The organism is Vibrio sp. 811 (genome assembly GCF_033339195.1).
The window spans coordinates 482999-680644 of the sequence record NZ_JAWOUB010000002.1; the positions used below are offsets into that span (position 1 = coordinate 482999).

At 44.1% G+C, this 197646-nt stretch carries 169 protein-coding genes, 2 tRNA genes, 1 other RNA gene, 1 pseudogene, 2 riboswitches and 1 other annotated feature (1 of these 176 running past the window's edge); of the genes and pseudogenes, 64 read left to right on the forward strand and 109 right to left on the reverse strand.

What is annotated here, in order from left to right; all coding sequences use genetic code 11:
- Positions 1-56: a sequence feature (His leader region), on the reverse strand (it extends 82 nt beyond the left edge of the window).
- A 369-nt stretch (positions 57-425) separates the two neighbouring features.
- Positions 426-1379: a sigma-54 interaction domain-containing protein gene (locus R7Q46_RS05990; RefSeq protein ID WP_005388056.1), complete on the forward strand. Its 954-nt coding sequence runs from the start codon at positions 426-428 to the stop codon at positions 1377-1379.
- 323 nt (positions 1380-1702) lie between these two features.
- Here the strand turns inward: R7Q46_RS05990 and tet(35) are convergent, their stop codons facing one another.
- Entirely contained in the window at positions 1703-3304 is a 1602-nt protein-coding gene (tet(35), locus tag R7Q46_RS05995; protein WP_005378182.1) for a tetracycline efflux Na+/H+ antiporter family transporter Tet(35), read from the reverse strand.
- Positions 3305-3413: 109 nt separating this feature from the next.
- Positions 3414-3596, reverse strand: a riboswitch (Lysine riboswitch).
- A gap of 582 nt (positions 3597-4178) precedes the next feature.
- On the opposite strand from tet(35), the gene R7Q46_RS06000 reads away from it, so the two are divergent.
- Positions 4179-4586 (forward strand): H-NS family nucleoid-associated regulatory protein, encoded by a 408-nt coding sequence (locus R7Q46_RS06000; RefSeq protein ID WP_005378185.1) that lies wholly within the window; start codon positions 4179-4181, stop codon positions 4584-4586.
- 127 nt (positions 4587-4713) lie between these two features.
- On the opposite strand, the gene R7Q46_RS06005 is transcribed toward R7Q46_RS06000, so the two are convergent.
- Positions 4714-6018, reverse strand: coding sequence for an inosine/guanosine kinase (locus R7Q46_RS06005; protein WP_005378187.1), 1305 nt, complete (start codon positions 6016-6018; stop codon positions 4714-4716).
- A 117-nt stretch (positions 6019-6135) separates the two neighbouring features.
- Complete coding sequence (locus tag R7Q46_RS06010) at positions 6136-6405, reverse strand: hypothetical protein (protein WP_005378190.1); 270 nt, start codon at positions 6403-6405, stop codon at positions 6136-6138.
- A 188-nt stretch (positions 6406-6593) separates the two neighbouring features.
- On the opposite strand from R7Q46_RS06010, the gene mnmA reads away from it, so the two are divergent.
- The 3 genes from mnmA to purB all read left to right on the forward strand — a co-directional run bounded on the left by mnmA (position 6594) and on the right by purB (position 9870).
- The gene (gene mnmA, locus R7Q46_RS06015; RefSeq protein ID WP_318077388.1) at positions 6594-7718 is read left to right on the forward strand and encodes a tRNA 2-thiouridine(34) synthase MnmA; all 1125 of its coding nucleotides are present in this window, start codon (positions 6594-6596) and stop codon (positions 7716-7718) included.
- A gap of 10 nt (positions 7719-7728) precedes the next feature.
- Positions 7729-8346, forward strand: coding sequence for a high frequency lysogenization protein HflD (gene hflD, locus R7Q46_RS06020; RefSeq protein ID WP_005378194.1), 618 nt, complete (start codon positions 7729-7731; stop codon positions 8344-8346).
- A 153-nt stretch (positions 8347-8499) separates the two neighbouring features.
- Positions 8500-9870 carry an adenylosuccinate lyase gene (purB, locus tag R7Q46_RS06025; protein WP_005378198.1) on the forward strand — a complete coding sequence of 457 codons (1371 nt, stop codon included), beginning with the start codon at positions 8500-8502 and terminating at the stop codon, positions 9868-9870.
- 133 nt (positions 9871-10003) lie between these two features.
- Here the strand turns inward: purB and R7Q46_RS06030 are convergent, their stop codons facing one another.
- The 9 genes from R7Q46_RS06030 to htpX form a co-directional block, all read right to left on the reverse strand.
- Positions 10004-10537, reverse strand: coding sequence for a DUF3833 domain-containing protein (locus tag R7Q46_RS06030; RefSeq protein ID WP_318077390.1), 534 nt, complete (start codon positions 10535-10537; stop codon positions 10004-10006).
- Positions 10537-11130 (reverse strand): chalcone isomerase family protein, encoded by a 594-nt coding sequence (locus tag R7Q46_RS06035; protein WP_318077393.1) that lies wholly within the window; start codon positions 11128-11130, stop codon positions 10537-10539. Before R7Q46_RS06035 ends, R7Q46_RS06030 begins: the two co-directional genes overlap by 1 nt.
- The gene (locus R7Q46_RS06040; RefSeq protein ID WP_151514674.1) at positions 11090-11602 is read right to left on the reverse strand and encodes a DUF2878 domain-containing protein; all 513 of its coding nucleotides are present in this window, start codon (positions 11600-11602) and stop codon (positions 11090-11092) included. Before R7Q46_RS06040 ends, R7Q46_RS06035 begins: the two co-directional genes overlap by 41 nt.
- Before the next feature lie 6 nt (positions 11603-11608).
- Entirely contained in the window at positions 11609-12865 is a 1257-nt protein-coding gene (locus tag R7Q46_RS06045) for an SAM-dependent methyltransferase (protein WP_064368031.1), read from the reverse strand.
- A complete protein-coding gene (locus tag R7Q46_RS06050) occupies positions 12859-13677 on the reverse strand; it encodes a DUF1365 domain-containing protein (protein WP_213871561.1) in 819 nt (272 codons plus the stop codon). Before R7Q46_RS06050 ends, R7Q46_RS06045 begins: the two co-directional genes overlap by 7 nt.
- Before the next feature lies 1 nt (position 13678).
- Positions 13679-14989, reverse strand: a complete 1311-nt coding sequence (locus R7Q46_RS06055; RefSeq protein ID WP_262647246.1) for an NAD(P)/FAD-dependent oxidoreductase — start codon at positions 14987-14989, stop codon at positions 13679-13681.
- Positions 14990-15001: 12 nt separating this feature from the next.
- Positions 15002-15727 carry an SDR family oxidoreductase gene (locus tag R7Q46_RS06060; protein WP_213898117.1) on the reverse strand — a complete coding sequence of 242 codons (726 nt, stop codon included), beginning with the start codon at positions 15725-15727 and terminating at the stop codon, positions 15002-15004.
- On the reverse strand, positions 15724-16143 hold the full coding sequence (locus R7Q46_RS06065) for a nuclear transport factor 2 family protein (protein WP_005378211.1): 420 nt from the start codon (positions 16141-16143) through the stop codon (positions 15724-15726). Before R7Q46_RS06065 ends, R7Q46_RS06060 begins: the two co-directional genes overlap by 4 nt.
- 209 nt (positions 16144-16352) lie before the next feature.
- The gene (gene htpX / locus R7Q46_RS06070) at positions 16353-17222 is read right to left on the reverse strand and encodes a protease HtpX (protein WP_005388085.1); all 870 of its coding nucleotides are present in this window, start codon (positions 17220-17222) and stop codon (positions 16353-16355) included.
- Positions 17223-17729: 507 nt separating this feature from the next.
- Here htpX and R7Q46_RS06075 point away from each other — a divergent pair.
- Positions 17730-17897 carry a hypothetical protein gene (locus R7Q46_RS06075; RefSeq protein ID WP_005378215.1) on the forward strand — a complete coding sequence of 56 codons (168 nt, stop codon included), beginning with the start codon at positions 17730-17732 and terminating at the stop codon, positions 17895-17897.
- Positions 17898-17979: 82 nt separating this feature from the next.
- Here the strand turns inward: R7Q46_RS06075 and bioD are convergent, their stop codons facing one another.
- From bioD to bioB, 4 genes are read right to left on the reverse strand one after another with little or no spacing between them, the layout of a single operon-like run.
- Entirely contained in the window at positions 17980-18666 is a 687-nt protein-coding gene (gene bioD / locus R7Q46_RS06080; RefSeq protein ID WP_005388086.1) for a dethiobiotin synthase, read from the reverse strand.
- Positions 18663-19484 carry a malonyl-ACP O-methyltransferase BioC gene (gene bioC, locus R7Q46_RS06085; RefSeq protein WP_213871559.1) on the reverse strand — a complete coding sequence of 274 codons (822 nt, stop codon included), beginning with the start codon at positions 19482-19484 and terminating at the stop codon, positions 18663-18665. Before bioC ends, bioD begins: the two co-directional genes overlap by 4 nt.
- The gene (bioF, locus tag R7Q46_RS06090) at positions 19484-20635 is read right to left on the reverse strand and encodes an 8-amino-7-oxononanoate synthase (RefSeq protein WP_213871558.1); all 1152 of its coding nucleotides are present in this window, start codon (positions 20633-20635) and stop codon (positions 19484-19486) included. Before bioF ends, bioC begins: the two co-directional genes overlap by 1 nt.
- Positions 20622-21674, reverse strand: a complete 1053-nt coding sequence (gene bioB, locus R7Q46_RS06095; RefSeq protein WP_005378222.1) for a biotin synthase BioB — start codon at positions 21672-21674, stop codon at positions 20622-20624. Before bioB ends, bioF begins: the two co-directional genes overlap by 14 nt.
- Before the next feature lie 130 nt (positions 21675-21804).
- Here bioB and bioA point away from each other — a divergent pair, with 130 nt between their 5' ends.
- Positions 21805-23085, forward strand: coding sequence for an adenosylmethionine--8-amino-7-oxononanoate transaminase (gene bioA, locus R7Q46_RS06100; RefSeq protein WP_318077395.1), 1281 nt, complete (start codon positions 21805-21807; stop codon positions 23083-23085).
- Between the two features lie 69 nt (positions 23086-23154).
- On the opposite strand, the gene R7Q46_RS06105 is transcribed toward bioA, so the two are convergent.
- From R7Q46_RS06105 to lrp, 8 genes are all read right to left on the reverse strand, one after another.
- Positions 23155-23421: a DksA/TraR family C4-type zinc finger protein gene (locus R7Q46_RS06105; protein WP_033905078.1), complete on the reverse strand. Its 267-nt coding sequence runs from the start codon at positions 23419-23421 to the stop codon at positions 23155-23157.
- A 137-nt stretch (positions 23422-23558) separates the two neighbouring features.
- Positions 23559-23999 carry a hypothetical protein gene (locus tag R7Q46_RS06110; protein ID WP_213871556.1) on the reverse strand — a complete coding sequence of 147 codons (441 nt, stop codon included), beginning with the start codon at positions 23997-23999 and terminating at the stop codon, positions 23559-23561.
- Complete coding sequence (locus R7Q46_RS06115) at positions 23993-24724, reverse strand: ATPase (RefSeq protein ID WP_151514665.1); 732 nt, start codon at positions 24722-24724, stop codon at positions 23993-23995. The genes R7Q46_RS06110 and R7Q46_RS06115 overlap by 7 nt, the downstream gene beginning before the upstream one ends.
- Positions 24725-24930: 206 nt before the next feature.
- On the reverse strand, positions 24931-26238 hold the full coding sequence (serS, locus tag R7Q46_RS06120; RefSeq protein WP_005378225.1) for a serine--tRNA ligase: 1308 nt from the start codon (positions 26236-26238) through the stop codon (positions 24931-24933).
- Positions 26239-26329: 91 nt separating this feature from the next.
- Positions 26330-27685, reverse strand: a complete 1356-nt coding sequence (locus R7Q46_RS06125) for a replication-associated recombination protein A (RefSeq protein ID WP_025766891.1) — start codon at positions 27683-27685, stop codon at positions 26330-26332.
- On the reverse strand, positions 27686-28312 hold the full coding sequence (lolA, locus tag R7Q46_RS06130; protein WP_005388103.1) for an outer membrane lipoprotein chaperone LolA: 627 nt from the start codon (positions 28310-28312) through the stop codon (positions 27686-27688).
- 61 nt (positions 28313-28373) lie between these two features.
- Entirely contained in the window at positions 28374-31421 is a 3048-nt protein-coding gene (locus tag R7Q46_RS06135) for a DNA translocase FtsK 4TM domain-containing protein (protein ID WP_213871555.1), read from the reverse strand.
- 152 nt (positions 31422-31573) lie between these two features.
- Complete coding sequence (gene lrp / locus R7Q46_RS06140) at positions 31574-32068, reverse strand: leucine-responsive transcriptional regulator Lrp (RefSeq protein WP_005378234.1); 495 nt, start codon at positions 32066-32068, stop codon at positions 31574-31576.
- 156 nt (positions 32069-32224) lie between these two features.
- On the opposite strand from lrp, the gene ald reads away from it, so the two are divergent.
- Positions 32225-33349: an alanine dehydrogenase gene (ald, locus tag R7Q46_RS06145; protein ID WP_005378241.1), complete on the forward strand. Its 1125-nt coding sequence runs from the start codon at positions 32225-32227 to the stop codon at positions 33347-33349.
- Between the two features lie 93 nt (positions 33350-33442).
- Here ald and R7Q46_RS06150 read toward each other — a convergent pair whose 3' ends face one another.
- Entirely contained in the window at positions 33443-34639 is a 1197-nt protein-coding gene (locus R7Q46_RS06150) for a methyltransferase (RefSeq protein WP_158156125.1), read from the reverse strand.
- A gap of 53 nt (positions 34640-34692) precedes the next feature.
- A complete protein-coding gene (cysB, locus tag R7Q46_RS06155) occupies positions 34693-35667 on the reverse strand; it encodes an HTH-type transcriptional regulator CysB (protein WP_005388967.1) in 975 nt (324 codons plus the stop codon).
- 313 nt (positions 35668-35980) lie between these two features.
- Here cysB and R7Q46_RS06160 point away from each other — a divergent pair, with 313 nt between their 5' ends.
- Together R7Q46_RS06160 and miaE are read left to right on the forward strand one after the other, a co-directional pair.
- Positions 35981-36745 (forward strand): hypothetical protein, encoded by a 765-nt coding sequence (locus tag R7Q46_RS06160; RefSeq protein WP_005378247.1) that lies wholly within the window; start codon positions 35981-35983, stop codon positions 36743-36745.
- Positions 36746-36842: 97 nt separating this feature from the next.
- Positions 36843-37613 (forward strand): tRNA isopentenyl-2-thiomethyl-A-37 hydroxylase MiaE, encoded by a 771-nt coding sequence (miaE, locus tag R7Q46_RS06165; protein ID WP_005388968.1) that lies wholly within the window; start codon positions 36843-36845, stop codon positions 37611-37613.
- Between the two features lie 125 nt (positions 37614-37738).
- Here miaE and R7Q46_RS06170 read toward each other — a convergent pair whose 3' ends face one another.
- Together R7Q46_RS06170 and R7Q46_RS06175 are read right to left on the reverse strand one after the other, a co-directional pair.
- Positions 37739-39367 carry a methyl-accepting chemotaxis protein gene (locus R7Q46_RS06170; protein WP_318077396.1) on the reverse strand — a complete coding sequence of 543 codons (1629 nt, stop codon included), beginning with the start codon at positions 39365-39367 and terminating at the stop codon, positions 37739-37741.
- Between the two features lie 155 nt (positions 39368-39522).
- A complete protein-coding gene (locus R7Q46_RS06175; protein ID WP_025766895.1) occupies positions 39523-39789 on the reverse strand; it encodes a hypothetical protein in 267 nt (88 codons plus the stop codon).
- Positions 39790-40080: 291 nt separating this feature from the next.
- Here R7Q46_RS06175 and R7Q46_RS06180 point away from each other — a divergent pair, with 291 nt between their 5' ends.
- Together R7Q46_RS06180 and R7Q46_RS06185 are read left to right on the forward strand one after the other, a co-directional pair.
- Complete coding sequence (locus R7Q46_RS06180; RefSeq protein WP_213871551.1) at positions 40081-41409, forward strand: sphingomyelin phosphodiesterase; 1329 nt, start codon at positions 40081-40083, stop codon at positions 41407-41409.
- Positions 41406-42362 carry an ATP-dependent dsDNA exonuclease gene (locus R7Q46_RS06185; RefSeq protein ID WP_318077397.1) on the forward strand — a complete coding sequence of 319 codons (957 nt, stop codon included), beginning with the start codon at positions 41406-41408 and terminating at the stop codon, positions 42360-42362. Before R7Q46_RS06180 ends, R7Q46_RS06185 begins: the two co-directional genes overlap by 4 nt.
- A gap of 84 nt (positions 42363-42446) precedes the next feature.
- Here R7Q46_RS06185 and trpS read toward each other — a convergent pair whose 3' ends face one another.
- Positions 42447-43469 (reverse strand): tryptophan--tRNA ligase, encoded by a 1023-nt coding sequence (trpS, locus tag R7Q46_RS06190; RefSeq protein ID WP_318077398.1) that lies wholly within the window; start codon positions 43467-43469, stop codon positions 42447-42449.
- 601 nt (positions 43470-44070) lie between these two features.
- On the opposite strand from trpS, the gene R7Q46_RS06195 reads away from it, so the two are divergent.
- On the forward strand, positions 44071-45027 hold the full coding sequence (locus R7Q46_RS06195; protein ID WP_025766898.1) for an AEC family transporter: 957 nt from the start codon (positions 44071-44073) through the stop codon (positions 45025-45027).
- Positions 45028-45071: 44 nt separating this feature from the next.
- Here R7Q46_RS06195 and R7Q46_RS06200 read toward each other — a convergent pair whose 3' ends face one another.
- From R7Q46_RS06200 to R7Q46_RS06215, 4 genes are all read right to left on the reverse strand, one after another.
- Positions 45072-45527, reverse strand: coding sequence for a MarR family winged helix-turn-helix transcriptional regulator (locus R7Q46_RS06200; protein WP_017635039.1), 456 nt, complete (start codon positions 45525-45527; stop codon positions 45072-45074).
- A gap of 187 nt (positions 45528-45714) precedes the next feature.
- Positions 45715-48876, reverse strand: a complete 3162-nt coding sequence (locus tag R7Q46_RS06205; protein ID WP_005378264.1) for an efflux RND transporter permease subunit — start codon at positions 48874-48876, stop codon at positions 45715-45717.
- Between the two features lie 2 nt (positions 48877-48878).
- Positions 48879-50018: an efflux RND transporter periplasmic adaptor subunit gene (locus tag R7Q46_RS06210; protein WP_042522092.1), complete on the reverse strand. Its 1140-nt coding sequence runs from the start codon at positions 50016-50018 to the stop codon at positions 48879-48881.
- Between the two features lie 466 nt (positions 50019-50484).
- Complete coding sequence (locus R7Q46_RS06215; protein ID WP_149191921.1) at positions 50485-52122, reverse strand: methyl-accepting chemotaxis protein; 1638 nt, start codon at positions 52120-52122, stop codon at positions 50485-50487.
- A gap of 774 nt (positions 52123-52896) precedes the next feature.
- Between R7Q46_RS06215 and R7Q46_RS06220 the strand changes: the two genes are divergently transcribed.
- On the forward strand, positions 52897-53886 hold the full coding sequence (locus R7Q46_RS06220) for a Solitary outer membrane autotransporter beta-barrel domain (RefSeq protein WP_149191922.1): 990 nt from the start codon (positions 52897-52899) through the stop codon (positions 53884-53886).
- Between the two features lie 5 nt (positions 53887-53891).
- On the opposite strand, the gene R7Q46_RS06225 is transcribed toward R7Q46_RS06220, so the two are convergent.
- On the reverse strand, positions 53892-54140 hold the full coding sequence (locus R7Q46_RS06225; protein ID WP_005378271.1) for a hypothetical protein: 249 nt from the start codon (positions 54138-54140) through the stop codon (positions 53892-53894).
- Between the two features lie 816 nt (positions 54141-54956).
- Between R7Q46_RS06225 and R7Q46_RS06230 the strand changes: the two genes are divergently transcribed.
- The 3 genes from R7Q46_RS06230 to R7Q46_RS06240 all read left to right on the forward strand — a co-directional run bounded on the left by R7Q46_RS06230 (position 54957) and on the right by R7Q46_RS06240 (position 57760).
- Entirely contained in the window at positions 54957-56288 is a 1332-nt protein-coding gene (locus tag R7Q46_RS06230) for a cytochrome ubiquinol oxidase subunit I (RefSeq protein WP_149191923.1), read from the forward strand.
- A gap of 2 nt (positions 56289-56290) precedes the next feature.
- Complete coding sequence (locus R7Q46_RS06235) at positions 56291-57283, forward strand: cytochrome d ubiquinol oxidase subunit II (protein ID WP_149191924.1); 993 nt, start codon at positions 56291-56293, stop codon at positions 57281-57283.
- A gap of 348 nt (positions 57284-57631) precedes the next feature.
- Positions 57632-57760, forward strand: coding sequence for a hypothetical protein (locus tag R7Q46_RS06240; RefSeq protein ID WP_017635045.1), 129 nt, complete (start codon positions 57632-57634; stop codon positions 57758-57760).
- A 273-nt stretch (positions 57761-58033) separates the two neighbouring features.
- Here R7Q46_RS06240 and R7Q46_RS06245 read toward each other — a convergent pair.
- The 3 genes from R7Q46_RS06245 to R7Q46_RS06255 form a co-directional block, all read right to left on the reverse strand.
- Positions 58034-58121, reverse strand: a tRNA-Ser gene (locus R7Q46_RS06245).
- A gap of 144 nt (positions 58122-58265) precedes the next feature.
- On the reverse strand, positions 58266-58715 hold the full coding sequence (locus R7Q46_RS06250) for an L-alanine exporter AlaE (protein ID WP_005378276.1): 450 nt from the start codon (positions 58713-58715) through the stop codon (positions 58266-58268).
- 502 nt (positions 58716-59217) lie between these two features.
- Entirely contained in the window at positions 59218-61638 is a 2421-nt protein-coding gene (locus tag R7Q46_RS06255; protein ID WP_149191980.1) for an ATP-binding protein, read from the reverse strand.
- Between the two features lie 51 nt (positions 61639-61689).
- On the opposite strand from R7Q46_RS06255, the gene R7Q46_RS06260 reads away from it, so the two are divergent.
- Entirely contained in the window at positions 61690-62301 is a 612-nt protein-coding gene (locus R7Q46_RS06260; RefSeq protein WP_005378278.1) for a YecA family protein, read from the forward strand.
- Between the two features lie 73 nt (positions 62302-62374).
- Here the strand turns inward: R7Q46_RS06260 and R7Q46_RS06265 are convergent, their stop codons facing one another.
- The 21 genes from R7Q46_RS06265 to aspS all read right to left on the reverse strand — a co-directional run bounded on the left by R7Q46_RS06265 (position 62375) and on the right by aspS (position 81383).
- On the reverse strand, positions 62375-63541 hold the full coding sequence (locus R7Q46_RS06265; RefSeq protein WP_047100822.1) for a glutathionylspermidine synthase family protein: 1167 nt from the start codon (positions 63539-63541) through the stop codon (positions 62375-62377).
- Positions 63542-63549: 8 nt separating this feature from the next.
- Complete coding sequence (locus R7Q46_RS06270) at positions 63550-64119, reverse strand: DUF1190 domain-containing protein (protein ID WP_025766906.1); 570 nt, start codon at positions 64117-64119, stop codon at positions 63550-63552.
- Between the two features lie 8 nt (positions 64120-64127).
- Positions 64128-64544 carry a DUF350 domain-containing protein gene (locus R7Q46_RS06275; protein WP_005378281.1) on the reverse strand — a complete coding sequence of 139 codons (417 nt, stop codon included), beginning with the start codon at positions 64542-64544 and terminating at the stop codon, positions 64128-64130.
- A complete protein-coding gene (locus R7Q46_RS06280) occupies positions 64544-65587 on the reverse strand; it encodes a potassium channel protein (protein ID WP_017635053.1) in 1044 nt (347 codons plus the stop codon). The genes R7Q46_RS06275 and R7Q46_RS06280 overlap by 1 nt, the downstream gene beginning before the upstream one ends.
- Before the next feature lie 118 nt (positions 65588-65705).
- Positions 65706-66767 carry a quinolinate synthase NadA gene (gene nadA, locus R7Q46_RS06285; RefSeq protein ID WP_047100825.1) on the reverse strand — a complete coding sequence of 354 codons (1062 nt, stop codon included), beginning with the start codon at positions 66765-66767 and terminating at the stop codon, positions 65706-65708.
- Positions 66768-67018: 251 nt separating this feature from the next.
- Positions 67019-67771, reverse strand: a complete 753-nt coding sequence (gene ybgF, locus R7Q46_RS06290; protein WP_005378285.1) for a tol-pal system protein YbgF — start codon at positions 67769-67771, stop codon at positions 67019-67021.
- Positions 67772-67786: 15 nt separating this feature from the next.
- Positions 67787-68311, reverse strand: a complete 525-nt coding sequence (gene pal / locus R7Q46_RS06295; RefSeq protein ID WP_005378293.1) for a peptidoglycan-associated lipoprotein Pal — start codon at positions 68309-68311, stop codon at positions 67787-67789.
- A gap of 30 nt (positions 68312-68341) precedes the next feature.
- Positions 68342-69694, reverse strand: coding sequence for a Tol-Pal system beta propeller repeat protein TolB (gene tolB, locus R7Q46_RS06300; RefSeq protein ID WP_005387925.1), 1353 nt, complete (start codon positions 69692-69694; stop codon positions 68342-68344).
- A gap of 12 nt (positions 69695-69706) precedes the next feature.
- The gene (gene tolA / locus R7Q46_RS06305; RefSeq protein WP_042522108.1) at positions 69707-70774 is read right to left on the reverse strand and encodes a cell envelope integrity protein TolA; all 1068 of its coding nucleotides are present in this window, start codon (positions 70772-70774) and stop codon (positions 69707-69709) included.
- A 12-nt stretch (positions 70775-70786) separates the two neighbouring features.
- Positions 70787-71230, reverse strand: coding sequence for an ExbD/TolR family protein (locus tag R7Q46_RS06310; protein ID WP_005378298.1), 444 nt, complete (start codon positions 71228-71230; stop codon positions 70787-70789).
- Positions 71231-71233: 3 nt separating this feature from the next.
- Entirely contained in the window at positions 71234-71932 is a 699-nt protein-coding gene (gene tolQ / locus R7Q46_RS06315; protein WP_005378301.1) for a protein TolQ, read from the reverse strand.
- Positions 71922-72341 (reverse strand): tol-pal system-associated acyl-CoA thioesterase, encoded by a 420-nt coding sequence (ybgC, locus tag R7Q46_RS06320; protein WP_017820044.1) that lies wholly within the window; start codon positions 72339-72341, stop codon positions 71922-71924. Before ybgC ends, tolQ begins: the two co-directional genes overlap by 11 nt.
- A gap of 172 nt (positions 72342-72513) precedes the next feature.
- On the reverse strand, positions 72514-72816 hold the full coding sequence (gene ybgE / locus R7Q46_RS06325) for a cyd operon protein YbgE (protein ID WP_318077399.1): 303 nt from the start codon (positions 72814-72816) through the stop codon (positions 72514-72516).
- A complete protein-coding gene (gene cydX / locus R7Q46_RS06330) occupies positions 72809-72916 on the reverse strand; it encodes a cytochrome bd-I oxidase subunit CydX (RefSeq protein ID WP_000270284.1) in 108 nt (35 codons plus the stop codon). Before cydX ends, ybgE begins: the two co-directional genes overlap by 8 nt.
- Positions 72917-72928: 12 nt before the next feature.
- On the reverse strand, positions 72929-74065 hold the full coding sequence (cydB, locus tag R7Q46_RS06335; protein ID WP_006742909.1) for a cytochrome d ubiquinol oxidase subunit II: 1137 nt from the start codon (positions 74063-74065) through the stop codon (positions 72929-72931).
- A 17-nt stretch (positions 74066-74082) separates the two neighbouring features.
- Positions 74083-75669 (reverse strand): cytochrome ubiquinol oxidase subunit I, encoded by a 1587-nt coding sequence (gene cydA, locus R7Q46_RS06340; protein WP_258483674.1) that lies wholly within the window; start codon positions 75667-75669, stop codon positions 74083-74085.
- A gap of 461 nt (positions 75670-76130) precedes the next feature.
- Positions 76131-77135: a Holliday junction branch migration DNA helicase RuvB gene (gene ruvB / locus R7Q46_RS06345; protein WP_318077409.1), complete on the reverse strand. Its 1005-nt coding sequence runs from the start codon at positions 77133-77135 to the stop codon at positions 76131-76133.
- 287 nt (positions 77136-77422) lie between these two features.
- Complete coding sequence (gene ruvA / locus R7Q46_RS06350; RefSeq protein WP_017820041.1) at positions 77423-78034, reverse strand: Holliday junction branch migration protein RuvA; 612 nt, start codon at positions 78032-78034, stop codon at positions 77423-77425.
- Between the two features lie 67 nt (positions 78035-78101).
- Positions 78102-78623, reverse strand: a complete 522-nt coding sequence (gene ruvC / locus R7Q46_RS06355) for a crossover junction endodeoxyribonuclease RuvC (protein WP_005387909.1) — start codon at positions 78621-78623, stop codon at positions 78102-78104.
- Positions 78624-78715: 92 nt separating this feature from the next.
- Positions 78716-79462, reverse strand: coding sequence for a YebC/PmpR family DNA-binding transcriptional regulator (locus tag R7Q46_RS06360; protein WP_226082849.1), 747 nt, complete (start codon positions 79460-79462; stop codon positions 78716-78718).
- Between the two features lie 142 nt (positions 79463-79604).
- The gene (gene aspS, locus R7Q46_RS06365) at positions 79605-81383 is read right to left on the reverse strand and encodes an aspartate--tRNA ligase (RefSeq protein ID WP_005378401.1); all 1779 of its coding nucleotides are present in this window, start codon (positions 81381-81383) and stop codon (positions 79605-79607) included.
- Between the two features lie 273 nt (positions 81384-81656).
- On the opposite strand from aspS, the gene R7Q46_RS06370 reads away from it, so the two are divergent.
- The 7 genes from R7Q46_RS06370 to R7Q46_RS06400 all read left to right on the forward strand — a co-directional run bounded on the left by R7Q46_RS06370 (position 81657) and on the right by R7Q46_RS06400 (position 88299).
- Complete coding sequence (locus R7Q46_RS06370) at positions 81657-82523, forward strand: DUF72 domain-containing protein (RefSeq protein ID WP_033905053.1); 867 nt, start codon at positions 81657-81659, stop codon at positions 82521-82523.
- 93 nt (positions 82524-82616) lie between these two features.
- Positions 82617-83354, forward strand: a complete 738-nt coding sequence (gene cmoA / locus R7Q46_RS06375) for a carboxy-S-adenosyl-L-methionine synthase CmoA (RefSeq protein WP_054575109.1) — start codon at positions 82617-82619, stop codon at positions 83352-83354.
- An 81-nt stretch (positions 83355-83435) separates the two neighbouring features.
- On the forward strand, positions 83436-84407 hold the full coding sequence (gene cmoB, locus R7Q46_RS06380) for a tRNA 5-methoxyuridine(34)/uridine 5-oxyacetic acid(34) synthase CmoB (RefSeq protein ID WP_005387902.1): 972 nt from the start codon (positions 83436-83438) through the stop codon (positions 84405-84407).
- A gap of 276 nt (positions 84408-84683) precedes the next feature.
- Positions 84684-85430, forward strand: coding sequence for an ATP-dependent zinc protease (locus R7Q46_RS06385; RefSeq protein WP_213871541.1), 747 nt, complete (start codon positions 84684-84686; stop codon positions 85428-85430).
- An 11-nt stretch (positions 85431-85441) separates the two neighbouring features.
- A complete protein-coding gene (locus R7Q46_RS06390) occupies positions 85442-86947 on the forward strand; it encodes an inactive transglutaminase family protein (RefSeq protein WP_005378389.1) in 1506 nt (501 codons plus the stop codon).
- A gap of 3 nt (positions 86948-86950) precedes the next feature.
- A complete protein-coding gene (locus tag R7Q46_RS06395; protein WP_005378387.1) occupies positions 86951-87919 on the forward strand; it encodes an alpha-L-glutamate ligase-like protein in 969 nt (322 codons plus the stop codon).
- A gap of 227 nt (positions 87920-88146) precedes the next feature.
- Complete coding sequence (locus R7Q46_RS06400; protein WP_005378381.1) at positions 88147-88299, forward strand: hypothetical protein; 153 nt, start codon at positions 88147-88149, stop codon at positions 88297-88299.
- A gap of 143 nt (positions 88300-88442) precedes the next feature.
- Here R7Q46_RS06400 and mukB read toward each other — a convergent pair whose 3' ends face one another.
- Genes mukB through cmoM form a run of 4 tightly spaced genes read right to left on the reverse strand, consistent with a single transcriptional unit; the run spans position 88443 to position 95746 of the window.
- Positions 88443-92906 carry a chromosome partition protein MukB gene (gene mukB / locus R7Q46_RS06405; RefSeq protein WP_213970529.1) on the reverse strand — a complete coding sequence of 1488 codons (4464 nt, stop codon included), beginning with the start codon at positions 92904-92906 and terminating at the stop codon, positions 88443-88445.
- 2 nt (positions 92907-92908) lie between these two features.
- On the reverse strand, positions 92909-93634 hold the full coding sequence (mukE, locus tag R7Q46_RS06410) for a chromosome partition protein MukE (RefSeq protein ID WP_005378379.1): 726 nt from the start codon (positions 93632-93634) through the stop codon (positions 92909-92911).
- Complete coding sequence (gene mukF, locus R7Q46_RS06415) at positions 93615-94952, reverse strand: chromosome partition protein MukF (protein WP_318077400.1); 1338 nt, start codon at positions 94950-94952, stop codon at positions 93615-93617. The genes mukE and mukF overlap by 20 nt, the downstream gene beginning before the upstream one ends.
- Positions 94953-94954: 2 nt before the next feature.
- Complete coding sequence (cmoM, locus tag R7Q46_RS06420) at positions 94955-95746, reverse strand: tRNA uridine 5-oxyacetic acid(34) methyltransferase CmoM (protein ID WP_025766915.1); 792 nt, start codon at positions 95744-95746, stop codon at positions 94955-94957.
- A 114-nt stretch (positions 95747-95860) separates the two neighbouring features.
- On the opposite strand from cmoM, the gene elyC reads away from it, so the two are divergent.
- Positions 95861-96646, forward strand: a complete 786-nt coding sequence (gene elyC / locus R7Q46_RS06425) for an envelope biogenesis factor ElyC (RefSeq protein ID WP_053349441.1) — start codon at positions 95861-95863, stop codon at positions 96644-96646.
- Positions 96647-96719: 73 nt separating this feature from the next.
- On the opposite strand, the gene torR is transcribed toward elyC, so the two are convergent.
- A complete protein-coding gene (torR, locus tag R7Q46_RS06430) occupies positions 96720-97430 on the reverse strand; it encodes a two-component system response regulator TorR (protein WP_005378370.1) in 711 nt (236 codons plus the stop codon).
- 266 nt (positions 97431-97696) lie between these two features.
- Here torR and torD point away from each other — a divergent pair, with 266 nt between their 5' ends.
- From torD to R7Q46_RS06455, 5 genes are all read left to right on the forward strand, one after another.
- Positions 97697-98344 carry a molecular chaperone TorD gene (gene torD, locus R7Q46_RS06435; protein ID WP_318077401.1) on the forward strand — a complete coding sequence of 216 codons (648 nt, stop codon included), beginning with the start codon at positions 97697-97699 and terminating at the stop codon, positions 98342-98344.
- Between the two features lie 468 nt (positions 98345-98812).
- Positions 98813-99817 carry an HTH-type transcriptional repressor PurR gene (gene purR, locus R7Q46_RS06440; RefSeq protein WP_005378368.1) on the forward strand — a complete coding sequence of 335 codons (1005 nt, stop codon included), beginning with the start codon at positions 98813-98815 and terminating at the stop codon, positions 99815-99817.
- A 287-nt stretch (positions 99818-100104) separates the two neighbouring features.
- A riboswitch (cyclic di-GMP riboswitch) is annotated at positions 100105-100194 on the forward strand.
- 116 nt (positions 100195-100310) lie between these two features.
- Complete coding sequence (locus tag R7Q46_RS06445) at positions 100311-100901, forward strand: TfoX/Sxy family DNA transformation protein (protein WP_085569610.1); 591 nt, start codon at positions 100311-100313, stop codon at positions 100899-100901.
- A 114-nt stretch (positions 100902-101015) separates the two neighbouring features.
- Positions 101016-101702 (forward strand): TVP38/TMEM64 family protein, encoded by a 687-nt coding sequence (locus tag R7Q46_RS06450; RefSeq protein WP_318077402.1) that lies wholly within the window; start codon positions 101016-101018, stop codon positions 101700-101702.
- A 20-nt stretch (positions 101703-101722) separates the two neighbouring features.
- Positions 101723-102043 carry a DUF2007 domain-containing protein gene (locus R7Q46_RS06455; protein ID WP_169628369.1) on the forward strand — a complete coding sequence of 107 codons (321 nt, stop codon included), beginning with the start codon at positions 101723-101725 and terminating at the stop codon, positions 102041-102043.
- Between the two features lie 31 nt (positions 102044-102074).
- Here R7Q46_RS06455 and R7Q46_RS06460 read toward each other — a convergent pair whose 3' ends face one another.
- The 4 genes from R7Q46_RS06460 to topA form a co-directional block, all read right to left on the reverse strand.
- Entirely contained in the window at positions 102075-102878 is an 804-nt protein-coding gene (locus R7Q46_RS06460) for an alpha/beta fold hydrolase (protein ID WP_017820032.1), read from the reverse strand.
- A gap of 109 nt (positions 102879-102987) precedes the next feature.
- Complete coding sequence (gene glgA / locus R7Q46_RS06465) at positions 102988-104445, reverse strand: glycogen synthase GlgA (RefSeq protein ID WP_262647254.1); 1458 nt, start codon at positions 104443-104445, stop codon at positions 102988-102990.
- Entirely contained in the window at positions 104435-105652 is a 1218-nt protein-coding gene (gene glgC / locus R7Q46_RS06470) for a glucose-1-phosphate adenylyltransferase (protein ID WP_005378352.1), read from the reverse strand. Before glgC ends, glgA begins: the two co-directional genes overlap by 11 nt.
- 609 nt (positions 105653-106261) lie before the next feature.
- Complete coding sequence (gene topA, locus R7Q46_RS06475) at positions 106262-108892, reverse strand: type I DNA topoisomerase (RefSeq protein ID WP_005378351.1); 2631 nt, start codon at positions 108890-108892, stop codon at positions 106262-106264.
- A 434-nt stretch (positions 108893-109326) separates the two neighbouring features.
- On the opposite strand from topA, the gene R7Q46_RS06480 reads away from it, so the two are divergent.
- Entirely contained in the window at positions 109327-109575 is a 249-nt protein-coding gene (locus R7Q46_RS06480) for a YciN family protein (RefSeq protein ID WP_005387884.1), read from the forward strand.
- Positions 109576-109638: 63 nt separating this feature from the next.
- Here R7Q46_RS06480 and aroA read toward each other — a convergent pair whose 3' ends face one another.
- Together aroA and R7Q46_RS06490 are read right to left on the reverse strand one after the other, a co-directional pair.
- Positions 109639-110919 (reverse strand): 3-phosphoshikimate 1-carboxyvinyltransferase, encoded by a 1281-nt coding sequence (gene aroA / locus R7Q46_RS06485; RefSeq protein ID WP_005387883.1) that lies wholly within the window; start codon positions 110917-110919, stop codon positions 109639-109641.
- Between the two features lie 290 nt (positions 110920-111209).
- On the reverse strand, positions 111210-111686 hold the full coding sequence (locus R7Q46_RS06490) for a glycine zipper 2TM domain-containing protein (protein WP_005378348.1): 477 nt from the start codon (positions 111684-111686) through the stop codon (positions 111210-111212).
- A gap of 39 nt (positions 111687-111725) precedes the next feature.
- On the opposite strand from R7Q46_RS06490, the gene aat reads away from it, so the two are divergent.
- The 3 genes from aat to infA all read left to right on the forward strand — a co-directional run bounded on the left by aat (position 111726) and on the right by infA (position 113431).
- Complete coding sequence (gene aat / locus R7Q46_RS06495) at positions 111726-112433, forward strand: leucyl/phenylalanyl-tRNA--protein transferase (RefSeq protein ID WP_005387881.1); 708 nt, start codon at positions 111726-111728, stop codon at positions 112431-112433.
- Positions 112430-113131: an arginyltransferase gene (locus R7Q46_RS06500; protein ID WP_054575105.1), complete on the forward strand. Its 702-nt coding sequence runs from the start codon at positions 112430-112432 to the stop codon at positions 113129-113131. The genes aat and R7Q46_RS06500 overlap by 4 nt, the downstream gene beginning before the upstream one ends.
- Before the next feature lie 81 nt (positions 113132-113212).
- Positions 113213-113431, forward strand: a complete 219-nt coding sequence (infA, locus tag R7Q46_RS06505) for a translation initiation factor IF-1 (protein WP_001040192.1) — start codon at positions 113213-113215, stop codon at positions 113429-113431.
- Between the two features lie 133 nt (positions 113432-113564).
- Here the strand turns inward: infA and clpA are convergent, their stop codons facing one another.
- Positions 113565-115832 (reverse strand): ATP-dependent Clp protease ATP-binding subunit ClpA, encoded by a 2268-nt coding sequence (gene clpA, locus R7Q46_RS06510; RefSeq protein ID WP_005387879.1) that lies wholly within the window; start codon positions 115830-115832, stop codon positions 113565-113567.
- 50 nt (positions 115833-115882) lie between these two features.
- The gene (gene clpS, locus R7Q46_RS06515; RefSeq protein WP_005378419.1) at positions 115883-116203 is read right to left on the reverse strand and encodes an ATP-dependent Clp protease adapter ClpS; all 321 of its coding nucleotides are present in this window, start codon (positions 116201-116203) and stop codon (positions 115883-115885) included.
- A 704-nt stretch (positions 116204-116907) separates the two neighbouring features.
- Between clpS and cspD the strand changes: the two genes are divergently transcribed.
- On the forward strand, positions 116908-117126 hold the full coding sequence (gene cspD, locus R7Q46_RS06520) for a cold shock domain-containing protein CspD (RefSeq protein ID WP_005378407.1): 219 nt from the start codon (positions 116908-116910) through the stop codon (positions 117124-117126).
- Positions 117127-117311: 185 nt separating this feature from the next.
- Here the strand turns inward: cspD and R7Q46_RS06525 are convergent, their stop codons facing one another.
- Positions 117312-119537 carry an NADP-dependent isocitrate dehydrogenase gene (locus R7Q46_RS06525; protein ID WP_025766922.1) on the reverse strand — a complete coding sequence of 742 codons (2226 nt, stop codon included), beginning with the start codon at positions 119535-119537 and terminating at the stop codon, positions 117312-117314.
- A gap of 311 nt (positions 119538-119848) precedes the next feature.
- Here R7Q46_RS06525 and R7Q46_RS06530 point away from each other — a divergent pair, with 311 nt between their 5' ends.
- Positions 119849-120550, forward strand: a complete 702-nt coding sequence (locus R7Q46_RS06530; protein ID WP_005387874.1) for a pseudouridine synthase — start codon at positions 119849-119851, stop codon at positions 120548-120550.
- Positions 120551-120635: 85 nt separating this feature from the next.
- On the opposite strand, the gene R7Q46_RS06535 is transcribed toward R7Q46_RS06530, so the two are convergent.
- Together R7Q46_RS06535 and R7Q46_RS06540 are read right to left on the reverse strand one after the other, a co-directional pair.
- The gene (locus tag R7Q46_RS06535; protein ID WP_213871539.1) at positions 120636-121313 is read right to left on the reverse strand and encodes a DUF2057 family protein; all 678 of its coding nucleotides are present in this window, start codon (positions 121311-121313) and stop codon (positions 120636-120638) included.
- A gap of 76 nt (positions 121314-121389) precedes the next feature.
- Positions 121390-122468 (reverse strand): annotated as a pseudogene (locus R7Q46_RS06540) (porin).
- Positions 122469-122983: 515 nt separating this feature from the next.
- On the opposite strand from R7Q46_RS06540, the gene dinG reads away from it, so the two are divergent.
- From dinG to xthA, 5 genes are all read left to right on the forward strand, one after another.
- Complete coding sequence (dinG, locus tag R7Q46_RS06545; protein ID WP_053303240.1) at positions 122984-125059, forward strand: ATP-dependent DNA helicase DinG; 2076 nt, start codon at positions 122984-122986, stop codon at positions 125057-125059.
- A 14-nt stretch (positions 125060-125073) separates the two neighbouring features.
- Complete coding sequence (locus R7Q46_RS06550; protein ID WP_213871538.1) at positions 125074-125859, forward strand: sulfite exporter TauE/SafE family protein; 786 nt, start codon at positions 125074-125076, stop codon at positions 125857-125859.
- Entirely contained in the window at positions 125856-126401 is a 546-nt protein-coding gene (locus R7Q46_RS06555; protein ID WP_005378431.1) for a primosomal replication protein, read from the forward strand. Before R7Q46_RS06550 ends, R7Q46_RS06555 begins: the two co-directional genes overlap by 4 nt.
- Positions 126401-126565 (forward strand): pleiotropic regulatory protein RsmS, encoded by a 165-nt coding sequence (gene rsmS / locus R7Q46_RS06560; protein ID WP_005378432.1) that lies wholly within the window; start codon positions 126401-126403, stop codon positions 126563-126565. Before R7Q46_RS06555 ends, rsmS begins: the two co-directional genes overlap by 1 nt.
- A 95-nt stretch (positions 126566-126660) precedes the next feature.
- The gene (gene xthA / locus R7Q46_RS06565; RefSeq protein ID WP_005378433.1) at positions 126661-127467 is read left to right on the forward strand and encodes an exodeoxyribonuclease III; all 807 of its coding nucleotides are present in this window, start codon (positions 126661-126663) and stop codon (positions 127465-127467) included.
- A 92-nt stretch (positions 127468-127559) separates the two neighbouring features.
- On the opposite strand, the gene R7Q46_RS06570 is transcribed toward xthA, so the two are convergent.
- The 6 genes from R7Q46_RS06570 to R7Q46_RS06595 all read right to left on the reverse strand — a co-directional run bounded on the left by R7Q46_RS06570 (position 127560) and on the right by R7Q46_RS06595 (position 135270).
- Positions 127560-130283: an ImpA family metalloprotease gene (locus tag R7Q46_RS06570; protein WP_213871537.1), complete on the reverse strand. Its 2724-nt coding sequence runs from the start codon at positions 130281-130283 to the stop codon at positions 127560-127562.
- A gap of 154 nt (positions 130284-130437) precedes the next feature.
- Positions 130438-131115 (reverse strand): ABC transporter permease, encoded by a 678-nt coding sequence (locus R7Q46_RS06575; RefSeq protein ID WP_213871536.1) that lies wholly within the window; start codon positions 131113-131115, stop codon positions 130438-130440.
- Between the two features lie 3 nt (positions 131116-131118).
- Positions 131119-131859 carry an ABC transporter permease gene (locus tag R7Q46_RS06580; protein WP_005378436.1) on the reverse strand — a complete coding sequence of 247 codons (741 nt, stop codon included), beginning with the start codon at positions 131857-131859 and terminating at the stop codon, positions 131119-131121.
- A gap of 81 nt (positions 131860-131940) precedes the next feature.
- Entirely contained in the window at positions 131941-132711 is a 771-nt protein-coding gene (locus tag R7Q46_RS06585) for an ABC transporter substrate-binding protein (RefSeq protein ID WP_005378437.1), read from the reverse strand.
- Between the two features lie 83 nt (positions 132712-132794).
- Positions 132795-133565: an ABC transporter ATP-binding protein gene (locus R7Q46_RS06590; protein ID WP_213871535.1), complete on the reverse strand. Its 771-nt coding sequence runs from the start codon at positions 133563-133565 to the stop codon at positions 132795-132797.
- 241 nt (positions 133566-133806) lie between these two features.
- The gene (locus R7Q46_RS06595) at positions 133807-135270 is read right to left on the reverse strand and encodes a 54K polar flagellar sheath protein A (protein WP_213871534.1); all 1464 of its coding nucleotides are present in this window, start codon (positions 135268-135270) and stop codon (positions 133807-133809) included.
- Positions 135271-135724: 454 nt separating this feature from the next.
- On the opposite strand from R7Q46_RS06595, the gene R7Q46_RS06600 reads away from it, so the two are divergent.
- The 9 genes from R7Q46_RS06600 (at position 135725) to R7Q46_RS06640 (ending at position 148710) form a co-directional block, all read left to right on the forward strand.
- A complete protein-coding gene (locus R7Q46_RS06600; RefSeq protein ID WP_005378441.1) occupies positions 135725-137272 on the forward strand; it encodes a DUF3360 family protein in 1548 nt (515 codons plus the stop codon).
- Positions 137273-137575: 303 nt separating this feature from the next.
- Positions 137576-139852, forward strand: a complete 2277-nt coding sequence (gene pflB, locus R7Q46_RS06605; RefSeq protein WP_005378442.1) for a formate C-acetyltransferase — start codon at positions 137576-137578, stop codon at positions 139850-139852.
- 153 nt (positions 139853-140005) lie between these two features.
- Positions 140006-140983 carry a lipid A deacylase LpxR family protein gene (locus R7Q46_RS06610; protein ID WP_213871532.1) on the forward strand — a complete coding sequence of 326 codons (978 nt, stop codon included), beginning with the start codon at positions 140006-140008 and terminating at the stop codon, positions 140981-140983.
- Between the two features lie 211 nt (positions 140984-141194).
- Complete coding sequence (gene pflA / locus R7Q46_RS06615; RefSeq protein ID WP_005378444.1) at positions 141195-141935, forward strand: pyruvate formate lyase 1-activating protein; 741 nt, start codon at positions 141195-141197, stop codon at positions 141933-141935.
- A gap of 154 nt (positions 141936-142089) precedes the next feature.
- Positions 142090-142755: an energy-coupling factor ABC transporter permease gene (locus tag R7Q46_RS06620; RefSeq protein WP_053303246.1), complete on the forward strand. Its 666-nt coding sequence runs from the start codon at positions 142090-142092 to the stop codon at positions 142753-142755.
- A gap of 136 nt (positions 142756-142891) precedes the next feature.
- On the forward strand, positions 142892-143392 hold the full coding sequence (locus tag R7Q46_RS06625; RefSeq protein ID WP_005378446.1) for a YfbU family protein: 501 nt from the start codon (positions 142892-142894) through the stop codon (positions 143390-143392).
- 493 nt (positions 143393-143885) lie between these two features.
- Positions 143886-145820, forward strand: coding sequence for a PrkA family serine protein kinase (locus R7Q46_RS06630; protein ID WP_005378447.1), 1935 nt, complete (start codon positions 143886-143888; stop codon positions 145818-145820).
- A 47-nt stretch (positions 145821-145867) separates the two neighbouring features.
- Positions 145868-147139, forward strand: a complete 1272-nt coding sequence (locus tag R7Q46_RS06635) for a YeaH/YhbH family protein (protein WP_005378448.1) — start codon at positions 145868-145870, stop codon at positions 147137-147139.
- Between the two features lie 11 nt (positions 147140-147150).
- Positions 147151-148710: a SpoVR family protein gene (locus R7Q46_RS06640; protein WP_005378449.1), complete on the forward strand. Its 1560-nt coding sequence runs from the start codon at positions 147151-147153 to the stop codon at positions 148708-148710.
- 79 nt (positions 148711-148789) lie between these two features.
- On the opposite strand, the gene kdsB is transcribed toward R7Q46_RS06640, so the two are convergent.
- The 4 genes from kdsB to msbA are packed head-to-tail and all read right to left on the reverse strand — an operon-like array spanning position 148790 to position 152466.
- Positions 148790-149545, reverse strand: a complete 756-nt coding sequence (kdsB, locus tag R7Q46_RS06645; protein WP_053349434.1) for a 3-deoxy-manno-octulosonate cytidylyltransferase — start codon at positions 149543-149545, stop codon at positions 148790-148792.
- Positions 149545-149724: a Trm112 family protein gene (locus R7Q46_RS06650; protein ID WP_005378451.1), complete on the reverse strand. Its 180-nt coding sequence runs from the start codon at positions 149722-149724 to the stop codon at positions 149545-149547. Before R7Q46_RS06650 ends, kdsB begins: the two co-directional genes overlap by 1 nt.
- Entirely contained in the window at positions 149705-150712 is a 1008-nt protein-coding gene (lpxK, locus tag R7Q46_RS06655) for a tetraacyldisaccharide 4'-kinase (protein ID WP_054729263.1), read from the reverse strand. The genes R7Q46_RS06650 and lpxK overlap by 20 nt, the downstream gene beginning before the upstream one ends.
- 5 nt (positions 150713-150717) lie before the next feature.
- Complete coding sequence (msbA, locus tag R7Q46_RS06660) at positions 150718-152466, reverse strand: lipid A ABC transporter ATP-binding protein/permease MsbA (protein ID WP_104978934.1); 1749 nt, start codon at positions 152464-152466, stop codon at positions 150718-150720.
- A 345-nt stretch (positions 152467-152811) separates the two neighbouring features.
- On the opposite strand from msbA, the gene R7Q46_RS06665 reads away from it, so the two are divergent.
- Positions 152812-153801, forward strand: a complete 990-nt coding sequence (locus R7Q46_RS06665) for a glycosyltransferase family 8 protein (protein WP_104978932.1) — start codon at positions 152812-152814, stop codon at positions 153799-153801.
- 3 nt (positions 153802-153804) lie between these two features.
- On the opposite strand, the gene R7Q46_RS06670 is transcribed toward R7Q46_RS06665, so the two are convergent.
- Positions 153805-156090, reverse strand: coding sequence for a DNA internalization-related competence protein ComEC/Rec2 (locus R7Q46_RS06670; RefSeq protein ID WP_318077403.1), 2286 nt, complete (start codon positions 156088-156090; stop codon positions 153805-153807).
- A gap of 8 nt (positions 156091-156098) precedes the next feature.
- On the opposite strand from R7Q46_RS06670, the gene R7Q46_RS06675 reads away from it, so the two are divergent.
- On the forward strand, positions 156099-156608 hold the full coding sequence (locus tag R7Q46_RS06675; protein ID WP_005387834.1) for a DUF2062 domain-containing protein: 510 nt from the start codon (positions 156099-156101) through the stop codon (positions 156606-156608).
- Positions 156609-156756: 148 nt separating this feature from the next.
- Here R7Q46_RS06675 and lolE read toward each other — a convergent pair whose 3' ends face one another.
- Genes lolE through lolC form a run of 3 tightly spaced genes read right to left on the reverse strand, consistent with a single transcriptional unit; the run spans position 156757 to position 159912 of the window.
- On the reverse strand, positions 156757-158001 hold the full coding sequence (gene lolE / locus R7Q46_RS06680; RefSeq protein WP_318077404.1) for a lipoprotein-releasing ABC transporter permease subunit LolE: 1245 nt from the start codon (positions 157999-158001) through the stop codon (positions 156757-156759).
- Positions 158002-158003: 2 nt separating this feature from the next.
- On the reverse strand, positions 158004-158711 hold the full coding sequence (gene lolD / locus R7Q46_RS06685; protein ID WP_054700735.1) for a lipoprotein-releasing ABC transporter ATP-binding protein LolD: 708 nt from the start codon (positions 158709-158711) through the stop codon (positions 158004-158006).
- On the reverse strand, positions 158704-159912 hold the full coding sequence (gene lolC / locus R7Q46_RS06690) for a lipoprotein-releasing ABC transporter permease subunit LolC (RefSeq protein WP_175413435.1): 1209 nt from the start codon (positions 159910-159912) through the stop codon (positions 158704-158706). Before lolC ends, lolD begins: the two co-directional genes overlap by 8 nt.
- A gap of 249 nt (positions 159913-160161) precedes the next feature.
- Between lolC and R7Q46_RS06695 the strand changes: the two genes are divergently transcribed.
- From R7Q46_RS06695 to R7Q46_RS06710, 4 genes are all read left to right on the forward strand, one after another.
- Complete coding sequence (locus tag R7Q46_RS06695; protein ID WP_017634743.1) at positions 160162-160731, forward strand: hypothetical protein; 570 nt, start codon at positions 160162-160164, stop codon at positions 160729-160731.
- A 5-nt stretch (positions 160732-160736) separates the two neighbouring features.
- Positions 160737-164198 carry a transcription-repair coupling factor gene (gene mfd / locus R7Q46_RS06700; protein ID WP_318077405.1) on the forward strand — a complete coding sequence of 1154 codons (3462 nt, stop codon included), beginning with the start codon at positions 160737-160739 and terminating at the stop codon, positions 164196-164198.
- Between the two features lie 7 nt (positions 164199-164205).
- A complete protein-coding gene (locus R7Q46_RS06705; protein ID WP_021707672.1) occupies positions 164206-164973 on the forward strand; it encodes a peptidoglycan binding protein CsiV in 768 nt (255 codons plus the stop codon).
- A 160-nt stretch (positions 164974-165133) separates the two neighbouring features.
- Entirely contained in the window at positions 165134-165682 is a 549-nt protein-coding gene (locus R7Q46_RS06710; protein WP_005387823.1) for a GNAT family N-acetyltransferase, read from the forward strand.
- Between the two features lie 76 nt (positions 165683-165758).
- Here the strand turns inward: R7Q46_RS06710 and R7Q46_RS06715 are convergent, their stop codons facing one another.
- From R7Q46_RS06715 to hinT, 7 genes are all read right to left on the reverse strand, one after another.
- Complete coding sequence (locus tag R7Q46_RS06715) at positions 165759-167048, reverse strand: NAD(P)/FAD-dependent oxidoreductase (protein WP_005378463.1); 1290 nt, start codon at positions 167046-167048, stop codon at positions 165759-165761.
- Between the two features lie 533 nt (positions 167049-167581).
- A complete protein-coding gene (gene ycfP / locus R7Q46_RS06720) occupies positions 167582-168124 on the reverse strand; it encodes an alpha/beta hydrolase YcfP (protein ID WP_054729258.1) in 543 nt (180 codons plus the stop codon).
- Between the two features lie 75 nt (positions 168125-168199).
- The gene (gene thiK / locus R7Q46_RS06725; protein ID WP_213901047.1) at positions 168200-169081 is read right to left on the reverse strand and encodes a thiamine kinase; all 882 of its coding nucleotides are present in this window, start codon (positions 169079-169081) and stop codon (positions 168200-168202) included.
- A 24-nt stretch (positions 169082-169105) separates the two neighbouring features.
- Positions 169106-169696 (reverse strand): penicillin-binding protein activator LpoB, encoded by a 591-nt coding sequence (gene lpoB, locus R7Q46_RS06730; RefSeq protein ID WP_005378467.1) that lies wholly within the window; start codon positions 169694-169696, stop codon positions 169106-169108.
- Positions 169697-169762: 66 nt separating this feature from the next.
- Positions 169763-170155 (reverse strand): YcfL family protein, encoded by a 393-nt coding sequence (locus R7Q46_RS06735; RefSeq protein ID WP_005378469.1) that lies wholly within the window; start codon positions 170153-170155, stop codon positions 169763-169765.
- On the reverse strand, positions 170155-171552 hold the full coding sequence (locus tag R7Q46_RS06740; protein WP_025766940.1) for a COG3014 family protein: 1398 nt from the start codon (positions 171550-171552) through the stop codon (positions 170155-170157). Before R7Q46_RS06740 ends, R7Q46_RS06735 begins: the two co-directional genes overlap by 1 nt.
- Before the next feature lie 69 nt (positions 171553-171621).
- Positions 171622-171972, reverse strand: a complete 351-nt coding sequence (gene hinT, locus R7Q46_RS06745) for a purine nucleoside phosphoramidase (RefSeq protein WP_005378473.1) — start codon at positions 171970-171972, stop codon at positions 171622-171624.
- A 269-nt stretch (positions 171973-172241) separates the two neighbouring features.
- Here hinT and R7Q46_RS06750 point away from each other — a divergent pair, with 269 nt between their 5' ends.
- Both R7Q46_RS06750 and R7Q46_RS06755 read left to right on the forward strand, forming a co-directional pair.
- Positions 172242-174233, forward strand: coding sequence for a methyl-accepting chemotaxis protein (locus R7Q46_RS06750; protein ID WP_318077406.1), 1992 nt, complete (start codon positions 172242-172244; stop codon positions 174231-174233).
- A 163-nt stretch (positions 174234-174396) separates the two neighbouring features.
- Complete coding sequence (locus R7Q46_RS06755) at positions 174397-175557, forward strand: DUF1887 family protein (protein ID WP_005378476.1); 1161 nt, start codon at positions 174397-174399, stop codon at positions 175555-175557.
- Positions 175558-175714: 157 nt separating this feature from the next.
- Here R7Q46_RS06755 and udp read toward each other — a convergent pair whose 3' ends face one another.
- The 7 genes from udp to R7Q46_RS06790 all read right to left on the reverse strand — a co-directional run bounded on the left by udp (position 175715) and on the right by R7Q46_RS06790 (position 184011).
- Complete coding sequence (udp, locus tag R7Q46_RS06760; RefSeq protein WP_005378479.1) at positions 175715-176473, reverse strand: uridine phosphorylase; 759 nt, start codon at positions 176471-176473, stop codon at positions 175715-175717.
- A gap of 314 nt (positions 176474-176787) precedes the next feature.
- Positions 176788-179094, reverse strand: a complete 2307-nt coding sequence (locus R7Q46_RS06765) for a zinc/cadmium/mercury/lead-transporting ATPase (RefSeq protein WP_213970506.1) — start codon at positions 179092-179094, stop codon at positions 176788-176790.
- Between the two features lie 172 nt (positions 179095-179266).
- Positions 179267-179686: a CBS domain-containing protein gene (locus tag R7Q46_RS06770; protein WP_005378483.1), complete on the reverse strand. Its 420-nt coding sequence runs from the start codon at positions 179684-179686 to the stop codon at positions 179267-179269.
- A 244-nt stretch (positions 179687-179930) separates the two neighbouring features.
- Positions 179931-180665, reverse strand: a complete 735-nt coding sequence (locus R7Q46_RS06775; RefSeq protein WP_005378485.1) for an RNA methyltransferase — start codon at positions 180663-180665, stop codon at positions 179931-179933.
- A 212-nt stretch (positions 180666-180877) separates the two neighbouring features.
- Positions 180878-180974, reverse strand: an RNA gene (gene ffs / locus R7Q46_RS06780) — signal recognition particle sRNA small type.
- Between the two features lie 137 nt (positions 180975-181111).
- On the reverse strand, positions 181112-183115 hold the full coding sequence (locus tag R7Q46_RS06785) for a GGDEF domain-containing protein (RefSeq protein WP_213866970.1): 2004 nt from the start codon (positions 183113-183115) through the stop codon (positions 181112-181114).
- A 152-nt stretch (positions 183116-183267) separates the two neighbouring features.
- The gene (locus R7Q46_RS06790; RefSeq protein ID WP_005389942.1) at positions 183268-184011 is read right to left on the reverse strand and encodes a hypothetical protein; all 744 of its coding nucleotides are present in this window, start codon (positions 184009-184011) and stop codon (positions 183268-183270) included.
- 257 nt (positions 184012-184268) lie between these two features.
- Here R7Q46_RS06790 and R7Q46_RS06795 point away from each other — a divergent pair, with 257 nt between their 5' ends.
- Positions 184269-184571 (forward strand): DNA base-flipping protein, encoded by a 303-nt coding sequence (locus tag R7Q46_RS06795; protein WP_005378570.1) that lies wholly within the window; start codon positions 184269-184271, stop codon positions 184569-184571.
- A gap of 30 nt (positions 184572-184601) precedes the next feature.
- Here the strand turns inward: R7Q46_RS06795 and R7Q46_RS06800 are convergent, their stop codons facing one another.
- Positions 184602-185036 carry a YbaY family lipoprotein gene (locus R7Q46_RS06800; protein WP_005378572.1) on the reverse strand — a complete coding sequence of 145 codons (435 nt, stop codon included), beginning with the start codon at positions 185034-185036 and terminating at the stop codon, positions 184602-184604.
- 240 nt (positions 185037-185276) lie between these two features.
- Here R7Q46_RS06800 and tesB point away from each other — a divergent pair, with 240 nt between their 5' ends.
- Positions 185277-186137, forward strand: coding sequence for an acyl-CoA thioesterase II (gene tesB / locus R7Q46_RS06805; protein ID WP_005378575.1), 861 nt, complete (start codon positions 185277-185279; stop codon positions 186135-186137).
- 68 nt (positions 186138-186205) lie between these two features.
- Here the strand turns inward: tesB and R7Q46_RS06810 are convergent, their stop codons facing one another.
- Both R7Q46_RS06810 and R7Q46_RS06815 read right to left on the reverse strand, forming a co-directional pair.
- The gene (locus R7Q46_RS06810; RefSeq protein ID WP_213866971.1) at positions 186206-189247 is read right to left on the reverse strand and encodes a cadherin repeat domain-containing protein; all 3042 of its coding nucleotides are present in this window, start codon (positions 189245-189247) and stop codon (positions 186206-186208) included.
- A 456-nt stretch (positions 189248-189703) separates the two neighbouring features.
- Entirely contained in the window at positions 189704-190168 is a 465-nt protein-coding gene (locus R7Q46_RS06815) for an Lrp/AsnC family transcriptional regulator (protein ID WP_053307491.1), read from the reverse strand.
- 138 nt (positions 190169-190306) lie between these two features.
- On the opposite strand from R7Q46_RS06815, the gene R7Q46_RS06820 reads away from it, so the two are divergent.
- Positions 190307-191401, forward strand: coding sequence for a PLP-dependent cysteine synthase family protein (locus tag R7Q46_RS06820; RefSeq protein WP_005389952.1), 1095 nt, complete (start codon positions 190307-190309; stop codon positions 191399-191401).
- Between the two features lie 61 nt (positions 191402-191462).
- On the opposite strand, the gene R7Q46_RS06825 is transcribed toward R7Q46_RS06820, so the two are convergent.
- Positions 191463-191780 (reverse strand): DUF1244 domain-containing protein, encoded by a 318-nt coding sequence (locus R7Q46_RS06825; protein ID WP_005378586.1) that lies wholly within the window; start codon positions 191778-191780, stop codon positions 191463-191465.
- Between the two features lie 214 nt (positions 191781-191994).
- On the opposite strand from R7Q46_RS06825, the gene R7Q46_RS06830 reads away from it, so the two are divergent.
- Positions 191995-192570 carry a porin family protein gene (locus R7Q46_RS06830; protein ID WP_213871758.1) on the forward strand — a complete coding sequence of 192 codons (576 nt, stop codon included), beginning with the start codon at positions 191995-191997 and terminating at the stop codon, positions 192568-192570.
- A gap of 90 nt (positions 192571-192660) precedes the next feature.
- Here the strand turns inward: R7Q46_RS06830 and R7Q46_RS06835 are convergent, their stop codons facing one another.
- The 3 genes from R7Q46_RS06835 to R7Q46_RS06845 form a co-directional block, all read right to left on the reverse strand.
- On the reverse strand, positions 192661-192858 hold the full coding sequence (locus R7Q46_RS06835; protein WP_031781369.1) for a type II secretion system protein: 198 nt from the start codon (positions 192856-192858) through the stop codon (positions 192661-192663).
- Between the two features lie 221 nt (positions 192859-193079).
- Entirely contained in the window at positions 193080-196193 is a 3114-nt protein-coding gene (vmeF, locus tag R7Q46_RS06840; protein WP_318077407.1) for a multidrug efflux RND transporter permease subunit VmeF, read from the reverse strand.
- A complete protein-coding gene (locus R7Q46_RS06845) occupies positions 196193-197287 on the reverse strand; it encodes an efflux RND transporter periplasmic adaptor subunit (protein WP_005389959.1) in 1095 nt (364 codons plus the stop codon). The genes vmeF and R7Q46_RS06845 overlap by 1 nt, the downstream gene beginning before the upstream one ends.
- A gap of 292 nt (positions 197288-197579) precedes the next feature.
- Here R7Q46_RS06845 and R7Q46_RS06850 point away from each other — a divergent pair.
- Positions 197580-197646: transfer RNA gene (locus R7Q46_RS06850), tRNA-Tyr, on the forward strand.

A 197646-nucleotide genomic window follows, 5' to 3' on the forward strand; every position in this document is an offset into this window, starting at 1 on the left:
CCTCCCGGGTATGCGTACATCGCCCGAAAGACTAGATTGGGTGATGATGGTGATGAATGTTCATTACAAAATTACGCATACTTATTTAAGGCTCTTTTTGAGTTGCTTTGTTAGTAACCACACTAACTAAGGATTCTATATTTTTCAATACTCAATTGAATATTTTCTAAATATTTTTCACAAGACATTGATTTAAATGAAATTAAATTCTTTTCCATATTGAATACTCTGGTGGAAAGAACACCTCCAATCAGCTCTACTCTGACGAAGAAAGCGAAGAATAGTATGAATATCCACCAAATCAACTATTTAGACCGTACCCAACCCATTAATTGGCATTTTTCTCAATAAAGAGACAGCAACTCACGTTTGAGACAAGTCATTCAAAACTATTATTAGAGCGGGGCAAAAAATAGTGATTAACAATGAAACTGCGTAACGGTAGTAATAAACAAGCTGTAGATTTCGACGATACGGCACTATACCCGTTGATCGGCAATAGTGCCTGTATCCAAGAACTTCGTACTGCAATACAAAAGTACGCTCAATGTGATGCTGAAGTCCTCATTCAGGGTGAAACTGGTGTTGGGAAAGGTCTTTGCGCTCGCCTTATTCATCAATTGTCGAACAGACACTCAGCACCTTTTGTGGAAGTCAACTGTGGAGCCATTCCAAGTGGTCTTATTGCATCCGAGCTTTTCGGCCATGAAAAAGGAGCATTTACAGGCGCAATCTCAGAGCGTATAGGTTTTATTCAAAAGGCACATAAAGGCACCCTATTTCTTGATGAAATTGGTGACATGCCACCAGACTTACAAATCCACCTCCTTCACTTTTTGGAGAGTAAACAAATCCATAAAGTCGGAGCGGATAAATTCATTGACGTGGACTGTAGGGTCATTGCAGCAAGCCACGTGGATTTGAAAAATGAGGTCGTACAAGGAGGATTTCGTGAAGATCTATTCTATCGGCTTAATATATTGCCATTAACTATCCCTCCACTGAGAAAGCGTGGAAAAGACATTATTATTTTATCTGAACACTTTCTAGCAGATCTGTCTCATGGTCAGGTACAAAAAATGTCTGATAAGGTAAAAGCCAAGCTCCTCAAACATCGTTGGCCAGGCAACGTAAGAGAACTGCGTAATGTCATCCAACGAGCAATTGTCATGTGTGAAGATCACACGCTTCTCGTCGCTGACTTGGGCCTTGATAACAATGAGAGGCAATTGCTCCCTTCTGTGGACCAAATTGATCTCGACTACCTACTGCAAGCTATCGAAGAAAATAAACACAATATGAGTGCGGCTGCACGTCACCTCGGCATTTCAAGAACAACGCTTTATCGATTAATAAAGAAATACAACTTAAATGTTTAAATACTGTATAGGTGTAACGTAACACTGTGTAACAGGTAACTCTTTAGATATCATTTAGTTAACTCTGCATCGCAACCATGCGGATTTTTCTGTATTAAAAATCAAAAGCTTAAAATGGGCATAGTCTTTGCTTAGAACTAAGAAGAAGATGGATTGCTTTTCCATTACAGCCCATCAAGGAGAGCTCGGTACACAAACAATTCGCTCTTAACACGAGACTTTTATCCCCAAAAACGCGATTGCCCCCCTCACCTAAGTCGCGTTAAAAAAAGCTCCGCTAAATTAGCGGAGCTTCCCTCTGTAACGAATCTATTCAAAACAACTTACGCACTCTGGCAAGACGCTATTTTAGACTTTGAAAGCCATGACAAAATAGCGCAAACGATAACGAATGTTATCGACGCTGCAATGAACGAGAACGCAATTGAAGCAGTCATACCAAGGGCAATAAAGCCGACGCATGAAACAAGCGCGACTGATAATGCATAAGGTAGCTGTGTTGATACGTGATCAATGTGGTTACAACGTGCACCCGTCGATGACAAGATAGTCGTATCTGAGATTGGTGAACAATGGTCACCGAATACCGCACCAGCTAAAACCGCACTCAACATCGGTAGCATTAGCGCTACGTCTGTTGCACCAGCCATGTCTCCGGCGATTGGAAGCATGATGCCGAACGTACCCCATGAAGTACCTGTTGAGAACGCCATCAGGCCAGACAACAAGAATAAGATAACTGGGAGCCAATGAGGGTTGATATTTCCCTGCGCCATTGTCGAAAGGTAAGTACCAGTCTTCATATCACCGATAACAGAGCCAATGGTCCAGGCAAATACTAAGATTAGAATCGCACCAAACATAGACTTAGCACCAATCCAAAGTGTACGTGCGATCTCAGCCATTGGTAGACCTTGCTTCACAACAGTAAACAGTGCAACTGCTAAGCCAAGCAAGCTACCGTAGATTAGTGATGTACCTACATCTGTATTTTCAAAAGCACCAAGAAGCGCAAACTCCTTACCATCAGCAGCCAATGCTTGGCCACCCGTGTAAAGCATTGAAGCGATAGTCGCGATAATCAGCGTCACGATAGGAAGTATCAAATCTGACACTTTACCCTTTTCACTTTCACGGATATCTAGCTCTTCATTTAGGTCATGCGCTTCTTGCGAGTCATTTTCTTTGTCTTTATCAAAGCCACGACCTTGCGATGCAGAGATCTCATGCTCACGCATTTTACCAATATCAAGACCAAACCACGCAACAGCGAACACCATTAGCAGCGCGAAAACGGCGTAGAAGTTCATTGGGATAAGACGAACATATGCGCCAAGAGCCGAATACTCTGTGATCCCATGTGAGACTAAGATCCCGCCAATAATAGTAATAATGTAAGCACCCCAGCTAGAAGCAGGCATAATTACACACATTGGAGCAGCGGTTGAGTCTAGAATGTACGCAAGCTTAGCGCGAGACACATAAAAGCGATCGGTTACTGGGCGAGAGATCGCACCAACAGCAAGGCTATTAAAGTAATCATCGACAAAAATGAATACGCCTAAAAAGGCGGCAAGAAGTTTGGAGCCGCGTTTACTCTTCACTCGAGATTGTGCCCATTCAGCAAAAGCACGAGTACCGCCAGAAAGCGTTAATAAAGCTGTTGTCATACCTAATAAGATTAGGAAACCAACAATGCTCATGTTCCAAGTGTTAATTCCGCCATCTTCAATAAAGACAGAAGAAACTTGAGAACTGACGTAACCTGCGGTGTCGCTGATAGACCAGCTATTAAGTAGCACCGCACCTAGCACGATACCTACACCCAAGGAAACTAATACACGTCGAGTCAAAATCGCCAAAGTCAAAGCGACAATAGGTGGCAATAATGAAACAGGAGAACTAGAAAAATCTATTAAATTCATGATCTTCAAAAACCAAAGTTTGGCTAGAGATCTACTGCAGACAAGTCACGTAGCATACGATACGTGCTCATGTTGAACTTAGCGACAGGGAAGCGAACACTCCACCCAACCCTACAGTAGCGCTCCATAGTTTAATGTGAATATATACTATGGCAGTGTTGTTCCTTTCAGATACAACCCCAGCAAGTAACTTTGATGAGTTACTTACTTCGGCAATCTTCGCCTTCCACTATTATTCATTGGCATCACCCCAATAATAGCTACTCTTCGAGACCGCGCCTCTACGGCAACAACAAACAATTAACCACTAACTGTACAAATTAACAACAAATTGTCTGCAATATTGCATCAGGTGGCAGCCATTGTACTTATGATGAGAGTCAATGCAACACATCAAACTAAATTAAACAAATAAATAATGACTGAGATAATTTATAAACCTTGCCTACTTCCATAAGTTTTGTGCAACTGAAATCACATCAATCATGTTATTTATGAAACATTATTACTACCTTAGAAATATCATGGTTTATCTTATATCAATAAATTAAGGATATATGACACACCATTAAAGATGGATGCTTCATATTTTTAAGTAATAACTCAAATTTTTTTATAAAAAACCAAGCTGTCGCTCTCTCTATACAATAATGATTGTTGATTTTAGTTCTCATCTAATAATGATTTATTTCGAGTGTAATAATATTAATTGCTTTAAAAAATAGTCAAATTTAAACAAAATCTTGATTTAGCATTTGCACATAAGGAAAAGATAAAGTTAAATATAAGGACTCTTTGTTTATTTATAGATTGGCATTATTTAATCGTAACGATAAAAAGTGCCCAACACATTAACCTTTTAATAGGAATCGTTATGTCAGAGCTGACTAAAACCCTTCTAAATATCCGTAGCCTTCGTGCATTTTCTCGTGAGCTGACTCTAGAACAATTGGAAGAAGCTCTAGATAAACTCACTACTGTCGTAGATGAGCGTCGTGAAGCAGAAGAAGCAGAACGCGCAGCACAAGCAGAGCAAGAAGCTAAGCTTGCAGAGATTGCTGAGAAAATCGCTCAAGACGGTATTGACGTGGAAGCACTTATTACTGCGCTATCTGGCGAAACTAAGACGAAAGGCAAAGCGAAGCGCGCACCTCGCCCTGCTAAATACAAATACACAGATTCAAACGGTAATGAGAAAACTTGGACTGGCCAAGGTCGTACACCTTCGGCGATTCAAGAGCAACTTGATGCAGGTAAATCTCTGGATGAGTTCCTAATCTAGATCCGTGCTATTTTTAAAAGGCTCCCATAGGGAGCCTTTTTTATTTAAACCATTACAAATAAAAAAGGCACATTTCTTAATGCGCCTTTTACTTTAGTTACAGAATAGTTAATTAAACCGCTTCGTATTAACGTTCCCAGTATGCTTCTTCTAGGCTATCTTCTCGCTCAGGAAGTCCGCGCGACAATCGTGGTGAATGTTGCACGAGAACTTCGTAGCTCGCACGGTTTGCGTATTTGCAGACTTGAGAAAAAGAAGAGTAAGTTAAATACTCGTTACTGTGCTTGCTTGAATTAGGCACATTTTCTTTATGGTATTTATTTGCTGCCATATCATGAAGAACAGCAGATAACGCAGCATCACCTGCGCCATTTGTATTCTTAATTTTTTCTGGACCACCCATATATGGCGAGATATGCGAGTACACTTTTATTGGCGTCTCGCATGAGTCTTTTTTCGCCGGACGACTGAATTCATAACGATTAAATTCAGCAATTGACCCTGGAAGTAATGGCAAAGAAGTTTCGCGCTTCGCGCTATCCTCCGTATACCCAGCCATAAATAGACCTACAGGACCCGCCGTGCACAATACTAGATCAGCCCACTCCAATGTTTTATCAGACGCAGCAAGTGGATCAGATTCCCCCGTCAGTGCTTCTGCTTCATCTTCATTCATCGCAACGACTGAAACGTTATCTCGAATGAATTCTTGCCAATATTTAGGGTCATCTTGAATAACAAACTTTGTGCCTAAAGTCAGAACAACAGGCACATCATTCTTTTTCGCGTACTCAATTGCTTTCATTGTTGCTTCCGGCATTGGGTCGCCGTCTTTGCAACGTACTAGATATGACGTCAGTACAAGTGCTGATGCATTTTTAAAGATTTTCTCTGGAATGCTATCAGGATGGAGTTGGTTCATTTGCCCTTCGCTGATAGCAAAAGTACGTTCACCGTCTTCTGTGATAAGAGCAAAACAACGGCCAATTGCACCATCTACACCTTGTAGGTAGTTCAAGTCCATGCGGCTTGATGTATTACAAAGATAACGGTAACCGTAGCTGCCAATCTTAATATCCTGGCTCATCACTCCAAGTAGTGTGGAGCGGTCATCCGCTAGCACGGAGTAGTTATGTAGCGTGTTACCAATTGTACCGCCCGCATACTCATTGGTAATCAAGTTCTCTTCTTTCAGTTGCTGGTATAACTCTTCTGCTCTTTCGTCATCGATAACCAGAGAGTGACCTTTACTCAGACCGTACTTTTCAATCACATCCGTTGTAACTTTTGCTTCAATATCAACCAAGGTTTGGTCAATACCAATGATGTGAGTGCGCGTCATCTTCTTGCTTTCTTGTGCTTGGCTCACCAGCGGGTCACGAGCATGAACAGGAAAATAGTGCTTCGATTTGCGTTGTCCAGGAAATTTCATATTGTCAGTCTGAGTAAGGGGATGAAAAGGAGAGCGGATTCTATACCGCTAATAATAAAGCAGCAATAAAAGCGATTATAGCAAACGTTTGCTGACTACTTTTTTCTTTTAGGTGGCTTATTCACCTTCCATAAAGCTGAGATCTGGTAGTTGCTCAAGGTGCTCGCTATAACGCTTTAGGTTGAACTCACCCTCATTCTTCATTACATCAAAAATCTCAATTGACATCGCACATGCCATCATCGCAACCGCATCTTCACGTGGTGTGCCAGTCATCATTAAACGCATAAGGGTTTCTTTTACTTTAAGCGGGTTACCATCTTCGAGCTGATTTTCAACAATTTCAATCAACTCACTTTCTTGCATAAATTGGTTTTCTTCTGTCATTTGATGTTTCCTCTTGGATTTTGGCCAACTATGCCATATATACCTCTTCTATACTTGCGAAATTACTCGTTCGAATCTTTGTTGAAGAAAAATCCAGCGAAACGAATTGTGATTTCGATCTCGGATCTGTCACCGGTCTGTGGATTCTGATAGAATCTGCATCCCGTTTATTTAAGTGGTGTTTAGTAATGTCTGATAACAGCCAAAAGAAAGTCATCGTCGGTATGTCCGGCGGCGTTGATTCATCTGTTTCCGCGTATCTTCTAAAGCAGCAAGGCTACCAAGTAGAAGGCCTTTTCATGAAGAACTGGGAAGAAGATGACAACGAAGAATATTGTACAGCGGCAGAAGATCTTGCTGACGCTCAGGCAGTATGTGACAAGCTAGGCATCCACCTACACACTATCAACTTTGCTGCCGAATACTGGGATAACGTATTTGAGTACTTCCTTGCAGAATACAAAGCAGGTCGTACACCAAACCCAGACATTCTTTGTAACAAAGAAATCAAGTTCAAAGCGTTCCTAGAATTCGCTGATGAAGTGCTTGATGCGGATTACATTGCAATGGGTCACTACGTGCGTCGTTCTTTCCCTGAAAACGGTGAAAAACCACAAATGCTACGTGGTCTCGATGGCAACAAAGATCAAAGCTACTTCCTGTACACATTAAGCAACGAGCAAATCGCACGTAGCCTATTCCCTGTTGGTGACCTAGAGAAGCCAGAAGTACGCCGCATTGCGGAAGAGCAAGATCTAATCACGGCGAAGAAGAAAGACTCTACGGGTATTTGTTTCATCGGCGAGCGCAAGTTTACAGAATTTCTAGGTCGCTACCTTCCAGCTCAACCAGGCAACATCGAAACACCTGAAGGCGAACTGATTGGTCAACATCAAGGCCTGATGTACCACACGCTTGGTCAGCGTAAAGGTCTACACATCGGTGGCCGTAAAGGCGGCGGTGGTAACGAAGACCCATGGTTCGTTGGTGAGAAAGATCTAGAGCGTAACGTTTTGATTGCCGTTCAAGGTAAAGATCATCCAATGTTGAAATCAGAAGGTCTACTTGCATCACAACTTCACTGGGTAGATCGTGAGCCAATTCGCGATGTTATGAAGTGCACAGTGAAAACTCGTTACCGTCAGGAAGATATTCCTTGTACAATCATCCCTATCGATGATGAAAACATTAAAGTGATCTTTGACGAGCCACAAATTGCTGTAACTCCAGGTCAATCAGCTGTGTTCTACAAAGATGACGTGTGCCTAGGTGGCGGCATCATCGAGCAACGCATTAAATATTCTCAAGCTTAGGAGTCGTTACGTGGCGAATACACTTTATGACCGTACTATCGCTTTCGCTGGGATTTGCCAAGCTGTTGCTTTAGTTCAACAGGTAGCGAGAAACGGACATTGTGATCAAGATGCTTTTGAAACATCAATCAACGCTATTTTGAGCACGAACCCTGCTAACACAGTTGGCGTATTCGGTCGCGAAGCCGATCTAAAGCTCGGCCTAGAATGCTTGGTTAAAGGGATTGATAGCACACCATCAGGCAGTGAAATTACTCGTTACATTATTAGTTTAATGGCGTTAGAGCGTAAGTTAAGCTCTCGTAACGATGCTATGTCTCAGCTTGGTGATCGTATTCAAATGGCCAAGCGTCAGTCAGAGCACTTTGAGCTACTAGACGATCAAATGATCAGCAATTTAGCGAGCATCTATCTGGATGTCGTTAGCCCTATTGGCCCACGCATTCAAGTAACGGGCACGCCATCTGTACTGCAGCAGACGGCAAGCCAACACAAAGTTCGTGCGCTGTTGTTATCTGGCATTCGTAGTGCAGTTCTTTGGCGTCAAGTTGGTGGTAAGCGTCGCCACCTAATCTTCGGGCGCAAGAAGATGGTAGAGCAAGCACAAATCCTTCTTGCTCGTCTGTAGTAAAATATCAAATAAGCAGCTCGCGTTTATCGCGAGCTCATTTTTTTCGACTAAAATAAATCTCGCGCAAACGTTTGCGCAATATTCGTGACAATTGCCACAGTTATTGGTATAAAGCTCACGAAATTTAGAAACCCAATTCAGGAGAACATCATGGAACTGTCAGCATTGACTGCTGTTTCACCAGTAGACGGCCGTTACGGAAGCAAGACAATTGCGTTACGCGAAATTTTCAGTGAATACGGTCTACTAAAGTACCGTACTATCGTTGAAATCCGCTGGCTACAAAAGCTTGCTGCTACTGCTGAAATTGCAGAAGTGCCAGCGTTTAGCGCAGAAGCAAACCAATTCCTAGACGACCTTGCTGCAAACTTCTCTGAAGAAGATGCACGCCGTATCAAAGAGATCGAGCGTACAACTAACCACGACGTAAAAGCGGTTGAGTACTTCCTAAAAGAGAAAGTAGCAGACGTTCCTGAACTGCACGCAGTAAACGAGTTCTTCCACTTCGCATGTACTTCTGAAGACATCAACAACACATCACACGCTCTAATGCTTAAAGAAGCGCGTGAGAACGTGATTCTTCCAGAAATCCGTAACCTAATCGACGCTATCAAAGCGCTAGCAGTGGAATACCGCGACATTCCTCTTCTATCTCGTACACACGGTCAGCCTGCTTCTCCATCTACTATGGGTAAAGAAATGGCAAACGTGGCGTACCGTATGGAGCGTCAATTCAAGCAAATCGAAAACGTTGAGATCCTAGCGAAAATCAACGGTGCAGTAGGTAACTACAACGCACACCTTTCTGCTTACCCAGAGCTAGATTGGCACAAGTTCTCTGAAGAGTTCATCACAGAGTCTCTAGGCGTAACTTGGAACCCTTACACAACTCAAATCGAACCGCACGATTACATCGCTGAGCTGTTCGACGCTATCGCTCGTTTCAACACTATCCTGATTGACTTCGACCGTGACGTTTGGGGTTACATTGCACTAGGCCACTTCAAGCAAAAAACTATTGCTGGTGAGATCGGTTCTTCAACAATGCCTCACAAAGTTAACCCAATCGACTTTGAAAACTCAGAAGGTAACCTAGGTCTTGCGAACGCTGTATTCGGCCACCTAGCACAGAAACTGCCTATCTCTCGTTGGCAACGTGACCTAACTGACTCAACGGTTCTACGTAACCTTGGTGTTGGTGTTGGCTACGCTATCATAGCTTACACTTCTACGCTTAAAGGCATCAGCAAGCTAGAAGTAAACCGTGAAGCGCTTCTTGCTGAACTAGACAAGAACTGGGAAGTACTAGCTGAGCCAGTACAAACCGTTATGCGTCGTTACGGCATCGAGAAGCCATACGAGAAGCTGAAAGAGCTAACTCGTGGTAAGCGTGTAGACGGCGAAGCAATGCGTAACTTCATCGACGGTCTTGAGCTTCCTGAGCACGAGAAAGCACGTCTGAAAGAGATGACGCCAGCGAACTACATCGGTCAAGCAATCGAGCTGACAGATAAGCTGTAATCATCCTGTAACGACCAGATACTTAAAAGGTTGACGCGAAAGCGTCAACCTTTTTTAGTTAGGAGAGTTAGGTCGGGAGAAAATAATTTTAGTTATATGGCATGGATTATTAATTGAAGATCTGCCCCATTTGTTATGGCTGCTTTTGGAAGAACAAGGTTATTGTTCCTACTTCCACACCAAACTTTTTTATTTTCGTTAGATTGAAAACGTGTCTGTCATCCTGACGATAAAGCCAATCATCAAAAGCAACCGTCACTGATGAATCCTCCATTTGTAGCTCAAAGTCATATTGCCACTGTAGCGCATTGCCCTGCTCTTCCCCTGTTGCTACACCTATAATATCGTCTGCCTTACCTTCATAACTACCGTCTTCTAATCTAGTGATAACCCAAATTCGCTGGTCCACCTCTCCATCATCAAACACGAAGTCTTCCACCAGCGTCAGCGTATCACCCTCTACAGTACCCACTATATCGACTTCAAAGCGACGGGTTTGCTGTTCGGTATAATTTTGCACCATCCCCCACGCCTTTATGTCACCTTCGAAATAACCGAATACGTCAAAAGTCGGTGTAGAAGAGCGGTAATTATCAATGTCTGCGGAACATGCCGAAAGAAAAACAGCTGCCACTAAAGTCGCTGATTTACAAATTCGTTTAAACACTATCTAACCTGCCCTATCAATTGTTTTCGGAGTTTCGGAAATTCTGTGTTGGGTGATAACCATATAGCTAAAAATGCATCGTTCATTCGTTCGTCTTCAATGATGCCAACGTTCTTTACTTGCACGTCCCCAACCTGCTTATAAAACAGCTGACCAGATTTTCCATCTGTCAAATAAGTAAGCTCGTCACCTTTTTGAATATCAGGAAACATACGATCGAGCTCGCTGATCCAAGTTTTTCGATATGAGTCAGTAAAACCCAATTTCGCCCACTGCTCATCCGTCACATCAAGCAGCTGTTGCTTACTGATGTCTCTCTTGTAATTAATTTCCAACGCAAGGGGATGTGGCGATATGTCATCGCTTACGATGAACTTGCCATCAGGCGCTTTTAATCTTGAGTGATAAATATCGAAGATGAACCAGGTAAGTTGGGCTTCTCCAACAGTTTTCCATCCCTTCCAATTAGCAATGTTGCTAGCAGCTTCGCTGTTTCCAACGGGTTGAGCTTGCAGAGCAAAAGAACCAGTTACTATTACCAACGCAAGCAACCTAGTCAGTATCTGAGTTAAAACTCTCTTCAAGCTTTTCATTTCCGTACACCTTGAGTATCAAGAGCATCATGACGCACCATTCGACAAACAACATTGCCAGTGTAGCGCCAGTGCTAAATCCAAATTCAACGGCTTGGAGCTTATAGCCAGCAAAGTAACTCGCTGTTCCTCCGAGTCCGCCTACTATTGATACGTAGGTTTTTGGGAAACGGTACAAAATTGACTTAAGTTGATAGGCATACCAAGAAAACAAAACCCACAAGCATAATAACCAGACTGGCAGCCATGGGGTAGGAAAGACAAAGACCGAGAGTTGTTGATTGAGCGTATCAATCACGAGCCCGCTCGTGACGATCACACCAATACTTTTGAGCGAAGATGCGTCAGTTTTCAAACAATATAGTAGGGTTGCCAAAGTAAGGAATAACGTGACCCATTGCCATTGATAGGTTCCAAGCACCGCTGCAAACCAGCAGAGTTGGAACCATGTCGAAGCAAGAAATACCTTCATAACGAACTACGGGCGTTGAAACGTCATGTGAACTGCACTGATCGTGCGAGCCAAAAAGCCACCTTCACAGTAGCTCAAATAGTAGCGCCACATACGCACAAAGCGGTCGTCGTAGCCAAACGAGCGCACTTCACTCTCTGCTCGATTAAAACGAAGGTGCCATTCGTTCAGCGTCTTGGCGTAGTCCAAACCAATATCGAACAAGTCTCGCGTCACTAAGTCACTGTACTTTGTTGTTGCTTGGATTAGTGAGGTTACCGACGGTAAAAAACCACCCGGGAAAATGTACTTTTGGATAAAGTCGACGTTGTTACTGTAGTAATCGTAACGCTGATCGGCAATCGTAATCGCTTGAATCGCCATCAAGCCACCAGACTTCAATAAAGACTCACAGACCTTAATGTACGAAGGCAGGAATTGTTTGCCCACAGCTTCAATCATTTCAATAGAAACGAGCTTGTCATAAGTGCCGGTTAGGTTTCGGTAATCTTCTTTGAGTAGAGTGATTTTGTCTTCTAAGCCACGCTCTTTGATTTTTTGCTCCGCGTACGCGTGTTGCTCTTCAGATATCGTTGTTGTGGTGACCTGACAACCGTATTGTTCAGCCATGTAAATCGCCATAGCGCCCCACCCAGTGCCAATTTCAACAACATGATCGGTAGATTTCAGCTCAAGTTGCTGACACAGACGATCCATTTTGTTGATTTGAGCCTGCTCTAGAGAGTCATCCGCATGATTGTAAAGCGCCGACGAGTACAGCATATTGGTGTCAAGGAACGCTTCGTATAGGTTGTTACCCAAGTCGTAATGCGCATGGATATTTTTACGTGAGTTCTCTTCAGAATTTCTGTTTGACCAATGGCTGAACTTGTACAGTATTTTAGTCAACCAACTGCCTTGCTCTTCGAGTTTATCTAGAGCACGCATGTTAAGGGCCATCAGTTTCATTAATGAGGTTAAATCGGGGCTATCCCACCACCCATCCATATAAGCCTCACCAGCAGCAATACTGCCGCCCTGCAAGATCCGTGAATAAAAGCCTGGATGTTTTACCTCTATAGTAGCGACAACAGGTTGACCACTGTACTCCCCATTTGGCGCACTAAAACGCTCGCTTCGCTCTGTCGTTTCCGTCTTAAAACTTTCAATAACTGTTAAACAGCCGATTTCCATTTTTTGCAGACATTGAAAAATAACTCCGCGAGCCGCTTTTTGCGTTGTCGTCAATTTACGCGGCAATGTCATAGAACTAGTATTTAACATGCAGAATTCTCCTTGTGCTTTTTATTTTTTTTGTCTGTTTTTTCAGTATCGGCTTCTATTTCTTCATGCGTTGAATATTTAGGATGAGAATAAAAAGGTGCGCCTTTCACCCAAAGTTTTAATGCGTGCCAATAAATACCAACCATTACTTTTACCGTTTGTATTGGTGTAACGATCAAACACCTCAATAAGGTTTTGCTTGAAAGTGGCTTGGCTTTCATAACCATGGTGGCATCAAAGTGTTTCTCTCCTTTGTGACATTCAAGATGAATATTCAACTTGTCTGTCAAAGGTTTAATTTTCCAGCGGTAGAGTTGGTCAATCGGGTTGAATGGTGAAACATGGAATGCTTTAACTTGTTCCCAACCAAACTTTTCTTCTTCTTTATCTGCTGACACCACGTAGTAATGTCGTTCATTCCAAGGCGTGTTACTCACCTCTGCGAGGAGATACTTCCATTCTCCTTCCGTGTTATAAACGTAGTAGAAATTAACGGGACTGAAATAAAGTCCTAGATAACGCAAGTGACAGACTGCGATTACCTTGCCGGTACAGCGAACACCTGTCAGTTCTTCAATTTTGCTGTGCACTGCCGACTTGACGCTACCTTCACCAATGTAATCACTGCGCTTGAAGCGAGCCCAATGCCACCAACGCGAACCAAAACCCCATACTTTTTTCTCTAAAGCATCGATCTCGTCTACATCGATGGCGGGCATAAATAAAGAGTAGTTCAACTCATGATTCACAGGCGTGAATCGACGGTGACGAACGTTGCCTATAAACAATCGGCTGTTCATTTGGCTATCCATATCACGCTGCGCCTTTTTCGAAAGGAACCACATTTTGTTCGCAGTACTTTTCTTCTAGTTCTTTCACAACATCAAGCGCGCTACGCACGCCATCTTCATGAAAACCGTTGTACCAATAAGCCCCGCAGAACCAGGTACTTTGTTTGCCCTGTATCTCATCTTTGCGCTGCTGCGCTGTAATAGACTCAGTGGTGAATACTGGATGATGATAAGTGAACGAACGCAAAACTTTATTTGAGTTAATTTGCTCAGTACTGTTCAACGTTACACAAAACGTGTGTTCTGATTGAATATGCTGAAGAATGTTCATGTTATAAGTGAGCGAAGGGAGGCGTTGCTGCTCCTCTTCACTTCCTTCCAATAGGTAGTTCCATGATGCCCATGCTGCCTTACGTTTTGGTAGTACGGCAGAGTCGGTATGAAGAACAACTTCATTTGCTTGGTATGTCATATCCCCCAAGATTTCCTGCTCAATTGGGCTGATATCCTCTAGCATTCTCATTGCTTGATCACTGTGACAAGCGAAGATAACGTCATCAAACCAATGCGTTTCTCCGCGAACTTGAACGCCAACCCCTTTTTCGTTGCGAACCACTTTTTCGACAGGACTATTAAGACGAATATTCTCGGCAAAGCCTTTGGTCAATGGTGGAATGTATGAACGTGAACCACCTTTAATCACATACCATTGTGGTCGGTTAGTCACATCTAGCAGACCGTGGTTGAGGAAGAAACGTAAGAAGAACATAAGAGGGAATGCGCGCATGTCAGCTAAAGTCGACGACCAAATCGCAGCACCCATCGGTAAAATGTAGTTATCGGTAAAGAAAGCACTGAATTTGTGTTCGTCAAGGAACTCACCTAACGTCTGAGAGTGCGAGGATTGCTCGCTAGCGAAGCGCTTGGCAAGTTTATTGAAACGAAGTATCTCGAAGATAAATCGATAAAATTTGGGGTTTGCCCAGTTGCGTTTTTGAGCAAACAATGTCGACACTGTGTGGCCGTTGTACTCTAGTCCGTTCCCATCGTTTCTGACACTGAAGCTCATTTGAGTAGGCAGACCTTCAACGCCAATCTCGCTCATCATTTTAATGAAATTAGGGTACGTACGGTCGTTATAGACGATGAACCCAGTATCTATCGCGTATTCTTTACCATCAAGGCTCACATCAACGGTTGCAGTATGGCCACCGATGTAATCGTTCGCTTCAAACAGCGTTACATCATGTTCTTTATGCAAGTAATAACCACAAGTAAGGCCAGAGATTCCCGTTCCCACAATCGCTATCTTCTTTCTTCCTGCTGTTTTCATTTTTATTCCTTCTTATGATACGAGTTTAGCAGTTAGGCGAGCTTGCCAACTGTATGGAAGTAACGAGATAAAACGTAAAATACTGGTAAATCTCGCTGGGAAATAGATATAGGTCTTGTTGGCGGCTAACTGCTTCCTGATAGAGTCCGACGCTTGCTGAGTAGAAATGATCATTGGCATTTCGAAGTCGTTTTTGTCAGTCAACGGCGTTTCAACAAAACCAGGAAACACCGTTACCACATTGATCCCTTTCTTTTTCAAGTCGACGGCGAGCGTGCGTGCAAAATAACTGACTGCCGCTTTGGATGCGCCGTAAGCTTCAGCACGAGGCAGTGCCACTTCTGATGCGATAGAGCCAACAATAACAATGCGGTGCCCTCTCTCTAAATGCACTTGGCTGCCTTCAATGCAGTTGGCAACACCGACAACATTTACGTTCATCACACGCGCCATGAGTTTCGCGTCGACCACTCCCTCATCCATGTACTCACAATCGCCTGCGTTAAAAACCCATGTGTTTGGCGTAAAGGGCAAATTAGAGAGCGCCTGCTGAGTTTCCTCATAATTTGTCACATCAAACTGCAATGTATGAATTTTGGAAGAAACTTCCTCCAGTTCTGCAAGAACATCTTGATTCCGACCACAAGCAATCACATTCCATTCTGAGGTCGCGTAATCTAGGGCAAGCTGTCTTCCTATTCCGGAGGTGGCGCCTGTGATTAAGATGGTGTTGTTCATTGTCCTAACCTCTGCTTGATGGTTTTAACGACTGAACCAAGTAACGGTAAATGCTCATAGAGCATCTCTCCGAGATCAAAATAGTCTCGGTGATAAATGACTTGACCTTCGCTAAATTTGAGGTGCGAAACACCATTGACGAGAATAGGCGCACCCTTCTGAAGTTTGGGATGCTGAAGGTCCATTGTCCAAGTTAGGAAGCCTGTATCTCCGACTTGTTGATGCTCATGGATTACAAAATCACAACTGATGACGTTGGCATATAATGAGGTGAAATAATCCGAAAGTGCTGGCCATCCTTCTAAACGATGCGCTGCGTCCTCAAATACTACATCTTGGTGATATATATCCTTAAGCAGATGTAAGTTCGCTTTGTTGAGCTTTTGATAGATATTGCCAACAGACTGTATGTCCATTTTTTACTCCTACACGCCCATTAAGTTGTACAAAATTATTATATGTACAAGATAGTTCATTCCACCAAAGTTGTACAAAAATAATTTTGTATAACTTTATTCCTGTAAGTAGTACGTGATGAAGTTCGCACGCGATCAATCGGCGAAAAAAAAGGCTTGGTCAAAACCAAGCCTTTTCAGCAAATTAACAATTATTTAAGTAGACACAGTTAGTATTGCTGGCCTCGCAACGCTGCAATACGTTTATCTAGCGGAGGGTGGCTCATTAGTAGCTCAGTCAGCGACTGCTTGCCGTTGATACCAAATGCCATCATGGTGCCATCCAGTTGAGATTCATGACTCACCTTCAAACGCTCTAGAGCCGCAATCATTTTTTCTTTGCCAACGAGGCGCGCAGCACCTGCGTCCGCGTGGAATTCGCGATGACGGCTGTACCACATAGTCAAGAAGCTAGCTAGGAAACCAAATACCAGTTCAAGCACCATGGATACGCCAAAGTAAACCATCATGTTTGTACCTTGGCCTTCTTCATCATCGTTCGATGCCACGATATTGGCAATAAAGCGTGATAGGAAGATAACAAACGTGTTCACGACACCTTGCATCAACGTCATCGTGACCATATCACCATTTGCAATATGGCTCACTTCGTGTGCAAGTACTGCCTCTGCCTCATCACGAGTCATATTGTGTAAAAGACCGGTAGAAACTGCGACAAGAGAGTCATCTCGTTTTGCACCTGTCGCAAATGCATTGATGTCTGGTGAATCATAAATAGCCACCGTTGGCATACCAATACCCACTTGTTGAGCTTGACGACCCACAGTTTCGACTAACCAATGCTCCGTTTCGTTGCGCGGGCTTTCAATGACCATACCACCAACCGAGCGTAGCGCCATACCCTTTGACATCATCAACGAAATAAATGCGCCACCAAAACCAAATACAGCAGCCATTACAAGTAAACCTGACAGACTGCCTGGTTGCATTCCAGTTACAGCGTAAACAATATTCAGAACAACACTAAGCACTAGCACGACAGCTAGGTTAGTTGCTAGGAATAACATAATTCGCTTCATTACTTTTCTCCGAGGAAGCTTATCGTTTTTTAAAACGGATTGTTATAAGGAACAAATGGTAATCGCTATAAAAGCCAATTCCGTTGATTTTCATGTTCCGTGCGTTATAGATATAGTCTATCCGCGATAAAAACAAGGTTAAGCAATAAATTGCAACATTTGTTTTCGGGACTGAAATATTTGATTCAAGCGATTTCAAAACATGCTTTGGTAGGAGCTGGAACCTCCGTTCATATACATTTATCAAAATGATAAAATAAGCTCTGAGCTACCCATCATCTATTGATAGATGATCTTGGTGTTAAATCTATCACCTCTTAGCAACTTAGCTAGAAATTTTTAATAGACCAAAAACAGTACGTTAGCTCTGCTATAGACTTTGGTCTTATTGTGCGGCTACATGGACATGCTAAATTCGAATGAGATGAACAAAACAGAGCCACTCTAAGTACATTGCAAAAAGTGCATTGGGTGAGCTCAAAAACTCCATGTATTGAGGGAAAAACCATGGTAGAAACTAACGACTATCAAATGGCTATTGATTTACTACGTTGTCACCTAGGCATCTCAGAGGACGAGGCAAAGCAACAACTTGGTATTTCAACCGATCATCATATGTCTCAGCGTGTTGCAGAAACACAACAAGCATTGATGGGGCTCAGCCAAGATAAGTAATCTGACTTTTTAGGTTACACCAACAAGAAAGGGCTGCATTGCGCAGCCCTTTGGGTTTTTTAGTCTTTTATCCTAAACACCATTAGTCAGTGTTTAGCAACGGCTCTACATTAATATACTTGCCTAGCTCTTTGCGTTTAGCACTTGGAATATATGGAATTTCCCCAAGCTTAGGTGCATCGATACGTGCTTCTAGCATCTCGATAATGTCAGCGTAGTGCTCTGTGCCTGGGTTGACGCGGTTTGCCACCCAGCCAACAAGATTCAAACCATCCGCTTTAATACTCTCCGCTGTGAGTAAAGCGTGGCTCAAACAGCCTAATTTAATGCCAACCACCAGTACAACAGGTAACTGCTCTTCTTTTACCCATGTAGATAAACAGTCCGTATCGGATACTGGCACACGCCAGCCTCCAGCACCTTCAACGAGAACAACATCGGCTTGCTGCTTATGTTGAGCCAGTTTTTGACTCAGAACATCGTAACTTATTTCGACATGTTCATGCTTCGCTGCAATGTGGGGAGAAGCAGGCAACTCTAAAGCGTATGGGTTCACATCATCATAGGCCACATCGAGTGTTGCGACGTCTTGTAAGTGTAAAGCATCAGAGTTGCGCCATCCCGCTTCAGTCTTGTCACTCCCTGCTGCCACTGGCTTATAACCAATAGTGTTTAGTCCTTTTGCTGCGATCGCTTGCAAAATGGCTTTAGACGCTACCGTCTTTCCAACATCAGTATCCGTACCAGCAATAAAAAAAGCATCAATCATAGATGTATTACTCCAAAACAAACCTGATAACTTGCAGGTAGAAGACCTTGATCGTTTTTAAACGCTTGGTACGCATGCTCAACTTTTAACAAAGTCTCGCGACTAGTTAAACCGTGTGAGCGCCCGCTTACGTGATTTGCACCTATACCTTTGAGGTCACGCATAACTGAAAATGCAGAGTCGTACCAAACTGTGATGGTGGTCAAGTCTAGTTGATGGCTGTCACATCGAGATTGCGCTAACGCAATTTTTACCTGATTGAGCGTTAGAAAGTTATTGACGTGTTGATATGCATCAATTTTTTCCCATGATGCACGCAGCTCATACAGTGATCCATCAACCAGTGTAGAGAACCACGCTTTCCCACCATTTTTTAGCACGCGGCGCACTTCTTTTAGTGGGTAACTTAAATCTGTACACCATTGCAGCGCTAAACTTGAAAACACGTAATCGAAGCTATCATCGCCAAATGGTAAGTTTTCAGCATCAGCAACTTGGTAATGCATTCGTACTGCACCACAACGCTGCTCTGCTTTATCTAACATGGCTTGAGAGATATCGCCGCAGACTACTTCCGCACCGCGTTGTTGAAGTAGTTGGGAGAAATAACCCGTGCCACAACCTAAATCCAATACACGTTTTCCCGTCAAGTTTTCAGGAAGTTTGTCAAGCAGCTGATGCCCGACATCACGTTGAAAAGCCGCATGTTTATCGTATGTTTCTGCTGCTTTACCAAACGAAGAGGCAATCGCGTCTTTATCTTGATGGAAACTCTCTAACGCGAGCGTTTGCGCTAATGCGGTAGTTGCATTATCCATTACAGCGCTCCTAATGCTTGCTTCAATGCGATTGAAAGCGTTTTAACTTGTTCATTAGTGTGATTGGCAGTGAGTGTGATTCGAAGACGAGACGTTCCTTTAGGCACCGTCGGAGGGCGAATAGCAGTCACCCAAGTACCGTTTTGGCGACAAGCACCTGCTACTCGCAAAGCCAATTCAGATTCACCAATCAAAAAGGGCTTAATCGAAGTTTGAGTCTCAACAAACCCCTCAAGGCCGCTAAGGCTATCTCGATACACTTCACTAAGCTCAGAGAGCTTTTCACGTCGCCAAGACTGCTCTTGAACCATCGAGACTGCATGAGTCAACGCATACGCTTGTGCTGGCGGTATCGCCGTGGAATACACATGGTGACGAGCAAACTGAGTTAAAAAGTCCCCCGTTGCGTGGTCACATAAAATAGCCGCGCCAGACATACCAAACGCTTTACCGAAGGTAACGACCAATAACTCAGGCTTAACCGTTGCCAACTCGCAAGAACCACCACCGGATTGACCGAGAACACCAATTCCATGAGCGTCATCGACAGCAAACCAAGCATCATGACTGCGAGTGGCTTCAGCTATATCGCTGAGCGGCGCGCAGTCACCGTCCATGCTGAATACCCCTTCCGTCACAACTAGATGGTTGTCTTCGCTATTAATCAGCGACTTTAGGTGCTCGATGTCATTGTGTTTGAAGCGCTTCATCTTAGCTGGTGACAACGCCCCCGCTTCTATCAATGAAGCATGATTCAAACGGTCTTGGATCAATACGTCTGACTTTTCTAACAAGGTGAACAACAAGGCTTGATTAGCACTGAATCCAGAACCAAACAGAATTGCTCTGTCGTAGCCCAACCATTCAGTTAGTGCGGCTTCTAAATTGCTGTGTGCTGCACTAAAGCCAGTGACCATTGGCGATGCTCCACTGCCACTGCCGTATACGCTTAAACCTTGCTGCCACGCACGAACGAGCGCTTGATCATTGGCCAAGCCCAAATAATCATTACTTGAGAAATTAATGTAGCGCTTGCCTTCGTGCTCCAAAACGGACTGGTTACCGGCAAACACCACATTCATAGAACGATTCAACCCTTGCGTTTTACGCTCAGCAAGGGCGGACTCGATACGAGATTTAAACGCTGGCATCGTAGAAAAGGTCGTCTTTTGTCGGACGGGCAGCAACGCGCTCTACGACGCGATCGAGTAACTCGTTTTCTTCGATTTCATCAGGCTTTTGAGACACCTCTTGGCTGTTAATGCCGAGCTTATTGAACAGCATCATGTCTTTGTCTTCAGAAGGGTTTGGCGTTGTCAGAAGCTTGCAGCCGTAGAAGACGGAGTTTGCACCCGCCATAAAACACAGCGCTTGCATTTGTTCGTTCATGTTTTCACGGCCAGCGGATAAACGAACGGCTGATTGAGGCATCATGATTCGTGCAATCGCAATCAGGCGAATGAAATCGAAAGGCTCAACATCATCCACTTCTTCCAGTGGTGTCCCCTTTACCTTCACGAGCATGTTGATTGGAACGCTTTCAGGGTGTACCGGCAAGTTAGCCAATTCAACCAACAAACCTGCTCGGTCGTTAGCACTTTCACCCATGCCGATGATGCCACCAGAACAGATCTTCATGCCAGCATCACGAACGTGAGACAAAGTATCTAAACGGTCTTGGTAAGTACGTGTGGTAATGATGTTGCCGTAAAATTCAGGAGAAGTATCTAGGTTGTGGTTGTAGTAATCCAGACCTGCGGTTGCCAGTTGCTTTGCTTGATCAGGCGTCAACATGCCTAATGTCATACACGTTTCTAAACCCATGCCCTTCACGCCTTTGATCATGTCGGTCAAATGTGGCATGTCACGCTCTTTCGGGTTTTTCCATGCTGCACCCATACAGAATCGAGTAGAACCAGCATTTTTGGCTTTTTGCGCAGCATCGAGTACGCGTTCTACTTCCATCAAACGCTCTTTCTCGATGTCTGTGGTATAACGAGCACTCTGAGGACAGTACTTACAATCTTCTGGACAAGCACCTGTCTTAATCGACAGAAGCGTGCTTACTTGAACATGGTTGGTTTGTTGATATTGACGATGTACAAGCTGCGCTTCGAATAGGAGATCCATGAATGGTTTTTCCATGAGATCGCGCACTTCAGCATGCGTCCAGTTATGACGAACTTCCACGTGTATTCCTTTAGTCACTTTTGTTGTTGTGTTGACAGTCTACTGAGTCTCGATAAACTGTCAACACAACACAAAAGAGCAAAGTTTACACCTGTTTATTTTTTAGCCTCAATTACTATTGGAATCGCACATGGATCTCGCCTTCGACCGCCAGCATATCTGGCATCCTTACACTTCTACATTGACACCTCTGACCTGCTACCCAGTGGCATCGGCAAATGGTGTGCACATTAAATTGGAAGATGGTACTGAGCTGGTCGATGGCATGTCTTCTTGGTGGTCGACGATCCACGGCTATAACCATCCGCACTTAAATCAAGCCGCTCACCAGCAAATCGATAAGGTCTCTCACGTGATGTTTGGCGGGATTACCCACCAGCCAGCAATCAGTTTGTGTAAGAAGTTGCTATCCCTAGCACCAAGTAATCTTGAACATGTATTCCTTGCCGATTCAGGCTCTGTTGCCGTAGAAGTCAGCTTAAAAATGGCACTTCAATATTGGCATGCAAAAGGCGAACGCCGACCGAAGTTTCTTACTTTGCGACACGGTTATCACGGCGATACGTTTGCGGCGATGTCGGTCACCGATCCTGACAACTCAATGCACTCTCTCTACAAAGGCTTTTTGCCTGAGCATATCTTTGCGGAGTCACCAACTTGTGGTTATTGGGATGAATGGAAGCCAGAAGACCTTACCGACTTCGAGCACAAGATTGAGACGCACCATCAAGAACTTGCTGCGGTGATCCTTGAGCCTATCGTTCAAGGCGCAGGTGGCATGCGTATCTACCATCCAGAATTTCTCAAAGGCGTGCGTAGACTTTGCGACAAATACGGTCTGTTATTGATTGCAGATGAGATCGCTACCGGTTTTGGACGCACAGGTAAATTGTTTGCCTGCGAACATGCGGATATTCAACCAGACATTCTGTGTGTCGGGAAAGCACTTACTGGCGGCTACATGACCCTCTCTGCGACCCTCGCGAGCAAACACGTAGCAGACACTGCTTGTGGTGGTGATGCTGGTTGTTTTATGCACGGTCCAACCTTTATGGGGAATCCACTCGCTTGTGCCGTAGCTACTGCAAGTTTGGAATTGATCGAGCAAGGTGATTGGAAGCAACAAACCCAACAAATTGAAACGCTGTTTTCTGAGTTACTACCAAAACTTGAAGAATACGACTTGGTGAAAAACACCCGTTGGTTGGGTGCTATTGGCGTAGTGGAGACGCTTCGCCCTGTGAATATGGAAACCATCCAAGCCTTGTTTGTTGAACACGGAGTGTGGATTCGTCCATTTGACAAACTGATTTATATGATGCCGCCGTTCATCAGCAAGCCAGAAGATATTGAGAAGCTAGTTAACGCGATTGATGCAGCGTTGCAACGTAAAGACTGCTTCGCTTCATAGTTCCATTCAATACGAAAACGGTTTGAGTATGAGACTCAAACCGTCTCGTTATTTATTAGAGCAGTAAAGCTATCGAAGTTGACTGTCTTTACTCGCTCGTCGATTGAACAATGCTTGGCGTTGAGATACCAATTCGATTGTTGACTGACATTCGATACACAAACGAACGCCTTTCATTGCAAGACGACGCGCTTCTGGGATCTCATCACCACACTCATCGCAGTAATGGGTGCTCTCACCCTTTGTGATACTGCCACGAACACGGGAAATCTCGTCGTCTATTGTGTTTTGAATTTGTTGGCTGACGCTATCGTCGTTTGCCCACCCTACGGCCATAAGCCCTCCTCGTTACTTGAATGAGAAAATCTACTTACCGTGGTAAGGTGGATGATTATATCGATTACAAATAACAAGATAATTAAGGTAAATACGAAAACACTATTACGTTTTAGTAATAATTACTCTGTAATCGATTATTCGGCGCTCTCATGGAAAAGCAATGCAAGGTTACTCATACTCCCTTCCTCGCATTCAAAATACTGCGTTTGCTCAGGCTCTCTCAAAGTAACACTGAGTATCTTCTCTACCTCACCAAACTCCTCGCTAAAGTACTCACTGACTAATATGACCCGCTCACCAATACTAAATTCCAGTGACTTCTCATCTACCAATGCTCGATGGTAATGTTCGACACGATAATCTTGAGGTTTTATCCGCTGTAAAACTGGGCTTTTATTCGCAATAGACTTATAAAGGATAAGCCCGCCTTTGGCTTGATCTATCGAAATACTAAAGTTCATAGTTTGGTTTACTGAACATTCAAAGACTTTTCTAGGCGAGGTATCAGCGACAGCAAACGTACTCACCATCGCTACACCTAAAAAACAAATAACCGCCAATCGTTTCATTACCATTCGGCCAACACAGTAAATAGCGCTTGATCAGACATGCGAGTTAATACATAGCCGTGTGAAGAAGAATACGAGCCACTGAGTACGCTATTCTCTTTCTCAATAACGATATCCTCAATGCCGTCAGCGTTGTAATCCCCTTTTGCCATAATCGTAATGACTTGAAAACCATCGGTCGCGTCGAAGTACTCTGCTCTCACCGGACTGGCGACCTGAGTTCTTTGGATACGGTCCACTTCATCCCACGTTGATAGTGCCTTTACTTTCTCAGCGCTTTCGTTAGAAATAACAAAAGCAAGCGCACTTGGAGCTAAACTAGGAAAGCTATCATCTAACTTAAATTTCGATATATATGAGCGCTTAGAGGCAGCTAACTTTGCCATCTCACCCCATGTTTGGCACTGCGTTAAATACGCTTTAAACGCACCGTATTCATAAGCTTTAGCCGCAGTAAAACCCGCTGAGCTTGCATTAGCTAAGTCTTGGCAATTCGATACCAATTTTTCTTTGTCAGGCGCACGTCTCAATTCAAGTTCATAGCCCCAGTCGAATGAATTGCGCATATCTATATTTTCTTTGGAAGGTTTCGCTACCTCACGTGCGAAAAAGCGGTCTGTTCGCTCACTATCTAAGTATTGAGGCTGGATAAGTTCGCTTGCGACAACCCTACCGGAAACGAGCAAGGTAAACGCAAAAATAACACGTAATAAAAGATGATTTACTGGCATAACATTTCACAACAAAGACAAATGAGGACGTTAGCTTGTCACGTGAAAAGCCGCTTAGAAAAATATCATTTATCTCGTACTGCCAAATTCTGGGCGAGTTCGTCACTAATACGTGTGCTAATTACATAACAACGTATTTTCACTCGACGCAGATAACAAAAAACCCAGCACTAAGGCTGGGTTTTGGTGTTCTAGTGGTAAATGAATTAACCGATGTGCGTTGCGCCCGCCATGTACTTCTGAAGTACTGTAGGGATTGCAATGCGGCCGTCTGCTTCTTGGTTGTTTTCTAGGATAGCAACCATTGTACGACCTACAGCAAGACCAGAACCGTTAAGCGTGTGTACAAGCTCAGGTTTCTTCTCGCCTTTACGACGGAAACGCGCTTGCATACGACGAGCTTGGAAGTCCCACATGTTAGAACATGAAGAGATTTCACGGTAAGTTTCTTGAGCAGGAACCCAAACTTCTAGGTCGTAAGTCTTACGAGCGCCAAAGCCCATGTCACCTGTACATAGAACCACTTTACGGTAAGGAAGCTCAAGAAGTTGTAGAACTTTCTCAGCATGACCTGTTAGCTCTTCTAGTGCGTTCATTGAATCTTCTGGCTTAGTGATTTGTACTAGCTCAACTTTGTCGAACTGGTGCATACGGATCAGACCACGAGTATCACGACCGTAAGAACCTGCTTCTGAGCGGAAACATGGCGTGTGCGCTGTCATCTTAATTGGTAGATCCGCTTCGTCAGAAATCGTGTCACGAACTAGGTTCGTTACAGGTACTTCTGCAGTAGGGATTAGAGACAGTTTACGAGGCTCTTCGTCGTTTACTTTTTCCGCTAAAGGCTCAGTGTGGAAAAGATCTTTACCGAACTTAGGAAGCTGACCAGTACCGAATAGGCTGTCAGAGTTTACTAGGTAAGGTACGTACATTTCTGTGTAGCCGTGCTCTTCAGTGTGGAGATCTAGCATAAACTGAGCGATTGCACGGTGTAGGCGAGCGAATTGGCCTTTCATCACGATGAAACGTGCGCCAGTGATCTTAACTGCACTTGCGAAGTCTAGACCGTCGCCCATTTCGCCTAAGTCAACGTGATCTTTCAGTTCGAAGTCGTAAGACTTTGGCTCACCCCAACGAGAGATTTCAACGTTGTCGTTTTCATCTTTGCCATCTGGCACTTCATCTGCTGGGATGTTTGGTACAGAAAGCGTGAATTCGTCTAGTTGAGCCATTACTTGCTCAAGTTCAACTTTCTTCGCATCAAGATCGCTACCTAGCGTACCGATTTGTTTCTTGATCTCTTCTGCGCCTTCTTTGTCGCCAGCCGCCATTTTTTGGCCGATTTGCTTGGAGATGGAGTTACGCGTGGATTGTAAATTTTCTACTTCTACTTGAATGGACTTACGTTGTTCTTCAAGTTTACGAATAGTATCTACGTCTAGCTTAAAGCCACGACGCGCCAGTTTAGCAGCTGTTTCATCCAGCTCTGTACGAAGTAATTTAGAATCCAGCATTGTTAATCCTATGCTTTTTGTTGTGAAATCACGCGCACTTTCCAAGCGTACGCGTTAAAAAAATTTACTGAACAAATGTATCCAAAAACGCCTACTTTTCATAGCGCTTTTGTGGGCTATTTGCGTCTAAAGTAGCCAAGTAATCTAACTTTTCGCCGATTTTGGTCTCTAGACCACGATTTGTCGGCTGATAGTACCTACGATCGCCCATTTCAGGTGGCAAATATTGCTCACCTGCTGCGTAAGCACCAGGCTCATCGTGAGCATAACGATACTCAGCCCCAAAACCCATGTCTTTCATCAAACTGGTTGGCGCATTTCGAAGGTGATGCGGCACTTCATATTCAGGTAAGTTATGAGCGTCCGTTAGCGCTTGTTTCCAAGCAACGTAAACGGCATTACTCTTTGGAGCGCACGCGAGATAAACAATAGCTTGAGCAATCGCACGTTCACCTTCTGCTGGACCAACGCGTGTAAAACAGTCCCACGCGGAGAGTGCCACTTGCATGGCTCTAGGGTCCGCATTGCCGACATCTTCCGATGCTATCGCAAGTAATCGACGGGCAATATAAAGAGGATCACATCCCGCTGCAATCATACGTGCAGCCCAGTAAAGCGCCGCATCTGGGTTAGAACCACGAATGGATTTGTGGACCGCAGAGATTAAGTCATACCAGATATCACCTTTGTTATCGAAGCGAGAGACTTTCTCCCCTGCCACTTCAGCCAGCAACTTAAGCGTGATCTCTTTTTCACCTTGCGCATTGTCTTCTGCCATGTCGTAGAGCAGCTCAAGATAATTGAGAGACATGCGTGCATCACCGTTGACCAGTTCGGCTAGGCGGTCTAATACGTTATCAGCGAAGTGTGCAGGTGTATTGCCCAAGCCACGTTCTTTATCGCTGATCGCTTGATTCAGCGCCAGTGAGATTTCATCTTTATCGAGAGACGTTAGCTTGTAGACACGTGCACGTGACAGCAATGCGTTGTTTAACTCAAACGATGGGTTTTCTGTCGTCGCACCAATAAAGGTAACCGTGCCATCTTCGATATGCGGTAAAAATGCATCTTGTTGAGATTTGTTGAAGCGATGTACCTCATCCACAAATAAGATGGTGCGGCGGCCCGCCATTTTGTTCTCACGTGCTTTCTCGATTGCAGCACGAATTTCTTTCACACCAGACGTCACGGCAGACACGCGCTCTACTTCAGCATTGGCATAGTTTGCAGCCACTTCCGCTAATGTCGTTTTGCCTGTGCCTGGTGGTCCCCAAAGGATCATAGAGTGAATGTGACCCGCCTCTAGCGCACGGCGCAGTGGCTTACCAGGGCCTAAAATGTGCTGCTGTCCAATGTATTGCTCGATTGTTTCCGGTCTCATACGAGCAGCAAGGGGACGAAAATCTTCGTCCCCCGAGAAATCTAATGTGTAATTACTCACTACCAATTAATTCCTTTGGTCATCCACTTCCACACCTTTTGGAATTGTGAATGTGAATCTGTCTGCTTTTGGTTTACCCAGCTTCACGTTGTTAAAGGTGAACAAACCTTTTTGACCGTCTTGCTCAACCACGTTGAAGCCTTTCACCACACCTTTGGCATCAATATTAATCTGGAATTGACCTTGTGTGGAGTCTACTGCGGTAGGAATGAGAGTGAACTGGTCACCTTTTTGAGATATTTTGTAGTTATTCCAATCACTTGCTCGGTTACGCGTTAGCAAAACAAATGGCGTTTGCTCTGTTGCTTGCTCTTGCCAGTAGATGCTCACTTGCTCGATGAATGGGCTGTAGTACCACAATGTCTTACCGTCAGAGACCAATAGGTTCTCATCGGGGAATGTTGTACTCCAACGGAACAGGCTTGGGCGAGCAATTTCAACCGTACCTTCTCCTTCCATCACCGTTTCGCCTTCAGGGCTGATAACCTGCTGAGAGAAATCTGCACTAAAGCCATCATTCATAGAAAGGCGTTTGTTTAATTCATCTTTAGGAGATGCTGCGTGTGCAGTAGAGAAGAGGGAAAAGCTTAAAACAAGCGCGGAGAAAAGTTTCGCTGAAAATAGTTTTTTCATTCAGATACCTATTATTAGAACCACTCACCTCAGTTGGACTGAGGTGAGTAACACAAGTTCATTAATCTTTTGGTGGCGCAGGTGCCAGTACTTCACGGTTACCGTTATGACCCGGAGCACTTACGATGCCCTGCGCTTCAAGCTGCTCTACAATACGGGCGGCACGGTTGTAACCTATCTTAAATCGGCGCTGAACACCGGAAACCGAACCTCGACGTGATTGAACCACGTGCTCAACAACTTGATCGAAGAGCGGGTCTACATCTTCATCCGCTTCCATTTGCTCACCTGGCAATAGACTTTCTGGAGTTTGATCTCCACTGATGATCTCTTCAATGTAGTTCGGTTTACCACGCGCTTTCCAGTTGTTTACAACAGCATGAACATCATCATCTGATGCAAATGCACCGTGAACACGAGTTGTATGACTTGATCCCGGCGGTAGATACAACATATCACCCATACCAAGTAGTGATTCTGCGCCGCCTTGATCTAGGATTGTACGAGAGTCCGTTTTAGTCGATACCGTAAACGCAACACGAGTTGGAATGTTCGCTTTAATTAAACCGGTAATAACGTCAACCGATGGACGCTGAGTCGCAAGAATTAAGTGAATACCTGCCGCACGCGCTTTTTGCGCCAAGCGAGCAATCAGTTCTTCAACTTTCTTACCTACCACCATCATCAGGTCAGCAAATTCGTCAACAACAACGACGATGTAAGGCAGCTTTTCTAGCAATGGCGGTTCAGTATCCATGCTGTCGCCTTCCTGCCAGAACGGGTCATGGATTGGGTGGCCCGCTTCTGCTGCCATCTTCAATTTTTCGTTGAAGCCCTTCACATTACGTACACCTAATGCCGACATCAATTTGTAACGACGTTCCATCTCGCCCACACACCAACGTAGAGCATTTGATGCGTCTTTCATATCAGTCACAACTTCAGAAAGAAGATGAGGGATACCTTCATAAATAGAAAGCTCTAGCATTTTCGGGTCAATCATGATGAAGCGTACATCTTCTGGACCTGCTTTATACAGCATGCTCAAAATCATCACGTTCACACCCACCGACTTACCAGAACCTGTTGTACCTGCTACTAGCACGTGAGGCATCTTCGCAAGATCGGCCACCACAGCTTCACCCGCAATGTCTTGACCTAACACAACCGTTGTTGGTGACGTTGCTTGCTCAAACTGAGGGCTACTGATGACATCAGATAAATAGACCGTCTGACGACTCATGTTTGGCAGTTCCAAACCGATGTAAGGCTTGCCAGGGATTACTTCCACGACACGTACCGCCATCGCAGACAATGCACGCGCTAAGTCAGTTGAAAGACCAGAAATACGACTTACTTTCACCCCCGGCGCCAAATCAAGCTCAAAACGAGTGATCACTGGGCCAGGATAAATACCAACCACATCGGCTTTGATTTTGTAGTCAGCGAGTTTGCTCTCTACCAATCGAGCGACCTGCTCTAACGCATCACGGTCGATAAAGTTTTCACGTTTTTCTGGATGATAAAGCAACTCGAGCGTTGGGAGTGGCTCTTCCGGAACTGGCAAGTTTTCTTCTTTCTGTACCAAAAATGGGTTCTGTGTTGCAGCGACTTTGGCTTGCGCATTGGAAACCATATCTTGGAATGCGGTAACGTCTTGGTCGTTGTCTTGGACCTCTTCTACCTCCACTTTTTGAGGTGCAGGTTCAAATGTTGTTGAAGGTGTTGCTGCTTGCTGATGAGGCGTTGTTGGCTGTACTTGCTGCGCAGGCTGAGACTCCACTTCGTCTTCATCATCTAACACATCAAAGTCAGAGATCGTAGGCTCAATATGTTGGCTCGATTCCGTTTGCGCCGTGATGCTATCTAATACAGCAGAATCAATTGCAGGCTCTTCATGTACAGGATGCTCAATACTTGGCTGCTGTACTTGCTCTGCTTCAAATTGTTCGTACTCCGCATAATCTGGTTCAACACTGATCGGTTCTTCTGTAGCTGTATGTTGCTCGACATAGGAAGAATAAGTGTCTGCAAATGATGGGGCAGCCTGTTCTTCAGTTCCCCAGTCATCTGCTTGTTGCGCCGCTGCTTCAAGCTCTTCTATCGTAACATTCAGTTGCTTGGTGCGTTCCAAGAGCGGATCAACGTTATCAGTGTTAACCGTATGGATAGGTTGTATTTGAGGTTCAGGTTCAGAATAAACTGGCGCAGCATTAACCGTAGCCTTGCGTTGTGGTGGAGTCGGTTCTACCATCGCCTGTTCCGCAGGCTTATCAGGTTTAGCTTGCGGCATATAAATAGGATACTCATGCGCTGGCGCCGACTCTTTCGGTTCATCGACATCGTACGCCGTTAAATGAGGAAGCGGCTCATCATCAATTTCATGGTCTACATTATGTTTAGGCGTAGAGACTTTATCTTCTACAAACTCATCAAGCTGAGGTTCTAAAACTTCCTGCTCTGAACCTCTTGCCTTATTTGCAAGCGCGGCAATTAGTGCTAATGCACGATCACCAAGCCATTCCACGATGTTAAGCCATGAGATGCCAGTGAAGAGCGTAAAGCCCGCTCCCCACAAGAACAGCAGTACCAATGTGGTACCGAGTACATTTAATGTAGGTAAAGCGAGGCTAGACAACACATCCCCGACCACACCTCCGGATGAAAAATACCAAATGTCATCAAAATTAATATCGGCAAGACCGCAACTGGTCATAATAAGGACGACAAGACCGAGCAGCCTTGTACCCCATAGCATGAAATCAATGGGCTCATCTTCTCCTCGTTTACGGCAAATCACCCATGCAGCCGCCGCTAGCAAGAAAGGGATTGGGTAAGCGAGAGAGCCAAATGTGAAGAATAGAGTATCGGCTAGCCAAGCGCCGAAAAGGCCACCAGCATTATCGATATCCCCTCCCCATGCGGTTTGGGACCAAGAAGGATCGGCCGGACTGAAGGTAAATAGTGCAACCGCAAGCAATACCGAGCTAAGAACGCCAACGATAAAGCAGCACTCTTTTAAGCGTTGGAAGCCATTTAAGCGTGAAGACTGGGGCTCTTCACTGGTTTTGATAATGGTTTCGACTTTCTTTGCGTTCTCTTTGAACATAAATCAACTTGAATATGGAAATGAAATAGGAAATTGCAAAACATTCCGAGCAGCATCAAGCCGCTCGGTAAATTGATTTAACCATATCAAGGAGAAAAACCCAATTACTCTCTGGCGAAAGCGGAAGCATATACCGCTTTCTTTGCAAGAAATTAACGAGTTTTGATCACAAGCTGGTTAGATTGTTTCACTTCTTCCATAACAACGTATGTGCGAGTGTCATTTACGCCAGGTAGACGTAGTAACGTATCGCCCAATAGTCGGCGGTAAGCACCCATATCTGATACACGGGTTTTAAGAAGATAGTCAAAGTCACCTGAAACAAGATGACACTCTTGTATGTCGTCTAGCTTTTGAACAGCTGAGTTAAACTGCTCAAACACATCCGGCGCACCACGGTTTAGCGTAATCTCAACGAATACTAATAGTGATGCATCCAGGAACTGCGGATTCAATAATGCAGTATACCCTGTGATATAACCCTGACGCTCTAAGCGACGTACACGCTCCAAACATGGCGTTGGAGAAAGTCCCACACGTTTTGAAAGCTCAACGTTTGAAATACGACCGTCTTTCTGCAGCTCATTAAGAATGTTGCGGTCGATACGGTCTAGTTCCTTGGACGGCTTTTTATAGTTGTCTGCCATTTTTTATTCCACCTTATTACTTCCTTGCAAAAAAATATACTACAACTTTTTAATATTTGGTGCCAAATTTTACAAATCTATAACTATACTAGTTATTAATTCGACAATAACACCCTACTAACAGTTAATACAACCATTATAGAAAGAGGATACAGGATGATCATTGGCGTACCTAAGGAAATCAAGAATCACGAATATCGTGTTGGTATGATCCCAGCTAGCGTGAGAGAACTCATCTCACATGGTCACCAAGTTTTAGTTGAGACCAATGCAGGTGCCGGCATTGGTTTTTCAGACGATGATTACATCGCTGTCGGCGCATCCATTCTCCCTCATGCTGCTGACGTATTTGCGCAAGCAGACATGATTGTAAAAGTAAAAGAACCCCAAGCAGTAGAGAGAGCAATGCTCCGCGAAGGGCAAATTTTATTTACTTATTTACACCTAGCACCAGATTTTCCACAAACTGATGAGCTAATCAAGAGCAAAGCTGTCTGTATAGCCTATGAGACTGTAACAGATAATATGGGTCGTTTGCCACTGTTAGCACCAATGTCAGAAGTGGCAGGTCGGATGTCTATCCAAGCTGGCGCGCAAACGTTGGAAAAATCGCACGGCGGTCGTGGTCTGCTCCTAGGCGGCGTACCTGGTGTTGAACCTGCAAAAGTCGTTATCGTTGGTGGTGGCGTTGTTGGTGCAAACGCTGCTCGTATGGCGGTTGGCCTTCGCGCTGACGTCACCATTCTAGACCGTAACGTAGACACACTTCGTAAGCTTGACGAAGAATTCCAAGGTCGCGCAAAAGTGGTTTATTCTACTGAAGACGCTATCGAGAAGCATGTTCTAGAAGCGGACCTTGTTATCGGTGCCGTTCTAATTCCTGGCGCAGCAGCACCTAAACTGGTCACTAAAGAGCACATTGCTAAGATGAAGCCTGGTGCAGCAGTGGTTGACGTGGCAATTGACCAAGGCGGTTGTTTCGAAACTTCGCACGCAACAACTCACGCAGATCCAACTTACATCGTTGATGAAGTGGTTCACTACTGTGTAGCAAATATGCCTGGCGCAGTTGCTCGCACTTCAACATTTGCACTCAACAACGCTACACTTCCATACATCGTGAAGTTAGCAAATAAAGGCTACCGCGAAGCACTTCTAGAAGATAAAGGCTTCCTTGAAGGTCTAAACGTTATTCACGGAAAAGTAACGTGTAAAGAAGTAGCAGAAAGCTTTGACTTGGAATACGTTGAACCAACTCAAGCTATCGCTATGTTTAATTAATGACAAAATAAAACATAACTTGTCACGTTTTGTTTACAAAAGCCCACTCATAAGTGGGCTTTTTCATATAGAGCGCTTGGCTATAAAGAATAACTAAATCTTATATGCGCAAATTAAAATATTTCTAGGCGTGACCGATTTAGGGCAAAACTCTGACAATCTAACACGGTAACCACGTTCTTCAAGATAAAGCACTTTGTCTAATGCGAGCCAGATCTCCAACGGACGTTGAAAAACAAGTTGCACTAAGCTCATTCTCTCCATTTGCCAGAAGCGTTGTTCGCTTAACTTTTCAAAATGAGAGAAATCGATTTCTTGAGGAAGAACAATGCCTTTTTGCTCCGCTGCCCAGCGACATAAGGCTTCAAAACCATCACTTAATTGCGACTTACGGATACTCGGCACAGGCTGATACTCTGCCATTCCCAAAGCTTGTCGCGTGATCAAATCAAACCCAAGACGAAACATCATTTCCTGCTGACGATGACGACGCACGCGCTCTCCTCCCGTCACCGTTTGTTGTAATGGGATACGCAGTTCTTGCTTAGACAATGAGAGAGAAGAAGCCCTGCCCGATTCCGACATCGGCTGGTATTGTTCCGACTGAATCAAGTGGTAACAACAAGGTGATATGGTCATCGCAGCAATCCCATTTTCACTGCCGTACTGCATTAGACGAACGTGAAGGTCACCGCATGCATGCAGTGCTACTGCGTGTTGCGTTGGCTTAAACACGGCTTTCGCTTTGCTATCAAACGCGTCGCCTTGAATAAACGTCATCTTCCAATGATGTTCATTGGCTGCTTGTTGTCCCGAATCGCACAGTGCTTGTTGGTATTCAAAGCTGGTTACAGGCTGATCGGTTTGCGTTGTCAGGATTCGCCCCAAGTAACCTTTACCTGAGCACCATTCTAGCCACTCTTCGCCACAGTGTTGTTGAATTGCAGCTTCACCCATCGAGCTAATTTGCTCCAACTTACGTCCCGGAATACCATTATCTAAACCACGAGCGAGTTCCAAGCCGTTTAACGACAAAAGCTCTAAATGAGTCAGTTCTGCGAGTTGTTCAAGCTCAGGCAAAAACGGACTAAGTGCTTTTAACGCGAGTTCTGGTGCTGCTTTGTATTCTTCGATTTGAGAGGGAGTAAGAGACGCTAGCCATTGGCACAGTCGAGGATGTTGCTCCTGCCAAGGTAATGATGTGTGAATGCTGCTTTTAAAAGGCTCGAATCGCCACAAAGATTGGTTTTCGATTAAGCAGTCATTAATAAACTGAAATTGCGTTTTCATAGCTCCCCCTACAACGAGCGCATTGTAGAGGGAATCGAAACATCAATGAAGTGTTATCTCACCGGAAGCTCGATGTCTTTAAACATCTCTTCGATTTCTGCATTAGACTTCAACGAAATCGCCTGCTCAACCACTGGACGCGTTAAGTGCGGTGCAAAACGCTCCATAAAATCGAACATGTAAGAGCGTAAGAATGTACCACGGCGGAAGCCGATGCTCGTGGTGCTCGCGCCAAACAAATGGCTCGCATCTATTGCAACCAAGTCACCGTCCTGCTCTTCATCCACAGCCATGCTTGCAATCACACCCACACCAATACCCATACGAACGTAAGTTTTAATGACGTCTGCATCAGTTGCCGTGAACACCACTCGCGGGGTTAAACCTTCGCGGTTGAATGCTGTATCCAGCTCTGAACGACCAGTAAAACCGAACACGTAAGTGACTAATGGGTAAGCGGCAAGATCACTGATCGTTACTTTGTCTTTCTTCGCTAGTGGGTGGTCTTTAGGCACAACTATTGAACGATTCCAGTGATAACAAGGCAGCATGATGGCATCTTGATATAAGTGAAGCGCTTCTGTCGCAATCGCAAAATTCGCTGTGCCTTTAGCTATCGCCTCAGACATTTGTGACGGTGTACCTTGGTGCATGTGTAACGACACTTTTGGATAACGAGAAGTAAAACCTTTGATGACATCTGGCAGTGCATAACGAGCCTGCGTATGTGTCGTGGTGATATTCAGCGTCCCCATTTCTGGATGGGTGTGCTCTCCAGCCACCGCTTTGATACTTTCTACACGAGCGAGAATTTCTTGAGAGATACGTACAATTTCTTCTCCAGCTGGCGTCACTTGCGTTAAGTGCTTACCGCTACGTTCAAAAATCTGAATGCCTAACTCGTCTTCCAGCAACCGAACCTGTTTACTGATACCTGGCTGAGAGGTATATAAGCTTTCCGCCGTTGCAGATACATTCAGATTATGGTTTACAACCTCAACAATATACTTCAGCTGCTGCAGTTTCATCGTAATCCCTTACTTATTCATGAGAGAGTTTATTGGCCACTCAAGCGAGCGATATAATAATTAGTTATAACGCGTTCAAATCGAAATGAACAGCAATTTCTAACTTATACCTCAATCACATACTAATAATCTTCAAGCAAGAAACAATATGCACAAAGTTGAGCCAATAAATGACCGAAGTTCTATGATGTGACTTCTATCAGTAACTAAAACGTGGGAGAGACAAAATAATCAAACAAATAAGGTGCCGAGTAAGATAAGATTCATGTATTCTTTAACGCTAGCCGCAGAAAAGTAAAGCAGACGCAAAGATATGAATATTGGTTTAATAATCGCTTTGGTAGCCATCCTACTGGTGTTAATCCTAGGCTATAACATTATGTTGCAATATAAGGTTAAAGTTGAAACCGCAAAAAGGCAGGAATCAGCGCGATATGTAGCCTTGATAGATGGTACTGAAGAGTTGATTGGTCATGCGCACCATATCCCTTTTAGTAAAGAGCTGTTGCTGTGTCTAAACAATCGTATTCTTGACGCGCTAGAGAGCATGCATGAGCTGGACCCGAAGAACAAGCAACTTGCTCAACGTATCGAAAATATGAAGCAGCAGATTACGCAGCTAAAAGAGAATGGTCCTACTGGCGAGAGTACCACTTTCAAGATGCCGAGTAGTGATAAACAAGCTATCGTCATGCTTAAGCTGGTTAAACGACTTCGCGACACTATCCGTAACGAGCACAACAAAGGCCGATTGGATACCCAGACTTACGTCACTGAAAATGCGCGCTTGGAAACGATGCAAATTCGCATCAACATTGAAAATGTCATCAAAAGAGCAAACGACTCTATCGCTCGTGGCCAACCAGGCACCGCGCTTCAACTGCTGCGTAAAGGTATCGATGCTTTGAGCACTAAGAGCGATCCTTATTCTATTCAAGCGAAACAAAAGCTTGAAGAGATGTTAGGTGACTTAGATAAAAAGCGCCAAGATAAAAGCGATGCCGAAATGCAGCAGATTGCTGACAAAGAGCGTGACAATGACATGGAAGCTCTCTTCGGCGAGAAGAAAAAGTGGTAACATTCACTTCAGGTCAAAAAAGGCTGCAATTGCAGCCTTTTTTCTATCCGCAAGACAACGGATATGCCCAATAAAAATGTGAAGTACTAAAACTAAAATGATGAATCTAGACGCCTATCAAGATCTTCTTGCTCCCATTAACCAATTTCTGCAATGCAGTACACCTGATGAATGGGTAGAGGAAGCAAAGAAACCAGAGAACCTTCAAACCATTTTGTTAGACCACCTACTGTGCGAACTAAAAGCTGGCCAATCTGCCATGTTTTTAATTCGTAAGTATGCCGTTGACCAATCCAGTTCACATGCTCTACTTGACTGGTTTAAGCCCTACGAAGATTTTGCTTACCGTAACGTAGGCTCATTGGAAACTTTAAAAGGCAAGAGCAATATTTCTAAGTCAATCATGGCTAAGTCCGACTCACCATACAGCCAAGATTTGATCGATAAGATGGTGCTTTTGATAAAAGAGGAGTTACACCACTTTTATCAAGTTTTAGAGATCATGGAAAGTCGTGGAATTGAGTATAAAAATATTCCAGCAAGTCGTTATGCTAAAGGACTGATTTCGCATATGAAGACTCATGAGCCGGAAACGCTGATCGATAAACTCATCATTGGTGCGTACATCGAAGCCCGATCTTGTGAGCGTTTTGCCAAACTAGCACCACATATGGATGACGATATCGCAAAGTTCTACATTTCTTTATTACGTTCTGAAGCACGCCATTACCAGGATTATCTTGTATTAGCGGAGCAAATCGCAGGCAAAGATATCAGCGAGCGCATCGCCTACTTTGGACGTATAGAGGCAGATTTAATTTCTACGCCAGATACAGATTTTAAGTTTCACAGTGGTATTCCAGCCTAGCGAGCATATTCTCCCAAGGTTGAGCATACTCTCAACTTATATAGACAGAGAATAAATAAGCCGGACATTTCGTCCGGCTTATTTATTGTAGCAATGAGGTTAGGAATAAAGCTGAAACACAACAACTAGAGCTGGAATGAACCCATTCGAGTTTTCAAGTTGTGCGCTAGGCTACTAATCTGCTGACAAGCCACAGCCGTTTGTGAAGCTCCCTCAGCCATCTCTGTTGAAGCACTATTAATATGCTCCACACTGCGATTCAGCTCTTCGGATACAGAATTCTGCTCACTGCACGCCGTTGCGATTTGTGTGCTCATTTGCGCTATGTTATCGACAGAATGTTCAATTTCTTTTATCTGGCTATCAGCATCATTAACTTGCTCAACACACTGAGAAATACCCTCCTGACAATCACGGCTTGAATGCCCTATTTTACTGCTGCTCTCTTGTAGCTGATTAACAATTTCCACAATTTGTGAAGTGGAGTCTTGAGTGCGTTGCGCCAGAGAACGAACCTCATCTGCCACAACAGCAAACCCACGTCCTTGTTCACCAGCCCGAGCGGCTTCAATTGCGGCGTTCAGTGCTAACAAGTTTGTTTGCTCGGCAATCCCGCGGATCACATCGACGACCACATTGATATTGTTTGAGCTCGATTCAAGCTCACGTGCCAGTTCATCTGATTCTTGGATCGTATGTGATACACGCTCAATTACTGCGATAGTTTGTTGTAACGTCGCCGTTCCTTGCTTTGCCACTTCCGCAGCCGAATAAGCAGAGGTTGCGCCAACTTCGGTATTTTGTGCCACTTCACTTACAGCAGCTTGCATCTCTGTCATCGCAGAAGCCACCGAGCTAAGTTCAATTTGTTGATTTTGCATACCAGAGGCGGTCTGAGAAGAAATAGCACTCACTTCCTCTACTGCTGCCGTTAGCTGAATCGTTGAGTCATTAATCTCAGAAACCAACGAATGTAAGTTTGTTTGCATACCGACAAGCTCTTTGAGCAGCGTTCCTAACTCGTCTTTGCTCAATTCGCTTTCGTCGATTTGATTATTCAATTGACCCTTGGCGATTTTGGCAGCGAATTCCAATGCTCGATCAACAGGCCCGCAGATGACTCGAGAAAGCAACATGGCAGACATTACCATGACCAATGCGACGACAAGCGCACCAACAGCAGCGCTGTATTGTGTAAATGCCGCTTCACTTTGTACTTCTTCGCCAATCAAATTCACCAACTCATCGTTCAACGCGAGGGTATCATCCAAGCTGCTCAACGCTTTTGAGTAGGTATCGAAACTTGATAAAATTACATCATTTGCACTTTCAGCATCGCCTTGGCTTAGCAATACGTTGTAAGTCTTCGTTTCTTTGATGTATTGATTCCAAGTTTCTTTAAAAACGCTAAAGGACTGCGTTTCACGCTTATTAAGGTCGAGCTTTTCGTATTCTGCAATACCAGCCTGCACATCAGAACGCCATTGGTCGAGGCCTTTTAACCACTCACCAATTTTGGGGTGATTTGCGTTTGGCAATAAAGAGAACTCATCTTTACGCACTTTAGTAATATCAACTTGGATACCTTTCAAAATCGCAACAGAAGGTAAACTTTTATCTGTTAACACTGAGATGTCTTTATTCAGTGTTAACAAACCTTGCACCAACATTACTGACACTAAACCAAACACGGCAAAAACGGTTAAATAACTAACCGATATTTTCTTTACGACACTTAAGTCTTTAATACGCATGCACTTTCTCCCCGCAGCCTTTCCAAACCTCTCACTTAAGTGAAAGCTTAACCTCTAAAACACACTGTTTTTTGCGCTCGATATCATTGAACGCTCTTATATACATCGGCTTGAGAGATCAAATCTTGACCAGTAATTGATAGTTTTATCACATGCTATTTTAGAGATAGGCTCGTATGCTCCTTATTGTGTCTACATCTTTTCATGAGCGCTTCTCGGCGCAGATCCAAGATCTCATCGATGAGCTTTTCTTTCGCGTTTATCCCAAAATGCTGGGCATAATTTTTTACTTTTGCTATCTCATTAGGCTGCAAGCGGTACACCTCTTTCTTTAAACGCGCTTCTGCTTCACTTCTAATCAGACCTTGCTCTTGTAACAATTTAATGATGGTTTCATCGGTTGGATTTACTGCTCTAGCCATGGTGCTCCATCTATCAATTTGAGTTCTAGCCATATGGCTAGATGAATGACGCCGCACAACTTATAGAGCAAAGATGACAGCTTGATTGCAGTGAATGCAATTCGTTGACTGTTGGTATTATTTTCCACCGCTTCAACGGCAACACACTCAATACCCCCACCCTCACCATTGAATAAAGATCACATTCTGATAACAATTTTCAGCACTGACTTAGATGTCATCCATATTTAACGTGCAAGTAACATTTATAAACAAGAATGATTACTCTAGTTCAAATGATGGAAAAATAAGATGAAATTTTCGCAGTGGAGCCTTTTATTAAGTAGCTTGATAGCGTTACCCAGCATTGCAGATACCGACGTTTACCTAACGAATAACTCTGATCAACCGTTAACTATTCAAGTAAAACATGAAGGCAGTGATTTGCTTCAATACGGAGACGAGTGGCAACAACATGTGCAGGTACTTGGTCCGTGGGAAACTAAATCTGTATTAAGCTTCAACCGCTGGGAGGGCGTGAAATCAAATCAAACTTACCGTTTTGAAACTGTGGTTTCTAGCCCCGAAGGTGAAAGCATAACACTCAATCAAATAATGGAAGGCCATTGGTACAATTCGACCATTGAATACGGCTTATCCGCAGCCGATGTCGAGTTATCTCTCAAAGATGATCGTAACATTCATCGTGCCAACACTAACGCTTTTGGTACGAGAGAAACCGAACTGGCATTTAAGTCAGACAGTACCGCTCGATATGATGATCTTTACTACACCATCACGCCAAGCAAGGTAGCGGAGTCTGTCGACAACGAAGAACAAAACCTTAAGTTGATGACTTATAACATCTGGGCGTTGACGGCTATTGCATCGCACATTGGAGATCGTTACGAACTGATTCCTCAACATGTAAAAGGTTACGATGTTTTGGCGCTGCAAGAGGTGTTTGCCAGCGGCCGTGAAGCATTCTTACGTGAGTTAGCCAAGGAATATCCTTACCAAACAAAGATGTTAGATAAAGAAGGCGTTAATATTCATGATGGTGGCGTAATCATAGTTAGTCGCTACCCTATCGTGAATGAAGCGCAATATGTCTTTCCCGATTGCTCTGGTACAGACTGCTTTGCCGATAAAGGCGTAAATTATGCGGAAATAATTAAAGGTGGTCAGGCTTACCATGTGTTTGCTACCCATACCGCATCTTTCGATACAGACACCGCCCGTGAGTATCGTCAGCGCCAGTTCAAACAAATCCGCACACTCGCCCAATCTCTTGACATTCCTTCGAGCGAAACTGTGGTATACAGCGGCGACTTTAACGTAAACAAAAGAAAGTTCCCTGGTGACTACCAACAAATGATCGCTAACTTAAGCGCCATAGAGCCTCAGTACTCTGGTTACACGGAGTCAACCTTTGATCCCCGTATCAATAACTTTGCAGGTGAAGCGTTATCAGGTGGCGAAAACGTGGAATACCTTGACTATGTTATGGTGAGTAGTGAATACGGGGTGAAATCATTCAATGACAACCGTGTAGACGTGCCGCGCACAACCGCAGAGAGTTTATGGAAACACTACAACCTTTCTGACCATTTCCCAGTAAGCGCAACAATCAAGCCATGAAGAAAATCGCTTTGATAATCATGTCCGCCATTATGGCGGGCATGATATTTTTAACTTTCAATCACGATGTTCAAAAAGAAGAGCTCGCTTCCTCTCCTTCCCCCAAGACAAAAAATCAGAGTGTCTCCAGTACATCACCACAAACAAGCAGCATCGTGCCCGATACAGATACTTCATCACAAACAACTAAGCTCCCTTCCACAGTTCAAATAACGACTGAGCGATTAACTCAACTCAAAGGCAGGAAACTTGTCGCTGAACTTGAGACGTTTTGGCATGAGTGTATGTTGAACCGTAGTTGTGAAGAGCAGATCGCCTTGTTTGAGGCGCATTTATCTTTAGCTCGATTCCAGCTTTTGGCGAACTACCCTCAGCTCAGCAGCCAATGGCAAGAGAGTGTAGGAAATTTGTTATTTGATGAGCAACAATCACTGGTGTCGCGTGTTGCACAGCTGAAGAACGAAGCAAGAAGCATCTGGGGGGAATTGGCTGATGTTGTTTTTGCGGATGAGTTCGCGCTGTACGATTTCAACTTAGAAGCCCAAAAGCTGGACACTCAAAGCCCAGATAACTTTTTGCGAGCTTTCGAGCAACTCACCATTGACTGGCAAGAACATGCAGGTGCTATCGGGCTAACAAGCGACCAGGAAAAATATGAGCGTGCGGTCACCCTGATTCCTAATAGTATGAGCCTACCAGATCGCTTGGCGCTCATCGCAGAGCTAGAACGAACTTACTTAACGAAAGAAGAAAGTAAAAACATTCATGCTCGTCAGCAGCAAATTACAGAGCAAAAAAAACAAGTCAAAGATTATCAACAAGCATTACAACAACTTGAGTCCAAGCTAAGAACGCAAAGAGCTTCTAGCCATTCAAATTTGTCAGAACCGGAATGGCAAAGCTATTACCAACAAGAAGTCGCGGATTTTCGTCGTGAATTTTTTTCTTCTTAACAATGCGCTTTGACTGACTGGGAACTTAAAAAGGCACGTTGCTAACCAGCCGTCGTGCCTTATGTTCAACTCTCTACTTTTAATTCAGAACAAATTTAAACCAAATACATCTTTCACATCAAATAGCACTTTTTCGGTTTTCTCGCGAGAACGCTCACTACCTTGTTTTAAAATATCAATCAGCTGCGCTTTATCATTCAAATACATAGCGCGCTTTTCTCGAATAGGGCGAAGCATCTCTTGTAAGCATTCTTCTAACACTTTCTTGGTCAAACCATCACCTAACCCACCTCGTCGATAATGGTCTTTTAGCTGTTCGACATAATTTTTATCAGGATGAAAAGCATCGAGGTAGATGAATACAATATTCCCTTCGACTTGGCCAGGGTCCTCAATTTTCAGATGATTGGGATCGGTATACATAGATTTCACTGCCGCGGAAATCTCCTTTTCGGAGGCCCCTAAGTTGATTGCGTTCCCCATGCTTTTAGACATCTTATTTTTACCGTCAGTACTCGGCAAACGAGGTGCATCGCTAAGTAATGGACGGCATTCTCTAAGAACCTCTTTTCCACCCAGATAGTTTATTTTTCTCACGATTTCATTAGTTTGCTCTAACATTGGCAGTTGGTCATCACCCACTGGTACTAGCGTCGCATGAAACCCCGTAATATCAGCAGCTTGAGAAATTGGATACGTTAAAAAGCCTGCGGGAATAGAGCGTTCAAACCCTTTACTCTGAATCTCATTTTTAACCGTAGGGTTTCGCTCTAATCGTGCGATAGAAACAAGATTACTGTAATACATTGTCAACTCGGCTAACGCTGGAATTTGAGACTGCAACGTGATCGTAGTTTGAGCGGGGTTGATACCAACAGCCAAATAATCTGCAACGACATTGAGAATATTAGAGGATACCTTTGATGGATTATGCGCGTTATCCGTCAGCCCTTGCATGTCCGCAACCAAGATCGTTTGCTCGTACTCCGTTTGCAATTTGACTCGTTGTTGCAATGAACCAATATAGTGCCCTAGGTGTAATGGACCTGTTGCTCGATCTCCGGTAAGTATAATTTCACGCTGAGATGTATTTTTATGGCTATTCATATTTGTCTCCAAGTATTTAATAGATCGCTACTGGAGATAAAAAGATCAAACACTCTTAGCTACCATCCAGCAGCTTAAGAATGTAAGTATTCCGCGCCGCTCTATTTAGAGCGCCACCAAGAGAAGGTTGTTAATGAAGGGCGAACGTGTATTTTCATGTTTTTTAAACTAACAGCACATACCGCAGAACTCAATCTGTTTTGTACTGAATTAGAGTGAGTGTTCCAACAGCCAATTAAGAGGATTACATTGGTAAAGACATCGCAATGACCAAAACCGCACCAAATACCGAACCAGAGACAAACGCACACAGTACAGTTTTGTTGTGTTTCCTTTTCATTGATGAACTCCTATCCATAACTACGATGACCAGCCCTCACATCTAATACGCATGTGGATGCATCACGACAACGAGTTAACCAACATATCGCACGTAGGACCAGTACCGCTTTGTTAAATTGGGACCTCGTCCATAACTTGGAGTGTAAATGACTCCGGAACCTACAACAGAAGAAAATTTCATTACGTTACTGTCCTACCCTCCGGGTTTGTGGCTTAATAGGCAACAGGAACACTTTTTTCTTTTGCTGCGGATACTTACATGGAAGCTGTTTTACATCAGTTGCAATTCTCTTTGTCGATAACCGGACCTATCTGTTTGATGTTGGTACTTGGCGTTCTTTTTAAGCGCTTTGGTCTAATCAACGATAATTTTATCGAAGTAGGCTCTAAACTGGTGTTTCAAGTTACCTTGCCTGCAATGTTATTTGTCAGCATTGTGGCTTCAGAACACGACTTTTCCGCGGCAAGTGGATTCGTCAATTTCGGCGTCATCGCTAGTATTTCGTTTTTCATTTTCACCTACCTTTCCGTCAAACTTCTGTTCAAAGCATCGCCTGACCAAGGCGTTCTCATCCAAGGTGGGTTCCGAGCAAATACAGGTATTATTGGTATCGCTTACGTTGCCAATGCGTATGGTTCTCAAGGTGTGGCGCTAGCAGCGCTCTATGTCGCGGTCACCACATTTATTTATAACGTCCAAGCGGTAATTTGCTTATCGCCCAAGGGGGCAACGTCTGCCTCGCAAGCAGCAAAGATGATGGGCCGAACACTGACTAGGAATCCGCTCATAATCTCCATTGTTCTAGGAATGGCTTTTTATTTACTCGCTATTCCAGTACCGAATGTGGTTATTGACGCAGGAGACTACTTGTCCAAAATGACATTGCCTTTGGCGCTGTTGTGTACGGGCGGCTCACTTGACTTTAGCTTGATGAGAAAAGAGAAAGGTCCATCTTGGTTTGCGAGCAGTTACAAGCTCATCGTAGCGCCAGTCATCATCACCATGGGAGCTTACTTAGTAGGATTTCGAGGAATTGAGCTAGGTATTCTTTTCTTTATGAACGCCTCTCCAGTCGCTGCTGCCAGCTATGTCATGGCGCGTTCCATGGGAGGCAATGCCACGTTAGCTGCAAATATCATCGCACTCACTACGGTGCTTTCTACCGTGACCTGTACGTTGGGCATCCTATTTCTTAAGTTCTACAGCTTAATATAATTGGTCCGCGATAAAATAAAGACGCTAAAAGGCATTGATGTCAGTTACTGGTCGTGATTCGCAAAAGTGAGCTTTCTTACCAGACGAAAAAATTCACTCGCTTCAGATTCCGACAAACAAGAAAAAAACTCTTTCTGTAAATTCGTCATGATTTGATGAACTTGCTTTAAAGCATTTGCTCCCTCTTTTGTCATGCTTAGCATTTTAAGGCGCTGATTCGATTTACTTTTAGAAACTTGAACAAACCCTCTCTTTTCCAGATTGTCCACCATCCGCTTTGCTACACTTCGCTCAGTTCGAACCGCATCAGCCAACGCTTGCTGGCTCATAGGTTGAAATTCTTCTAAAGCGGCCAGTGCACTTGCCATTTCTAGTGTCATCAAATTTTGCCGAGACAGCTCGGCTTGGGCACGATTGCGGTACATGCGCTGCATCACACCGCAGACAAACATAGGGCTTTGATCCAAAACGGAAATTGGGGAAATTTTCTGATCTTTCATCGTCGTTTTTCTTCTTTAGGCTTTCATTCGGCCGAAAAGGCTGTGCTGATACTGCACACAACACGCCGTCTTTCAGGCTCGCGTCATAGACGGTAACCACCAAGTGAAAACATAAAATAAAGAGCGCCGAAGCGCCCTTTAATCGTGTTTATTATCACTAGTATAACTCAGTTAAAACAACCAAGTCCTACTCGCTTTGCTGAGTGGGTTTAGTGCTGGTCTCAGACAACTCTGCCTCCGACTCTTTTCTCGCACGTCGATCAAACAATCGCTCAACCACTACAAAGAAGATTGGGACGAAGAATATACCCAATATCGTGGCACTGATCATGCCACCAAGTACGCCGGTACCTACTGCGTTTTGACCTGCCGATCCCACACCTGAACTGATAGCAAGTGGTACCACACCCAAACCAAAAGCAAGCGATGTCATGATAATTGGGCGCAGACGAACACGAACGGCATGCAGGGTTGCTTCGATAAGGCCAGCGCCTTTCTCGTAGTAATCTTTCGCAAACTCAACAATCAGAATCGCGTTTTTAGTTGCCAAGCCGACCGTCGTTAATAAACTCACCTGGAAGAATACATCGTTGTCCATACTTCGCGTCATTACCGCGAGCACAGCACCAAGCACACCAAGAGGCACAACTAACACCACGGCGAAAGGTACTGACCAACTTTCATACAAAGCGGCGAGAACTAAGAATACGACGAGGATAGACAGCGCATATAACATCGGCGCTTGGTTTCCGGAAAGGCGCTCTTCATACGAAATACCATTCCAGTTCACCGTGAAACCTTCTGGTAGCTTTTCTACCATTGCTTCAATTTCTTCCATGGCTTCACCAGTACTTACACCAGGAGCTGCACCGCCTTGAATATTCATTGCTGGCAAACCATCAAAGCGCTGCAAAAGAGGAGACCCATAGGTCCACTCGCCACTCGCAAAAGCAGAGAAAGGCACCATCTCTCCTTTAGCGTTGCGTACGTACCATGAATCGAAGTCTTTTGGCTGCATGCGGTATTCCGCATCACTTTGCACCATCACTTTCTTCACACGACCGCGATCAATATAATCGTTAATGTAAGCCCCGCCCCATGCAGCTGACAGGATTTGGTTTACGTCATTGATACTGACATCCAAAGCACGAAGTTTGACGTGGTCAATGTTCACTTTGTACATTGGCGCATCTGCCTGACCGTTTGGACGAACACCGACAAGTTTCGGGTTTTGTGCTGCCATGCCCAGAAGTTGCCCTTGAGCCGCAACTAATGCATCGTGCCCTTTATTCAACGAGTCTTGGAGATAGAAATCGAAACCTGTCGAGTTACCTAGCTCTTGAATCGCTGGAGGGGCGAACGCAAACACCAAAGCTTCTTTAATGGTAGAGAAGTACCCCATCGCTCGACCAGTAATGGAAGCGGCATCGGCGCCAGGCGCTTCACGCTCAGACCAATCTTTCAGACCGATAAATGCCATCCCCATGTTTTGGCCTTGGCCTGCGAAACTAAATCCAGCAACGGAGAAGACAGATTTTACATTGTCTTTTTCGTCTACTAGGTAAAAGTCACGCATTTTCTCAAGTGTTTTTTCCGTCTGTTCTTGTGTTGAGTTAGGCGGCAAAATAGCCATTGAGAATACTGTGCCTTGGTCTTCATCTGGCAAAAATGACGTTGGAAGGTTCATAAATAACCAGCCAGCACCTGCACTCATTGCCAAAAATACAACCAACATGCGACCTGTGCGTTTTAGAAGTTTGGCAACGCCGGTTTCATAGCCTGCTGTCATCGCATCAAACTTGCGGTTAAACCAGCCAAAGAAGCCTTTCTTCTCTAGAAGCTCAGCATCGCCTTTTTTCAGCAACGTAGCACACAATGCCGGAGTCAGAATTATCGCAACCAAAACGGAAAGCGTCATAGCCGCCACAATAGTTATCGAAAACTGACGGTAAATAACCCCGGTAGAACCAGACATAAACGCCATAGGGACGAATACCGCTGAAAGCGTCAAACCGACACCAATCAGGGCACCAGTAATCTGTCCCATCGATTTTTTGGTCGCTTCTTTGGGCTCTAAACCATCTTCATGCATCACACGCTCGACGTTTTCTACCACAACGATGGCATCATCCACCAGCAAACCGATAGCCAGAACCATCGCGAACATGGTTAACGTGTTTACACTAAATCCAGTCGCGTACAAAATAGCGAAGGTTCCGAGCAATACGACAGGCACTGCGATCGTTGGAATGATCGTCGCACGGAAGTTCTGCAAGAACAGGTACATGATTAAGAACACAAGAAGAATGGCTTCTAATAGCGTTTTAACCACTTCTTGAATCGAGGCTTTGACGAATGGCGTTGTTTCAAATGGGTAAGCAATCTGCAACCCTTCTGGGAACGTTGCACTCAGTTGTTCTAAGCGCTCTTTTACCGCATTGGCTGTCTCAAGCGCGTTTGCGCCAGTACCTAATGAAATACCTAACCCCGATGCTGGGAAGCCATTATATTGGCCTCGAATATCATAACTTTCTGCACCACGCTCAACGCGAGCTACATCTTTCAAATAAACATTCGAACCACTGGCGTCGGACTTAAGAATGATGTCTTGGAACTCTTCTACACTGCTCAAACGACTTGCAGACGAAATCGTAGCATTCAACAACTGACCTTCCTGCGCAGGTGCCGCACCAAGTTGACCTGAAGAAACTTGCGCGTTCTGTTCACTGATCGCATTTGCTACGTCGATCGCGGTCAAGTTGAACTGCGTAAGTTTAAAAGGGTCCAGCCAAACTCGCATTGCATACTGCGCACCAAACGCCTGCACTTGTCCTACACCAGTTACACGACTTATCGGGTCTTGAATATTCGTTACAACAAAGTCGCCGATATCGTTTTCTGTAAAGTCAGGATCTTCAGAATAAACTGCGACAACCATGAGAAATGCCGTATTGGATTTATTGACGACAATACCTTGGTTTTGTACCTCCATCGGCAATGAAGTCAATGCCAATTGCAGTTTGTTCTGCACCTGTACTTGCGCGATATCAGGATCAGCTTCGCTATCAAACGTCAGGGTAATTGTCGCATTACCAAATGCATCACTGCTCGATGATAGGTAGCGAAGGTAATCTAATCCTGTCATGTTTTGCTCGATAACCTGCGTTACCGAGTCTTCAACGGTTTTTGCTGATGCACCTGGATAGCGAGCACTGATGGTGATCGTCGTCGGTGAAATCGTTGGGTATTGCGAGACGGGTAAATTGAATAATGACATTACCCCCGCCAACATCGTTAGAATCGCGAGAACCCAAGCAAATACCGGACGATCGATAAAAAATCGTGCCATGATTACTCCTGTTCACCGTTTTGGATAGTTACCGAACTGCCTGGCCCTACCTTTTGTAAACCGGCGGTAATGACTTTATCACCCGCGTTCAAACCATCAATAATGCGCCATTGGCTATTGATCGCTTCGGCAGTCTTCACTGGTTTCGCTTCCACTTTGTTCTCGCCATTAACCGTCATCACTGTCGCTTTACCTGTCGCATCACGAGATACCGTATTTTGTGGTATTAGAATCGCATCAGGGTCGACACCAGTAATGACCGTCGCACGAACAAACATTCCAGGTAGCAACAAACCGTCAGGGTTTGGGAATTCGGCACGAAGCGTCACGCTGCCCGTACTTTCGTTCACATTGACCTCAGTAAATTTCATTGTGCCTTTGTGTTCGTAAGTGCTGCCATCTTCAAGCATCAATGTAACTTGCGCAGAGTCATCTTCTTGCATATGGCCTTGGGAGAGTGATGCTTTCAAACGCAGCAGTTGCGCGGATGATTGCACAATATCAACATTGATAGGGTCAAGCTGCTGAATGGTCGCTAATTTGGCAGCTTGGTTAGCCGTAACCAACGCACCCGCTGTCACACTCGATTTACCGATCACCCCGCTAATCGGAGCTTTGACTTGCGTATAATCTAAGTTGATTTTTGCTGTGTTGATCTTGGCTTTTGCGACTAGGACCTGCGCTTTCGCTTCTTTGTATGCCGCTTCTGCTTCATCCAAGTCTTGTTGGCTGATGGATTTTTTGGTGATCAAGGTTCTGTAACGCTTCACCGTGGCATAGGTCGACTCTGCCGCAGCTTGCGCACGGATTAATTCCGCTTCAGCGCTCAGCAAATCCGCCTGAAATGATGAATCATCAATTTGATATAGCGACTGTCCTTGTTCAACAAGGCCACCTTCAACAAAATTTCGCTCCGAAATAATGCCAGTGACTTGCGGACGAACTTCCGCTTCTTTGAATGCTCGGCTACGACCCGGCAACTCTACTGTCAATGCTTGGCGCGTTGGCTGCACTGTTAACACTTCTACTTCGGTTGCGGGCGCAGGCCCCCCTCCTTGGCTCGATCCTTCTTCGCTAGGTTGACATCCAACCACAAAAAGGCTCGACGCAATCAGCAGAGATAGCGTGGTTTTACGTCTCATGAATTTTTCTCTCTTATCTACCGACAAGCCTTCAAGATTCCTTATTAAAAGCTTCTAGAATGACTTAATAATGACTAAAGGATGTATATCCAGAACAAATTAATTAGGATGATAAATACCCAGTGTTGTACATACAACAAAATTTACAGTTCTATACGCTTACGAAAAACGTTTATGGTAAAGGTGTTATGAAGTTCTCAAATTTGAAGATTTTGGGTTGGAAATCACATTTTCCTGTGTGCAATTGCAATGGTTAAAAAGCAGCAAAAGTGATGATAAAAGCATCATCACGCTGTACAGAGTTTGTTACCGCTGTCTAGGGTTATTTGCCCACTCTGGTATACGAACTAAAGTGAGAAAGGAATGTAAATATAGTCGAAATTTCACAAGTCAGGTTCGCCACTTATCTAAAAAATAACCCGCTAAGAAGCGGGTTATTTCGTCAGTGAGATTGCTGTTCTCAAGCTTATACTTTGAACTGACTGACCTGATGATCTAAACGTTGAGTTTGCTCTGACAACATGGCTAAAGAAGCTTGCGCTTGGTTTACGATTTCCACAATTGAAGTGCTACTGTCTGCAATGCCTTGTACGTTGCTATTTACTTCGTCACTTACTGTACTTTGCTGGCTCGCAGCCGTTGCAATGTGTGTATTCATCTCGTTCATACGTGAAATCGCGTTCAAGATTTCAGAAAGGGATTCACTCGCTCGGCCAGCGGACTTGATCGTTTCATCACTGCTATTTTGGCTACCGCGCATCACTTCTACAGCTTGTCCTGCACCAGATTGTAGCTTTTCAATCATGGTTTGGATTTCTCCCGTACTCTGTTGCGTACGACTGGCTAAAGAACGAACCTCGTCCGCTACCACAGCAAAGCCTCGCCCTTGCTCTCCAGCGCGAGCCGCTTCAATGGCTGCGTTAAGCGCTAATAAGTTTGTTTGCTCGGCAATACCACGAATTACATCCAGTACGGACGCAATGTTACTCACATCATGATCCAATGTGTTAATGACGTGGCTTGCGCTTTCGATTTCACTTGCGAGGCTACGAATTGAGCTAACCGTTTGATCCAAAATAACATTGGTATTGGTAAGTTCATCATTCGCTGTTTGGCTCGCAACCGCAGCTTCGTTAGCGCTATCGCTTACATTTCTGCTGGTGACTTGCATTTCATGCACTGCCGCCGCTACCGCCTCGCTATCTTTTTGCTGAGAAACGGTCGAATTCGCGATGGTCGTGGTCAACGAGCTAAGATTTGCCATTTCGTTACGTAAGGTATTTGAGCTTTCAATTACCTGAGCGACTGTCATTTGAATTTTGGACACAAACTGGTTAAATGCGTCTGCTAAATTGCCAATTTCGTCTTGTGTTTTTACATCGATTCGCTGACTTAGATCACCTTCACCGGACGCAATTTCTGTCATCGCATTTTTAATATTATTGATAGGCTTCACAACCGTTTGCAACAACAAAAACGCCATCGCAATAGCGGCCAGAATAACAATCACAATGCCCGCTTCAAGAATGAGTTCTGCTCTTGTTGCAGCCGCTGATATTTCGTCCTTCAATTGGCTTTGCTTTTCTTCTATTGCATCTTTTACAACGTTAAGCTGTGCTCTAACCTCGATAAATTGGTCTTCAAAGGTATGTTTGTGCTCATTGTAGTAACCACGCCATTGAGATTGAGGTAAACGTAGCATCGCCTCATAACTTGCTAACCATTTTTCACCCAAAGAGACAAGCGTTCGAACTTCATTACCATGTGTAGAAGGCGTCACACCGGCTTGCGATAGCTCAATCATTTGTTCCATACGCGGCAGCGCTTTGTATGCGTTGTCTTTGTATTCACCGATGTGGTGATCAATATCGGTTTGAGTATCAGAAAGAGCAACACCTTGGATTGCAGATGTAGCTTGGTAAAGATCGCGGTAAGCATCCTCAATCGTTAATAAGTTCGGCACGATCCGTTCGTTGAGTGTCTCACTCAATTCAGATTGCTTCCAACTTGTCATAACGTTTAATACAGAGCTCACAATAAACAATCCAATAATCAATGACAGCGGAATCACTATCTTCTGCTTGATCGTTAAGTTCTGGAACATGAATAGACTCTCTTTATTTATGGTATACAAACTGCCGGAAATTATATCAAACAAATAGAGTATACTATTAGGTAAAAGAGGCTATTCAACATGAAATCTAATGACTTTTTGACAAGGGTTCTAATTTCAACAATTAGTTGATTTTATACAAAATTTAACAAAGAGGTCTTTTCAAAAGATGCAAATTAAAATGCTCTTTCAAAACGAAAAATATGTAACAGAAAGTGAATTAAAAGGGACCACATTTTGAAGAATAGATCGACTCAATGATTTACTGAGAACACATACAAAACACAGTTCTTGGATTGAGCACCACCGCGGAATATGCAAAGGTCCGAACATTTCTTCTAAAGCTCAAAAAAAACATTGTTTATCTGACGTATTTAAGGGTACTCCTTGATGATGTTAGTCGTGATGTTGGCAGACAGGATGCTTACGAGTTTTCGAAGTTAACCAGTAGCACAGTGAACGATTCAGATTTTCTTGAGCGCCAAGGCAATAAAAAAGTTTGCTATTTTCCTCTCAAGAGACGCATTAAAGAAAATAATGCAACCTAGTCACAAAGTCTTGCTACATCTTCAGAAAAGAATGATGTTGCTAAACAAATCTGGTGCAGCATACACATTGAAGCTAAACTCGTTTAAGGAACTTTTTCATATCAATATGAGAAAACATAGATTTCTCAAAGTTACACCGACCATTCAACGATTAAACTAATGTTAGCGTACCGGTACGTCCAAAAACTCCATGCATGAACCATTTGAAAGAGCCAAAATGTTCCAACCCAACTTCGCCTCAGTGGAGTGGCGAGTCGTTTCGCTCGCTCTCCTACTCTCTCTTCCTAACACAGCTCAAGCGGATCCACTAGATAAGGAAATTAGCAACCTTCTCCAACAACGTTTTTCTATCGCGGTTTTGCTGTCCGATACTGACGCAATTGCGTTTGGTATTGGCGACTTTGATCCGAATGCATTATTTGATACCGCCAACCCAGAGTTCGGGACTGACGAGTCAATCAATGAACGTCGAAGCAAATCCGTATATGTTCTCCCTTACACGACTAACTTTGACATAGAGGGCAGCGAGGACTTACATGAGCTGTCGTTTAAGGCATTTACGATACAAACAGAGAATGATCTCAAACTATTCGGCACAAGTAAGGATCTTCTCAAGGAAAGGACATACGGTGCGTCGATTGGTTATGGGTACCTATACAAAGCAAGTGAAAACGTCACCCTTAGCACCAGAACGACGACTCACCTTATGCGTTATGAAAACTCATTCTCTACCGATAATAAACTTTCCTCCATCATTGGAAGAATCCTAGACGGCCGTGCCGTTAACGTTTCAGCATGGGCGGCAATAGTTCAACCATCCATTAAAGCCAAATACACGTCTCCCACAAGTTGGGGGAAATGGCATGCCAGTTCGACATTGAATTCATTCATGGGGCACAGCTGGGGAAGCGCAAATAACGGCAATATAGGCAACCCTAAAGGTTGGTACCTATCTAATGAAATCACCGGTTACTACAATATTTATCACGGTGAGCAAGCTTTATTTACCGGGATTAAAAGAGTCGACCTTTCGCATGATTTAAGCGATGAACTGGGAAGCCCGCATTACTACGAAGCTTCTATAGGATGGCTATTTTATGCACCAAAGCCCTTTGATTGGTTAGACAATTTCGGCATAGGCGTTAACTTCAACTACGGCTCGACTCTCAGAGGTGGCAGCATTCAACTTTACTACAACAAACAATAACGCTGTCAGTACAGGAACCAGTTGGTAGCATATATAACAAGAAGAACTAGAAGACACAAAAGGAATGGCAGAGTTAGCGTCTTCGCAAACTTTTTCATGAGACTTGGGTTATCAAACACTACACCTTCCGCTTCTCTTACCCTTCGCTCTTCGTCAAAATGCCATTTAATGGCTAAGTAGGCTCCTATCCCTAATACAATAAGCTTAAAAGCTCCAGCAAAGTAAGGAAAGAAATTAGCCCAACTGTCGTTCATTATCCATCTCCATCAAATTCAATATCAGCTTTGCGGTGGCAGAATCCAAAGTTCATGTAGAATGCCCCCCTCAAAGTCAGACTCTCTGGCTAGCGCCAGTCTACTGCTCGAGATAGCTGTCCACAACTCTCTTTACCAGATCGGCATTTATTAATTATTTAATAAATAACAAGAAAGACACTAGCACACTTGCTGAAAAGTAAGTGTCAGTTTGGATTGAAACTCATCAGGAATCGAAAATGGTCCGCAGTCGACTTGTTGATCTAGTGAAAACCGAATTACCTAGCGCCAAATCGTTCGCTAGTATAAAAATGTAGCCTATCGCACTTCTGGTCGAGTGCTAACGAACTTATGATGCACATGTCATTAGCAGTGCAATTTTAAGTTTATCAATTAGCTAAAGTTTCCCACCTTAACTGCCAGTAAGTTTGCTGTGTTTGAGATGATCTCGACATGACTAGTGTATAAATAGTATGGAGGTTCAAAGTGAAGGCAAGGCAATTTTCCTTACTAAAAATATTGTTTTTGTAATTTTATTTCAGGATTATCGAAACCATCATAAGGATAATTCGAACTAATCTTAATCCATGCTCCTTCAGTTACATTTGCTTTCTTTTACTCACTTCTCGCGACTATTAGTGGCATTTTGAGACAATTTCCTACACTCCTTTCTTTGTCTTAGTTGATATAAATCATGGTTAGAAGAAAACAGAATCACCTGTATTTCTCGATACATGAATCCAAACTGCCTGACTTTTCGTAACTAAATTACAGATAGACACGATTTTTAGTATGGCACGTTTTTGAGGAACCAAGATGTTAGATACCCTCATGCTGTCGCGGATCCAGTTCGCGGCCAATATCAGCTTTCACATTCTCTTCCCGACCATCACCATTGCGTTGGCGTGGATGTTGGTGTTTTTCAAATGGCGATATAACCGCACACAAGCCCCCGTATGGCTCGATGTTTATTACTTCTGGGTCAAGATATTCGCTCTCACTTTCGCCTTGGGTGTGGTATCCGGCATTACGATGAGTTTCCAGTTTGGTACCAACTGGCCAGGCTTTATGGAACGAGTCGGAAACGTAGCTGGACCATTGCTCGGATACGAAGTGATGACCGCCTTCTTTATGGAAGCCACCTTCCTGGGTGTAATGCTTTTTGGACGAGGACGAGTACCGGAATGGGTTCATACTCTCGCCACCGTTCTGGTTGCTGTTGGGACAAGTATGTCCGCATTTTGGATTCTGGTGCTTAACAGCTGGATGCACACACCAAGTGGCTATGAAGTGATTGACGGCATTGTTCATGTGACCAGTTGGAAAGAAGTCATTTTCAATCCTTCTTTACCGTACCGTCTTCTACACACGCTATTAGCATCGGCGCTGACTGCCAGCTTCTTGATTGCGGGTATCTCGGCTTATCAAATAATGAAAAAGCCAGATCATCGCTCAGCCAAACTTGGCTTAAAAGTCGCGTTGTTCGCGGCGGCTGGGTTCATCCCGGTACAAATCTTTGTCGGTGACCTTCACGGGTTAAACACGCTTGAACATCAACCTGCAAAAATAGCAGCAATGGAAGGTGTGTGGGAGACCGAGCAAGGCGCGCCCCTTCTTCTGTTTGCGATGCCAAATGAAGAAACTCGCAGCAATGATTTTGAAGTGGGCATCCCTAAGTTGGCTAGTTTGATTCTTACGCATGACTTAGACGGGGAAATCCAGGGACTTAACGAGTTTGCGCCTGACCACCCGCCAGTGAAGCCCTTGTTCTTTGGTTTCCGCGTGATGGTTGGTGTAGGTGTCCTTATGCTGCTGGTTAGCTGGTATGGCGCGGTGAAGCTAACACGCAAGAAAGCGCTACCTAAACCTTACCTATACACAGTATTAGCCATGACGTTCTCTGGTTGGATAGCCACACTGGCGGGTTGGTATGTTACTGAGATTGGTCGACAACCTTGGTTGGTCAGCGGTGTATTGCGAACATCCGAAGCCGTCACCACGGTTGCGAGCAGTAGCGTGATGACTTCGCTCATTATGTACTTAGCCATTTATGCTGCATTGCTGGTTGCGTACATCCATACCCTATTCTATTTGGCGCGCAAAGACGTTGCAGCCCATGAAGTCCCACTGACACAACAAGAGGCCTAATCATGCTCAACTATCTACCAGAAATTTATCTTCTGCTGCTTGGCTTCTCGGTCTTTATGTATGCCGTGCTCGACGGCTACGACCTTGGTGTCGGTATCCTTTTGCCAAGTGATAATGAAGCGCAACGTGACCGAATGATAGCGTCTATCGGCCCTTTCTGGGACGCGAACGAAACGTGGTTGGTGTTAGCCGTTGGTATTTTGTTGATTGCCTTTCCTACCGCTCATAGCTTGATTTTGACGGAGCTTTATATGCCGACCGCCATCATGCTTATCGCACTGATCATGCGTGGCGTGGCATTCGATTTCCGAGCCAAAGCGAACTCGGATCATAAACCTCATTGGGATTGGTGCTTCAGAATTGGCTCGCTAATCACCGCACTAACTCAGGGTTACATGGTGGGTCGTTACATCATGGGATTTGAACAATCAACCGAAGCATTTGGCTTTGCTTGGTTAAGCGCACTTTGTGTAGCGGCGGCGTACGTTTACATCGGTGGCGCATGGTTAGTACTAAAAACGGAAGGTGATTTGCAAATACGCTCGGCCCGTTGGTCTCGCCGTGCTGGTTGGTTAGCGGCCTTAGGAATCTTGGTGGTTAGCGTTGTAAACCCGATTGTAAATCAACAAGTTGCCTTGCGTTGGTTCAGCTTCCCAGAAATCTTGTTGCTTGCCCCAGTTCCGTTAATTGTATTGGCAACCATCTTCCTAGTTGATCGCTATTTGCGTCAGGTTCCAATGGTGAATGATCTGGGTGTGCGCTGGCCTTTCTTTGGTGTCACTGTCATTTTCGCGTTGAGCTTTCTCGGGCTTGCGTATAGCTTCTTCCCAGAAGTTGTGCCGGGATTAATGACCGCACAAGAGGCCGCCTCCTCGCCTGCGACGTTAATAATCGTGGGCTACGGTGTGATGATTGTTATGCCGGTGATATTGCTTTACACCTTTGTGGTATACCGGATCTTCAAAGGCAAAGCGACAGAACTTAGCTACAAGTAGGAAAGGGAATTCCTCAACGAAGCGCCGCTGCTCATGCGGCGTTTTTTTGCAGTACTCACGACTAAAGTATCTACCCAAAGCGACTGAGTGGGAACGCTGAGAGAATGTAGCGGCAGCCAGTAGTTTGTTCCTAACTAGAACGAGATAACCGTTTCTCAAATATAGCGATACAGGCACAAAAACAGAAAGAACATTTGATGTTACAAAAGGTAGACCGCCACTTTAAAACGCTTTGAGTATTTTTTGCGCTCAATGAGGTGCAAGTATACTTATGCTTTTTATGACTTGTGAACACTCAATTGCATGTTATGTTGCTGTTGAAATAGTACATGAAATAAGGACAAGAACATGAAGATAAGATGCAAAACGACGCAAAGCATTGAAAAATTTAACCCAGATGACCTCAATCCAAACACAGATCTCTTTGGTATGATTGCTGTTGTATTCGTGTTCATGGCTGTTTTGCTTAGCATCTAGTAGCAATACGTTCATTCTTGTGGCCGTATTCATACCTCATGTGATATGGGTGCTAAATTCTAGATTAAAGCGGATGGGCTAACCCGCACCAATCAGATTATGGCTGCCTCTGTATAGCTTCTTCAATTTTGGCGTTGTATAGAGGTGAGATGTGAATAGTTGGCTTGTAGATAGAATGGCGCTTGCACCTTGAGCACTCTTGTGTACTTTCAATGACGCATTACTTTAGTGTAGATACGAAAAAAGGCCTGACAAATCAGACCTTTTAGAATGTGGCGGTGAGTGAGAGATTCGAACTCTCGATACGTTGCCGTATACACACTTTCCAGGCGTGCTCCTTCAGCCACTCGGACAACTCACCGAATCAAATTTTGGTTAGCATCATTGGCTAACGAGGCGCTAATTTAATGATTATGTGCCTGATGGTCAAGGCTAAACATAAAAAAAAGCGCCCTTTTCGAATCGATTGCTCACTAAGTAACTAAATTGAGCAAAACTGGGGCATTTACATGCTTTGAGAATAACCGGGAACACGGAACCAACGGCGGCACATATCCAAGAAGTACCCATACAACACACCCATGCCACAAGAAATAACAGCGTTACTTGCCACTGCGGTCACAATTTGATCTGTAGACGCGCCAACCGCGAATAAGATACCCGCATAAACTGGAGATTGAAATAGTACATAAGCGACCAGATCAGAGATGTTTTTCATAAAGGAAGACGGCGACACCTTACTACCTTGATGCAGCACCCAATCACGAAAAACCCCATACGGCCAAGCAATGGCGATATTCACTGGAATCGATAGCGTACGCGATGCTAGAGATTGCTCAAATGTCATCCCTGAAATCAAAATCTCGACAATCATCCCTGTGATAAAGCAAAAAACAACCATAGCAAAGGTATCCGCTGCGGCGTGACGAATACAAAATGGTCCACGAGACTTCATTTACAAAACCCTTAAAATCAAACACTGCAATTAATAAAAATAATAAAACTATTAACCACTAAAAAGACATCAAGCCAGTTAATGATGCAATTAGAACACACAAAAACTAGCTTATGGCTCTGTATTTAAAATTAAGTTGTAAATTTATAACCAACTTTTAAAGTAAAAGTAGTTTTTTTCACCAATGGCGAGTAAAAACGCCTAAAATTACGTAAAAATGGTACAAAAACACGGATTTCACTTACATAAAAAGGGGTTACGATAATTATTTTGACGTAAAGTTAGAACAAAACTCGGACTGTAAACAGTCACTCCTATAGCTTATGCTACCAAGCTGCGAAAATTCAGAGTATTACCGATATAATCACAGTAGAAGGTCTTGCTGCTTTACTCGTAAAAGTAAAACTGCAAGCCTGTTCATTGCAGGTTAGAAGAGTTTGTGACGACGCTGGATGACGTATGAATAGTAAGAACAATTTACAGTTGCGCCATATTGATTCAGTTATGGTGAGGCCAGCAAAATCGTTAATGTATCGATATCATCTTGGTCCGGGGATTGCTGACGCTTTAAGTTACTTCTTATCCGTTCGGCGACTGAAGAAACGTCGCCACTGAGTTCAAGGGGAGCCTCCGCAATGATCGCTGAAATAGCCTCAAGTGCTTCATTAAGATGTCCATTATCTAGAGCGACATAGAAGTTGAGTAACCACTTTTCAGCATTAAAGCTATCTGCTGCATTTCCATCAAAGTCCGATTGGTACTGATATAACTGTGTCGCATGAAGATACAGTGCATCATTTAATTCAGACTCCACTATTGGTTTCGCTATTATGTGATCTGCTCCTACATTAATCATACGCTCTTGTGTTTCTTTGAACACATCCGCTGTACAGCCAAAAATCAGTACCGACTTAGCAGGTGAACTCATTGCTCGAATGGCTGATATGGCCCCAACGCCATCTAGAACAGGCATATGATTATCCATCAGTATCAAATCAAATGGTTTGATCGCAACCTCATCGACTGCAAGCTGACCATTTTCGACACTTGTGCACTCAAAGCCCTTGGCTCGGAGGAAAGTTTCCATAATGATCGCATTTGTTCGGTTGTCTTCAACAATGAGTGCTTTCAACCCTTTACAGTTCAATTTATGTGTATTGATTGACTCTACTTTACCTGGCTTGCAAGGTGTAAGGGCAATTTCGACAGTAAAAGTCGTTCCAGCGTCCTCCTGACTCTCTACAACCACTTGCCCACCCATATGTTCCGCGATTTCTTTGACTATTGCTAAACCAAGCCCTGTTCCACCAAACCGTCTAGTCGTTGATGACTCCGCTTGCTCAAAAGGACGAAAAATGCGTTTTTGTGCCTCTTTTGAAATACCAATTCCTGTATCTTTTACCTTTAGTATCAGCTTGGTGCCTGCCTTACTCGATTTCTCGGCTAGCTCTACCTCTACGATGCCACGATCGGTGAACTTAACAGCGTTATTGAGTAGATTGAACAGTACTTGACGCAAACGGGCTTTGTCATTGTTGTACCAACGACCCGTTGGTAAATGCGAGACTACTCTAAAGCGAAGACCTTTTTCTGCACACAGCGTTTGATAAACACTCTTGATACTGCCGATAATCGACTCAATTGGGAAAGGCTTATTTTCAAACTCAACATGCCCTTGTTCAATTTTTGAGTAATCTAAAATCTCATTGAGTAATGTCATCATGTGATCACCTGAATCATAAAGTGTTCTCAGGTGCTTACGTTGCTCATCGGTAAGTGGTGTTTTTAACAGTATCTGGGCAGTTCCTAGTACACCGTTCATTGGTGTGCGAATCTCGTGGGACAATGTGGCTAAGAATGCCGTTTTAGCGTTTGTCGAAGCCTGAGCTTTTATTCTCTCCTGCTCCAAATAGATCGTCTTTTCATTGAACTTCTCGATAAGCTGTCCGATTTCGTCATCGCTATCGTACTCAATATCTATGATCCCACCTGTTTTAGAGTCGTCAATCTTAGCGGCAATGCGAACAATTGGTTCAACAATATAGCGATTCAGTAAGTAGTAACCGACCAAGACACACAAGAGCAAAAATGGAATGATCCTCCCCTCAACGCTCATCACTTGTTCAAACACTTGATCGGCGACTTTAGCTTTTGCGTTGACAACTTCCATGCGCCAATCGAACTCTCCGAAATCAAGCTCGCTGACATAAATTTCGTCCGTCAGTTGAAAGTTGTGCTCAATAATCACGTTTGAGTCAGCATCGCGAACCACTACCCCCAAAGAATGCTGGTTCGTGTGCTCTCGAATAAACTGAAAAAGTGCATCAAGTGATAGGTCTACCGTTACAACTCCAGCGAATCGACCGTTTTGGTAGTACGGAGAAGACGCGGTAATCATCTGGACCTGAGTAAAGGTATCGATGTAAACCGTAGACCAACTAACAGAACCTACCGGAGCATCGGCGGCAGCGACATACCAGGGTTCATTATCATAACCGCCAGATTCGGGGTTATTGTAGGAGTGAATTTGGTCAATACCACTATCACTGTTTTTATTGAAGAATAGACTTCTATATCTCCATTGTTCTGCTTTGAGCTCGGGTTTAGGCCATACGCCACCACTAACAAGCATCTTGTCACTCAATTGAAGAATATGTGGAATTATTGTGTTGAGAGATTGAATATTTTCAGTCCCTTGGGCTAGCCCTACTAAGCTGCTCAATACACCTGTAGAACTGAGGAGGGGCTCTTTTATCTCAAGAGCCAGGAGTTGGGTACGTAACTCTAGGTTTTGCTCTAGCTTTTGTCTAACCGGTGGCTCAACAACCAAATAGGCGACAGAACCGATAGTGGCGATAAAGAAGCACAGGTAAAGTGTTAGGGCGAGAATGCTTTTTTTTCTAAGTGATGAGCGAATTTCCATAGATGTGTGAATCATTCCCTAATATCGATTTATCACTAATTGATTGGTAAGATGAGCGCAATCAACCAGCCCATTAACAAATGGTATTCTATTTTGAAACTACAAGACATCCTTTCTCTCCCAGAACTTGACGGTAAACTACTAAACCTAGCAAAAACTCAAGGCTTTGTAACAGCGATGGCTGCAGCGCCAAACGTATTAATGCCTCAAGAGTGGTTGCCATTCTTATGGGGTGGAGAAGAAACAGCGCCATTTACTGACGGTGAGCAACTAGAGCAATACATTGACGAGATTGTACAAATGTGGAACCAAACTCGTCCCGCTCTCCTAGAAGGCACTTGGCAGTGGCCTGCAGGGTGCGCGCTAGATGAGCAAGACATTGTAACAAGTCAGGCTCGCGATTTCTGTGAAGGTGTATTACAAGGCTGGCAACTTGCGCGTGATGACTGGGAAACGTTGATGCCTGAGGATAGCGAAGATAATGCCCTACTCGGTGGTGTTTTACTTTCTCTTACTATGCTTTACGACCCAGAAACGACCATTGAAACATTGGCCGAACAAGGTATGGAAGGCTTAGAGCAGTTTGAGGAAATCTTCAATGCAATGCCAGTGATGTTATGTGGTCTTACCCAGCGCGGTGTTGCATTAGCTGAAGAACAATAGACGCAACGCTGTCGACCATCAAGATTGAACGGCTGAATAGACAAAAAGCTCTCCAAATGGAGAGCTTTTTTGATCATGTTAAAATTACATGTGGAATATACCGCGCCATATCTTGAGTCACTAAGCTACTGTCTTCCCTAATCGAAATACCGGCAGCTCTATCATTGACCAACCAACTGCCAATTAACGTATGGTTTTGCCCAAACTTAGGTAGTGGATGGTATTGCTGGACGATATTGAATTGAGATTCATAAGGCCCTGACGTTTTAACAAAACGTTTTCCATCGATGACGATCTCGATGTTCGCGCCCTCTCGAGAAAATAGTGGCTTGATGACATAATCTCTCATAGTGTTCGCTTTTGAATCGTTAGCAAAATAAGCGGGCAAAAGGTTCGGGTGGTTAGGAAAGCGCTCCCACAATAACGGTAAAAGTGCTTTATTGGATAGAATCGACTTCCACATCGGTTCTAACCAGTTTACGTTCGCAGTCGCTAAGTACTTCGCATATTCCTCTTCAAACATAAACTCCCAAGGGTAAAGCTTAAACATCCAACGAATCGCTCTGTCGTCAGCATCCACAAACAGACCATCTTCCGTCACTCCAATATCTTCGACATGCACGAATGCCGTTGCTAACCCTGCCTCTCGCGCGCAATCCTCTAAATACTGGACAGTCCCTTTATCTTCTTCAGTGTACTTGCAGCAGCTAAAGTGAAGTGTTTGTCCTGGTTGGTATTTTGCTATTTCGGCAAAGCGCTCGATCAAAAAATCTTGAAGAATATTGAATTGATCCGCGCTACGGTGAACTCGACCTTTATTTACAACATCTTCTAGCCACACCCACTGCCAAAAGCCAGTTTCAAACAAGCTGGTTGGCGTATCCGCATTGTTTTCCAGTAATTTTGCTGGCGAGGTCCCGTTGTACGCGAAATCCAGCCGCGAATAAAGCGAAGGTTCGCTTCGTCTCCATGAAGAAGCGACCTGCTCCCACATAGATTCAGGGATCGCACATTGCGTCAGCAACCACTCACTCCGAACGACTTCATCCACAATAGCCAGGCACATCTGATGCAGCTCTTCAGTGGGCGCTTCTATATCGCGCTCAATTTGCTCAAGCGTGAATTGATAGTAAGCACTCTCATCCCAATACGGTTGGTCATACATGGTATGGAAACCAAAACCAAACTGGCGTGCTAATTCGCGCCAGTTTTCGCGCTCTTGTATTTCTCGTCGAAACATAGTGCTTTTTAACCGCCTCGACTGACCGACACCGCTTTACCAAACCCGCCTCGAGACATCGCCCTGCCAATGGTGCCGCCACCACGTTTATTAAGGCTATTAGTCGCAACTTTGGTCGGCTGGTTTCGGTAGGAGCCAAAGAATTGTCCTGCTCCATTATAGAATTTGGATTTATAACGGTACATCGGCTCTGAGTAATAGCTCTTGTTATAACCTTTCAATCCGCTTAATGAGCGACTGTAAAAAAAACCGCCAAAGTTAGGTACATAAGCTCGGGAACTGGAACTGTAGTAACAATCATCCTCGTAGAAATCATTCTCGCATTCGAACTCGCTGCGGTAGCGAGGGGCATTTTGTTCGGCACGAGCTAAAGCTTCTTGGTATGCAATGTCACACTGTTCACTAAACTCAGGCGAGTTAGATTTACACTCATCAGCATCAGAAAAAATGTACCCTTCTGTTTTTGACTCGTACGTAGCAAAGAAGAAAATACCACCAAAGGCAGCAAAGGGAAGAATTTTCCCAAGCTTTAAGCTTTTGTCCATGGAAGAACGTTTAACGTTAGAACTCCGCTTCATCGTTCCTCCTAGTAAGTCATGCAAGCGGCATTCAATACGCCAACCGAAACAGAAACTGCTGCTAATACAATACCGGCTGGCAGTTCATCTTTTTCGATACGCTCTGCCACTTTCGGAAGTAAAATAAAGCGTACAATTGCAAATGCAATAATTTGAGCAAGCATTGCAACAACGCCCCAAACCATAAAATCGACGATATTGACTGAGTTTTTTGCCGCCCCCGAAATCGCGAGACAGTAACCAAGGAAGGCCCCACTTAGCGCAATCGCTGCTGCTGTATTTTGTTTTTCTTTGATCAGATGCCACTCATCGTATGGCGTCAACTTGACGTAGATGAACTTAAACGCCAATACAAAAATAATAGAAACAGAGAAATAGAGTAAAAAGTTTGGGAAGCCTGCTAACAGGCCAGCAATCATGTGCATTATTGTTCCTTGTTCATTTCTTTCCAGGCAAAATCTTCAATACGTTCATCTGCAATGTAAAACAGCTTGGTACTCGCGGGTACTTCAGCATCTAAATCTGGGTTGAGTTGAATACCATCGCCAATATCAAAAGCAATCAGCGTGGCATGATGGCGTCTTTTGAGAAAAACGAAGAGATTCTCAATAGTGGTGGCAGACTGCCCCTCAGGATAAATAACTGAGTATTGCGTCATACCTCGTGTTGAAGCCAAAAGCTCCTGATGAAGCGCACTTGAGCCCGGGTCAACCGCCGCTTTTGCCAACATTTCTGCGCCAACAGCAGGTATGCATTCCGCTTTCGGGCAATGCTGACTTAGAAGTCGGCCTAGCGCTTCATCTTTAAAGTAAGCGACCAAATGAGCGGAAGGGTTTACAGATGCGCAGTATAGAGCGGCTGACAAGGTAATGTCGTCCGAGAGATTATCCACAATAATGCAAGCGGCTTCGGCAATATTGGCGTTTTTCATTTCTTGCGAATCGGTATAACTGGTCACTTTGATAAAACTGATTTCGCCAGGTAACGGGTTCTCTATTTCTGAACGGCTGCATAAAACAATCGGACGCTTTCCCTCTTCTTCATGTTGTAACATGCGAATAAGGTGCATCGTTCTCGATCCATTCCAGCCCAACAATACAATATGGTTTTCCACTCTTACTCTCCGTTTTCCTAAAATACCCGCTCGCCAATAGTCCATCGCTGCTCCAGCGACACGCCCCAATAATGCGGCGAATAAGCTCAAACCGCCGGGGATTACAAATAGTACGACAACCCATTTACCCAAATCTGTTACTGGAGAATGGTCGCCATAACCCACCGTACTCGCCGTAACCATGAGGTAATAGATAAAGTTAGCGAAACTGTCTGTTAATGCTGTTTCACCAGCGAGAACCAGCAGCCACCATGAAAGGCTCACATATAAGCCACTAAAGATGAGAAGGCTTCGGTTGCTCAATTTAAAAAGGTGGGAACTAAGCCACTTTTTAACTACTAACCACACCGCCATAAATTTATGACCTCGATATTCATTGATTGCATCAATAGTAACTCATTGATAGTAAGACACAAAAAAACCAGCCATATTCGGCTGGTTTTTGAGATTTACTTTCAGTTACGCCTACTTTTTAAGCATTACCTTTCACTTGCATATTTAGCTGCTCAGCAAAATCTAGCATGCGGTTAAGCGGGATAAGGGATTTAACACGCAGTTCTTCGTTAACAAAAATCTCGTGCTCTTCACCACCTTCACTAAGCGCTTTCTCAATTGCTTTCAAACCGTTCATTGCCATCCAAGGACAGTGTGCACAGCTGCGACATGTTGCGCCTGCACCTGCGGTTGGCGCTTCGATAAGTTCTTTCTCTGGCACAAGTTGCTGCATTTTAAAGAAAATGCCTTTGTCTGTCGCAACGATCATTTGTTTGTGAGGAAGCGCTTTCGCTGCTTTGATCAGCTGACTCGTTGATCCAACGGCATCGGCAAGTTCTACGACGCTTGCTGGTGACTCAGGGTGAACCAAAATAGCCGCATCTGGATACACGCTCTTCATTTTTCGTAGCGCATCAGCAGAGAACTCATCATGAACCACACACTCACCCTGCCAAAGCAGCATATCTGCGCCAGTTTTGTTAGCGATGTACGATCCTAGGTGACGGTCTGGTCCCCAAATAATTGGCTTATCTTCAGCGTCTAAGTGTTCCACGATTTCAAGCGCAATACTCGATGTAACGACCCAGTCGGCACGGGCTTTAACCGCTGCTGAGGTGTTTGCGTAAACTACAACCGTATGATCAGGGTGAGCATCACAAAACTCGCTGAACTTATCCGCAGGACAGCCAAGGTCGAGCGAACATTCCGCTTCCAACGTTGGCATTAGAATGCGCTTTTCTGGTGTCAGAATTTTGGCCGACTCGCCCATAAAGCGAACACCACCAATAATCAATGTACTTGCAGGGTGACGATTACCAAACTTCGCCATTTCCAACGAGTCACCAACAAACCCGCCAGTGTCTTCAGCTAGGGCTTGAATCTCAGGGTCGGTATAATAGTGCGCGATAAGTACCGCATCTTTTTCTTTGAGTAACTTTTTAATACGCTCAATGTAAGATGCTTTTTCTTCTTCGCTTAATGGAACTGGTTTCGGTGGGAATGGGTAAACAGTGTCGATTTTATCTAATATATGGCTCATTGCTCATGCTCTACGCAACTTCCTTTAATCCGAGTATTGTAACCTCGTTAATTTTCAAAAACCAACTTGTCGCGGGGATTTCTAGCGGTCTAGCCGTATATCTTTGTTACAGGTAGCATTTCCGAGTAGCGAAATTCGGTGCAACACAAGGTCAGAGGCTCTGCATCATTGCTATCGACTTAGCCGTTCTGCACCAACAGAAAATGGAAAAGAAAAAGGAAGCCGAGGCTTCCTTTTCAAAACATAACGTCTTACAGCTTAGAGCTGGCAAGTTTTGCAGATGCACTACCTGGGTATTCATCAACCACTTGTTGGTAGTACTTTTTCGCTTGAGCTGCATTGTTATTACGCTCAGCGATTTCGCCTAACTTAAGCAACGCATCGGCTCGCTTGTTGGAGTCTTTATAAGACACAACAGCGGCAAAACTTTTCACTGCATCCTCATCCTGCTTTTTAGCGAAGTACAACTGACCTAACCAGTAGTGAGAATTCGCTGAATATGTAGAATCAGGATAATCTTTCTGGAACTGCTGGAACGCTGCAATTGCGCCAGTGTAATCACGCTTTTTGAGAATGAGGTCAACTGCATTCTGATATGCCGTTTGCTCATCAACATTTGGAGTGTACTGGCCACCTGTTTTCACAGGTTGTGCTTCTTGTGCAGGTGTGGATTTTATCTCTCCACGAACACGATCCAGCTCGACAAACAACTCACGTTGACGTTGCAACATTTGTTTCATTTCGTAGCTATTTCGCTCTAATTGACCACGCAATTCACTGATCTCTTGTGACATTTGGTCAATTTGCTGTTGCATTTGGAGCTGAACGCGATTGCGATTTTGTAGCAAACGTTCTAGACGTTCTACTTCCGTTTCAGATGAACGGCTCTTAGAGACGGATGATGTGCTGTTGAGATCGGATACTGGAGCTGGTGCAGCGAACGCAAAGTTCGCTGCACTTGCCAGTAACGTAAGCGCAACAGCGCGCTTAGTGTTACTGAACATGAGGATTACCTCGAATTAGTATACTAGAACCGCGCGACGGTTCTTAGCGTAAACTTCATCTGATTGACCTAGAAGAAGTGGCTTCTCTTCACCGTAGCTAACGATTGAGATTTGGTCAGCTTGAACACCTAGTGCTTGTAGGTAGTTCGCTACTGCTTGTGCACGACGCTCACCTAGAGCAATGTTGTACTCAGGTGTACCGCGCTCATCAGCGTGACCTTCGATAGTTACGTTAAGTGCTGGGTTCTTGCTTAGGTAAGAAGCGTGAGCCGCTAGCATCTCTTCGTAATCTGCTGCAATTGTTGAGTTGTCAAAAGCAAAGTAGATTGTTTGAGTTTCACGTAGCGCTTGCTCTTTTAGCTCTTGCTCTGTCAACTGACCGCTTTGATCAATTGGCGTAGCTACTGTTGTTTCCACTGCGCCATTGTTGTTTGTTGCTGCACCAGTGTTAGAAGCAGCGTCGTCGCTTGAACTACACGCTGTAACAGCCATTACAGGAAGCGCGATTAGTAGCCCTTTTAGAACCTTGTTCAGTTGCATCTTATTTTCCTTTATTAATCAAACTTATTACTACAAAAACGGTGACCATGCAGGCGCTCGAACACGCCCATTTGTTGCCGGTAATCTAGCTTTGAATCGACCATCAATTGACACCATCGATAGTACGTTTTTCTTGTTGTAAATCGAGCTATACACAACCATGCCACCGTTTGGGGCAATACTAGGAGACTCATCAAGCAAGGTCTTAGTTAAGACTTGAAGAGCACCAGTTTCCAAATCTTGTTTCGCCAAATTAAATCCTGCGTTGCTGCGGTTCACCATAACTAGGAATCGCCCATCAGGAGTAATCTGACCACCCAAATTTTGGCTGCCTTGCCAAGTCAAACGGTCAATAGAACCGCTGCCCAAATTTACTTGATAAATCTGTGGTTTACCACCCCTATCCGATGTGAAAATCAACGATTTTCCATCCGGATGCCAGAACGGTTCCGTATTATTTGATCTGCCACGCGTAATTTGCGTCAGCTTACGAGTGTTAAGGTCAAACGTATAAACATGAAGCGAGCCTGTTTTAGAAAGAACAATCGCTAACTTATTGCCATCTGGCGAAAATCTTGGCGCACCATTGTGACGTGGGTATGAAGTAATTTTCTCACGTTCACCGGTGTAGATGTTCATGATGAAGATTTCTGCTTGGCCATTTTGGAAGCTAACATACGCAAGCTTTTTACCATCTGGTGACCACGCTGGTGACATTAATGGTTGCTTAGAACGTAAAACCAGACGCTCATTGTAGCCATCGTAATCAGCGACTCGAAGTTGGTAAGGGAAACGGTCTTTATCGTTCACTACCACATATGCAATACGAGTCATGAAAGCGCCACGGTCGCCAGTTAACTGTTCATACACCAAATCAGAGATACGGTGAGCGTACTCACGCATACGAGGCCCTTGAACAGTGGCTACTTTATTGAACAGCACATGATCTTTTGACAGAACCAATTCACCGTCACTACCAAGCGCCTTACTCTTCCCACCTGTTAACTGACCACGCACAATATCAACAAGTTGATAGTTGATAACGTAGTCACCTTGGTCGTTTTGCTTGATTGAACCAGTCAATAGCGCATCCACACCTAAATTGGTCCAAGCATCAAAATTAACTTCTGATTCACTGAACGGTGTTTGTGGCATTTTGCTCGTTGGAACTGGGCTGAATTTACCACTACGTTGTAAATCCGAGGCGATAACAGCAGAAACATCCGTTGGAAGCGCTTGTGTGCCCTCCCACTTAAACGGAACAACAGCAATTGGTCGTGCTGAATCAATACCATCGGTAATGACCAACTCTAATGCGGCATTCGCCACATTTGTCATACTGCTAAACAGTACAAACATTCCTAGTAAAAGGCGTCTAATCACGTCTTATTCCTTTTAGTCCAAAGCAACAGTTATGTTGATGTCTTTTAGTCTTTCATTGACCGCTGATTCTGAAGATTTAGGGAACGTCCCTACCTGAGCTATTGCTCGCTTCGCCGCAGCACATACTCGAGTATCGCCACTCAAAACGGTAACACCAGAGACCATCATATCAGTTCCTGTCGGAATCAATTTGATGTTTACCCTACACTCCTTTCCCAGCAAGTAGTCATCCTTAATCAGCTTTTGCTGAATATTTTGAGTATAGATGGATGACATACGAGAAAGTTCGTCGTCAATAAATTGATTGCGCGCAGCACTGTTTTTACTGACCTCATCCTCGAGACCCGCAAAAATATCATCTAACGCGGCTTCTTGAGCTTTACGCTCACGCTCGGCACGCTCAGCTGCTTCTCTCGCTTTACGCTCTCGCTCCGCTGCCTCTTTTGCCGCTTTCTCTTTTGCAATGCGCTCTTGTTCAGCTTTTTCAGCAGCTTCACGCTCACGACGTGCTTTTTCTTCCGCTTCTTTTGCTGCTTTTTCACGAGCCAAACGTTCTTGCTCAGCTTTTGCTATAGCCGCTTCTTTTGCTAAACGCTCCTGCTCAGCTTTACGCACGGCTTCTTCTTTTTCCTTGCGCTCTTTTTCTAGCTTAGCAGCTCGCTCTTTTTCTTTGCGAACACGTTCTTCTTCCTGCTTGCGCTCTTGCTCTTTTTTCTTACGTGCAGCTTCTGCTTCTCGCGCCGCTTGAGCATCTTTCGCTTGCTGCTCTTTCAACTTGCGAATTTGCTCTTCTTCAGCTTTGCGGTTTTTTTCTAGCTGCTCTGCTTCGCGTCTCAGTTTATCAAGACGCTCTTGTTCTTTTTTCGCTGCCTTTTCGCGTTGCTGGCGAATTTCTTTCGCTTGTTGCTGCACAAGTTTTGGATCGATGACAACAGCTTGAACCATTTGCCCTGTAGGCTCTGGTTTAGACATGTTGAAGTCCGTCCCCCAAAGCAGGGCTGCAACTAGAATTGCATGCAAACCAACCGATATTGCTATCGGTTTGGCGTATTGGTTGGGTTTCTTCTTGTGATCTTTCATAGATAATTGATGCTATTCCCTGATATCGGTCATTAGACCTACCTTAGGGATACCAGCTCGACTTAGTTCATCTAGCAATAGAACAACATCGGCATATGGTGTTGCCGCGTCGCCACCTACCGCAACTGGTGAATCCGGCTTAACCTCTCGCTCCGCTTTCACTCGCACAATAACATCTTGCAACGACAAACCTCGCTGAACTTCTTCATCATTTACGCTTAGACCTAAATTACCCTCGCTATCAATTTCGATGATAATAAAGCTACTGTCAGTCTCGCCAGCAAGGTCTTGCATAGATTCTGCGGTCGATGTTTTCGGAAGATCAACGTCGACGCCTTGAGTCACAAATGGAGCGGTCGCCATAAAAATGATCAACAGTACGAGCATTACGTCGATATACGGAACAACGTTGATCTCCGCTGTCATTTTTCGCTTTTTAGGTTGATAACCCGCCATGCTTTATTCCTTATCCGCGCTGTCTCGGCCAGCCATCGCTTGACGATGAAGGATGCTGTGGAATTCTTCAGAAAATGTTGCGTAAGTGTGCTCTAGTTTACTCACTTTATTGCTTAGGCGGTTGTATGCCATTACTGCCGGAATAGCCGCAAATAGCCCCATCGCTGTCGCGATAAGTGCCTCGGCGATACCCGGTGCAACCATAGACAACGTAGCTTGCTTTACTTCACCCAGCGCAATAAAGGCATGCATGATGCCCCAAACGGTACCAAATAGGCCGATATAAGGGCTTATAGAACCGACTGTTGCCAAAAACGGTAAGCTTGTTTCTAGCTCATCTACTTCACGAGAAACAGCAACGCGCATTGCGCGGCCAGTGCCTTCCATGATGTAAGCTGGTGAATTTGCGTTGCTCTTACGTAGGCGAGCAAACTCTGTAAAACCTGCGTAGAAGATTTCTTCTGTGCCTTCAATTTCGTCTTTACGCGCTTTTACTTTTTGGTAAAGCTGAGAAAGATCAGTACCCGACCAAAATTTGTCTTCAAACTGCTCTGCATTTTTTGATGCTTGAGAAAGCACTTTGCTGCGCTTGATGATCATTGCCCATGACACAATTGACATGCCAAGCAACGTCAGCATCACAAGCTTTACCAACAGACTGGCCTGAAGAAAGAGATCTAAAATGGAAATATCAGCAGTCACTATTTGTTAGCTCCGAATTTATAAAGGTTGGAATAGCTATTGGTTTCATTTTCTTATTATCGATACATGCTACCTTAACCGAGGCCTTGCACAATATCTTGCCTTGATCATTGACCAACTCTTGACAGAATTGCAGAGAAGCACGTTTTATTTCTGACACTCGGGTTACGACTGTCAGATGCTCGTCCAGCCTAGCTCCTTGGTTGAAATCGATATCCATGTGTCGGACAACAAAGCCGATATTTTGTTCCAGTAACACATGTTGAGAAATGCCTTTAGCACGTAACATCTCTGTCCGTGCGCGCTCAAAGAATTTTAGATAATTAGAATGATATACAACACCGCCCGCATCAGTGTCTTCATAGTACACGGTGATCGGCCAGTGAAAGAGATTTGATGTGCCTTGCAAGGGAGTACCAATATATTCAATTCTTTAAAGTAATTACTATAACTGAAGCGACAGCAATTGGTACCGAGCTAAGGAAATATTTTTGAAATTTGTAGAAAAAATAAAAGCTAGGCGAGATACCTAGCTTTTATTCGATGATTTAGTAACCGACTTTATTACAGCATATTTCAGCCTAAATGAAATAAAGTGCCGTTAGATAAATTAAGATAGCTAACGAGAAATAAGGACTAAACAAAACTTGCCAGTACCAGTTTCTTGGCTTGAAGCCCACCCCATACACCATGCTTGAACATACAGACCAAATCAGTGCTGGTGCGACGATTGAGTTAAAACCACCAATTGCTTGATGGTAAGCTTCAGGGTCCCACATCACCAATCCTACGTGCATAAAGCCAAGGATGAGAGATAAGACTCGTAGCAGAGTCTTATCCATTGATGCGTGAAGTTTCGCTACCTTATCAGCGAGGTTACTCACTGTCTTTATCCATCATTTCTGAGTGCTCTAGCCAAAGAGCGTTGATGATACCGAATGCACAAGCAAGTAGTACACCTAGAATCCATGCGAAATACCACATAGTAAATGCTCCTTAGTAAAGTGAGTTTTTGTTGTCTTCAATGTACTGGTCATCAAGGCGACCAAACATCTTGTAGTAAGTCCAAGATGTGTAACCAAGGATGATTGGCACCATAACAAACGCAACGCCTGTCATTAGGTTCAGAGTCAGCTCAGATGACGTTGCATCCCACATTGTTAAGCTGTGGCTTGGCATTAAGTCTGAAGGCATGATGAATGGGAACATCGCAAAACCTGCAGTAAAGATAACACCAGCAACACCCAAGCTTGAAGTAATGAACGAAATCGCACATTTTTCAAGACGAGATGCCAATACAGCGAGAAGCGGCATTGCAACACCTAATACAGGAGCAGCCCATAGTAGTGGGTAGTTTTCAAAGTTCTTCATCCACGCACCAGCTTCACGGATAACCTCTTTGTTTAGAGGGTTAGAAGCAGCGTTAGTGTCGATACCGCCAACAATGACGTAGCCATCGATATTTTGGATCCAGAAACCAGCCGCTACAAACGCAGCAACCGTCAGTAAACCAGCCAACTGAGCAACGTTGCGCGCACGCACATGCACTTCGCCTGTTGTTTTCATTTGTAGCCAAGTAGAACCTTGCATCAAAATCATGAACAAGCTTACTAGACCACACAACAGTGCAAATGGGTTTAGTAGACCAAAGAATGAGCCATGGTATGTTGGCATCAAGAACTCACTCAATTGGAATGGTACACCTTGTAGAAGGTTGCCAAACGCTACACCAAAGATGATTGGCGGAACAAAACCACTGATTGAGATACAGATATCCCAGGTATTGCGCCATTTTGGATCTTCGATTTTAGAGCGGTAGTCTAGGCCCAGAGGACGAAGCCATAGCGCTGCTAGTGTCAAAATCATCGCTAAGTAGAAGCCTGAAAATGACGTTGCGTAAACCAAAGGCCAAGCTGCGAACAGTGCACCACCAGCAGTGATAAGCCAAACTTGGTTACCATCCCAGTGAGGAGCAATTGAGTTAATCATGACACGGCGTTGCGTGTCGTTTTTACCGATGATAGGTACAAGCGCGCCTACACCCATATCGAAGCCGTCTGTTACTGCAAAACCAACTAGTAGAACACCGATTAGTACCCACCAGATGAGTCGCAAGATTTCGTAATCAAACATCTTGTTATCTCCTTACCTTACGCTTCTACTTGGCGACTAACTTTGTCTTCAACAGAGTCAGCATTTTGCTCGAAGTGGTAGCGACCCGTTTTCAGGCTACTTGGGCCTTTACGAGCGAATTTCAACATTAGGTAAACTTCTGCAATCAGGAATACCGTGTATAGCGCCAGAATTGCGAAGAGTGAAGTCCAGATTTCACCTGCAGTTAGCGCAGAAGCTGCAACATGCACTGGTAGAATTTCACCTACAGCCCAAGGCTGACGGCCGTACTCAGCGACGAACCAACCCGCTTCAATTGCAATCCAAGGTAGTGGAATGCTAAATAGTGCAGCTTTTAGAATCCATTGTTTCTGTTCAATCTTCTGACGACACGTTTGGATAAACGCCGCACCAAAGACAAACAACATGATGAAGCCACAAGCAACCATGATACGGAATGACCAGAATAGCGGCCATACTGTTGGGATTGAGTCGTCCGCAGCAGCTTGGATTTGCTCTTCTGTTGCATCAACAACATTGTCTGTGTAGCGCTTTAGAAGTAGACCGTAACCTAGGTCACCTTTCACTTCATCAAACGCAGTCATGTTTTCTTCTGACTTGTCGCCCGCACGAAGCTTCTCTAGAAGTTCATAAGCGTACATGCCGTCACGAATACGATCGACGTGTTCATCACGTAAATCATGAAGACCTGTTACTTGCTCATCAAAAGAGCGTGTCGCGATAATACCCATTACGTAAGGGATCTTAATTGCGTAATCGGTATGCATCGTTTCCTGGTTAGGAACACCAAATAACGTAAATGCGGCAGGTGCAGGTTCAGTGTGCCACTCTGCTTCAATTGCAGCGAGTTTCACTTTTTGAACTTCACCAAGCTCGTAGCCAGATTCGTCACCAAGAACGATGGTAGATAAGATAGCTGCAATACCGAAAGAAGCAGCAATAGCAAACGAACGACGAGCAAACGCAATGTCACGACCTTTTAATAGGTAGTATGAACTGATGCCTAGAATAAACATTGCGCCACAAGTGTAACCAGAAGCAACCGTATGCACGAACTTAACCTGAGCAACTGGGTTTAGTACAACCTCAGAGAAGCTCACCATTTCCATTCGCATGGTTTCGAAGTTGAAATCTGCGCCTACTGGGTTTTGCATCCAGCCGTTTGCGATAAGAATCCAAAGAGCAGAGAAGTTAGAGCCTAGTGCAACAAGCCAGGTAACCGCTAAGTGTTGGCGTTTAGATAGACGATCCCACCCGAAGAAGAATAGACCAACAAAAGTTGACTCCAGGAAGAATGCGACAAGTGCTTCGATCGCTAGCGGTGCACCGAAGATATCACCTACATAGTGGGAGTAGTAAGACCAGTTCGTACCAAACTGGAACTCCATGGTAAGGCCTGTCGCCACACCAAGTGCAAAGTTAATACCGAATAGCTTACCCCAGAACTTGGTCATGTCCTTATAGATTTGCTTGTTCGTCATTACGTACATCGATTCCATAATGGCCAGAAGGAAGGCCATACCAAGGGTCAATGGTACGAATAGGAAGTGATACATCGCTGTCAGTGCAAACTGCAACCGCGATAGATCAACTACGTCAATCATGGTAACTCCTATGTGTCGGCTGAATGACACTCTCTACATATTGCAATCCATATTCAGGTGTTATTTACACTTGAAAAATGTTGAATTATCACAACTCATTGTTGCAAAAATGTGCTTCATTGGTTAGTTAATTGTTAAGCATCAGCTAATATAGCTGGGGCTAATATTACTTGTAAAAACAGATTGTTTCAAAAGGTTTATAGCCGTAACGCGCTTTGATATACATCAATGTTTATGCGCGGAATTTGCACAAAAATCCATCACATTGATCTAGATCAACCAGTATTGGATACGGATGTTAAGAGAGAGTAATCAGGAGAGAAATTAACCAGTTGCAAGCAAACATCGAGTTAACAATCAATGCTTTTTACTTACTAAACCAGTATGAGAAAAAATTCAAAAAATGTGAGTTTGGTCAACTTTAATGAAGCGCTGGGCAACAAAGGCCCAGCGAGGGAATCTTATTTTTCAATTCCGAAATGCAAATACGCACGATCTGTCGCGATTCTTCCACGCGGAGTGCGTTGTAAATAACCTTGCTGAATAAGATAAGGCTCAAGAACGTCTTCAATAGTGTCCTTTTCTTCACCTATCGCCGCTGCCATGTTGTCGAGCCCGACCGGACCACCACCAAATTTTTCCATAATCGCGAGTAGTAGCTTACGGTCCATGTAATCGAAGCCTTCGGCGTCCACATCAAGCATATTCAACGCCTTATCAGCAACATCGGCACAAATGTGACCATTGCCTTTTACTTCCGCATAATCACGAACACGGCGTAGCAAACGGTTAGCAATACGTGGTGTGCCACGCGCACGTCTTGCCACTTCCAATGCACCTTCAGGTTCCATTGATAAACCTAAACAATCCGCGCTTCGCTGCACGATATCTTGGAGGTCTTTTATCTTATAAAACTCAAGGTGCTGAGTAATACCAAAGCGGTCGCGCAATGGTGACGTCAAAGAGCCCGCTCGGGTCGTCGCACCAATTAACGTAAACGGTGGTAAATCGATCTTAATAGAACGAGCGGCCGGACCTTCACCGATCATAATATCCAGTTGATAATCTTCCATCGCCGGATACAGCACCTCTTCAACCATCGGGCTCAAGCGGTGAATCTCATCGATGAACAACACATCGTTTTCTTCGAGGTTGGTTAACAGCGCGGCCAAATCGCCTGCTTTCTCAAGTACAGGGCCTGAAGTAGTGCGAATGTTCACTTCCATTTCATTGGCAACGATGTTCGCAAGTGTGGTTTTACCCAAACCTGGGGGACCAAAAATCAAAAGGTGATCAAGTGCTTCGCTACGTAACTGAGCAGCTTTAATGAAGATCTCCATTTGGTCACGGACATGGTCCTGACCTTGGTAATCCGCTAATTTTTTTGGCCGAATAGCACGATCAATGACATCTTCATCACGAAAGGCAGGGTTTTCTGGCGCGATTAAACGATCGGCTTCAATCATCTTTTTACCTTGAAAAATGGTTACCTGAGAGAATAATGCCGCTCGTTTAACAGCAAGTGGCATATTTCTATATCTCGTCATCCTGTACAGCGACGAAGGAGCGTGATACAGGATCTTCTATCCGAGCGATTTATGGTCAAATTGTTTCATTAACCGCTCAGCGTGCTGCTATTAGATTCCCAGTCTCGCCAGGCTCGCTGGAATGACACAAAAAAACATCGTTAAGCGATTGGCATTAACCTTAGAGAATGAGTTATCTTGAACAAATGTTCACTGCGCAACCAGCGTTACACCATTGATTTTAGAGCTTCACGGATCATTTGCTCACTGCTCATGTCCGGTTTAGCGATCTGAGATACCACTTTCGACGCTTGAGTCGGCTTGTAACCTAGAGCTAGAAGCGCACTGATTGCTTCTTCTTCCGCGTTGTTGGATGTCGCACTAGAATCCGCAGGAGCAGCATCCGTAAATGGTGTAAATAGATCGCCAGCGCCCCACCCTTTCAAGCGGTCTTTCATTTCAACAACCAATCGCTCTGCGGTTTTCTTGCCAACGCCTGGAAGCTTAACCAGCGTAGAAACGTCTTCATGTTCCACACAAGTAACGAATTGCGTTGCTGTCATACCAGAGAGAATACCAAGACCGAGTTTAGGACCAACGCCATTGGCTTTGATCACTTCACGGAAAAGTGCTCGTTCTTTTACCGTGTTGAAACCGTATAGCAATTGCGCATCTTCACGGACAACAAAGTGAGTATAAATAATGGCTTCTTCGCCAACATTTGGCAGTTCGTAAAAACAGCTCATTGGCATCTGGACTTCATAGCCAATGCCATTAACTTCAATTAATACTTCAGGTGGTTGCTTTTCAATCAGTATGCCACGAAGACGTCCAATCACTATAAATACTCTTTGGAAATGAATTTGCGACAGGATAATAAAGAACTGGATAGACATCCAGTTAATTTTATCGATAGCGCCCTTTTCTGGCACTGGTTGCTTTGCCCGCTAAGGCAACGAGAGTCTTGTTAGTATTGGCATGACAAATCGCCACACCTAAAGCATCGGCCGCATCCGCTTGAGGCTTGGCGGGCAATTTAAGCATCTGCTGAACCATATGCTGAACTTGCGCTTTGTCCGCGCCACCAGTGCCTACGACAGCTTGCTTAATAAGACGAGCCGCATATTCAAATACCGGCAACTCCGCATTCACCGCAGCAACAATTGCACTGCCACGAGCTTGGCCAAGTTTTAGCGCTGAATCCGCGTTTTTGGCCATAAACACTTGCTCGATCGCGAAAACATCCGGTTGAAACTGGGTAATGATTTCCGTGACGCCTGCATAAATCTGTTTAAGCCGACCCGGAAGTTCTTTTTCTGAAGTACGAATGCAGCCACTACCAAGGTATTGCAAGTGGCGTCCATTTTGACGAATGACCCCATAGCCGGTAATGCGCGAACCTGGGTCAATGCCCAAAATAATTGACATGAATGTTCCTAAAAATGAGGCCTAATTCGGCCTAAGTCTTTTTATTATTACTTGCTAACTTCGGAGCAAATACCGCTCCCGACACCTTGAGTTTAATCTAGCGTAGCCGCAACGTCGTCAGAGATATCACCATTGTGATAAACCTCTTGAACGTCGTCCAGATCTTCCAAAGCGTCAATCAAACGAAGTAGTTTTGGCGCAGTATCCGCGTCCAAATCTGCTTTCGTAGATGGAATCAGCGACACCTCCGCGTTCTCTGCCTCAAAACCTGCGGCATCAAGGGCATCTTTTACGAATCCAAAGTCACCTGGGGCCGTGTAGACATCAATCGAGCCATCTTCTGCCGTTTCAATGTCATCAGCACCACTTTCTAATGCTACTTCCATTACCGCATCCTCATCTAAACCTGGGCCATATGAAATCACGCCTTTCTTGTCGAAAAGATAGTTGACGCTACCATCCGTCCCCAGATTACCGCCTGACTTTGAGAATGCATGGCGTACGCCAGATACCGTACGATTTCGGTTATCCGTCATACATTCGACCATGACCGCCGTACCACCTGGACCATAACCTTCATAGATCACGGTTTCCATGTTGTCGTCGCCTTCACCACCAGCACCTCGGCTGACCGCGCGGTTGACAGTGTCACGTGTCATGTTGTTAGACAGTGCTTTATCAATTGCTGCTCGCAAACGTGGGTTATTTTCTGGCTCACCGCCCCCCTCTTTTGCCGCAACAACGATTTCACGGATTAATTTAGTAAAGATTTTGCCGCGCTTCGCATCTTGCGCTGCTTTACGGTGACGAATATTCGCCCATTTACTATGACCAGCCATAATTCACCTTTTAATGTATTTTGACGCTTAATAACAAAACATGTTCTAAAAGCGTTGCTTGGGAAATTGCTTTGGAAGTTTCTTGGGTTTATTTAAACAAAAACTCCCGCAGTTGCGGGAGTTTTCTTCAAATGTTGTGCGCTTATTCTGCGTCTTTTTCTTTCGCTGCAGTTACTGCGATTGCTAGCTCTTCTAGCGCTGCTGGATTCGCAATACTTGGTGCGTCTGTTAGTAGACACGCCGCTGCTGTTGTTTTAGGGAACGCGATAACATCACGGATGTTCTCTGTGCCACATAGCAGCATTACTAGACGGTCTAGACCAAATGCAAGACCAGCATGTGGAGGCGTACCGAATTTCAGCGCATCAAGCAGGAAGCCGAACTTAAGCTGTTGCTCTTCAGGTGTGATGCCTAGAATATCAAATACGGCTTCTTGCATATCTGCGTTGTGGATACGAACAGAGCCGCCGCCCACTTCGTAGCCATTTAGAACCATATCGTAAGCGTTAGAATTTGCCGCAGCAGGGTTTGCTTTTAGCTCTTCTGCAGTCACACCTAGAGGCGATGTGAATGGGTGGTGCATCGCGTGTAGGTTGCCTTCGTCATCTTCTTCGAACATTGGGAAGTCAACAACCCATAGTGGAGCCCATGCAGACTCATCCGTTAACTCTAGGTCTTTACCTAGTTTCAGACGTAGCGCACCCATTGCTTCTGCAACGATACCCGCTTTATCAGCGCCAAATAGGATAATGTCACCAGATTCCGCTTGAGTACGATCTAGAATGCCGTTGATCACGTCTTCATTTAGGAATTTAGCGACTGGAGATTGGATACCTTCCATGCCCGCTGCACGGTCATTAACCTTCATCCAAGCTAGACCTTTCGCACCGTAGATGCCAACGAATTCACCGTAGCCATCAATTTGCTTACGAGTCAAAGATGCACCACCTGGAACGCGAATAACGGCAACACGGCCTTTTTCGTCGTTTGCTGGGCCAGAGAATACTTTGAACTCAACATCTTTCACTAGGTCAGCAACGTCTACTAGTTCCAGTGGGTTACGTAGGTCTGGCTTGTCCGAACCGAAACGACGAATCGCTTCGCTGAACGGCATTACTGGGAATTCACCTAGGTCAACGTTTAGTAGCTCTTGCCACATTTCACGAACCATTTTCTCAGTCGTTGCACGAACTTGGTCAGCCGTCATGAATGACGTTTCGATATCGATCTGAGTGAATTCTGGTTGACGGTCAGCACGCAAGTCTTCATCACGGAAACACTTAACGATTTGGTAGTAACGGTCAAAACCAGACATCATTAGAAGCTGTTTGAATAGCTGTGGAGACTGAGGAAGCGCGTAGAAGCTGCCTTTGTGAACACGGCTAGGTACTAGGTAGTCACGAGCGCCTTCTGGAGTCGCTTTTGTTAGGACTGGTGTTTCGATGTCTAGGAAGCCGTTGTCATCTAGGAAACGACGAACAAAGCTAGACGCTTTAGCACGTAGCTTTATGCGGTCGCTCATTTCAGGACGACGTAGATCTAGGTAACGGTACTTCAGGCGCTGCTCTTCAGAGTTCTTTTGGTTGAAGTCTAGAGGCAGAACATCAGAACGGTTGATGATTTCAAGACCTTTCGCAAGGATCTCAACTTCACCTGTTGCCATGTCTTTGTTTGCTTGGCTCTCTGGGCGAACGCGCACTTCACCCGTTAGTTTGATACAGAATTCATTACGAAGTGTGTTCGCCACTTCATACGCATCCGCCATATCTGGATCAACAACTACCTGAACGATACCTTCGCGATCTCGCATATCAATAAAAATAAGACCGCCTAAATCACGACGACGGTTAACCCAGCCGCAAAGTTCTACAGTTTGTCCTGCAAGGGACTTGTTCAGGTGACCACAGTAATGGGTACGCATAATGAAATTCCCAATCTCTCAAATGTTGTTAACTACGCTCTGTCAGCCTCATTGCTAAGCAGAGTAAAGATTCAGTTATACGCTGAATGTCCACGAAAATCGACTACTCAACATACAATTACGTGTGTTTTATCATTCACTGGTGCTTTTTAGTACAACAAATGTTCAAAAGCGCACCAAAGCGAAAAAATTGGGGAGGATTATAGCGTGAAATTACCTATTTCAGCAAAACTCTCGTAAAGTATTCACACGAGTAGCAAGCAGTAAAGAATAATGGATAACTTACCTCTTCGACTTGGATTGACGATGTGGTCGCACAATCAATGGCAACAAAGTTTTTACGGCAGCGGGACAAAGCCCGCTGAACGTTTAGAAAGGTATGCGCAAGTGTTTCATACCGTGGAAGGCAACACGACATTTTATGCCACACCGACGCTCAATACAGTGCAAAACTGGAGAGCCGCAACCCACGATGATTTTCGCTTTACTTTCAAACTTCCTAAAGCCATCACTCATGAGCAAATGCTAAGAGGTTGCAGCGAACAACTGAGAGACTTCATGAAGGTCATGGAGCCTTTGCATGACCGTGTGGGCCAATGGACAATTCAATTACCAGCCGCATTTGGTCCTGAGCACCTTGATCGACTGAAAAAGTTCTGTGCGAGCTTTCCACCTAACTTCCCTCTCGGTGTTGAGGTTCGTCATATGGCATTTTTCTCCAAAGGCGAAGAAGAGCGAGCACTTAACCAATGGTTAGTAGAGAATAATATTGACCGTATTATTATGGATAGCCGCCCTGTCTTTGCCGCTAAGCCCGACAATGAGGCGATTATTGATGCACAAATGAAAAAACCACGAGTCCCTGTTCACGCCATTGCTACCGCTTCACACCCTTTGATTCGCTTTATTGGTCATCCAGAAGAACAGCAAAACTACGAGTTTTTTAAACCATGGCTCAACAAGTTGCCACAATGGATTGCCGAAGGTAAACAGCCATATGTCATGATCCATACCGCAGACAATATAATTGCGCCAGAGTTGGCTGCAAACCTGTATAAAGACATACAAAAACGTATCACGCTCCCTGAGTTAGCGCCTTTCCCAGCTGACGATGGCAACTCGCAGTTACAGATGTTCTAACGCAACACATGACAGAGGCGCGAAATTCCCATAAAATACGCGCCTTTTTTGGTGCCTGACATTTTCAGGCAGCTTGTATGCAGAGACTTAGTTATGAACCCTAAGAGCAATCCAGATACTATTTTTTCGGCTCCAATCGATAAAATTGGGGATTTCACGTTCGATGAACGCGTAGCGGAAGTATTTCCTGACATGATTCAACGATCGGTACCGGGTTACAGCAATATTATTTCTGCAATCGGTATGCTGGCAGAGCGTTTTGTAAAACCTCACTCAAACATCTATGACCTTGGCTGTTCTTTGGGTGCTGCAACATTGTCTATGCGTCGCCATATCAAACAAGAAGGTTGCCAAATCATCGCAGTGGACAACTCTCCTGCGATGGTTGAGCGTTGTAAACTTCACGTCAACGCTTACCGCAGTGACACTCCTGTGGATGTAGTAGAAGCAGACATTCGCAATATCGAAATTGAAAACGCATCCGTTGTGGTATTGAACTTCACACTGCAGTTCCTTTCTCCAGAAGACCGCTATGCTCTACTAGAGAAAATCTACGCGGGTCTGCGTCCGGGCGGTATTTTGATTCTGTCTGAAAAGTTCGTGTTTGAAGATGAAGTGTCGAACGAACTGTTAATTGACCTTCACCACGACTTTAAACGTGCGAATGGTTATAGCGAACTAGAAATCAGCCAAAAGCGCAGCGCGATAGAAAACGTAATGCGCCCAGACTCAAAGAAAGAACATAAAGAGCGTTTCGCTAAAATTGGCTTTTCTAGCTACGATGTTTGGTTCCAATGCTTTAACTTCGGCTCCATGTTCGCGATTAAATAGACCATTCATACCAAGCCTGAACCATACCGATTTCGGCTTTTGTTAATAATTTATACCCATCAACTCAGCGATTGACTAACTATGTTTAACTTTGCAAATTTCTACCAATTGATTGCCCAAGACACTCGTCTTCAACCTTGGCTTAATGTGCTTCCGCAACAGCTAACGGATTGGCAAAATGCAGAGCACGGTGACTTTGGTCGCTGGTTGAAAGCCCTGAACAAAATCCCAGCGGGTAGACCGGACAACATCGACATTGTTGATTCTGTCACGATTTCAAACAATGAGCCGATGCCTCAAGGGGAACTTAAAAAGCTAGAAAGCTTACTTCGTACATTCCATCCTTGGCGCAAAGGCCCATACCACGTACACGGCATCCATATTGATACTGAGTGGCGCAGTGATTGGAAATGGGACCGCGTGCTTCCACATATTTCTCCATTAAAGAATCGCAGCGTACTCGATGTAGGCTGTGGTAACGGCTACCACATGTGGCGCATGCTAGGCGAAGGTGCACGCTTAACTGTCGGTATCGATCCATCTCACCTGTTCCTGATTCAGTTCGAAGCAATTCGTAAACTAATGGGCGATGACCAACGTGCACACCTACTGCCATTGGGCATTGAACAACTACCTAAGTTGGAAGCGTTCGATACGGTATTCAGCATGGGCGTGCTTTACCATCGCCGCTCGCCTCTCGATCATTTAGTGCAACTAAAAGATCAATTGGTATCTGGAGGTGAACTCGTATTGGAAACACTCGTGATTGAAGGTGATGAGAATGCAGTACTGGTCCCGACTTCTCGTTACGCGCAAATGCGTAATGTCTATTTCTTCCCTTCAGCAAAAGCCCTAAAAGTGTGGCTAGAATTGGTCGGTTTTGAAGATGTTCGTATCGTTGATGAAAACATCACGTCCGTAGACGAACAACGTACCACAGATTGGATGACGCATAACTCTCTACCTGACTACTTAGATCCGAACGACCCAAGCAAAACTGTAGAAGGCTATCCTGCCCCTCGCCGCGCGGTTCTTGTCGCTCGCAAATCATAATTCGCTGAGATTCCTGACATTGTCTTAACTCATTTTACGAGTTAAGACATTACCCTCTTTCCTCGTAATGAGCGAGTTTGTTTTTTGAATCCATTTTTCACGTCAAAATATAAGCACGCTCTAAATAAGGATGCGCTTTTATGTCCTTGATTTTTGGCTTTTCATCACTATTCCTCAAACAATAAGTAATAGAGAAACATTCTTACTTGTGAGGCTTTATCGATATAAGCTAAACTCCTAAAAAATAAACAACTTAATCCAATCCCAAGGTTTTCAATGTTATTACGATTGACCCCGATTGTTGCCATCGCCTTACTATCTGGATGCTCACTAACCAAAGGCGAACAGTACCACCAAGAAACGTTAGCGGCGATTCAAAATTCAGAAGCGAGTGTCAATAATCGCATTACCAACCTAGAGCTACAGCTCAGCAACCAATCGGACTATATCGACAGCCTTGAAGAACAAGTCGATAAACTACAGGTTGAACTTCTTACATTTCGCGATGAAGCAATGGCAGAAGTAAAAAAACCGAAAGAGCCGATTATTGTCCAATCTCCCGCTCCTGTGGAACCAACCCCAACTCACGATATTGTCCTTGGCTCTATCGAAAAGGTCACTGTAGAGTCGATTAAGCAAACTTTTGATGCACGTATCGACACTGGTGCCGCGACGTCGTCTTTAAATGCCGTTGATATTGAAGAGTTCGAAAGAAATGGCAAAAAATGGGTCCGATTCCACTTAGCAGACACCAGTAAATCCGAAGAAGAGAAAAGTACTTGGATCGAAGCACCTGTCATTCGCTACGTCAAAATCCGCCAGGTTACCAGTGAAGAGTTAGAACGCCGCGCTGTGGTAGAACTTTGGGTGCGCGTTGGAAAAATTCATGAAAAAGCGCAATTTACGTTGGCAGATCGCTCACATATGAACCATCCTATTTTACTGGGTAGAGAATTTATGCGCGACATAGCACTTGTCGATGTAAGTCGTACCTATATCCAAACGGACGAAGATAAAAAATAATAAGGTAGATTATGACGTCAAAAATACCGTTTTACCTTTCTATCATCTTATTGGTGATTGCGGGCATTGCTCTGAGTGTTTTCAGACATGAAAACTACGGCGTGCCTTGGACGCCAGGCGAAACTCGCCAGGTGTGGGATGTAGAAGCTCGTATTGAGTTCAATGCTAACGGCAACGAAGTAAAAGCGTCACTTGCAGCACCTCATACACAAAGTGGTTACACACTTATCGGTGAATCTGCTTCCTCATCAGGTTATGGCGTTTCCTACATCAATGACGATTCAGGCCGTCGTGCAGAATGGTCAATTCGCCAAGCTCAAGGGCCACAAACCATATACTACAAAGCTCAGTTCTTAGTAGACCCTCAGGCTAAAGTCACTCCTTTACCGCCAACGGAAGACATTACGCCACCAACGCTTTCAGCACCACAAGCAGCAGCGGCAAATGCCCTTATCGAACGTGCGATGAGTCGCTCAGCCGATAATGTGACGTTTACTCGTGAGCTTATCAAAGCGCTTAATGACCCTGATAGCCAAAACTCGTCGCTACTACTGAACGATTTCAGCCGTACTGATGCACTGCATAACATTTTGCTTACCGCAGGTATACAGAGCAAAACCGTCGGTGTTATCGAACTAGAAGATGGTCGTCGACGCCAAACAATTCAACCAATGGTTCAGGTTTGGTCAGGTAAAGATTGGGTACTGTTTTCGCCAAAATCCGAACAAAAAGCAGTGAAACCCAACTTGTTAGTGTGGGATGAATCAAACGTATCCTTACTTGACCTTGTTGGTGGTAAAAATAGCCAAGTGCATTTCTCGATGATTAAGCAAGAAATGACACCACAACAAGCTACGAACAACAAAATAGAAGCAGATGGATTACTGAATATTTCAATTCATAGCCTACCTTTGGAAGAGCAAGCGATGTTCAAAACCATCATGCTCATCCCTATTGGTGCTCTGATCGTTGTGTTCTTGCGCGTGATTATCGGCCTGAAAACATCCGGTACCTTTATGCCTGTGTTGATTGCCGTTGCTTTTGTTCAAACTCAACTATTAACGGGTATTGTCGGTTTCTTGCTAATTGTAGGTACAGGCCTGATTATTCGAAGCTATTTGTCTAGGTTGAACTTATTGCTGGTAGCAAGGATATCTGCGGTCATTATTACCGTTATTATGATCATCTCGGTGTTCACCGTTGTTGCGTTTAAAATGGGCTTAACAGAAGGCCTAACAATTACCTTCTTCCCTATGATCATCTTGTCTTGGACGATTGAACGTATGTCAATCCTATGGGAAGAAGAAGGTGCGAAGGAAGTTGCTCTGCAAGGTGGTGGTTCATTGCTGACAGCGGTATTAGTTTACCTTGCAATGACGAACTCATACATTCAACACTTAACCTTTAACTTCATTGGTCTACAGTTGATTGTTCTGGCCGGTATTCTATTACTAGGTACTTACACAGGTTACCGCCTCACTGAGCTACGACGCTTCAAACCACTAGCGGAGGACTAAACGATGTTCGAAAGTTTTACTTCGCCGTCTAAGCTTCGCCATAAAGGCATTATGGGGATGAACAAGCGTAACCACAGCTATATTGGCCGTTACAATGATCGTTCTAAATACCCACTTGTCGATGACAAGCTAAAGACCAAAATTATTGCACAGGCAGCAGGAGCAACAGTTCCTGCCCTGATCGGTGTCATTCATAACCAAGCTGAAGTTAAGACTATCCACAAAATGGTTGAGAACTGGCCTGGTTTTGTAATCAAACCTGCACAAGGTAGTGGCGGTAAAGGCATTCTGGTTGTTACGTCTCACAAAAACGGGGTATATACCAAACCCTCCGGCTCTACAATTGGTAGGGATGAGGTCGAGCGTCACATTAGTAATGCGCTTGCTGGCCTTTTCTCTCTTGGTGGTAAAAATGACGTTGCTGTGGTTGAAAACTTAATCAAGTTTGATGACTGTTTTGATGGCTTCAGTTATGAAGGCGTACCAGATGTTCGGATCATCGTATTTAAAGGTTATCCAGTTATGGCGATGATGCGCTGTTCTACAGCGGCTTCCGACGGCAAAGCAAACCTTCACCAAGGTGCCGTAGGAGTAGGCATTGACATCGCGACAGGTAAAGCCGTCAGAGCGGTGCAGTTCGATCATCCAGTGACTCATCACCCTGATACAGGTAAAGACCTTTCGACCCTTCAAGTACCGCATTGGGAGCGCTTGCTGGAGCTTGCGTCAAGTGCCTGGGAAATGACAGGTTTGGGATACATGGGTACGGATATGGTGCTGGATAAAGATGAAGGACCTATGGTTTTAGAGCTTAACGCTCGCCCTGGTCTGGCAATCCAAATCGCTAATGGTGCAGGCTTGCTTCCTCGTTTGAAACACATAGAGAGCCTTGGCACACCTGCTGAGTATCCAAAACCGATTGAACGCGTCGCTTACGCGGCAGAGCAGTTCGGTGTGAAGCCGTTGTTCTAACCCTCCGACATAATGTTCGTTATTACTCGCCAGTAATTGTCATGATTACTGGCGTTTTTGTTCCCGCATCCAAAAACCTTGCACTTGCTCTCCTTATTAAACACATCCTTCTCATATATAAGTTGAATCAATGATCGAGCTAACAAAATCAACATAGATCGTTTCTTTTCTACTTTGCCTTTTGAGTATGATGAGAGCTCCCCTTACTCAACTTGAGAGGTTGGGAAATGCTAATAAAAGAAACAAATAATGATGAACCAGAGCTTGAAGAACAAGAGAGCTTAGACCAACACCTACAACGCTTGTCTGAGCTTTCTGTCCAAGCACTTGAAGAACTTGCTGAAATGATCGAAGTCAGGGACGATATTCCAGAGGAATAAACGTCGCTTCCTCATTAAGTTCCGCTAATAAGCCGAGACTGCCGTCCTACAGTCTCGGCTTGTCTTATGTTGTTCGAAGCCTACCTCGTAAATAGATACAAAAACGCCCGCGTTCATTGCGGGCGTTTTGTTAGATTCGAAGTTTACGATTCAAACTCTTCAATCATCTCTTGTGCTTCAGTCTTAGGCTTATCCGTTTGACCAAAACCACGCAAGCCAACCACGTGTACGTGTTCGTGATCTTTAAACACCTTACGCACCAGTTTGTAGGTCGTACCTTTCTCTGGGCTGATGTTTTCAGGCGCCGCGATAAGAAGCTGCATATCCAGACGGTCACACAATTCGAACAATGTCGCGATCGATTTCGCATCCAGACGCGCGGCTTCATCCAAGAAGAGCAGACGACAAGGCACAATGTCTTTGCTGCGTAGACGACGAGACTCTTCTTCCCAGCTTTGAACAACCATAAGAAGGATTGACTGACCGGTACCGATCGCTTCACCTGTTGATAGCGCGCCAGACTCAGCCTGTAGCCAACCATCTGTACCACGGTTCACTTCTACACTTAGCTCTAGGTAGTTACGGTAATCCAGTAGCTCTTCACCCAGAACTTGAGGTGAACGTTGACCCATATCGATGTGTGGGTTCACGCGTTGGAACAGTTTCGCCATTGCTTCAGAGAAGGTAAAGCGAGTCGATTCAAACAGGTCTTTATGCTGCTCTTGTTGTGTCGCTAGGCCGTTCAGTAGCACTTCGTGACTTTCGCGGATCTTCACGTTCAGACGTACGCCCTTCACCTGACCAAACGAGATGTTCGACAGGCCTTGGTTCAGCATACGAATACGGTTTTGCTCACGTTGAATCGTCTTCTTAATGATGCTCGCTACTGACTCAGAGCTGATCGCTAAGCGGTTTTCACGTTGGGTTAGCTCTTCCGTTAGACGCGCTAGCTCAACTTCCATCTCTTCGATCGCTTCAACTGGATCATCAGTACGGATGATATCCTGACGAATGCGCTCGCGAAGATGTTGGTAAACCGCGATGTAGAACAGAACTTTACGCTCTGGGCGAGCGTTGTCTTCTGATAAACGCAGCGCATCACGCAGGTCGTCATTGTTCGCAACCGCTAGACGCAGCGCACCCAGTGATTTATCCGACATCGAACGCAGTTCATCCGCTGACATGTAAGCCAGTTCACGCTTGTGTAGACGACGTTCAACATCGTTCTCGCGCGCCAGACGAAGTACAGAGCACCAGCCAGCTTTCGCTGCAACCACAAAGGTACGTAGCTCAACGTATTCTTTCTGAACTTTCTTCAGACGTTTCGCCAAGCCTTTCATCTCGAGTTCAGTAGAGGTGATCGTGCGCTCGTATTCGCTCTTACGGCTGCGAGACGTGTGTAGACGCTCGTGCAATTCGTCACGACGACGCATTGCGCGCTCTTCTGCACCTTCGTCAGCGTTCACGCCAAACTCTTGAAGCTCTTGTTTGAACTCTTGAACCGTTTCCAGTTTCGCTTGGTGTGAACTCTTCAATGAAGCTAATACTTGGTTGTATTGGTTCATTTGACCTTGCGATTGCTTCAACTCTTCACGAGAGCGTGTACGCATTTGTTCAGCTTGAACCAGTTTAGCTTTTAGCTGCTCGCTCAGTTCGCTGCTCTTGTTCAGTAGGTCTACTGAATCTGAGTAAGCGAAGTAGTGACGACGTTCAACGAGATCCGAGAGTGCAAAGATTTGCTTCTTAAGATCTTGTAGCCGCTCGTCTGCCGCTTTGTATTCTGCTTCTAGTGCATCGAATTGCTCTGGGTCAGCATCAAGCGCAGACGCAATATTCTCTAATTGCGCGACGGCTTTTGCATGGTTGCTTAAGAAGTTCTTCGCCTCTGCAAGCTGAGCGATTTTCTCTTCTAGCTCATCAAAACGCGCTTGCAATGACTCATCTTCAACAAGCACCATGTGTGACGCTAGCTTGTCCAGAGAAGACAACGCTTGCTTGCTGGTTTGAAGCTGAGAACGTTGTTGTTGCTCTTTCGCATCCAGATCCGCCAGCACGCGAGCAATTTGGTTACGCTTATCACGAATAGTTGCCAGTGCTTGTTCTGGATCGGCGTCAAAAGCAACCTGAATGTGGTTAGACACAAATAGGTTAAACGCTTGGTACAAGCGCTGCATTTTCTGAGAATCAAACGCCGCTTTTGCGTGTTTCTCTACCACTTCTTCTCGTTCGTTACGCAGCAACTCTAGACGCTGCTCACGTGCCGCACGGCCAAACAATGGGATCTCAGGCAAGCGAGAGTAACGCATTTGGCGATCGTTCATACGAACGCAAACCGCGCCCTCTAACTCTTCTGCATCGAACGAGCTGTCATCAAAGGCATCGATGTCACCTTCAATGATGTACAAGTCTTCTGGACAGTCGTCTAGCTCTACCAGTTTTTCTTCGATGCCTGACAAGTCAGAAACAACGATAGCGTGACGAGCCGGACCGTACATCGCACTGAAGTAAGGCGCGTCATCAATCGTGATGTCATCGTAGATCTCAGACAGCAATACACCGCCCAGCGTATCTGCCAAACCTTTCAGGCGAGGGTCATTTGAACCACCAGGAGAAGCAAGACGCTCAATCTCAGAGTCTAGCTGGCTACGGCGCTCAGCAAGCTTATCTTTAGCTAAAGACAGCTCCCTTTCTTGTTCAAGGACAACTTGCATGTGGTTCATTACCGCATGGCGATCCTCAAGCTCTTCACCGCTCTGCTCTCTCAGTTTCTCTAGCGCATCGTTCGCCGCAATCCAAGCTGGTGCTATTGCTTCAAGCTTACTGATTTCTGCCACCGCGTTTTGCTCTAGACGGCGCTGTTCACCACGCTGATCACGAACTTCTTCTTGAGCTATCTCTAGTGATTCGATTTGCGTCGCATGACGTTCACGTTCTTGTTCAAACGTAACCTCATCGGTTAGTTCAACGTGATATTGCTTTTTGTATTCAGCAACCAGTTCACGTGCTTGACGCTGCTGGTTAAGGCTGCGTTCGAGATCACGGTGTTGTGCTCGCCATTGCTGTTCGTTTTGTGCGATTTGTTGTGACTCACGCGCTTTCGCAATTGCGGTTTTCGCATGTTCAGACGCGTCTTTGCGCTCAACTTGACCAACGATGCTTTGTACCAGTTTAAGCGCGGTTTCAAACTGCTCTGCCGCTGCAGAAGACATGTCCAGTTTGTGCTTAACCGATAGCAACGCATTGGTGCTTTCTGATTCTTTACTCTTAAGCTCAGAGACAAGCGCTTGAGCCGATTCCGCCGTTAGGCTGTCATCGCCAAGTAGCTGCTTCGCTTTCTCCAGCGCTTGAACTGCTTGTTGATATTGAAGGGCGCGAGTTTGCTGAACGTCAAGAGCTTGCTGGTAATCAGCAAGTTGCGTCTTAAGGCTATCCACCTCTTCTTCTGCAACGGTAGCTTGCTCTTCAGCCATCATCACGCGTTCTTGCGCTTCTTCGACTACCATCATTTGTTCTTCAAGACGCTCGCTCAGCTCTTCAAGATCTTCTTGGTAGCGTTCGATCTTCTCTTGCTGACGCAGCGCGTTTTGCACAAGTTGCAAGTGATCAGAAGCCGCTTGGTAGTCTTGCTCTAAAGAAGATTCTGACTCGATCAGCAGTTCCAGCTCTTCTTGAACGCGGTTAAGCAGATTGTTTTGCTCAATCAAGGTCTCGCGAGAACCAAATAACTCTGAACGCAAAGACAATGTCTGTTCTAGTTTTTTACGGCGCTCGTTGGCATGGCGCATATAGTCCGCCGCCACGTAGTTGGTCGACTCTGTAATCAAGTGTTTGAACAAGTCACGGTCTGCTTGCGTGGTTTTGATCGCTTCTAGCGTCATGCGGTTTTCACGCAACGCCGATTCCATATCTTGGAACGCTTTCTTCACGCCGCCGTTTTGTGGCAAAAGGTAGTCACGTAGCGAGCGTGTAATCGCACTTGAGATACCACCGTAAAGCGATGCTTCAATCAGGCGGTAGAATTTAGAACGGTCACCAGAGTTACGCAGTTTCTTCGGAATCACACCGAATTCAAACATTTGCGCGTGGTAATCCACGATAGAAGAGAACGCTTTGAACTGAACACCTTCAAATTCCGCGATCGATTCTTTTACTTCGTTGATTTGACGTACACGAGCTTGAGTCGCAGATACGCTTTCAACCAAGATATCCGTTGGTTTCACATGGCTTGGAAGACCTTGGATAACAAACGGTTTGATGTCTACCTTCTTATCACGACCCGCAACTTGCTGCAGTTTTACTGCAAACAACAGGCGTTGGTTACGTGAGTTCACCACGTCTAGCGCCGCATAACATGCGCCCGGCTGTAGCTTACCGTACAAACCTTTGTCGCGAGACGATTGGCTGCTGCCTGCTTCTGTCGTGTTACGGAAGTGCAGCAGCGTTTGGTCAGGAATCAATGCGGTGATGAACGCCGCCATTGTGGTTGATTTACCTGCACCGTTACCACCTGATAGCGTGGTGACCAGACCATCGATGTCAAACGTACGGGCAAAGAAGCCGTTCCAGTTGACCATGGTCAGCGATTGGTATTTACCGCGTTCAATCATGCTCATGCTTCACCCTCTTCTGTTGTTTCTTCTTGGGCTTGATCGTCTTGATCTTCTTCAGACAATAAGCTGCCTTGGCTTGGCTCTTTGGTGTGCACTACTGCTTCACCATCACGGATCAGACGCAGTTGCGCTTCACGCATGTCATCGCCAATACGTACATCGGCACCAAAGCGGAATACCGCTTCACTGATGCTGAACTTACCGGTTTCACCGATGTTGATGATCATGCCTAGGCGACGCAGACGACGAAGTGACGTACGTACTTTTTCAAACAGCTTTTCTTTATCAAGGTCAGAACCGGTAGCACGGTTCGTCACTAGCTTCATCAGCTTATTTTCATCTGCTAGAGCAAGCAGTTCGTCGTACAGCTCTTGGTTAGTGAAGATGCCTTCGTGCGCAAGACGCTCTGGGCTTAGATAAAGGAAACACAGTACCTTACCCACCAGCATATCCAGTTCAGAAAGAACACTACGGCCAATCAGAGACGTTGAACGAGGACGAAGATAGAAGAAACCTTCTGGCGCTTTCACCAATTCGGTGTTGTAGCGTTGGTAGAAAGAAGAAAGCTCAAGTTCGAAATCCGACAGCAACGCGTGGTTGTCTAGATCTTCACTTGAGATATGACGCCCTGCTCGAAGCATGCTGTCTAGCGCTGGGAACAGAGGGTTAGAAATTGCTTTTGCCAGATTCTCTGACATGTATTCATTAGTATCGGTCGATGACATTCGCTTGTACCTTTGCCCCAAATTCGTTGATTGCTTTCCAGTCTGGTTGAATCGCTTGGTAATCCGATTCTGAATACCCTAGACGTACAGCTTGATCGACGATAATGCGAGCTAAATCAAAATGATGAGTATAAGGGTGCTGTGCAAGGTAATCTCGCAGTACCACACTCAAATCGATTGGTGTGCCTTGATCTTTATGCGCTTTTAGCATGTCACCAATTCGTTCAGACAACTCATCATTGACTTGTTGAAACTCTTCGTATTCTACTTCCATCGGAACTTGACCCGTGACCTCGTCATCACGCAGTACTAGGGCCTCATCACGAAGGTCAGAAAGCCTCTCCGCATCTGCATAAGTCAGATACCAAGGCGCATCGAAGTATTCTTTGACGGATTGACGCAGACGCGAGCTAAACGCACGGTTCTTATCCATATCGATTGCAGTACGAATAAACTTGTGCACGTGTCGGTCATAACCAATCCAAAGGTCGATAGCTTGCTGGCCCCAGCTTGTGATTCGGTCTAGTTTCATTTGCAGACCAAACAAGGCTTCTTCGATAAACTCCAGCTCAGGGTCACCGTAAACAATTTCTTGAATATCGAGGATCTGAGTTTGCAGTTCATCACTGGCGGCTTGCAGCGTATCTTGAAGTTCACGCAACGTGCTTGATGTTTCTGACAGTAGCGCTTCACAGTTGTTGATCGCTTCACGCCAGTCTTTGTTAAGCAGATCAGCAATCTGTTGTTTAACAGACTGTTGCTGCTCATCCATCACACGTTGGTTAAGGTCGATTTGATCGAAGATCTCGCCTACAGAATATTTCAAAATTCCGTAAACGTTTTTCTTCCAGTGGCCCGGAGTGCCACCCTTTTGTGCAGCTTCAATCGCTTTTGCCATTTCATCCGCTACCATCGATAGCTGGATAGAAAGACGCAGTTTCGAGAACTCGCGATGACGCACGTAGTAGTCGGTAATTCCTATCGCTAATGGCGACAAGCGGTAAATGCTCGCTCCGTCAGTAATCTCACTGACAAAACGGCTCATAAGACGCTGCTTAACCATCTCGTTGATGGCATTGTTCGCACGGAAAGCCGAAGCTTCGCCGGTCTCATCAAAAAGTCGAGTGACGATGGCAAATGCGTCGTGCAATTCACCTTCACCCAGTTCTTCATCGAACCTTTCATTACTCAGTACGGCAATGGCTATCAAAAATGCCAATCGCTCTGTGGTCAGGTTCAACGAGAAATCGTGCTGCTTAACCCAGCCAACCAGCTCATCGATTGGTTGCTCTGCAGCATTGAGAGTCATCTCACTCATTGTTATTCCTGTTTATCGTTCTTTTTAGCCCACACATGAATGTAGCGGCCTAATGAGAGGTATGGCTCTTGTCGACAAAGTTGTTTTTCTAGCGCCAACACATCTTCAAACTCGTAATCACCCATGTATTCCATATTGCCTATGTAATCACTAAATGAGCGAATACCAGATTTGCCACAAATATTAAAACCTGAATTTTCTATCCACTGGTAGACTTCTTCAGGTTTTAAGCCTTTTTGCGGCTGTAGTTTAAATCTTTTTCGGTGAGGCATGCCGTCTAATATATGAGGAATGTTGCCACAAACCACGTTTTTATAGACTAAACCGTGGTGGTTGTAGAACATGACTGATGCGATACCTCCCGGTTTTACTTGTTCAAGAACTGTTTCAAGTGCGGCCTTAGGATCAACCAGCCACTCCATCACAGCGTGGAACATAACCAGATCGACCTGTCCATCCATATGTTCACCGATGGATTGGACAGGCGAATGAATCAGGCGATACTGCTCAAGCAAACCGTTTTTTTCAATATCCTGCTTAGCCAACTGCAGCATTTCCGAAGATAGATCACATAAAGCGATTCGATGTCCGAGCTTAGCAAGCTTTTGCGACATTTGTGCCAAACCACCACCAGCGTCTAACACTTCTAGGGGTTGCTGGTCAGCATCTAATTCACTTAGAATCTGTAGAAAATCTTCCCACACAATGATTTGGCGGATCTCCCCTTTATCGGAGCCGTAAATATTTTTTGCAAATTTGTGGGCGATATCGTCGAAATTGCGGTCTTCTGTCACTTCTGCTGAGTTATCATAACGGATTGTGCCGCTATTCTGGCACAAGGAAAGCAGGAATAAAGAGGGATACCCTCATTTTTATTATCAATTGATGTTTTTTCGGACTATTTATGTATGTTTGAGCTGAAAAAAGTAGTGTCAGCCATGCTTATGCCCCTTCCGGCATTGCTGCTGATAGGCTTGTTGGGTCTTGCTCTCATTAGTTTTACTACAAAACGTAAAACTGGCTGCTTCGTTGTTCTATTCTCTTTTGTTGGCATTTTTCTTGTTGCCTTCCAACCTGTTTCAACCAAGCTTCTTATGCCGTTAGAGCGAGAGCATAAAGCCTTTTTGCCAGTTTCTGGCACCATCGACTACGTGATGGTTTTAGGGAATGGTCATGTTATCGATGACGAAATTCCACCCACCTCGCAGTTAAGCCGTGCAGCATTAATGCGCTTAACTGAGGGCATTCGTATTTTAAGAATGTATCCAGGCGCGAAATTAATCTTATCCGGCTATGCTGGCGGATCTGAAATTAGCCACGCGCGAATGATGGCGAACGTTGCCCTTGCGTTGGGAGTCGCGAAATCCGATATCATTTTATTAGAAGATGCGAAAGATACGTGGGAAGAGGCGCGTCAAGCGGCTGCATTCGTTCAACAAAAGGAGATTGTGTTAGTCACTTCTGCGAGTCACATGAGCCGTGCATTGTATGAGTTCAACGCAGCAGGCATTAAACCAATACCAGCTCCGACCAACTTCTTAGCTATTAGCGAGATAAGTCAACCTTGGGATAAATACTCACCTAAAGCGCGTTACTTAGAACAAACAGAGCTTTATTGGCATGAGTACTTGGGCAGCATTTGGCAAAGATTGCGTGATACTGTCGGCCAAACACCAATGGCTGAAGCAAACTAGTATTATCTTGAAGCCACAAAAAAGGGAGAGCCGAAGCTCTCCTTTTTCTTTTTACGATTTAGTGATGTTCAAACTAGTCACCAGCAAACATATAGCCTTCGCCGTGTACCGTTACAAAAATCTGTGGGTTCTTAGGATCGAACTCCATTTTTGCGCGCATACGTCGAATAAGAACATCAATGGTGCGGTCATTCGGCGCATCAACTCGATGGCTGATCATGTTCAAAATACGCTCACGACTTAACACCTGGTTAGGGTAAGACGATAATGCCACCAAAAGTTCGTACTCTGCTTTAGTTAGTTTTACTGGCTCACCGTTGCGGCTAAGTGCGCGACGTTGAATGTCGAATGTCCACTCCCCAAAGCGCACAATGTGCTCTTCACTGGTTTCATTCGCTTTCGAGCTGCCACTGCGCGCTGCTGAAATACGCCACAGCAAGTTTTTAACGCGAACTAACAGCTCTCTCAGTTCAAAAGGTTTTGTCACATAATCGTCAGCACCCATTTCTAGGCCTACGATTTTATCAATGCTATCCGTGCGTCCTGTTACTAATATGATACCAATATCCGATTGGCTACGTAACTCACGAGTAAGCATCAGGCCGTCTTCACCAGGCAGGTTAATATCCAGCATGATCAGGTCTACATCGCCCGCTTGCAAAACTTCACGCATTTCTGCGCCACTCTCTGCTTCGCTGACTTGGTAGCCCTCATTTTGGAAATATCCCGCAAGCTTACTACGAGTTACAACATCATCTTCTACGACTAATACGTGATAGCTCATTTACACCACTTTTCTGTCTTCTTATTATCCAAGACGTATTCTATTCATAACTAGTAACATTTCTAGTCATAGATACATTAAAACGCAAGATTTAGCGTTTTTATTGATTCAAAACAAGCTTGCCCATTGCTATTAATAAACGGTCATTTTTGACCATAAAACATAACAATTATAGTTACTGCTATTCATTTTAATTGATTACACTTAGGGGATATCCCTAATTGACTTTGTGATGCATGACTTGAAGCATCATTCAGGAGCCCAAAATGCAAGAAGTGAAAGCTTTTAATGAAAAACGCGCTGAAATTTACTGGTGGTTTTCGAGCTTGTTCGCAAAAGAACTAACAGAGAAAGAATTGGAAGCCTATCACAGTGTTGAAATTCGCAGTTTTCTCGCAGGTTTAGGTGAAAATGAGTCGCTAAAACCAGCCGTTGATAGCCTAGTTGATGCGCTGAATCGGTTACAAGATCGTGAAGATGCACAACTAGAGCTTGCAGCTGACTTTTGTGAACTGTTTTTGAAGACAGAAAAATACGGCGCTCTTCCTTACGCATCCATGTACATTGGTGAATCAGGTTTACTGAATGACAAGCCAGCTGAGGAAATGGAAAAGTTGATGACTGAATTTGGCGTTCAAGTAGACGAAAACCTAAAGGAACCTGCGGATCACTTAGCCGTTGAGCTCGACTTTCTCGGGAACATGATTATCCGCTCAAACGAGCTTGAACAAGAAAAACACATGGAAGAAGCCTTCGTTAAACAAAACGACTTTATCCAGCAACAATTGATGTCTTGGTTACCTCAGTTTTCAGACAAATGTAAACAATTCGACGAATTTGGATTTTACTCGAGTGTCGCGAAACTATTAGTTGCATTTTGTAAACTAGACAGCGCCTACGTTCTTGGTGAATAATTGCCGCCTATTTTTAGGGAGCCTGCCTATCGGGCTTCCTGTATGCCTGAAAGTGACCAATTGTAAGTAACTTGGGTATAATATTCGTTTGCCTTAACTTAGCGCAAAGACGCTTGGTTATTTAGCAGTCAAAATGTGACTTCAAATACACAAATCTCTTGCTGAAAACATTGCTAGTCAGTCCACATAGGGCTAAAATGTGAGCGCAAACGATTAAATATGATTTATATGTAAACCGCTGAAATATAGCGGTTTTTGTGTTTTCTTAACAGGTTGATGGCAATTTCTCATCAGATAGAAAAAAGATAAAATTCATCGACCGATGCTGCTACGCACCCTTTTGTCGCACTTGGATCAACCGCTGCCGAGACACTTAGCGCCAATTTTATATTGCTAGGTGTGAAACCATTAGAGCATCAGGTACATCCAATACGACATATTTCAGTAGCTCGATACAGGACACCATTTATGGCCACGATAAAAGACGTTGCTCGCTTAGCCGGCGTTTCCACTACGACAGTTTCGCACGTTATCAATAAAACGCGTTTCGTTGCAGAAGCAACGCAAGAAAAAGTAATGAAAGCCGTTGACGAGCTGAATTACGCGCCAAGTGCCGTTGCACGCAGCCTAAAATGCAACTCAACTCGTACGATTGGCATGTTAGTAACTCAATCAACTAACCTATTTTTCTCAGAAGTGATTGATGGCGTTGAGAGCTACTGTTACCGCCAAGGCTATACTCTGATTTTATGTAACACAGGCGGGATTTACGAAAAACAACGCGATTACATTCGTATGCTGGCTGAAAAGCGCGTTGATGGCATCCTAGTGATGTGTTCTGACTTAACCGAAGAACTAAAAGAGATGCTTGACCGTCATGCGGACATTCCTAAAGTGGTCATGGATTGGGGCCCAGAGAGCTCACAAGCAGACAAGATCATGGATAACTCAGAAGAAGGTGGCTACATTGCAACCAAACATCTGATTGACAATGGTCATACGGATATCGCTTGTCTAAGCGGTCATTTTGAAAAGCTTGCTTGCCAAGAGCGCATTGCAGGTTTCCGTCGCGCAATGAGTGAAGCGAACCTAGCTGTAAATGAAGACTGGATCCTTGAAGGTAACTTTGAATGTGATACGGCCGTATTAGTTGCAGATAAAATTACCGCAATGGACAAGCGCCCGACGGCGGTATTCTGTTTTAACGACACAATGGCTCTAGGCCTAATGAGCCGCTTGCAACAAAACGGGATCAAAATTCCTGAAGATATTTCAGTGATCGGCTACGACAACATCGAGCTTGCGGAATACTTCTCTCCACCGCTAACGACTATCCACCAACCTAAACGTCGTGTTGGTAAAAATGCATTCGAAATTCTACTTGAGCGTATCAAAGATAAAGAACACGAAAAACGAATTTTCGAAATGCAACCTGAGCTTGTAATTCGAAATACTGTGAAAAAAATGAACTAAATTTCACTGTATTTAACCGTGTTAAATAAGCGCTCTACAGGGGCGCTTATTTTTTTGGGAAAATTAAGTGTTCTCTAATACTTCACACAGCTCTAATAACAATTGACTAACGTTAACTCCCTGTTTTATATAAATGTAATATATATTAAGAACTCCTTTTCAAAGGCCAATTTGCACCTTTCCATATGCAAAATAGAGCATTCAATCTATCATTTTTATTGAACCGAAATCACACTTTTAACGCTAAACCGTGATGTTAATTCAATATAAGAAGTATGCTCATTGTGTCACGCACAGGGCAAACCATTCGAAAGAGTGGGACGCAAAGCCTCCGGCCTGAACCATATTACGATATGGAAGGTAGCGGGGTTACCGATGGCAAGTGTGTAAGCAATGACTTTACTCTGTAATGACATTGTTTTTACGCATGTTTGCTACTCTCTCGGACCTGACTTTTGGTGGCGTAATATTAATTACACCGAGATAACAAAACATGGATAAACCGATACTCAAAGACTCTATGAAGCTATTTGAGGCACTTGGTAATATCAAGTCGCGCTCAATGTTTGGTGGCTTCGGACTATTCGCTGATGAAACAATGTTTGCACTAGTGGTAAACAATCAGCTTCATATCAGAGCAGACCAAAAAACTTCATCTGACTTCGAGAAACAAGGGCTAAAGCCTTACGTTTATAAAAAACGTGGCTTTCCAGTCGTTACAAAGTACTACGCTATTTCCAGCGATTTATGGGAATCAAGCGAACGCTTAATCGAAGTAGCGAATCAATCATTGAAAAAGGCAAAGCTTGAGAAAGAACAGCAAGCAAGTACAAAGCCTAACCGTTTGAAAGATTTGCCTAACTTACGACTGGCTACCGAGCGCATGCTAAAAAAAGCCGGCATCGAATCCGTAGAGAAGCTTGAAGAGGAAGGTGCGCTTAACGCCTATAAAGCGATAAGAGATACGCACTCTGCAACCGTCAACATTGAGTTGCTATGGGCACTAGAAGGTGCTATCAACGGCACTCATTGGAGTGTAGTACCTCAAGCTCGCCGAGATGAGTTGATGAACGCCCTCCAATAAAAGTCGGCCTAAAAACTATCTTGTAAAACCGCAGTCTAATCTGCGGTTTTTTTGTGAAATTTTTTCGGTTTTCCTACTGTCTTATTACATATATCCCAAATTGGAATCAAAATTATGAATAAGAAACTGATATTAGGTCTCATCCTACTAGCGGCTATCGTCTTTTTAGGTATTAACTTTGGCCAGTATTTAACCTTAGAGAATGCAAAAGCCCAACAAGAAGCACTAACTACATACATCGATCAGAATTTTGTATTCTCGGCTGCGATTTACTTTTTTACCTACATTGCAATTACCGCTTTTTCTATCCCAGGAGCGGCAGTAGTCACCTTACTTGGTGCAGCCTTATTTGGTTTTTGGACAAGCTTGCTACTGGTTTCTTTCGCTAGCACTATGGGGGCAACACTGGCCTTCTTGAGCAGCCGATACTTATTGCGTGACTGGGTACAAAACAAATTCGGAAATAAACTCAACGCAATTAATCAAGGTGTCGAAAAAGACGGAGCTTTTTATCTATTTTCCTTGCGTCTAATCCCTGTATTCCCTTTCTTTCTAATCAACTTACTGATGGGCTTAACACCGATGTCTGTAGGTCGATTTTATCTCACTAGCCAAATAGGTATGCTGCCAGGCACAGCCGTATATCTGAATGCAGGTACTCAATTAGCAACAATTGAAAGCCTATCGGGCATTGTTTCACCCGCAGTATTAGCGTCTTTTGCGCTATTGGGACTATTTCCAATCATCACTAAATGGGTTATGAATAAAGTAAGGCCGACACCAAGTCAGCAAAACTTGTAATTGGTGAAGTGGGTATTTTGATGAAAATATTTATCGCTAAAAACCCAGCAGAAGCACACATTGTATGTGAGCTGCTTAAAGTGGAACAAATTTACTGTGAAGTTCGCGGAGAAGGTATTTTCGGCTTAAAAGGAGAACTGCCGTTTGGTGATGATACCGATCCTTATGTGTGGCTTTTTGACACTGCACAAAAGATGAAAGCTGAAGAAATAGTAAAAACATATCGAAAACAATCCGATAGGCATGAGTATCAAGATTGGCAATGCCCAAAATGTCATGAAATAAACGAAGGGCAATTTGGTGCATGTTGGCAATGTGGATATCAACTAGGAGAGCTATAGCGGCTCTCCTATTCAGTGGATGCACTCAGTTTTAAGCACATACAGCTTGCTGTTTAATAAACTCGATGGAGTGTTGATTGAAGTCTTCTGGACGCTCTACATTGCATACATGACCACAATTCGGGATTTCTCGTAGAATGCTGAGTTTATGTGCTGCAACCATTTCTTTGACAGGTTTAATAAACATGTAATCCCTGTCGCCCATTAAGTAAAGAGTCGGAATGGGTAACTCTCGATCTTTAAAATATTTCATTAACGGATTTACATCAGCGGCAAGAATAAACCAACGTTTAAATTCTTTTTGGCAAAGCTTCTTGGCTTCGCGAATAAAAAGGTGGCGAGATTCTCGTTGGCTTCTTTGAGGCATAACAATATAAGCGAACAGTTTGTAGAGCCACATGTACGGTAGGATATGCTTACAAAAATTACCTAATTTCACCAATATCTGAGAACGAGTGTTAAGCCTTGTGACAGCACCGCCGAGCACCATCGAACGTACGCGCTCTGATGACAATTCAGCAAGGTTTCGAACAATAATAGTACCAAGCGACATACCGACAAAATGAGCGGATTGGATCTTTAAATGGTCCAATACTTTCAAAATATCTTGGGTAACTTCCGTAAAGGTATAACGGCTAGCAATGAGCTCTTTAAGTAACTGATTTGACTTTCCATGACCTCTTAAATCGATCAGCAATAAGTTAAAGTGTTGCTTGTAAGCTTTAATTTGCTTGAACCAGATAGAAGAGCTACCACCAGCACCGTGCACAAATACAACCCACTCATTACTAGTAGGGTGCAAATAGGTTTTATGAAAAAGTAGCGGCTGGGTCATATTGAGTATCAAAAAGATCGTGCTATTGAGTAAAAAGCCATCCTACCACACTCCCCTTACTCAAGATAATAAAGGCACCTCATTCGGTGCCTTTCGTTACAATTTTAAGTCAAACTAACGCTGAGTGGTAAAGCTGCAAATAAGATTCTGCGGCCTTTTGCCAACAAAAGTCTCGTTGCATCGCGTGCAACTGTACTTTATTCACTTCAGGCTCGTTTTGAGCGTAGAGCAACAGTGCCCTTAGCATCGTTAACAACAATGCCTGCGGTGTCGGTTCGAAAAAAACAAACCCCGTTGCTTCAGATGGGTTTACATCATAATCGCTAACGCTGTCCTTTAAGCCACCAACACCGCGTACTATCGGTAATGTCCCATAAGCCATACTATAGATTTGGTTTAAGCCACATGGTTCAAACTCAGAAGGCATCAAGAAGAAATCAGAACCAGCTTCAACGATATGCGCAAGTTCATTGTCATACGCTTCTACAAAGGCAAATTTGCTAGAAAACTGCGCGGCAACCTCTCGTAGCTGAGCGGCAAGAATAGGGTCTCCGGTCCCAACGACAACTAGCTGAACATCGTGCTTCAAAAAATCGGCCAAAGCAGGCAACAAGTAATGAACGCCTTTCTGCTGGGTCAATCGACAAACCATACCGAACATAGCTACATTTTTTTCGGGCAAATTTAGTCGTTGTTGTAATGCTTTTTTACAAGCTTTCTTCCCTTGCGACATACTTTGCTGGTCGGCGCAGTAATTAACTGGCAAGTAAGTATCCGTTTCCGGGTTCCAAGCACTGTAATCACAACCGTTCAAAATACCAACTAAGTCCTGCGCGCGTTGCTGAAACTCCCAAGCCATTCCATGACTGCCAAGCTCTGTTTTGAGTTCCTCTGCGTACGTAGGGCTGACCGCGTTTATCTTATCTGCATTCATTACACCAGCTTTGAGCATCGTAATATGCGTTGCACTCACCGCAGCATCGGGAACGTTTCTACAATGAAACTCTGGCAAACACTGCACGTCTTCATAACTAAATACGCCTTTAAAGACCGCATTGTGAATTGAAATGACGCTTTTAGTATGAGCAAAAAACGGATCATTGCCATACCTGTGCTTGAGCAAAAATGGAACAAGACCTGTGTGCCAATCGTTCGCGTGTATGATATTAGGTTGAAAGGCGAGCTTGGGTAACATGTCGAGACATGCTGCACTAAAAAACGCAAAGCGCTCGCCGTTATCAGTATACGCTTGGTTGTTCTCCGCATACATTGATGGTCGATTGAAATACGGCGGACAATCAATCAGGTAAACAGGATTTTGACCTAACATGAGCCGCAAAACTCGGTACTCCGTATGCGGCCATGATGTTAATTCTGTTTCTAATACAACTTCTGCGTCTGCGAGTTTATCAATACTGCTGTACGCAGGGATGGTAATTCTTACGTCTTGCTGTAGGTTTTGAAGGGCTTCCGGTAGTGCCTTGGCAACATCTGCCAAGCCACCACTTTTAATGAGGCCTTCAACCTCAGAAGCTACAAACAGAATAGATAAGTTGTTAGTAGCCAACTCGAGCTCCTTTCGGAATAACAACAATGCCCTCCTCAGACACGTGGAAGTGTTTTTTATCTTCTTGAAGATTCACACCAATCTGAGTACCAGGAGCAATATCGGCATCCTTGTCGACAATCACACGACGTAAAACACAGCCTTCGCCAATTTTTACGTCACCAAGAAGTATACATTCGCTGATATCGCAAGCAGAAGCAATATTACTGCGAAAACCAAGCACCGACTTTTCGATTCTTGAGCCTCTAACATAGCTGCCATTACACACTAAACTATCGATTATCTGCACACGACCATTATCAGAGTCGGTAAATGTCGCAGGTGGCAATGGTGGGTAGTAAGTGTGCAATGGCCATTTACGGTTGTACAGCGAAAATGGTGCATCTTTTTCTAGCAGATCCATATGCGCTTGCCAGTACGCATCAATAGTTCCGACATCACGCCAGTACACCTCTTCTTTTTCGCCACTGATTTTGTTGGTACTGAAGTCATACACGAACACATCACCTCTAGGGAACATCTTTGGAATGATGTCCTTTCCAAAATCATGTGATGAAGCTTCATTATCCGCATCTTCGACCAACTCTGAGAACAGTACCTGAGCTTCAAAAACATAGTTACCCATTGAAACTAAAGCGTAATCAGGATCACCAGGAATCGACTTCGGATTTGCTGGTTTTTCTTCAAAGCCAATCATACGACCTTCACTATCGACTTCGATAACCCCGAATTGCGACGCCTCTTTTAGTGGCATGCGCAATGCAGATACCGTCAGAGAAGCCTTCTTTTCTGAGTGGAAGTTCAGCATTTGTTTGATATCCATCTTATAGATATGGTCAGAGCCAAAAATACAAACTTGCTCTGGTTCCTCTAATTCCATAAAACGCAGGTTTTGATAGATCGCGTCCGCCGTCCCTTCGTACCAACGTTTACCAGTACGCATTTGAGCGGGAATAGGATCGATAAAGCGGTCTGTAATGCCATTGATGTTCCACCCCTTTTTTAAGTGATGGAATAAAGATTGAGATTTAAATTGGGTTAGGACGTAAATGCGCATCAGATCCGCATTAACAAAATTGTTTAGAGCAAAATCGATCAATCGATAACTACCACCAAACGGTACCGAAGGTTTACTGCGAGATTCCGTTAAAGGTCTCAAACGAGAGCCTTCACCGCCAGCAAGAATCATTCCCAAAACACCAGCCATTTGTTGTTCTCCATATCGTTATAGCTTGGATTTGGTACTCGCTTGAATGAGTCATACTCGGGGAGTCAAGCGAATACATTTAGCAACCGTCTCTGAGTTTCTGTGAACTCTTACAACACGGATAAAAAAGCTACGGCACTTCCAGTATGCAACGTCCACTCTTTCCTTATTTTTTGACGCAAACAATGCACACAGTTGCACTAATTTTTGTAATAAATTATCTAAGCGGGTTCTAAATTACAATTTTTAATACGCCATTCTGTGTACCATACAGCTCTTGCGTACTCAAGACGATATCTAGATCACACATGGAAAAGCAAACGATTACATTGTGAAAACAATTTACGAACGGATTCACTACACCGCCGATTTTTTAGCCCAATGTATAACAAATATGTGAATGCAAAATGAAAGTTACAACGAATATTTTTTTACATAAAAAATACATCAGCGACTACGAAATATTGATACTGGGATCTTCTCGCGTCAGCAAAACTCAGTCAAAGCAGCAAAGATCTATACGAACAACACAGTGGCCTTTACGCAAAAACAAAACGCAAAAAAGGCAGCGATATCGCTGCCTTTTTACATTACTTAGATCGTACGTTTTTATGCTTTCGCTTTTTTACGCTTATCAGTGACTTCCCACTTACCATCAACAAAGAGCGCTGTCCAACCACTTGGCTTACCGTTCTCTTCCGAACGAACGTAGTTCTCTTTTGTTTTACGGCTAAAGCGTACAACAGCAGGACGACCATCAGGATCTTCTTGCGGCGCAGTTGCTAGGTATTTGAACTTCTCAGGTAAACGCTCTTCAAAACGTGCCAGTTCAGCAACCAAAGGAGCACGTGTCTCGCGCGATTTCGGGAAATTGCTTGCCGCCATAAATAGACCCGAAGCACCATCACGAAGTACGAAATACGCATCTGAGTTTTCACATGGCAACTCGGGGAAATGAACAGGATCTTCTTTCGGGGGCGCGACTTCGCCATTCTTCAAGATCTTACGAGTGTTCTTGCACGTTTCGCTCGTACAATCCATGTATTTACCAAAGCGACCGTTCTTAAGCACCATATCAGAGCCACATTTGTCACATTCAACAACTGGACCATCGTAGCCTTTTACTTTGAACTCGCCGTATTCAACAAGGTAGCCTTCACAGTTCGGGTTATTACCACAAACATGCATCTTACGCTTGTCATCAATCAGGTATGCGTCCATCGCTGTTTCACAGATCGGACAACGCTTTTTAGCACGAAGAGCTGCGGTTTCAACGTCTTCTTCTAGAACGTTAATAATACCTTCTTCGTCACCCAAGTTGATGGTTGTCTTACAACGCTCTTTTGGTGGTAACGCGTAACCTGAACAGCCTAAGAACACACCTGTCGAAGCAGTACGGATGCCCATTGGACGGCTACACGTCGGACACTCGATATCCGTCATGACGATGTGGTTTAACTTCATACCGCCTTCTGACTCATCCAGCTCTGCTTTTTCAAGATCGCCAGTAAAATCAGCAAAGAAGTTATCTAACACAGCTTTCCAGTTCACTTCACCTTCAGCGATTTGGTCCAATTTCTGTTCCATACGCGCAGTAAAGTCGTAGTTCATCAAATCGTTAAAGCTGTCATCAAGGCGGTCAGTAACAATTTCACCCATTTTTTCAGCGTAGAAACGGCGCTGATCAACTTTCACGTAGCCACGATCTTGAATCGTAGAAATGATCGATGCGTAAGTCGACGGACGACCAATGCCTCTTTTTTCCAGCTCTTTAACCAGTGCAGCTTCAGTGTAGCGCGCAGGTGGCTTTGTAAAGTGCTGTTTAGGGTCAAGTGACTCTAAGCTTAGCTTATCACCAAGTTGTACCGCAGGAAGGATTGTATCCTCGTTTTTGCCCATTGGACGCTGTACACGAGTCCAGCCGTCAAATTTAAGGATACGGCCTTTCGCTTTAAGCGTGTATTCTGCCGCTTTTACGCTGATGGTTGTTGAATCGTATTCTGCTGGCGTCATTTGACACGCTACAAACTGATTCCAAATCAAAGCGTAAAGTTTGTGCGCATCAGCATCGACACCTTGCAGGTCTTCCGCCTTAACACCCACATTTGAAGGACGGATCGCTTCGTGCGCTTCCTGTGCCCCTTCTTTGCTACCGTACGTCAATGGTTTCGCTGGCAGGTACTTATCACCAAACTCAGAACCAATAAAGTCACGTACAGCGTCCACAGCCTCGGCACTTAGGTTAGTCGAGTCCGTACGCATATAAGTGATGTAACCGGCCTCATAGAGGCGCTGAGCTAGCATCATGGTCTTTTTCACGCCGTAGCCCAGACGTGTACTCGCTGCCTGTTGAAGCGTAGAGGTGATGTAAGGTGCTGAAGGCTTGCTCTTTGTAGGGCGGTCTTCACGCTTACATACTTCGTAACTTGCATTCTCAAGTACAGACATCGCTGCTTTGGTTTCTGCCTCATTAACTGGCTTAAACGCAGAACCGTCTTTCTGAGCAACAAGCAGTTTAAAGTCCGCTTTGTCTTTCGTTTTCGTATTCGCATGAATGTCCCAGAACTCTTCTGGTACAAACGCGTTAATCTCACGCTCACGCTCAACTAACAGTTTCACCGCAACAGACTGCACGCGACCAGCAGATAAACCACGAGCCACTTTTTTCCAAAGTAGAGGTGAAACCATAAAACCAACGACACGGTCCATGAAGCGACGTGCTTGTTGGGCATTTACACCATCCATGTTCAGCTCACCAGGTGTCTGGAAAGCTTGTTGGATCGCGTTTTTCGTAATTTCGTTAAAAACTACACGTTTGTATCGCTCTTCATCGCCACCGATGATCTCACGAAGGTGCCATGCGATTGCTTCCCCTTCGCGGTCCAAATCGGTTGCGAGATAAACGCAATCTGCGTCTTTGGCGAGTTTTTGTAGTTCGTTGACAACTTTTTCTTTGCCTGGAAGGATTTGGTAATTCGCTTCCCAGTCATGATATGGGTTAATCCCCATTTTTTTGATCAACGCTTTGCGGTCTTTCTCTTTTTTAACGCGCGCTTTCTCTTCCGGACTCATCCCTTTAGTTGAGATGGCTGCGGCTTTTTTCTCACCAGTGCTTTGACCGGCCGTAGGCAGATCACGCACATGACCAACACTAGACTTAACAATAAAGTCTTTACCAAGGTACTTATTTATCGTCTTTGCCTTGGCTGGTGACTCCACTATAACGAGTGATTTACCCATAACTGACTCTAACGTCCTTCATAATAATGCGGGTAGAAACCTTGTTTAAAGGCCACCCGCATAATGTTCTATTTCATTGCTTCTTTTTTTACTATTGTGCGAGATGAAAAGAAGATCAACTGCTTTTTTGAAATTCAGATCCGATTGGTTGACAATTCATCGTCTTTATACTTCAAAGAGACAGGGTTCTGAAAGGTATTGAGCGGCATATCTAAACAGGCAAACTTAGCATCCGCTAATCCAATGCAATAAATTTTGTTACCCATCACAAAATAGTTTCGTTCAATACTCTGCCATCTTCCTCCGCATCATATTTACACTCTAAAAATTGATCTGTTTAGTCTTACTGAACGATTGACTGAATTAATCATGCAAACCCATTTTAGTTGTAGGTATACTCAGCGTTCTTAACTGAATAGAATGGTAGAAAGAATATGTCTGATAGAACGTTTATCGAAGAGTTCGACCTTCTTTTGATCGCTAACCAAATCATCCAAGAGCACGATGATTACATCGAGGGGATGCGAGCAACAAGCGTAGAAGAAAAAGAAGGTGTTTTAGTTTTTAAAGGTGAATACTTCCTTGATGACAAAGGTTTACCAACTTCAAATACGACTGCAGTATTCAATATGTTCAAATACTTAGCGCATCACCTTTCTAAGGAATTTACGCTGGTTAAATAGTATTGGGAAACAAAAAAGCCAGAGTGTTATTCACTCTGGCTTTCCTGTTTTAGGTCAGAATATTTAGCAACTTAAAGCCTTAAGTTTGTCGAAGTAGTCAGGGAACGTTTTCGACGTACACTTTGGATCGTTAATCGTCACAGGCGTATCACTAAGTGCCACTAGCGAAAAACACATCGCCATACGATGATCATCGTAAGTATCAATCGCTGCATGCTTTAACTGAGAAACAGGTTTGACGATGATGTAGTCTTCCCCTTCTTCCACTTCCGCACCAACTTTACGTAACTCAGTCGCCATAGCTGACAAACGGTCTGTTTCTTTTACACGCCAGTTATAAACGTTACGAATAGCGGTAGTGCCTTCGGCAAATAACGCTGTTGTCGCGATGGTCATTGCAGCATCAGGGATATGGTTGTAATCCATATCAATGCCTTTTAATTGACCAACACGTGAAATTACGTAGTCATCACCCCATTCAATTTCTGCACCCATTTTTTCAAGCGCATCAGCAAATTGAATATCACCTTGAATGCTGTTTTTACCGATACCCGTGACTTTAACTTCTCCACCTTTGATGGCTGCCGCCGCCAAGAAGTAAGAAGCAGAAGACGCGTCACCTTCAACCAAGAAATCACCTGGAGCGATGTATTGCTGACCGGCTGGAATCACAAACTCTTGATAGTCGTTGTTGATCACATCGACCCCAAACTGCTTCATAATATGCAGGGTGATATCGATATAAGGCTTAGAAACCAAATCGCCTTCGATGTTGATGCGAATTTCACCTTCAGCCAATGGCGCAGACATTAAGAAAGCGGTCAAGAACTGACTTGAAATGGACCCATCGATAGAAACTGTACCTGCTTTTAGGCCAGTACCAATTATTTTGAGAGGTGGAAAGTTCTCGTTTTCCATGTACTCAACGTTCGCACCAGCATCTTTCAGTGCCGTGACAAGGTGACCAATTGGACGCTCTTTCATACGAGGTTCGCCCGTCAGTACATACTCCCCTTCTCCAAGACAAAGAGCCGCAGCTAATGGTCGCATCGCAGTGCCAGCATTGCCGAGAAATAATTCTACTGGTTCTGAGACAGAAAACGGACGCCCAAGGCCTTCAACGAGACATTCTGTTTTATCTTCGGAAAGTTGGTATTGAACGCCTAGTTTAGTCAGCGCATTCAGCATATGACGAATATCATCACTGTCGAGGAGATTAGTAAGGCGAGTTCTGCCTTTAGCAAGAGCAGCAAGTAAAAGAGCTCGATTAGAAACGCTTTTAGAGCCAGGAAGGTTCACTTCCCCTTGAATTTTATTGATAGGTTGTAACGTTAGGCTTTCCATTAAAAGTTGATAATCCTTTGTGCCCTCAACATACGATTTTTTATGAGGGCTAAACAATTCTTCGTGAATTCAGACTACCCAAAAAAACACGACAAAACCAGAGTAAATCGGCGCTAATTTATGAATATCCTCAAGCAGCCTAAAGATACAGAATTAAAGGCATTGCCAGCGATGTAAATAAGAGCGAAAGAAGCACGGCGAAACAGCAAACTATTTCGACTTGATTTGACAATAAGCCAGCCCGACTGTACATGCCTGATTAGGCTTCGTTAGGCTAAAACAACCTAGGGTTAATAAGTGATATCAACCCTGACTCCATCATCAAAATATAAAATACGAACTTCATCCCCTCGACTAAATAACATATTTTTATCAACATCTTGGATGACATTAATTAGCTTATCACCCTTCACTTTGATGAGTAGCTCAACTAACTTATATTCAACCGTGTATTGGTAATTACTTTGGTTTTGAGCAACTGCGGCACCTGCAAGCGCACCCACTGCCGTCGCGACTTCTCTTCCCGTACCGCCACCAAATTGATTACCGACTAAACCACCGATAGTGGCACCAAGTAGTGTCTTCCAACCGTTACTTTTCGATTGAACAACCTCTTGTTGAGTAATATAACGGACAGAGTCAATCTTCCCGTAAACTACTTCATTAACTGGCTTGGCAACATTTCTTTCATAGGCTGCGTTGGCGACAAGTGGTAAAAACAGTATGATCCCAAGCCATACTTTTACGATATTTCTTAACCAGGTCATCATAAACTCCTCTGACTCCAATGTTGGTAACGACTTCTTATGGCTATTTATTTAACTGAACTCGATGAAACGTTCAACTTTCCCTCACCCTATAAAGCACTCAGCGACCCCAATGGTTTGCTGGCTTTTGGTGGTGACTTAAACCCCATGAGAATCCTCAATGGTTACTATCAAGGCATTTTCCCTTGGTATGGTCCTGGTGAACCTATTTTATGGTGGAGCCCTTCTCCGCGCGCTGTGTTTGACCCATTGCAGTTTAAGCCATCTAAAAGTCTCAAAAAATTTCAGCGTAAACATAACTATAAAGTAACACTCAATTTCGCGACAGAAGAAGTGATTAGACTATGTTCTTCAACACGCCCTGCAGAGGAAACATGGCTCAACGAGGAAATGCAAGCTTCCTACATTGAGTTAGCCAAACTTGGTCACTGTCACTCTGTAGAAGTATGGCATGACAACAACCTGATTGGCGGACTATATGGCATTTGCGTGGGCCAACTTTTTTGCGGGGAGTCGATGTTTAGCCTAAAAGATAACGCATCCAAAATTGCATTGTGGTACTTATGCAACCATTTGGCGTCAAAGCAAGGTCAATTAATCGATTGCCAAGTTATGAATTCTCACTTGGCATCACTTGGCGCATTTGAACTTGAGCGTGACGAATTTATGCAAAAACTACTATCTTTAAGAGAAAAGCAAACACTATTTGATGCCTATCAGCCCCAAGTTTTGCAGGATTCAGTATGAGTACGGATATACAACATATTCGAATAGGGTTGACGAATAATCACCCTTGTAGTTATTTGCCTGAACGACAAGAGCGGGTTGCGGTGGCGCTTGATGAAAGGCTGCATACTGAAGAAAATTACCAGTTGCTCATGGCTAACGGTTTTCGTCGTAGCGGAGATACCATATATAAACCGCATTGCGAGCATTGCACCGCTTGCCAGCCAATTCGAGTCTCGATTCCAGACGTTAGATTATCAAAAAGTCAGAAGAGGCTGCTTAATAAAGCACAGTCTTTACGCTGGGAAATGAAACCTGAAATGGATGAGGAATGGTTTGAGCTTTACAGTAGGTACATCTGCAAACGGCATAGAAACGGCACTATGTACCCACCAAAGCGTGATGAGTTTGCTCGATTTGCTCAAACCAGCTGGCTGACAACGTCGTTTTTACACATTTACGATGAATCAGATCAATTGCTCGCCATTGCGGTGACAGATTTGATGCCACAATGCTCGAGTGCTTTTTATACTTTCTTTGACCCTGACTACGAGTTATCTCTTGGCACGTTAGCAGTGTTTTATCAAATTAAATACTGCCAAGAAAACAAACAACAGTGGCTATATTTGGGATATCAGATTGATGAGTGCCCAGCAATGAGCTACAAAACACGCTTTCAACGCCACCAAAGGCTAGTAAATCAGCGTTGGCGAGGGTAGAATACGCCTCAACTTTACATAATTACTATTTAGCGGCAGAATATAGCCCGCTAATATTGCCTAATTTCTAAAGAGGATTAAATGGCTAAAGAAGACGTAATCGAGATGCAAGGCACAGTCCTTGACACTCTACCAAACACTATGTTCCGTGTTGAACTTGAAAACGGTCACGTTGTGACTGCTCACATCTCTGGCAAGATGCGTAAGAACTACATCCGTATCCTAACGGGTGACAAAGTAACTGTAGAGATGACTCCATACGACCTGTCAAAAGGCCGCATCGTCTTCCGCGCTCGTTAATCTCTGATTTTCGGATGCAATAAAAAACGGAGCAAGCTGCTCCGTTTTTTATTGCACAATTTTTTCCGATTTAGTTCAGATAAAAAAGCGCACGATCTTCTCGTGCGCTTTTGCGTTTGTTACCGACTAACGATTAATGCATCGCTGTCTCTTTCTCACTTAAGTATTCAAACTCAAGCGTATCGTTGACCAGCGTTACTTTCACTGTACCGCCGTCAACTAAAGATCCAAACAACAGTTCGTTAGCCAAAGGCTTCTTAAGCTGTTCTTGGATAACACGCCCCATTGGGCGAGCCCCCATAGCTTTGTCATAACCTTTATGTGCTAACCAATGGCGAGCGTCTTGCGATACTTCCATTGAAACGCCTCTCGCATCAAGTTGCACTTGCAGTTCAACAATGAACTTATCAACCACTTGATGGATAACGCTTTCATCAAGGCTGTTAAACCAGATGATGTTATCAAGACGGTTACGGAACTCAGGAGTAAACACCTTCTTAATTTCCGCCATTGCATCATGACTGTTGTCTTGTTGAATCAAACCAATTGATTTCTTCTCGGTTTCCGCCACTCCTGCGTTAGTTGTCATAACAAGAATGACATTACGGAAGTCTGCTTTGCGACCATTGTTGTCCGTTAGCGTACCGTTATCCATGACTTGCAACAGCAGGTTAAAGATATCAGGGTGCGCTTTTTCAATCTCATCAAGTAATACGACTGAATGTGGGTGCTTAATAACAGCATCAGTTAGCAAACCACCTTGGTCATAACCGACATAACCAGGAGGCGCACCAATTAAGCGACTTACGGAGTGACGCTCACCATACTCAGACATATCAAAACGAAGTAGCTCGATACCTAGAAGCTTAGATAACTGCACCGTCACCTCTGTTTTACCAACCCCTGTTGGGCCTGCAAACAAAAATGAACCAACAGGTTTGTTGTCTACACCTAAACCTGCACGTGTCAGCTTGATCGCCTCGGATAATGCATCAATCGCATTATCTTGACCAAATACCAACATCTTCATTTTGCTATCTAAGTTTTTCAAAATGTCTTTATCTGAAGAAGAAACCGACTTCTCTGGAATTCGCGCCATTTTGGCAACCATTGATTCGATATCAGCCACTCCGACCGTTTTTTTACGACGGCTTGCAGGAGCAAGACGACTACGAGCACCAGCTTCATCAATGACATCAATGGCCTTATCTGGTAGATGGCGTTCATTAATGTATTTAGCCGACAGTTCTACCGCGGCACGCAGTGCTTTATTGGTATAACGTACTTCATGGTGAGCTTCGTACTTCGGCTTCAAGCCCATCAAGATTTTAGTTGTGTCATCTAATGAAGGTTCTACAACGTCTATCTTTTGGAAACGGCGAGACAACGCACGCTCTTTCTCGAAAATGTTGCTGTATTCTTGGTATGTCGTCGAACCAATACAACGCAACTTACCACTACTTAAAAGAGGCTTAATAAGATTTGCTGCATCGACTTGACCACCAGATGCCGCGCCTGCACCGATGATGGTATGTATTTCATCGATGAACAAAATGGCATCTTCTTCTTTTTCAAGTTGTTTCAAAATCGCCTTGAAGCGCTTTTCAAAATCACCGCGATATTTGGTACCAGCGAGCAAAGAGCCAATATCTAGTGAATAAATCACGCTGTTTTGAATAACCTCAGGGACCTGCCCTTCGACAATTCTCCATGCAAGACCTTCCGCAATGGCTGTTTTACCAACCCCTGCCTCACCCACTAGTAGTGGATTATTCTTGCGGCGTCGACAAAGTACCTGAATAGTGCGCTCTAACTCTTTATCACGTCCAATGAGTGGGTCGATGTTTCCATCTTTAGCGACTTGATTAAGATTCGTCGCAAAGCTTTCTAGGCGTTCTTCAGAATTAGGCTCTTCAACACTTTCTGAGCTAAACGAGTCTGATGATGAATCCTCACCTGCACCTGATGCTTTAGTAATACCGTGGGAGATGAAGTTAACAATATCTAATCGGGAGATGTCATTTTTCTTCAGAAGGTAAGCGGCATGCGACTCTTGCTCACTGAAGATAGCAACAAGCACGTTGGCGCCTGTTACTTCATTACGACCAGACGACTGTACATGAAAGACGGCGCGTTGTAGTACACGTTGAAAACTCAAAGTCGGCTGCGTTTCACGCGTCTCATCACTATCTGGGATAAGAGGCGTAGTTTGATCGATGAAAATATCGAGTTCGTTGCGTAAAGCGTCAAGATCCGCCTTACAAGCTAGAAGGGCTTCCTTAGCTGCATCATTTTCCAACAATGCAAGTAGGAGGTGTTCGACAGTCATAAACTCGTGGCGTTTATCTCGCGCCCGAGCAAATGCACCGTTAAGGCTTGACTCTAGTTCTTTATTTAGCATAAGTACCTCCCGAAAAAACAACTGGGGTTGTTCGAGCAAGTCTTCTTTGTTTACGCTTGCTCCATAGTGCAAAGTAGCGGATGTTCATTTTCCCTTGCGTACATCGTAACTTGCGCTACTTTTGTTTCGGCAATTTCTGCGCTGTATGTGCCGCAGATTGCCTTTCCTTCATAGTGGACCTGAAGCATGATTTGAGTTGCTTTATCAATATCATGTGAGAAAAATCGCTCAAGCACCTCTATGACGAAATCCATAGGTGTATAGTCATCATTATTGAGTACGACATTGTACAGCTTAGGTGGCTGGACTTTCGTACTTTCTCGCTCCAGAAGATCAGAGTCCGGAGTGACCCATTCAAAATTTTTACTCATGGCAATCTAAAGATATCGTATCAAAGGGTTGATGTTTTCGACCTATAAAAACAATCTACCACAAGCGTGCAGCGCGGTGTAGTGAGTTATGGCACCGAATTCGATCTTTGATCGATAAAAGTTGCTACCTAATATAGAGACTAATGCACGTCTTGATACGGCGCAAATAAAAGATGCTTGTCGATAAGTTACACATTTTTTCTTATAAAAGAACTTTCTATTTATTGCTTTCGGACTATTGCAAACCACCCCATCATCTTCTATCTGGATCACACTTCCTCATTGAGAATACGGTAATTATCACGAAAACTTCATTTTTTATTCAGTCAGAGGATTCTTCTCCCATAAGCAACACGGACAGTATGGCTTTTTCAGTATGAGCCACTTCATAGGCAAATTGACTAAACTTCTGCGTATATACGAAAAACTGTTTGCAAATTTGTTAATCTCAAAAGTGATTTGTTTTCAATTATGTTTCTGTTTGTTGCTCACTGCTATTGACTGTCGAAATTCATTGACTACAGTGGAAAGTGTCGATGCATAAATCATCATTTTGAAACTTCTCTTCTTTAAGTGGTTTGATGAATGTGACTTATCATTGATTTGACGTTTGTTGGCATTCGCTGACAATGGTAGTACCAAGTTAAAGGTATAACTTGGTTGCAGTAACAACATCAGTAAAAAATGCATGAGGGATGTAAAGCATGGCTACAGGTACAGTAAAGTGGTTTAACAATGCCAAAGGATTTGGGTTTATTTGTTCAGATGAAGAAGAGGGAGATATCTTTGCCCACTACTCAACTATCCAGATGGACGGTTATCGTACACTGAAAGCAGGCCAACAAGTCTCTTACGAGATTGAAAAAGGTCCCAAAGGCTGTCACGCGAGTAGCGTCGTGCCTCTTGAAGGCCAAGCCAAATAATTAGAGCGCTGTCGAAATATAAAAATATTGCTCTCGAAACACCACGTTGATGTTTTGAAGAGAAAAATAAACCCGCCAAGATAGCGGGTTTCTTACTATTTAGAGCACGTGTTACAAAAGGAACACTTACAACGTACTTACAGGATAGGAAACACGCCGAAAACGACGTGTTTTTTAACACTAACTTACTTGTTAATGATTGCGTTAAAGGTTTCGCTTGGACGCATCAATTTAGAAACCAATGCATCGTCTAGTAAGTAGTAACCTCCTAGCTCACCTTTCACGCCTTGCGCATTATTTAGCTCAGCAACGATCGTTTCTTCCTGCTCTGACAGCGCTTTTGCAATTGGTGCAAATTCAGCAGCAAGATCCGCATCATCCGTTTGCTCTGAAAGCGCTTTCGCCCAGTAAAGTGCAAGATAGAAGTGGCTTCCACGGTTATCTAGCTCACCCACTTTGCGTGACGGAGATTTATTGGTGTCTAAAAACTCACCGGTCGCTTTATCTAGTGTATCTGCGAGAACCTGAGCCTTAGGATTGTTTGTCGCTACACTTAAATGCTCTAACGAAGCTGCAAGCGCTAGGAACTCGCCCAAAGAATCCCAACGAAGGTGATTCTCTTTTTCTACTTGTTGAACGTGCTTAGGAGCAGAACCACCAGCGCCTGTTTCAAATAGACCACCACCATTCATCAATGGAACAATAGATAGCATCTTAGCAGACGTACCTAACTCTAGAATTGGGAACAAGTCTGTTAGGTAGTCGCGAAGAACATTACCTGTAACAGAGATAGTATCTAGGCCCGCTTTCATACGCTCTAGTGAGTACTTACAAGCTTCAACAGGAGATAGGATCTTAATCTCTAGACCGTCAGTATCGTGATCTGGTAGGTAGGCGTTTACTTTCTTGATGAGCTCAGCATCGTGCGCACGGTTTTCGTCTAGCCAGAATACAGCTGGAACACCTGTTGCACGTGCGCGAGTCACTGCTAGTTTAACCCAATCTTGGATTGGTGCGTCTTTAACCTGACACATACGGAAGATATCGCCTTCTTCAACCGCTTGCTCTAACAGTACGTTACCTGAAGCATCAACAACGCGAACAGTACCCGCAGCGTCTAGAATGAATGTCTTGTCGTGAGAACCATATTCTTCAGCTTTCTGAGCCATTAGACCAACGTTAGGCACGCTACCCATAGTGGTCGGGTCAAATGCGCCGTGCTCTTTACAGAAATCAATAACCGCTTGGTAAATACCTGCGTAGCTACGATCTGGAATCATCGCTTTGGTGTCTTTTTGTTTACCATCTGGTCCCCACATTTGACCCGAAGAGCGAAGCATTGCTGGCATAGAAGCATCTACAATAATGTCACTTGGTACATGTAAGTTTGTGATACCACGATCAGAGTCAACCATCGCAAGTTCTGGTTGAGTTTGGTAAACCGCTTGAATGGCCGCTTCAATTTCTGATTTTTGCGCTTCAGGTAGAGACTCAATTTTTGAGTAAACATCACCGATGCCATTGTTTACATCAACGCCTAGCTCTTCAAACAGCTTACCGTACTTATCGAAAACGTCTTTGTAGTAAACTTTTACTGCATGGCCGAAAATGACAGGGTCAGAAACTTTCATCATCGTCGCTTTCATATGAAGAGACAGCAGCACGTCTTGTGCTTTCGCTTCAGCAATCTCTTTCTCGAAAAATTCAACCAACGCCTTCTTCTTCATTACTGAAGTATCAATGACTTCTTTATCTAGTAATGGGAACGCAGACTTAAGCTCTTTAACTGTACCATCATTACCGACAAACTCGATTTTGACCTCTGTTGCACCAGAGATAGTTGTAGACTTTTCGCTACCAAAGAAGTCATTGTCTGACATGCTCGCAACATGAGACTTAGATTCTGCTGACCATGCACCCATTGAGTGTGGGTTTTTCTTCGCGTAGTTCTTAACCGAAGTCGGAGCACGACGGTCTGAGTTACCTTCACGAAGTACTGGGTTAACCGCACTACCTTTGATTTTGTCGTAAGCCGCTTTAATCGCTTTCTCTTCGTACGTGCTCGGCTCTTCTGGGTAGTTTGGTAAATCATAACCTTTCGCCTGAAGCTCTTTAATCGCCGCTTTAAGCTGAGGAACTGAAGCTGAAATGTTAGGGAGCTTGATGATATTTGCTTCTGGAGTTTGAGCTAGTTCACCAAGCTCAGTCAACGCATCGCCAATGCGCTGTTCTTCTTTTAGATGCTCTGGGAAGTTAGCGATAATTCGACCTGCTAGTGAAATATCACGAGTATCTACATTGATGCCAGACGATGCTGTGAATGATTGAATGATTGGTAGTAATGAATAAGTTGCTAGCGCCGGCGCTTCATCAGTGATGGTGTAGATAATTGTAGGTTTTTCTGTAGGCATGAAATTTCCCTATTTTTTAATCAACTTGTTGGCTGATCAACTCAGCGTCTGAGTTGGTTTAATTGACGCATTGCTGCACGTTAGCAGTACATGTCTCCTCACTAACGCCACATGCGGTTCGCACTCTTTGTTGTAGTTTGAAGCTCTAAGCTCTGAATCCATGAGTGCACTGATATAATTAAACAAATAACACGAATTAGTCTATCATTCTGTGCGCGTTTGTTAGTTTTAGGCGCGCAAATCATATCCGATCATGAGAAAACTTAAAACTTTCAAACACAGTTCATTTACATTTTTGCAGGGTAGTTAACATGTCATCTCGTACAGGTCAGGAAAAAGGTCGCAGTCGTAACCAGTCTAAAACGGGCCATTTTAAACACTCAGGAGCTCGCAATGGCTCGAAGACTCGTACTCAGCAAGACCGCCGCCCTAATCGCCCAACAAAAAGCCAAAAGCCAAAAGTGGCCCCTAAAGATCGTAAAGTCATTATTTTCAATAAGCCTTACGATACGCTCAGTCAATTTACCGATGGCGATGGTCGCAAAACGTTAGCGGACTATATCCCAATCAAAAATGTCTATGCGGCTGGCCGATTGGACCGAGACAGCGAAGGTTTGATGGTACTCACTAACGATGGCATCTTGCAGGCGAAGCTAACGCAGCCAAAGTCAAAATCGCCGAAGACTTATTGGGTTCAAGTTGATGGCGCTCCTCAGGAGCAAGATCTTGAAAAATTGAGAAAGGGAGTAGAGCTAAAAGATGGTATGACTCTACCAGCCGAAGTTGAAGTTATTCCAGAACCACAAGTCTGGGACAGAACGCCTCCGGTTCGTTTTCGCGCAAATATCCCTACCACTTGGTTAGCCATTACCATTATTGAAGGAAGAAATCGTCAGGTGCGTCGCATGACTGCGCACATTGGCTTCCCTACTTTGCGCCTCATTCGTCATTCGATGGGTGATATCGTCCTTAACGACCTAATGCCTGGTGAATGGAGAGAAATCTCTCTCTAATAAGCAGAAAAGATAAAAGCAGGCTTAAAGCCTGCTTTTTAGATTCGTACTTTTTCAGTTAAGCCCTATCTAATGAACTAAGGGATTACTGCTCAGCGAGCCAGTTTTTAAAGGCCTCTTTTTCCGCCGGAGACGCTTTCTGGTACATCGTCTTTAATACATCAACCATTGGGCTGTCGTTCGATGCGGCTGTTGAACGGGTATCACTAGTCTCAACTCGAGGCTCGATATCACTTACTGATTGTTGATGCTGATTCACAGTTACATAACTAACGGCAACACTCGCGATACCGCCAGCAATATTGTAGTTGCGAGATTCTTGAGGGTAATTACGACCAATTTGAACACCATCTGACTCTAATACATCTTCGACCAAAACAATAGGTTGGCCTTTGGTATCCAGTAATTGCCAATCTAGAGGCGAGATGTTGTTTTGCGCTTGGCGAAGAGTTTTAAACCCTGGCAGTTCAAACGTTAGCTTTTCGTTTTCAGCATCAAATTTAGCAACGATTACATCACTGTAAACCGTCTTAAGGTTTTCGTTAATTTCGAATGTAGGTTGATATTTGAAGACAATTTGATTCGTTCCGTCAGGTAGTTCGATTGTCTTCTCACTAGAAAAAAGACCACCTTCTAGATCTGGCTTCTCCATGTTGACGGCCAATAACTTCACGTCTTCTGGAACCACTAAAGTCGTTGCAGCGTAGAGGTTTGTACTGGCAAAAATAGACAGTGCCATTGCCACTTTTAATGATAACTGCATAGAGTTTTTCATCCTTATCTTCATAGTAAAAGACCCAGCATATAGCTGGGTCTTACAATATCAAACTGGGTATTGATTACCAGTAGAAACGAGCACCAACACCGAAGTTAGTTGCGTCGTCTGTGTCTTTGTTGTCGAAGTCAGTACCTTCGAAAGTGTAACCCGCTTCCGCGAATACACGTGCCCATTTAGAGAACTTGTATTCAACACCAGCGTAGAACCAAGAAGAGTCTGCGTCTACTTTACCTGCTTCGTCAGTAGACTGAGCTAGGTACTCGTAACCAGAGTATAGAGTTGTTTTAGAGCAACAGCGAACATACCAGCTACAACGATGTAGTGTGAATCAACTGTTGATTTACCTAGCTTATCTTCGTTTTCGTTGTAGTAGTACGTAGCACCTAGAGTGTGCTCGTTTAGTGCGTACTCAGCAGTTACTTCAAAAGATAGGTTTTCGTTATCAGTACGCTCTGTGTGAGAAACTGTTTGCTCTACACCATTAAGAACTAGTTTTTTCTCTTTAGTTACGTTGATGTCGTTGTTCGCAGTAAGTACACCAGCGTGTAGAGATAGGTCGTTGAAAGATTTACCAACGAATACTTCTAGTACTTCTTCGTTAGAATCTTTTTCGCCTAGCGCGTAACCAGCTTTTAGCCAGAATGCGTCATTTTCGTAAGCGTATTTGATTTGAGAATCGTTGTTCCAAGCGTGACCGTATGCAGTTTCCGCTGCGTTACCACCGAAGAAGTAAGAGTAATCTGCGAAGTATACGTCATCAGCCCAAGTACCTTCTTTACCGAAGCGAAGAGTACCCATATCACCCATATCAAAACCGATGATGTGGCGACGTACGTATACAGAGTCATCTGTACGCTCGCTTGAATCAGCACCTGCGTCGTAATTGTCACCTAGAGCAACACCGATTTCAACTTCACCCAGAACTTTTAGGCTTTCGTCAACAACGTAAACCGCGTTCACACCAGTACGAGAAGAGCTAGTGTTTAGCTCTGCTGTGTGATCAGTTTTTTCTGTGAATAGAAGAGTTGGACGTAGCTGACCGTAGAAATCTACAGAACCTTCTTCAGATTTGAATACTTCAGCTGCGTTCACTGAAGTCGCAGACGCAACTACAGCTAGTGCTAATAGAGTTTTTTTCATAATTAATCCACTGCCTTTTCTTAGTTCGGGATATCCTTGTCCGGTTCCCTTTTTTTATATGTTTGAGGTAGAGCGTTAACAAAACGTTATACAGCACCTCCTCAAAATCTGGAGCTAAGAGTGCAAAAGATTATTCTGGCTGTCAAATTTTCTAAATACCAATGTAAAAAAAACAAAATACCATTATAAAACAATAACTTGATAAGTTTACCTTTATTTATTCGACGAACATCTAACCAATCTCCATTATTATTTGTAATTTACAAAATTATTAACAAATGGTTTTTTAATCCAATAAGTAAATTTAAAAAAACAAAAAAAAGAATAAAAACCCACAAATCAGACCAAGTTGGAGTTTTATATTTTTCATATAATGAAATTAATTTCATTAAGATAAGGTTCAATATTTTTTTGTGAAGGAGATCTACATTCCTTATAAAAGCATTCCGTTTTGTGAACTACTGTACAACTAGTGATGTGTGCTACTATTCGCCTCCAACGCATTTGAGGCCCGTATGCTGACCAGTAACATTCAAAAATCGATTCGTAATAGCTATCAAAACCTTCAAGATCAACTTGATAACTTTGTGCCTAGAAGAGCACAAAACTACCTTGTTGCAGAGATTGCAAAAACGCTGTGCGGTCAGTATCACAAATCTAACCGAATACTCGTTGCAGAAGCAGGGACTGGAATTGGTAAATCGCTCTCTTATCTAATGGCGACCATTCCCGTGGCTGTACATAACAATAGGAAAGTGGTTATCTCAACGGCGACCGTCGCTCTGCAAGAGCAGCTCATAAATAAAGACCTCCCTCTTTTTCGTCGGATTACCGACCGAGAGTTTTCTTTTATTTTGGCAAAAGGCCGTCAACGCTATTGTTGTGCAGAAAAGCTCGCCACTGCTAGCGGTGCTGATGGTGGCCAGTTAGCCATGTTTGAAACCAAACCTAAGCAAAAAGATATAGAGCTGTTAGAAACAATGCATCGCTCTCTTGCGCAAGGTAAATGGGACGGTGACCGTGATTCTTGGCCTAAACCCATCGACGATAAGCTTTGGCAACTGATCGTCAGTGATAAACACAGTTGCAATAACAGTTTACCAGGCCACCGCGGCTGCCCATTCCAAAAAGCGCGCTCAGAGTTGGATAAAAACGATGTCATCATTGCTAACCACTCTCTCGTCATGGCAGACGCAGATTTAGGTGGCGGCGTGATTTTACCTGAGCCAGAAAATACAATATACGTCTTCGACGAGGCACATCACTTACCTCACGTCGCTCGTGACCATGCTTCAGCATCTGCGAGTTTAAAAGGCGCGGCAGCATGGCTTGAGAAGTTAAATCAGTCGATTAGTAAGTTTTCATCACTCGCAGACGAGAAACGCGTAGCTCGATTTCGCAACGACCTTCAAGACGCGGTTCAGAACTTGATACCGGCACTGACTCAATTGCCCAAACAGTTCGACCCAGCTCAATTTGAAGAGGGTATCTACCGCTTCGAACACGGTGAACTACCTGAGTGGCTAGAGAACCAATCCAAAGAACTAAAACAGTTCAGTAAAAAAGCAAATCAGAGTGTGGCAAAAATTGCCGACCTTATTGCGGAAAGAGTAAAAGACGGGGAGCTTGCGACAAGGTTGGCTGAACCAGCGCTTGCAGAGCTCGGTTTCTACATTCAAAGGTTAGAAAACCTAGCGCAAGTATGGCATTTAATGGCTGAACCAACTCGTGAAAAAGGTGCGCCTTTAGCTCGCTGGTTAGAAACCCACCCCGATCGCGAGGGTGATTTCATTGTGAGTGTTTCGCCACTTGAAATTGGATGGCAACTCGACCAACAGATTTGGAGCAGATGTATTGGCGCCATTTTGGTTTCCGCAACGATGCGTGCATTAAACTCTTTCCATTACTTTTGCCATCAGGTTGGTATTGATGGAAAACCAGAATCAGGCACTCAGTTTTTAGCGCTTGCGTCACCATTCGATTACCAAAACCAGGCAGAATTGCTCATCCCTGCGATGAAATATGAACCACCAGCGCCTCAATTTACTGAATATCTTATCGAGATATTGCCTAAGTACTTGGAAGACAAGAAAGCCAACTTAGTATTATTCTCATCCTATTGGCAGATGAACCAAGTCGCGAAGGCACTCTCTTCGGAGTTCATAAAAAAAGGCTGGGCGTTGCAAGTTCAAGGTGAAAGCTCACGTCAAGAAATTCTAAAAAAACATAAAAAATTAATAGAATCAAATAAAACCAGCATCTTATTTGGTACTGGCAGTTTCTCTGAGGGGCTAGATTTACCTGGCGAATTACTTGAAAACTTGGTGATTACAAAAATTCCATTTGGTGTTCCAACCTCCCCTGTTGAGCAGGCTCATTCCGAATACATCGAGAAAAAAGGAGGAAACCCGTTTATGCAAATAACTGTACCAGACGCAAGCAAAAAGCTGATCCAGAGCGTAGGTCGCTTACTGCGTAAAGAGAGAGATTCTGGTAGAGTAACGATTCTTGATCGACGCCTAGTCACTAAGCGATACGGACAAGCCTTAATCGACTCACTACCTCCATTTAAACGTAAAATAGAATATTAGAAGAATCACCATTTATGGAAATGATTGAGCCAACCATGCTGTTGGTGTTGGCGCTTGTCGCTTTTGTCGCAGGATTTATTGATGCAGTTGCCGGTGGTGGTGGCATGCTTACCGTACCTGCTCTACTTTCGCTAGGCTTGCCGCCTCATATTGCACTAGGCACCAATAAACTTGCCGCTACCTTTGCTTCTTCTACTGCAGCATTTACGTACTACAAAAAACGTCTATTCAAACCTCAATGCTGGAGGCGTGCATTCGTGGCAACACTCGTCGGAGCCACATTAGGTACGCTATTTGTAGATGCGATTAGTACGGATTGGCTGGAAAAAGGATTGCCGCTTGTTATTTTGGCGGCAGCGTTGTATACCGTTTTTCATAAAACACCCCACTCTACTCATCAAAGTCCAATACCCGAGCCTTGCCCAAAACTTCATAAAAAACAGTACATGCAAGGCTTATCCATAGGATTCTACGACGGACTCGCAGGGCCTGGAACTGGGGCTTTTTGGACAGTAAGTTCAATGGCGCTGTACCGGCTGAATATCTTGCTCGCCTCTGGCTTAGCAAAAGCAATGAACTTTACCAGTAACTTTACCTCTTTGATCACTTTTGCATTCCTCGGACATATCAACTGGGTGCTAGGCTTAACAATGGGAGTATGTTTAATGGCTGGTGCTTTTGTTGGCGCGCACTCCGCTATTAGATTTGGTTCTAAATTCATTCGTCCTGTATTTGTTACTGTCGTCAGCATACTAGCCATTAAATTGGCTTATGACGCATGGTTTGTAGGTTTGTCATGAACATTTCTCAACTCCAGGAAAATCTAGAACAAATGGCGAAGCAAGCCGCTGTTCTTGACCGTCAAAGAGGCGAACATCATGTTCCGCTTTTTGATGAGCGTTTATTTGGTTGCCGCTCTCGCTTACTTACTCCTTGCGTAAAAGAAGCAAAAGCGACGCTGGATGCGATTGTGCGTGAGCAAAATGAAGGTAAGCTCACAGCTTTGCGTGCTGAGTACCTCACTGAACGGTTAGTGGCGCAAATCGGTGCGATTCAACGCGAGATTTCTACCACTAAAATTCGTAAGAATGAAATCAAACATAGCAGCCATTTCCGCAAGCCTATCAACGTGCTTTATCAGGAACTCGCTCAACACCAAGAGTGGGCAAGACGCTTGCGCGAGATGGTGTTAGAAAAAGAACGTGCTGTCGAAAGCGCTCCTAGTTTTATGCGTGCCGACGCTCAAAAAGTATTACTAGCAACCGAGCAACGTTTAGCGCGTTGTGAAGCAGCACTTCTTAAGCTAGAGAACCAAATTACACATAGGGAAAAACATCAATAATGGCTGACCAACCAACCTCGCCTTTAGATGACGCACCTGAAGAGATCAAACTGGCTGTCGATTTAATCTATTTGCTTGAGAGCAATGAGATAGATCCAGAAGTTGCGCTTAACGCTTTAAAGATCGTGCAAAACGACTTAGAAAACAAATTAAAAGCAAAGTAGCTCAGAGCGTTTCAATCCTTTCACCGAGACTCATTTTCAGTGCTCTTACACAATGATACTATTCATAAAAAAGTACGCCCCCAAAAGGATAAATAATGAAAGTAATCAGCTTTAACATCAATGGACTACGTGCGCGACTGCACCAACTCCAAGCGCTAATCGACAAACACCAACCTGATGTGATTGGTCTTCAGGAAATTAAAGTTCACGATGAAGCATTCCCGATTGAAGCTGTCGAAGCCATGGGCTACAAAGTGTATTTTCATGGTCAAAAAGCACATTACGGCGTAGCAATGCTTTGTAAGCAAGAGCCTCTACACGTACAAAAAGGGTTCCCGACGGATAACGAAGAACATCAAAAGCGCATGATCATGGCAACGTTTTTAAATGAAAACGGCGAAAAGGTCACTGTGCTAAACGGCTATTTCCCTCAAGGGGATAACATCAGCCACGAAACCAAATTCCCATACAAGCGCCAATTCTATAAAGATCTGATGACCTACCTAAACGATCATCACAATAACGACGAGCAATTGATTGTTATGGGTGACATCAACATCAGCCCTATTGATGCAGATATCGGTATCGGCGAACCAAACCGTAAACGTTGGCTAAAAACAGGTAAATGTTCATTCCAACCTGAAGAGCGCGAATGGTTGAAAACCTTACTAGACTGGGGCTTTGTGGACACCTTCCGTAAGCTATACCCAGAGGTGAACGATCAATTTTCGTGGTTTGACTACCGTTCTCGCGGTTTTGATGATAACCGTGGCCTACGAATTGATGTCATTTTGGCAACCCCTTCTCTAGCGGAAAAGTGTATTGAATCTGGTATCGACTATGAGCTTCGTGGTATCGAGAAGCCTTCAGATCACGCACCAATCTGGTCAACATTTAAGTAATATATTGCAAAGCTATAAGCGAGACTCAACGCTAAGCTTAGTCCAATAAAAAGGGAGACTCAGTCTCCCTTTTCATACAAATTACCAGTTAATCACTGATTCAGCGGCCAAACCGTTTGACCATCAATAGTTATCGGTGTTTGAGCAAATTCGTTCAGACAGTAGCCGGTATTGCTGCTTGCAAAGTAAGTGAGCGGCATCGGCGGTAGATTCAGCGCCACAACCTGCTGTTTCGCTTTTTCTGTGAACGAGAAGCCCCACATATCTAAATAGCTCGTCATGTCTCGCTGAGAGATGTAGCTCAGAGCAATAAGCAACCAGTCGTTGTTTGAGATGCTATTTGCCTCTTCACGAGAGTAGTTGGCGAAACCAATACTCAATCGTCTCTCATTCCAAAGCGCATCATCCGATTTTAAGCGGTTAAACTCACGTTCAATCAGGTGCAATCGCGCCAATAAATGCCAACCATTTTGCAGTACACCTTCATGCTGCGTCGCCATCATCATTTGAATGTAAACGCGAGCTCCCCAACTCCAACCAGTTTGATTTTGCGCTGCCATGTAAGCGTTTGGATCCGCTTGAGTTCGGCTTGCTTGCAATAATTCAAACTGGCCTTTGAAATCCAAACTTTGGCAAGTTGAAACTTTCCCCGTATTCTGGAAGAAACGAGACTTACTGTAATACGAGTAGTAATTGGTCGTTGAATGCCCTTCCCAGCCTGAAAATCGGAATCGACCTTTTTCTAAACCATGACCAAGCTCATGTAAATCACCGTGACCGAGTGGGCTGAATGACCAGTAAGCATCGTAAGGGTTACCCGAACAACCATAACCACACGTCGCTTGGTCAGCGTTCATGTGCTTCACTATATCAATATTGGCGATTTCCCAACCTTGGTTTTGGGCGTATTGAATAATTTCAGGCACTTCATCTATGCCCGGCCCTTGGAAACCTGCCAGCACATGCGGGTAGTTGTGAACATATTCTTCTGTTGCAAGCGCCATTTCCGAAGGGGTAGACCACATTTCATCGTTGACCGACTCCAACATTTTGTCGCGCTTTGAGTGTACTTCAAACCCAGGAGTGATCAGCTCAGCCCAATCGAATAAATTGGCTTCTAACTGTTGAATAAAAGCGTCGTTGTCCTTCTCACTTCTCCAAACTGGATGCTGTGCCACATGATTAAATTTCAGTTCAACCGGAACATCATTTTTGTCAAAGTGAACCTGTACTGGACCACCATAAGGAGAAGTCAGCGTGATGGTTTCACCCGGCTTCACTTCATAGCCGAATGAAGTCAGTAGTTTTGGTCGTGTGTATCCATCTTTGCTGAACTCATGAGTTGCACCACTTCTTAAAGTGTTGATGACAATCTTAGTCGCCACATCATTGCTGTCATTACGTTTAACCGTAAAGGTTTCCCCAGGAAGCGCATACACACCAGCCGAACGGAAGTTATGCTTTGATTCCATATTAATCGTTGCACTGATTCTCTTTATTTCAGGGCTAAACTCACTACGGCTGAAGTTCCCCATATTTGGTTGTTTTGGGTTTACGCTTCGGCTGTTGTATTGCACATAATCGGCAAAGTACGACTTTAGGAATTCGGTCGTTTGGGTTGACTGTTTGTCCATTGGGAAGACCACCGTTTGACGATAATGATCAGCCAGCAATACCATGAGTTTTTCGTATTGGTAGCCGTCTTGATTAAACAAGTCTACTTTTTGTTCATCAAGCTTTTGCAACCAATGGCGAATGCTGTTTGCCCCTGCATAAAATTGACTGTCCATATTCGCAGTGTCAGGGCAGGTTTTGTCATCACACTGTGACAAGTCAACGTTGAAATTTTGAGATTCAAAACGAGACAACAGCGCTTGTTGTGTGATGACAGAGTCCGGCACAACGTTCATCAACGATGAAGGTTCCCAGTCGACCAAGCCTAACTTACGCCAATAGTTATCTCCCACATAATCAACATGGAATTTTTCCAAAATGTCTTGGCCAAGATCAGTTAGTCCTCCATCCCAATGCAGGTATAGAACAGGAATTTGGGCTTGCTCAGCGTATTCCAAAGCTTCGAGTACTGGTTTGTTGGTATCTCCAGATTGCAGATGCTGTGACAAGATCAATAAGTTTGGAGTATTGGTTTGCAAGCAGCTAAGTAGCTTCGAACCATCGCATAGGTTGGCCTCGTTAAACGCCAGCTCTTGTGAAACATTGTCTTTCAGCCAATTCCGAGTCGCTTGCTCATCCGGAAAGTAATAAGACTGATCCATTTGCGCGATGACGACGTTTGAAGTAACTCCGCCCGACAACCAAGTGACCAGGTTACTTAACCATTTCGTCATCGCTGCGTTGGAAGAGTCGGGAAAACGTTGTGCCGTTCTAAATGGGTTACTACCTAATAGTGCGTAACGTTGACCATTAGACTTTTCCCCGGCAACGCCAATTGACAGAGCTTGATCTTTGTAACCGCTTGCCATGGCCGTATTGGTCATCAAGATGGTGTCGTTGAAGCCATACTGAGGTGCCAAGATCGCGGCATCATGGGTTGGATCCCAATAAAGACCTGAAAGGCTTTTCGCAATTGCAGATTTGATCGTATTCGACTGCATCTTGTGAGCTTCCACAACCTGATGACTTTTACGAATGAAATCGCTCGGGTCAGAAACGAGCAGTGCATTACCAGTTTCCAGAGCTTGTTGAACTGGAGCTGGCGTTGGTTTTACTTGAGCATTAGGTTGTGATTCTCCCTCTCCCCCACCACATCCTGTGGCTAAGGCGGCAATGCCCAACGATAGAATTGTTTTTTTCATTTTTACTTACTAAACAATGAGTTTACTGAATGTTAATGTAAGTTAATGAATAATAAGAAAGAGTCTTTTATATCGGCTGGAAAAATAGGAATGAAGATAACAAAATTATCAAAAGCAATAGCACCCATTCCGGTGCTATTGCCTCTATTGATAATTAGCTTAAAGGACGTAGATAAGCTAAGAAACGCCTCTCTGCCACTTTGAAACACCACAAAATCATAAACGTCAGTGCCATGTAGAACAGCCCCGCCGTCAGGAAAGACTCAAATGGTGCATAGTAGCGCGAGTTAACTAGACGCGCAGCACCAGTTAAATCCATGATGGTAACGATGCCCGCGACTGCACTTCCGTGCAGCATAAATATGACCTCGTTTGAATAAGCTGGTAATGCTCGACGCAATGCACTCGGCAAGATAATACGTCTGTATGTCATAAACTTACTCATGCCATACGCTTTCGCAGCTTCCACCTCACCTTTCAGCAAACCATTAATCGCACCACGAATAATTTCTGCGGTGTAAGCCGATGTATTAAGAATAAAAGCGACCAAAGCACAGAACCAAGCGTTCTCCCATAAGGTATCTTTCACAGGGAAAAACTGATCCATGCCGTAGTAAATCAAATACAGCTGAACCAATAGCGGCGTTCCACGGAAAAAGTAAATGAATCCCCAAGAAGGTAAGCTTAGAGCGTAATTGGTACTATTGCGTGCCACGGCTAATGGGATAGAGACACACAAGCCAATAACCAACGCTAATCCCACTAACCAAACTGTTGTCCAAAGTCCCTGAAGATAAGTTGGAAAGCTTTCAATAATCAAAGAAAAGTCCATAACTTACCTCGCATGAATACTGAACTTACGCTCAACAAGCTTGAGTAGCCCGGTCGAAACGCTGGTAAAAAATAGAAAGATGAGCGCGACAGCCATGTAAAAGGTGAACGGCATTTTGGTTGTACCTGCTGCCAATGAGCTCATTCTCACCATGTCATCCAGACCAATAATGGAAACTAACGCTGTGGTCTTAAGTAACACTAACCAGTTATTACCAAATCCAGGTAATGCATGACGAATCATTTGAGGAAGTAAGATTCTTCTAAACGATAAAGCAGAACTCATCCCATAAGCTTTCGCCGCTTCTAATTCACCCTTGTCCACCGCCATGATCGCTCCACGAAAAGTCTCCGCCATGTAGGCGCCAAAGATAAAACCAATCGTGAGTACACCAGCTATAAATGGGCTGACATCAATATAATCAGGTAAGTAAGACGTCCATTCATGGTTTGGATCACTCGAGGCAAACCACTCGTTGAGCGTTTCGTTGATGGAGTAAAGGCTGTTATTTAAAAGTATTTGTCCACCAAAGAAAATTAGCATCATCAGAACCAAATCTGGAATGCCGCGAATGACTGTGGTGTAAAGAGTGGCAATCGCCCTTGCCCATTTGTAAGGCGCTAACTTAGCTAATGCGCCAAGCATGCCTAAGACCATGGCGAGAATGAGTGAAAGCACTGCAACTTCTATTGTTACTAAAGCTCCTTTCAAAATCGAAGCTTCGTATCCTTGTAAATCTAGCATAGGTGAGTTCCTAATCCCTAAACTCAAAAAATCGACCGTTGACTACTTCTAGGAACAAGCCAACGGTCGCTTAATTACGTTTTATTCACCGTACACATCGTAGTTAAAGTATTTACCAGCAATTTCTTGGTAAACACCTTTCTCACGTAGTGAAATAATTGCTGCGTCGAGTTTCTTCGTCAGATCTTTGTCTTGTTTACGAACAGCGATACCCATACCTTCGCCAAACCATTTTGGATCGGTTAACGATGGTCCAACAAACTCATAAGCTTCGCCACCTGCTTTGTTGATCACACCCTCTTCTAGAGCAGACGCATCACCTAAAACGGCAGCAATTCGACCATTTTCTAGATCAAGATACGCTTCATCAAAAGAGCCATAACGCACAATTTCAACATCATCGCCGTAGTTGTCAGTTAAGTACTTGTCATGTGTCGTCGCACGTTGCACGCCAATTTTGACATCTTTAAGATTATCAAAATCTAGACCCGCACCTTTCTTAGCGATAAATTTATTTGGGATTTGTGCGTACTTGCCAGTGAAATCGACTTTTTTCTTGCGCTCTTCAGTGATAGACATTGCTGCGATGATGGCATCGTACTTACGTGCGAGCAGAGAAGGAATAATACCATCCCAATCTTGAGCGACGATTTTGCACTTCACTTGCATCTCTTCACAGAGTGCATTTGCCATGTCTACGTCAAAGCCTTTTATTGAGCCATCAGTTTCTGTCCAGCTAAACGGAGGGTAAGCACCTTCGATACCAAAGCGAACTGTTTTCCATTCTTTCGCTTGGGCAACACCTGATACTGCCGTTGCAGCAATCGTTGCTGCTAATAACCACTTTTTCATTTCCATACTCCTGTGATTGCTATTTTATTTCGTTTTGTTTGTTGTGTTGGCTTAGGAGGCAATAGTCTGCCGCCTAACAAATATTAGTAAATGGATGAGATAAACTGCTGTAATCGTTCTGAATCCGGGTTTGTAAATAGCTTAGCTGGATTTCCCTGTTCTTCCACTAAGCCTTGATGTAAAAACATCACATGGTTTGATACGTCACGCGCAAACGCCATTTCGTGCGTGACCACCAGCATAGTTCGCCCTTCATCTGCCAAATCTCTCATTACCCCCAGAACTTCTCCTACAAGTTCTGGGTCAAGCGCAGAAGTTGGCTCGTCAAACAACATCACCTCTGGGTCAACTGCTAGCGCACGGGCAATAGCTGCACGTTGCTGCTGGCCGCCAGATAAGTGCCCAGGGTAATAATCCTTACGCTCATACAAGCCTACCTTCTTAAGCAAGACTTCTGCGTTTTCAATCGCTTGAGATTTTGGAACGCCTAAGACATGAACAGGCGCCTCAATCACGTTTTCTAGTACGGTTAGGTGAGACCAGAGGTTGAAACCTTGGAAAACCATTGCCAGGCGTGAGCGAATACGTTGGACTTGCTTTTCATTAGCAGGAACAGATTCACCTGCTCTGCTGTTCTTCATTTGGATTAATTCACCATTTACCCAAATTTCGCCCGCGGTAGGCGTTTCTAGCAAGTTGATACATCTGAGAAAGGTACTCTTACCTGAGCCGGAAGAGCCAATAATGGAGATAACATCTCCTTTGTGCGCGGCAAGTGAAATGCCTTTTAAAACTTCATTTTGTCCAAATGTTTTGTGCAGGTCTTTTATATCTAGCGCTGGTACATCATTCATGCGCCCTACTCCCTGTGTTTTTGTCACTGCAATTAAGGGACTCCGCCCTCTCTAATTCGGAACAAATTAGCACCGCCCTTTGAAACTTGCAACAAATTATTAACCTAAATAATTCGAATAGAAAGATACGATAGACAAATTAATATGCAATATATAGCAACATATTCTTCAAAAGTTGAATATTAAATATAAAAAAGCCCCTTTCAAAGGGGCTTGATTAATTTACAAAAGTGTTAAGACGCTACTTAACCAATACCATAAAATCAGATTTCTGAGCATTCGTATTGACCTTCTCAGAATCAACTTCACTGATCACAAGACCATCGTGATCCACTTTAAGATCGGTCACATCACCATGAGAGAAAAGAGAAACAAAGTCATAGCTATTTAGGTTTGCTTCAGCAGACTCCACGACAATAGATTGTGAGAAATCACTTTTAGAAGAAACTTTCAAATCTTGCTTCACACTGTCATCGAATGTGTAGTAGAACAACTCCGGAACAACGACATCACTCTCTAAAGTTGTAAATATCTTGTGTGTTACTCGGTGTAGTGTTCCAGAGTTAGACTCTGCACGATATGCAAGGCGGCTAAAGCCTTTATCTTGGTCAGTGAAAGCAAAACCAGTATCAATAGTTGAGCCTCTCACCACATGCGACGCAGGCAGAGCATTTAGGTTGTAGTAAGCGCTTGGATCAATTGAGATATCCCAATTTGCGTCCTGATACATCTTTTGGTTCAGCACTACCGTCCAACCATTGATAGGTTTTTCAGCTGCAACACTGTAAGTCCAAGTTTCCGTTTTTGGCTCAAGCGGGTGGTAGAACTTCGTCGTTGACATAGGTAGCTCTGCAACTTCGTAGTTGTAATCACCAACAAGTACACTGATGTCTAAAGTGTCATATTTAAAAAGTGTTGGGTTCAAGATTGGAGAAGAGCCATTCATGCCAACCAACGGCAATGGTGATTCACTCGACCAATCGCGAATACCATACTGGTGCAGTTCTGTTTTCGCTGCGTCTGCATATTGTAGCACGACTGTCGACTCCATCTTCGAACCAATTGCTCTTACATCCAAAGAATCAATAGAATAGGTAGGCTTAGACTCTTTCGCAATTTTAGATATGAAGTTGTACTCTAAGCCACCAGCCTCCGTTGCTTCATATTTAAGGTCAGTTCGGGTAGCCTTACGGAAGTTGCCATTTTTATTGCAAGCAGACACCGCCTCTCGATTCATTGAGAACGTTGAGTTTCTAAGGTTATTGTCCTTTAAAAAATCTCGACCGAAGCTGTTTGCCGTAAATACTGTTCCAGAAGCATCAAGCAACTGATAAGTAAAATAGCCGTCCTCAGGAATGTCTTCTAGAACAAATTTCAAAGTAGTGCCTGATGGGTAGATAAAGTCGCCTTGACGGACACCATTCTTGTCTGAATAGAAACCGACGACCTTACCTCCTGTTAGCTGTGCACTTACGGCTGGTTGATAGGTCAATACCTGCTCGATGCCGTTGCCATCTACTCTTCGGTCGTAAACAGTACAGCTGTCTTTTTGTGCATTTGTTTCACTAATGACATTTGGAGCTGCAAAAGTAAAAGTGAATGTAGTTCTTGGTGTGGAACCACCGCCACCGCCGCCACCGCCGCCGCAACCGACCATTAACCCTGAGATGATTGCCACTAGTGGCAGTACTTTAAGCTGTTTCATGTCTTTTTCCTAAACTGAGCGGCAATGATTAGCCAAAAAATTGTCTTTGCTCTGTCCAAAGCAAGAATAAAGCCAGCTTTATATAATTATCGTGAATATTGACATTTAGTCTGCATCTCGTGCAAAAGAACAAAAAGTTCTAATTTTATGCAACTTGTGTAATGAAATTACACAAGATTTCCGCATCTCATTCGCATGCCAGAAACTTTCTGTAGTTTTATTTCACAACCATTCTTAAAGTGATCTAAATCAATCACCCTAAATGGCTATCTTGCTAGACTCCTGCCAAAAGATGAGGCTTTTTTTTGTGCCTCAACACAATAAGTTATTAGCTATGCTTAGGCACAGTGTCGACGTGTAACAAATCTAACAATAGCTAGCATAAGCGTGCCGCAGGATGCGGATTAACACAATTGAATGAAGAATTCATAACTTTTAAATATATGAGGAATCTATGTCAGACGCAGTTAACAAAACGCACTCTGATTCAGATATCGAGACCAAGAGCTACCGTGAGCTTCATCGTCCAGCATCTGAGTTCGCAAGCCGTTCAGACTACCTAGACCACGAACTACAAATCATGAAGCCACGTCGTTTTGGCTTGAACTTGCCAGGTCGTGACTTCCGCTTTGAGCTTGAAGACCTTGTTCCAGCACTTGCTGGTACTATCGGTATTATCGCAATGTACTCTGCGGTAATGATGTCTTGGGCTGAAGGTCTTACTGCAGCATGGGACCACGTAAACTTAGGCAAGGACTTTGCTATCGAAGTTGCGCGTGTAGAAATGCTCATCCCTGCACTTCTTTTCTGTGTACTTGCCTCTGGTTTTATTAACCCTAAAGCCAACCTAGCAGGCAACCACGGCCCAATGATCCCTCTTATTGGTACCATCGCTCTTGCTGGTGCTCACCCTCTTGCATTAGCAATTCTCATTGGTGTGTTTGGTTTGATTTTGAGCCTCTTAAAAGGTGGGTCAAAACTGGTTAACCTCACCTCTGAAGGTACGGCTGGTGGCCTTCTTATTTTCCTAGGTTTAACCGGAACCATGAGCCAAATTAACTCTATTCAAGCTTGGGCTGTTGGTTTGCAATCCGATACGGTTGCCGCTGGTAGCATGGGTTACATCGGTCTAATTGTTCTTGCGGTTACCATTGGCTTATACGCGTTCCTTGCTAAAGTGAACAAACGCTGGCTAGCGATCCCTGTTTGTGCCTTCACTGGGCTTGCAATCGCACTTGCTCTTGGCGCAGGCTTCGATATTAAATTCGTAACCGAGACAGGCCTTCCAAACCTAAATCCAATCTACTGGTGGGGTTCAACAGAAGAAGGTTGGATGCTTGGTCTTCCTAATATGGAACACTTCATCGCTTCTCTACCATTCGCCATTCTTGCGGTAGCAATGTGGTCACCTGACTTCTTGGGTCACCGTATCTTCCAAGAGATGAACTACCCACGTAAGAGTGAGAAAGTGCTGATGGACGTTGATGACACAATGACAATGTGTTCCGTTCGCCAAATGGTCGGTACTGCAGTGGGTGGTGGTAACATCACATCATCTTGGGGGACTTACATGATCCCTGCTGCAATCGCGAAACGCCCTATTCCTGCTGGTGCCATCTTACTAGGCTCTCTATGTATTATTGTTGCAATCCTTGGTTTTCCTATGGACGTTGCAGTATGGCCTCCAGTTATGCGCGTTGCTCTTCTCGTTGGTGTATCTCTACCACTGCTTGAAGCTGGCATGCAGATGGTGAAGGACTCGAAAGACTCACAAGCAGCAGGCATTTGTATCTTTGGTTCTGCCGTTGTTAATCCAGTTCTAGCTTGGGCACTAACTATGCTTTTAGATAACAACGGTTTAATTGGAGATAAAGAGCGCGCGTCCCGCCTATCATTTGTAGACAAGATTGTGATCCCAGTAAGCGTACTTGTTATCTGTTTAGTTGCTATGCTTGCAGTTGGTATGCTTGAAGGCCAGTATGGCATCCAAGCTTGGCTATAAGCTAGCAGTCCAGAAATTTGTGGGTAGCGCTCGTCGCTACCCCATTTTTATCGAGATTTTTGAGGATTTATTGATTTAGTTTAAGGTTTGCAAAAAAATTTTAGTTTAACCTCTAACTGTTGCTTAAAAAGAGAAACGTTAAAACTAGTGACAATATTTATAGTTTTGTAAATCGAATACGTAAATTTAAGACTATAAATATTGTTATTCATAAGAGTGTACTGTTCCCCTCTTTTATCTGGGGATAGCTGGCTCAACGGCGAAGCAGTACGTATTTTTTTCTACTAAAAAGGTAGGTATGTCATGGCAGAGCAATTTGCTAAAGCTTGGGAAGGTTTTGCTGCAGGCGACTGGCAAAACGAAGTAAACGTTCGTGATTTCATTCAGAAGAACTACACTCCGTACGAAGGCGACGAATCTTTCCTAGTTTCTGAAGGTACTGAAGCGACTAACAAGCTTTGGGCTAAGGTAATGGAAGGCATCAAACAAGAGAACGCGACTCACGCTCCTGTTGATTTTGATACTTCAGTTATCTCTACCATCACTGCTCACGATGCAGGCTACATCGAAAAAGACCTAGAAACTATCGTAGGTCTTCAAACTGACGCTCCTCTAAAACGTGCGATCATCCCTAACGGTGGTATCCGCATGGTTGAAGGTTCATGCAAAGCCTACGACCGCGAGCTAGACCCACAAGTTAAAAAAATCTACACAGAATACCGTAAAACTCATAACCAAGGCGTTTTCGATATCTACACTCCTCAAATCATGGCGTGTCGTAAATCTGGCGTACTGACTGGTCTTCCAGATGCATACGGTCGTGGTCGTATCATCGGTGACTACCGTCGTGTTGCTCTATACGGTATTGACTTCCTAATGAAGGATAAATTCGCGCAGTTCTCTTCTCTACAAGAGCGTTTTGAGAACGGCGAAGACCTACAAATGACAATGCAGCTTCGTGAAGAGATCGCAGAGCAACACCGTGCTCTAGGTCAAATCAAAGAAATGGCTGCAAAATACGGTTGTGATATTTCTCGTCCTGCTGAAACTGCGCAAGAAGCTATTCAGTGGACTTACTTCGGTTACCTAGCTGCTGTTAAATCTCAAAACGGTGCTGCTATGTCTTTAGGTCGTACTTCTACGTTCCTAGACATCTTCATCGAACGTGATATCGCGGCTGGTAAGCTAACTGAAGAACAAGCTCAGGAAATGATCGACCACTTCGTAATGAAACTACGTATGGTTCGTTTCCTACGTACTCCTGAGTACGATGATCTATTCTCTGGCGACCCTATCTGGGCAACTGAGTCTATGGGTGGTATGGGTCTTGACGGTCGTACGCTAGTTACTCGTACAAACTTCCGTTTCCTAAACTCACTATACACTATGGGTCCTTCTCCAGAGCCAAACATCACTGTTCTTTGGTCTGAGCAACTACCTGAAGGCTTCAAGAAGTTCTGTGCGAAAGTATCTATCGATACTTCTTCTATTCAGTACGAAAATGACGACTTAATGCGTCCAGACATGAACTCTGACGACTACGCGATCGCATGTTGTGTATCTCCAATGGTTGTTGGTAAGCAAATGCAGTTCTTCGGTGCTCGTGCGAACCTTGCGAAAACAATGCTTTACACCATCAACGGTGGTGTGGATGAGAAGCTAAAAATCCAAGTTGGCCCGCAAATGCCTAAGATCGAAGGCGATGTTCTTAACTACGATGAACTGTGGGAGAAAATGGACCACTTCATGGATTGGCTAGCGAAACAATATGTGACTGCACTAAACGCTATCCACTTCATGCACGATAAGTACAGCTACGAAGCGGCACTAATGGCTCTACACGACCGTGACGTTAAACGTACTATGGCTTGTGGTATTGCTGGTCTATCTGTTGCAGCTGACTCACTATCTGCAATTAAATACGCAAAAGTTAAGCCAATTCGTGACGAAGACGGTCTAGCAATCGACTTCGAAATCGAAGGCGATTACCCTAAATTCGGTAACAACGATCCACGCGTTGATGATATTGCATGTGAACTTGTTTCTGTATTTATGGGCAAAATCCGTAAGCTTAAGACTTACCGTGATGCAATCCCTACTCAGTCAATTCTTACTATCACTTCAAACGTGGTTTACGGTAAGAAAACTGGTAACACGCCTGACGGTCGTCGTGCTGGTGCTCCATTTGCTCCAGGTGCAAACCCAATGCACGGTCGTGACGAGAAAGGTGCAGTAGCATCACTAACTTCAGTTGCTAAACTGCCGTTTGCTGACGCACAAGATGGTATCTCTTACACATTCTCTATCGTACCTAACGCGCTAGGTAAAGATGAGGGTTCACAACGCGCTAACCTTGCTGGTCTTATGGATGGTTACTTCCACCACGAAGCGGGTATCGAAGGTGGCCAACACCTAAACGTGAACGTTCTTAACCGTGAAACTCTAGAAGACGCAGTTAAGCACCCAGAGAAATACCCTCAGCTAACAATCCGTGTATCTGGTTACGCTGTTCGCTTCAACTCTCTAACTGCAGAGCAACAAGCTGACGTAATCGCGCGTACATTCACTGAGTCTCTATAAGACTATAGCGAAATAACGTTCTAGTAATACAACAAAGGCTGATGCTAAGTAGCATCAGCCTTTTTTTATTTCTTGAATGAAAGTTGTGATATCGCGAAAGACTTTTGCCCGCATTCTTACGTATGATGCGAAAAAAGTTAGCAAATAAAGTCTATGAGATTTAGTAAATTAATTATTCTTACCCTTCTTTCTCCAGTTGCAATAGCATCCACTAAGTCTACGGTTTCTTTTACCATCGACAACGATGGTATTTTTGGCGTCGATCAAGACTATACGAATGGTGTTTTCCTTTCTTACGCGACAGACCAACTGACACAAGAAAGCCAATGGAAATGGCTGAGTCTAGCTAACTCAGAGCACGCCAATATCGATAAAATAGAGTTGGTTCTTGGCCACAAAATGTGGACTCCAAGCGACATTGAAGCCGATTATCCACTAATCAATGATCGCCCATATGCCGGTTACCTACACACCGAAATCAACTACCTTTCCCTAACGAGTGACAAAGCTGTACGGTACAATTTCACCATAGGAGCTACGGGTGAAAGTTCGCTATCAGAAAAGGCGCAAGAAATCGTTCACGGCATAACAGGATCGACGGATCCTCAAGGTTGGGATTACCAGATTGAAGATAAAGTTGCGTTCAGCCTTGGTTACCGCGTATTTAACAAATTGATGCGCAGCGAAGAACAAAAAACACAATGGGAGATTACCAACATTAACGACATCAATGCGGGTAACTTCCGTAGTGATGTCTCTCAAGGCGTCATGTTTCGTTGGGGTACAAACCTAGCGAATAGCATCGGAGCCGCCAATATCAGCGTCGAAAGCCCTTTCTCAGCAAGTATGATCGCTCAGAACAAGTCGAGTTGGTTCTTGTTCACCGGGTTTGAAGGTCGTTACCGCTTTAATGACATGACTATCGAAGGAGATCGTCCTGGCATTCCTGAACCGTCAGCGCCATACGACGTCACACTGCAAAATTGGCAAGCAAGTGCCGTCGCGGGGGTATCTTGGTACAACCAAAATTACGGTGCAAGCATCACCTTTACAATTAAAACACCGGATTATGAAGAAGCCCAAACCGATGTTTATGGGACAGGCTCGTTCTCCGTGTTCGCCTTTTTCTAAAAACTGGATTATCCCAGCATCGAAGTCAATCTAGATACACGGCAAGTTCTCGGGGTAGGTATTAACCACCTCGTGTTCAAGCGTTTATGTAGATTGGCTCCATCTATTTTCTTTCTTCAAATAACCTTGCCTTTAGTACCGACAAAGCTGTTTTAACCCTGCTTTTTGTAATAAAATAACAGCTAGAATTTACTAGTAATGAGAGCAAAAGATGTCAACAGCTGGTCGTATTCACTCATTTGAGTCATGTGGTACCGTAGACGGACCTGGTATTCGATTTATCGTCTTCTTGCAAGGTTGTTTAATGCGCTGTAAGTATTGCCATAACCGCGATACTTGGGACACGCATGATGGCAAAGAAGTCACGGTTGAAGAAATCATTTCCGAAGCGAAAAGTTACCGCCACTTCATGAATGCATCAGGTGGTGGCGTTACTTGTTCTGGCGGCGAAGCGATGCTTCAACCGGAATTCGTACGTGATTTTTTCCGCGCAGCTAAAGCCGAGGGCATTCATACATGTCTAGATACTAACGGTTATGTTCGTAAGCACACTGATGTTATCGATGAAGTACTGGATGCAACAGACTTAGTCATGCTTGACATCAAACACATGAAAGACGAAGTGCACCAAGATCTCATCGGTGTATCCAACCGACGCACATTGGACTTTGCTCGTTACTTGCAAAAAATCGGAAAGAAAACATGGATTCGCTATGTCGTCGTGCCTGGTTACACAGATGACCCAGAAGCAGCACACATGCTTGGTGAATTTATTAAAGACATGGATAACATCGAAAAGGTCGAGTTACTTCCTTACCACAAATTAGGGGCTCATAAGTGGGAAGCGTTAGGCTTAGAATACCCACTCGAAGGCGTAAACCCGCCACCGAAAGAAACCATGGATGAAATTCAATCCATTCTTGCTCAATACAACGATAACGTAAAATACTAAGTGAACCGCAAGACTAACCTCTTTAAAATACCAGCTTATTGCTGGTATTTTTTTGATTATATCTAAGCCTTATCAGTGAGTTTCTCTGCGGTCATTTAGGTATAAAAAGAACGATAGAAATGATTGCGTCATGTTCGCATAGGAAGGAAGTAACATGGATTTGTTTAACTTAGGCTCTCTTGTTGTCTCAATTTGGATAGTAGTAGTCTACTGCCTACCAGATTGGAAAAAAGTCGTTTGGCCCAAACTGGAAAAAGAGAAAGGATTTCAGCACCTCGTTTTTGCAACGCTCTTCTTTTTCAGTATTTTATGGGCCGCTCAAGCAGGTGTAAAAGAAGGATTACAGATTCATTTTCTTGCACTAACAACGCTGACGATGATGTATGGTTGGCGCATGGCATTTCTACTCAGCATTCCCGCTATGTTGGTCAACCACCTACTACATGATGTGTCCTTGCTACTCTTACCCACGTCGTTAGTTCTATCTGCCCTAATTCCGATTTTCATTAGTTACTTAGTGTTTCTTCTGAGTTACCACTACTTGCCACGAAACATTTTTGTTTTCATCTTCGTTGCTGGATTTTTCAATGGCGCGATAACAGGAAGTCTGCACCTCATCATTAACTCTTTTTATCACCTATCAGTTGGTCACTACGATTGGGAAACCATTCAACATAACTACTTTGTTTTTGTGCCGTTGCTCGCCTTTCCAGAAGGTCTATTAAATGGTATGGCACTGGCGGTTTTAACCGTATTCAAGCCAGAGTGGCTGAGAGTATTTTCAGACCGAGACTACATATACAATCATTACCATAAATAAGTGTTTTCAAACTGGTCAAAAGTGACAGTTCTTGCCATTTTTTAGTATTAAATATGTGTTGAGATCATGTTTCACTCGTGTCTTAAGCGTTAACCTAAGCACATTAAAAATGTATTAGATATCTAGTGAGGTCACCATGGAAATGTCAAACGCTCAACGTTTGATTCTATCAAACCAATACAACCTTATGTCTCAACTTGATCCAAGTAATGCGGCCAAATACAAACGCTTACAAACGATCGTTGAACGTGGTTATGAACTACAAATGCGAGAGTTGAACAAAGATTTCGGCTGCCTCTCAGAAGCAGAGTGTCGTGAGATCATCGACGTTATGGAGATGTATCATGCGATGCAAGAGTCTTACAACATGCTAGACGATGAAGATCGCAGCAACGTGGATCAACGTCGCTTGAAGTTCTTGGGATTTGATATCGCTTCAGAAGCGCAACAAGTACATTACGTACGTTTTCTCATCGATTCTGAAGGTTTGTACCCTCAGTTTGACAAGGCAGATCATCACTTTAACAGCCAAATGCCGATGCTAGATAAATACCGCCGTATGCTGCAAACTTGGCGTAACTGCCCTCGTCAGTATCATTTATGTGAAAACGAACTAGCGCAAATCTTCAGCGCATAAAATGGTCGTCTAAGAATGAGGAGAGCGCCCGCTCTCCTTGTTATTTACCCTGTCACAAACTTATCTAAGACTTTGCTCTCTTCCTACCTCTTTCACTTGCCTTGCTCAATGTAGAACAACGAATCACTGAGACTCTTCCGTCTTTGCCAAATATTTGATTTCTATTGCACCTATTCACGACATAAATTCGTCCTTAATAAAAGAGTGATTCAAATGTCACTTTTACAATAAATTCATAATTGTTAAGCAAAATTGCAAATCCCCGACTAGGCTTAAGTAGAGAAAGGCTGTGATTGAAAAATTCATATCCACCGCTCACCGTTGTAACGAAAAAACCGTCCATAAAGCAAAGTCTTTGGTGTCGCCAATCTTACATTCTGTACGAACCAAATGTGATAACAGGACGTATATTCAAACAACAACGAGCATAACTGTTGGTGGAAAGCCTGAATCAACGTTCGTCGGTAGACTGACTATTAAAGGGGAAAGCGACATGAGTATTTTCGACCACTATCAATCAAGATATGAAGCTGCAAAAGATGAAGAGATGTCGTTACAGGAGTTTTTAGCCCTGTGTAAAGATGACAAAAGCGCTTATGCTAATGCAGCAGAACGCCTACTGATGGCGATTGGTGAACCAGAGATAATCGATACGGCAAAGGATCCGAGACTAAGCCGAATCTTCTCGAATCGTGTTATCTCTCGTTATGAAACCTTTAAAGACTTTTATGGCATGGAAGATGCCATAGAACAAATTGTGTCTTACCTAAAACATGCGGCGCAAGGCCTAGAAGAGCGTAAGCAGATTCTTTACCTACTTGGCCCTGTAGGTGGCGGTAAGTCTTCGCTTGCAGAAAAGCTTAAGGCTCTGATGGAACAGATGCCTATTTATGTTCTTACTGCTAACGGCGAACGCAGCCCAGTGAATGACCATCCGTTCTGCCTATTCAAAGCCACAGAAGATGGCGATATTTTGAAAAAAGAATATGGCATCGAGCACCGTTATCTTCGCTCGATCATGTCTCCTTGGGCCGCTAAACGTCTTCACGAGTTTGGTGGTGATATCACCAAATTTAAAGTAGTGAAAGTACGCCCTTCTATCCTTGACCAAATCGGTATTGCCAAAACTGAACCAGGCGATGAAAACAACCAAGATATCTCATCATTGGTTGGTAAAGTCGATATTCGTAAGCTTGAACACTATTCGCAAGACGATCCAGACGCTTACAGCTACTCCGGTGCGCTGTGTAAAGCAAACCAAGGTTTAATGGAATTCGTTGAGATGTTCAAAGCACCAATCAAAGTGCTTCACCCGCTGTTAACAGCAACGCAAGAAGGCAACTTCAACGGTACAGAAGGCCTTTCTGCGATTCCATTCGACGGTATGATTCTGGCTCACTCAAACGAATCTGAGTGGCAGACCTTCCGTAACAACAAGAACAATGAAGCGTTCTTGGACCGTGTTTATATTGTGAAAGTACCTTACTGTCTACGTGTTTCAGAAGAAGTCAAAATCTACCAAAAACTTCTTGAAAACAGTGAGTTGTCTCAAGCCCCTTGTTCACCAAGCACGCTCGAGACTCTGGCACAATTCAGTATTCTTTCTCGACTTAAAGAGCCTGAAAACTCGTCCATCTTCTCTAAGATGCGCGTATACGACGGTGAAACGCTGAAAGATACGGATCCAAAGGCAAAAAGCTATCAAGAGTATCGTGATTATGCTGGTGTCGATGAAGGCATGAACGGTCTCTCAACACGTTTTGCCTTTAAGATTTTGTCACGCGTATTTAACTTCGACCAAACCGAAGTGGCAGCCAACCCTGTACATCTATTCTATGTGATTGAACAACAGGTTGAGCGCGAACAGTTCCCTGCTGAAACAGCAGAGAAATATCTCGAGTTCTTGAAAGGCTACCTAGTACCTCGATACGTTGAATTTATCGGTAAAGAGATTCAGACCGCTTATCTTGAGTCTTACTCTGAGTACGGCCAAAACATCTTCGACCGATATGTCACCTATGCAGACTTCTGGATTCAAGACCAAGAGTACCGAGATCCAGAAACTGGTCAGCTATTTGATCGCTCTTCACTGAATGCTGAGCTAGAAAAGATCGAAAAAACAGCTGGTATTTCTAACCCGAAAGATTTCCGAAACGAAATCGTTAACTTTGTGCTTCGTGCGAAAGCGAATAACAATGGTCAAAACCCGGTTTGGACCAGCTACGAAAAACTGCGCACAGTAATCGAGAAGAAAATGTTCTCCAATACCGAAGAGCTACTTCCGGTTATCTCATTTAATGCGAAAACCTCTTCTGAAGATCAGAAGAAGCACGACGACTTTGTCGCTCGCATGATGGAAAAAGGCTATACCGAGAAACAGGTTCGCCTACTTTCTGAGTGGTACCTACGAGTACGTAAGTCATCCTAACCCAGTATTGAGTTAGGTCGCTTGTGAAACATGAAGAGGGCTATTTCATGGCGCAATTTATAGACCGAAGGCTCAATGGCAAGAACAAGAGCGCTGTTAATCGACAGCGCTTCTTGAAGCGCCACAAAGAGCAAATAAAAGAGTCGGTAGCAGACGCAGTGAATCGACGCTCGATTACGAATACGGAAACGGGCGAAGACGTCTCTATCCCTCACAAAGACATCAATGAGCCTATATTTCATCAAGGCAAAGGTGGTGTTCGAGAACGAGTTCATCCCGGTAACGACCAATTCATTACTGGTGATAAAATTGAGCGTCCCAAAGGTGGCGGTCAAGGTAGCGGCTCTGGAGAAGGGAACGCCAGTCCAGATGGAGAAGGCCAAGACGAATTTGTATTCCAAATATCAAAAGATGAGTACCTCGATATTTTGTTCGAAGATCTCGAGCTGCCTAATCTAGAAAAAAACCAAATTGCCAAAATCACAGAATGGAAAACGCACCGTGCAGGCTTTCAAACTGCCGGTATCCCTTCCAATATCGCCGTAGTACGCTCTCTGCAACAATCTCTTGCGCGCCGTACTGCAATGACTGCTGGTAAGAAACGACTTCTTAAAGAGTTAGAAGACGAACTTGCTCGCATCAAAAATATTGAACCTGCTCAGCAGTTTGAAGAGAACCGCTTGAAGGCTGAAATTGAAGAACTGCGCAAGAAAATCGAAAGCGTGCCGTTCATCGATACCTTCGACTTACGCTTCAAGAACTATGAGAAACGCCCGGTACCATCGAGCCAAGCGGTAATGTTCTGTCTAATGGACGTATCCGGTTCGATGGACCAGGCAACGAAAGACATCGCAAAACGCTTCTATGTTCTTTTGTACTTGTTCTTAACTCGTACCTACGAGAATGTCGAAGTCGTCTTTATCCGCCACCATACCCAAGCGAAGGAAGTGGACGAGCACGAATTTTTCTACTCACAAGAAACCGGGGGTACCATTGTATCTAGCGCGCTCAAGTTAATGGATGAAATAGTAAAAGAGCGATACCCGATTGGTCAGTGGAACATATATGCAGCTCAAGCATCCGACGGTGACAACTGGGCAGATGATTCGCCAAGATGCCGGGATCTGTTAGTGAACAAATTACTTCCAAACTGTCAGTATTACTCTTACATAGAGATCACGCGGCGATCGCACCAAACTCTATGGCATGAGTACGAAAAACTCACTGAAGAGTTTCCTAATTTCGCAATGAAAAACATTCGCTCTGTGGAGGATATTTTCCCAGTCTTTCGTGAACTATTCCAAAAAGAAACGGCGTAAGGAGGCTAGCGATGAATACCGCAACGAGAAACCTCTCAGGAGAGGCGCCTAAAAAGCGTAACAGTAAAGTGTTGCCAGATGGACCAGATTGGACATTTGAGCTGTTAGAGCGATACCACAAAGAAATTAAGCGTGTCGCGGAGCATTATCGCCTAGACACTTACCCTAACCAAATAGAAGTGATTACTTCAGAACAGATGATGGATGCCTACTCAAGTATCGGCATGCCAATCAATTACAACCACTGGTCATTTGGTAAAAAATTCATTCAAACAGAGCAGAACTATAAACATGGTCAAATGGGGTTAGCCTACGAGATTGTGATTAACTCCGACCCTTGTATTGCTTATTTGATGGAAGAAAATACGGTAACAATGCAAGCACTCGTGATAGCGCACGCGTGTTACGGCCATAACTCTTTTTTCAAAGGTAATTACCTATTCCAAACGTGGACTGACGCCAGCTCTATTATCGACTATCTGCTGTTCGCCAAAAAGTATTTAGCCGAGTGTGAAGAACGATATGGCGTAAAAGAAGTGGAAAAACTGCTCGACTCTTGTCACGCGTTAATGAACTTTGGTGTAGACCGCTACAAGCGTCCAGAGAAAATCTCAATTACAGAGGAAAAAGCAAGACAAGAAGAACGCGAAGCATACCTACAATCTCAAGTTAATGAGCTTTGGCGCACGGTACCGACAGCCAAGACGAAAGAGGAAGACATTAAAGAGCGATTCCCAAGCGAGCCTCAGGAAAACTTGCTCTACTTCTTCGAAAAACATGCGCCGTTGCTAGAGCCGTGGCAGCGTGAAGTTGTTCGGATCGTCCGTAAGATCAGTCAGTATTTTTATCCGCAAAAACAAACGCAAGTTATGAATGAGGGCTGGGCAACGTTCTGGCACTACACCATACTCAACCATCTTTATGATGAGGGCTTGGTGTCTGAAAAATTCATTCTAGAGTTCTTACATAGCCACACCAGTGTCGTGGCTCAGCCGCCTTATAACAGTCCTTACTTTAATGGCATTAACCCCTACGCGTTAGGCTTTGCCATGTTCCGAGATATTAAGCGTATCTGTGAAGAACCAACTGATGAGGACAAAGAGTGGTTTCCAGACCTAGCAGGAACCGACTGGTTAGATGCAGTGCATTTCGCGATGCATAATTTCAAAGATGAAAGCTTTATTAGCCAATACCTTTCTCCGAAATTAATGCGTGATTTCAAGCTGTTTGCGATCAACGATGATGATCATAAGAACTTTATTGAAGTCGCTGCGATACACGATGAGATGGGTTATAAACGCATTAGAGAAACCTTAGCTGCTCAGTATAACTTATCTAATCTTGAGCCAAACATTCAGGTGTTTAATGTCGATGTCCGTGGTGATAGATCGCTTACGTTGCAGTACGTTCCTCACAACCGCATCCCACTTGATGATAGTTACGAAGAAGTTCTAAAGCACGTGTACCGATTATGGGGCTTTGATGTCATTCTCCAAGAAGTGAAAGACACCGGTCACCGAGAAGTGTTAGCAACCTGCCCTAAACGGAACCAATACGACACTAACATTTAACTAATACCGCGATACAAGTAAAACAAAAAGGCTCCTAATTCAGGAGCCTTGTTTATTCTTAAATCTATATGAGCATTTGTTACGCTTGCTTTGCAACAATCGCGCGCACGGCTTCTAGGTCTTCGGGCGTATCAACCCCTGCCGCTGGTGCTTCTTTCGCTACCGCCACATGAATTTTTTCACCGTACCAAAGCACTCGCAGTTGCTCAAGACACTCAATCTGCTCTAATGCACTTGGTGCCCAGTTGACATACGTATTAATGAAACCAGCTCGATAAGCATAAATACCAATATGACGCATTAATGGGTTGGCAATGGTTTTGTCTTGTTTAGCAAAGTTATCGCGATCCCAAGGGATGGTTGCTCGACTAAAGTACATCGCATAGCCTTGCTCATCTGCGACAACTTTAACAGCGTTCGGGTTGAACACTTCCTCTTCCGAGTCTATTTCTACAGCTAACGTCGCCATCGGGGCTTCACACCCTGATAAGTTATCAGCAACCTGACGAATGATGGACGGCGGAATCAAAGGCTCATCCCCTTGCACATTAACAATGATGTGGTCTGACGGAATAGCCATCTTTTCAACAACTTCTGCAAGACGCTCCGTACCTGATTCGTGGTGGGGAGAGGTCATACAAACTTTACCACCGAATGACGAAACCGCTTTCGCAACACGCTCGTCATCAGTTGCAACGATGACATCTTCCGCACCCGCTTGTAGCGCTTGTTCATAAACCCACTGAACCATAGGCTTACCACCAATATCCGCTAGCGGTTTACCAGGCAAACGGCTCGATGCGTAGCGCGAAGGGATGACAACCGTAAAAGACATTAGCGTCCCTCATCCATGCTCATAGTGCGAGCTTCAGGCTCTAGCAGAACTGGAATACCCTCTTTGATCGGGTAAGCAAGGCGATCCAATTTGCAGATCAACTCTTGATTATCTTTATCGTACGTCAGCTTACCTTTGCAAACAGGGCAAGCTACAATCTCAAGTAGACGGTGATCCATAAGCCGCTTTAACCTCTTTTATTCTATTTAAAATTTGCTCTGCATCGTTTGATTCAAACTGGGCAGATACAGGCAGATACCACCAATTATCTTGCGCATAATGGCTGCACTTGACGGCATCTTTCTCGGTCATAATCACATTGGTCCCTTGTTGAGCCAATGCTTCTAATTCTTGTTGATCAAAGTCTTGATGGTCAGCAAAACCTTTTGTGACTTTAACATCTGCGTTCATCGAGTTTAGTGTATGAAAAAAACGCGGAGGATGCCCAATGCCCGCAAATGCGACGAGATCCTTCAACTCCGAGACATCCACATGTTGCTTAGTCTTAAGATTAATAGCTTTAGAAGGTGCTAAAGCCATTGCGATTTCGCCCGTATGCGCTTGACCGCCATTGGTGATGATAAAGTCGACTTCTTTAAGTCGCTCAATACCTTCACGTAAAGGACCTAATGGAATCAGGCTTTCATTCCCAAACCGGCGATTCCCATCCACAATCACTAACTCAATATCACGGCCTAACGCATAATGTTGTAATCCATCATCCGTAATTATGATATCCACATCCAAATCTAGCAGTGCTTTCACTGCATTTGAACGCACAGGATCTACCGCAACAGGTGCTCCTGTACGGCGATGAATCAACTTAGGTTCATCGCCACAATGCTTCGCTGGCGTATCTTCTTTTAGCACTAACGGATAGGCAGGAGCCTTTGCCCCATAACCACGAGAAACAACCCCCGGCTTAAAGCCCATTTGCTGTAGTTGCTCAACAAGCCACACAACAACTGGTGTTTTACCATTGCCACCAGCAGTGATATTGCCAACCACAACAACAGGTATAGGCGCATTATAAGCTTGCTTGCGGCCAGTTTGGTATTGCTTTCGCTTTGACTTGCTTATCGCTCCAAATAATAAACTCAGTGGCCACAAAAGCGGCCACAAGAGATATTTTATTGGATGGCTTTCAAACCAGATTTTTTCAATCACCGCGCTTATTCACCAAACTGAATACGGTGCAATTGTGCATACGCACCATTTTTCTCAATAAGCTCAGCGTGGTTGCCACGTTCAATGATGGCACCATCATCAACCACAAGAATTTCATCGGCTTTCTCGATTGTGGATAAGCGGTGCGCTATTACAAGTACCGTTTTGTCTTTTTGCAGCTCATCAAGTGCAGCTTGAATAGCTCGCTCGGATTCGGTATCCAAAGCCGAAGTTGCCTCATCAAGAATCAGCACTGGAGCATCACGCAATAGAGCTCGCGCAATCGCAACACGTTGGCGTTGACCACCAGACAAGCTAGCACCATTTTCACCAATCATCGCATCTAGTCCGCCATCCATCTTACTGATGAACTCCATCGCATGCGCGAGTGTTGCCGCTTTCTCGATATCACTGCGCTCGTATTGGCCATCCGTTGCGTACGCAATATTGTTTGCTATCGTGTCATTAAACAAATGAACATTTTGCGATACTAGTGCAAATTGCTGACGTAAATTCTTTAGCTCGTAATCACGAATATCATGCCCATCTAATGTGATAGATCCACTGCCAACATCATAGAAGCGGTTGAACAAGTTCGCGATGGTACTTTTACCTGAGCCAGAACGGCCAACTAGCGCCACCGTTTTTCCTCTTGGAATATCGAAGCTGACATTTTCCAATGCTGGTTTTTCTGCGCCAGTGTAAGTAAAGCTTACGTTTTTAACCGAAACATCGCCATTTGCGCGTTCAACTGTCAACTTACCTTCGTTTTTCTCAGGCTCGAGATCAATTAACGCGAAGAGCGTTTGGCTCGCGGCCATACCACGTTGGAACTGAGAAGTAACGTTAGTCAGCGCTTTAAGTGGGCGCATCAGACCAAACATTGCAGAGAAGACAACAGTAAATGTCCCTGGAGTCAACTGCTCTTTAATCGAATCAATACTTGCTAAATAAAGAACGGCAACAATTGCAAGTGATGCAATCATTTGGATGATAGGGTTAGCCGCCGCTTGAGCCGTCACCAACTTCATGCTTTGTTGACGCATTTGGTTGCTGACTTTTTCAAATCGTTTACGTTCGATGTCTTGGCCGCCATAGCTCAGCACAACTTTATGGCCTTTCAGCATCTGCTCTGCTGATGCAGTTACGTTACCCATCATGGTCTGCATATTTTTGGATATTTTTCTAAAACGTTTAGAAACAACACCAATACCCCATGCTACAACGGGAGCAACAGCAAACAGCACTAGCGACAATTGCCAGCTGTTGTAAAACATCAAGACTAACAGACCAATGATACTTGCGCCTTCACGGACAATGCTCACCAACGCTTGGCTAGTTGCCGCTGACACTTGCTCTGAGTCGTAGGTTATACGCGACAATAAATTGCCCGTCTTTTCCTTATCAAAGTAAGACACCGGCATATGCATAAAGTGATTGAACACCATGCGACGGACTTGCATAACTACGTTGCCAGATACCCAACTCAAACAGTAGGTGGAGACAAATCCACTTATGCCACGAATGAACATCATAGCAAAAATAATCAATGGAAGCGTGCGTAAAAAATCAGACTCAGCGTTCCCAAAACCTTCATCGAGTAGCGGTTTTAGCAAGGAAATCATATAAGTATCTGATATTGCATTAATAACTAATGCTAAAACAGCAACGATTAGGCCAGATTTATAAAGGCGTATAAATTGCCAGAGACGCTTAAACGTCTGCCAAGTCGTTTCATCAGTATTTGTTGACATAGAAGTGCTTTGTTTTCTTACATTAAGGCATTCATTCTACTCTGTTAGCGCTCATATGCCTATCCCTAGAACGTACACTAAGTTTGCTAACGTATAAGACTGCCACTTTTACCCAGTAGATCTCCAATGTGTCATTGGCTAACCTACTCTGACTCAACTGATATTCAATCTTAAATATGAAAATTGGGGGATCAAGCCTCATCGTGAAGCAAACTTGACCATCGTACCTGTTCATCTACTGATAAACATTAATAAATGTGTTATGTCCACTTAGAGAAAGTCTTTTAGTCTTTTATATTTCGCTCTATACTCTTGATATGTTCATTCTTATTTACAATAAAAAATATGCAAGTCATTCCCATTGTTCATTGCTTTGATAACAACTATGTTATTCCAGCTGCAGTAGCATTCTATTCTTTGCTTGAGAAATCAGATAAAAACTACAAATACCAGATATATGTCTTACATGAAGATATTACGCTGCTAAATCAAGAAAAATTAAAAAAAACCATACAAAAATTCAAAAACTCAGAGCTTATTTTCATTAATTTCGATGAAAATGTCGACTTTGAAAATGATTGGAAAAACATAAAGACAAAAGGTCATTACTCTAAAGCTATGTTTTACAAACTTAGTATTTCAAGTTTAATTAAAGAACATAAAAAAATGATCGTATCTGATGTCGATGTTATTTACTTAAATGACATTTCAAAAGATTTTATAGAATATAATAACAACGATGATAATAATTATATATCAGGGGTATTCTCTGTAGATAAGATCCTAAGCTATAATGATGTTTATAAAAAGAGTTTTTCTAATGAAGAGATTAGCCAACTGAAAATAGGTGCTGGATACTTTTTTATGAATGCCGATCTCATTAGAAAAGATAATTTAGAGAAAAGGTTTAAAGACTACCTCGAAAAAAACTCTCACAGATTAATACAGCCAGAACAAGACGTTCTAAACTTCTGTTGTCACCCTAGAGTTGGAAAATTACCCTTAAGAAACATGGTTTGTAACTATGTGTATAGTATGTATGACAGAAAAGAGTTTGTGGATGAGGTTAACTATACTAAAGAAGAATTATTGGATGCATATGATAATCCGATTCAACTCCATTACGCATCAAGAGTAAAACCATGGAACAAATTAGATTCTATAAAAGCTAACTTGTGGTTAGAATGTATACTTAAGACCGAGTTTTTCGAAGACTACTTTTCTAGCTTAGAGCAACTAGCCAGACCAAATGGTGAAAAGAAACTATTTAGTTTTACACTACCATTAAAAAAGAATAAAAAATTCAGGTTGGATATATTAAAAATAAAAAGCTAAAACTTACAGACCTAATTCGACATTAGGTCTTTTTATATTAGTTCCGCTACGCAGCATCTGCCTATACCAAGGCTCAAATGTATCGCTACGTTTGGTTTCTGAGCGCCAATTATCACGGTGAATAAAGAAGCTTACCTGACCACCCTCACCAGTATCAAGCCAAGTAACGCCAAGCTTTCGGTATGAAGCAACGACATTTTCCGCTGGCATTCCCCATCGATTGTTTTTTGCTAAAGAAGCAACCGCCACACTCGGGCTCACCGACTCGATAAATCGAGGATTCGATGAACTTTTACTCCCGTGGTGAGGGACTAGCATCACATCGCTTTGTAACTTTCCGGGTTCTCTAAGCAAAATCCACTCGCTAATGGCCTCAATATCACCAGTAAAAAGCATACTAAAGTTAGAAATAGGGTCAGTAAGTCGTAATACACAGGAGTGCGGATTATACGCACGTTGAACAAGTGCAGGAGGCCAGAGCACTTCCATGTTTAATCCTTGCCATTTCCATTGGTCGCCTCTAGTGCAAGGCTCATATCCGATAAAGAATTGACTACTAAGTTTACGCTGTGGAGAAAAGGCATCTTCAATGAAAAAGCGGCCGCCTGCGTGATCATTATCGGAATGGCTTAAAATCAGTGTATCTATGCTTTCATAACCTCGTTGATGCAAAACCGGAGTGACGACCTGCTCTGCGATACTGCCGCTTTGCCATGCTTTACCAGTGTCATACAGCAACACCTTGTCGTCTTTTTCTACAACCACTGCAAGGCCATGACCTACATCTAATACATCGATACGCCAATGCGGTTCATACTCCGATGCAAGCTTGATACTAATAACGATGCCGAGTAACAAATACCACGCGTACTGAGACATGAACCGTTGAAATATTAAGCAAACCACTATAGCCATAACCAGCATTGTCATTTCCATGCTAATAGGTTGCCAAGAACCTATTGCGTACTGTATTGACGTGCTCAATGGCTGTAATGACCAGTCCACCAAATGCCACAGAGGCTTCGCTATCATTTCAAGAAACAAAGATGAGAACAGGGCTAGAAACATCAAGGGTACAACGATAAATCCGAACCAAGGAATAAATACCAAGTTGTAGGCTATTGAGGACAAACTAAAACCGGAGAAGAAATGGCCACTGACAGGTACGATTAAAGCGCTCAACATCAATTGAGTAAGCAATAACGCTTTTAATCGCGCTTTCCAACCTCCCCTTTGATGTCGAATCAAATTAATTGCGAACAATACCGCACAAACGGAGAGGTATGATAACCAAAAGCTCATACTGTAGGATGCAAAAGGTTGGACAAGCAGTTGTAGAGATACTGCAAGCAAAAGAACTCGCCAAGAAGTCCAGTGCACCAGAGTATACTTCAGGAGAACGTAAACAACGCATACCGACACTGCTCGCGTAGTAGGCAGAGAGAAATCCGCTAACCAAGCGTAGGCAACAGCGAAGATCAGCCCATATAAGCTAGGTAACAACTGGTATTGGGGTAATAGATAACGAACGGTACCGCCCACGACTAGCCCAAAAGTAAACGCCATACCAATATGTAAACCAGAAATGGAGACCAAATGCAGTAAACCACTGTCCCTGAGCGCTTGCCAATCTTCCTTAGACAACCAAGAACGGTCAGCAAAAACTAACGCACTTATTAACGAGAAATGATGAAGGGAAGACACATCATCAGCGACATCGGCAATAATGGATTGACGCAGAGATACATTAGAACGAACAATCCACTTAGCATCTTTGTTAACAACCGCTTGGGCGATAATATTTTTACCCATCGCGTGCTTTTCAGCATCAAAGCCAGCTTCGTTGCGTAGACCTGTAATCGGCTTTAACGAGATGGATGTCGTAAACTCACTGTTAACATCGAGTGGAAAAGGCGTAATAAGACGGATTTTAGGTTTAAGAAAAGGTAACAGAGTTTGAGAATTTACCGCTTCTATCGCGACAATACCTTCATAACCGTGACTTATTTGCGTAAAAGGGCTGTCAACTTTACCAATTATGGTAATATTCTCCCCTGCTTGAAAAAGGGCTTGTCTCTGAGACTCCAATACATTGCCGTGGACGATGACAACCATAAAGCCCGCAATTGCGCCTATGCTAATTAAGCCACGACGTAATTTGATTATTGAGCCAGTGGTTATTATTCCCAGCAGCAACCAACGCCAATCTGGTATTGTCGGCCACCAAGCTGACGAGATTACGCTCGCTACAAATAACGCCAAGGTCCAACTTTTTTCTGAGAGAGTCATGCTGTCCTATGCCTAGAAAGCTGATAAAACGCTTCATGCCAGATCATGAATTGATCAAACGCCAAAAAGCATTGAAGGTCTTCGGCAATGTGTTGTACAACCCAAACTTGTGGTGCTTAAACCGCCGCTCGGCATCAGGGGCTTTTGCTGTCGGGTTATTTATGGCTTTTGTTCCGCTGCCGAGCCAAATGATCATGGCCGCTGGTTTGGCCATTATGTTGGGTGTCAATCTGCCCCTCTCCGTCGCTTTGGTATGGATCAGCAATCCTATCACTATGCCTGTGCTATTTTACTTTGCGTACAAGCTAGGTGCTCTAGTGATGCGTCTTCCCCCGCAACCTTTTCACTTTGAACTATCGTGGGAATTCATCATGCAGCAAATGAGCACCATTGGACCTCCATTTCTATTGGGCTGCGCAATTTGTGGGGTTGTATCCGCGATTATTGGCTACTTCGGAATTCGAGGGCTTTGGCGCTACTCAGTGGTACGGAGCTGGCAAAAACGCAAAATAAGATAAGACCTTACTGCGTAAAAATCAGCATTTGAGCTATCAGTTGAGGGGCATCTAACAGTTAGAATGAAACGCGATGTTACTCAAGTCGGATAAATACAAAAAAGGACCGAATTCGGTCCTTTTTGTTTTTCGCATACTGTAAAACAATCAGCTATTTAGAACTCAGTACAGCCGCCGGATTCAACCTTGCGGCACGCGAAGCAGGATACCACGTCGCAAGTAAACTAAGCACTATCGCCGTCACTGACACCAATGCCACATCTGGCCAGTGTAGTTGTGATGGTAAGAAGTCGACGAAGTAAATATCACCCGATAAAAACTGATGACCAATTAAGCTCTCTAACCCTTTAATTAACGGAGTCAGGTTTAACGCCACTAAGACACCGATAACACTGCCGACGAGACTGCCAAATACACCAGAGAATACACCTTGCCAAACAAAGATCCGTTTGATTAGGCTATCTTTTGCTCCCATTGTTCGCAAAATTGCAATTTCCGCCGCTCGGTCTTTCACTGCCATCATCAACGTAGACACAATATTAAAACATGCCACGCCAATCACCAGTACCATCACCAAGTACATAATGGTGCGCACGAGCTGAATATCGCGATACAAAAAACCAAACTTTTGCTGCCAGCTTTTCAAATACACGTAAACATCAACCATGCTACCAACCTCGCGAACAATAGAAGGCGCATTGAGAACATCGTCAGTTTTTAGTGAAATGCCTGTGACCCCTTCCCCTAACCTCGCGTATTGCTGCGCATCAGCTAATGGTACTAACGCTAGAGAGTGGTCGATTTGGCCATTCAACGTTAAGAACCCTGACACCTTCACGCGCACACGCTTAGGAGCCTGCACTTTATTTGCGCCGCCTGTTTGCGGAATCATTAACGTAACATAATCCCCCACGGCGACATTTAGCTCGTTTGCTACACCTCGGCCTAAGATCACTTGCTGCTGACCGGCATAAAAGTTTTGCCAAGCTGCTTGGTCAATAAAATTCGATAAGCTCGACACCGCTTGCTCGAAAGTAGGCTCTACACCACGAACTTCTATCGCTTTTAGCTTACTGCCTTTTTCTGCCAAGCCCGTAAAACGAACATACGGTGCTGCCGCAACAACATGTTCATGTTTTAGAGCTTGATTCATCGTTTTGGTGTAGTCATGAAGTGGTCCATTAACACCTTCTAACTCGCCGTGTGGGATCACAGACAACACACGCGATTGCAGCTCGCGCTCAAAGCCATTCATTGCAGACAAACCGATAATGATCACAGCAACGCCAACCGCAATACCAATGGTCGAAGAAAGCGATATGAAAGACACCATCTTGTTGCGCTTTTTCGCTCGACTGAAGCGACCACCAATAATCAAAGCTAAAGAGGTAAACAAAACTAGCCCTCCGCAGATGCTGTATCAGTCACAAAACGATCTACGAGCAAACCATCTTGCATGTGCATTTGACGATCCATTTTTGCTGCCAGCTCTTTGTCATGCGTGACAACCAAAAATGCAATGTTTGACTCTTTATTGAGCTCGCGCATCAAATCATAGATAGACAGTGCCGTATTGTGATCTAAGTTCCCCGTAGGTTCATCAGCCAAGACCAGATCAGGTTTATTCACCAATGCACGCGCAATCGCAACACGCTGACGCTCACCGCCCGATAACTCGGAGGGTCTATGTTGCATCCGATGATTCAAACCAACTTTATCTAACAGCGCTTTAGCCGCCTGTTTTGCATCCGCTACTTTAGCACCGCCAATCATCAGTGGCATCGCCACATTTTCAAGCGCAGTAAAGTCAGCCAATAAGTGATGAAACTGGTATACAAAACCAAGGTGCTTGTTGCGTAATGCCGCCTGTTTGTTCGAGCTCAAAGCTGATAAGTTTTGCCCTAGAAAATCAACTTCACCATGAGTTGCGTCATCTAACGCACCTAAAATATGCAATAAGGTACTTTTTCCCGAACCAGAAGAGCCAACAATAGAAACCAACTCCCCTTTGTCGATATCGAAACTTACGCCTTTCAACACTTCCGTATCTAACGAACCCTCTCGGTAGACTTTACGAATATCACGACATTCTAATAGCTTATTCATAGCGAAGTGCCTCAGCAGGTTTAACAGAAGATGCTCGATAAGAAGGATAAAGCGTAGCAGCAAGGCTAAGAGCAATCGCCAACACCACCACTAAAAGAATTTGCATTGAATCAATCAAGATGGGTAGATGACCACCAAAGCTGAATAGCGCCACACCAGCAGATTCAAGAATCGCATTTAGATTAAGTGACAAGATCACGCCCGCAGCGCCACCAACAATCGCGCCAATTACACCACTGCTTGCACCTTGCACCATGAAAATGGTCATCACTTGAGATTGAGTCATGCCTTGAGTTTTCAATATTGCGACTTCTGATTGTTTCTCCATTACCACCATGATCAAAGCGGAGATAATATTGAATGCAGCGACACCCACAATTAGACCTAGCATAAGTCCCATCATGTTCTTTTCCATTTTCACCGCTTGGAAAAGCTCACCACGCTGTTCGCGCCAATCACTCCATTCCCATCCATCAGGCATGGGTTGGTCAGCAAAATCCGTCACCATAAATGGGTCAGAGAAAAAGACACGCCAACCAGAAACCGTGTATTTAGGGAAACGCATCAGCTTAGATGCATCCGTCATGTTCACAATCATTAATTGACCATCAACGTCCGATCCCGTATTGAAAATGCCTGAGACAGTGAAGTTTCGCTGGCTAGGAATACGACCAAGTGGGGTAAACTGCGTCGCGTTGGTCACCATCAAGCGTACTTTATCCCCGATTGAGACCTTTAGTGAACGTGCCAAACTGTGACCCAAAAATACATTGTAGTCACCTGCTTGAAGTGACGATAATCGTCCGGCAATCAAATGGTTGCTAATCGGATCGCCTTTCTTAGGTTCAATACCGATGAGGTAACCAGCCGTCAGCTGTGCAGAACTCTGAATAACAGCCTCTCCTCTAACGATAGGTTCCGGCTCGGATTCACTCGACATCGCTTGAACAAATGGAGGGGCAGACTCGGTCATAGGCGTTTTTCCATCGTGTTGCGAAACAACGGCATGAGGTAGCACACCTAAAATGCGTTCTTTTAACTGCGATTCAAACCCGTTCATCACAGAAAGAGCCGTCACCAACGCCATTACACCGATCGTAATACCCGCCGTCGACATATAAGAAACAAATCGGCTGAACCTATCTCCAGAGCGTCCCCGAAGATACCTTAAGCCAATAAACAATGAGATAGGATGATACATATAAGACAAACCAACTGGTTGTTTTGATATAAAGCTTTAGCGGATTATCTTACCTTACTCTTCTCATTAAGAAGACAAGAGAATCGCTAAATTTGTCAACGACATGCAATAAGTCTGTATTTAGGGCAAAAAGTTCAAGGACAAATCGGCTAAACTTGATAACTTCATTCAGTTAGCGATAATCAGTGCCCTATTTCTCTTTGTTTGTTGAGTGAGCAAGGAGCGCTCACTGGCAAAAGGATCGACTATATGACAGAGCAAGAATACTTTACCGTCCATCATAACCTCACCATCAACGTCGAAACGTTGAGTGCGGACTTTGCTTTGCCAGATGAAGAAACATTTGCCTCCGAAATTCCAGCACCATTTATTGTCGCCAGTGAATTTAGTCACTTAGATATGTTGGCAGACAACGCGCGTCTAGAGCTGAAAAACAAAGAGTTAAAGCATGTGATCAACTTGCTTGATACGCAAAACGCGAAACTTAACCTCTTGTTGAGCTTTATGCTTTCACAACAAGATGACGCCTCCATTCGCTATCAAACGACGCAGTTTGGTGCTAGTCAACTCAGTTTCCGCTCAGATACAGCGTTAACTACTCAACAACTCGTTCGTGTTAAACTGTTCCTCGATCACCCTGCTGCGGCGATTTACTGTTACGCTCAAGTAGAAGAATGTGATGCTTCAGAGCAAGATTTCATTATCACGCTTAGATACAAGATGCTCCGAGAATCTGATCAAGATTTACTGATAAAGGCGGCACTGTATCAACAACAAAAACTTTTACGTCAGCGCTCGATGGAGCGAGATAAAAAATAATTCCTATGACAAAAGCAACGATTCTTTCCGTCACCAACCCTTCAGAGCGTGGCGACAAAAAACAGCTAGGTAATTTGCCGGGCGCAGCTCTACCTCTAGCCATTGCAGAGCTAGCCAAGCAGCATTCGAGTCACTCGCTACTCGTTGTGCCTGACCCGCAAATCGCTTTAAAGCTTCAGGCAGAGATTGAGCAATTCACCGACCAAACGGTAAGCCTATTCCCCGACTGGGAAACGCTGCCTTACGATAACTTTTCTCCGCATCAAGAAATCATCTCTGAACGTATCGCACGCCTATACCAACTGCCAAGTCAACGTGATGGCATAACCATCGTCCCGGTCAGTACAGTATTGCAACGCCAATCGCCACGTGATTTTTTGTTGCAACACACTTTAATGGTGAAAACTGGTGATCGAATCTCGCTAGAGAAGTTACGTGTACAACTTGAAAATTCAGGCTACCGCCATGTAGATCAAGTATTTGGGCCAGGTGAATATGCAAGTCGTGGGTCTATTCTGGATCTCTTTCCTATGGGCAGCAATGACCCGTACCGCATCGACTTCTTTGATGATGAAATAGATACCATTCGCACGTTTGATCCAGAGAACCAACGCTCTATCGACGATATTCAGCAAATCCAATTGCTGCCTGCACATGAGTTCCCAACCACTAAAGAAGCGATTGAAGATTTCCGTACACGTTGGCGCACCCAGTTCGACGCACGCCGCGAGCCTGAATCAATCTACATGCAAGTGACCAAAGGCACGTGGCCCGCTGGTATTGAGTATTGGCAGCCGCTGTTTTTTGACCATACCGAGACTTTATTTGAATATTTGCCAGAAGACTCTCAAGTCATCACATATGGTGATATCGAATCTGCGGTCGATACTTTCTTAACCGATGTCGAATATCGATACGACCAGAAAAAAGTTGATCCGCTGCGTCCTCTTTTGGCTCCTGAACAGCTTTGGTTGAAAAAAGACGAACTTTTCAGTCAACTAAAACAGCTCCCTATCGCTCAATTGAGCCTAGATAAAGTGGTTAAGCGTGCCGGTCGTCAAAACCTACCCGTACAATCGTTAGCCGAGCTTGGCGTTCAGCAACAAAATAAAGAGCCGCTCTCGCGCCTTCGTCAGTTTAGTGAGCAATTCAGCGGAAAAATCGTTTTCTCGGTAGAGTCAGAAGGTCGTCGTGAAGCACTAACGGAGCTGTTGCAAGGCATCAAAGTTCGGCCGGTCGTACATGGCTCACTTTACCAAGCTCTAGACTCGGGTGATCGATTCAGCTTGATCTTAGGCGCAGCAGAGCATGGTTTCATTCACGAAGAGCTGAACTTCGCTCTGATCTGTGAAAGTGATCTACTCGGTGACCGTGTTCTCCAGCGACGCCGCAAAGATAAAAAAGCCGTCAACAGTGACACCGTTATTCGCCATCTTGCGGAACTAAAACCCGGTCAACCTGTGGTTCATATTGATCACGGTATTGGCCGCTACATCGGTTTACAAACACTTGAAGCCGGTGGCATGAAAACGGAATACGTCACCCTTGAGTATCAAAACGATGCCAAGCTCTACGTGCCAGTTTCATCACTGAATCTTATCAGCCGTTATTCTGGCGGCGCTGAAGAGAGTGCGCCACTGCATAAATTAGGTGGTGAAGCGTGGGCAAAAGCACGTCGTAAAGCGGCAGAAAAAGTGCGTGATGTCGCAGCAGAATTGCTGGATGTGTATGCTAAACGAGAATTAAAACCTGGCTTCAAATTTGAGCTAGATCGTGGGCAATACGCAACATTTAAAGCAACATTCCCGTTTGAAGAAACAGATGACCAAGCGATGGCCATCAATGCCGTATTGTCAGACATGTGCCAGGCAAAAGCGATGGATCGCTTAGTGTGTGGTGACGTGGGCTTTGGTAAAACGGAAGTCGCTATGCGCGCAGCATTTGTCGCAACGGATAATAGTAAACAGGTCGCCGTACTCGTACCAACAACCTTGCTTGCTCAGCAGCATTTCGAAAACTTCCGTGACCGTTTTGCCAACTTACCAATCCGAGTTGAAGTACTGTCTCGTTTTAAATCTGCCAAAGAACAAAAAGTCATTTTGCAAGACGTTGCCGATGGTAAAGTCGATATTGTCGTTGGTACGCATAAGCTGCTTTCGAGCGACATTAAATTCAAAGATTTAGGTTTGTTGATCGTTGATGAGGAACACCGCTTTGGGGTTCGTCAAAAAGAAAAGGTCAAAGCAATGCGTGCGGATGTGGACATTCTTACCCTCACCGCAACACCAATTCCACGCACACTGAATATGGCAATGAGTGGCATGCGAGACCTGTCGATCATCGCGACACCTCCTGCACGCCGTTTAGCCATTAAAACCTTTGTTCGACAAAAAGAAGAGCCAGTGGTCCGTGAAGCGGTACTGCGTGAAATTATGCGTGGTGGTCAGGTTTACTTCCTGCACAATCAGGTTGAAACCATTGAAAAAACGGCAGAAGACTTACAGAAACTCATCCCAGAGGCACGTATTACCGTGGCTCATGGTCAAATGCGCGAGCGCGAACTTGAGCGAATCATGAATGACTTCTACCATCAGCGCTTTAATGTGTTGGTGTGTACAACCATCATCGAAACCGGTATCGACGTACCAACGGCGAATACCATAATCATGGATCGTGCGGACAATCTTGGCTTGGCGCAGTTGCATCAATTACGTGGCCGTGTTGGACGTTCGCACCATCAAGCCTATGCTTACTTATTAACGCCACATCCAAAAGCCATGACCAAAGATGCCATCAAGCGTCTTGATGCGATTGCTTCACTGGAAGACTTAGGTGCTGGCTTTACGTTAGCAACCCACGATTTAGAAATCCGTGGTGCTGGTGAGCTGCTTGGTGATGAGCAAAGTGGGCAAATTCAATCCGTTGGTTTTACACTTTATATGGAAATGCTGGAACAAGCAGTGCAAGCATTAAAAGAAGGCAAGGAGCCATCTTTGGATGAGCTGCTTCGTGAGCAAACTGAAGTGGAAATGCGAATCCCAGCGCTCTTACCAGATGATTACATTCCGGATGTAAACACACGACTGTCGATGTACAAACGCATTGCGAGTGTCACAAGCAGTGATGAACTATCAGAGCTAAAAGTGGAACTGATTGATCGCTTTGGTTTGCTTCCAGACGCAACAAAGAACTTACTTGCCGTCTCAGAATTGAAAATTTCGGCTGGTAGTTTAAAAGCGAAAAAGATAGAAGCCCATGATAAAGGTGGATTTATCGAGTTTTACCCTGATGCTGACATAAATCCAGCGTATTTAGTTAAACTGCTGCAATCACAGCCGCAAAAATTTGCAATGGAAGGTCCAACTAAGTTCAAGTTTAGCGTACCATTGGTGGACCGACGTAAACGCATTCAGTTTGTTCAAGACTTACTGAATGATTTTAAACAGAATTTATTACCAACGAGCTAATAGTCGAATGAGAATACTGATCCCGTTATTGCTTCTATGTGTCTCAATGCCCTCTTGGGCACAGCGCCAATTTGATATTGAAGTGATCATTTTCAAGCGAGCAGTCGACGCTGAAAGCACAACAGAATCTTGGCCGAATCAACTGCCAAAAATCGATATGGAAAATGTCGGTAGCCTAGAGAGTGAATCCTACCGCCGCTCTAAAGGCGTGACACTTTTGCCAAGTTCTTCTTTCCGTCTCAACGCGCAAGAAGCGGCACTAAATAATCATGCCGGCTTTAAAGTGCTTAAACACGTAGCCTGGCGTCAAGGTGACCGAGGTAAATCTAGCGCCCCAATTTTCCGCATCGTTGGCGGGCGAGATTTCTCTGATTCTTATCAAGCAGATGGCCGCCCAATCAATGGCAATCAAACATTTTCCAGCGACGGTTACAGTGAAGAGACGGTCAATGGCCCTTTATATGAACTAGATGGTCGATTCCAAATATACGTACAGCATTACCTCTTCGCCGAAACAACACTAGATCTGCGCGAACCAAGTGTTAGAGAGGTGCGTTTTGAACCAACCTCAACAGAGCAATTGGCGGATGACTTAGGTGAAGTAGATGGTAACGTCCAAGTCGGTAACTTGGCAGAAATATCGCCGACAGTAACCGAAGAGAAATTCCTGAAGAGTTATCGAATGGATCAAAAACGTCGTATGCGTAGCAGCGAGACTCATTACCTAGATAACCCGTTGATGGGTATGATCATTCAAGTTCGTCGGGTTCGATAAGCACGAGCAGTTCGACAAAGCGCAGCAAAGCTGCGCTTTGTTTTTATCTGCTATACCTCAGTTATTCCTAACCAACGCAGAGCAAGGAAAATAGCTGCGTTCAAGTATAAATAGACAGCTTTCAATTTACTTACACTCAACATGGAAGTCGTATTAGTTCATGAGTCCAGACTTTGAAATCATTGCGCCCCGCTTAGCGCTCAAGCTCATCCCTGCTGAAGAAGCACATTCACTACAACGATTACTTGCAGAATCCCCTTCGCTGCACCAATGGCTTGACTGGTGTGATAAAAACGTCACATTGAAAACCGCGCAGGACTTTCTGTTGGCAACCCGTCTTAACTGGGTCAAAACTGAGGCTTTTGGTTTCGGTATCTATGAGCGGCAAAGTAACACTTTGGTTGGAATGGCAGCGGTTAATGAGTTATATCATACGTTTAATATGGCGAGTATTGGTTACTGGGTTGCCGACCGCTATCAACGGCAAGGCTATGCCCAAGAAGCCGTTAAAGCCTTAGCAGAATTCTGCTTCGCAAAGCTAAGTTTAACTCGACTAGAGATTGTTTGTGACCCCGACAACGAAGCTAGCCAAGCCTTAATTGAGTCCGTCGGTGCACAAAAAGAAGCCATCGCCAGAAACCGGTTTATTTTTCAGGGTAAGCCTAAAGATGGCGTTGTGTTCTCACTTTTACCGACAGATCTAACATAAACAAAAAGCCACCGACTTGCGGTGGCTTCTGCATTTTTTAAGATACAACACATCCACACAGAGTGGATTTAAAACCTTAGTGCAGCTTAAGGTTTGGACGCAGCACGCGATTAATGCGGCCGACGAGCATCATCAGACCGGTTTTGAATACACCGTGCAACGCCATTAGGTGCATGCGATACAACGAGATGTAAACGACACGAGCAATACGGCCTTCTACCATCATCGACCCTTTAGTTAGGTTCCCCATCAGACTACCAACGGTTGAGAAGCGACTTAGAGACACTAATGAACCGTGATCTTTATATACGTAGTCTTTCAACTCGCGCCCGTTGATCTTCGCGACGATGTTACTAAATGCCTGGCTTGCCATTTGGTGTGCAGCTTGAGCGCGTGGCGGCACGAACGAACCGTCAGACTGGGTACATTGTGCTAAGTCACCAATAACAAAGATGTCATCATCTCGTGTTGTCTGTAGTGTGTTTTTCACTACAAGCTGATTGATACGGTTCGTTTCTAAGCCAGCGATATCTTTAATAAAGTCTGGAGCTTTGATACCTGCAGCCCAAACCATGATTTGAGCTGGGATCTTCTCACCATCTTTTGTAGTAAGGCCATCTTTTTCAGCTTTAGTCACCATAGTGGCGGTGCGCACGTTTACGCCCAACTTCACCAACTCTTGATGAGCAGCAGAAGAAATACGTGGAGGTAACGCTGGTAAAATACGCTCACCTGCTTCAATCAGATTGACGTTCAACTTGCTAGAGTCAAGATCACCGAAGCCATAAGTGCGCAGCTCTTTAACAGCATTATGTAACTCCGCTGATAGTTCAACGCCAGTTGCACCAGCACCAACAATCGCAATATCGACCGTACCGTTACCGTTTTTCGCGTGCAGCTTTAGGAACTCGTTGTTCATTTCTGTACGGAAACGGTGTGCTTGCTCAGGGCTGTCTAGGAAAATACAGTTTTCACGAACGCCAGGCGTGTTGAAGTCGTTTGATGTCGAGCCAATCGCCATCACTAGAATGTCGTATTCTAGCTCACGGCTTGGCATAAGAAGTTCACCGTGTTCGTCTTTAAGCTCACTTAAGATGATCACTTTACGTTCACGGTCGATGTCTTGAAGACTACCCATTTGGAAGTCGAAGCTGTGGTTTTTTGCATGAGCTCGATAGCTCAGTGCATCTACTCCTTCGTCCAAAGAACCTGTAGCAACCTCATGCAATAATGGCTTCCACAAGTGGCTCGCTTTTCGATCGACTAGCGTAATTTGCGCACGGTTTTTGCGACCTAGAGTTCGACCAAGCTTAGTTGCCAACTCAAGACCACCTGCACCGCCGCCTACAACGATAATGCGTGTCACAATGATTTTCCTCTACAAAAATGAATATATGGGGTTCAGCTCGATGCATGACTCACAAACATTTGTGGCATCCATCCAACCGATGAATTCTTGGTTCTTAGAGGTGTCTCAATTACTTGGATTAAAAAACTGCCACTCACCTTGAATCTTTATCTATCAATGACTTGTCAGGGTTTGGCATGTTTATCTGGTACGCATACGACGCCAGAATTTTTTGGGCAAGTTTATTACTCGCTCTCAATTTTTTTTGATATTTATCAAATTATTTTAGTCCGGTTCATTATATAGAGACCAACTTTGAAGGCAACCAAAATCCGTGTAACGAGTACGGATTGACTACTTTTCGACTACTCTACAACAAGGTGTTCGTGCTACATAGGAGGGAAGTAAGAAAACGGTAAGGAGAACACAATATTCAAAGCGTTAAACCAAGAAAATGTGCCTTTCAAAGAGACAGTGGCTCGGCATACTCAAGAGAAGGAATCGCAGCAAAGCAGCCGATAAAAACGCCGCTTTACTGTCTACACTCAACATTAATAAGTATTTTTAAATACCTTTATCGCTTGTAAATGATGAGAGATTTTTTTGAACTTATGAGACTGAGTTTCATCCCAAATGATTTGATAGTGTTTTCCTAACTCAGCTGCCGTTTTCGAATTGTCATGCACTTCATCATCTTTAGAGAGAATCACTAAGCAGTGCGCTTGATTTTTCGCTCGAAACTGATCAACACATTTTGTTGCGATATCTTCGTACTCTTCTGGGCGATCGATTCGACCAGCCATCGTTTTTTCTGGGTGCAAGTTCGGGTTGAACATCACTTGTTTGATACCGCATAGAAAACCAATTCGCTCAGACCAGTAACCACCTAAACCAACCCCACAGATTAATGGGTTTGGGTCATCAGATTGATCGATAACTTTAGACACTTCTTTTAACAAGTGTTGCATGTCGTGCTTTGGGTGAAGGGTGCTGTAATTGATAAAACGAACGTCGTCGTCGATAAATTGCAGTTGAAGAACTTTTTCGTGGTTACCCGGGCTTGTACTGTCAAAGCCGTGTAAGTAAATAATCATGTGTACCTCTCCCTGTGTGTATCTGGTACTTTTATTAAAACTACCACTATTTCCTTACTGTTAAAGGGGAAAATATCACGAGTTCTCAAAACAGTGATCTTCCATACACAATGAGCCTTTCAACTCATACGCACTGTTTAAGTATTGTTCATCTCCCCACAATTTATAGGCAAGTAGATACCAGAGCATCGCCATCACCAAGGTTCTTGGTTGCCAAGCGTGTACACCTCTCAGCCAAAGAGACACATCTTCGATACCTCGAAGTTGGCAATACTGCTTTACCGCTTCTTCCACAGGCGCATTCGCGACCTGAATAGTTAAGGTCAAATCAAGCCTAGGGTCAGCAATCCCGGCATACTCCCAATCAATGACTTTCACCCCACTCTCTCCTCGCACTAGGTTGTAACACCCCAGATCGAAGTGACATAGGGCCAGCGGAACAGGTGCAACGTTCGGTTCCGTGCGCCACTTCATGTACAAAGCCTCAAACTCCGTCCCCACATACTGACCACCAAGCTCAAGCCAATAATGATCGATGCGAGAAATATATGAAAATGGAACCAAAGGAATTGCGCTTATCGGATATTGATGAATCTTCGCCGCAATGGATAATAAATTGCTTAGTGCTAAGCCTGACTCCGTCAGAGCCTCTCCTTCTATCCATTCCACCAGCAACCCTTGCTCATGAATAAAAACTGGCTTGGGGCCAATTTCCAATGAAGAGACTGCATTCAGCACTTGATATTCACTGTGACGAGAAATTGAAAAAGCCTTGCAGACATGACTGGTCGGTCGCCAGATGTATGCAAGGCCTTGAGAAGATTCCAACCGCCAACAACGGTTGGTGAGCCCCCCGGTAACAGTTTGTACTTTTACCGGAGGCTCCGTAAAGAAGCCATCGAGAGCGTTAAGACTCGGATCTAACTGTTTTGCTTGTTGCCAAGAAAACCATGCCATTGATGACTTCTCCACCCTGTTCGATTAAAGACCGAATAGGCTCTTAGATTGCGCTTTACGAATTTCAGTTTCATCCGCCCACTCAATCAAACCTGTTTCTAGGTCCATTAGGCGCATGGTCATCTTGTAGTATACATCTTTATCGCTACCCGCATTTTTCACAATGCTAGATAGGTTGCCGTAAAGCATGTATTGAGCACCAACCATTTTACCAAATTGGATAGCTGTGCTTTGGTTAACAAGCTCATCCGTGTTTTGGAAGTTAAGTTGTTCACGCACAGACTCAACACGATCCATATCAACAAAACGGAACTTACCTGAGTTCAACATCTTAGTAGAGATCGTGTCAGTAATGGATTCAGTGTCAATATGTTCACTGGTTTTGTTCTTAATTCGCTCAACAAAAACGATAGGACGTTGGTCACGAGTAATTGCTGCTACAGAGCCCGACATCATCATGCTATCCACCATTTCAGCCGCGATTTTTTGTAAATCTGTTGAGCCAAAATCGATAGTCGTGGTTTCTGTTGCTTGCGCATCGCCGTAAGAGACTTTGTTAGAACAGCCACCTAAAATGACGGCAAGACCTAAAAGAGCAATAATACTTTTTTTCATGAGAGTTCCTTAGTTTTTCAATACCAGCGCATCGTTAGCGCGGCAGCTTCGGCAGAGCCGTTAAGATTAATCGTCTTGTGCTTCTCTAATTTGCACACGGAATTTTGTGCCATTTGGATTCACAGTAACTTCAGATAACGTGACTTGCTCAAATCCTCGCACAATCATTTTTCGCCACGGACCAGGTTTGGTATTCACTTCTAAACCATTGTTGTCATACCAATAAAATCGGTAAAGAATGTGCTGATCACCTTTGTAATTGCTACTCAGCTGCACGACTCCTCGTGGGCGATCATCAACGTAAGTGGTGGTGATGTTGTCAACTAATAAGCGACTACCTAAAACGTTATCATTAAAGAATACTTTTTGCGTTTGGCCATCAATTCGAATACCAGCCGTGTTTTCGGCGCATCCAACTAAACCAATAGCCATTGCTAAACAAACAAGCCATGCTTTCATTACAGTCTCCCTAGCTGTTTATGCCACACGGTTGAGTGTGCTCCCTGACGAGATACCCATACCAATGTAGTCTGCTGTGCAGGCACTTCAAACTGATAGGTTTGATCACCCAAGTTTAAACTTTGTGTTCCCGGTTTCACGATTTTTGAAGCCGTTTTCACTTGCGCTGGCAATGTTTGCCAACTTCTCGTATCTGGCTGTTCGGTCAATGTGTTCCATACATTGAAAAGTATGTTGCCCACATCATCGCCTTTTTTCGCCGCCTCTTTTCGGATTCGATCTTTTGCCCAAACACGAAGAGCTTGACGGATCACTATTGTAGTAAGACGTTCATTAAGATCGTTTTGCGCCATCGCATTAACATCAGTCAGCGTACTGGAAGGCAATACCTGACCATTTAAAACAACATCGCTAAAACGTTGAGCACCTCGGTTCTGATAATAAGGAAGCGCCAACGAATAAATCGCGCCATTATCGCGACTGTCGTAAATCGGTAAATCAATACGCCACCCTTTCATCGCCTCAACAACACCCTGCTCATCAATAACGATGACTCGCCCTTGTGACTGAGTTAATCCAGAAGGTGCTTTGCCATACCGCTTCTCTAGCATGCGCAAGTCTTCACGCATGCCCAGCTTCTTAGCAGCGTATAAGGTGCTTTCCACAACTTGCTTGTTGTCTGGCATTACAGCGAGTGCTCGTCGGTAATCAACATAAGCACTGTTTAAGTCTCGCGACGCTTCATATAACAAGCCAGAAAGATAGAACAGATAACCATTTTGTACCGCGCTTAGTTTTTTACCAGCATCAGGGTAGTTCGCTAACACACTGCCTAAATTGGCAGACATGCCTTGCTTGTTAAGGTCTTTCTCTGCTGCTTTTAGCTCTTTTTCACGCGCCTTTCTTGCCGCTTCCTGAACTTGATTAGCACGACGCACTTCAACTAGTGCTCCTTCTAAATCGTTTTTCTGTAAGTAATTTAGTCCTAGATACAGGTGCAAAAAGCCAAGTTCGTAATCGGCGGGATGATAGTCTTGGAGATTGTCGTTCACTGCGAGAGAGCCGACGCTCGTTGCCGTGTCTGACACAGATATCGTCGCTCGATCTTGTTGAACACGTACGGCACGATCGCTGCTTTCTAGCGCATTCAAACTTGTCGGGTAATCTTCAGCAAGAAAAGAGATGCGACCTTTTTCAAAATTGCCAAGTATCTCGCCACCCACTTCACTTGATTGAAGTTGTTTTGCTTTGGCATATTCCCCTGCAACAACGGCTTGATAAACTTCTTGATTCTGGTTGCTGTAATGACTAAACAGATTGCCCGCAGATAAATTCGCGCAGCCAGAGGCCATTAAAGCCCAGCTCATCAGCCCTAACAGCTTTACACCTAGTTTCACATTTATCTCCACAAATGTGTCATTCGACAGGAAAAAGAAGTGGGTGAATCACCACCCACTTTTAAAAGCTTAGCTCAATACCATTGGACCTAGAGGGCGGCCGCCTAGTAGGTGCATGTGAATATGGTAAACCTCTTGGCCACCATGTGGATTACAATTAACGATTAGGCGATAGCCGTCTTCAGCAATACCTTCTTCTTTCGCTAACTTTCTAGCAACAGTGAACAAACGCCCCATCATTGCTTCATCTTCAGCTTCTACATCATTCGTTGTTGGGATCAGTTTATTCGGAATAATGAGAATATGGCTTGGTGTGCGAGGGTTAATGTCGCGAAACGCAGTCACCAAATCATCTTGATAAAGGATATCGGCAGGGATTTCCTTGCGAATAATTTTACTAAAGATCGTTTCTTCCGCCATGAGGACTCCATTTTATAAACGTAATTAGACCCCAATTAGTATGCGCCAACCAAAAGCGGAGCTCAATAAAAACAGTGTTCACTTAACATTATTAATCAAATGCTAATTAACGAAGCTTTTTTTGTCGTGTGCGTCATAAAATGCGCGTCACAAACTGAATACAATCCAATGAATTTTGTTACTTTTTTAAGACAATTAGTATTTTTATACCCAAGTAAACTCAAAAATGCTTGGGTAGCTTGTCTATTTTTGGGAGAGGAAGCTCACTTATGCGAGGTTCAGTTATTAAAAGGATGTATGCCGGCTTTGCACTGATCATCATCCTATTTGCCGTCACAATTGCCATTATGATGGGAGGAATGAGTGATATTCACGGAAAATTTGGCACGGTTTCTAAATCATCCCTACCGTTGGTATCGTTATCTAATCAAACCAGTGTTGAGCTGCTTTCTGCCGACAAATCATTTAAAGACTTCCTGACGACAGAGAATAAACAACGCATGGATGAAATGCGTCAGGAATTTGCTAGATCTCAACAGCGCTTCGAATCCACATTGGCTCAACTGAAAACCGCAAGCCAAACCTACCCTTCTCTTGCCGAACCGTTTTCACAGTTAAAAACGTTAGAGCAGAGCTATTTTACAGAAGCTCTAGAGGCCATGGACAACTACGAAGCAATGTTCGCGGCTCAAGAAGAAGTGCAAAAATCCTCACGCCGCTTCCAAAAACTGAATACCGAACTGTCGGTTGGTCTTAAAGAATATGTGGCAGATCAAACCAGCATTTCTGTCAAAGTCATGGCAAAGAGCTACTTTATCAAGTTAAAAGATGCCGAAGTAATTACCTCTGATGCCCTCGCCAGTTCCAACCCTGAGTTTGTTACGCAAGCCGTGGCTAAAAACCGCAAAGCAGTAACGCACTTGAATTACGCATTCCGCGGGTTGGTGACTCAGCTTCCTGAGCTAGAAAAAGCATTTGGCGAATCTGTAGAGCAATTTACTCGTGACGTCGGTATGCGTGGCGGTGTGCTAGACCAACATAATAATTACCTCAATGCTCGCGCCGCTTTGTATAACAATATCGCCAACCTAGCAAATAAAGTGGATTCAACCATGGCGATTCTTGAGCAATTTACGACAACCGCAACAGATAAGCTCAATGAATCATTGGCAGATGCAGGTGACATATATTCGGCGGGTGTAACGAAAGCCATCATCATTGGCGTTATTGTCGTTTTACTCGCGACAGCGATTGGCTACCACATCGCACAAAGCGTTCGCGAGCCGTTGACTCGTATTCTAAAAGTGTTAGAAGGCCTGACTGAAGGTGATATGACACAGCGTATCGACATTCGCTATAACAACGAATTCAGCCGTGTGAGTGGACACATTAACTCACTCGCCGACAACCTTCACGAGATCTTGGTGAAACTCAACGAAGCGTCAGAAAACCTATCGTCAACCGCGACAACCAACGAACGCACCTCTTCGCAAGCACAAATTAAATTGAGCTCTCAACGCGAACAAACGGCAAACGTCGCTACCGCGATGACAGAAATGTCCCATTCAGTGCAGGAAGTCGCGCAAAGTGCGCAATGCTCTCTAGAAATGGTGCAACGCGTCGAATCTGCCTCTGAAGAAGGCAGAAATGTTATGAGCAGTAATATCTCAACCATTAATCAACTAGAAACACGTTTGAACGAATCGGTTTCCGCAGTTTCTGAGCTACAAAAAATGAGTGGTCAAATTGGGTCTATCCTTGATGTGATCCGCAACATTGCGGAGCAAACCAACCTACTGGCATTGAACGCGGCAATTGAAGCGGCTCGCGCTGGTGAACAAGGTCGCGGCTTCGCGGTAGTGGCAGATGAAGTACGAGTACTCGCATCAAGAACGACTCAATCAACCACTGAAATTGAATCTATGATCAGTAATCTGCAATCTAGCTCACAATCGGCAAACCAAGTCATACAAAGCTGTATGAGCGATATGGAGATGTCGGTTGAGCAAGCGTCAAAAGCGAACAGCTCAATGGAAGAGATCCAGGCGCTAATCATTGAGATCAGCCAAATGAGTACGCACATTTCACAAGCAGCAGCAGAGCAAAGTGAAACATCAACAGACATTGCTCGCAGCATTGAAGATATTAACAACATCGCCGATGAAAGTTTCCAAGCCATGTCGAGTATCGCACTAACCAGTGAATCACTGACCCACTTGGTTCATCAGCAAAATGAATTGGTCCACCGCTTTAAGTTATAAATACTTTATAACTAAGAGCATTAATTAGTGCAATCAACTGTATAAGGGCGACTTTTTGTTAAGTCGCCCTTGTTTTTTGTCGGCCATGTCTACATATGATTAATAAGGCCAGCTCATCCCCTTGCACAACTCTTTTCGAGCGGCCTCATAAAAAGGAAAATCTATGGCTGTTCATGTTGGTATTATCGACCAAGACCCAGTGAGATTGGTCACTCCTCTATTAGATAATCGTACGCTAAGCACACATATCGTCTTCATCGGAGACAAGAGCCAGTTAGATATATTTGACCGACTGAGTGCCGTTTTAGATCAACGAGAAATTACTTCTGAATTTTTTGAAATTCCATCCGCTGTTAATACATCTCTGATCAAACAAGCAATTCAAAAACTGGCAAAAGACCTCCATGAACGCGGCGAAGATGTAAAATTGAACGCGAGCTGTGGTCTTCGTCATCGCTTGTTGTCGGTGTACGAAGTTTTCCGTACCTATCGCTGGCCAATTTTTGTGGTTGAGCCTAGTAGCGATAAGCTTTGTTGGTTATACCCTGATGGCAAAGAAGATACCCAAGTCGAAGATCACATTACGATTGCAGATTACCTCACTATCTTTGGTGCACGCGGCGAGTTTCACCACGTTGATTTACCACCTCTTCTTGATAAAAAATTGTATGAACTTGGTGAACGATGGGCCTCAAATGCGCTTGAACTTGGGCCAGGTCTAGCAACACTTAACTACCTTGCAACCACATGCCGCAAAGAACAAAAGCTTGATGTCGAGCTCTCCGAAAAACAGCAGGGCTACCGTGAGCTCAACATGTTGCTTTCAGATTTAGTAGAAGCAGAAATCGCCACCTATGAGAATGGCGTTTTAACGTTTGCAGATGAAGATGCTCGACGCTTTTCAAACGGTGAGTGGTTAGAAACTTTGGTTCACAGCACCGTGAAGCAAATCCAAGACACCATGCCAACGATCCAAGATCGATCGTTAAATGTTCAGGTTTATCGCAAACTTGGTGAAAGTGAAGTACGCAATGAGTTAGATGTCGCAACAGTTGTAAACAATAAGCTGCACATCATCGAGTGCAAAACCAAAGGCATGAGAGATGACGGCGACGATACTTTATATAAGTTAGAATCGCTTCGCGATCTATTAGGTGGCTTACAAGCGCGCGCAATGTTGGTGAGCTTCCGTCCTCTTCGTCACAATGACATTACTCGTGCTGAAGACTTAGGGCTAGCCCTGATTGGCCCTGATGAGCTTAAAGATTTAAGAACGCACTTAACTGCTTGGTTTAAAGACGCGGGCGGTTCAGACGAGATATAGTGCCATTAAGAAAAGCTAAAATTCACAACGATAAAAAGCAGCATTAATGCTGCTTTTTTTATACCTAAATTTTAGCTGTACGCATTTCTATAACTAGAAAAAAACCAGAGGTTAGCCTCTGGTTTTTTCTGTTTGTTTAAATGCCAACTATAGGGGCTTAAAGCATTTTACGCGCTGCTTCTACAACCACTTTAATTGAACGCGCTTCCGTTTCTTTCAGAGTTGAATGATCTGGAATCTCTTTTTGTGTACGGTTGATGATAACACCTGCCACACAACCCGCTTTTAAACCAGAGCTCGCACACATTGTTAGCAGTGTTGCAGACTCCATCTCGAAGTTAAGTACGCCCATGTCTTGCCATTCTTGCATAGAGCCTTGGAAACGCTTAACAACACGACCAGAGAACGTATCGTAACGTTCTTGACCAGGGTAGAACGTGTCGCTTGATGCAGTCACACCCATGTGAACTGTAGCGCCAGACTCTTCTACCGCTGCTTTCATTGCGGTTGCTACTTCAAAGTCAGCAACTGCTGGGAATTCCATAGGAGCAAAGTGTAGGCTCGCACCGTCAAGACGAACTGACCCCGTCGTTACGATCATGTCACCCACGTTTACATGCGGTTGAATTGCACCCGTTGTACCAACACGTAGGAAAGTACGAACACCAAGCTGTGCCAATTCCTCAACTGCGATAGAGGTAGAAGGACCACCAATACCTGTAGAACAAACCACAACAGGTTTACCGTCTAGCTCTGCACGGTATAGCGTGTATTCACGATGGCTTGCTAGAAATACTGGATTTTCCATTTGTTCTGCGATTTTTTGAACACGCGCTGGGTCACCAGGAATGATCGCTAGAGTCGCACCATTAAGATCAGCTTCAGTAACACCTAAATGGAATACAGCTTGAGACATAAGTCGCTCCTTATTGTGGCTTATTTTATGAACAATAAGCTCATTAATCAGTTATTGGGTACAGATGCACTGTAGCGAACCTTTCACCAACATAGAGTGATCACAATCACAATGACAAAATGTAATGAAAGTGAAATTTCAAACAAAACTGGTATTGATCACACTTTAAGGGGCGTTAAATCATTTTGTTGCATAGCAATGCGTGATTTCAAGGACGAGAAAAACGTCTGATCGCATCAGGTGAATACGGTTAAAAAAAGCCCGATACACGAATGCCTCGGGCTATTAATGAGTGGGATCATTGGTTAGGTCAGTTATTTGATCTGTTTGGACTCAAAACGAAGTAATCTCAACGCATTCAATGTCACCAGTGCTGTTGCACCACTGTCAGCTAATACTGCAACCCACAACCCAGTAACCCCAAGTAAACTTGTCACTAAGAATACACCTTTCAAACCTAGCGCTAACGCGACATTCTGACGAATGTTACTTAGCGTCGCACGCGACAGTTCTATCATGGCAGGTAGCTCAATCAACCGGTTGTGTGTTAACGCCGCATCAGCAGTCTCGAGCGCAACATCCGTACCGCCTCCCATCGCAATACCAATGCTCGAAGCTTTCATGGCTGGAGCATCATTGATACCGTCTCCCACCATCGCAACGGTATGTTGTTGTGATAGTTTCTCGACGTAATGCACCTTGTCTGCAGGTAACAAACTCGCTTTATAATCCAAGCCTATTCTATTTGCCATTGCTTCTGCACTTCTCGGGTTGTCACCCGTTAGCATCACCGACGTGACCCCAAGTTCCTTCAACATTGCGATGGCTTGCTGGGCATCTGAGCGCAATGTATCTTGCCATGCGATCACGCCAATGACCTCGTCATCGTAACGAACAATGACAACCGTTTTACCTTGTTGTTCCAACGTAACCACTTGCTCTTTGGCTTCTTGAGAAAGTGGAAAGTCTGCCTTTGAAGGCGTGACCACTTGGACCATTTTTCCATCGACGTAACCAGTGACACCAGAGCCTACTTGCGCGGTTTTATCCAACGCTTCAGGAATAGTAAGCCCCTTCTCTTGCACTTTGGTAACTAAAGAAACCGCTAGAGGATGACTTGAACCAACCTCGATTGACGCAGTTAGGCTAAGTAACTTGTCTTCATCCATATCAAAAGCAAAGACGTCGGTCACTTCTGGTTTACCTTGCGTCAGTGTCCCAGTTTTATCAAATGCGACAGACTCAACCTTGCCAAGCAACTCAAGCGCCGCTCCACCTTTGATCAATGCGCCCCGCTTAGCCGCTGCCGCCAAGCCAGAAGTGATCGCCGCAGGCGTTGAAATGACTAATGCACATGGACAAGCAATCAACAGCAGGGCGAGTCCTCGATAGATCCACGTTTCCCACGGTTGGGCAAATAGTAATGGCGGCGTAACGATAACCATCAGAGACACCAACATCATTAGTGGCGTATACCAACGGCTAAATTTATCAAGAAAGCGTTCTAATGGTGCCTTACGAGATTCGGCTTCTTCAATCAAATGAAGAATTCGGTCTATCGCATTCTCGCCCTGACGGGAAGTCACCTGTAAGCGAACCACTTTATCGACAACCACAGCCCCGGCCATCACTTTGCCACCGGTTTGATGTTCAACGGGAACAGATTCTCCCGTTAACGCACTTTCGTCAAAACTCGCAAGCGCATCTTGCAAAACACCGTCGGCAGGCAAACGACCTCCGGGTGCGACTTCTATGGTATCCCCTGGTTTAAGCTGAGCAGCTGGTACTTCTTTACGCTCTCCATCAATAATTAAAATTGAATTTTCTGGGACTAAGTCCATTAACGCCTGGACACCGCTTCGCGCGCGAGATGATGCATATGCTTCTAACTTTTCACCAATAAGGAAAAGCAATAACACCATTGCGGCTTCGGCGGTTTCACCTAAATATAAAGCGCCGAGCGCCGCTACACTCATTAACGTTTCAATCGCAAAAGGCGTACCGCTACGCGCCAACTTAAATGCTTTGAGCGCGATTGGGTATAAACCAAGTAAACACGTCAAAGTGAATAACCAAGCGCTTATTTGAGGGTCGATCTTAGAAATTACTGCCGCAGTAGCCATTGCACCAGCAATCGAGAGAATTTGGATGTTGTCTCTTATGACGCCAAGCCAGCCTTTCTTTGTAGTGCTTGGTTTTGGAGCATCCAGTGAAGAGAGCGGGAAACCCGTTTTTTGGGCTGTCTGCTCTATCGTAGCTATCAGCTCTCGACCATCAAAATCGACGACCAGTTTTTCTGTTGCAAACAAAACCTTGGCTTGGCTGACGCCTTGTAAAGACGTAATGGCTTTCTCAAGCTTTTGCGCACAAGATGGGCAATCCATACCTGACACAAGCCAAGCGTTCCGAACGGAGGAATTACTCTCCCTTGTGGGATCGTCTTCCTCGCCTGTGTCAACGCTGCAGCCTCCTCCACTACAGCAAGAGCTTTCAGAAACATCAACACTGGCCTGAGAGATATTGAGCGAAGATTTTACTGGCGCACAGCATGACTCGCTTGCACCAAGCGGCACCGCAGTTTTGATTTTGCTAGATTGGCAACCTTGATGTTTTGTACACATAATTTTTTCCTTATTGGTATCGGTGATTTACCTATTGCTAAGGGTAAACCTTAGAGTAAGCTCCAAGGTCAAGATAAATTTGTACAGTTCGGCGATAGAAAATAAAAAAGACGCCGAAGCGTCTTTCCAAACCAGTTTAAAAGCAATATTCCGTAAAATTTAAACAGAGAGGTTAAACGGGATGCTTAAAACACTCATTTAATGTCATTCCGATGGCACGCAGCACGTCTCTTCTTGTGATAACACCAACCAACTTACCTTTGCCATCCACCACTGGATACATTTTCGGCTTTCCAACTTTCATCATGTCAGCCAGTTCAATTACTGACATTTCTGGAGAAACAGATAAGACATCATCATGCATACACTCTTGTACCGTATGTGTATCTTGGCAGTGATAACTTGCTTTCACCAACTTATCTAATAAGTCTTGCTCCGATAAAAACCCAACCACTTTTTCATTTTCATCAATGACAGGGCCACCTAGTGTGACACTTTGCATTACTTTGTTTAAAGCTGCCGAAAGTGACATATCTTTCGTGAAAGTCACCGCTTGCAACGTCATGTAATCTTTTACTTTTAATGAATGCATTCTTATCTCCTTAAGGGCATTTTATTGCGGCCTTTAGATAAGTGTCGCCTAATTTCCTGATTTTACTAAATGGAAAGGAGTAATTTTATTTATAGGCACAGCCTATTGAACTAAAACAAAATTAACTCACCGAACAACATTCACTGTATTTCGTTAAACGCAAGATTCAGCCAGGCTGATTTTTCTAGGCAAAATACAACAAAGCCAGTCAATTGACTGGCTTTGTTATTATGTAATTGTTGCGTTAGCTATGTTGGCGGCGCATGTTGTCTAAAATAATGCCAGTCGCCATCGCGACATTCAGTGATTCGGCACCGCCAAACGCTGGAATCGTGATCTTATCTGTCACGAATTTTGCTGCGGCTTCGCGCACACCATGAGATTCGCTGCCCATCAACAAAATACCTTCAGCAGCGAAATCCGTTTTATGAACGCTCTCTCCTTCCAAAAACGCGCCATATACTGGCAATTTGGCGTGTTCCAAGTAACTTGGCAAATCCACCAAACTCACTTGTACGCGGCCAAAGCTGCCCATGGTCGCACTGATCGTTTTAGGATTATAAGGATCAGCACAATCTGTACTCGCAATAATGTGCTTGATGCCATACCAGTCTGCTACACGAATAATCGTACCTAGATTACCAGGGTCGGATACACCATCTAGCGCAATCATCAAGCCTTTCGCTTGAGGCTCTTTTACACTCGGAATTTCAACCACAGCAATGGCCGCATTATTGCTCACAAGCGTGCTCGCTTTGGTCAATTCATCAAGCGATGCTTCAACACAATCAAAACGATTTAGCGTACCAGCATTTTGTTCGAGAAATGCTGCTGTTGCAAAAACCTGCTTCACCTTCAATGAACTACTTGCTAGCTCTAGTACGTTCTTTTCACCCTGAACTAGGAATAAGCCATGCGCTTTACGCTGTTTCTTTTGACCTAAAGCACGAAGCAGTTTTAATTGGTTTTTTGAAATCATTAAAGTATCCCAGGTGAAAATGGTTATTCGACGAGCGTACCCTAAACAATCTTCACGAAAGTTCGGTATCGAGCGGATGAGATTATAAATTATACCTAAATAACCTCAAGAAGCTTGATCATCAGAAGACGTTGAACACCAAGCGTAGCCAAAATAAAAGAAGGCTCAAAAACGAAAAAAGCCCTGCGATAACGCAGGGCTTTCAAAGGGTGGGACCCCAGCCACATCCCGGCACACAAGTCACACGCTGCGGCTGCTTCCTTCCGGACCTGACCGAGTTCACGAGCTATTGTTGCGAGAGGACCAGAGCCCCATAATTCTTTTCGAGAGGTCTTGCCTCAATCGATGGGGCGATTATTCAGTATCAGCTCTCACAATGCAAGAGCAAAAACCTTGAATTTCATCATTTCATTACCGTTTGAACAAAACTCGATCAATTCATTCCTTTATGATGAAACCGTACAGTCACGATAAGAGGAGTCGTGCCGTGAGGACTGCTTACTCATGTACATGTCTTCATCAGCCAAATGCATCGCTTGCTCTAAGCTCATGTGCCGTTCCCTTTTTGCAGAGAAACCAATAGAGATACTTATAGACTCCAAATCACTACATAATTTGCCTTTCACGTCGATTCTACTGAGCTCTCTCATTGCTCTAGTTAACTCGGCTTGCGTTGGATAACCCAGCAATATGAACTCATCCCCTCCAATTCGATAACATCTTCCCGACCAGACATAATGAATTTTTAGTGCCAGTAGTTGTAAAACTTCGTCCCCAGCGCGATGCCCATAAGTGTCATTGATTCGTTTGAAATGATTAATGTCTAAGTAAAGTATGGATAGATCTTTGTTTACTCCTTTTCGATACTTTACTTGCAACGCACGACGGTTCCTTAACCCTGTTAAGTTGTCAGTGTTCGATTGACGGTAAAGATAAAGCGAAACACAAATAGCAAACAATAACACAAAGATAAACACAGCTTGTGTTTGCGTCGCTAATCGAATCTCATATTCAAGTGCGGTACGCCAATCTGGGCGTACATCGTACTGAGCAATGATCTTATCAACTTCTAACATCGCTATCGCTCGACTGAAGAAAGGCGCAAGCATGGCTCCTTTTTCATTCGCGACCAATCCAACAGAGAGTTGTGACTCATAAAACTCGCCAATAGCGGTATCCTGCTCTATCGGAACCAATTCACTGAGACGTAAAAAATGATTGAGCATCGCCGTATCCATCGGAATGTAATCGACTTCTTCATTTAGTAGCCCCTGAATGAGCTCTTGTTGGGTACGATAACGTTTGAGTTCTTTTAGCGGTAACAGTTGCGTCATCATTTGATCGAAAAAGTCATCCTTAACTACGCCAATCCGCTCAGATATCAACTGTGAAACATGAGAGTATGTGCTCGGTTTGTAACCTAAACGCTTGACCATCACCGATGCTGGCGCGTAATGGGACTTTGGAAAGTAGCTAAATGCGCGCCGCTCACGGCTGACCGTTAATGGCGCCAAAATTTCGAAATTACCTTGGATAAACTCATGGTACATAGAACCCCAGCTTTCACCAGGCTCACTAATGATCAAGCAGTTTAAAGCCAAGATCTCACAGCTTCTCAGGACTACATCAGCCGTCATCCCTTCGACACTACCATCTGCGTTGTATACAACATATGGAAAGATAGATTCGAGCTTAATCCGTATTGGTTCATTAAAATCAAGGGGCAATAAACGAATAGAATCACGCAACGCTGCTCGCCTTAATTCAAATTGATACTGGGAAATTTCTTCGCGAAGCTGCTTTTGCACCGCTTCCCCGTGAATAAACGTAGCGAACGTGTCCAACTCTTCAAGATGATGATCTTTTTTACTGATGATGGATACGGGCTTTATCGAAATCTGATCATTGAGCATCTTGGCGTCAAACCCCTCCATCAGCATCGGCTTGAGCTGGTTAATGGCATCGACAACGCCGTCCACAGCACCTGAACGTAGCAGTGTTACTGCTTGTTCGTGACCTTGATAAGAGATCTGTTCTAGCTCAGGGTAGTGTTGTTTAAGTAATTGGGCATAAACTGTATCTTTGGGGACGCCAACACGCGAAATATCACTCAACGTCGAATCTTTTAAGCCAAAGAGGTAGGTATATTCGATATTTGTTGGGCGGGAATAACTAAAACGTTGAGCACGTTCTTGTGTGTAAGTGATATTCGCAGCAAAGTCCGCTTCCCCATTCGCTACTGAATTTAGAATGGCATCAAAGCTGGAGTAGTTCACGTATTGAACGGTAAAGCCAAACTCCTCTGAAGCAGCATTGAAAAGAACACGAGTGACGACATCATCCGCTTCAGTCGCGACTTTATAATGAGCAATTAAAGGGGCTTCGGCTTTTACATTCAAACTCAAGTGGCAACATGCAAAAAGCAACAGTGTTCGAGCAAAAGTTGTCATGACAAACTTATCTTAAATCAACCACTTATATTGTGGTTATTATTATTGGAAGTGTAGTAAATATGAAATGAAGAACATATACTAATCTCCATTTTGTTCCACAACCAATTCGATACTCTGCCGCACATGTCACTTTTTACCTGACTAAAAATTCATAATTCAGCCTGTTCATCGCTACTACGTAAAATATAGTCAGTCATCCAAGCCGTCCCTAACAAACAGATCCAAACCACGAAAACAGGGTTTGGCACATCCGTGGTCGGGCTGACGACTAAAGCGGCAAAACCCACAGTCGGCAATGTCCAACATAATAATTTGCTCCAACGAATGGTATGTTGAAGCTTCGCAAGTGCTTCCATTGACGCTAACATTCCCGTCAAACTTAACGCCATAAGAACGGCGTACGGTAGGCCTGCAATCCACAATGGGAGCAACAAAAACAACGGCCACCAGCTGTGTTTATTGGATGGCGTCCAATGCGCAGCCGACCACCACATCGCCATAACCGCAATGGTTTGAACCACTGTAACCCAAGCAGACCCATCCAGCTTACCTCCTTGCTGTGTGACCATAAGACCAACTTGCAGTGTAAGTACAATAAGACCAGCGGTGAGCAACACGCCTAAAGAGCTTCTACGAGAAAACACCACCATTAAAAGTGGGAAAAGGATCAAAACACCAACCGACAAAGCAATTGGCTGCATTGAGAGTGTCGCACCAAAAGCCATCATCGCGCCCAGCAATACTAAGCCAGCGAACCCACCTTGTGGCAGAACCCACAGCGCGGGGATCATAAGTGCAAGAACGGGAATGTCACCCTCGCTCAAACTCATCGCCCGAACGCAGACAACAGCGAGTAAGGTCGTAACGAAAAATTGAAGTGTCGATAAAATCATAGCGCCTCCTGGCTTCCCCACCTACTTGGTAACTCAACGGCAAAAACTGGGATTGAAAGTCGTTGAGAGGGTCTAGATTCAAGCTTAGCTTGCGTTTGCTTCATGCTGTTTAAGGCTCATCAACCAACGACACTAAAGAACAGAAAATGTAATTCTTCAAAGTGAGTCGCTGGCAACACAAGGGTTAAGAACCGTTAGCAATATACAAGTCCAATGGTTTACCATTCCTTAGTAATCCAAAATAGACACTTTTGAGTATGGACCAATTTTTAGCGCAAATCTTTGCTGTAATTCACCAAATTCCAAAAGGAAAAGTCTCCACCTATGGGGAAATTGCAAAAATGGCCGGTTATCCGGGCTATGCGAGACATGTTGGTAAAGCACTGGGTAACCTACCAGAAGGCAGCAAACTCCCTTGGTTTAGAGTGGTAAATAGCCAAGGAAAAATATCTTTAAAAGGCAGAGACTTAGAGAGACAAAAAAAGAAATTAGAAGCAGAAGGGATTGAAGTATCGGAAGTTGGCAAAACTTCACTTAAAAAATACAAATGGCAGCCTTAAGCTGCCATTTTTTGTTCTCAGTACGTCGTATTAACGTGTTCCAACTAGACGAATATCTAATTGGTGAGTTTGTGCTTCATCTGTAATAACACCGTTATGTGTGTCGCTGATAAAACGCAGCTTTCCATCTACCTCAATGCGAGCACGAACGCTGTAACGATGGTTTGGTTTGATTTCATTGCTGTCGTAACTCAACTCAAAAGAAAGAGGAACTTGCTTACCTTCTGTTTCGAATGTCTGTTTCGCCAACACTTTTGCTGGCGCATCCGCCAAGGACACATCTTCTAACGCAATAGTAACCACTGCGTTTGGTGGCAAGGCAATCCGCTCGCGATAAGCCACTGTACCTGTAATCGTCTTCATTGACGCCTCTGTAGATTCCATTTCTGTATTTTGAGAAGTTTGGCAACCCACTAACGCAGCCCCAAAGAGTAGAGAAGTAACAAGTAGTAGTGTTTTTTTCATATATTCCTCGAAAAGAGCATTAAACCGAAGCAATTATAGGTGTGGAATATAAAACTGTCTGCTTCCTGTCACTTTATTTGACAATAGTTTGACTGAGTTAGAATTTATCAAACAATTGATTTTGTTTCATAATTGGAACAATACTATTTCTAAGTTACTCAATAGTTCTTAACTATGCCACTTCACAAGAGTGAGGCTGTTGAGGTAACTTGGAATGAAAGACAACGGTGAGGAGACACAATGAGTAAACCACTACGAGAATTGCTCAGCCTACTACAACTCGAAAAATTAGAAGAAGGCTTGTTTCGTGGCCAAAGTGAAAACCTAGGTTTGCCTCAAGTTTATGGCGGTCAAGTAATTGGGCAAGCACTTTCTGCTGCGCGCTACACCGTTGAAGAAACACGCACGGTACACTCCTTCCATAGCTATTTTTTGTACCCTGGCGATCCAGAAAAACCTATTATTTATGATGTAGAAAATCTGAGAGATGGCCGTAGCTTTAGCACTAGACGCGTAAAGGCAATTCAAAATGGACGCCCTATTTTTTACCTAACCGCATCCTACCATGGCGATCAACCTGGGTTTGATCATCAAAAAGAAATGCCAGATATCCCTGGTCCAGAAAACTTTGCCTCAGAGAGTGAGCTCGCAAGCCATATTGCAGAATTTCTACCCAAACGCTTACGCAAAACATTTTGCGGGGAAAAGCCAATCGAAACTCGCCCCGTTACGGTTATCAACCCTTTGAAGCCCAAAAAAGCAGAACCCAAACAGTACCTTTGGATTCGTGCTAATGGTGAAATGCCAGAGAATCAGCTAATTCACCAGTACCTTCTGGCCTACGCATCCGATTGGGGATTCCTTGTAACAGCAATGCATCCACATGAAGTCTCATTAATGACGCCTAACTTTCAAGTGGCCACCATTGACCACTCTATCTGGTTCCATCGCCCGTTTAAGATGGATGAATGGCTTCTATATGCGATAGAGAGCCCAACGGCGAGCAATACTCGTGGGTTGGTCCGTGGCGAAATATACAACCAGCAAGGTCACTTAGTGGCGACCGCCGTGCAAGAAGGGGTGATGCGCTACACGAAATAGCTCGTGTTCGTTACACGAAAAAAGGAGTGCTGTTCCGCACTCCTTTTTTAATGGGTATCAAACGATGATTAATTTGGTTGATACTTCATGTTAACAACCGACCATTCGTAAAGTGATTTCGGGTAACCATATTCACCTTTCCCGTAAATGACATTTGGGTCGGCATAGAATCCACCTTTATTCGTTGCTAAAAATTCACGAACCCCACGACGGTAAGTAATCACAGGTGCAACTAACTCATACTCTACCTTTTCCATCTTCGAGTCATCAATTATTAAGAACCGAGTCATACGAATCGTGCTGCCGCTGGTGCAGTACCCTGGGTCATCATAGTCAATTGCTTCAAAAGGCTTGAGATCATCTTCGAACAGCTCTGATGTACATCCATCAAATCGAGCTAAGTGTACCCACGCTCCTTTTATTAGAGTTTGGTCATCGTTACCCACCGGCTTGAATGCAAGTAGTGCAATCTTACCTTTGCCGTATAATTTCAATTCTTCGTCCGTTGGCTCACGCACTGAACGAACGTTCATCAAACCAAACTCACTTTCTTCTAAGTTAGAAAACTCACGTGCATTTAGCGTGCTAAACAATACTGTTTGTTCAGTTTCAAGCAATGTATATTGATCCGCAACACCTTCATCTGCAAAGCTTAGATACAGCTGGACTTTCTTACTTTCCAACGCTTTGTAATCTCGAGATTCTCCTTCCGAAACGTCGAGAGAAATCCAACGTCTTTTTACTGGTGGGAGGTCAAGTAACGTCAGCTCTTCCTTATCAACATCTAATGAAGCGACTCCTTTAATTGTTGAGCTGGATATTTGATAGCTGCGGTTTCCTATTGGTGTACCAAAGTCTAGCTTAACCTTTTTAAATGGTTCAAATTCCACCTTCATTGTAGAAGTACTTAAACCAGGGTGATTCGCTTTGTTAATAGTGCCATTTACGACGATTGTTTTAGCTTTGTAGTTGCGCCCAGTAAGGGTAACCTCTAATTGGTACGTGCCTGCATGCAGGATTTTCAAACGCCCTGTATCAGGAGAAACTAGCTCGACCACAGGGTCTTTTTGGTTAATAAGACGGTAACTTGCCTTCGCAGTCCCACCACTCATCACTGGTGAGATAACACTACCAGCGGAGAATTCTACCGTTGGGTAAGTAACCGATACAGGGTTTGTGCCTTGTTTAATCGTGACCGAGAAACTACTTTCACCCGGATCCACTTTGTCGTCCCCCGCATCCGAAACAATAATTTTTGTGCTACCCGCGTTAAGAATTTGCATGGCACCCGTTTGGCTGTTTAAGGAAACCACATCTGTTGCTGCGTTGTCTGCAAATCGGTACGTAACTTCCCCAACCGTACCAGAGATTTTCGGCGCAACAAATGTTTGGCCAACCTTCCAAATCTCTTCCACATCGGATTGAACTTCAATTCGGCTCGGCGCACTCAAAATTGTCACGTAGACTTTTTGATCAGGACCAACGGTATAATTCGCGCTCTCTTTTCTGCGCACAGTTAGCGTCGCTTTACCCGCTTTATACACATGGAGACGTCCTTCACTAAAACCACCGACAACATCTGGTGCGGTGTTATCTACAATCTCAATTTGCTCGTCAGCACTCAAACCAAAATCACGGTGAAGATCAAAACTGTATTTGTTGCTGTATACAACGTCATAATCGTGTGTTGCCATCGGTTGGCCTTCAGCCTTTGCAACTTTGATGACGACATTAAATTGAATAGGTTGGTAGAACTCCCCACCATCGTCTTCAAACTTAAGGTCGTACTCACCCGCAGTCACTACCTCCAACTTGCCGTCAGTCATTCGTAAGCCATTAGGTAAGCTGCTAACTAGATTTACGTTACCTTTTTGCCCTTTAAACGCCAGAGGGATTGAAAGATTTGGTTGATAGGTAAGCGGCATTTCAATGTCTTTTATAACGGGATGAGGCGCGCGATTAACTTCAAGATCAAAACGAGTTTTGCTTGCAGGATAATTACGCATGTCATGCTCGTAAATTTCCACTTCAGCAGCACCAACACCTTTGATCAGTAATGCTTCACCATTTTCAGTTTTAGCGACAACGTCTTCACCACGAATGATTCTCAGCTCATAGTCACCGTAGGCGTTCGTCACCTTAGGGAAAATTCGTCCACCTTCCTCATAAGTTGTGACGATATCCGCTGCGCTGATTTCTTGACGCTTGCCTTGTTTTATATCCACAAAAAATTGCGCTGTTTGCTGTTTATCCAGAAACGCGTCGCTGTAAGTTGCAGTCGCTTCAACCGTTAATCGACCAACATTATGAACAAGAAGCAAACCCGTTTCAGGATCTAGCAACTCGGCCACCTTGCTGTCTGGTACGCTATTTATAATTTTGTAAGAAATACGTTGCGTTTGAGCTTTATCTAGACGCACTGGTTCTAACGTCAACCCTTCTCGATACTCGTCTTCAAGCAAAGCGAACTGTAATTGCCCCGGAGCTACTGCATGCAGTTTAACCGTAGCGCGAACTTGTTTCGGCAAGTAAAAGTCGTTACCTGAATCAGTAATCAGCACCGATGCCTGACCAACTGAACCTAATGAATATACCGAACCGTTCTCATCAACACGAATCAAGTTATGACCACTTTCTACCTCATAACTCAGTTCGCCTTTTTGGCCACGGACGATCAACGCTTTTCCTTCTGACTCAATCGCATTGAAATTCAGATCACTCACTGAAAGTTCAGTATTGATGCCTCGCTCTACAGTGACAGAAAATCTTGCTTCAGAAGACTCATAAGCAGAGCTACTATCTGTAGCAAGAATAGTCGCCGTTCCTGGGCGCAGAATTTGTAGTATTCCTGAGTCATTAATTTTCACGACATTTGGCGGATTAGAGTCAATGACTTGGTAAGATACCGACCCATGTACATTGCTCAGTTTTGCTTCAGTAACCGTTCCCACTCCTTCAAACTTCAATACCGTGTCTTCAACTTTTAATTGCGGACGGTTCTGCTTTGTTATCGTAGTTGGTGTCTTCGTATTGTTCGGCTTAGAGTCTCCCCCACCGCCACAGCCAGCGAGTAAAGCTGCGAGAAAAAGCAAATAGTAATTTCTGTTCATTTTTAGTAATACTTTGTTACATACAAGATGGGGCGATAATAATACGATGTTTTATTAATCACTATCCCCATTTTTGAGTACTTTATTACTTAAGTAATTGCTACTGTATTAATCCTAAAAATAAATACTCAAAAATAGCGACCAAATTACATGAAAACACAAAAAGCAAACGTTTAAATCAAACTCTTCCATTAATTTAGTAAAAATTAATATTCAATAAAATAAAACATGAAAAATAAAGAGAAAAAATTGCGTTATTTTTTCTTTCATTATGATGTATAGGATTAATGGACTGCAAAAACAAATGGTTAATGAAAAATAGAAGAGAGAATAAATATCGTTTATATTTATAAAAATCTGGTAGGAAATAGTTTTAAAAGCATAATCAAACTACCTTTTAACATTTAAAATACTAAAAGGTAGAATTAACATTAGATAGAATTCTTATAGGGCGAGTTATTTTAGGATTGGTAACTCTGTTGTGTATTTAATGGACTCCATAGCAAATGTTGAAGTCACATTAGATAGCCCTTTTACGCTATTAACTAACCGCTTATAGAATTCGTCAAAACACTTCATATCTTTGACTAGTACTTTCATCATGTAGTCATACTCGCCAGCCATACGATAAAACTCCATTACCTCAGGAAAGTCACTCACAGTTGTAACAAAATGGTGATACCAACCTTCGGAATGATCAATCGTTTTTAACTGAACAAATGCAATGAAAGATAGCTCGAGCTTTTCTGCACTTAACAACGCCACGCGTTTTTCGATGTAGCCCTCTTCTTCCAACCTTTTCAAACGCTTCCAACATGGCGTCGTTGTCAGATTTACCTGCTCTGCTAACTCATTTAATGACAAGGTGCTGTCGGTTTGTAACAACGCAAGCAGCTGTTTATCGACCCGATCCAAACTCATCCTATAAAACCCACGAAGTGTAGAAAACTTTTCTATCAAAATAGTCATTACCGGCAACTATAGCAAAGTTTTTCTCTCGTATTATAGGTAAATTATTCCCATCTAATGCTTATCTATCGATTTCCAAGGAGAGACGCCATGTGTACTGACCACAACTGGATCAACAATGCAGTGCGTAAAATTGAAGCAGACTTTCAACGTTCTGCTGATACTCATTTATTTAAACTTGAACTGCCTTCTCTTGATGGTATCGATATCTACCTAAAAGATGAGAGCACGCATCCAACAGGCTCTCTGAAACACCGATTGGCACGCTCGTTGTTTCTTTATGCGATTTGTAACGGATGGATTGGTCCTGAAACCACAGTGATTGAAGCGTCCTCAGGCAGCACTGCCGTTTCAGAAGCGTATTTTGCTCGCTTGCTTGGCTTACCGTTCATTGCTGTTATGCCGAAAACCACCGCACGTAAAAAGATTGAACAAATTGAGTTTTACGGTGGTAAAGCGCATCTTGTAGAGCGCTCAGATCAGATTTATGACGAGTCTCGACGCTTGGCTCAAGAGTTAAATGGTCACTACATGGATCAGTTTACTTATGCTGAACGTGCGACTGACTGGCGCGGTAACAACAACATCGCGAACTCTATCTTTAGCCAAATGGAGTTAGAGGATCACCCGATTCCTAGCTGGGTAGTGATGAGTCCTGGAACAGGCGGCACATCAGCAACCATTGGCCGTTTTATTCGTTACCAAAAATACGACACCAAGCTTTGCGTGGTAGACCCTGAAAACTCAGTGTTTTACGATGCTTTCCAGTCAGGAAATCACTCATTGAAAGGCGATACTGGCAGCAAAATTGAAGGTATCGGGCGACCACGTGTCGAACCAAGCTTTATTGCTGGTGTCATTGATGAAATGCGCAAAATTCCAGACGCAGCCAGTGTGGCAACCGCCCATTGGGTATCTCAGCTGATTGGGCGTAAAGTCGGCGCATCAACAGGCACCAATCTTTACGGCGTGCTGCAATTGGCTTGTGAGATGAAACAACGCGGTGAGAAGGGTTCAATCGTGACGCTTCTATGTGATTCTGGAGAGCGTTACCTAGATACGTATTATGACTTAACATGGGTAAAAGAGAACATCGGCGATATTCAACCTTACTTAGCTCAACTCGAAGTCATTCAAGCAAAAGGTTGCGTTGAGCCAGCTTGTTGCGGCTCAACTAACGCTTAACGTGCAAACTGGACTTTAAAAAACAGCCCAACTTCATGCGGGCTGTTTTTATCGCTGGGTTTTACTTTTTCTGGCGCGCTTCAAACGCAGCCAATTGTTCTGGAGTTGCCGCTGGTTGATGATTTTGTTTCCACTCATCGTAAGTCATGCCGTAAACACGTTCGCGAGCGTCATCAATATCTAAATCCAAACCGAGATTTTCAGCCTCAGATTTATACCATTTGCTAAAGCAGTTGCGACAGAAGCCCGCAAGGATCATCAGGTCGATGTTTTGTACGTCTTTGTTGGCATCTAAATGCGCCAATAAACGGCGAAATGTCGCCGCGTCTAACTTATCTTGTTCTTCTTGAGTCAAGTTTTTGTATTTGAATTCAGCCACTTTCCTTTCCTTCTCTCTTATTTAGCTAGCTTTCGTCACCATATCTAGTTAGTCGGTAGTCATGAGTAAGAAGTATGCTTTAGCGCAACAATTCCCACTCTAAAATCACTACCTTTGATAAAAGCTGATATGATAATTACCATCCATCCTATTGATTAAATTAACATTTAAACAAATCATTACAACGGTCTTTTACCAAGGTTATCGTCTAGTTATGAAAAACGCCATTCTATTATTGTCTGCCTTGACCATTAGCGTGCCAACTTTAGCTGCTCAAGAACAAGCTCATCAATCTTATTTTTATCTGGGTACTGGTAACGTTGGTTTTGATACACCGTACTTCGGCTCGGATAGAGACAATGAGTGGTCAACACCACATATCACCGTTGGCTGGGGTTACCATGTAAACCAATACCTCGCGTTTGAAGGGGTTCTGCGCTATTCACAAAATGAACTTAAGAACAATGCTCTAAAAACTGACTTAGATCTTCACTATTACCAAGCAGGTATGTCTGCTGTTGTAACAAGTGATAACTTAGGCGATACGCCACTATCACTATTCGGTCGCGTAACAGCGCTTGGCACTCAAGCCGAAATGTACGTACCAAACGAACAAAAAGTCACAGATGATTCAGGTGCACTATTCAACATCGGTGCTGGTGTCCATTGGGATATGAGCAAAGATATCTGGTTACGCGCAGAGTACATTTATAATGTCGCGGATATGGGTTTTGAAGATTTTTACGACAGCTACGAAGGTGTACAAATCAGCCTAGGGAAACGCTTCTAACATTAGATAGCACCAAGTTTCCATAATTGAAAAACAAAGAAGCCGAGTGTTTTGCCTCGGCTTCTTTTAGATTCTATAGTATGTCGTCATTTACTGAACAGAGAACGTTTCTGTTGCCTCTTTGTTCACATGGTTGCTTGGTTGACCAGCATCGAGAGAATGCAAAATACCATCTTGACGATCTTTTAATGCATTCGTCAACGTTGGAAGTGCGGTAGTTGCTAGCAACGCCATAACACCTGCAACTAAAACCATTTCGACCATGTAACTACCACGTACTTTTTTCAAGGAAACACCTCAATAATAATAGGCATAGGCTGCTTTCCTAGCATTAAACCTAACAAGACCCAACATTCAGTCAAAACGATGAGCGAGTCCTGTGCCCCTCGAATAAGTGGCGAAATAATAAACAAAAATAATCATTAAATCTATAAGTAATCACTATCTATACAAAAAAACACCGAACAAAAATTGCCCGGCGTTTTCAATCAAAGCTTTACGTGCTACTGCTAGGGGTGGGCAACACGGCCCTTCGTATCATGGCTAATTGCTTTGTTTAACTCTGCTTCTACATGACCTGGTGCTTGTGTTTTCGCCGAAATCAATCGGTACATTGCCGGGATAACAAACAAGGTCACCAATGTCGCAAACCCCATCCCGAAAAAGATAACCGTACCCACGGCAATACGGCTCTCATAACCCGCCCCTGTCGATACGATCAACGGAATTGCGCCAGCAAGTGTGGTAAACGCAGTCATCAAGATTGGACGTAGACGTCGCGCAGCTGCATCAATGATCGCTTTTTCAAACCCAACGCCACGATCACGTAGCTGATTGGCAAATTCTACGATCAAAATACCGTTTTTCGTCACCATACCAATCAACATGATCATGCCAATCTGGCTATAAATGTTCATACCTTGGCCCATAATAACCAAACCAAGGAAGCCACCAAATACACCCATCGGCACCGTAAACATGACCACTAACGGGTTTACGAAGCTTTCAAACTGAGCCGCCAACACGAGATACGCCACTAGTAGTGCCAATGCAAACACAACAGCAACACTTGCTTGGTTCTCTTTAAAGTCTTTCGACTCCCCCGAATAGCTCACCGAAATGTCACCCGGTAAGTTGTCGATGGCTTCCTGGTCTAGATAATTCAGCGCATCTCCTAATGTATAACCTTCCGACAGGTTGGCAGTAATAGTGATGGACTTCTGTTTGTTGTAGTGAGAAAGACGAATAGAGGCCGCCACTTCTTCAATTTTTGTGACCGCATCTAACGTCACTAGCTGACCGCTATTCGTGCGCAGATAAATCTGACTTAAATCTGCAGCATTATTAAAGCTATTTTCATCACCGCGAAGATACACATCGTACTCTTCGCCACGCTCAATATAAGTCGTTTCGCTTTTACCACCGAGCATGATTTCTAGGGTGTCAGAAATGTCTTTAACACTGACTCCTAGCTCTGCGGCACGCTGTCGGTCAACTGTAACCAATAACTCAGGCGTTTTTTCCGAGTAATCTATCTCTGCTCCTTCCATCATTGGTGATTCTTCTGCTTTGTTCTTTAGCATTTCAGCCCAAACAACGAGCTCACCGTAATCAGAGCCGCCTAACACGAACTGAACTGGCTCACTCGAACCACCTTGGAAACCTGGCATAAATGGGAACACTCGAACATCTGGGATACCCGCCAATTCTTTACGTACTTTGTTAAGGGCTTGCTGAGCCGTGATATCACGTTCGTTCCAATCTTCTAGAATCATGATCACAAAGCCTGTCTGGTCTCCTGCCTGGCCACCAAACGCTGGCGTTTGGATGCTGAATGACTTCAGATAACCTTGCCCTAGTAATGGCATCAATCGGTCTTCGACAATATCCATATTGGCTGACATACGATTGTATGACGTAGCATCTGCACCGCGCACAAACGCGAATATCACACCGCGGTCTTCTTGTGGGGTCAGTTGGGCCGGTACCTGATTCATCAAGAAATAGCTACCGCCCAAACAAGCTAGAATCACCAGCGGAGCAGCCCAACGTACTTTCAATGCGCCTTTCAATAATGCGCGATAGCCACTCTCAAGCTTGCTAAACAAGCGATCAACCGCTTCATTGAATCGATTTGGTTTTACATTCGCTTTCAAAATCTGACTCCCTAATACAGGCGTCAGCGTCAGGGCAATCAAAGAGGAGAATATGACCGACATAGCCAGCAATACAGAAAACTCTGTAAATAGTAGACCTACCATGCCATCCATAAAGGAGATCGGTAAGAACACCATCACCAGCACTAATGTTGTTGCTACAACAGCAAAACCAACCTCTCTGGTGCCTTTATATGCGGCGAGTAATGGCGATTCACCGCGTTCAATATGGTGGAAGATATTCTCTACAACCACAATTGCGTCATCCACCACCAAACCAATCGATAATATCAACGCCATCAAGGTGATCAAGTTGATAGAAAACCCAAAGTAGTACGCGGCAATGAACGAAGAAATCAGAGAAACAGGTACCGTAACCGCAGGAATTAAGGTTGCACGAGCTTGGCCGATGAAAATGTACAACACCAAAATCACCAAGCCGCCCGTGATAAATAGCGTGCTGTACACCTCTTCGATTGAACGCTCGATAAACACTGTCGCGTCGTAATCTATCGCAAGACGTGTACCTTCTGGTAAGAACTTCTGGATGTTATCGACTTCAGACCTAACCAGCTTCGCTACTTCTAACGGGTTTGCGTCTGACTGCGGTGCCACACCAAGACTGATGTTTACTACACCATCACTTTTGAAGGTTGAGTTTTCGTTTTCTGCACCAATGAAGACATCTGCTACATCTTTTAAATAGATAGGTGTATTGTCGCTTGCGCGTTTAATGACAAGATATTGAAAATCTTCAGGCGTGTTATAAGTACGAGCCGTACGCACGGACATTACTGTTGAGTCGTTGCGAACTTCACCACCTGGGCTTTCTAGGTTCTCACTTCGCAAAGCTGATGTAATATCCGAAGCTGTAACTGAACGTCCAGCCATTAGTTCTGGCTTAAGCTTCACGTACATGACCTTGTACAAACCACCGGATAGATCAATGGAGCTAACCCCAGAGATCAGGCTAAAGCGGTCCATCAATACACGTTCGGCATAATCGGTTAATTGAGTACGGTCCATCTCTGCAGAACTGAGATTGATGTAGAGCGACGCCTCTCCCGAGCCATTGTTCTTATAAACAATAGGGTCATCCGCTTCATCAGGTAGCGAGCGCTGAGCACGAGCTACGGCATCACGCACGTCGCTCACACCTGTGTTGAGATCGTAACCTAACTCAAACGTGATCGTGATACGCGACATGCTGTTACGAGTAGTGGAGCTAATTTCATCAACTCCACTGATCCCAGAAAGCTGGTCTTCCAAAACGGAGGTAATTTGGCTTTCAATAATAGTCGCCGATGCACCCTCATAACGCGTACTGATAGAAACGACTGGGCTTTCTATATCAGGCATTTCACGAACGGCTAATTTGGTGAATGACACAAAGCCAAACACACACAACAGCATGCTCAGAACCAACGCCGCGACAGGGCGTTTAACTGAAACGTCGGACAGTAACATTAGTTTTCTTCCTCATCCGATTCACTGTCATTGCGTGTCACATCCGTGGTGTTCGCTTTTAGTGGCGCGACAATTTCTTTCACTTCGACACCATCACGCATGTTAACAATGCCTTGAACCACAATCTTGTCACCAATCTCAACACCAGATTCGATCACCACCTCGTTACCAACACGAGCACCTAGCGACACTTCTTGACGAGTAGCTTTGTTGTTTTCATCAATTACATATACAAAACGTTTAGTTCCGGAGTATTCAAGCGCTTGAACAGGAATGATTGGCGCCTTAATAGCAGGAAATGCTAGTGAAGCGTTCATCAACATGCCCGGCTTCAATTGATTTTCTGGGTTATCAAACTCAATACGCACGCGAAGATTCAGTGTTTCGGCGCTGATACGCGTATCAATACCTGTGACTTGACCAGTAAAGATCTGGCTACCCCATGCACTGGTTTTAGCGATGACTTCCATACCAATAGAAAGCATCGATAAATAGCGCTCCGGTACTTGTAAATCCAGTTCCATGACGGAAAGATCATCCAACGTCAAAAGTTCAGTACCCGCACTGACCATTTTGCCGCGGCTAAAATCGATAAAACCAACAGTGCCAGAAAATGGGGCAGTAATATGGAGATCAGCTAAATTGGCTTGAGCAGCATCTAGCCTCGCTTGTGCTATTTCAACACTGGCTTTTTGTGCATCGATTTCAGTTTGAGTAATCGCATTCCGCTTAACCAAACGTTGGAACTCTTTTAACTTACGCTGTTCATCTTTTAGATACGCCTTTGCCTCAATCAAGGCGGCTTGAGCCTTATCGTCATCTAACTTAATTAATAGCTGGTCTTGCTGGACATTTTGATTCGCTTTAACAGCGATTTGATTCACTTTGCCGGCGACTTCCGATGCGACAACCACAGACTCCGCTGCCTTTAATTTGCCGATAAGAGTTAAGGATTGATTTATCTCGTGCGTTTCTACTTGTTCAGTCACAACGGTAACCGCTGAGCCTCCTCGCATCGCAGCGCAAACCGATGGAGAACTCAGTAATATAGAAAGCGTTAAAACAGATAACGATAACGTGGCTTTCATGCTCATGATATTGACTTCTAAACGAATAAACTTATGTCATTAAACTGCTTACAGTTTATCAGTAGATACGGTGTTTAACGTCAAGTAGTGTAAATTCAAGTAAAAAGCGCGCTTCTCTTCTGTTCAAAGGACAAACAAAACGCTGACTTTCTACCATCTTTGCCCAAAAAGACAGCATTCAACGTAAAAACGTAAGAAAAACGCTTTACAGCCTGAGCGAGTTTGCTATGATTCGCTCCGCACTTGGGAGATGAGTTGGGAAAACATCTTACTAAGTATAAAAATCCTCTGGAGGGGTTCCCGAGTGGCCAAAGGGAGCAGACTGTAAATCTGCCGGCACTGCCTTCGATGGTTCGAATCCGTCC

Excerpts from the sequence above, each read along its gene's own strand:
- R7Q46_RS05990 (WP_005388056.1), top strand. The coding sequence starts at position 426 with ATGAAACTGCGTAACGGTAGTAATAAACAAGCTGTAGATTTCGACGAT.
- R7Q46_RS06000 (WP_005378185.1), top strand. The coding sequence starts at position 4,179 with ATGTCAGAGCTGACTAAAACCCTTCTAAATATCCGTAGCCTTCGTGCA.
- R7Q46_RS06005 (WP_005378187.1), bottom strand. The coding sequence starts at position 6,018 with ATGAAATTTCCTGGACAACGCAAATCGAAGCACTATTTTCCTGTTCAT.
- R7Q46_RS06010 (WP_005378190.1), bottom strand. The coding sequence starts at position 6,405 with ATGACAGAAGAAAACCAATTTATGCAAGAAAGTGAGTTGATTGAAATT.
- mnmA (WP_318077388.1), top strand. The coding sequence starts at position 6,594 with ATGTCTGATAACAGCCAAAAGAAAGTCATCGTCGGTATGTCCGGCGGC.
- purB (WP_005378198.1), top strand. The coding sequence starts at position 8,500 with ATGGAACTGTCAGCATTGACTGCTGTTTCACCAGTAGACGGCCGTTAC.
- R7Q46_RS06035 (WP_318077393.1), bottom strand. The coding sequence starts at position 11,130 with ATGAAAAGCTTGAAGAGAGTTTTAACTCAGATACTGACTAGGTTGCTT.
- R7Q46_RS06040 (WP_151514674.1), bottom strand. The coding sequence starts at position 11,602 with ATGAAGGTATTTCTTGCTTCGACATGGTTCCAACTCTGCTGGTTTGCA.
- R7Q46_RS06045 (WP_064368031.1), bottom strand. The coding sequence starts at position 12,865 with ATGTTAAATACTAGTTCTATGACATTGCCGCGTAAATTGACGACAACG.
- R7Q46_RS06050 (WP_213871561.1), bottom strand. The coding sequence starts at position 13,677 with ATGGATAGCCAAATGAACAGCCGATTGTTTATAGGCAACGTTCGTCAC.
- R7Q46_RS06055 (WP_262647246.1), bottom strand. The coding sequence starts at position 14,989 with ATGAAAACAGCAGGAAGAAAGAAGATAGCGATTGTGGGAACGGGAATC.
- R7Q46_RS06060 (WP_213898117.1), bottom strand. The coding sequence starts at position 15,727 with ATGAACAACACCATCTTAATCACAGGCGCCACCTCCGGAATAGGAAGA.
- R7Q46_RS06065 (WP_005378211.1), bottom strand. The coding sequence starts at position 16,143 with ATGGACATACAGTCTGTTGGCAATATCTATCAAAAGCTCAACAAAGCG.
- htpX (WP_005388085.1), bottom strand. The coding sequence starts at position 17,222 with ATGAAGCGAATTATGTTATTCCTAGCAACTAACCTAGCTGTCGTGCTA.
- R7Q46_RS06075 (WP_005378215.1), top strand. The coding sequence starts at position 17,730 with ATGGTAGAAACTAACGACTATCAAATGGCTATTGATTTACTACGTTGT.
- bioD (WP_005388086.1), bottom strand. The coding sequence starts at position 18,666 with ATGATTGATGCTTTTTTTATTGCTGGTACGGATACTGATGTTGGAAAG.
- bioC (WP_213871559.1), bottom strand. The coding sequence starts at position 19,484 with ATGGATAATGCAACTACCGCATTAGCGCAAACGCTCGCGTTAGAGAGT.
- bioF (WP_213871558.1), bottom strand. The coding sequence starts at position 20,635 with ATGCCAGCGTTTAAATCTCGTATCGAGTCCGCCCTTGCTGAGCGTAAA.
- bioA (WP_318077395.1), top strand. The coding sequence starts at position 21,805 with ATGGATCTCGCCTTCGACCGCCAGCATATCTGGCATCCTTACACTTCT.
- R7Q46_RS06105 (WP_033905078.1), bottom strand. The coding sequence starts at position 23,421 with ATGGCCGTAGGGTGGGCAAACGACGATAGCGTCAGCCAACAAATTCAA.
- R7Q46_RS06110 (WP_213871556.1), bottom strand. The coding sequence starts at position 23,999 with ATGGTAATGAAACGATTGGCGGTTATTTGTTTTTTAGGTGTAGCGATG.
- R7Q46_RS06115 (WP_151514665.1), bottom strand. The coding sequence starts at position 24,724 with ATGCCAGTAAATCATCTTTTATTACGTGTTATTTTTGCGTTTACCTTG.
- serS (WP_005378225.1), bottom strand. The coding sequence starts at position 26,238 with ATGCTGGATTCTAAATTACTTCGTACAGAGCTGGATGAAACAGCTGCT.
- lolA (WP_005388103.1), bottom strand. The coding sequence starts at position 28,312 with ATGAAAAAACTATTTTCAGCGAAACTTTTCTCCGCGCTTGTTTTAAGC.
- R7Q46_RS06135 (WP_213871555.1), bottom strand. The coding sequence starts at position 31,421 with ATGTTCAAAGAGAACGCAAAGAAAGTCGAAACCATTATCAAAACCAGT.
- lrp (WP_005378234.1), bottom strand. The coding sequence starts at position 32,068 with ATGGCAGACAACTATAAAAAGCCGTCCAAGGAACTAGACCGTATCGAC.
- ald (WP_005378241.1), top strand. The coding sequence starts at position 32,225 with ATGATCATTGGCGTACCTAAGGAAATCAAGAATCACGAATATCGTGTT.
- R7Q46_RS06150 (WP_158156125.1), bottom strand. The coding sequence starts at position 34,639 with ATGAAAACGCAATTTCAGTTTATTAATGACTGCTTAATCGAAAACCAA.
- cysB (WP_005388967.1), bottom strand. The coding sequence starts at position 35,667 with ATGAAACTGCAGCAGCTGAAGTATATTGTTGAGGTTGTAAACCATAAT.
- R7Q46_RS06160 (WP_005378247.1), top strand. The coding sequence starts at position 35,981 with ATGAATATTGGTTTAATAATCGCTTTGGTAGCCATCCTACTGGTGTTA.
- miaE (WP_005388968.1), top strand. The coding sequence starts at position 36,843 with ATGATGAATCTAGACGCCTATCAAGATCTTCTTGCTCCCATTAACCAA.
- R7Q46_RS06170 (WP_318077396.1), bottom strand. The coding sequence starts at position 39,367 with ATGCGTATTAAAGACTTAAGTGTCGTAAAGAAAATATCGGTTAGTTAT.
- R7Q46_RS06175 (WP_025766895.1), bottom strand. The coding sequence starts at position 39,789 with ATGGCTAGAGCAGTAAATCCAACCGATGAAACCATCATTAAATTGTTA.
- R7Q46_RS06180 (WP_213871551.1), top strand. The coding sequence starts at position 40,081 with ATGAAATTTTCGCAGTGGAGCCTTTTATTAAGTAGCTTGATAGCGTTA.
- R7Q46_RS06185 (WP_318077397.1), top strand. The coding sequence starts at position 41,406 with ATGAAGAAAATCGCTTTGATAATCATGTCCGCCATTATGGCGGGCATG.
- trpS (WP_318077398.1), bottom strand. The coding sequence starts at position 43,469 with ATGAATAGCCATAAAAATACATCTCAGCGTGAAATTATACTTACCGGA.
- R7Q46_RS06195 (WP_025766898.1), top strand. The coding sequence starts at position 44,071 with ATGGAAGCTGTTTTACATCAGTTGCAATTCTCTTTGTCGATAACCGGA.
- R7Q46_RS06200 (WP_017635039.1), bottom strand. The coding sequence starts at position 45,527 with ATGAAAGATCAGAAAATTTCCCCAATTTCCGTTTTGGATCAAAGCCCT.
- R7Q46_RS06205 (WP_005378264.1), bottom strand. The coding sequence starts at position 48,876 with ATGGCACGATTTTTTATCGATCGTCCGGTATTTGCTTGGGTTCTCGCG.
- R7Q46_RS06210 (WP_042522092.1), bottom strand. The coding sequence starts at position 50,018 with ATGAGACGTAAAACCACGCTATCTCTGCTGATTGCGTCGAGCCTTTTT.
- R7Q46_RS06215 (WP_149191921.1), bottom strand. The coding sequence starts at position 52,122 with ATGTTCCAGAACTTAACGATCAAGCAGAAGATAGTGATTCCGCTGTCA.
- R7Q46_RS06220 (WP_149191922.1), top strand. The coding sequence starts at position 52,897 with ATGTTCCAACCCAACTTCGCCTCAGTGGAGTGGCGAGTCGTTTCGCTC.
- R7Q46_RS06225 (WP_005378271.1), bottom strand. The coding sequence starts at position 54,140 with ATGAACGACAGTTGGGCTAATTTCTTTCCTTACTTTGCTGGAGCTTTT.
- R7Q46_RS06230 (WP_149191923.1), top strand. The coding sequence starts at position 54,957 with ATGTTAGATACCCTCATGCTGTCGCGGATCCAGTTCGCGGCCAATATC.
- R7Q46_RS06235 (WP_149191924.1), top strand. The coding sequence starts at position 56,291 with ATGCTCAACTATCTACCAGAAATTTATCTTCTGCTGCTTGGCTTCTCG.
- R7Q46_RS06240 (WP_017635045.1), top strand. The coding sequence starts at position 57,632 with ATGAAGATAAGATGCAAAACGACGCAAAGCATTGAAAAATTTAACCCA.
- R7Q46_RS06250 (WP_005378276.1), bottom strand. The coding sequence starts at position 58,715 with ATGAAGTCTCGTGGACCATTTTGTATTCGTCACGCCGCAGCGGATACC.
- R7Q46_RS06255 (WP_149191980.1), bottom strand. The coding sequence starts at position 61,638 with ATGGAAATTCGCTCATCACTTAGAAAAAAAAGCATTCTCGCCCTAACA.
- R7Q46_RS06260 (WP_005378278.1), top strand. The coding sequence starts at position 61,690 with ATGAGCGCAATCAACCAGCCCATTAACAAATGGTATTCTATTTTGAAA.
- R7Q46_RS06265 (WP_047100822.1), bottom strand. The coding sequence starts at position 63,541 with ATGTTTCGACGAGAAATACAAGAGCGCGAAAACTGGCGCGAATTAGCA.
- R7Q46_RS06270 (WP_025766906.1), bottom strand. The coding sequence starts at position 64,119 with ATGAAGCGGAGTTCTAACGTTAAACGTTCTTCCATGGACAAAAGCTTA.
- R7Q46_RS06275 (WP_005378281.1), bottom strand. The coding sequence starts at position 64,544 with ATGCACATGATTGCTGGCCTGTTAGCAGGCTTCCCAAACTTTTTACTC.
- R7Q46_RS06280 (WP_017635053.1), bottom strand. The coding sequence starts at position 65,587 with ATGGCGGTGTGGTTAGTAGTTAAAAAGTGGCTTAGTTCCCACCTTTTT.
- nadA (WP_047100825.1), bottom strand. The coding sequence starts at position 66,767 with ATGAGCCATATATTAGATAAAATCGACACTGTTTACCCATTCCCACCG.
- ybgF (WP_005378285.1), bottom strand. The coding sequence starts at position 67,771 with ATGTTCAGTAACACTAAGCGCGCTGTTGCGCTTACGTTACTGGCAAGT.
- pal (WP_005378293.1), bottom strand. The coding sequence starts at position 68,311 with ATGCAACTGAACAAGGTTCTAAAAGGGCTACTAATCGCGCTTCCTGTA.
- tolA (WP_042522108.1), bottom strand. The coding sequence starts at position 70,774 with ATGAAAGATCACAAGAAGAAACCCAACCAATACGCCAAACCGATAGCA.
- R7Q46_RS06310 (WP_005378298.1), bottom strand. The coding sequence starts at position 71,230 with ATGGCGGGTTATCAACCTAAAAAGCGAAAAATGACAGCGGAGATCAAC.
- cydX (WP_000270284.1), bottom strand. The coding sequence starts at position 72,916 with ATGTGGTATTTCGCATGGATTCTAGGTGTACTACTTGCTTGTGCATTC.
- cydB (WP_006742909.1), bottom strand. The coding sequence starts at position 74,065 with ATGTTTGATTACGAAATCTTGCGACTCATCTGGTGGGTACTAATCGGT.
- cydA (WP_258483674.1), bottom strand. The coding sequence starts at position 75,669 with ATGATTGACGTAGTTGATCTATCGCGGTTGCAGTTTGCACTGACAGCG.
- ruvB (WP_318077409.1), bottom strand. The coding sequence starts at position 77,135 with ATGATTGAAGCCGATCGTTTAATCGCGCCAGAAAACCCTGCCTTTCGT.
- ruvC (WP_005387909.1), bottom strand. The coding sequence starts at position 78,623 with ATGTCAATTATTTTGGGCATTGACCCAGGTTCGCGCATTACCGGCTAT.
- R7Q46_RS06360 (WP_226082849.1), bottom strand. The coding sequence starts at position 79,462 with ATGGCTGGTCATAGTAAATGGGCGAATATTCGTCACCGTAAAGCAGCG.
- aspS (WP_005378401.1), bottom strand. The coding sequence starts at position 81,383 with ATGCGTACCCATTACTGTGGTCACCTGAACAAGTCCCTTGCAGGACAA.
- R7Q46_RS06370 (WP_033905053.1), top strand. The coding sequence starts at position 81,657 with ATGGATAACTTACCTCTTCGACTTGGATTGACGATGTGGTCGCACAAT.
- cmoA (WP_054575109.1), top strand. The coding sequence starts at position 82,617 with ATGAACCCTAAGAGCAATCCAGATACTATTTTTTCGGCTCCAATCGAT.
- cmoB (WP_005387902.1), top strand. The coding sequence starts at position 83,436 with ATGTTTAACTTTGCAAATTTCTACCAATTGATTGCCCAAGACACTCGT.
- R7Q46_RS06385 (WP_213871541.1), top strand. The coding sequence starts at position 84,684 with ATGTTATTACGATTGACCCCGATTGTTGCCATCGCCTTACTATCTGGA.
- R7Q46_RS06390 (WP_005378389.1), top strand. The coding sequence starts at position 85,442 with ATGACGTCAAAAATACCGTTTTACCTTTCTATCATCTTATTGGTGATT.
- R7Q46_RS06395 (WP_005378387.1), top strand. The coding sequence starts at position 86,951 with ATGTTCGAAAGTTTTACTTCGCCGTCTAAGCTTCGCCATAAAGGCATT.
- R7Q46_RS06400 (WP_005378381.1), top strand. The coding sequence starts at position 88,147 with ATGCTAATAAAAGAAACAAATAATGATGAACCAGAGCTTGAAGAACAA.
- mukB (WP_213970529.1), bottom strand. The coding sequence starts at position 92,906 with ATGATTGAACGCGGTAAATACCAATCGCTGACCATGGTCAACTGGAAC.
- mukE (WP_005378379.1), bottom strand. The coding sequence starts at position 93,634 with ATGTCATCGACCGATACTAATGAATACATGTCAGAGAATCTGGCAAAA.
- mukF (WP_318077400.1), bottom strand. The coding sequence starts at position 94,952 with ATGAGTGAGATGACTCTCAATGCTGCAGAGCAACCAATCGATGAGCTG.
- elyC (WP_053349441.1), top strand. The coding sequence starts at position 95,861 with ATGTTTGAGCTGAAAAAAGTAGTGTCAGCCATGCTTATGCCCCTTCCG.
- torR (WP_005378370.1), bottom strand. The coding sequence starts at position 97,430 with ATGAGCTATCACGTATTAGTCGTAGAAGATGATGTTGTAACTCGTAGT.
- torD (WP_318077401.1), top strand. The coding sequence starts at position 97,697 with ATGCAAGAAGTGAAAGCTTTTAATGAAAAACGCGCTGAAATTTACTGG.
- purR (WP_005378368.1), top strand. The coding sequence starts at position 98,813 with ATGGCCACGATAAAAGACGTTGCTCGCTTAGCCGGCGTTTCCACTACG.
- R7Q46_RS06445 (WP_085569610.1), top strand. The coding sequence starts at position 100,311 with ATGGATAAACCGATACTCAAAGACTCTATGAAGCTATTTGAGGCACTT.
- R7Q46_RS06450 (WP_318077402.1), top strand. The coding sequence starts at position 101,016 with ATGAATAAGAAACTGATATTAGGTCTCATCCTACTAGCGGCTATCGTC.
- R7Q46_RS06455 (WP_169628369.1), top strand. The coding sequence starts at position 101,723 with ATGAAAATATTTATCGCTAAAAACCCAGCAGAAGCACACATTGTATGT.
- R7Q46_RS06460 (WP_017820032.1), bottom strand. The coding sequence starts at position 102,878 with ATGACCCAGCCGCTACTTTTTCATAAAACCTATTTGCACCCTACTAGT.
- glgC (WP_005378352.1), bottom strand. The coding sequence starts at position 105,652 with ATGGCTGGTGTTTTGGGAATGATTCTTGCTGGCGGTGAAGGCTCTCGT.
- topA (WP_005378351.1), bottom strand. The coding sequence starts at position 108,892 with ATGGGTAAATCACTCGTTATAGTGGAGTCACCAGCCAAGGCAAAGACG.
- R7Q46_RS06480 (WP_005387884.1), top strand. The coding sequence starts at position 109,327 with ATGTCTGATAGAACGTTTATCGAAGAGTTCGACCTTCTTTTGATCGCT.
- aroA (WP_005387883.1), bottom strand. The coding sequence starts at position 110,919 with ATGGAAAGCCTAACGTTACAACCTATCAATAAAATTCAAGGGGAAGTG.
- R7Q46_RS06490 (WP_005378348.1), bottom strand. The coding sequence starts at position 111,686 with ATGACCTGGTTAAGAAATATCGTAAAAGTATGGCTTGGGATCATACTG.
- aat (WP_005387881.1), top strand. The coding sequence starts at position 111,726 with ATGGCTATTTATTTAACTGAACTCGATGAAACGTTCAACTTTCCCTCA.
- R7Q46_RS06500 (WP_054575105.1), top strand. The coding sequence starts at position 112,430 with ATGAGTACGGATATACAACATATTCGAATAGGGTTGACGAATAATCAC.
- infA (WP_001040192.1), top strand. The coding sequence starts at position 113,213 with ATGGCTAAAGAAGACGTAATCGAGATGCAAGGCACAGTCCTTGACACT.
- clpA (WP_005387879.1), bottom strand. The coding sequence starts at position 115,832 with ATGCTAAATAAAGAACTAGAGTCAAGCCTTAACGGTGCATTTGCTCGG.
- clpS (WP_005378419.1), bottom strand. The coding sequence starts at position 116,203 with ATGAGTAAAAATTTTGAATGGGTCACTCCGGACTCTGATCTTCTGGAG.
- cspD (WP_005378407.1), top strand. The coding sequence starts at position 116,908 with ATGGCTACAGGTACAGTAAAGTGGTTTAACAATGCCAAAGGATTTGGG.
- R7Q46_RS06525 (WP_025766922.1), bottom strand. The coding sequence starts at position 119,537 with ATGCCTACAGAAAAACCTACAATTATCTACACCATCACTGATGAAGCG.
- R7Q46_RS06530 (WP_005387874.1), top strand. The coding sequence starts at position 119,849 with ATGTCATCTCGTACAGGTCAGGAAAAAGGTCGCAGTCGTAACCAGTCT.
- R7Q46_RS06535 (WP_213871539.1), bottom strand. The coding sequence starts at position 121,313 with ATGCAGTTATCATTAAAAGTGGCAATGGCACTGTCTATTTTTGCCAGT.
- dinG (WP_053303240.1), top strand. The coding sequence starts at position 122,984 with ATGCTGACCAGTAACATTCAAAAATCGATTCGTAATAGCTATCAAAAC.
- R7Q46_RS06550 (WP_213871538.1), top strand. The coding sequence starts at position 125,074 with ATGGAAATGATTGAGCCAACCATGCTGTTGGTGTTGGCGCTTGTCGCT.
- R7Q46_RS06555 (WP_005378431.1), top strand. The coding sequence starts at position 125,856 with ATGAACATTTCTCAACTCCAGGAAAATCTAGAACAAATGGCGAAGCAA.
- rsmS (WP_005378432.1), top strand. The coding sequence starts at position 126,401 with ATGGCTGACCAACCAACCTCGCCTTTAGATGACGCACCTGAAGAGATC.
- xthA (WP_005378433.1), top strand. The coding sequence starts at position 126,661 with ATGAAAGTAATCAGCTTTAACATCAATGGACTACGTGCGCGACTGCAC.
- R7Q46_RS06570 (WP_213871537.1), bottom strand. The coding sequence starts at position 130,283 with ATGAAAAAAACAATTCTATCGTTGGGCATTGCCGCCTTAGCCACAGGA.
- R7Q46_RS06575 (WP_213871536.1), bottom strand. The coding sequence starts at position 131,115 with ATGGACTTTTCTTTGATTATTGAAAGCTTTCCAACTTATCTTCAGGGA.
- R7Q46_RS06580 (WP_005378436.1), bottom strand. The coding sequence starts at position 131,859 with ATGCTAGATTTACAAGGATACGAAGCTTCGATTTTGAAAGGAGCTTTA.
- R7Q46_RS06585 (WP_005378437.1), bottom strand. The coding sequence starts at position 132,711 with ATGAAAAAGTGGTTATTAGCAGCAACGATTGCTGCAACGGCAGTATCA.
- R7Q46_RS06590 (WP_213871535.1), bottom strand. The coding sequence starts at position 133,565 with ATGAATGATGTACCAGCGCTAGATATAAAAGACCTGCACAAAACATTT.
- R7Q46_RS06595 (WP_213871534.1), bottom strand. The coding sequence starts at position 135,270 with ATGAAACAGCTTAAAGTACTGCCACTAGTGGCAATCATCTCAGGGTTA.
- R7Q46_RS06600 (WP_005378441.1), top strand. The coding sequence starts at position 135,725 with ATGTCAGACGCAGTTAACAAAACGCACTCTGATTCAGATATCGAGACC.
- pflB (WP_005378442.1), top strand. The coding sequence starts at position 137,576 with ATGGCAGAGCAATTTGCTAAAGCTTGGGAAGGTTTTGCTGCAGGCGAC.
- R7Q46_RS06610 (WP_213871532.1), top strand. The coding sequence starts at position 140,006 with ATGAGATTTAGTAAATTAATTATTCTTACCCTTCTTTCTCCAGTTGCA.
- pflA (WP_005378444.1), top strand. The coding sequence starts at position 141,195 with ATGTCAACAGCTGGTCGTATTCACTCATTTGAGTCATGTGGTACCGTA.
- R7Q46_RS06620 (WP_053303246.1), top strand. The coding sequence starts at position 142,090 with ATGGATTTGTTTAACTTAGGCTCTCTTGTTGTCTCAATTTGGATAGTA.
- R7Q46_RS06625 (WP_005378446.1), top strand. The coding sequence starts at position 142,892 with ATGGAAATGTCAAACGCTCAACGTTTGATTCTATCAAACCAATACAAC.
- R7Q46_RS06630 (WP_005378447.1), top strand. The coding sequence starts at position 143,886 with ATGAGTATTTTCGACCACTATCAATCAAGATATGAAGCTGCAAAAGAT.
- R7Q46_RS06635 (WP_005378448.1), top strand. The coding sequence starts at position 145,868 with ATGGCGCAATTTATAGACCGAAGGCTCAATGGCAAGAACAAGAGCGCT.
- R7Q46_RS06640 (WP_005378449.1), top strand. The coding sequence starts at position 147,151 with ATGAATACCGCAACGAGAAACCTCTCAGGAGAGGCGCCTAAAAAGCGT.
- kdsB (WP_053349434.1), bottom strand. The coding sequence starts at position 149,545 with ATGTCTTTTACGGTTGTCATCCCTTCGCGCTACGCATCGAGCCGTTTG.
- R7Q46_RS06650 (WP_005378451.1), bottom strand. The coding sequence starts at position 149,724 with ATGGATCACCGTCTACTTGAGATTGTAGCTTGCCCTGTTTGCAAAGGT.
- msbA (WP_104978934.1), bottom strand. The coding sequence starts at position 152,466 with ATGTCAACAAATACTGATGAAACGACTTGGCAGACGTTTAAGCGTCTC.
- R7Q46_RS06665 (WP_104978932.1), top strand. The coding sequence starts at position 152,812 with ATGCAAGTCATTCCCATTGTTCATTGCTTTGATAACAACTATGTTATT.
- R7Q46_RS06670 (WP_318077403.1), bottom strand. The coding sequence starts at position 156,090 with ATGACTCTCTCAGAAAAAAGTTGGACCTTGGCGTTATTTGTAGCGAGC.
- R7Q46_RS06675 (WP_005387834.1), top strand. The coding sequence starts at position 156,099 with ATGCCTAGAAAGCTGATAAAACGCTTCATGCCAGATCATGAATTGATC.
- lolD (WP_054700735.1), bottom strand. The coding sequence starts at position 158,711 with ATGAATAAGCTATTAGAATGTCGTGATATTCGTAAAGTCTACCGAGAG.
- lolC (WP_175413435.1), bottom strand. The coding sequence starts at position 159,912 with ATGTATCATCCTATCTCATTGTTTATTGGCTTAAGGTATCTTCGGGGA.
- R7Q46_RS06695 (WP_017634743.1), top strand. The coding sequence starts at position 160,162 with ATGACAGAGCAAGAATACTTTACCGTCCATCATAACCTCACCATCAAC.
- mfd (WP_318077405.1), top strand. The coding sequence starts at position 160,737 with ATGACAAAAGCAACGATTCTTTCCGTCACCAACCCTTCAGAGCGTGGC.
- R7Q46_RS06705 (WP_021707672.1), top strand. The coding sequence starts at position 164,206 with ATGAGAATACTGATCCCGTTATTGCTTCTATGTGTCTCAATGCCCTCT.
- R7Q46_RS06710 (WP_005387823.1), top strand. The coding sequence starts at position 165,134 with ATGAGTCCAGACTTTGAAATCATTGCGCCCCGCTTAGCGCTCAAGCTC.
- ycfP (WP_054729258.1), bottom strand. The coding sequence starts at position 168,124 with ATGATTATTTACTTACACGGCTTTGACAGTACAAGCCCGGGTAACCAC.
- thiK (WP_213901047.1), bottom strand. The coding sequence starts at position 169,081 with ATGGCATGGTTTTCTTGGCAACAAGCAAAACAGTTAGATCCGAGTCTT.
- lpoB (WP_005378467.1), bottom strand. The coding sequence starts at position 169,696 with ATGAAAAAAAGTATTATTGCTCTTTTAGGTCTTGCCGTCATTTTAGGT.
- R7Q46_RS06735 (WP_005378469.1), bottom strand. The coding sequence starts at position 170,155 with ATGAAAGCATGGCTTGTTTGTTTAGCAATGGCTATTGGTTTAGTTGGA.
- hinT (WP_005378473.1), bottom strand. The coding sequence starts at position 171,972 with ATGGCGGAAGAAACGATCTTTAGTAAAATTATTCGCAAGGAAATCCCT.
- R7Q46_RS06750 (WP_318077406.1), top strand. The coding sequence starts at position 172,242 with ATGCGAGGTTCAGTTATTAAAAGGATGTATGCCGGCTTTGCACTGATC.
- R7Q46_RS06755 (WP_005378476.1), top strand. The coding sequence starts at position 174,397 with ATGGCTGTTCATGTTGGTATTATCGACCAAGACCCAGTGAGATTGGTC.
- udp (WP_005378479.1), bottom strand. The coding sequence starts at position 176,473 with ATGTCTCAAGCTGTATTCCATTTAGGTGTTACTGAAGCTGATCTTAAT.
- R7Q46_RS06765 (WP_213970506.1), bottom strand. The coding sequence starts at position 179,094 with ATGTGTACAAAACATCAAGGTTGCCAATCTAGCAAAATCAAAACTGCG.
- R7Q46_RS06770 (WP_005378483.1), bottom strand. The coding sequence starts at position 179,686 with ATGCATTCATTAAAAGTAAAAGATTACATGACGTTGCAAGCGGTGACT.
- R7Q46_RS06775 (WP_005378485.1), bottom strand. The coding sequence starts at position 180,665 with ATGATTTCAAAAAACCAATTAAAACTGCTTCGTGCTTTAGGTCAAAAG.
- R7Q46_RS06785 (WP_213866970.1), bottom strand. The coding sequence starts at position 183,115 with ATGACAACTTTTGCTCGAACACTGTTGCTTTTTGCATGTTGCCACTTG.
- R7Q46_RS06790 (WP_005389942.1), bottom strand. The coding sequence starts at position 184,011 with ATGATTTTATCGACACTTCAATTTTTCGTTACGACCTTACTCGCTGTT.
- R7Q46_RS06795 (WP_005378570.1), top strand. The coding sequence starts at position 184,269 with ATGGACCAATTTTTAGCGCAAATCTTTGCTGTAATTCACCAAATTCCA.
- R7Q46_RS06800 (WP_005378572.1), bottom strand. The coding sequence starts at position 185,036 with ATGAAAAAAACACTACTACTTGTTACTTCTCTACTCTTTGGGGCTGCG.
- tesB (WP_005378575.1), top strand. The coding sequence starts at position 185,277 with ATGAGTAAACCACTACGAGAATTGCTCAGCCTACTACAACTCGAAAAA.
- R7Q46_RS06810 (WP_213866971.1), bottom strand. The coding sequence starts at position 189,247 with ATGAACAGAAATTACTATTTGCTTTTTCTCGCAGCTTTACTCGCTGGC.
- R7Q46_RS06815 (WP_053307491.1), bottom strand. The coding sequence starts at position 190,168 with ATGAGTTTGGATCGGGTCGATAAACAGCTGCTTGCGTTGTTACAAACC.
- R7Q46_RS06820 (WP_005389952.1), top strand. The coding sequence starts at position 190,307 with ATGTGTACTGACCACAACTGGATCAACAATGCAGTGCGTAAAATTGAA.
- R7Q46_RS06830 (WP_213871758.1), top strand. The coding sequence starts at position 191,995 with ATGAAAAACGCCATTCTATTATTGTCTGCCTTGACCATTAGCGTGCCA.
- vmeF (WP_318077407.1), bottom strand. The coding sequence starts at position 196,193 with ATGTTACTGTCCGACGTTTCAGTTAAACGCCCTGTCGCGGCGTTGGTT.
- R7Q46_RS06845 (WP_005389959.1), bottom strand. The coding sequence starts at position 197,287 with ATGAGCATGAAAGCCACGTTATCGTTATCTGTTTTAACGCTTTCTATA.